The following is a 188406-nucleotide window of genomic DNA, read 5'->3' as shown; positions in this document are numbered from 1 at the left end:
AGCTCTGGCAGTGCCCCGCACTCGAGATGAACTGCCCGGCGCTCAGCATGCTGTACTTGCCCGGATGGATGCTCAGGTTCACGCCGCCGGCAATGGCCAGATCCGTGCCGCCGGTGCGCAGGTCCTGGCATGCCAGATGAATCGCCGTCAGCGACGATGAGCACATCGTGTCCAGCGTCATGCTCGGCCCGTGCAGATTCAGCACATAGGAGACGCGATTGGCGATGCTCGCGAGACTGCCCGAACGGTTGTATTCGCCGTACATCACCCCGACGTACACGCCCACCTGACCCGCCAGCCCATTCGCACGAGGGACTTGCAGGCTCTTGCGCGTGTAACCCGCATCCTCCATCGCCATCCATGCATGTTGCAGGAACAATCGTTCCTGCGGATCGATATACGGCGCCTCGCGCGGCGAGATATTGAAGAACTGCGGATCGAATTCATCCGCGCCGCTGATGAAGCCGCCCCATTTGCTGCTGTGTGGTCCCGGTGAGGCCGCGTCACCGCGGTAGTAGTCCTGCCAGCGCCAACGTTGCGGTGGCACCTCGCCGATACAGTCCTTGCCTTGCTTCAGATTCTGCCAATATTCGTCGAGATTCCATGCATCGGGATACCGCCCGCTGAGCCCGATGATGGCGATCGGCTCGGCATCCTTGACGTGAGCCACTGACGAGGATGGCTGCGCTTTCGAGGATTGCTGCAATTTCGAACTGCGCCGCGCGTCGAAGGCTGCGTTTCGATCTTCCTGCAAACGTTTTCCAGCGACACGCGGCGCCGCGACCGAACGCGAAGAATCCGCAGGCGCGAGCGCCTCCGCAAGGCGCGCGGCATGGGAACTGCAGAAATATTCGCTCAACTCCGCGATGGTTTGATACTCGAACGCCAGCGTCTTGGGCAATCTGCCGAACAGGGTTTCCAGGTGACTCACCAGCTTCATGGCCAGAATCGAGTCCATCCCGTATTGCTCCAGCGGGGCGTGCGGCCGCAACTTGGCGACGGGAATCTTCAGCACTCGGGAAAACTGCTGGCACAGGTATTCCAGGGCCTTCGCCTTGAAGGCCGCGTCCGTGTGGATGCTAGCCACAGGCGCACGAGCGCTCGGCGCGGGTGTTTCATCGGCACCAGCGACTTTCACGTCGGATTCATCGAGCAGCGTCTGCATGCTCGAGAGCTCACCTTCCATGACGAGCAGCTGATCGCAAGCGATTGCAAAACCCTCATACAACGCACGCATCGCGGACGTCGTTTGTAGCGGCCGCATACCGGTACGGCTCTGCAACCGCTGCCAGGTGGCCGCGTCGAGGCTCATTCCGCCGTCCTGCCACAGCGGCCAGTTCACGGACAAGGTACGGCCACGGCGTTCCCCGTCCTGCACCAGCCGGTTGCGATGCTGAGCGAATGCATCCATGAAGCCGTTCGCTGCGGCGTAATCGGCCTGACCGCCATTCCCCCAACACGCTGCCACGGATGAGCACAGCACCAGGAAATCCAGCGCGGTATGGCGAGTCGCCCGATCCAGATTGACGGTTCCGGTGACCTTCGGGGCCAACACCGTCGCGAATTCGTCAATAGGCTTGCGAATGATGAAGTTGTCGCGAGTGATGCCGGCGCAATGGATGATGCCATTGAGCGGCCGCCCCTCCGTTTCAAGTCGGCGGACCAGCGTCTCGACCGCCTCGGCGTTTGTGACATCCACAGAGACATACTCGATCCGATGCCCTCGTGCCGCGATCGTGCGGAGGTCCTCCGCCACCTTGGCCGACGGCTCGGAGCGTCCGGCCAGCACGATGGTTGCGCTCGCGGTTCGCAGGGCGATCTCACGTGCGAACTGCAGGCCGATGCCGCCGGCGCCGCCGGTGATCAAATAACAACCAGCCTCTTTGAAGATCACCGGCCCGCCGGACTGCGCGACCTTGGTTTGCCAGCGCATCACCTGCCGTTCGAGCACACCACGCTCGCGGCGGTAACGCACGGAAATTTGATCGAGCAAAGCCGCCTCGCGTTCGCAAAGGAGCTGAAGCTCCGTGGCATCAACGTCGGCAGGCACCTGCAGAAGTTGTACCCCCAACGCAGGATTCTCTTCGTTTGCGGTTCTCAACAGCGCTTCGAGCCCCACTGCTACCGACACGGCCGATGCTTCCGCCACGACTAGCTGCAACAAGCCCGCGTGCTCGGCCTTCTGCGCCGACAGCAGCGACTTGATTGCATCAAAGCACTCTACTGCTGCGTCGCTGAATGCAACGTCCACCGCCGCCGCACGCTGGGAGGCGATCTCCCTCAACTCGCAATCCAGCCGGCTGCGCAGCGAGCCCACGATGTCGCTCGACAGACCCCAAACCAGAACCTTGCGGGATCGATTCGTGGAGCGCGTCGGATTGGACACGCGCATGGGCACCCACTGGCGTGTCGCAAGCAACAGCTCTGGCACGAAATCGCGCCGCTGCTGTTTCAGCGCCTTGATCTTTTCCAAGGCGTCCGCTTGCGTCACGCGGCCCTCCGAGACCGCGCGATAGATCGGCAGCAAAGAGTCTTTCATGGGAATTACTCGAGCTCGACAGCTTCTTCCGCGAGCATCTTTCCGTGGGCGATGTTTGCGAGCAGCTCTCGATAAAAAGCTTCGTCAAACACGGTTGTTTCTTCTGCTGTCTGTTCTGGGGCTTTGCGCGCATCGAGGGCGCGGCGAGTGAAATTTCGGATTTCGACGCACAGCTGACCATCGGGTGCACAGACGGAGATATCGCAGGTCTCCGTGTCGACGCCCTTCACCGCGCGCGTCGGCGTGAGCACTACGATCACCTCGTGCGGACACGGCGCCAATATGCGTATCGACTGCAGAGTGAACGGAACCGAGGGTGCTTGCGGCAAGGAATCCAGCGATGGCAGAAATCCGATGCAGGCCTGCAATGCTCCGTCCATCACGCTCGGGTGCAAACGATAAGCGTCGCTGTCGCGGGCAACGCACGCAGGCAAGGCGATCCTCGCCGCGACCTTACCGCCTACCGAGCGCAGCCGTTCGATGCTGCGGTGAGCTGCACCGTAGTGCAAACCGAGTTGCGTGAATGCCGCGTAAATTTTGTCCGCCTGCCAAGCCTCAGCATTCAAATCCGCCGCTAAAGCAGTCGTATCGATACGCTCCGGGGCAGTCGCCTCGACGAATCGTGCCTCGCCCTGGCAGTGAACGATCCGCTCGCCGCAGCCGTCGCTGACAATCTCATAGACAATCGCGCCGTCTTCATCCATGGCCAGTTCGACGTGCACCGTCGTCGGCTCGTTCACGACTACGGGGCTCCACCACACGACGTCGCTCAACATCAGCTGCTGCGAGGCTGCGCGCTCAGGCAGCGCATCACCCACCGCTGCTGCAGCCATCTCCAGATACGCAACGCCCGGAAGAACCCGCTCGACGCGGCCGTCCGTCAACCGCAAACGATGGTCGCGCAGATAGGATTCATCACCGCGGAACGTCGTGCGATAACGCTGCCGATTCAATGTCGAGGCGTTGACATGAAGCAGCGGATGAATCGCGAGCGGGACGCCTGCCGCCGCTTGTTCAATTCGAGATGTTTCATCTGCGAGCCAATACCGCTCTTTCGCGAACGGATACAGCGGCAACTCGATGCGCTGCAGGCTTCGGCCATTGGATCCTGCATGCTCTTGGATCTTGTCCCACGCCAGCTCCAATCCATCGGCCCAAAGCTCCATGAGCGTTCCCAGTTTGCCGTCGCGCATGCATCGTTCGACCAGGGCTTCCTGCAGCTCTCGGTCTTTTTGTACCAACGCGAGCTTGCTTGCGCGCGAGGAGATGTCGCCGACATACACATCGCTGGGCGTTGCTCCGGCGGCGAAAGCGCGCAGACGCGCCATCAACTCATCCGTCGACGACACCACGGTCGCGCAGCGCTCATCCATCGACTCGCGCCCCACTTGCAAGGTGTAAGCGAGGTCCGCCAGCGACACTGAGCGCCGCTCGACGAACTCCGCCAGGTCCAACGCCTTTTGTCGCAACTGTTCTTTGCTCTTGGCCGAGAGAGGGATCATGACGGGTTGCGATGATGGAAGTGCCGGCAGTTCCAGCGGCGCCGCGGCTTCCAGAACCAGGTGAGCATTGGTACCGCTGAATCCGAACGAACTGACCGCCGCCATTCGGCCGCCCTTCGCATTCGGCGACCACGGTTTGAGCTCCGTGTTGATCACGAACGGGCTGTGCACGAGATCGATGTGCTCGTTCAAGCGTTCGAAGTTCGCCGTCGGCGGCAGCTGTCCTTGCTTCAGCGCGAGCACCAGTTTCAATACGCCGGCGACGCCGGCTGCATACAGGCAGTGCCCGATGTTGCTCTTTACCGAACCGAGCGCGCAGTAGCTCTGCTTCTGCGTGTAGTGCCGAAACGCCGCGGTAAGCCCTTCCACTTCGATGGGGTCCCCCAGCTTCGTGCCGGTGCCGTGAGCTTCGATCAGTTGTATGTCTTCTGGATCGATGCCGAATCTGTCGTAGATGGCACGCATCAAGCGTGCCTGCGAGATTGGATTGGGGGCAGTGATGCCGTTGGTCTTGCCGTCCTGATTGACACCCCAACCGCGGATCGTCGCGTGAATGATGTCGCCATCGCGGATCGCATCGGCAAGTCGCTTCAGCATCACGACGCCAACGCCTTCGCCCGCAACGAAACCATTGGCGCGCTGATCGAACGCGAAACACTTGCCGTCCGGCGACAACATGCCTGCCTGCGCCGTTTTGATGTGCATCGTCGGTCCGGCCATGACGGCGACGCCACCCGCCAGTGCCGTATCGCAGTTGTGCGCGGCCAGGCTGTCGCAGGCGTTGGCGATGGCCACCAGCGATGATGAGCATGCGGTGTCGATCGACAGACACGGTCCCTGCAAATTCAGGAAATAAGAAATGCGGGCAGCGAGAATCGACATCGACGCGCCGGTAAACCCTTGTGCGCTGTATTGATGCTCGCGCGATCGTTGGTGATAGTCCGTAGCGCCGCAGCCGATGAACACGCCGCACCGGCTGCCCGAGAGCGAGCGCGGATTGATCGCTGCGTTCTCGATTGCGTGCCAGCAGCTTTGCAACACCAACCGCTGCTGCGGATCCATGCTCTCCGCTTCGGTCGGCGAGATGTTGAAGAACAGCGGATCGAAGGCATCGCAATCCTCCAGCACACCCATCCAGCGGGAATTGGTCGTGCCCGCCACGGAAACGTCGGCATTGAAATAGTCATCGATGTTCCAGCGCTGCGGCGGCACCGGATCGATACAGTCCCTGGCGCCGGCGATGTTGCGCCAGAATGCTTCGAGATCGCTCGCCTGCGGGAACTGTCCCGAGATGCCGATCACCGCAATCGCCTCGGTGCCGTTCACAGCCGGTGAGCGACGATGTGCGGATCGATTGCGCCACGAGGTCATTCTCTTGCTGGGGTTTGCACTCGGCCGCGGCGATTGAATCTTCACCGGCTCGTCACGACGTTCGGCACCCTGCAATCGGGCCTGCACCGGCGACAACGTGCTCAGGAAGCGGCTGAACTCGATCAGCGTTGGATAGCTGTAAACCTTGGTCGCTTCGATTCGCGAGCCGTACAGGGCGTTGATCTTGCGCACCCAAGTGACGCCCGTGATCGAGTCCAGGCCCATGTCGACGAACTGCCGGTGGTCATCGACCTCCGCTTCCGCCATGTGCAATTCCTGCGCGAGCAGACGCTTCAACTCTCGGCACAGCGTACTGACGGCGTCGCGAGTTTCGTGACGCTGCGTCGGCGTGCGCAAAGACTCCGTCGTCGGTTCGGACACGAGCCCTTGCACGAATACGGCGAACTGCCGCAGGGTCGGATACGCGTAAACCTTGGTCGCTTCGATTCGAGTCCGATATTTGTTATTGATCTTCTTGACCCAGGTGACGCCAGTGATGGAATCGAGCCCCAGGTCCACGAACTGCGCGTCCTCTTCGACATGCTCGGCGCTCATTTGCAGTTCGGCCGCGAGCAGCGCCTTCAGCTCGTGTGCGAGCGAGGTTGCCTGCGTTTCGGGCGCTCGCGCCTCGCGGTGGTTCGCGACCTTCTCACCGACGGCGAAGTTTTCATTGATGCCACGCAGGGCATCCTGTCGGCCAACGAAGCTGCGCTCGTGCATCGCGAGCTCACGCTCGTACGTCTGCTCCACTGTCGCCAGCCAGCGCGTGCTGAAGTAGCGCTTCAGCGCGATCAGCCACTCACGGTTGTGAGATGCCAGCGCATCGGCCAATGCGAGCGCTCGTGGGAGCACTTCGCCACGCGGGAGGCACTGATGCGGCAATCCTTTCGCCTGCAGAGCACTGCCGGTGTACTCAGCCGCGGTGAACAGAGTCTCTTTCGCGAGATCGAGTCCCAGAGTCGCCGGAAATATCAGCGTCGATCCCGCTCCAGGCGTGAAGCCATATTGCATGTACGGGCTGATGTACCGGCTCTCGGCACTGAACAAACACACGTCGGCGAACATGCCCAACGCCCAGCCGCCGCCGATCGCATGCCCCTGCATGGCGGCGACGACTGGCACGCTGCAACTCATCGGTAGCTGGTAGATCTTCGTGTCGGTGAACTTGGCCTCGCCCTGCTGGATCGCCAGCAGACTGTCGCGGGTGCCGCCGCAAGCGAAATAAGTGTCGTAACCGCAGAGCACGACGGCGCGGTAATCGCCTGACCCTTCGATGTGAGCGAAGACCTCTTCCAGCCCGCGGACCAGTGCGGGCGAAAACATGTTCTTCGCCTCGCGATCGACCATGCGCACGACCAGCACGCCGTTGCCGCGAACTTCGGTCTCGATGGCGGGGAATTCGGGCATTGGCCGCCGCGCCTTGACCCGACCGGTGTCGCCTGCGGCCGAGTCCGGTACGACAAAAGGCTCTGCAAGCCGGGCCAACACGGCGGCGCGCCGGCGCGCGCGCAACGCCGGTGAGCGCAGCGGAAACCCATCCGCCAGCGCCCACGCATGCGCCAGCACGTCGGCCGCATCGCCACGCACGACCGCCGCACCGGACGCCAGTTCGGCCCCGGCGACCGCCGCCGGCTCGAACAGACAACGCTTCGCGCAATTGGCTCCTAAGCGATGGGCGAGCAACACAGCCGCGCGTCGCAGCAGCGACGGGTGACGCCACAGTGCATCTGTCGAATAGCGCGCGCGTTCGGCGTGGACGCAGGCGTCCGCGCTCAGTCCCAGCAGCCAGCCGGCGCCATCGGCATCGCCTTCGAACGCAACGACGACCGGCGACGGGTACTCGCACAGAACCAGCTGAAGCGCCGCCAGCTCGGAATCCACCCGCTGCGCTTCGGCGGCCTCGCCGATGGCGGGCAGGAACCCGTCGAGATCGCTGCTCAGCACGACCGAAGCACCGACAGCATGCTGTGCCAACTCGGCCAGCGTCGCGCGCAGATCGCGCAACAGAGTGGCCGCAGTGGTGTCGCCGGCACTATCGGCGAAGCGCACCGAAACAGCCGCATCGGACAAGTATTCGACCGTGATTCCCGGCCGCGTCCGCGGCAGAACAACGGGTACCGTCGCGAAAGGTGGCGCGTCGGATGCATCCGCGGTCGGCCGATCGTGCGAGCCCAGACGCGATACGCAGTCCTGCAGCGCGGCGGCCATGTGCGTCTTCAACAGGTGCAGCGAATCCCGCGGCTTCGTCGCAATGCACTCGGCAAGCGACAACGCCGCGGCCATCGTCTCGTCGCGAGCGACGACAGGAACGGTCCATCCCTTCTGCGCCAGCTCGCGCCCGCTCAGAGCGCCGCTGACGTAGATCAGATCCTCCGTCCAGGCGTCGCCGAAGCGGGCCGCCAGCAGTGCGGCCTCCGCAGGCGTGGGTTGCGCACCGCGCTCGGGATCAAAGCCGTAGCGCGATTCGCGCGCGCAGATCATGAAATCGCAAAGCGCGCCGAGCAGGAAGCCGGGGCCGTCGGCACCGCCGCCCAGCACCGCGACAGTCGGCAACGGGAATTCGACCACGGCGCGATACAGCCCGGCTGCGATGGCGTCGTCGAGCACATCTCGGCTGCCGTGCAGGAGATTGGTTTCGGCGCTGACGAACAGCACCAGACGGGTATCCTCGCGCTCACGCAGATGTTCGAGCGCCAGTAACAATTGCGCGATGACCGCGCGATCCAGCACGGGTTGCAGCAGGGCAACGGAGAACACACCGCTGCCATGCCCGCGCAGTTCGACGCAAGCCGGCGTCGCATCCGCACCGGAGTCCGCACCAAGATCCGCGTCCGGCGATGGCAACGCGATCCGGGATGTGCCGGTGGGCCGCAGTGCCGGCACTGCATCGATCTCGTCGACCTCGCGCAATCGCATGACATTGGGCTTGGCCGTGACCACGCCGGTGCGCGCGTGCGCCTCCGGGGACGGCGCGGGCGGCAGGAAGGCGATGCGCGTGCCGGTCGCGGACAAGGTCGGCGTCGGCGCGGCGGTTTCCGCGAGAGCGGCCGCGGCGGCTTGGATCACGCCGCTCTGGTTCGCACCGCGCTGGGCCGATGGCAGGGCGGGCACGTCGTCGAACGCACGCGTCCACTCCAGATGCAGGCCGTCCGCATGCAGGCATGGCTTGCCATCGGCGTCGTACAGCGCGATGTCGTAGCGCCCGGAATCATCGTCCCGATGGCTGAGGATGAGATAGGCCGGACGCTCGCCGCCGGACCACAGGCGTACCGTCTGCACTGCGCGCAACGAGACATCGGACGGCACGGCAGGCGTCTGCCCGAGTTCGTCCAGCAGCCAGGCGGCGGCGAGCGGCACGGATGCGAGCGCATCGGGAGGCAGCGTCCACGACTCGGCGCCGGCTGCTTCGGCGGCAAACTCGAGCACCACCTCGCGGCCCGTCCGCGCGAGGCGATGCGCGCGCAGGCCATACATGCCGAGCGTCGCCAGCCGGTCGTGGACGTCATTGGCCGAGACGCCGCGCGCGAGGCGTGCGGCCAGGGCCGCCACGTCCGCCCTATCCTGCGCGTCCTGCGCCGCGAACGACGCACGGCCCTGGCAATGCACGCGCTCGATGCCGCCCCGGATCAAGTAGATCTCGAAGCCCAGTACATCGTCGGTGTCGGGCAGCAGCGCGATGTGCAGCTCGCAGCCGTCGTTGACGAGGATCGGATCGTCGGCAACGACATCCTCGAAGCGCAATTCGCGTGCGGCGACATCGTCGGGATACGCCGCGGCGATCGCCGCACGCGCCATTTCCAGGCACAGCAGCGCCGGCAAGCGCCGGCGGCCGGCGGCGTCCTGCGCCAGGAAACGTTCATCGCCCTTCAAACCGACGCTATAGGCCGGGCCACGCAAGGTCGAGGTGTTTCGCTGCAGCAGCGGATGGGCCGCCGCAGCCGCCCGGGCAAGCGTGCGTTGCGGCTCGATCCAGTGACGATCGCGTGCGAAGGGATAAGCCGGCAGCGGGATGCGTCTGGGGCGCGCACCGGCATGTAGCCGCGCCCAGTCGATCTCGACACCCTTGACCCAGTGCTCCGCGATCCGCGCCAGATCCCGCTGGACCAGCCAGCCGTCCCGGCGTTCGGTGAATGCGGGATCGGCTTTGCAGGCAGCGAGAAATTCCTTGTGGTTGCGCACACTGCCCCGATGCGGCCCGGGGCCGGGATGCGCGGCCTCCGACAGCGCCTGCACCTGACAACGCAGGTCGTCCAACGACGTTGCGATGAAGGCGATGCGTTCGTCCATCGCCTCGCGCCCGACCTGCAATGTATAGGCGATGTCACGCAGGGCGACGTCGCGTTGCTGGGCGGCGTCGCGTTGCAGGAAACCGAGCAGGCGCTCGATCTTCCACTGCAACTGCTCGGGCGTACGCGCCGACAAGGGCACCACACAGGCGCCGTCGTTGTCGCCTTGCGAGAGGTCGTCGACGTGGACCGGCGCCGATGGCGGCTCCTGCAAGACCAGATGCGCGTTGGCCCCGCCGGCGCCGAACGACGAGATGCCGGCGATGCGTGGAACCTCACGAGCCGCGGCGTTTTCGCCCAGTACCGGCCGGTGCCACGGCGCCAAGGTGCGCTGCAGGCGGAACGGCGTCGTCGCGAAATCGATCTCGTCGTTGACTTCGTCCGCGTGCAGAGTCGGCACCAGTTGCCCATGCCGGAACTGCAACAACACCTTGGTCAGGGCCGCGATGCCGGCGGCCGACTCACAGTGGCCGATATTGGATTTCAACGAGCCGATGGCGCAGTGCTGGCGCTCCGCGCCAGCACTGGCCGGCGCGCGGCGGCTGGCGCGGAAGGCCTTGGTCAGGCCGGCGACTTCGATCGGATCGCCGAGCGCGGTGCCGGTGCCGTGGGCCTCGATGTAGCTCACTTCAGCGGAATCGATATTGGCACGGGCCAACGCGGACGACACCACCTCCGCCTGCGCGGCCGGGTTGGGCACCGTGTAGCCGTTGGTGCGCCCGCCCGCGTTCAGCGCGCTGCCCTTGATCACCGCGTAGACGGTATCGCCGTCGCGCAGGGCACGGTCTAGCGGCTTGAGCACCACCGCACCGACGCCTTCGGCATCGACAAAGCCGTCGGCGTTGCGGCCGAACGAGCGGCACTGCGCCCCCTCCGACAGCATCCCGAGAGCGGTGAGTTCCAGCATGTGCTGCGGATCGACGATCAGACTGACGCCGCCGGCGATCGCGGCCTCGCACATGCCGCTGTACAGGCTGTCCAACGCGAGATGAATCGAGGTGAGCGACGAAGAACAGGCGCTGTCCACCGCGAGCGAAGGGCCGGAGAAATTGAACAGGAACGAGACCCGGTTGGCGATCGAGTAGAACAGCGGCTGCACGGTGTAGCGCGAATTCATCACCCCGACGAACACGCCGACCTTGCCGCCCGGAGCAAGCGTCGCGGGCGTGTAGCCGCTGTCCTCGATCGCGTGATAGCTGGTTTCCAGGAACAGGCGTTCCTGCGGATCGATCTTTTTCGCTTCCTTGGGCGCGATCCGGAAGAACAGCGGATCGAACTTGTCGATGTCGTTGAGGAAACCGCCCCAGCGGGTGCAGCTCTTGCCGGCCTTGCCCTTCTCGGCATCGTAATAGTCCTGCCAGCGCCAACGGTCGGCGGGGACTTCGCTCGCGCAGCTGCGCCCGGACGCCAGGTTGTCCCAGAACGATTCGAGATCGGGCGCCTGCGGATAGCGGCCGCTGACGCCGATGATGGCGACATCGAAACGCGAAGCGCGCTCCGCAGGTGCGTCGACCGAAGGCGTTGCGTCAGCTGCGGGCCGTATCGGCAGCGCCGACGGTGCGTCGCTGCGCGGCGCCAACCGTCGGCGTCCGGTGCGGTCCAGCGCTTTGGCCGGCGCGCGCGCGCCCGGCGCCGACACGGCCGGCACGTGCGTCGATGCAAGCGCAGCCGCAGCGGAGGCCGGCACCGTAGTGCGCACGGCGGAAGCCGCGCGCGCGACGGCTTCCCGATCGTGTTCCAGGAAATATTCGACCAGGCCGTCGATGCTATGCACTTCGAAAAACAGCGTGCTGCGCGTGCCCGGAAAAATCTTGCGGAAATGCGTGGTCAGCTGCACGACCAGAATGCTGTCCAGCCCGTAGCGTTCCAGGGGCTTGTGGTTTTCGATCTCGCCCGCGTCCATCCGCAGTGCGCCCGCGATCATCTCCCGGAACAGCAGCGCGCATGCCGCGCGGAGTGCGGCATCGTCGGGCGCAACCAGAGCGGAGGTGCTGGCCGACAGAGAGGTCGTCGCGGAGTCCATCTCAAGCGCTGCGGACGAAGACGGTGCGACGACCGGTGCGCCCTTGCGAAGCGCTGACTTCGCGGGCGCAACCGGCGGCACCAGCCGCTGGCGAACCACGCCGTCGCTTCTCGCCGCCATGACCAACTGGCCCAGCCCATGATCCAGGTGAGCCGGGAAGCGAATATCGAGGAAGCGCTCGGCCTTCAGCAGCGATTCCCACTGCGCCGGGGACAGGCACGGGCTGCCGGGCAGGCGCAGCTTCTCGTCCTCGTACAGCCACCAGCCATCGAGCAGGCCGAAGGTGAAATGCGTCTGCCACGACCACGCGCTGAGTTCGTTGACCAACAGGATGCCGCCGCGCTTCAGCAGTGCCTTGGCGTTGCGCACCGTCTCGCGCATGTCGGAAGTGGCGTGCAGCACGTTGGTCGCGATCACCGCGTCGTAGCGGTTGCCCTCGATCGACTGCAGCGAAAGCGGTTTGCCCACATCGAAGATCGCGGTGCGCAGCGCCGGGAACTCCGGTTTGTAGGCCTCCTGCGCATGCAGCAGGAAGGCCTTGGACAGGTCCGTGTAGCAATACTCTTCGACCAGGTCGCCGAAACCGCGCAGCATCGGCAGCAGCGCTGCGGTGGTGCCGCCGGTGCCCGCACCGATTTCGAGCAGGCGCAGACCGCGCTCGCCGCGCGCGGCCCTGGCGGCGAGTTCCGCACGCAGGTTGTCACCAAGCACCCGATTGAAGTGATCGGCTATCAGGTTGTGCTTGTAGATGCCCTCGACCAGATGCATCGACGAATCGGGGAACACCACGTCGGTCGCGGGCAGCGCTCCCGTCAGGATTTCGGTCAGCCTGCGCAGGCAGGTTTCGATCAGGGTGAGATAGGCGCGATGGTTGGCGTTCTCGCACCAGCCCGGCGTCGCCGCATCCCAACGCGGCCACAGCGCTTCGATGGCTTCGTCGATGAGAAAACGGCAATGCCCCGTTAGCGGATTGACGGCGACAAGCCGGTGCGCCTCGAGATGACGCAGCGTGGCATCCAGCCAGCGGCGGTGCGAGGTTCGCAGCATGGCGAGGCGTTCGGTCGGCGCGTACTCGCCGTTTGCATCGGCGAACAGCGCACGCACTTGGGCCGCCACGATCGCGGTGGCCAGGCACTCAGCAGCGGCCGGCAGCCGGGCGGCTTCCAAGTCCGGGGCGGACATATGCGGCGGCTCGTGACCTCCCGTAGCAGTCTTGTCCGATGCGTTCATGCGCTTTAACTATTCCTGTAGAAGTCGACGACTGCGAGGACTTGGCTCGCCGTCGCGCGGCGGCTGGGTATGACTCAACAGCCCGACATCAGTACATCGCGAATACGAAAGAAGTTGCCGAGGGACTTCGACAATTTGTCGTCATCCACGTTGACGAAGCCGTAGTGCATACACGCGGCCGCAAACGTCTCATCGGTCGCCGCGCCAGCACGTCGGGCGACATCGCTGAACATTCGATATGCCAGTCCGGCCGTCCATCGCCCGACCCGACTGATTTTCGGCAGCCCTCGATCCACACCGAATACAGCACGTCGCCGTCGGGCGGCGACGTAGGCGTCTTCCTTTGTCGATGAGCCGCTAGGTCATGGCGACAACGCCGGCAATATGCTCGGTCGTTCTAGGTTCATGCGTCGGGCGCAAAATATTGAGGAGGTCGTACTCCCCATGCATGGCCGCGATGAATTGCTTGGCGAGCGACTGAATGCTTTCGCCATTCTCAGCCGCGCGCTTGATGATCTTTTCGTCGATATCGGTGATGTTGCGAACGAAGCTCACTCAATAGCCGCGATAGTGCAGGTACCGCCGCACGACATCGAAAACGACTTTCGAACGCGCATGGCCGACGTGACAAAGTCATAAACCGTATCGCCGCACACATACATGCGCACGACGCCAGGTTCATGCGTCGTGAATTGTTCCGGATTCGTGGACTCAGAGCAGATGAGTTCGTGTTGCTTGAGCGCGGGCCCGTGGTTTGACAGCGGAGCCAGACGATCTTCCCGCCCATCATAGTAAGCACGGTAGAGCGCATTCATCTCGTCGCACGATATCTCGAGCGAACAGCTGCCCGATGCGATGTGATGCAGGAACCGGAATGGAGGCTCGGGCCGGAATCGAACCAGCGTGGGCGGCTTTGCAAACCGCTGCATGGCCACTTTGCTACCGAGCCGACGAAAACCCGGACGAAGAATGATCGAGCGCGTGAGCTTGGCGTCGCTCAGGCGGGGAACCGAACTGCGATGAGTGATTGTCACCGAATGTGCTGTCGGACATTCGGGCAGGCTCCGCCCCGTCAAGTTATAACGCGACGAGCAGCGGAGTGCGTTTGGGGTGCTAATAAACTAGCGCGGATCGTTCTCATAAATCAACCTTGGAATGTGAAATTACTTTGCGATTTTTGATTCGATCAGACGCGCGAAGTAAATATCTGCTCTGCCAGGCCAACACTGCAACCCGATAGTCGAGGCTTTTCATGATCGCGCCATGTCACGCTCCGTAGCGGCCTCGGCGAGTCGCTCGATTCGGGCCAGCTCCTCATCCGAGAGCTCATGACACACTGGCAGCGTCATATACACTCCATCTGAGATTTGAATGATGCGATCAAGTTCGATCGCTCCGGCGACCAAAGCTCCGAGCGATCTTGCTGCGGAAGAGCCGGGACTGATGTAATCGGCTGCACCGAGTTGGGTTCAATTGAATCACGCCGTCCGCGAGATCGTATTTTCAACCTCAGGAGCTCCACGCGTGCCCCACGCCCCGACGGTCTTCATGTTTTCCGGTCAAGGGTCCCACTACTTCCAGATGGGACGTGAATTGTACGAACGAAACGAGATCTTCCGCCGCTGCATGGCGCGCCTGGACGCGATCGCGTGCGCGATGGCCGGGCAGTCTGTGATCGAGACGATTTATTCTCCTCGCCACAAATCGGAAACATTCGATCGGACGCTGCTGACGCACCCTGCGATCTTCATGGTTGAATACTCGCTGGCACAGAGCCTGATGGCCGCGGGTGTCAAACCCGATCTAACCTTGGGTGCAAGCCTCGGCACCTTCGCCGCAGCAACCATTGCAGGCTGGCTGAGCGTGGAGGACGCGATGGCCGCTGTACTGAAGCAGGCAATTGCGTTCGAGACGTGCTGCGAGCCGGGCGGCATAATCGCGGTGCTCGCGGATCCCACGCTGATGGATGAACGCGTTTTCAGAGAGCACTGCGAATTGGCCGGCATCAACTTCGCTTCACACTTCGCCGTATCGATGGCACAAGCGGCCGTCCCAGTCATAGAGGCCCACCTTTCACATCGCCAGATCGTCTTTCAGCGCCTGCCGGTCTCTTTCGCCTTTCATTCGCGCTGGATCGAGGAGGCGCAGGCACCTTTCGAATCGTTCATGCGCTCGTCGGTTCGATGCACGCGTGGGCCCTTGCCCCTCGTGTGCTGCGAGCTGGGACGACCGCTCGAGAGTGCTTCGGAGCTCAGTTTCTGGCGCGTCGTTCGCCATCCCATCCGGTTCCGGGAAGCGATCGCATGTCTGGAGCAGCGGGGCATGCATCGCTACATCGACGTAGGTCCCGCGGGAACGTTAGCCATGTTTCTGAAATACCAGCTAACCGCCGCAACACAATCCACTGTCCACGCGATCCTCACGCCGCTCGGACAAGATCAGAAGAATTTCGCACGCCTCTTGAGTGACGTTGGAGTCGAATCGCCGCACTAGGCGCCGCTCCTTGCGACCGGTCGGGCACATGACCTACACGCTGACTGGGATATGCGTCGCGCCGCGCAGGTTGATCCGGCCGTTCCAGCGCACCCGACCGGACAACGCCAGTTTGGGGAACCTGCTCACCAGCCGGCTGATCGCCACCCTCCCCTCCAGCCGCGCGAGCGCGGAGCCCAGGCAGTGGTGCGCGCCGACGCTGAACGACACGTGGTGGCGCGCCTGCTCGCGGTCGAGCCGCAGCACGTCGGCGTCCGGGCCGAACGCCCGCTCATCCCGGTTGGCCGAGCCGAGGCAAGCGATCATCATCGCGCCGGCCGGGATCTCCCGGCCACCGACCTGGTACGGAGTGAGGGTGATCCGACGGGTCTGGTGGGTGGGGCTGTCGTAGCGGAGGAACTCCTCGACGGCGTTGCCGATGAGGTCCGGGTTCGATCGCAGCAGCGCAAGTTGGTCGGGGTGGCGCAACAGCGCGATGACACCGTTGCCGATCAGGTTGACGGTCGTATGGTGACCCGCGACGAACAGCAACAGGATCTGGGCCACCAGCTCGTCGTTGGAGAGAAAGTCGCCGTTATGGTCTGCCTGAATGAGCGCGGTCAGCAGGTCGTCGGCTGGGTTGTTTCGCTTCCACGCGATGACCTCTTGCATCATTCCGGACAGCTCCACCTCGGCTTCGACGATCGACCTCATCACGTCGGGATCGGCGACCGGCTCCAGCGCGATGACCAGCGTCTCGGTCAGCTCGAGCAGCCGCTTGGGATTGGTGTCCGGCATGCCGAGCATCGTAGAGATCACCGCGAACGGCAACGGGAACGCGAGTGCGTCGATCAGGTTGACCGAGCCGGTATCGGCGATGCGGTCCAATGCCTCGTCGACCAGCTCGGTCACCATCGGCTCCAGCGCGGCGATCGAGCGCGGCGTGAACACCTTGCCCACCAACGACCGCAGCCGGGTGTGGTCCGGCGGGTCGCTGTCCAATAGGCTCACCAGTTTGACGGGCGCGTTGGCGATGAGTTTCTCGTACTGGTCGCGCATTGGGCCCGGCGCGAGGTTGCGGTCCGCCACGGACAGTCGGGCGTCGCGCAGCAGCGCGGAGACGTCGGCGTGCCGGGACACGAACCAGAACCCCATCGGGTGCTCCTGCACCGGGTTATTGTCGCGCAGCATCCGATAGTGCTCGTACGGGTTCTCGTCAAACCCCGGCAGGAACGGGTTGAATAGTTCCGGAGCTGTCCCTGTTTCCTGGGGCATCCAAGTTTCTTGGGCCGTCTCGATCTCTTGGGTCGTCTCGGTCATGGTCTGGTTCCTTCCGGTCATGGTCTGGTTCGGTTCACAAGACCGGCTGCAATTTGTTTCGGTAGATGCGCGGGCGGACAGCCCGTACGAGCCGATAGGGCGCGAGTGTTCAACAGGCGCGCCCTACCCCACTGTTCGAACTCAGGGGCCGGGGGCCGTCTGCAGAGTTGCCTGCGAGAATTCGCCCGGGCGGATGTCCTCGAGGTCAACTATGTCCACCTTGGCGTTGACGTACTTGTCTTCCAGCAGGCTCGACCGCAACGTGGTCGCGAAAAACTTGTGACTATCGTCGACGAGGGTCAGGTTCAGGAGGGGGTACGGCAGGAAGCCGACGTCCGAGAAACCAACGTCCTGGATCAACACCACTTCCGTCTTGCCGTTGGGCATCGGCGTGTAGGTCCATTGGTTGTGAATCCGCTCCAGCCGTACGACGCCGGGCGTATGCGGCAAGCTGTTGGGCATACCCACCACATCGAGCGTTACCTTCTTGGTCGCCTTGTCCTGATGGAATATTGTCGAGATCAGCAGCTCTCGATCGGCGAACGGTCCGGGTATTTCCACGCGCCACAGATCCCTGTCGTAGCCTCGGGCCGGGTTGAAGTGCATGATGCGCTTGAAATCCACGCATCCGGGAATCCATTCTTTGCAAACCTGCAGAGTGTCGCCGACGCCGATATGCTGCGAGACCAACTGGGTCAACGTGTAATCACCTTCCATCACCGTCCGCAGCTTCAGCATCGCGTCGCCCGGTGCTTTCATGACGTAGACCTTGATGCCATCCTCATCCTTGGCGAGTTTCCATTCGGCCGAACCGGAGGCCACCCACGTGAAATGCGCGATGAGCGCCGCCATCACAACCAGGCTGAAGACGAAGTAGATTCTCTTCCAGAGCGGATCCTTGATCTTCTTGGGGACGGCCGCCTTGTCTGTGGTCGTGGTATTCGCTACTTCACTCATGTTGTCACTCCTGTTGTCTTCCTGTTCTTGCGATGGGCTGGGTGATGGAACACGAGCGCCGCTCGTGGGTGGCGGCGGCAGGCCGACACGGCCTCCGCTTCGGCGGGCGCGTTCCGGGTTTGGGTCAAAGATGTCGGCGAGATAGTTCGCCAGGCAAAGCAGGTGAGTGGCGGCCGTCAGGCAGCGACGATCTCCGCTTCGGCGTGCGCGTTCCGGCTTTGGGTCAAGATGTTGGCGAGATACTTCGCCAGGCAAAGCAGGGTTAGTGTCGGCGCGACGCGTCCGTTCTCCGGGATGAGCGAGCCATCGCAGACGTAGAGATCGCGCACGCTGGTTTCGAGATTCGCGTCGACATCGCTGCCGATGCGCAGCGTACCGAGAGCGCCGCCGGAGAACATTGGCGCCTTGAATACGTCAACGGCACCGGCGCGTTCCAGGATCGCCCGCGCCGCCTGCTCGCCGCGAGCGAGCTTGTCGAAAACCGCGGCATCGAGCGTCTTGTGGTATCGACCATCGGCGGAGAGCCCGCCGCCGACTTCGTCGTGGGCCATCACTGTGACTCCGATGCTCTCGGAATACGCGAACATCCGCGTAACCTGCATGTACTGCAACATGAACATGCGGAACGGCAGCTTGTGGACGTTCGCGTCCTTCAGGACGATGCCCTTTTCGAGCGTGGCTTCCATGGTGCCGCAGAAACTGTCGATGCCGCGCAGGCCCGGGACGCGCCCGAACAGCGTAAAGCTGGGATCGATGTAATAGCCGCCGGCGGCAACATGCTGCAGCCCGCTGCCGCGCAGAAGTAGCGGCGACGCCAACGAGCCCGCGCAAACAACGACCCGCTCCGCCCGGAACTGGACGGTACGGCTGCGGAACGCTCCTTCCCTGATCCGGCATTCCACGCCGACCGCGCGCCCGCTCTCGATCAGTACCCGTTCCGCCAGGGCCCCGCACTTGAGCACTGCGCCCTGGCGCACGGCTTCGTCGACGAAGGCCAGCGCCTTCCACTTGGCATCGTACGAGTAGACGCCGTTGCACTTCGACTGGTCGATCAGCATCAGCTTCTTCTTCCAGTCGTAACCGAGCGCGATGGCTGCTTCCCGCACCCTGTGCGCCTGCGGGCTCATGAGCGCGTCGGGCATCTCGGCGAGCGGGACCTGTAGACGGATCGCATCGTAGGCGGGCTGCAGATCGATCCCGAGCGCGCGATAGGCATCGATCGGCGGTTCGTCCATGACCGCCATAAACATCGCGCTCGAGCCGCCTGCAGCGTACACCCTGGCGTCCTTGAGCTGATCGGCGACAGGGACCTCGTTGAACATCGACCCGAGCGTCCAGACCGTCTCCTTGAGCGGGAGATATTGTCCCCGCTCCAGGATCAGCACCCTCTGCCCGCGACCACTGAGTTCGCGCGCGATCACGGCTCCGGCGGTGCCGGAGCCGACCACGATGCAGTCGTAGCTTTCGCAGTCTCTGAACAGGCTCATGGCTTGGCCGCCGCCTGCTGCGTCCCGACCTTTTCCTGGGTCAGGTACTTGCGGTAGAGCTGCATATGACGCTCGCGATAGGCGAAGTCGGTCAGCGAGCGCTGGCTCAGAAATTCGTCGTCGATGTCGACGTTGAGCACGACATCGGAGTGCTCCCAATGGGTGATCCGGCGCTTGGTGAGATTGTTCATCACGGCCTTCGTGGCCATCCAGACCTCGCCGAACTGTTCCACCTCCAGCACCGAGTACTGCTTGTAGTGCCTGCCGGTACGATCGTAGAGGTCCTCCTTCAGCACGATGAAGCGCTCCTTGTCGACGTAGGAGACGATGCGGCCGTAATAGGAACGCTTGCTGCGGCTGGCCGTCGGGGTCAACTCGATCTTCCAGACCGGGCGACCACGATGGGTGTCCTCGCCAAGCATCTCGTATGTGTAATCCCTCACCTTCTTGACGTCCGCGTCTTCGGCCGACACTTCCGAACCGAACACGGCTCCGCTCTCGCCGCTGTCGGCGACGGACACGATGCGCCTGACCTTGCTCAACACGGGCAGATAGACCCAGAAATCCGTGGCCTTGTCGTCTTCAGCGTATCCCCAGGAGAGCATCGCCGTGTTCTTGTCGCTGATCGGCTGGATGATCACGTCCAGCCCCTTGTTATCGTTGTCGCGTCGTCCCGGGGGACGATGGCTCTTGCTAAACGACTCGAAGATCACGACGCGCGGCTTCTCGGCGCAGGACAGTTTTCCGCCGCTGATGCTGTAGCGGCAGGTCGAGAACTTGACGAGGCGGACCGAAGACGAATAGCTGTGATTCGTCGCATCGTCCACCTTGATCATGATCTCGCGGGCGTCCTGCGCGAGGGATGCCGTCGGGGCGGCCACGAACAGCGCCGCGAGGAAAATACGATAAGCGAATTTCATCCAACGACTCCTTCTTCAACTCCGGTTTGAACTCCAGCAGCAGGACCCGGTCGGTGAGCAGGCGCATGCTCCTTCTTGAACGTCGGTTTGAACTTCAGCAGCAGGGCCGGCAGCAGGAACAAGTCGTTGAGCAGTCCCATCAAAATCGCCAGCGCGCCGAATTTGCCCATATTGGATGTGCCCGCCGCGGAGGCGATCGCCATGATGCCGAAGCCCAGGCCCAGGATCAGCGCGGTGAACACCACGCCAGGGCCTGCTTTTGCCATGGTCCGCTGCAGGGCGGCATTGACGTCGCCGTCCTCGGCGAGTTGCATCTGGTAAGTCGAAATGAAGTGCACGGTGTCGTCGATCGAGATGCCGATGACGATCGGCGCGAGCATCATCGTGAAGAAATCAAGGGGAACTCCGGTGATCCCGAGCACGCCCAGGGTGAGCAGCGCAGGGATCAGATTTGGAATCAACGCGATCATTCCGACCTTGAACGAGCCGAACACCAGCAGCAGGATCACGCTCACCACCACGAGAGCGATGCCGAAAGTGATGACCTGGTTCTCGGTGATGTACTGGGCCGCCTGCATCGCCAGCGCGAAGATGCCGGTGATGGACACCTCGGCGTTGGGATACTTCGTCTTCAGCTTGGCCATCATTTCGTCGATGTCGGCGCGCATCTGCTTGAAGACTTCGCTGTACTCGTACGACCCGTAGCTGTGCAGCGAGATCTTGATGTTGGCCTTGCGGTAGCTGTCGTCGACCAGGCGCTGGCGCTCGCTCGGATTCGCGTTGTTGAACAGGAACAGCGTTTGCGACAGGGTTTCGCGCGTGTCGGGGATCCGCTCGTACCCCGGTGCGTTGCCATTGAGCTTCCGGTTGGCGTCCTTGGTCACATAGGCGATGGAGTTGGTCATCACCACATACTTCTGGTACTTGGTCTCGAACTTCTTCTGCAGCTCGTCCATCGCCTTCAGCACGTCCGGATCCTGCAGGGCGAAGTCCTGCTTGAAATCGAGGTACAGCACCATGGCGTAGGCGCCCATCATGTGCTCGTCGGCGACCTTCACGCTCTGCGTGAAGGTCGAGTCCTTTGGATACTGGTCCAGGATCTGCGAGTCGATCTTCACCTGGGTCGCGCCGTAGATGGAGACCGCGAGTACCAGCATGAAGGGAATGATGAACGCGACTGGACGCTTCTCCACCAGCGGGACAACCTGGTCCAAGGCCGACCTCAGACGCGGCAGCACATCCAGGAAGCGCTTTTTCTCCGGCGTGGCGGCGATCACCTTCTTCTTCGACACCGTCGGCCAGAAGTCGATCAGCAACGGCAGCAGGTAGAAGGTCAGCAGCAATGCGAACAGGATGCCGAGGGTCGACATGATCGCGAAGCTCTGGATCGGAACGACCGGCGTGATGTTCAGCGCCATCGTGCCGGTCATGTTGGTGAAGCCGGTCAGGAGCAGTGCCACGCCGGCGAACTTGTAGGTTCGGCGCAGCGCATCCTGATGGTCGATGCCGGAAATGCGCAGGCGGGTGTAGCCCGTCAGCACGTGCACCGAATCAGCGACACCGACGGTCAGGATCAGCAGGATGGTGAGGATCAGGAAACCGGTGACGGTGAGTCCGAGCCACCCGGTGACGCCAAGCGTGAAAACCGTGCTCAGGATGACGGTCAGCATCGACCACACCACGGCCGACGTGGAACGGAACAGGAACCACAGCAGCATCATGATGATCGCGAACGCGGCCATGTAGAGCATGCCCATTTCTTCGGACATCTTCACGTCGTGCTCGGCGGCCGCGGTGTTGCCGACGGCGTAAAAGTCGAACTGCTTGGCGTACTCAGGCTTCTCGAGGATCTTCTTGATTTCTTCGAACAGCTTCAGGTAGTCGGCCTGGTCGGTCGGCTTGAACTCGACCGGCTTTTCCTCGCCTGGCGAGGCGGTCTGATCCAGCGACAGAACCGTTTCATCGGTGACCTCCTCCGCGTCGACCGGGATGGCGCCGAAATCGGTTTCGATATAAATCCCGCCGTACTTGTGATCGCGCGAGAAGAACTGGAGCGGCAGCTGCCTCTCGGCTTCGGCGATCGCCTTGATCTCGGCGATCGCTTCGGGCGAGGTGGGCACCGAGTCGCCGACCAGGGGCCTGGAAGCCAACACGTCCCCGTCGACCGTCAGCACCGAAGCGTTCACCAGCGTGTCGACCTTGACGATGTGTCCGAGCGCGGATTCCTCGCCCTCCTTGAGCCTGGCGCGGAAGTTGATCAGCTCGTCCTGGATACCGCGCACGGCTTCCAGCGAAGCCGGCGAAAACACGTCCCCGTCCTTCGCCTTGTAGACGATGTAGACGCCGTCCTCGCTGCCGAACTGCGCGTGGTAGCGGTTGAACGCGACCAGTGTCGGGTCTTCCTTGTGGAACCAGCCCTCGATGGTCATGTCCATGCGCAGCTTGCCGATGCCGAAGATGCTCCCGGCAAGCAACGCAAGGAAAACAATGCCGACCAGCAGGCGCCTCTTGCGCAACGCATCCGGAATGTTTTCGAAGTGCTCGGACAATCGGCTTACGATTCTTTCTATAACGGACATGAATTCACTTCCTGTTGGTCAATGTGTTTGCCCAGCGGAGGTTCGACGCGCCTGAAAAGACAGGCGGGTTGGGGTCAAAGCGGCGATGCGTTCCGGGTCCAGCCCGTGCCATCGGTCGCGCCAGGCCGGCGGTTTATTGAAAGATCTTCGCGATCACCGCACTGCCATCCGCGCCGACGACGGACAGATGATCCGCGTCGACATCGATGCAGACGGGAGGCTTGGCCAGGACGTCATTCCATCCCAGTGACGGCGGCTGGTCGCCGTTGCTGCGCGTCCCGCGGACGACCACCGTCTCGCAAGCTTCCGGAAGCTTTTTCGGGCGGTAGCTGCGGCAGGCCTTCTCGTTGGCGAGCGAAAGCCGATAAGCGAGCATGAAGTTCTCTCGGGGCATCCAGAATCCGTTGCGCTGGACGAGATCGAAGAGATAGTCGGCCCACCGCTCCTCGGGGATTGCGCGGAATTCGTCGGCATCCATCTGCCACTTGCCGCCGAGCGAATTGATCAGGTTGGCGAAGGACTCGCAAATCTCATCCGAGAGACTGCGGACGGACGATCCCGGGCAGCGGCAATCCACCAGCACCAGACGCTCGACCGCGACGTTCTTCTTGAGCAGCTGATGCGCCATCTCGAATGCGACGACTGCGCCATTGGAATAGCCGAGCAGGCTCAGCTTGCTGCAGTCCCGCAATGCCGCAAGCGTGGCGATGTTGGCTTTGGCCATCGCGCGTATGGAACCGAGCGGTTCACGCTTGCCATCCAGACCAACCGCCTGAAGCCCGAACATCGGGCGCACGCCCTGCATCGCACGGCTCAAAGTCCGCAGCGACAGGATGCTGCCGTCGGCACCCGGAACGGCGAAGACCGGTGTTCCCGACGCACTGGTCTGCATCGGCACAAGGTCGTCGGCGACCGCGTCCCGGCTCACGAACCATGTTTCAAGATCGGTTTTCGCCGCCGTGGCCAGCCGTAGCAACTTCGAACGCGAAACGACGGCGGACGCTTCGGCTGTACCGACGACGTGGATACGATCGATCTTGGTCGGATAGCTTTCGGCCAGATGGCGGCCGAGACGCTCGATGTTAGGGTGATTGAACACGACGCTCGGGGAGATGTTCTCGCCAAGCAACCCGATGAGTTGTTGGATCAACGAGGCCATTGCGACCGAATCCAAGCCGAGCTGAAGGAAGTCCAGGCCGATATCGACGTCCGCGCGCGGTACACGCAGCAGCCCGGCGGTTTCCTGTGCGAGGAAGAGCACGATCTTGTCCACTGCATCGAGCGTTTCGGCCTGTTCGCCGTCGGCGAGTGCATTTACGAAACGCCATTTGCGCGCGGCCTTGCGCGCGTCACCGCCGTCGTGCTCGCTCTTTGCTTTCTGCGGCCTTGCCACGGTGGGGATCTCCACACGCGACGGCGTACCGGTGTCGTCGAAATCGAGCCAGTAGCGGTCCTTGGCGAACGGGTACGGCGGAATGTCGACCAACTGCGGCAGCGCTTGCGCGTTGCGCCGACGTGTCAGTACCACCTCGCGCCAATGACGCTCCCAGGGCATATCGATGCCACCGACCCACAGCAGCGCGATATCTTTCAGCATGCCTTGGCGCAGGTTGTCGAGCAGCTTGTCCTCGCCGATCTGCGACTTGATCACTTCGAAGACGCGTGCGTTGTCGCCCTCCTGCGGGCCGCCGATGAAGATCGAGCCGTTGCCTTCCACCGGCTTGTTGCCAGCCAGATGCTTGGCGGCACGCGCCAACGCTTCGGTCAGTTCCTTATGGCTGGCGGCGATGATGGCGAGCCGATGCTGCATAGGTACGGTCGCCAGCTGCATGGTGTAGGCCAGGTCCTCCAGCGGCAGACGGCTGGCGGAGAAGGCCAACGATTCCTGCAGGGATTCACGCGTAAGGGCCAACGATTCCTGCAGGGATTCGCGCGTACGTGCCGAGAAGACGAACAAGTGGCGGCCGCCCTGCTCTGCGCGCGTACCGTGGTCGGTGCGGTATTCCTCGAACAGCAGGTGCACGTTCACGCCGCTGTCGGAGAAGGAGTTGACGCCCGCGCGAATCGGTTCGTCGCCGCGGCGCAGTTCGTCGAACGGCAGCGGGCGGTCCGCGATATACAGCGGATGCGCCCTGGATTCGATGTCGATGAAGGTGTTGAGCGTCTTCTTGGTGATCGTTGCGGGGAACTGCTTGTGGTACAGAGACAGCGCGACCTTGATCGCGCTGGCCACACCGCTGGCCGGCTCGACATGGCCGATGTTGCCCTTGATGCTGCCGAGCGCACAATGCTTCTCGCCGGTGGCCGCACCGAATGCGTTCTTGATGCCTTCGAACTCGAAGGAATCGCCCCACTTCGTAGCGTAGCCGTCGACTTCGATGTAGCGGACCGAATCCGGCGCGATGCCGTGTTTCTCGTAACATTCGGCGATCACCTGGGTGATGGCTTCGTGCTTGATCTCCGAGATGAAGCTGGCACGGCCGCGGTTGTTCTGGTGGGTCGCGACGACCTTGGCGAAGATGCGGCGGTTGTCGCGCTCGGCATCGTCCAGCCGCGTGAGCACCAGCAGGCCGACGCCTTCGCCGCGGGTGAAGCCATTGGCGGCGTCGTCGAACACGCCGCAGCTGCCGTCGGGTGACAGCAGGCCGTAGCGCGCGATCGCCGCGTAGTCGCCTTCGAAGAGATTGAGCGAGACGCCGCCGCAGATGGCCACATCGCACTCGCCGTGTGCCAACGATTGACAGGCGCGGTGGATCGCAAGCCCGGACGAGGCGCAACTGGCGTTGACCACTTCGCTCGGGCCCTTGAAGTCGTACAGGAACGAGATGCGGTTGGCGAGGTAGTAGATCGGGCTGGACGAGCTGAGCGCCGGAGCGTTCGGGATGCGGTGCAGATTACGACGCAGGTGATGCTCGTATTCAGCGTACTCATAACCGAGGAAGAGTCCGGTGCGCGTACCGCGCAGCCTGTCCGCGCGCAGGCCGGCGTTCTGCAGTGCGTGGTAAAGCGCCTGCATCACCAGCCGTTCCTGCGGGTCGCACAAGCGGGCTTCGTCTTCGCTGAGGCCGAAGAAGGCGGCGTCGAACCGATCAACCTCCTCGATCAGCGCGCCCCAGCGCGGCGCGGTGTCGACGTCGGCAGCGCCCCAACGGTTTCGCTTCAGCGGCGCGATCAGCGAGCGCTGTTCGAGCAGGTTGTGCCACAGCGCTTCCGGTGTCTTGGCATCCGCAAACATGCAGGCCATGCCGACGACCGCGATCCCGGTGCTGCCGGTCGGCAGCGCGACCGCCTGCACTTCGGCGAGCTCGGCGCTGCGCTCGTCGACGGACAGACCGTAGTGATGCGAAAGTACGTCGGCGTGGTACTCCAGCAGATGATCGATCAACGCTTGCTTGGATGCGAAGCTCACGCCGTGCAGGTCCAGGCCGTATTCGTCGCGAACGAAGGCCAGCATGCGACCGAGCCCCCGTGCCCTGTCGGTGCGCGGTTGGCGCCGCACCTCCGCACCGTGGCGCGGGGCAGCGCCCGCGGCGGCCCGTGCTGCCGATGGCTTGGCCGCGGCGGGAGAGGCTGGCTGTGCGGCGGCGGTCGGCTGCGCCTTCGGCACCGGCGCGGCCGGGGCCTCGTTCATCGAATCGATGAAGCCGGCCAGCTCTCTGATCGAGTTGACCGCCGTCAGCTGCGCCGGCGTGATCGACACCTTGAGCTGTTTGCTCAGGTTCGTCATCAGCTCGATCGCGATGATCGAGTCCATGCCGAACGAATCGAAGTCAGCGTCGACGTCTAGCCGATTTACCGGGATTTTCAGCGTGGAAGCGACCGTTCTCGCGATCGTGTCCAACAATGGCAGTTCCGCGACAGCGTTCATCTCAAGCTCCCTGATCTTCTGCCAACGCGAGGTCGGCGGCGAGCAGCGCCCTGAGGCGCTCCATTTCGTTGCGGGGTGACGCGTTGCTGGACTGAGGAGGCGCGAGTGCTGCGGTTTGGGGCAGCTGTGCGGTGTCCTGCGTCGGTTCCTGATCGGGTTCGCGGAAGAACCCGCTGCGCTTCAGGTTCGACATGCTCGCCTTCACGCCGGCGATCACCGCCTCGATGTCCTCGTCGGTGTGGGCCGTGGTCAGGAAGCAGTTGCCTTGGATGTTGGTCTCCACGCCTTCCATGCGCAGCAGGATGAAGAACAGCGCTTCGGTCACGCCCCAGTAGCTGTCGACGAAGCGGAAGCGGAACAACGAACCGAAGGTGTCGATGACCACCGGCAGGCGCTCTTCGCGGAAGAACGCATTGAGTGCGTCGGCGAGATCGGTCGTTTTACGGTTGAGCCCCTGCTGGAAGCAGGCACATGTGCCGTCGGGCCCGGTTTCGGCGCTACGTTTCTTGATCTCGCCTAGCACCGCGAGCGCGGCGGCGATCTTCAGCGGGTTCTGCGAATGCGTGCCCGCCATGCCGGTGCGCTTGGAACTGGGCATGCTGTCGTCGTCGAACCGCCAGGTGCCGCCGTCGACCAGATCCATGTACTTCGCTGCGCCGGCGATGACCCCGGTCGGCAGCCCGCCGCCAGGGATCTTGCCGTAGGTCGCCATGTCCGCTTGGATGCCGAACAGCCCCTGCGCGCCGCGATGGCAGACACGGAAACCGGTGATCATCTCGTCGAAGATCAGCGGGATGTTCTTCTCGATCGTCAGCTGGCGCAGCGCCTTGAGAAATTCCACTGGCTTCTTGTAGGGATGGCGCGATTGCACCGGTTCGACCAGCACGGTCGCGATCTCGCCGGCGAGCCGCTCGATCGTGTCAAGCGACGCCATGTCGCCGTAGTCCAGCACGATGATCTGGTCGGCGAACTCCTGCAGGATGCCCGGCGCCAGGGGAAAGCTGTTGCCGGCGAGGTCCCTGGTGGCCGCCACCGCATCCGAGAGGCCGTGATAGCTGCCGTCGAAAAGAACGATCTTCTTGCGGCCGGTCGCCGCGCGCGCGATGCGTACCGCGAACATCACCGCCTCGGTGCCCGATTGCGTGAACAGCGCGCGTTCGTGGCCGGTGATCTCGCAGAACAACTTGCAGGCCTGAAAGATCATGTCGGAATAGCCGACCAGCGGGATGCCCTGGTCCAGGCTGCGCTTGACCGCGTCGATCAGAAAGGGTGCGCGGTGCCCGAACAGGTTCACGCCCATGTCGCCGGAGATGTCGATGTACCTGTTGCCGTCGGCGTCGTGGACGTGGGCGCCATCGGCCTTGGTATACGTGATCTGGAAGTGGAGCTTCTTCAGATCCTTGATCAGGTGGAAGGCGCGACGCTGGTCGACGAAGTGGACCTGGTGTTCGAGAACATTGGCTTTGGACTTCGGCACGAAGCTGTCGTACTTCTCGACGAGAGCGGCGATCCAGGCGCGGTGCTCGTCGGTGAGGTCGCGCTGGTCGAGCGCCCTCAGGGGCCGCGCCGCGCCCTTACCGTTGTGCGCCGGCGTGATGCCGTCCGCACGGCGGACGATCGCCAGCAGCTGCAACTGCGACTCCTTGTCCAGCGACTGGAACAGGCGCATGGCGTCCTGCTTGTCGATCTGCTTCGACAGGATTCTCTTGGATACGTCTTCAACGGTCATCTGCATGGCGTAGTCCATCGCGCGGTCGCTAGAATTGATATTGATATCGAATGACGAACTGCTTCTGGTCGCGATATGGCCAAGTCCCACTACGTTCGTCCCGTTCGTCGGGAAAGAACATTTCGAAATAGACCGTGGAGTTGTCGTCGATCAGGTAGGAACTGAGGAACCTGTGCCGGAAGCTGGTGTACGGCTCGGTATAAATGGTGAGCCAACTCAAGGTCAGGTCATCGTTGAAGAAGCGGTTGCTCACCAAGCCCACCAACGAGTATTCGTCCTGCTCGCGTCCCACGATGTGGTCGCGCCAGTCGAGCAGGCGGCTCCAGACGACTTCGGCGCTGTAGGTCAGCGCCCGGCCACCTGGCGAATAATCGAAGCCGAAGGACGAATCGAACTGGTCGCTTTCGACGACCCCCAGGTCGCTGCTGTCGGCCGAGCGCGCGAAGAACGCACGCGGCTGTTTCACCGCCACTTCCGCGCGCAGCAGCAGGTTGTCGATCGCGATATTCGCGGTCAGCCCGTACATGCGAAATCTTTGCTGGCGCACCAGGTAATCGTTGTCGATCAGCCGCGCCGCCATCAGGCTGATGTCGCTCTTGCCGAACGTGCGCTTCCACCGCGCTCCGAATTCGTAGGTGCCGGCGTCGTCCCAGTCGTCGTCCGGCTCACTGCTGTCGAAGGCGCCGGGGATGTCGTACTCGGACCCGCGGTCCGGATACTCGTTGTAACCGGGCTGCGGTACGAAGAACGCGGTCCACTGGCCGGAGTCGCCGAAGTTGTCCATGAGGAGCATCGACTGACCGACGCGGGACTCCTCCAGCGAGATGAAGAAGAACTCGGCGCTGTTGCGGGGACTCACTTCGTCGGTGATCGCGCCGCCCTCCGAAACACCCCATGGCAGGATCTGATAGCCGAGCCGGATACTGGTGTTGCCGAAGCTGCTCTGCAGATAGGCTTCGCGCGTGACCAGTTCGCTGAAAAGATCCTCGTCGTTTGCGTTGGCGCGGTGGTCGTTGCTCCAGTGCAGATTGAGCTTCGTATCCAGGCGGAGATACAGATTGCTGGTCAAGGGCTTCGAATATTCCAGCCGGACAGACGACCGGTTGTTCACCACCCGCTGCGGCGTGGCGAACTTGTACGACGTTTCGTGCTTCAGGCTGACGCGCAGTGGATCCAACCAGGCCGCGAGCGGATTGCCGTCGTCCGTCGTGCCTGCGGTCGGGTCCTCGCCATCCTCGGTCGCGAGCACCGGTCCATCGGCTTCCTGATCGATAAGATCCAGACCCTCTGGCGAGGGCTCGTCAGCGGCAGGCGGTGCCGGCGCGCCCTGGGCATTGTTCCTACCGTCGTCCATGTTCGGATCGATGTCGATTTCGAGGTCGTCGAGGTCGGCGATCGTGTCGGTACCCTGCTCCGGCGGCGATGCGGCAGGGATCTCGTCATCGCTCGCGATCGGTGCCGCGGCTGGGGTCTCCGCGGGCGGGTCGATGAGGACGCCTTCGAGGAAATCGCTGTCCGGATCGGGCGCAGGCTCGGTCTTCGGCGTCTGCGCACCGGCGCCGAAGGCCACCCCGAGGGCCAGCAGGGAAATCGCCACCGACTTCATCGATCGCGCCTGTAGCGAATGTGGGCGACAGCCCGGTTCGCGCGCCTCGTGCCTGGGAGAAATACGGTCTTCATTCAGGTCTCGTGCGCCTTGTAGATCTCGACCAGCCCATCTTCTGAATCGACACCCAGGTCGACACCCAGGGACGCCCGCGACGCTCAGCCCTGCGGCGACGAGGCGATCGACGCGCAAATCGATTCCAGCAGGGATTCGAATCCGTCCTTGGCCGCATACCAGCGATTCCATGTCTTCGGGGAGGCTGAAACGCGATCCCCTTGACCTCGGCGGGCAGCTAGGCGGCGTCGCGCGCGGAAGTGGAGTACTGCGAAGGCGATTCCGTGTTCAATGCGTTCAGGTGCGGTCGATTCACGATGCGATCACCGCCTCGCCGTACCCGTAATAGCGGACCTCCTCCGACACCCACAGGTCGTCGAGAGCGCGTTGGGAGATCACCTTGATCAGCACCAGCTGATCCATGTCCGAGGCGAGGAAGGCATCCAGCTCCCGCATGGCTTCGTCCGGCTCGATCGAGCCGATTCCCCGGCTTTCCATGCGCTTGCGATAGAACGCGTCGGTGACGACGCCGACGCTGCCCCAGTAGGCCCAGTTGACGATTTTGACCGGGTACGGATGACGAGCGCGCATGGCCTGCGCGAAGCTGTCCTTGAAGGTGCAGCCGGCGCAGTAGTTCGACTGGCCGGCCTCACGGTGAAACGACGCCACCGACGAGAAGAACAGCACGAAATCGACATCCTGGCCGGCGAAGGCGCGCTCTATGTTCACGCTGACGTCGACCTTGGCCGCGAGGCTCTGGCGAAAAACGGCCTCGTCCATCGCGCGTACTGTCTGATCCTGCAGAACCAGCGCGGAATGGACCACGCCGTCGATCCGCGGGAAGCGCTCGTGGATGGCCGCGACTGCCGCCGTCAGCGCCGCCGCGTCGGTGGCGTCCGCGGAGAAATAGTGCGGTCGTCGGCCCAGGCCTGCGATCGCATCGAGCTTCGCTTCAATGTCGGCATCCTGCGGCCGCCGGCCGACCCAGATCACATCGGCGTCATAGTGAGCGACCATGTGCCGCGTCCACACTTCGCCTAGCCCGCCGGCGCCGCCGATCACGACGTAGACGCCCTTCTGCCGGTACGCAGCGCGCGGGGACGACAGGCGGCCGACATCGGCTAATTCCTGGCGGAACCATTCGTCGCGGCGGAACGCCAGCCCTCTGCCCTGCTCGTCCCAGGGCAAGGCAAGGATTTCGCGCGGGTCGAGATCGCCGGCCGATTCGATGTCGAGCAGCCGGAAGCGCCACAGCGGCAGCTCCTTGGCGATGCTGCCGACCATTCCGTGCACGCTGGCATGATGCGGCGACACCAGTTCGTCGTCGAAGACTTGCAGCGCGCGGCGGGTGACGACCGTGAACTTGAGTTCGCGCTCGAAGCAGTCGAGCCGACTCAGGGACTTGAGGACGCGGAACAACGAGAGCACGCCCGCCTCCTGGCTGGCAATCGCGTCGTCGCCGACGTCCGCCTCCGGAGCGAACCACAGCAGATGGTCGAATTCGTGATCGGACAGCAGGCGCTCGATCCGTTCGACCGAATCGCCAGCAACGATCGGCTGATGTTTCAGTTCAATTAGAGTCGAACGCAGCCAGGCGAACAGCGCCTCGTCTCCGCCGAGCAGCAGGCAGCGTTCGTCCGGCGCCGACGTCACCGTGTCGCGTCCGAAGCGGACCGGATTCCAGATCGGGACCAGCGCGTGCAGTGCGGGGCCGGAAGCCGGAGTCGCGGCCGGAGTCGCGGCCGGCCTCGCGAGCGCCGGCGCAGCCCCGACGGCGCGCGTCGAGGCAGCGACGGGCGCGGATGCAACCGTGCGCGAGACCAGGCCGCGGATACTCACCCGCGGCACGCCCTGTTGGTCGACCAGATCGATGTCCAGCGATGGCATGCCATCGATGGGGGCACCCGGTGCGCGGCGGACCCAGACCCACATTTCGTCGGTGGTGCCACCGTGGACGATCATGTCGTCGAAGGCGAACGGCATCACCGCGGCGCCGCCTTCCCCGTCCAAGCCCGCGAGCAGGCAGATCGTGCACTGCATCGCCGAATCCATCATCGCGGGGTGCAGGCCGAAGCGCGGGTCCGACGCACCTGGCAACCGCAGGCGCGCGATCACCTCGTCGCCGTCGCTGCGCAGCTCGGTGATGCCCTGCATCGTCGGCCCATAACGTAGACCCAGCGCATCGAAACGCGCGTAGATCGAGTCGCGATCGCGCGCGCCCTCGATGGCCTTGTCGACAACAGCGACATCGATCGGCTCGACAGCGATGGCGTCCGCACTGCAGCGGACCATTCCGCGGGCGTGGGGCGTTTCGCTCCTGCCTTCGGAGAGGATCTCGTACTCGAGCCAGTGTCCGCCGCCCTCGTCTTCGCCCTTGTCGTGCAGCACGACCGTCAACGTGGACGCATCGTCGACCACCACCGGCTGGATCCAGGCGTGATCCTTGAATTCAAGCGTTCGCGTCCGGTCGCCCGGCAGCGCCAGCGCCGCGGCGGCGCGCACCATTTCGACATAGGCCACGCCGGGCAGCACACGGTTCTCGAGCACCACATGGTCGCGCAGGAAGAATTCCCCACCGTCGAACTTCGATGTGAAGAGCAGGCCCGATACATCGGACACGTTGGCGTGCAGCAGCGGATGCAAGTTCGACGGTGCCGCCGCTGCGATGGGTTCTGGTCGAGTTCCCTCGGGTCGCTGGGGTATCGCAAAGCGTCTTCTTTCGAAGGGATACGTGGGCATGGCGATGCGCCGCGCTCCCGCCCCCGCAAACAAAGCATCAAGCGACAGCTTCGCCCCGCGGCAGTACAGATCTGCGAGCGCGAGCAGCTTCCCGCGCATTTCTTCAGCCGGCAAACCGCCGAGAACCTGCTGCACCAGAAAGTGCGCGAACTCGTCGAGGCCCGGCGTCGCATTGCCGGAATGCTCGACGTCGATGCCGACAAAACAATCCGGCGCACGCCCATGCCGGTGCAAGCGCCCGAGCTTGGCAATCAGATCACTGACATCGCTCACCACCAGCACGCAGCGATTGGCGAACTGACTGCGGCCCGTGGCGAGCGTAAAGGCAATATCGTCGAGATGTTCGCCCTTGCCGGCGTCGAGCCAGGTGACGAGATCAGCGACCTTGCGCCAGAGCGCGGCCTCGGTCTTTGCCGACAACACCACGATGCGCGGCATTGCCGCCGCGCGCGGCGGCAGTGGCTGCTGCGGCGGTTCTTCCAGCACCATGAAGGCATTGGTGCCGCCGATGCCGAGACAGTTGATTGCGGCACGTCGCGGCGTGTCGGCTTGCGGCCATTCGATCGACTCGGTGTTGACGTGGAATGGGCTGCTCTCGAAATCGATCTTGGGATTCGGCGTGGTGAAATTGACGCACGGCGGAATGCGCTGGAATTTTAGAGACATCGCGACCTTTATCAGGCTCGCCATGCCCGCCGCGATATCCAGGTGGCCGATGTTGTTCTTCACCGATCCGATCGCGCAGAACTGGCGACGCTCGGTCTCGCTGCGAAACAACCGGCTCAGCGCAAGGATCTCGATCGGGTCGCCCATCGCCGTACCCGTGCCATGCGCCTCGATATAGCCGAGGCTGTCGGCGGATACGCCCGCGTTGTCCAGCGCGGCACGCATGCAGTCGAGCTGACCTTCGACCTTGGTGGCCATGAAACTCATCTTCTGGCCACCGTCGTTGTTGATGGCCGATCCCTTGATCACGGCATGAATGCAATCGCCGTCGGCCAGCGCCTGTTGCAGGGACTTGAGCAAGACCATGCCGACACCGCTGCCGAATACGACGCCTCGCGCGTCCGCATCGAAGGCGCGGACCTGCCCGTCGGCGGAAAGGATGTTGCCGCTCTCGTACAGATAACCCGCCACGTGCGGCGTGCGTACGCTAACCGCACCGGCCAGCGCCATTTCGCATTCGCCCGAGCGGATGCTCTGGCATGCCATATGCACCGCAACCAGCGAGGTCGAGCATGCGGTCTGCACCGCGATGCTCGGGCCGCGCAGATTCAGTTTGTAGGACAAGCGCGTCGGAACGAAATCCTTGTCGTTGCCGAGATGCCAACTGCCCCCGGTCTTGCCGACGACATCGGCGTAGTGCTCGGTGCACGACAGCAGATGGCTGGAAACGATGCCGCCGGATCCGGCAAATACGCCGACCCGGCCAGGTTGGGTGTCGGGTGGATAGCCGGCATCCTCCATGGCCGACCACGCGCATTCGAGCAACAACCGATGCTGTGGATCCATGATTTCCGCATCGCGCGGGGGAACAACGAAAAACTCCGAATCGAAGCAGTCGTGGTCCGCGAGCAGCGGCGCTACCTTCACGTAATTCGGATCGGCCAGCGCTTTGGCCGAGACCCCATGGGCCAACAGTTCTTCGGCGGAAAGTGCGGTGATACCGGAGCGACCGGCGCACAGATTGGCCCAGAATTCATGCGTCGAGGTCGAGCCGGGAAATCTCCCGGCCATTCCAATGATCGCAATGTCGCTGCGCTGCTTTTCCATTCCGCTTCCTGCTGCAATGGATACCATCGAGTCCGCCAACGTGGTCGGCACGCGAGTCGATCGTCTCCAAACAACTTGCTTGATCAGCGCTCGTAGGCCGCACAAAGATCACCGACCGTGCGCAGGCCGGTGATTGGCACATCGCCACTCGCGAATGGATCACGGGAAAACTCGATTTCCAGTATCGCGAGAATGCGGGCGATATGCAGCGATCGGAATCCGAGGTTATCGATGAGAGCGCTGGAATCGCTGATGGTGCCGAGTTGTACACCCTCCTCCTCAGCAACGCGACGGAGCGTGTCGTGGATGATCTGCTGGTGTTGGCTCATGGTCTTCATGAAATCGGGTTGAACAGAAGGGCCAGCGACGGGGCTGGGCGTTAACACGTGAAACCGCCATCGACCGCCAGGGTCTGACCCGTGATGGCGCGCGTCGACAGCAGGAAACGGGCACTGTCGACGATATCCTGGGTGGTGCACATGGCGCGCATCGGTGTCCGACGAATGATGCGAGCACGCTGAGCATCGGTCAGGTGGCCGACCATCTCGCTTTCGAAAAATCCGGGGGCGATCGCATTGACGGTGATCCCCTGTGGTCCGACTTCGCTCGCAAGGCTGCGCGTGAGTCCCAGCAGTGCCGCCTTGGTAGCGCTGTAGACTGCCAAGCCCTTGTGACCGCGGAGGGCGTTGACCGAGGAAATATTGATGATGCTTCCGCGCCGGCCCGCGAGCATGCCCTTGAGGCAAGTACGCGTCAGCGCGATCACCGACTCCAGATTCAGGGTCAGTGCCAGATGAATGTCGCGCTCCGACGTCATCGTCAGCAGGCCCTCGAGGCCGACGCCGGCATTGTTGATCAACGCATCGACGCGTTTGTACCGGCGCAAAACGTTCATGCCGAAGGCCCTGACGCCATCGAGGTCAGTACCGTCGATCGCTTCCCAATGGAAACGTGCACCCTCCGGATCGGCGCTACGCAGCTGATCGATGAAGCTGCTGCTGGAACGGCTGAACGTGGCAACGATGTCGCCCGCGTCGAGCCGGTCTTGCACCAACGCCTGCCCCAGTCCGCGGCTGCCGCCGCTGATGATGACCACTCGCTTGTCAGTCCGCACTTGCCAGCTCCCATTTGGCATTGATGACATCGTCCTACGCTGTGCGCGCCGGGCGACGAATTTTCTTGAAACGCGCGCCAAACATGGGGTCTTCGCTAACCCCTACACCGACTGGCACCTTGAATGCCGGCAGATGCTCCCGGCAATGTGCACGCACGCGCCGCTCAACCTGTACCGTCGGCTCGGGCACGATCAGTTGTACCGTCGCGAAAACCACTTGACCGGTAAGCGCGCTTGCCTTGCCACTGACGACGACGTCGCTGATGTTCTCCACTTGCAGGATCAGGTTCTCGATCTCGCTCGGGTAAACTTTCTCACCGCCGACGTTGATGATCTCCGACTCGCGCCCGAGGATGCGCAGGTAACCATCGCGCTCCTCCACCTTGTCCCCGGTGTTGAGCCAACCGTCCTGATCAAAGGGAGATGGCGCATTGAGATAGCCGATCATCGCTGCGTCGGTTCGGATCCAGAGGACGCCGTCGACGATTCGGGTCTCATGGCGCTGGCCACCGACCTTCATCCAAGTCGAGCTCGCGTCCTCCGAGCGAGTCGGCAGGATGCCGACTTCGGTGAGTCCATAAGTCTGTTTGCAACGCACGCCGGGCATGGCCTGGTTCAATGCCTTGAGCGTCGCCAGCGACATCGGCTCAGTGCCGTAGGTGATCAACTCCAGCGACGATAGATCGTAGCCCTGGCGCTGATCCGAAATAAGAAGCATGTTGAGGAAGGTCGGCGTCGTCGGCAGCAGCTGAACGCGTTGCGACTCGATCGCATGACACACCGTGGCGACTGAGCGATCCGCGACAAAAACCGCGGTGCCGCCGTTGCACAGCACATGCAACAGCGTGTTGACGCCGCCGATATGGTCGAACATCAGGAAAATGAGTGTGCGGTAGGCAGCCCCAGGCTTTTGCAAGACATGTTCGATCAATCGTGAGAAACGATGCACCGAGGCCTTGTTCTTGCCGGTGGACCCGGAGGTGAACAGGATCAGCCCGGCTTGCTTGGGTTCGCTGCGCAAGCGATCGAGCAGCGGATGACTTCGGCCATAGCCACAGTGCGTGTACCGACTGATGCCGTCATTCGAAAATTCGAAAACGCCATCGACGCAGGCGGTCTCGAGCGCCTCTTCCACTTCGAAGTTGCTGGCGGACAGGAAGGGCACCACGACGTTCGCGTTTTCAACCAGCGCGAACAGCAGCCCGATCATGTCGCCGGAGACCTGCCCGCGCAGTGCGATGCATGCGCCCGGGGCGATGCCCGCCACCTGCAGTTGCTTCCGCCAGTGACAGATTCTCGCGTGCAACTGAGCATAGGTGAGCGTCGCGCCGTCACAGACAATCGCCGTGCCCTCGGTGTGATCGGCCCAACCCTCGATGAGTGTCGCCAGATTTTGCATTCAACGCCCCGTGTTCGAAGCCCGCAACGCGGGTGGATCAGCCGATTGTCCGGACCAGTAGTTTCAAGCCGAAGGCAGATTGATCAATCGAGTCAACCTGGGTTTGGCAGGCTCTGCCTGCCCGCGTTGGCAGCGTCGTCGCGATGCCCATCAGGTCGCATCCCCCTCGTAGATCGCGTCGAGCGCATCCTCGAATTCGAGGCTCGCCACACGCCGTGCCGTGTGGCCAGACGTCGAGGCGCGGCCTGGTGCGTAGAGCGATTCGAGCATCGAGGCGAACTCCTCGTCGTGCACGCGTTCGGCGTCGGGCGTCATCGCGTAGCCGATCATCAGGCCCTTGATCTTGATGAGCACGCGACCTTCTGCATCGATCACGTCGATGTCGATCACGGCACGGCCGTCGTAGCGGCCACCGCCGCGTGCCGACCGGACCCAGATCACGCCTGCACGAGCACCGATCGAGGCGAACGCGATACGTTCCAGTGCGAGCAGGGTCGTTGCCGACGGTGGAACGCCGCCGACGGCCAGATGGTCGAGACAGGCCAGGTGCGAGAGCGAGAGCAACGCAAAGGTGTCCAGCGCACCGGCCGCATCGACTGCGCCATCCGCCTCGGGCAAGCGAAATTCGAGCAACTGCTGTCGCTCGCCGCGACGACAGGCGACAACCCCATCCGGCAGGCGGTCGCGGACCATGCCTGCCTCGACCAAGGCGCCATAGAAGTCGGCGGCGTCGTGGACTTCGCCACGGAACAACGTGCGCAGTTGGGGCAGATCGATGCGGTCCGGATGCTCGCTCGCCTCGTAGTGGCCGACGCCTTCGCACAGCATCGACTCGCCGTCCGCGCCCGCGGTCCTCACCTCGAAGTCGAAGCCGCTGTCGCCGTTTGCATATAGATCCGCGGAGATGGTGCCGCCCTGCGTCGCGGGCTCGAAGCCCGCCCACGCCAGGGAACGCAATTCGATGCGCGCCTTGTTTCCAAGGTCGCCGAGGGATTCACGCACCGCCAGCCTTACCATTTCGACCGGCAGCAGGTCCGGCAGTCCGGCTTCGGGCCGCAGAGCTGTCCCACGCAGCGATTTCTCGAGCACCACACTGTCCGATGCGAACGACTGCCGACCGAACACCGAGACGTTACGATGCAACAGCGGATGAACGGTCTGTTGTGTTGCCGACGACGCTCTTTGTTTGTCTGCATTGACGCCGAACCAATAGCGCTCGCGTGCGAACGGATATGTGGGCAGCGAGCACCGTCTGAGCTTGTATCCGGCATACATCGGCTGCCAATCGAAGTCATGCCCTTCCAACCACAGGCCCAGCAGCGCCTGCAAGTCGCGGTTCTCCAGCGAGTGGCGAAGCGCCCTGCCATCGGTCGATCCGTCGGATTTGCGGCGCACGCTGGCAAGCTGCACGTTCGCGCGAGCGGCGTCACCTTCGATGAACGCCTGCAGTCGCTCGATCAGCTCCTCTTTCGTGTCGACGATGAGCCCCAGGCGCTCGGGCATCGCATCCCGGCCGACCTGCAGCGTGTACGCAAGGTCTGCCATCACGAGGTCGTGCCGTTCGAGATGCGTGAGCAGTCGTTCGGCGTAGGGCCGCAAGCGATCTTCGTGCTTGGCGGACAACACAATGAGGTACGGCCCGTTCGGACGACCGTGTGCCGACACTTGCGATTCCGAGTACTCCTCGAGGACGACGTGCACGTTCGCACCACCGAATCCGAACGAGCTGATGCCCGCGCGGCGCGGATAAGGCTTGCCGCTATCATCGAGGATGGGCTCCCAGGCACAGGTCCTCGCAACCGGATAGAACGGCGTGTTGTCGAGGTTGATATAGGGATTCAACTTCTCGAAATGCAACAGCGCCGGAATCTGTCGATGCTTGATCGACAGCAGCACCTTCAAGATGCCCGCGATGCCCGCGGCGGTTTCGAGGTGGCCGATGTTAGTCTTCGCGGATGTGAGCCCGATGTGCGGCTTGCTCGCCGGCGGCAGCTGGTGCTTGCGATACAGATCCGCGAACGCCTTCTTCATGGCCTGGACTTCGATCGGATCGCCCAGGCTCGTGCCCGTTCCGTGGCACTCCAGGTAGCTCACGCTGCGAGGATCGATCTCGGCTCTGTCGTACGCCTCGACCAGCAGCTCGGCCTGCGCGTTCGGATTCGGCGCCGTCAGCATCGTTGCCTTGCCGCCGTGATTCTCGGCCGTCGCCTTGATCACTGCATAAATGTGATCGCCATCGGCCACGGCCCGGTCGAGCGGCTTGATGAAGATCGCACCCGAGCCCTCGCCGCGCACATATCCATTCGCCCGCGCATCGAACGTCTTGCACTTGCCGTCGTCCGCGAGCATGCCCGCGGCGCCAAACGATATGTGACCGGCAGGCGTCAGCATGACTTGCACACCTCCGACGATCGCCATGTCGCAGCTGCCGGTATGTATCGATTCGATCGCCCGATGCAGCGCCACCAACGAGCTGGAGCAGGCTGTATCGAGCGGCGCGCTCGGCCCATGCAGGTTCAGCAGAAACGAAATACGATTGACCAGCACCGCGTGCGAGGTTCCGGAGGCCGAATAGCCGTCCAGGTCGGCCTGTTTCATCGCCATCAGGTCGATGTAATCGCGCGTCGCGGCGCCGACGAACAAGCCCGTGCGCGTGCCGGCCAGCTCCGAAACCTTGTGACCCGAATCTTCGATCGCGCCCCAGACCGACTCCAGGAAAATGCGCTGCTGCGGGTCCATCATCTCCGCCTCGCGCGGTGAAATGCCCCAGAACAGCGGATCGAACTTGTCGACCTCCCGCATGAAGCCGCCCCATTTCGACAATGTTTTGTTCTTCTCCGCGAGCGGATTGCCGTAATAGTCCTCCCAGCTCCAGCGATCTGCCGGCACCAGAGTGACCATGTTGTTCTCGGCCTTGCTCAGCTTGTCCCAGTACTCGTCGAGATCGTCGGCCTGCGGCATCACGCCGCTCATGCCAACGATTGCGATCGGTCTTTCGATGAAGCGGCGTTCGGCAGAGAAACCGCCGCTGGTGACCGGCGCAGCGTGCTGCGCCTCCTCGGCGCTCCATTTCTTCTTGAATGCGACGGGCGCGTCGTCGGCGATGGGATTTGCCGATGCAACCGTTGCTGAGGGCGCGGCCTGGCCGTGCACCCGCGCGATCTGGTCGTGATGCTCGCTGGCCAGGTGCTTCGCAATCTCCCGAATGCTCGGATATTCGAAGAACAGCACGGGTGTCACATCGAGCCCGTACTGCTCGTTGACCAGATTGCTGAAGGAAGTCAGGCCGATGGAATCGAAGCCGAGGTCCAGCAGGATCTTGTCGAGATCGAGATCGTCCGCGTCCAGCTTCAAGAAATCCATCACGATGCGCGACAGCGTATTCTGCACGGTCAACGTCAAATCATCGCCGGAGCTTGCGGCAGGGCCACTCGCCATCCTCGCCGGCGCTGTTCGTTGCGGCACCGCTGGCGTCTCGATCTCGCTGATTCCCCATGCGCGTTCTATTTTCTCCCTCACGCCCTGCACGACGGCCAGGTGCGGAACGTCGCTGTTCAAGCCGTGCAGGAGCGCCTGGATGCCGACCTCCCGCTCGAGGGGCTTGATCCCCAGGTTGCGCCGGAAAAACGTTGCGGTCTGTTCGTCCAGCCGCATGCCGCCTTCGGCCCAGATGGACCAGTTCAGGCTCAATGTCCTGCCGTGACGCGCCCCTCGCCGTGCGAGCACATCGCGCCGGGCTGCGAATGCATCCATGAAGTGATTCGCGAACGAGTAGTCGCTTTGACCGGCGTTGCCGGCAAGTGCCGCCAGCGATGAGAACATGACGAAGAAGTCGAGCGGCACTCGGCGAGTGGCTTCGTCCAGCAGCAGCGTGCCCAGAATCTTCGGCGCGAACACCGCCTGCATTTCTTCGCGAGTCTTGTTGCGGATGTAAGCGTCGCGCAGCACGCCCGCGCTGTGAATCACACCATGCAGTGCGCCGAAATTCTCGATGCAGGCCCGAACCAGCGCGTCGACATCTTCGCGCTTGGCGACGTCCGCCTGGACGTAGAGCACCTCGGCCCCAGCTCCGCGCAGCCCATTCAACACCGTCTCTACATCGGCCTGCAACGGACTGCGTCCGGTCAACATCAGCCGCGCCTGGAACTGCTTCGCCAGGTACTCGGCGAAGATCAATCCCAGCCCGCCGGCGCCACCGGTTATCAGATACACACCGCGATGTTTGATCGCGGCCTCATCGGCCGTAGTCACGGATACCGTCGGCGCAGCGGAGATCCGCCGCAAGTGCCGCTTGCCGTCGCAATATCGAATCGCAAGCGCCTTGGTGTCGTCGGAGAGCTCGTTCGTCAGCGCCGCGACCACTGTCGAGTCGAACGCCGCCTCGGGCTGTTGGAACTCGATGACCTTGCACGACAACCGCGGACTCTCGGCGCGCAGTATCGTTGCAAAACCCTGGATTGCATCGTTGTGCGGTTGTGATATGCCGGGCGCGCTGAAGTGCACATACTGCAGGCGCACTTCGCTTTCGCACTTTTGCGCAATGATGGCCTGACACAGGTTCAAGAACGCGTGGACGCCGCGATCGAGCGCCTCGACCGTGCGTTCGACGGCGTCGTCCTCATCGTTCGCGATGGCAGGCAGCGCCGACCACGCGAAGCACAGTTGCATTGGCGTCGTGAAGTCCCGTTGCAGAGATGACAACAACGTCGCGAAATCGTCGCGATTGCCGGCATTGACGCAATAGCTGCGCTCGTCGATTCGGGCGAAGGCATCTCCAGCGTACACCGCGACCAATGCGGTCTGCCCATCGCCAGTCGCGATGAGTTGCTCGCGATATGAGTCGTGAGACGCTCGATCGGGTGTAAACAGCACGACCGTCCACGCCGTGGCCGCAGCCGCTTCTGTTCGTGGCAGCAGCGACGGCTGCCAATGCGTGCCGTAGTACAGCGTCGAGAACTCTCCCTCCGCGCCCGCCGACGGAAGTGTCGGCGCGGATTCGCTGTGAGCAGGCTTGGCGTGCACGTCGAGCAACGGCACGCCGACTGAGTCACGCACCTTGACCAGCACCTTGCCGAGCTCATCGACGATCATCACATTCATCTTCGACAGCTTCGATGCTTTCTTGCCGTCTTCGACTGCAGTGACGTAGCTGTAACAAGCCGGCGTCAGCGGATGCAGGATCTCGACCTCGCCGAGCGAATACGGCACGAACATCTCGCCGCCCGCATCCGCGAGACGCGCGCCCATCGCTGCCTGGAAAGATGCATCGACCAACGACGGATGCAGCACGAATTCTTCGAATCGCAACTCGCCGCCGCTCGGGATCTTCAGCGCACCGAGCACTTCGAAACCCGCTTGCGGATTGCGATAGACCTCCTGCAATGCCTGGAAGCCCGGACCGAGATCCAGGCCCAGAGATTTGAACAGCGGGTAGGCGTTGCTGCCATCCATCACTTTGGCGCAGCGGGCGCGTATCGCGGCGATGTCGACATATTCATCGGCTGCAGGCTGGTGGGCGCCCGCGTAGTGCAGTTTGCCTTGGCAATACAACAGCCGGCCGCCGTCCTGACGCTCGCTGAACACCTCGAAGGCCACGGCGTCGCCCGCCGGTTTCAATTCGATGAAGGCTTCGTTGGCAACCCCATCGCGAACCGTCAGCGGGCTGACCCAGACGATGTTCTTGATCTTGTGCACCTTGCGTCCGGCGGCGATCTCGCCTGCCTTGCGCGCGAGGTCCAGATAGGCGACCCCCGGCAATGTCGGGATCTCCGAGACCAAGTGGTCGTAAATGAAGAATTCCCGGGCGGTGAATGTTTTGCGGAACAACTGCCGCTCGAACGTCGATTCGTTGGTGTCGATCAGCGGGTGCAGCGTTCGGCTCGACGCGCCGGCAATTTCACTTACGATCCCAGCGTTGCCCAGCCAATGACGCTTGTCGGCGAACGGATAGGTCGGCAGCGAAATGCGGCGCCCGGCCGTCTGTATCTGCGCGCCCTGCCAGTCCGGCAACAGACCGTCGATCCACAGCTGCGCCAGCTTCAGCGGCTCGCGCGACTGCGCCAGCAGGTCGACGAATGTTTCTTTTTCTTTGCGGCTGAGCAGCTTGGTAATGCCTTCGGCATTCTTCACGTGCCCGATCACGATCTGATCGTCGCGCGTGTTGCTCAGGAAGGCCTGCAGCCTTTGCAGCAGCTGATCGATGCTGCTGGCGACAATCGCTACGCGGTAGTCGAAGGATTTGCGGCCGAGCTGCAGCGTGAACGCGATGTCGTCGAGCGTCGGCGCAGCTGCATCTTCACGACGTGAGTTGATGAACGCCTCGAGCCGACCGGCGACTTGACGCAATTGTTCTTCGTTGCGTGCCGAGAGCGGAATGATCCGCGAGCCGCCATCCTGCGGCGATTCGCTCGCTGCACCGTCCGAGAGTTCGTGCGCCTCTAGAATCACATGGGCATTGGAGCCACCCGCTCCGAACGAGCTGATACCCGCACGCAGCGGCTGCCGCACACCATCGATCTGCTTGGGTTCCCATGGTGCGAGCTGTTGCTGCACACGGAAGCGTGAATTCGCGAAGTCGATGAGCTCGTTGAGCTGATTGGAATGCAGCGAGGGCACCAGCGCCCGATGGCGCATCTGCAGGAGCACCTTGCACATCCCCGCGATACCGGCAGCCGCTTCCAAGTGACCGATGTTGGTCTTGATCGATCCGATCGCACAGCTTTGCAAAGCGACCTGGTTCTTTTCGAACGCTTGATTGAGGCCGGCGATTTCGATCGGATCGCCGAGCTCGGTACCGGTGCCATGCGCTTCGATGTACGCGATGCTGCGGGCATCGATGTTGGCCCGGTCCAGAGCCGCCGCGATCACGTTGCTTTGCGCCTTCGGATTCGGCACCGCGTAGCCGCTGTTTCGGCCACCATGATTGATCGCGGAGCTCTTGATTACCGCATAGATATTGTCTCGATCGCGTTGCGCATGCGCGAGCGGTTTCAGCACCAACGCTCCAACACCTTCGCCCGGAACGTAGCCGCTGGCGCCGCGGCCGAACGCACGGCAGGCGCCATCAGCAGAAAGCAATCCTCCCGCGACGGTGATCTCCTGTTTGCATTGATGCACGTCCAGATTGACGCCGCCGACGATGGCAGCCGCACACTCGCCGCGCTGGATGGCATCGCAGGCAAGATGAATCGCCGTCAGGCTGGCCGAGCATGCCGTGTCCACCGCGATGCTCGGGCCAGTGAAGTTCATGAAATACGAAGCGCGATTCGCGACGCTCCACAGAAACGAGTTGGCAATCGCATCGTTGCCGGCCAGGCGCTCTTCGGCGCCCACCATTTGATACATCGCCCAGACAGCCCCGACGAAAACTCCGACGCGGCGTGCACCGAGCGCTTCGCTCTCGAACGCCTCCGGGTAGTAACCCGCGTCCTCCAGCGCCTCCCACGCCACTTCGAGGAACAGGCGCTCCTGCGGATCCAGGGTTGCAGCTTCTCGGGGTGAAATATTGAAGAACAGCGAGTCGAAGCGATCGATGTCCTCGATGAATCCGCCGCGATATTTGCCGAGCACATCGCGCTGCCGCCGCCGCAGGTAGCGCGACTGCGGAAGCTCGCTGATGCAATCCACGCCTTGCGCCAGGTTCTGCCACAACTCAGCCATGTTTCTGGCCTTGGGAAATCGTCCGGCCATGCCGACGATCGCGATCTCCCCGACGCCACTCCCATTTCGATCTGCATTGCGTGGGAGCGCAGTTTCCTTCGCACTCGGCGCACCGACGACCGGCTCAGTCGTGCCCGAGGCGACTGTCGCAACCGGGTGCAGATAGCGGTCGAGCTTGAAGCTCGCGTGCAGATCGCCGACGTGCTCGCCGCGTCCGCCAGCGGGCCTCAGATCAGGAATGTTGACCTTGTTGGCAAAGGCTGCCGCGAGCCGCTCCTCGATCGCCTGCACTTCCTCGTGCTTGAGCCCGACCGGGATTGCCAGACGCACCAGATGCCTCAACGCCGGATGCTGCTGCATGCCGACGCTGTGCGCTCCTGCACGGATGCCGGTGGCGAGATACAACCACGCGACAAAGGAAGCGACCGGCGCCTGGAGATCGCGGAATTCCGGGATCTGTTTGACATCGATCAGCACGCAATGGCCCGCCGCCCGATTCGCCAGCGGCACGCCACAGTCGAGCAGCCGCTGCTGCAATGAGCGCACGGCTGCGACGCGCCGACGCACCTGGCTCTCGATGAACTTTTGATTCCGCAGCGACAGCGCGACACATCTTCTATCGATCACGTCCAGGCCCTTGCCGTCCCGTTGCAGCAATGCCTGCAGCCGTTCGTACAGCGCCGGATCATTGGTCGCAATGAGGCCGCCTTTGTTGACGCAAAAGTCCTTGGCCAGACTCGCGACAACAGCATCGGCCTGCGACAACAGGTCAGTCGCGACTTGCCACAGCGACTTGCCCGGGCACTCGGAATCGTCCTCGAGGAGGGCGAGCGCATTCTCCAGCACGCGCGTTGCATCCAGTACCAATGCAATGCCGTGCTGCTCCAGCAACGCCTTCACTTGCTTCAGGTGAGATAACGAAACCGCCCCGCCGCCCGCCGCGTTGTTTGCCAACTCGATGCAGACATAGGCGATGTTCGCACTGTATTGCTCGAGCTCCGCGCGCAGCGCCGCCACGTCCAAGTTGCCCTTGTACAACGCGTTGGCGTGCAGATCGAACAGCGCGGCGCATGGCATTTCCCGCGGCTCGAAGCCTTTGTCGATCTGATGGAAGATCGTGCTCGGGAACAGCACGTTCTGGGGCACTCGCCCCTGCTTCTGCCATGCTCGGCAGAAAACCTCTTCCGCCGCCCGCCCGGATTCCGTCAGCACGAAATGATTGAACGGCAACAGCTCTCGAAGCGCCGAATTGACGTTCACGGGCTGCTGCAATCTCCCCAACAGAGTGGACGTCTGCTTTTCGATGGCCGGCAGTCGCAGCTGCGCCCACGAATCCGTCTTCAGGTCGAAATCGACGTGCTCCGTGGGAAGGTTGTGCGGATTGAACCCGGCTTCGGCCAGCGCCTGCGAGCGCCCATTGCCTTCGATCGCGGCTGCCACTGGCGGCTGCGTCTGCGCAGCTACGCCATCGACATCATCGGCCTGCGTGAGCGCCGGATCGGCGATCATCATGATGATGTCGATGACGTTGTCCGCCTTGCCGGCGTCCGCCGCACGACACAGAAAGATATTCTTGTTCTCGGGACGAAACTTGTTCTTGAACTGCAGATTACCTTCGTCGTTGAAGATGTTCTGCTGCCGCAGATCGCTCAGCACGCTCTCGATCTCGGCATCGGCAGTCGGCGAGTCGCTGCACTTGCAGCCGTAAGTACCGCCCATGCTGAACACGTCGCAGCCTTCGGCCAGCAGCGTGTTGACGATATTGACGATCGCGAACTCCAGGCCGCCGAGCGGCATGTCGGCGCCGTAGAACTCCAGGTCCATCAGATAGCCCCGACGATCGCCCTGCTCGCCCGCCGCCATCGGCGAGATCAGAATTACGTTCTGCATGACGTCGTCGACATAGGTCAGGAACAGCCGATGCTCGCGGGCGAGTGTGCCGGCGAGGATCTCGTCCTTGACGATATATATGAGCGGATTGACCATCGTGCGCGAAGCGCACCACTTGTCGATGATGGCCGCGATCGTCTGCGCTTTTTGCGGGTCGCTGCCACAGAGGTATTCCTCGGTGCGACACGCGCCCGCTTTCTCGAACTTGGACACCTGATAGCGCAAACGGCGCATCTTCTGTCCTTCGAGCGTGAACGAGCGCAGGTCGACGATCCGCTGCATGACCCCGAACGGGGTCGCGGTAAAGCGCTTGCCGCACATATCGGGCAACGGCTGTTCGGCAAACAAATTGAACTGCAGTCCGCGGTCCGTGCAGTAGCGATACAGTTGCTCGGCGAGCGACAGGAAGTGATCGGCCGGCCCGGTGTACCCGTAGGCAAGCAAGATGTCCTTGCTGCGGCCGCAGTTGAAATAGCCGCGCTGCTCGCCGCCGAAGAACAGCAGCGGCGCGATCACTTGGGTGCCGCGCGAGACCGACGACTCATTCTTGTACTGATGAAAGATTTCCTGGCGCCGCCGCTGGAGCTGCGGATAATTCTCCAGGTGCTTGATCGCGATGAGCTTCGGCGGCGCCGCGGCGGCTGCGATGGTCGGCGCGCTCTGTGCCGGCGCCGCCTTTTCCGTGAGCTCGACCCGCGGCGCGGATGAGCGGACAGGAGCGGCCGTTTCGGTTGCAAACTTTTGAGCCAGCACGGCCGCATGCGCCTTTACGAAGTAGCTCGCGAGATCCCGAACGTTGAAATTCTCGAACAACAGCGTTTTCGGCAAGGCGCCGAAGTCCTGCTCCAGCCGCTTGATGATCTTGAGCACCTGGAACGAGTTGACGCCGAGCTCGCCGAATGGCGCCTGCGCATCGAACGCAGCGGATGTCTGTGCCGCCGCGCTGATCAGCGACGTCAGATAAGTCTCGGTCCGGTCCTGTAACGTGTCCTGGTCCATCGTCGTTGATCTAGTGCGAGTCGTTCTTGTTCGAAACGGATTCGTAGCGCAGGCGGGCGCGCAAGCAGCGAACTGCACGCAGCAACATCGGCACATCCTGCCTCGCGCTGGCGATGAAGTCCTGGTCGGCTGCCGTCGCGCCGACGAGCTCGATGGACTCGAAGGTCCCGACTTCGTTACACCTGCCCAGCTCGATGAAGCTGCCGTCGGCTTCCGGATCGCGGCCGGCCACATATGAGAACCAGGGTCCGGTGGTCGCGGCCGCCGCTCGAGCTTCGATCCGGTCCAGGTCTTCGTCCGCCAGCTCTTCGAAAGTTTGCATCGCCATAGCGCCTCCATGGGATTGCCGAAGCGCGCGCACGAACGAACACTCCTCGCCACGCGCGAAGAGCTGTGCAATCCAAGAATGAAAGTAACGAAGCCGGTGAGTGCGCTCGGGAGGCGAGCGCAGGTCCGCAGGATCAACACTTGGATGAGATGCCGAATGAGCTGTTCGTCATTCGGGTACGCTCCGCCCTGTCACGTTTGATCACGCGATGCGAGGGAACGTTTTTGGATAGCTGCAGAGTAACAAATCCAGCTCTCGTGTCAACCGGAAACTCGAACCAGATTTGCAAACATTCCGCGAGCGTCGCTCACAAGATCACGACTTTGTCCGCGTCGACTTCCACGCTCACGCTGCTGTTGAGCAGATGAGTGTTCAGCACCAGGCGCTGCTGACACTTCACGCGAATCAGCTCGCCCTGCACGCCCATGAAGGGACCGGCGATCACTTCGACGCGCTGGCCGGGAATGAGCTGCGGATTCACAGCGAGCGCGGCGCCGCTGCCAACCAGGATTCGCACTGCTTCCAGATCCTTTTCGGGCATGGGCGCAGGCTTCATTCCATGCAGCACGAGCCCGCAGGAACCGCGCACGTAGCGAATGTTCTCGAACTGCTCCAGGCGCGGCTGCACGAATATATAACCTGGAAACAGCGGCACCTGCATCGGAGTCCTGCGGCCATTGCGATTTCGCGTCACCGTGCGCAACGGCAAATAGGAATTGATGCGCCTGACCCGCAGATCGTTATGCGCAGTGTTCTCGTGATGGCTTCGGGTCCGAAGAACGAACCAAGGTTCAACGCTCGACTGCATCATCATCTCGTGCCTCCCTGTTCTATCGCCCCGAGCCGCTTGCGAACCGCCAAGCCATGACGTAGCGACGCCAGTTCCTCGCGCCCTTCATCAGCGCCGCGCCCGATAACTCGGGCCGTCGCGAATGCTCGGACGCTTGCAACAGCGGTCGAATCGAGATCTGGCGGGTCGGCGCAAGGCGCGGCCGGTACTCGGCCGTAGGAGCGAATTGCTGGAAAGACCATCGGCCGGCGCGGTCACGGTGCCGGCTGTCTGGCGGTGAATACGGCACGCGCGTGCCGATGGTGAAGCTGCATTGCCCGAGCTCGCTCGAGCGCCCCGCTTCCGGGCCTGTGTCAGATCTCAGCCACGCACAGCAGCTCTCTGGCGGTCATGCCGGATTCGCTGGGATAGCCGAAGGCATTGTTCACGTACGTGACGCCGTCGAGTCGAACGCGTCGATTGATGTGGCTGTGCCCATAGATGTGCAGCGTGGAGCGCAGCTGACGCAATCGACGTTCCAGCCGAGTGCTGCCGAGCACCGGATCGAGCACGCGATGTCGAGCGGGCACGAATGCCGGGACCAGGTCAACCCGCGGCAGAAAATGCGAAAACGTAATGACTCTTGTCGCGGCCGCCGGCGCGACCTCGCGATTCAAGCCGGCGAAATGCGCAGCCACGTCCTCGACTTCGAATTTTTCGGGCCAGCGGCACGCGCGATAATCCATCCACATCTGCCGTAGCTCCTCCGAAGGAGCCCCGAAACTGTAGTCGTACCATCCGAGCAGCGGCACGATCAGCGTCTGCCCGTACCAAGACGGCTGCATCACGGCGCCGCTTGCCTCGACCGTGGCCACGACACGGGCAAACTTGTGCAGTGACGTCTGCTCGCGTTCCTCGCCCCAAACCCACAGGTCGTGGTTGCCGGGCACGAACAAAACATTTCTGAAGCGCCCCACCAGCGTGTCCAGACAAGCGGCGAGCTGTGACTGATGGTGTGTAACGTCGCCCGCCAGAATCAACACGTCGTCGCGATAATCGATCCTGGAGAGATTGCGAACCCATTTGAAATTGGCTTCGTAATCGACGTGCACATCGGACAGCGCGAACAGCCGCATCAGAGGCGACGCCAGGTCGTGGTCTTGTCCGGCTTGTCTTCCAGGAGAATGCCCGCGTGCGAAAGCTGGTCGCGGATGCTGTCCGACTCTTTGAACTTGCCCGCGGCACGAGCCACGCTGCGCGCCGCAATCAGCAACTCGATTCTCGCGATGCTCATGTCAGGCGTTTGCTCGCCAAGCTCGTGCGCGACTTTCGACTTGCGCAAAAACTCTTCGGGCGCGAGTTGAAGCACGCCCAACACTCGCCCCAACGACTTCAGCTCGGAGGCCAGTGCCGCGGCTGTCGCGATCTCGCCTGACGACTTCGCACGATTGATTTGCGTCGCGAGTGTCTGTAACGCGGCGATGGCGTCCGGCGAGTTGAAGTCGTCGTCCATCGCCTCCTCGAATCGTTGCGTCGCTGCGCTCGGCCGCCATGCAGCGGCTTCCGGAAGGTCGCGCAGCGCCGTGTAGAGCCGGCACAGCGCGGCATCTGCCTGCTCGATCTGCACCAGCGAATAGTTGATGGGACCGCGATAGTGGCTGGAGGCGAGAAAGAATCGCAGCACTTCCGGATCGCGCAGGTAACCCGAGCCGAGCACGTCGCGAATCCGAAAGAAGTTGCCGAGAGACTTCGACATCTTCTGATCATCGATGTTGACGAAACCGTTGTGCATCCAAACGGTCGCAAACGTATCGCCGGTCGCCGCGCACGATTGCGCGATTTCATTCTCGTGATGCGGGAACTTCAGATCCATTCCGCCGCCATGAATGTCGAAGCGCGACCCGAGCAGATCCAGCGACATGGCGGAACATTCGATGTGCCAGCCGGGGCGCCCATCGCCCCACGGCGAGGGCCAGCAAGGCTCGCCGGGTTTGGCACGTTTCCACAACACGAAATCGGCGGGATCGCGCTTGGCTTCGTCGACCGCGACGCGCGCCCCCGCTCGCAGATCGTCGAGATCGCGGCCGGAGAGTCGCCCGTACTCCGCGAAGCTCGCGACCGAATACATCACGTCGCCGTTGGCAGCGACGTATGCATGGCCTTTATCGACGAGCCGCCGAGTCAGCGCGATGATGCCGCCAATGTGCTCGGTCGCCCTCGGCTCGTGCGTCGGCCGGAGGATGCCCAGACGATCGTAGTCCTCGTGCATCGCTGCGATAAAACGCTGCGTCAGCGATTGAATGCTCTCGCCGTTCTGGTTCGCGCGCTGGATGATCTTGTCGTCGATGTCTGTGATGTTCCGCACGTGGACGACGCGATAGCCGCGGTACTCCAGATATCGCCGCACGGTATCGAATGCAACTTTGGATCGCGCATGGCCGATGTGGCAGAAGTCATAAACCGTATCTCCGCAGACGTACATGCGGACCACGCCCGCCTCGTGACTGCGGAATTCTTCCTTGCGGCCGCTCAGCGAGTTGAATATCTGAATAGGCATGCGCGTGAACTCCGGAACCATTTCACCGCAGAACGAGTTGCGTTGCCGAGTGTCGTACGCGACGTCATGCATGCGTACATGCAGAGCCAAACGGACCGATTGCCCCTTTTACGGCACGCAGAAATCCCTGCCATCGCTGCAGTCGCTGCGATAGTCGGGAAAGCAATCATGCAGGTGTGCGCACGAGACGCCGCCGTTGAAAATCCGGCGGGATGTGCTTGTTAGCTACGGTGTTTTGGCCAGACGCGCGATACTCGCGAGATGCGAGGCGCTTATTGCTCTCTAACAAAAACAGTGAGATTCGAACTGCGTTTGAAGTTGCTTCTTTGACTTTCGGGTACGCTCCGCCCCGTCACGTCAACTGCGCCACGTTTCTAACAATCCTCTGTGCGGTCGGGAAGGTAGCAGATCCAACCTTCGTGTCAATCGCCAGATCAAGAAACAAATATGACGCTGACTCGTTTGGCATCGTCACTCGCGAGTGCACTCGCGTGTCAAAACATATCGCGCGTCGATCACAACACGATGATCTTATCGACGTCGACCTCCACGCTCACGCTCGTGTTGAGGAGATGCGCGTTGATCACCAGGCGCTGCTGGCACTTCACGCGCGTCAACACGCCTTGCACTCCCATGAAGGGCCCGGCGACGACTGCGACACGTTGACCCGGAATGAGCTGCGGATTCACTACGAGCGCGGCGCCGCTGCCAACGATGATGCGCACCGCTTCGAGCTCCTGCTCCGACATCGGCGCGGGCCTCGCTCCTGCCAGCACAAAGCCGCAAGAGCCGCGAATGCAGCGGATTTCATGAAATTCGTCCGCGCGTGGCTGAACGAAAACATAGCCCGGAAAAAGCGGCACTCTCAGCAGCGATCGACGCTCGCTGCGACGGCGCACGATCGTGCGCATCGGCAGAAACGAAACGATTTGCTTTCGTTCCAGCTCGTTTTGCACCGCATTCTCGTGGTGGCAACGCGTGCGAAGCACGAACCACGGTTCAACGCTTGACCCCATCGATGTCGCGCCTTCCCTCGATGCGCTTCCCTGCTGCAAAAATATCGCGCGCCATATTGCCGTCGCATGACGATCGCCTGACTCGTTTGCTACAACTCGGCCGACGCACAAGTAGAGTTCATTGCGGCCAGGTTGCAGTGAGAAGAAATCGCCTACGCGGGGACTGATGCAAACCGCTGGCCAGCGCGCGACGATTCATTCCGGGTAAAGCCTAACCCAAATCGCGCCACATTCAATGTGCGCAAAGAATGAAATCGTCGCTCGATGAGCGCACCGCTCGCGTGCACGACGTTGACGATACCTCGGTGTATATGTTCGTTGCCGGTTACTCTGTAGTCGAATCGAGGCGACGCCGCGAGGGTTGTGCGACACAGACTCAATCCACTGGCCGCATGCAAAGGCCGCTCTGTTTCACTCTCGTGACGCTGATTGCTGCCGTGATCGACAAATGACGTGAACGCGTCGGCGATGGACCCGCTGCTGCAGTATCGCGATTCTTGATCGCACGCAGAGCATCTTCGGCCGTGCGTTCATCTTCGAGCCGCAGAGCGGATCGGAATGTCGACCGGCGAACGATCCCGGATGACGGGTCAACTCGGATGGATGGCTGATGAAAGCGATTTCATCGGCTCGGGCGGGATGGGCTTGCGGTCAGACGGACAGGTTCAGGACTACTTGGCCGCTCTGATCGCGAACGCAATCCGCATACCGGCCGGGAGAGAATCCGAACGCTTTGGCGAACATTCGTGTGAAATGGCTCTGGTCATGAACGCCACAGGCGAGAGCGATCTTCGCTCGCTGAGATCAAACAAGCGGCCCATCAGCGACCACACGATCAACGCAGCATTGCGTCGTCGCGGATTCAGCCACGAACAGCACACCGGTCATGGATTCCGATCGACTGCGTCGACGTTGCTCAATGAACTAGGCAGGAGCTCCTTCCTGAAACACCGAATGACAGCGACCTCGGTGAAGCCGCACTCACCGTGGGCGGCTCGGCTGATCTCGTTGTCCGCCTGCGTATCCGAAGCAAATTCGGTGCAACCCTGCCCGATGCCCCAGCGCTCCGCGGCGGCAACCAACGCCTTCCCTATTCCGCGACGCCGGGATTCAGCCTCGACATACCAGCCTTCAAGAAAGGCGACGCGGTCTGAACTGCAGCCCTCCGCGTATGGGCGAATCGAGAGTTCTACGAAACCGACGATCCGGCCGTCGTCATCCTCGGCGAGCAGAACGGCTTGCGGCTCGCGAGCGCTACCCGCAAGAAAGCTCGCAATCTCCGCTCGGTGCTCATCAAGAGAGCCCTCGGGCCATAGTGCGCATCGCAGTTCGAGCCAGGCATTCGCGTCTTCTGCGGTTGCATTCCGAATCGTGATCATTGGTTCAGGGCCAACTTGATAGAAGCCAACTTGAGGAAGTGCATTCCGTGCGGCCGCGCGAGCATCGGCGAACGCATTCGATACCGCCACTATAACCCGGACGCAGCAGGCATACGTCTTCAAGGCTCCGGGCGGCTCTCGAACTCAACGACCTCGGACCGACTGACAGCAACAGCATCCGCGTTCCATCGGCATCACTGACGCGCAAGCGGCGTGCAGCGGCCCAAGCACACACTCCTCAGCGTGGTCTGAACGACAGTCTCTGCGGGCTCGCACTGGCGAGCTCTCGGACGCAGTCGCTCCACCAGTGCGAAGCTCTTCATCTGCAGGCACCCACGACGAGGTACCCCATGTCCGCCAAGGCAACTACCGCACCCGGTTCCAGGCTGCTGACTCCGAAGGATCACATCTTGATGATGATCGACTTTCAGTCGCAGATGGCGTTCGCGACTCATTCGATCGATGCGATATCGCTGCGAAACAATGCCGCGCTGGTCTCGAATGCAGCCGCGGGATTCGAGGTCTCGACGATTCTCACGACGGTCGCGGAGAAGAGCTTCTCCGGGCCGATGTTCAGCGAAGTGACCGATCCGTTCCCAAACCTGCCGCTCATCGATCGGACCTCTATGAACACCTGGGAGGACGCTGCAGTCATCAAGCGCGTCAACGAGATCGGAAAGCGACGCATCGTCCTCGCCGGCCTGTGGACCAGCGTATGCATCGTACTTCCGGCGCTCTCCGCGATCGAACAGGGCTATGAGGTCTTCGTGATCTGCGATGCGTGCGGCGACATCTCGACCGAAGCTCACCAGGTCGCGATCCAGCGCATGGTGCAGGCCGGTGCGCAACCGATTACCTCGTTGCAATACCTGCTCGAGCTGCAGCGGGACTGGGCACGCGCGACCACCTACGGTCTCACAGGCGACATCTCCAAGCGCTTCGGTGGCGCTTACGGCATCGGCTACATCTATGCGAAGACGATGTTCGGCGCGTCGGAAGGTCATTGACCTGTCCCGATCTGCCAGCTCCGCCCGGACTCGACGAAGGTGCTCCCGAGTCTGCAGGTGCGATCGTCGCTCCGGGTCGGATCCTCGTGGTCGAATCGAGAGATGCCATGACAAACGCGGCTGCTGTCGATAACTCGAGCTCCTTGGTGCACGTCGCCATTCTGCGCAAGGTGCGCAGAGGCTGCGAGGCAGAGTTCGAAGCGAAACTGACCGAATTCTTCGCAGCGGCCGCACAGCGGCCCGGCGTTGCCGGCGCGTATCTGATCCGGGCCGTCCCCGGCTCGAGCGAACAGGAATACGGCGTGCTGCGAACATTCCGGAGCGAAGCGGACATGCGAGAGTTCTACGCGTCCGATACGTACCTGCGCTGGCAGGACGAGGTGCGTCCGCTCGTGCAAGGCGAGCCGCAGAAGCGCAAGCTGTACGGGCTCGAAGCTTTCTTTCGCGATAGCGATCGCCCGCCACCTCACTGGAAGATGGCTGTGTTGACCTGGGTCGGCGTCAATCCGGCAGTCTACATCTTCTCGAGCGCAGTGCCTGCGGTGCTCGGCCCGCTGCCGATGCTTGCCACTCTGCTGATCGTGAACGCGCTCGTCGTGGCCTCGTTGGCGTGGGGATTCATGCCTGTGTTGACCCACATCTTCCAGCGCTGGCTGCAACCGCGCGTGCCGTGAAGATCAAGGCACGCGCGCACGCTCGGGCGACCGCCTTCGTATCGACGGCGCTCTGTGTGCAGCCACGGAAGCGGCTTGTGCAGGTTGAGTGACTCGATCTCGCGAACGCGTCCGAACGCACCACCGGCGACTCCGCATCGGCATGCGCTCCGTTGCAACGTCACGGTTTCGCCGTTCTATCGATGGCGAGTCTGCCGCCGACCATCGGCACGTGTGAGAACCTGGGAGTACCCCGCTGCTCCGCCCGCGCTCCAGCGAGAGAGTGGCTCGCATGCTCGCGGCGCCACTCTCTCGGAGTCACTCCCACCAGTCGGCGAAATCGGCGCGTCAGATGCGACTGGTCGCACAGCCCGCAGGCGAGCGCGATTTGGCAAAGGGGTTCATTGGTCGTCAGCATCAGCTCCTGCGCGCGCTCGACCCGCCGCCTCGCAATGTACGCGAACGGAGCTTCCCCGAATGTCGCCTTGAACGAGCGGAAGAAGTGACCGGCGCTGACCCGCGTGAGCGCGAGCAGATCGGCGGTGCTGATCGGCTGACTCAGATTCTCCTCGATGTACGCGGCGAGACGATTGGCCTGCCAGCGCGGAAAACCGCCGCGCAACGCAGGCGAGGCAACATGCGATGCGCTGTCGCGAACGGGGTTGGCCAGGAGCAAGGCAGTTGCGTCGGCCAGGCACTCCTGCGCAGCCTGATGATCGCGACCCACTGCGGCTTGCACGATGTTTAGCAGTTCCAGCAAGGTCGCTGCGAGCGGCGCCTCGCTCGCCTGGCTTTCACTCCCCTGGCTATCGGACACTGCGATACTGGCCATCGAAATCTCCCTGTGAAGCAAGCGTTGGCAGAACTCCGCGGTAATGATCGGAGCGAGCTCACCGATGATCTCTGCGGTGGGGCTCCGGCGATGGCGCAGCGTCGGCTGGCGTTGCAGCCCCGAGGTCGTACCAGGCCACCAGCAGAAAGGCGCCGACGAGGCCGAGATGCTCGAAGAAGCTGTTGGTCATCGCGAATTGCTCAACCGGAGCCGCTTCCCAAAAGCGATTCGCGATTAGCGTTGCAGCGAGCGTGAACGCGGCGAGCGCCAGAGCGGCAAGCCATCGATAAAATCCAATCACGATCGCGGCGGACGCGGCGAGCTCGAGGGCTATCGTCGCGACCGCGAACGGCAGCGCTGGTGTCAGGCCGAAATGATGCATCTCCGCCAGAGCGCCTTCGAAATCGATGAGCTTCGTGAAGCCGCCCTGCAGGTACGCTGCGCACAGCAGCAGCAGCGCGAGACGATGCATTAGCGGTGCGGCGCTGGCGCGCCAGGACGGTCCCACGATCCTCGTCGGCCATTCGTTGATCACGAGTTTTCTCCTGGTCTGTGTGCCTGGTGCGATCATCATGGACGCGATTCGCGCACATACCGAGTAAGGAGTTGAAAGCAGCTGTAAAGAGATCTTCAGTCGAGGGCGTCGCGGCTCTTAACGCGAGCCGCGCAACAGGTCGTCTAATCGAGCAGTACCCGACAGGTCTCGCAGCATGACCAGCTGCACTACCTTGTCTTCGGCGAACGTAAAATAGAGATGAACTTCCAGCGGGTCTGGGAGCCCGCGCTTATCGAAGTTGCCGTCGACCTCGGCGGTGACGATGCAGTGGCCGTAGTGCTCGATCCAATGCACGACGCGAAGCGACAGTTGCTGTCCGACTACATCGCATTCGGCCCACCGCCTTATCGCAGTCAGTCCGCGCCACTCTTGCAGCTGATCGTTGACGATCGAGTCCGGGGCAAATACTCGCAGCAGCCCAGCAACATCGCCGGCGTTGGCTGCCTCGAAGAATCGCGCGACTTTGACGGGTAAGACCGGATTGCACGAGCGACTGCCCACGCGAAAGCCTCCTGCGAGGGTCGCCCGCCCTCGATTGAACTGCTCCTATGGTCGGGCATCGCGCATCCACGCGCTCGTAAGGAGGTGTAAAACGGTGTAAGTCGGCCGGGTGCCCGCTGCTCCGTCCACGCCGGCCGGCGCGTGGTGCCTCCGGAAATCGCAGTGGAGCTGGCCCAACACGCCGGCGACGATGCCTTGTCACCGCGCGAGATACAGGTGCTGAAGAAGCTTGCGCGTGGCAACGCCAACCGCGAGATCGCGGAGACCCTGAATGTCACCGAAGGCACGGTGAAGACGCACATGAAAAGCATCATCGCGAAGCTGGGCGCCAAGGATCGAACTCATGCTCTAGTGCTCGCACTGAAGCAGGACGGCGAGCGACAGCGGCCCGCCTGGATATCCTGCAGAAAACGTTCGAGCAACGGCGTGAACAAAGCGGGTGCTTCCCAGAAGGGCGCGTGCCCCAGATGTCCGAGGCGGTGACAGCGCCCTTCCCACAGGTTCGCGTAGGAAACGGTATCGAAGTAGTCCAGATTGATGAGTGCGTCGGCTCCGCCGTTGACCACGGCGAGAGGAACCTGGCTGGACTCAACCGTGCGCTTCTGATCGACACCCGCGCCTTCGCGCGCCGCCTCGAAAAGTCGCTTCCGCATGCGCCCGTCGGCACGAATCGCGGCTGCGCGCAGGCGCCGCTCGGGCAACTGGCCATAAACGCGCGCCAGAAAGGCTTCGGCCTCATCGGGCGCCCACTCCGCTGACGCTGCGAGCATGGAATGTGGAGAGTGGATGAAGCCTTGCGCCCAGCCGTCCGGAGGGATGGGCGGCGCCCCGACGATCATTGCACCTCGAATGCTCTTGGAGCGAGCCAGCATTTCGATGGCGACGTGGCCGCCGAGCGACCAGCCAACGATCACCGCCGATTCGACATGCAGGTGCTCGAGCACCTCGCATGCGGCCTCCGCGAAACCCGGCCGCGTATAGCTGCGCTGAGGATCGAATGCGTTGCTCGAATCGCCGTGGCCCGGCAAATCGATTGCGATCAGCCGGTGCTCCTCGGCCAGAGGGCTGCGTAGTTGCGCATCGAACACAGCACTGCACGAAGAATTTCCATGAATGAACAGCACGGGCAAAGCGCCCTCGCCGCGCTCCACCACGGCGATCGATGCGTGAGATGTCGGTACGACCCTGCGCGTCTCGTTCATATTTCTCTCAATCTGCTTCAGCTGTGTGCTGAATGGTGAGACTTATCGTATGCAGCAGCTGTTATGAGCTGCAACGACCCGAGCCGGCACTCACGACGAGCGCACCTGAGCAACCAGTGTGACGACGTTCTGCGCAACTTCACTCCTTTTAACGCGCTCGCGCCCGCGCTCCAGCGCATTCTCTGTCGCGCCGAACGGGGGTTCGGCACCATCCAGGCGCCGTCGCCTTAACCCTCATCAGCGCTCTTTCGAAACGATTCGTCCTTCATGGCAAGACAACAGATGACACAGACCCTTTCTCAGCTCGACGCACGCTACACCTGGGCCATCGCGTCGCTCGACCGCGACCCGCACGAGATTTTCCGTAAGCACCGCCCAATGACGCCTCTGCTGAAAAGAGAGGATGGCGTCTATATCGCCATCCGCGCGGCGGATGTGGAAGCGCTGATAACCGATCCTCGCACCCGTCAGCTGGAAACGCAGCTGGCCCGGGCTCGTGGCGTCGTGGATGGACCGCTGCTGCAGTTCATGGCGAACACGCTCCTGCTGAGCAATGGGGTTCAACACAGGCAGCGGCGAGCGCCTCTGGCCAAGGCGTTTGCATTCGATCTGATGACCGAATTGCGTCCTCGAGTCCGCAGCATCGCCGAGCAACTCATCGATCAGCACTACCGGCGCGGCGCCATGGACTTCATCTCGGACTTTGCCAACTGGCTCCCGGCACGCGTCATCTGTGCCATTCTCGGCGTGCCCGAATCCGACATTCCGGATTTCACCCGCCGCGTCTACAGCCTGGCACGCGCGTTGAGCTCGTCATTCTCACAAGAAGACGTGCCGGAGCTGCAAAGGGTGTCGGGCGAGCTCATCTCTTACGTGCACGATCTGCTCGAGGACCGGCGGCTGCGCCCGCGCGAGGATTTTCTGACTTCGTATGCAACCGCCCTCGATGGATCCGAGACGCTGTCGAACGTCGAGGCGCTGGTTCAGATCGTAACCCTGCTGCTCGCGGGCAGCGACACCACGCGCGGAGCACTCGCGATACAAACATCCTTGCTGTTGGAACACCGGGAACAGTGGAATGCGGTGTGCAAGGACAGCACTCTCATTCCAGGCGCGGTGCTCGAATGCCTGCGCTACGAACCCTCCGTCGCATCCTTCGCGCGCGTCACCGTCGATGACATTGCGCTGGACGGAGTGATGTTGCCGCGCGGTCACATTGTTTCGTTGTCCACGCTGTCGGCCTTGCGAGACCCCTCGGTTTACGCCGACCCGGACAAGTTCGACATCCGGCGCACCGATCATCCTCGCCGTCATCTGGTGTTTGGCGGAGGCGTTCACCGGTGCCTCGGCGAGACACTGGCGAAGATCGAGTTGCAGGAGGCGTTGGCGGCGTTGAGCGAGCGCCTGCCGAATCTCGAGCTCGACGGCGGCCCCGCGATCGTGCACGGAAGCGGGGGCATTCGCAGCGTAAGAGACTTGCGGGTTCGATGGGCCGCGTAGTGATGCGTCGCTCCGCACATCACCACTCTTAACACTCGTAACGCAGTCGCACTCCTATGCTGCGCGCCTTCAATCGAGCAGGTACACGAATGAGCGGCGTGCATTCCAGGTTCGCGTTTCTTCTGGCAGCGGCGATGTTCGCATCCGCCGCTGTGCGGGCTGAAGAGGATCGCGATGTCGCCGGGCGATGGGCACTGACCATCCGCTCGGAAGCGGGCGTCCAGCGGCCGCAGCTCGATCTCAGGCAACAACGCAATCAGCTCCTGGGCACCTACGCCGATGAGTTCGGCAAGGCCGACGTGACAGGAACGATCGACGGCGAGGAGATCGTATTTCGCCTGCGCGTCGAGGTTCCCGACTATCCGCTGATAGTGACGTTCACCGGCACGCTCGGGAAGGACACGATACAGGGGGACGTGCAGTTCGGCGATATCGGCAAAGGCACATTCACGGCGACGCGGGATTGACCGGAACGAAACGGGGCGCCGATGACGGGCGCAGTCGCTGCTTGCCCTCGATGAGCAATTCCCTTGAACAGTCAAAAACAAATTCTGAGGCAGCGCCTCGAAGAGAAGCTGGAGCGCGAATGCGGCGCGGCCATGATGGCCGCACTGCGCGATCCCGCGGTCATCGAGGTGCTGCTCAATCCGGACGGCAAGCTGTGGGTCGATGTCGCAGGAAAAGGCATGCAGTTCAACGGTCAGACCATCGAATCGGGCGCCGCGGAAAGCATTCTGACGACTTGCGCCAGCATGCTGCACACGACGGTAACGCGGGACAATCCGATCCTCGAAGGTGAATTTCCACTCGATGGCTCACGCCTCGAGGGGCTGCTGCCGCCGATCGTGCGCCGCCCCTGCTTCAGTATCCGCAAACGCGCGGCCAGTGTGTACACGCTCGATGACTATCGTGCGAGCGGCATCATCGGCGACGCCCTCTCTGGATGTGCCTCCACGACGGACGGAGGATCTGGTGAGCCTGCTGCAAGGCGAGTCGTTTGCGGCCACGTCCGATGACGATGACGATGAGCTGCGAGCGAGCACCCCGGAGAGCGAGGACAAGCCCACGCTGCTGGATGACGTGCTGCGGGAAGCCGCAGATACACCGGCGCTGCACCTGGCCGCAACCCAAGGGCACTTCGAAATGTATGGTGCCTTCGCCACTGCGCTCGTGCAGCTCGACTTGCCCATGGAAGAGCGCATGAGAGTGCTCGATGCACGCGATGGCCGGGGGCGGCCTGCCCTGTGGCGAGCGATAGCAAACAAACGATTGGGCTGTTACGACGCATTGAGCAATGCGGCGCAGCGGGCCGGCATCGGCATCGAGGAGCAGGTGCAATTGCTGGTCGCGAAGGACCGCGAGACCGGCCTTGCCCCTCACCAGCTCGCGATCCAGTTGGGCATTGCGGGCGCCTGCGACAAGCTCTGCGAAACGCTCAAAGATATCGGCATTCCGGAGCAGGAGATCCGGCGCGCCGTGTTTGGCGGCGACGGCAAAGGAAACGACTCGAGAACGCTCCGTCGAAATTCCGGTTCGCAAGAGGAGCTCGAGCGCGCCCTCGAGCGCACGTCACACTCCCCGCCGCCTTCGCCTCAGCAACGCGCAGCCCACCCGAGGACCCGGAACTCGAGTCCGTCGTCCGACGAACAGCCGGAGCGCAAGAAATTGAAACGGGGTCCATGAACAACCCGTCGGGGGCGCAGCCTTAGTGATCGGCGCTCACGCGCGAGCGCATCGTGATCGCTCGCCACACCGCTGCGCTTGCGAGCCCGACGGGTGTGGCGGTCGTGACGATGTCGGCGAGCGTGTGATAGCCCTGATACATCATCAACAGCGCATAAGCGGCGCCGATGGCGATGCTCGCCACTGTCCACCGCCGACTGAGATGTCCCAGCGACACCAACAGAGCGACGCACACTGCCGAATGCCCACTATAGTCGAGCGAGAATGCCGGCCATGCACCGGTCAGCCTGTCGATTGCCTGGCCGAGGTAAGCCGCCCCCACACATAACACCGCACCGGCAACGCGGACCCAGGGCGGCGGCCGCAGCGACCGGTAGGCTCTCAACCAAGGAAGCGCGATCGCCAGCAATCCCAGGGTCGGATTCACGGAGTCCGCGATATGGTCCAACACTTCGTATGCAGTCATAGTCATTTCAATCCTCGGGCGTCAGCTGCTGGATCAAGTCGCGCGCAGCTTTCAGATCGGCGGTCTCGAACCCTTCGGTAAACCGGGCGTAAACGTCGCTCACGAGGGCGCGCGCCTGAGAAGTCTGTCCTTGTTCCTTCCAGAGTCGCGCCAGGCTCATTGCGGTTCGCAATTCCCAGGCCCGCGCGCCCTGACGACGCGCGGTTTCCAAAGCCCGGTGCAACAGGACTTCGGCGCAAGAATTGACGTCGTGGCCGTTGTCTCTGACGAGCCGCTCCGCTTTCACTCTCAGGATCTCGGCTGTGCACCAGCCGCTACGGCCGGCCTCGGCTCGCACCATCGCGTCCGCGCTCACCAACTCTTCTCGGAGCGAGCCCAGCAGATCCAGATATTGGGAGCTCGTCAGCGGATCCATGGACAACTGCAATGGCTCGATCTCCTGCAACCCCGGCGGGGTCGCCGTGATCGTGCGCAGGCACTCCGCCCACAGCTGGTGATATTCGAGTGAATGGGCGGTCGACTGCTCGTGCAAGCGCCGCAGCGACTGCTCGGCAGCGACGGAGTTGCCGCACCACATCGCCACTGTGATCGCAACCACCAGTGTCGTGCACAGCAAGCGGGGGCTATCGGAGCGCTGCGCTTCGGCAACGCTGAGAAGCGCAGTTTCGAGCGCCAGATTCGGGAAGCCTCGGAGCCACAGAGCACGCGCGAGGACACTCCGAGTGTGACATCGCAGCAGTGCGTCCACGGGGGCCGTGGTCAGCCTCGGCTCTTCGGCATCCAGCGCCCACTGCGCATGCCGGCAAGCCAGCACCTGGTCGCCTGCATAGTGATAAGCGACGGCGAGCATTCGATCCACCAGCGCGGCCCTGTGGGCGCTGGCGTTCGAGCCGCACTCGCGGGCGGCATTGGCAAGGTTGATGGCGATCCGATAGTCACGTTTGATCACGCGCTCGAACCAAAGACTCCACAACGCGGTCTTCGATTCGGAGCGGCCGCGCTCGATCTGTTGCAGCACCGTCAGCTCGAGCACGGGCGTCTCGTCCCGGCGGCGCGAGCTCTCGAGGATATCCTCCAGACCGGACAACAGCGCTCCCTCGGCGCCGCGCAGGATGTATTCATAAAGCTCGACCCACGCCGGCTCTCCTGACGACTCGGCAGCGAGCACGAATTCGAACCACAACGAGGTGAGCGTGAGTTTGGTCGCGAGCGAACTGCCGGATGAAGCGGAGAAGCTCCACCGCGTCGCCGAACGCAAATCGTCGATGCGCTCGCCGAACACGTCCATCCATTGCGCACTCTGGCGGACATGCGCCTGGATCTGCATCGCGCCGACCGAGCACCACATCCGTGCGTGCCGGTGCCGAACGATCTCCTGCTCGCCGGAGCCCAGCAACTTCTCGCGCGCGTAGGCCCGAGGCAGGTCCAACAGTCGATACGACACGATCCCGCCCCTCGTATCGGCGGACACCAGGGATTTTCTGGCCAGGCTCACCAGGCTTTCGAAAACGGCGATCGCCGTGAGGTCGCCGTCAGCGACCACTGCGGTGGCGCAATCCAGATCGAAGCGGCCGATGAACACGGACAAGCGGCGAAACGTCGCCTGCTCCGCCGGCGTGAGCAATCCATAGCTCCAGTCGAATGTCGAACGCAACGACTGGTGTCTGACTTCGGCGGTGCGGCGCCCGTCGATCGAAAGAAACAAATGATCGTCCAGGGTGGCCGAGAGCATTTGCAGCCCCAGCAAGCGCACGTGGGCCGCGGTTATCTCGATGGCCAGCGGATTGCCTTCCAGGCGCCGGCAAATATCCGCGACCTGACGCAGATCGTCAGCGGCGAACTGGTCTTCCATATAGGCTTCGGCTCGCTCGACGAACAACTGGATGGCCGGACACTCCAGGAGGTTTTCGCGGGTCTGCGGAGCGTGTTCCGAAGGCAGCTCCAGCGGAGCGAGCTCGAAAACCGATTCGCCCGCTGCTCGCAGCGGTTCCCGGCTGGTAGCGAGAATATGAACCGCCGATGCACTTTGCAGCAGGCGTTCGGCCAGTTGCGCCGTGGCGTCGATCACGTGTTCGCAGTTGTCCAGGATGAGCAGCAGCGACTGATTCGACAGAAAGGCGAGCACATCCGGCAGCGGATCGAGCGCCAAGGGGGAGAGACCGAGGGCGGAGGCCAGAGCATTCGCCACGAGCCGCGCTTCGGTGATCGAGGCAAGCTCCACGAAACACACGCCATTCGGAGATCTCTCCGCCAAGGCGTGGGCCACGCCGACAGCAACGGTGGTTTTGCCTCCTCCGCCCGGCCCCACGATCGTCACCAGCCGTTGTATCGATACTCTGTCGGCGAGCGCACGAACAACCTGATCACGGCCGATGATGGACTTCGGCCGCTGCGGAAGATTGTTTCTTCGCTGCGCCGTCCTCACGGGCAGCTTCGCTATGGAAGTCCGCGAACCCGAGCTCTTGCCGGCGAGCTCGGGGCGGTGCCTGACGGGCACGACGAAACGATAGCCGCGGCCGGTCACGTTCTGCACGTACTCATTGCCGGGATCGGCGTCGCGCAGCACCTTTCGCAACAGTGCGACGTGCACCCTGACCGTGCCTTCTTCGACAACGGTGTTTTGCCACACCTCACGAAGCAGCTCGCGGTTGCTGACGATTTCGCCGGCGCTGCGCGTCAGTGCGATCAGGATGGCTGTGGCGCGGCTGCCTAGAGTAACGGGTGCACCGTTCTTCAGCAGCTCATACCGGGTGCGGTTCAACTCGAAAGGTCCAAAGACGATGATGTCGTCGCCCGTCTGGTGCGACGCCGAGTTCCAGCCGTTTGTCATGGTCGATGGGCGTATCAGAACTTGCCACGAATCGGTCAGCTCACCGGATCGGACGGCGACGCGAACTCCGGAAGGGGCTGCCAGCGAGTCAGCGCGGAATTAGAGAGTTTCAGCCACGACTCGTACGATGAGAACCTGTCCGGCGGGTCGGGGGCACAGATCGAGGCATGAGTCAGATCCAGTCGAGGGTGACTTAGTCCCCCTGACACACGGGCATGATTGCCTGGACGGCGGAAAACAGGTGTTAAGAGCCGCATAGTCGACCTGCGCCTGCGGACGCCGACAGCGACAACCGGGCGTGCGCGTGCGCCCGATCAGCTTTCAGTTCGCTCCGCATGTTCGATGGGCGAGGATCGATGAACGAGACGTCCTGGCATTCATGCAGCTTCGCGCGAGCATGGGCGCGCACCAGTTCGTGCATTCCATACACGACATCTTGACGCGAGGTGTCGGAGACGAGCAGCGATTTCCGAGCAAGGTTGACGAGACATTTCAGCACCAGCCAGCGCGGCAATCTCTCATCCGCAATGACCGCGGCGGCGTGATCCGCACTGAAGCAGGTCTCCAGTACCGACACGCGCCGGAAGACCGCCTGCTCCTGCGCCGACAACAAGTCGTAGCTCCAATCGAAACTGGCGCGTAATGTCCGGTGCCGCAACTGTGCCGTCCGACGTCCTTCCAGCGAAAGATACATTTGGTCGTCCAGCCCGACTGCGAGCGCCTTCAAGCCCAGCCATCGGCACTGAGCCGCCGCGATCTCGATCGCAAGCGGATTGCCTGCAAGTCGCCGGCACGTCTGCGCGATCAATGACAGCTCCTGCTCGTCGAAGTCAGCGCCAGCCCGCTCCACGAACAATTGGATCGCGGGATAGCTCGACAGTGTTTCGCAGGACGTCCGATCGAGCGCCGGCGGGAGTTCCAGCGGCGCGACCTCGTGGATCGCTTCTCCGCTGGCGCGCAACGCTTCGCGACTGGTGGCAAGTATCTTCACCTGCGCACACATGCGCAGCACGCTTTCAGCGAGGCGCGTGGCACTCTCGATTACGTGTTCGCAATTGTCCAGCACGAGCAATAGTGACTGTCCCGACAGACACCTCAGGATCTCCGGCTTCGGATCAGGCGCTGTCGTCGATATGCCAGCCGTCTCGGCAAACAGTCGCCAGATCTCTTCCGGACGTTCGATTGCGGCGAGATCCAGAAAACACACTCCGTCCGCATGGGCTGCGGCGAGCGCCCCGGCAGCCCGGATCGCCGCCGTGGTCTTGCCTATGCCGCCGGGCCCGGTCACCGTGACGAAACGTTTGCTTGCCATGCGTCTGACGAGCGAACCGATGGCCCGCTCCCCGCCCACGAACGATGTCATGAGCATCGGTACGTTGTTCTTCCGTACGGGCTGCCGCAGCGACGGTTTGCGCGGACCGAACAGATGAATGACCGCCGCGTCGGGGGGACGACGTGGACGAATGACCGGCGCCGCAAATCGATAGCCGTGGCCGGTAACGTTGTGCAGATATTCGTTGCCGGGGTCCGCTTTACGCAGCACGCTGCGCAACTGCGACACATGGACTCGGACCGTTCCGTTCTCCACGACCATGTTCGGCCATACGCGCCGGAGCAATTCGCGATTGCTCACGACGCTGCCCGCTGTTTCGGTCAACGCCAGCAGAATGCCCATCGCCCGGCTGCGCACGGCGATCGGAACACCCTCCTTCGAAAGGATGCGCCGGGTCCGGTTCAGCTCAAACGCGCCGAATGCAATGACGTCCTCTCCAACCATCTTGTGCGCTTCGTGAAGGTGCATGGTTCGTCGGGTCTCACGAGTCCGGTTCTTTGCGCGATGACATGCGCCGCGAAGGCGGCGCACGCACTGGTTTCCTAGATTCTGTGCGCCGACTTGATCATTTCCGCGGCCCGCTCGCCGATGACCACGCAGGGCGCCATCGTGTTGCCGCTGGTGACGTTCGGCATGATCGAGGAATCGGCAATGCGCAACCGGTCGATGCCATAGACCTTCAATTGACAGTCCACCACCGACATCGAGTCGCGCCCCATCTTGGCAGTGCAGGACTGGTGCCAGTACGTGACTGCCGAGTCGCGCAGATAGACTTCCAGCTCCGCCGGCGCGAGCTTGCCGGGCATGGCTTCGCGCTTGAGCAGAGATTTGAACGACTGTGCGTTGGCCATCTCCCTTCCCAACTCGATCGTAGCCACGGCAGCTCGCAGATCGTCCGGATGCGACAACGTGTTGGCTTCGATGCGGATCGGATCGAGCACGTCGGGACCGGAAAGATGCAAGGAGCCGCGGCTCTTCGGATGTGACAGCCCCGCGAACACCATCCAGCCATTCTGAGGCACGCCGCGCGCCGCCGTCTCGGGCGTGGCAACCGGAAACTCGAGCTGGCAATGAAACAGATCGGGCAGCTTCAAGCTCGGATCGGTCTTCCAGTAGAGCGTCGCTTCGGAGCCGCCATGGCCGACGCCGAGCGGCTCGTGAGATTCGAACAGACAACCGAAGGAGACGTGATCCTGGTGATTGCGTCCCACGCCCGGCAGATGCTGAACCACGCCAATGCCGTGCGGGCGCAACTCCGTCTCCGGGCCGATGCCCGATTGCATGAGCACCTTCGGAGTATTGATGGCGCCCAGCGAAAGTATCACCTCGCGATCCGCCATGATCAGCTCGCGCTGGGAATCTCGTACCACTTCCACACCGATCACGGTGGTGCCGTTGAAGATCAATCGGCTCACCTGCGCGTGCGTCATCACAGTGAGATTGGGCTGGCCGAGTTTAGGCAGCACATAGGAGCGGAACATCGAGGAGCGCCGGCCTTCCCGAACGATCAGATCGTTCAAAGCCGCGCCGCCCCGGCCTTCCATCATGACTCCGTTCGGAGTATCGAAGGCAGGAATGTCGAGCGACTTCGCGGCTTCGACCATCGCAACCGCAACCGGCTGCGGGTCGCGGACGGTATCCACGTGAACCGGCCCGCCGCTGCCGCGTCGAACAGGGTCGGGAGCGCCGCGCCAATCTTCGATGCGCTTATAGATTTCGAGCACCGAACGGTACCCCCAGGCGTCGTCGCCAGCCTCTTCGGCGAAATGTTCCCAATCGTTCCGGTGGCCGCGCGCCCACACCATCACGTTGATGCTGGAGCCGCCTCCCAGCACCTTGCCCATGTTGAGCGGGATAGCACGATTGTTGAGATGCGGATTTGGCTCCGCGACGAATGCCCAGTCGCGATCCGAGCCCAGATTGAGCGGCCACTGCCCCGGCGTGAGCACCTCGGGGAGCTCATCGCTGCCGCCGGCTTCGATCAGCAGGACGCTGACGCTTGGACTTTCGGCAAGGCGCGCTGCCACTGCGCACCCCGCCGACCCTGCGCCACAGACAACGAAGTCGTATCGGCCCGACACCGGGGCGCCTCGGAAGCAAGGAGTTTCGGGGGACGAGTTCGACATGGGAGACATAACCTGTTGCGGACCGCTGCACTCTGCAGCGATGTGAACGTTATCACAGGTATCAAATTTATCAAATTTGCTGTTTATGTATATTTTTTGAGACAGGAGTAGACTCTGCCCCTGATAAACGGGAATCCGTCCCGACATAGGCCCCATGCAGCAACAAGTCCTCACGACCGCCGAGGCGGCGAAATTACTGGGCGTCTCGGTGCGCACGGCGCAGTTGTTGATCGAAAACGGCCCGCTCAAATCATGGAAGACGCCTGGCGGCCATCGCCGCGTGTACCTCCAGGATGTGCTTGCGTACATGACGCAGACCCCCCGCTCCCCGGAATTCGCGTCGGCGCTCGCGATTCTGGTGACCTCGCCGGAACGCAAGCCGCTGTTCGATGCGCGGCTCGGCTCGGTCAGCGAATGTCTGGTGGAAAGCTGGCCGGATGTTCACATCGCGGCATATGCGATCGGCGCCCGATTACCGGCAGCCGTGATCGTGGACATGCATGACGCTCGCGACGAACGTCGCGAATTCCTGCGCCAGCTGACGGCACATCCGGAACTGGGCACGACGCGATTCATCGCCGTGGCGGACAGCTCCGACCCGACGGATCGCCAGGGGGGCCGGCCGCTGGTAGCGACACTCGATGAAGTGGCCGACGCGGTCCGCGCAGTGTTCGTACCTGCCGCCGGGCCGCCGGACGTTCCGCTCGCACCCTCGAGCTCGTTGAGCTTTCCGATCGCATCCAACGAGCGTGAGCGGCTCTCCGCCCTGCAACGATCCGGCTTGCTGAGCACTCCTGCCGAGCCGGCCTTCGATCGTCTGACCTGGCTCGCCAGCGAGCATCTGCACATGCCCGTGTCGCTCATGACTTTGCTCTCCGCCACTCACCAGCACTTCAAATCGCGAGTCGGCCTGGATCTCACCGAGACGCCGCGCGACTGGGCAATGTGCAATCAGACGATCCTGCAGAAGCACGTGTATTCGGTGCCGGATCTGTCCACGTCGAATCTTTTCTCGACCAATCCCGCAGTCGCCGGTCCTCCGCACTTTCGCTTCTATGCCGGCGCGCCCGTGTTCGATCCCGATGGCTTCGCGCTGGGCTCCATCTGCGTGATGGACTACGAGCCTCACCGGCTCGAGGCCGCCCAGGAACAGACGCTGCTCGCGCTCGCCGCGATTGCATCGGACGAAGTGCGCATTCGCGCCAACAAACGACCGGCGCGACCGAACCGATAAAGGTGGATCAGGTGTCTCTCATCGTTTCCATAGCAGCAGGGTGACGCCTCCGGCGACCAGTCCCCAGAAGGCCGACCCGATGCCCAAGAGCGTGATCCCCGAGGCAGTGACGAGGAACGTGACCAGCGCCGCCTCGCGCTCGGTTTCCTCGCGCAATGCCTGAGCCAGACTGTTGCCGATCGTGCTCAACAACGCGAACCCGGCGATAGCTACGATCAGCTCCTTCGGGAACGCCGCAAACAGCGCGGCGACAGTGGCGCCCAGCAACCCGATCAAAAGATAAAACACTCCGGCCGACACGGACGCCGCGTATCGACGCTTGGGGTCTTCATGCGCTTCGCGGCCCATGCTTATCGCCGCGGTGATCGCGGCCAGATTCAGGGCGAACGCACCGAACGGCGCGAGCATGGTGTTGACGGCGCCGATCCAGCCAATGGTGGGCGAGATCGGCACGTCGTATCCGGAGGCGCGGATCGTGGCTACGCCTGGCACGTTCTGCGAAGCCATGGTCACAATGAACAACGGCAGTGCGACTCCGACGACCGCGGCGAGGGAGAACGTAGGAGCGACGAACACGGGCTTGGCCCACTGCAGCGCCAGCTCCTGCATCTTCAGCAGGTCCGTCGCCGCCGAGAACGTGACACCCGCGAGCAGTGTGAGAATCACTGCATAGCGTGACGCCAACCGGCGCGCGAGCACATAAACCGCAAACATCGCGAGCCCGAGCCCAAACTGAGTTTTCAGCACCTGAAACGCCTCTAACCCGAAGCGCAACAGCACTCCGGCGAGCATGCCGGAGGCCAGCGAACCGGGAATGCGGCTGATCATCCGCTCGAACACACCCGTGAAACCCGCCACCATCATCATCGCCGCCGACAGGACGAACGCGCCGACGGCAGCCGACAGCGGCACCCCCGCGGCGCTGCTGATCAGCATGGCCGCACCCGGCGTGGACCAGGCTGTTACAACGGGCACTCGATAGCGCAGCGACAGCCCGATACAAGTGAGCCCCATGCCCAAACCCAACGCCCACATCCACGAGCTGATCTGATCCGTCGTGGCGCCGAGCGACTGCGCAGCCTGGAAGACGATGGCCGCGGAGCTCGCGAAGCCCACCAGCACGGTTACGAAGCCGGCAGCGACCGCCGAAATCGACAGATCGCGCCACAGGTCGTATCGAATTGGCTCGGCTCTGGCTTGCAGTTCTGACACAGCATTTCCCTGGCACTCTCAGGTGCGCATGAATTGAATCGGGGAGGCGCATGGCCTCCCCGCGGTTCCCTACCGAACGAAGTTCAGTTCACCGCCGCGCGCGCGGCCGCCTCGATCACGTCAGCCACCGCTGTGGGATCCGAAGCCATGGGCACGTGGCTGGTCTGAAGCACTGTCGTCGAGGCGCCGATCCTCTTGGCGAGCGCCCGCTGCGCATCGGGATGGATCATGCGGTCCTGAGCCGCCACAATGTACCAGGAAGGTTTGCTGGTCCAGGCGGCGGCCGTGATCTTCTGCTCGAAGTTCGCCGCGCGCACCGGGCCTTGTGTGGCGGCGATCAAGTTCGCCTCCGCCGCGCTCACGTCTTGTGCGAACTCGGACGCGATCGCCTCCGGCGGCAATGTCAGGTAACCGTTTGGATCGGTGATGAAGTGCGCCACCCCCGAAGGTGTCGGATGCGGCTTGATCGCGTCCACGGAAGTCCCCCCCAGCGCCGGCGCGAACGATGCGACGTACACGAGCGACTTGACCTTCTCGTGGCCGCCGGCCTGGGTGATGACACTGCCTGCCCATGAGTGCCCGACCAGCACCACCGGTCCCGTTTGCGCATCGAGGATGCGCTCGGTGGCGGCGACATCGTCCTCCAACGAGGTCAGCGGGTTCTGGACCGCAACTGCTTTGAAACCTTTCGCCTGTAGCAAGGGGATGACCTTGTTCCAGGACGAGCCATCGGCAAAGGCGCCGTGGACCAGGACGACGGTCGGAGTGCCGGCGGCATCGCTCGGCTTGCCTGCGGCGGAAGCTGTCGAAACGACGCCCATTGCGAGAGCGTGCATCAAAATCAAACCGGCTAAGTTGTTCATGGTGATCCTTCGATGGCGTGAGATGTTTGGCACGCGGCGCCGAATAGCAGCGCCTCGGTGGACATACGCTACCGAATGAGGATGAACGCCATCTCACCCGCAGTCTGGAAGAATTGATCGGGCGTCTGAATCGACGGAACCTGGCGACGGTCTCCGCCATCACCGGTGCACGCGGAGTACGCGGTGAGCTAGTCCTTAGGGTTATCTAGTTCGAATTGCTGGACGCCGCGGCGTCCATCGTTGCCCCCGTCTCACGATTGAATGCGCACCTGCACGTCCGCTGACTCAAAACGCCCAGCAGGAACATCCGAGCGCGCCCCAGAATGCATTGCTGTCCGAAGCGGGGACCGATGAACTCCGGCAGTGAGCATGACGGTGGACCGCGCATGCGCCACCAGAAGAAACGAGCAGCGCGCGCGTCTGCGTCTGAGCCACGCCGCGCGCCTGATAGCCACCGTAGTACTTCACGGGAGACCAATCGGGCGCAGGCGGCGGTAAGGCAGGCGAAAGATCTCTGAACTCGCCGTCCGCATGCACCACCTTCCCGCCCAACAAGGTCAGCACCGAAGTGATGTCCTGAATCTCGTCTTCCGGAATGTTGAAGTAGTCCTCCGATAACACGGCGAGGTCAGCGAGCTGCCCGACCTTGATCTGTCCCTTCTTGCCAAGCTCCGTGGAGAACCAGGTGTTCGCGTGCGTCCACAAGCGTAAAGCCTGCTCGCGATCCAGCCGGTTCTGTGCCGGATAAAGCGTAAGGCCACCGAGCGTCTTGCCAGTGACGAGCCACGACAGCGACACCCATGGATTGTACGAGGCCACCCGAGTCGCGTCGGTGCCCGCGCCTACTGCCAGCCCTGCTTTGAGCATGCGTTGGATCGGCGGCGTGCGCTCGGCAGCGCGTGCGCCATAGCGCTGGACGAAGTTTTCACCTTGGAACGCCATGCGATGCTGAATAGCGATGCCTCCGCCGAGGGCGGCGACGCGATCGATGTTGCGATCCGAGATCGTTTCGCAGTGATCGAAGAACCAATGCAGCTTGGATAAGGGAACATCCTTGTTCACCTTCTCGAAGACATCGAGCGCGCGCGAGATTGTTGGATCGTAAGTAGCATGCAACCGCCATGGCCAGCGATTCTCCGCCAGCAGACGCACGACGGGCTCGAGATCAGCCTCCATGGAGGGCGGCATTTCCGGACGCGCATCGGAGAAATTTTCGAAGTCCGCGGCGCTGTACACCAGCATCTCGCCTGCGCCGTTGTGCCGATAGAGATCATCGCCCTGCCCTGGCTTGACCTGGCCGCCCCAGCTCTTGAAATCGGCCAGTTCCTCTTTCGGCTTTTGCGTGAACAAGTTGTAAGCGAGACGAACTGTCAGCTCGCCTGCGGCGTGCAGCTCTTCGATGATCCGATAGTCTTCGGGATAGTTCTGAAATCCACCGCCGGCATCGATGACGCCCGTGACGCCAAGTCGATTCACCTCGCGCATGAAGTGACGGGTAGAATTCCTCTGGTACTCCGGCGGCAGCTTCGGCCCTTTCGCGAGCGTCGAATAGAGAATGCTCGCATTCGGGCGAGCAAGCAGCAGGCCCGTCGGATTGCCGTTACGATCCCGCGTAATCTCACCTCCCGGAGGGTTCGGCGTATTTTTATCGTAGCCGACCACCCTCAGCGCCGCGGCGTTCAACAATGCGCGATCGTAGAGTTGAAGGATGAAGACCGGTGTATCCGGTGCAATTGCATTGATCTCATCGAGGGTCGGCAGGCGCTTCTCGGCGAACTGATGCTCGGTGAAGCCGCCAACGACGCGCACCCACTGTGGCGGCGGGGTGCGTGCAACCTGCTCCTTGAGCATCCGAAGTGCAGTGGCGAGTGAGCGCACGCCGTCCCAACGCATCTCCATGTTGTAGTTGAGTCCGCCGCGAATGATGTGCATGTGGCTGTCAATCAAGCCGGGAATCACGCGCCGTCGTTTGAGATCGATAATCCTGGTTGCTGGACCAGCATGCGCTCGTACATCCTGCTCGGCGCCTACAGCAAGAAACTTCCCGTCGGCAATCGCGACGGCTTGCGGATTCGGATTGCCTCGGTCGAGGGTTGTAAAGCGAGCGTTGGTCAGGATCAGATCGGCAACCATCGATGCCCCTCCAGGAGAAGCGCCTTGTGCGCGCCATGCCACGGGTGAAAGTGCAGATAAACCTGCCGCGGCGCCCGCCGCGGTGACTTGACGGCGTGTCCAGCTCATGCTGTTGCTCCGGTAGAAGACGCCGGTCCGAACATCGCCCCGGCGTCCATTTCTGATTGCTGACGCTGTGGAGTACAGCGCCGCGATACTGTTAGCAGCTCGAAGGTCAGTGGCCTTCCGAGGCGCCGAACATCGCCTTGGCATAGGTGATGCCCAGACCATATGCACCACCGACTTTCTTGGCGATGCCAGTAGTCAGATCGTAGGTCGACTCTCGCGCCCAGTCGCGCTGCAGTTCGAGCAGGTACTGCAGCGAGGTAATGGGCCGCGCGCCAGCCTGTACCATGCGGTCCATCGCGCGGTTGTGCGCCTCGACCGATATGTCCCCACAGGCATCGGCAATCACATAGACCTCGCATCCCTGCTCGATAGCGGAAAGCGCGGGACCGACGATGCAGACGCTGGTCCACAGGCCCGCGAGCACAACACGCTGCTTACCGATCTCGTTCAGCCGCTTGATGACCGCAGCGTCCTCCCAAGTATTCATTGAGGTCCGATCGAGCAGCGCATGGCCCGGGAATGCATCCGTAACCTCGCTGAACATCGGACCGGAGAAGCTCTTCTCGGCCACCGTCGTGAGCACCGTAGATACCTCGAAGCCCGCGGCGGCTTGCGAGATCAGCGCAGCGTTGGTTCGCAAGTTGACCGCATCGATGGAATGAGTTGCGAAAGCCATCTGCGACTGGAAGTCGATCAGAATCAGCACGTGATCCCTGGGAGTGAGCAGCAGTGAACCCGGTGTCGGAGTGAATCTGGCAGACATGGCGTGCATTCCTGGATCAGGTTGATGAAGGCAGTGCTGCAACACTGCGGAGATGTTACGTCGCCAAGTCTGCGTGCGGCTCGAGCTCGCCTCTAGAACCACACTACCGCGGATGGAATCACCCTGCTGTGACTCGCGGTGACAACTGCGATGAACCACATCAATAACGGCATTTCCGTCCCATAGAGAGCATTGTGGAGCAAGCCACGCGCTACACGACGCCGCATCTTTGAACCATGACTGCAGCTACGTGTGTGTCAACTGCGAACGAGCGCTGCCGCACTCGATCGATTGTTTGGGCTTCGGCGTTGTCGTGCGCGGCAGTCGACGCGGCCTGTGTCGACATCCCCGACGGATACGTCCAGCTCGGCGGTGAAGTTCGCCAGCGGTACGAGTACACGCACAACCCGGGGTTCGGCGCTGAACCACAGGACACACACGGGGCGTGGCTGCAACGCTATGCCCTGCACGCGGATGTGCAGTGGGGACGCCATCTGCGCGCCTTCGTAGAACTGCACAGTGCACTCGAGAGTGGTCGCGCGAGCGGCCCGAGCCGGGTCGACGAAAACGAACTGGAGTTTCAAAACGCGTTCCTCGAAGGACGCTACTCCTTATCCCGCGACTGGGATCTTCACGTGCGTGCAGGCCGGCAGGAAGTCCAATTGGGCTCGGCGCGACTGGTGAGTGTTCGCGACGGACCGAATGTCAGAAGAACGTTCGATGGCTTGCGAGTGCTGGCGAAGACCGGCGCATGGACGATCAATGCGCTGGCGCTGTCACCCAGGCGCGATCGTCCGGGTGTTTTCGACGATTCAACTCATGATTCGCAGCTGCTTTGGGGCGTGTACGCCACGCGCGAGCCGCTCGAAACTCGCAAACTCGGCCTCGATCTCTACTACTTGACTCGCGAAGACGATGAAGCGGCATATGACCAGGGCAACGGCGCCGAGCGACGACAGACGCTCGGTGTGCGGCTGTTCGGCTCGAAGGCAGGTTGGCAATGGAACATCGAGCCGATGCTCCAGTTCGGCAAGTTCGATGGACGGCGCCTGCGCGCCTGGACGATCGCAAGCGAAACCGGCTACACCTGGTCCGACCGGAGATGGCAGCCGAGCGTGCGCTTGAGCGCGAATATCGCAAGCGGCGACCGCGATCGAAGCGACCCGGATCTGGAAAGCTTCCATCCGCTGTTTCCGCGGGGCAACTATTTCTCGGAGGACGCCATCCTGGGACCGCAGAACTTCTACAACATGCATGTGTTCCTGACGCTGAATCCTTTGGACAGCCTCACAGTGACAGTCGACTACAACGGCTTTTGGCGGCTATCCACCGACGATGGCGTCTACGCGCCCAACGGCTCGCTGTTGCGATCAGCCCATGGCAGCGATGAGCGATGGGTCGCAACGGCTCTATCGCTCACATCCGAGTGGACGGTCAATCGCCATTTCAGCTTCACCGCGATCTACACGCATTTTTCCCCGCGCAGGTTTCTGGAACAGACCGGCCCCTCTGAAGCGGTTGATTTCGTGGAGCTGACGGCCCGCTTCAAATTCTGACGAAGCTCGAGTTCGCAACCGGTCACAGCGGCCGCAGCCGATGTCGCACCAGGGGAGGCTGGTCACCTGCAAGGAAGGTGTGAAGTGTTCGCTGATCGAGCTGGTCGGCATGGGTTACTCGCGCATGCTGGCGCTGATGCTCGAGCCAGCTCTCGACCACGAAGCTTTCGACAACGCGACCCGGCTCGGCAACATCTTCCCATACGTCCCAACGGATGGCACCGTCGCGATACCGTGTGGAGCGGAATCTGCGCAGGGCCGACACGAACTCGGCGAGTCGCGCAGGTTGAACGCGATATTCGATCTCGACGAGCACCGGACCACGCTCCTGCGCCGGCAGGATCGAGACGACGGGATCTGCCCAGTGGTTCGAAGACGAAAGATCGGCTGCCGAGTCCTGCGGCAGACGCCAGCGCAACGCCAGGATCAGGGCCACTGCTTGTCCAACGGCCGCGACCATCAGAGCGGTCGCTACACTAGTAGTGCTGGCAAGCGAGCCCCACAGGATGCTGCCGCCCGTCATCCCACCTTGCATGACGAGCAGATAGACGGCGAGCGCGCGTGCCTTCACCCAGCCCGGCGAGGCCATTTGCGCCGCTACGTTCAGCGAGGTCAGCATGCCGATCCAGGCGAGGCCGGCCACGAACATGATCGATCCGGCGATCCACGCATGGGTGGCCAAGGCGAGCGCCAACGTTGAGGATGCAAAGAGTAGCGTCGCGCCGATCGAGATCGTGTTGGCAGGGATCTTCCTTCGCAACCGCTTCAGCAGGATCGCTCCCACCACTGCTCCCGAGCCCATGCAGCCGAGCAGTGCACCGTAGCCCGCGGCATCGAGCCCAAGTCCGCGCCGGGCGACGAGCGGCAACATCGCCCAGAGCGCGCTTCCGAACAAAAAGAAGCCTATCGCTCGGATCAGTACGAGACGCATGGCCGGGGAATGGCGCGTATAGCGATAGCCAGCCTTCATCGCGCCGAAGAAATGTTCTGGCGGAAGATTGTGAACGGCCAGAGGACGCTGCCATGAGAACAGCACCGCCAGTACGCCCAGAACCGACACCGCGTTCAGTGCGAAGACGGCGGGCGTCCCAGCAAGAGCGACGATGATGCCACCGAGCGCCGGCCCGATCGCGCGCGAAATGTTGACTCCGAGACTGTTGAGCGCGATGGCGTCTGGCAGGGATTGCTTATCGACCAACTCAGGCACGATCGCCTGGAACACTGGCGCACTGAGCGCCGCGGCGATGCCAAGCACGAAAGTCGCAGCCAGCAGCACCTCGGGCGTCACTCGGTTTTGCAGCGTCAAAAGCGCGAGCAGAGCCGCCGCAAATACGCCGAGCAGTTGAGCCGCCAGTAGCATCTTGCGCCGGTCGATGATGTCGGCGAGCGCACCGGCGGGAAGCGCGAGCAGAAACATCGGCAGCGTGGTGGCCGCTTGGACGAGCGCGACCAGCAGCGGGCTCGGCGACAGCGAGGTCATCAACCACCCCGCGCCGACATCGTGCATCCAGGTGCCGACATTGGAAACGATCGTCGCGATCCACAGCGCACGGAACACCGGGAAGCTCAGCGGTCCGGCTCCACCAACGGTTTTTGTCGGGCTCAGTGCAGTCATGCTGTCCGGTGTCTGTTTCGAGTGCTGCATGACGCAGTGTGGACAACATCAGAAAACGATGCTTGGACCTGCCTGACGCATCTAGGCCCTGCGTGTCGCTCGCTCCAGCACAACGACCACAGCATCTGGATACAAACAGCAGCACTGAGCTGCAATCGCTCGGTTCCTCCTTGATCGACACTGGATGCCAGAACGACGCCGATGTTCGCAACTTTCCGCGGCAACCCCAGGAGTCTCACGATGACCAGCAAAACCGGCCTCGACGCACTACTGCGCCCCGAGGACAGCGTTCTCGTTCTCATCGACCACCAGCCTTTCCAGTTTGCGAATCTGCACAGTCACGAGCCGACCATGATCGTGAACAACGTCATTGGGCTTGCGAAGTCCGCGAAGGCTTTCGGTGTCCCGACCATTCTCACAACGGTGCTCGAGGAACGAGGCGGCTATCTCATCAAGGGCTTGCAGGACGTGTTCCCCGAGCAAAAGCCCATCGATCGCACTTTCATCAACACCTGGGAGGACCGGCGCGTGGTCGACGCGGTGAAAAGCACCGGCCGCAAACAACTGGTGCTCGCGGCGCTGTGGACCGAAATCTGTCTGGCGATGCCTGCCATCCACGCGCTGGCGGAAGGCTACGACGTATTCGTCGTCACCGACGCATCGGGTGGCGTTTCGGTGGAAGCACACGAGATGGCTGTGCGACGCATGGCCGCCGCCGGCGCCGTACCCATCAACTGGCTTGCGGTAGTAAGCGAATGGCAAAGAGACTGGGCACGCGAGAAGACCGCAGCCGCATTGGCGGACGTGCTCGCTCCACATGGCGGCGGCACCGGGGTGGCTTACGCGTGGGAAATGCAGTTGCTCAACGCCCGGGCGGGCGGACGGGGCTGACTCGCAGACCGGTGGCAGCGACTACATCTGCGATGATCGCGCGCCGACCGGGAATTCGGCGTCAGGCGCCGCCCGCATCCGCGGCGCCGACTCGAACAACCCGCGAGCATACTCCCGCCGCCACTCATTCGGCGTCGTACCCACGAGCCGGCGAAACAAGCGCGTGAGATGGGACTGATCGCACAGCCCGCAATCGAGCGCGATCTTGCAAAGAGGATCACTGCTCGTCAGCATCATCTGCTGAGCCCGCTCGACGCGCCGACTTGCGATATAGGCGAATGGCGTCTGGCCGAAAGTGGCCTTGAAAGTTCGAAAGAGGTGTCCGGCGCTGATCCCGGTGAGCGCGACGAGGTCCTCGCTCGTGATGGGCTGATCGAGATTCTCCTCGATGTAAGCAACCAGGCGCTGCACCTGCCAACGCGGCAGTCTGCCGCGGAATGCGCTGTCGGCCTTCGGTTCGGTGTCTCGTTCCAGATTGGCGGCCAGCAACGCCGTCGCGCGAGACAAATATGCTTGCGCAGTCTGACGATCGACTTCGACCTTGGATTGCGCCACGGTGAGCAACTCCAGCAAAGTCGCTGTCCACGCAACCTCACCCTGCCGGCTGTGTTCCCGAGGCTCGCTGGCCAACGCTGCGATACTGCTCATCGACGCGGTCTCCTGTGCCGAACGGCAGAGTGCCGCGTCGATGACGGAGAGGACACCCCAGTTCGGACGTGCATCCTCTCACTCTTTCGAGGGAAGCCAAGCGGGCCTCGTTTGCTGCAGGCAGGGTCGTTGCGGTCGGCGGTGCTACGAGCGATCCCACCCGGAAATGATGCCGCGATCGAGCGCGATCATCACGGCGTGCGTGCGATCTCGCGCCTTGAGTTTCGCGAGAATGTTGCGCATATGAGTCTTGACGGTCTCTTCGGATAAGTCCAACTGAGCCGCCACCTGCTTGTTGGCGCGTCCGGCCGAAACTTGCCTGAGCACTTCGATCTCGCGCGATGAGAGTGGCTCATCCAGTGCGTGCAACCCGATTTCGGCTGCGACCTCCGGCACGATCTGCCGGCGCCCGAGCGGCGCTTTACGCAGAGCATCGACGAGTTCTTTCCGGATCATGCTTTTGAGTAAGTAGCCGGATGCACCAGCATTGAGCGCGCGTAGCGCCTGCACATCGCCCTTGTAAGTCGTGAGCACAAGAATGCGTGCTCCAGGATGTGCCCGACAGATCGCTTCGATCGCGGTCACGCCGTCCATCTTGGCCATCTGCAAATCCATGAGAGTGACATCGGGCCGATGTCGCTCGAAGCATTCGATCGCCTCCAGCCCGTTGCTCGCTTGCGCGACCACCGTCATGTCCGGCTCGCTGTCGATCATCGAAACGATGCCATCGCGCATGAGCGGATGATCGTCCACCACCAGGACGCGAATCTGCTTCAATGGTGTCGAGCCCTGATTCATCGCGGACCTTGGAGCTTTTCAACGCGGCGGCTGATTGCCGGGCCTGGTTCTCGCCCGCAGATCCTGCACCCTATCCCGATCCTCTGACAACTGTTTGTCGGCCCGATCGAGGGCCTGCTCCACTTTCTGGCGCGTCGGGTCGCTGGCGGCCAGTTTCTTGACGATTCCATGCACGCTGAGGATGACGCTTTGCGCGTTTTGTACCAGCGCATCCTCGATTTCGCGCGCCAGGCGTTCTCGTTCGCGCAAGCGGCGCGAGCGCGCGTGACAGAAGCCACCGAGGACGGCGCCGATGAGGCAGCAAAACAGCAGTACGAACCCGTGATCGTGGACGAACTGAGACACAAGCCCGTGCAAAAGCGCTCCTCCGCCAACCAGATGCTCGCGCTCGTATCGCGCAGGATGGATGCCACGAGACTATGCGCGCGCCAGAAGTACCGGCTTGGATGGTCGTGCGAATCCCAAGAGCACCCGCATTGATCGAAACAGGCTTGTGCTCACGCGAGGCGATCGCTCGAACCTATCTACATACCGGGCTCGTATCGGGCGAGCACGCTCGCCGCGGCACTCAGCTCAACTTCACTGCCGCCTTCGGCGCGACGACGGATGTGAAGTCGAGCCCGAATCCGCCGCGCTCGCTCGTGCATGCCGGGTATGCCCCAGTGCCCGGTACGAGCACCGTGCATGAGGATGTCATCCGGCAGGCCGCAACCATCGTCACGGACGATCAGCCTGAACTTGCGACGCCCCTGCTCGAGCACCACTTCGACGCGCTGTGGCTTTGCATGCTGAAGCGCGTTGATCAGCGCTTCGCGTGCGATCAGGTAGATCTCCTCGCTGACGAACGGCCGCAACCGCGAAGCCACTCCTTCTTGCCTGAACCCAAACTGCACGCCGTGCTCGGTGAACAGGGACTGGCCCATCATCCGCAATGCTTCCGGCAGATCGATGATGCTCCCAGTACGCAGCTGAGTCACTCGGTCGCGCGTTTCGGCGAGGACTTCATCGGCCTGGTCGAGCGCTTGCTCGATCGACGCTCGGGCGGGCAAGCTCGCATCGAGCGCCATCGCCGCTGAGTGAAACCGAAGCTGCAAGGCGTAAAAGCCCTGTAACAAAGTATCGTGCAACTCACGCGCGATCCGTTCGCGCTCGGTGTGTCGCTGCTCCAGGGCGAATTCCAGACGAGCGGCCAGGATTCGCAGCCGGATCCGATAGAGCGCCCACAGCAGCAACGCAACCGCGGCCATGCACAGCGCCAGGAAGGTTTTCGTTTGAACGAACGCAGGTCGAACATGGAACGCAGCGGATGCCGGTACCTGGCTCCACGGACCGTCTGCGTTTGCAGCGACGACCTGAATCCGATATTCGCCGGGCGCCAGGCCAGTGTAGGTGGCATGGCGCAGCGTCCCGGTCTCCTGCCAGTTCTGGTCGTAGCCATCCAGGCGATAACGGAACCTGACGTGCTCTGGGGCATGCGCATCGAGCGCGGTGAATCCGAACGTGACACGCGCTGGTCGCGGCGGCAACGTAGCGGAGCCGTCGATGGGGTAGCTCACATCGTCCACCACCAGCGTTTCGAGATGGGCCGCAGGCGCCGCTGAGGTCGCATCGAGTTGCGCGGAGTCGAGCCATACCGCGCCACGATTGGTGGATAGCCATAGGCGGCCTTTTTGGTCGGCGACCGCGGTAGGCAGGGGACGGATCATCACCGGGTCTGCCGTAAGAAGGCTGATGCCGCGAATCAGACGCGCCGTGACAGCGGAATCGGGGGCGACGACTGCGCGCGCAATCTCAGCTGCGGGGAAGCGCAGCAACCCGGCGTTCGCGTGCGCCCACAGCTCGCCCTTCTCGGATTCGATCAAACCGTGCACGCCGCTGACATCTTCGCTGTTAGCGATTCGCACGCGAACCACACGATCATCTTCCACATACGCAAGACCGCGAAGGCCGCCGATCCAAGTTCTACCCGCCCCGTGAGCGATCGAGGTCACATGGCCAATGTCCACACCTTCTGCGGGTGTCCAGCGGCGCATGGCGCCGTCCGCATCGATTCGCATGAGCAGGTTGTCGCGATAGCCAAGCCAAACTCGCCCCTGCGCATCGATGCTGCCGATCACGGGGAAGGCGTGCAGCGGGTTCTCGGTCGGGGCAGCGAGTGCGATCCATTTCCCGCCGTGATATTGGAAGAGGCCATGCCGTTCGATGGCAACCCACAAACGGCCGGCGGAGTCATGCACCAACATGCGCACCCGAAGATCTGCACTCGCGGGGACGGGCAGCTCGGTGACCTTCTCCAGCTTGTCATTCGCGCTACGCCAGATCCCGGCTGGCCCACCCATCCACACCACGCCGTCGCGATCGGTGTGCGCTACGCCAACCGGCGGTGGCATACCTGCCCTGGTCAACGTTCGATCATGGAGCCGCATGACGGGCCGATTCGCGGAGCCAATCCAGATGCTGCCGTCGCCGCCGGCCGCAAGCGCGAGATTGTAGGTTCCGCTGGGCAGGGCCGCTCGCACCAGCGGCGAGGTGCGGAAGCGGTCGAGCCCTGCACTGGTGCCGATCCATACGATGCCGGTTCGGTCCTCGAACAGCGTGGTCGTGTAATCTGCAGTGAGCCCGTCCTGCTCGGTGTATTTTTCGGAGCTTCCCGATGCGAGCCGCTCATGTGGACGAGCGATGCGATGAACGCCATCTCCTGGCGTGCTGAACCAGAGCGCGCCACTGCGATCGAAGACGAGTCCGGTCGCGCCGCTCTGGCCGTTGCTCTGCGCAGCGATCAACTCGCCATCCGCTGCGACAATGGGACGCACTGAACCGTCGTCGCGCTCGGCAATCCACAGCGCACCATCGGGCGACTGCGCGAATCTCGCGATCCATCCTACGGCGACAGCGATCGGTTCGAAGCGCTTCGAGGTCGGCGAAAGGCAAAAGAGCTTTCCATTGGCGCTCGCCCAGACGGCGCCGTCGCGAGCGACGAATACCGCGTGGACATTGGAAGCGGTGAAGCCGAACTCCGCGCCCGACTGCCATCGGGCGCCATCCCAGCGCACCAGGCCTGCACCAGTCGCCGCCCAGATTCCGCCGGCGCGGTCGCGCGCCAGGCTATAAACAATCCCACCGGGCAATCCATCCGCCGGGCCAAAGGGGCGCAGTCCGTCGGGCCGAATCAGCGCGATGCCGCCCAACGCAAAGCCGACCCAGAGTTGGCCGTTGGCATCGCCCAGCAGCGATGAGACGACGCCAGCCGGATAGCCGCTCGGCTGCGCATACCGCACGAAGCGTACGCCGTCGAACCGGTACAAAGACGTTCCAGAGGCGAGCCATAGATAGCCGTCTGCGGTTTGCGCGATAGCCCCGATCTGGCCGGGCGCTCCATCGGCCAGCGTCCAGCGAGTGTGATCGAGCTCCGGCAGCGTACGCTCGGCATCGAATCCGAACGCGAGCGACAGCATCCCGAAGAACAATCCCAGCCCGGCAAGCCATGATCGAAAGCTCGATGGTTTCGGTTTGCGGGTATTCGGCATCGATGCTGATCTAGGTAGGTCGCCCGAATGCTCATATCATGAGTGGCGTCCCGCCGCAGCAATCCCGGCCGTGCCCTCACCTGCACGGGCCCGCAGGTTGTAACGCCGCCGAAGCAAGGATCGCTAGTCCGAGTGGCCTCGAGGTCCGGCGATGAAGACTCTACCATGTCGCACGCCTCCTTCAGCCGCCCTCGAGGGGCCGTGTCGCAGGCTTGCCTTGATCCTTCACCATGAACACGACGAACTTGGCCGGCTCGGTGGCGCTCGCGTTTGCCGATTGCCTGTGAATGTCGGTCGGACGCTCGCGAAATGTCTCGCCTTTGCGCACCGTCACCGGGTCCTTGCCATCGACCTGCATGATCACCGCGCCTTCGAGCACATAGACGAAGACGTCGGCATCGTGTCGATGGGCCAGCGATGCGCCGCCCGGCAAGTATTCGACGGTGAGGACCGTCACTTCCTTGCCCGGAATGTCGGTGAGCGGCTCCGTCATCAGCGCCTGAACGACCGCTGTGCTTTTCGGTTCCGCGGCCTGACTCACGGCACTGAGCAGGAACATGCCGAAGGCGGCGCCAATTCCGAGTCGATTCATGGGAGTGCTCACTTCGCCGCCGCGGGCGGCACGCGAAAGCTGATCGCCAGCCGGTTATAGACATTCATCAGCCCGATCGCGATCGTGAGATCGGCGAGCTGTTTCTGATCGAACACGGCGGCAGCTGCCTCATAGTCCGCATCGGGCACATGCGTCTCCGCCACGCACGTCACCGTTTCGGCCCAGGCGAGCGCGGCACGCTCGGTCCTGTCGAACAGGGCGCCACTCTCGCGCCAGCTCGGCACCAGCACCAGCTTCTCCGTCGCCATGCCTTCCTTCAGCAAATCACGCGAATGCAGGTCGATGCAGTATGCGCACCCGTTGATCTGCGAGACCCGAAGAAAAACCAGAGTCAGCATTTGCTTCGGCAAGCCGCTTTGCATGACGTAACCGTACACGCCGCCCAGCGACTTCACGCCGGCCGGAGCCACAGCATGGTAATCCATGCGTTGAGTCATCTCACACCTCCTGGACACTGTGGCAAGGATGCTTGCACCGCGCCTCGCACGACAGTACCAAGACTGTCGTTTCGAGCTGTACCATCCAGGCATGCCCCCACTGCACGTTGAAGTCGATCGCGGCGACAAGACGCCGCTGACTACACAAATCTATCGCGGGCTCCGCAGCGCCATCGAGAGCGGACAACTTCCCTCCGGTACAAGGCTGCCATCGTGGCGGGATCTGGCGGCACAGCTTGGCGTTTCACGCGGCACCGTGCGTGTCGCGTACGAGCGCTTGATGGACGAGCAGTTCGCGATCGGCATGGGACCGGCGGGAACGCGCGTCGCCGAGCGCCCCGCGGGCTCATCGAGATTGGACCAGGCGCCCGAGGCGATACCGCTGCCGCAGCTGTTCCATGACTTCGGAACGTCACCGCTGACATTCCAAATGGGCGTGCCCTCGCAGAGCGCGTTCCCTTTCAAGCTGTGGTCTCGCGTGTTGACGCAAGCGAGCCGGCAGGTGGCGGCGGCGCCGGTCAGCTATCCCGACCCACGCGGCGATCCGGAATTGCGCAAGGAGATTGCGGCATACCTGGCCATTGCACGAGGCATTCACTGCGAGCCTTCGCAACTGCTGATCACGGGCGGATTCTCCGGTGCGCTCGGTGTCGCAACGGGCGCGCTTCAACTTCAAGGAAAAGAAGCATGGATTGAAGACCCCGGCTTTCCGCTCACTCGCACCGCCCTGCGCCTGGCTGGAATGAACGTGACCGGCGTCCGTGTCGATGACGAAGGTCTGGACATCAGCGCTGGCGAGCGCAGCGCGCCCGCGGCGGCGTTGGTGGTTGTGACGCCCGGTCAACACGCGCCGCTCGGAATGACAATGTCACTGCCGAGGCGCCTTGCCTTGCTGGCGTGGGCCCGGCGCACCGGTGCATGGATCATCGAAGACGACTATCTCAGTGAGCTGCAGCTGCACGGTCGGGCTGCTCCCGCGCTGGCCTCGTTGGACCAGGAGCGACGCGTCTTGCACATCGGCAGCTTCAGCAAGACGATCAGTCCGTCGTTACGCTTGGGCTTTCTGGTGGTGCCGCCCGCATTGGTCCGTCGCTGCGGCGAGTTCGCCGCGTGCCTGGCGCCGGCGCCGAGCGCCACCGTGCAACGCGCCGTCGCCGAGTTTCTGCGCCAAGGCCACTATCTTCGTCATCTCCGCCGCATGAAAGCGCTCTATCGGGCACAGAGAGAATCTTTGCTGCGCTGTCTGCAGGACATGTCGTCGGATGTGATAAAGCCAGCGGCGACGGCCGGGCTGGCGGTCGTGACATCACTCGCTGCGTCTGCTTCTGACGTTGACATCGCGTTGCGCGCCCTGCCCTTCGGCTTGGCGCCCACCCCGTTGTCTCCCTGGTCGATGCACGCGCCGCCGCGCCGCGGATTGCTACTCGGTGTTACAAACATCGACGAACGTCGACTGGCGGCGGACTGCCATCGTCTCGCGGAATTGGCGACACGTGGATAGAAGCGCCGTGCACGTGAGCCTCACTGTCGCTTACCGGTGACGTATCGCTCTTGAGACAGCTCCGTTTGAGCGGCGGACGCGTCAATATGCTCGCTTCGAAGTCGAATTCAGATGCGCGTATTCAAGGCGAAATGAACACACCGGACCGTGTCTTGCGAAAAGGACTGGCATTGCTCGTCGCGTGCTTGCTCACCACAGCGTGCGGAGGAGGATCGGGAGGCGGCGACCCACCGGCCAGCACTCCAACTCCGATCGGGGAAACGCCGGCGCCGACTCCGAATCCCACGCCTGATCCGCCCTCGACGCCCGAGCCCACACCGGAGCCGCCGCCGGCGCCGAATCCTCCGCCGGAAACACCGGCCACGCCCAAGAGCGCCAAGCGTGGCGTGGCATACGATCTGGCTGATCCGAGCGATCTCGCCGCGCTCGCCCCTGGTGTGTCCTGGTGGTATCGGTGGGCATTGAAGCCCTCCGCCAGCGTGCCCGCCGACTATCAGAGTCGCTACGGCATGGATTTCATCCCGATGCTGTGGAATGGCAACTTCAACGCCGCTGAGGTCGAAACTTTTCTCGGGGCCAATCCGCAGATCAGGTTCCTGCTGCTGTTGAATGAGCCGAATCTAACCGATCAAGCGAACCTGACACCGCAGCAGGCCGCGCAGCTGTGGCCCCGCTATGAGACGGTTGCGGCCAATACCGGTGTACAACTCGTCGGCCCGGCCATGACCTGGGGCACGATGCCGGGCTTTGCCGATCCGGTCGTGTGGCTCGACGCTTTCTATGCCGCCTATCGAGCCGCCAATGGCGGTCGCGATCCCCGCATCGACTATCTTGCGTTTCATTGGTACGACTACGGCCTGAACGCGCAGCTCGATCGGCTCACGAAGTATGGCAAGCCGTTCTGGGTGACCGAGTTCGCCAACTGGCACAGCGGCAACGATGGTGCGCAGATCGATAGCGTCGCCAAACAAAAGGCGCAGATGACCGAAATGGTCGCCATCTGCGAAAGCCGCAACGATGTGTTTCGCTACGCCTGGTTCACGGGACGCTGGGATGATGAAGCCAACCGTCACACCAGCTTGCTGGGGCGCGCTGGAGAGTTGACCGAGTTGGGCCAACACTATCTGGCGCAACCTTATTGGGTTGGCACTTGGATCACACCGCAGGCTTCCAACAAAGTCACAAGCCTGAGTTTCGATCAGCGGACGCTGCGTCAGGTCGTGCGCACGTCGATCGCAGGTAGCGCCGCGCGCATTCGGTTGTCCAACACGCAGGGTTCCGAGCCCGTCTCCGTGAGCAATGTGCACATCGCAGTTCGCAGCAGCGATGCATCGATCGATGCGCGCACGGATCAAACGATCACCTTTGGTGGACAAGCGAGCGTCACACTGCCACCCGGCACTGAAGTATTTAGCGACACCGTCGCATTCTCCGTACCTGCGCACACCGACGTTGCGATCAGTTTCTACTTGCGTCGCGCGACGGTAGTCACTGGTGAAGGAGACAAGCAGCAGCTCACCTATGTCGCAGCAGGAAACGTTAGCGGCAGCCCCGATATCGCAGCCATCGAACGGCTCGGCGGCCATCCCTTGCTTGCCAGCCTCGACGTGCAGGGCGAGGCGTTGCGAGGAAGTGTCGCGACGATTGGTGGCTCGATCACGGCCGGTGTCGGTATCGATGATGTCGGCCAAAGCTGGCCCGATGTGCTCTCCGAGCGACTGGTGGCAGCGAACATTCACGTCGGCGTGCTCAAGCAACAGGACGAGGCCGAGGCATTAGATCAACCGAATCTTCGCTGGGCTATCTACTCAGACCTCCCCGCCGACGCTCTTCGCTTCGAACAGCCGACCTATGAACAAGCAGTTGCACCGCTGCGAGAAACAATTTCGCGCATGCGCCAGCAGAAGGTGAAAGTCTTCTGCTCCACCCTGACGCCGTACGAAGGACACCCCAGTTGGAATGCCGCGAGCGAACGCGTCCGGCAGATGTATAACGCTGCGATCCGCGGCGCTGACAGCGGCTGCGATGCCGTCATCGACCAGGACCGCGCGCTTCGCGATCCCGCCCAGCCGACCAAACTCCTGCCGATGTTCGATTCCGGCGATCACCTTCACCCCAATGCCGCCGGCCATCGCGCGATCGCGGAGGCGATCGAACTCAACGCCTTTCTCGCGCCGTGACCTCGGGTGCCCGGGGCACCAGCCCCGGGCAGCTGAGGCTGTCCGACAATTTGCATTATTCTGCAACTTGATTGGGCATTCAGTGGTCAACGAGCATCAAGCTGCCGGTTGTGAGCATAGGCCTGGGCGTGATGCGGCTCTTGGATAAAGAGCCGCTGAGGAATCCCATCGCTGGTGCGTCGTAAAGGAGCGATGCTTCCAGAAAGATCAATGCGGACTCGCAGAGGCACTCGCGCGAGCTTTGCGGTAGTCGCCGGGCGACTGGCCGGTGACTTCCTTGAAGGCGGCATAGAACGCCGACTGGGAGCGAAAGCCGGTGTCGATGCTGATGGACAGGATCGACTGCGAGGGGGACGAGACCAACAGCGCCTTGGCGGCTTCGATCCGGCACTCCCGCACGTAGCGCGAGAAGCCCATTCCCAAGCGGGTGTTCACCAGTTCCGAGAGCTGGTGTCCGGAGAGGCCCACCTGCTCGGCCAGGGAGGCCAGGCTGAGGCTCTCGTTCTGGTAGGCCTTGGCAACGACCATGACTTCGTTCAGCTTCTTCAGGCAGGCATCCACATCGATGCCGCGCAAGGTGGAAGCGCCATAGCGCACGCGCGCCGCTTCGGAGAGATCGCCGATGAGGTTCGGATTGGAGATCAGCGCCACGATCATGATGGCGAGCGCCAACCCGATGGCGCTCGTATAGAAGTGATAGAAGAACGCCGGGTTCATGTACGGCAAGGCAAAGCCGAGGGCCAGCACGATCACCGCGGTGACCGACATCAGCAGAAAGTAGCCAAACTCGAAACGGAATTGCCGTCGTTGCGCCCGCAGCCCATACACGAAATAACCCAGCCAGAGCGAATAGCCCGCGCCAAACAACAACAGCACGGGCAACGCGATCTCTATAGGCGCCACGAACAGCAGCACCAGCGGCAGCAGGTGAAACAGCGCCATGGGACACAGCGGCTGGGTCGGCTGCAGCGCCCAGCGACCGAAGAAATAGAACGACGTCGGCAACACGAACAAGGCGAGCCGGTACACGAACAGATCGAGCGGCGGCGGGCCGCCCATGAAGTAAAGCAGCTGGCAGATCTGGACCACCGCCAGGCCGGTCAGCAACATGCCACCCCAGAACACCGACTGCGCCGACTTGCCCGGCACGTCGATGAAGCACGCGTAGATCAGCAGCAGCAGCAGCGCACTCACTGCGGAGAAGCCGGCGATAGCGATGCTGATCGTGTCCATATTGGCTCGGTCCCGGAATTGCCCTATGTTGCATTTTAAAAGGGAAGGAACGACTGCATGAATGCTCCTGCTCACGTTACTCGCATCATGTCCTCGCTAATGGCGGCGGCCATGCTGATCCTGCCGGCGCTGCCGAGCGCTGCGGACACGACCATTGATCCCGACCGAGCGCTGGCGCTCGCGGAAAAAGCCGCCGACTGGCAGCTTGCGCACCTCGAGCCGGTGGCTAGCATTACGTTCACACGCAAGGAGACGAGCAATCCTCGCAGCTGGCAGCAAGGCGCGTTTTATGTCGGTCTGACAGCCTTGGCCGAGCGAAGCAAGAGCGACCGCTTTCAGGAAGCCATCCTAAGTCACGGTCGCAGCCAAAGCTGGAAGCTGGGCGATCGAAAGTATCACGCCGACGATCATGTGATCGGTCAGAGTTATCTTTGGGCAGCCACGCACGGCGCGGGACCGGCGGCCATTGAACCGACGCAGCGCCGGCTGAATGAAATCCTGGCCAGCCCGTCTCCGGTCGATCTCGATGCTCGCGACAACCAGTGTTGGGATCGATGGTGCTGGTGTGACGCGTTGTTCATGGCGCCGCCGCTGTGGATCGAGCTGGCGAACGTCACCAAGAATGTGAGATACGCGGCCTTTGCCCACCGGGAATGGAAGGCCACTCAGGACTACCTGTACGATCCCGAGGAATATTTGTTTTATCGGGACAGCCGCTTCTTCGCGAGTCGGGACGCGCAAGGTCGCAAACTGTTCTGGAGCCGCGGCAACGGCTGGGTGTTCGCGGGCCTGGCGCGTGTCCTCGCCCTGCTGCCGAACGACGATCCCGCCCGGCCCGAGTACCAGAAGCTGTTCAAAGACATGGCGGCAAGACTGAAGACCCTGCAAAAGCCGGACGGCTATTGGCCGAGCTCGCTGCTCGCGCCGGAAAATTCACCACCGGAATCGAGCGGCACGGGGTTCTTCGTGTACGGCCTCGCGTGGGGCATCAACTCGGGTCTGCTGGATCGTGACACCTATGAGCCCGCGGTCGCTCGTGGCTGGCGAGCGCTGGAGGCAGCTGTCGATGCCGACGGCCGGCTCGGCTGGGTACAACAGGTGAGCGATCGGCCCGAGGAAGTGGCCAAGAAGGATACTCAATTCTACGGTGTCGGCGCGCTGCTGCTGGCGGGGTCGGCGGTCTACGATCTCTACAAGTGAGCCGAGCTGCAGGATGAAATCGCGCGCCCGTCGAACAACCACGGGCGCGTGTGACCTGCCTTGATTGAGATCGGCCATTCAGTGTTGCAACTACAACGCACGTTCGATTACAGAAACGGCCTTGCGTCAAACATCACGAATGTGCACCATGTAAATGACGGATACAAAGCAGCCAGCACTGCTACGCAAGCCTTCAGGGAGTTTCAACATTGCCTCTGATGGGGTGAGGTGATCCGTGCAGCCCGTTTCCATTGCATCCGACCCTTCTCGAGACCCGCTGTCCCACGAACCTTTGCTGCTGAACCCAGAGCCGACACGACCGCGCCGGCCAGGCTCGCCATTGGCGTCGCGTCGCGCCCTGCCGCCGTTCGAAACGTTGCGGGCCTTCGACGCCATCGCCCGGCTCGGCGGCGTGCGTAAGGCGGCTCAGTACTTGAGCCGCGACCATGCGGTGATCAGCCGTCATCTGCGCGCCATCGAAACCTGGACAGGGACCAAGTTGATCCGGCGAACCGCGGCCGGCAGCGTGCTGACCGAAGATGGCGTGCGCTATCACCGTGACATCGCCAACGCGCTGGACATCATCGCGCGAGCCACCGTCGACCTGATCCAACGCGGCGATAGCGGGGGCACGGCAAAGCAGCCGGAGGCTGTGTCCTCCGGCAACTGAGGCCAATCGGTGGAGCGCCGTTAAGACAGCGGCGCCGGCTTCACGTCGTACACGACCACGCGTTCCCACAGATGTTCGCAGTCGGCGACGAATTGCTTGTGGATGGGATGAATCTGATAGGCGTTCTGCCCGGCGACGTCGTCGAAAAACAGGATTTCCGAAGCGCTGTAACTCGCATCGACCACGCCGCGCTGCTCGGTTTCGGCCGGCACGCCGATGTGAATGGCCTTGACGGTCTCGATGCCGGCCAAGGTGCGCAGGCCGGCGAGCAGCTTGTCCAGATCCTGTTTGGATTTCGGGTTCTTCAACCAGAAGAACACGTGATGGACCACGGGCGGGGTGGTGGCTTTGCCGCCCAACTCCTTGCCGCCCTTCCCCGAGGCCGGTGCAGCCGCGCTTTCGGCGGCGATGCTCGCGCCGGCCAAGGCGGCAGCGGCGGTGAGAACTTGTCGTCGATTGTGGGTGCTCATGTTCGGCTTCCTTTTGCCTGAGTCGTCGTCTGAGGATCGAGGAGCCGTCGAGTATAAGCCGATCGCTCGGGCTCGGGCGGCAGGACGGGCGGTCCTTTATGATCCGTCTATGGACAGCGCCCCAGCCACATCGACCCCAGCCGAGCGTTCACTGCCGGTGGACACCAGCCGTCAGCGCGGCCTGGTCGCGGCCTTGCGCACATTCCTGCCAGAACAGGCCGTCCTATATCGAGAGGAAGACACGCGTCCTTACGAGTGCGACGGGCTGACACTGTTCAGACAGTTGCCGATGGTAGTCGCGCTGCCTGAAACGGAGGACCAGGTCAGGCGCATTCTGCAGCTCTGTCACGAGCGCCAGGTCCCCGTCGTGCCGCGCGGCGCCGGCACCGGCCTGTCAGGCAGCGCCCTGCCCCATCACGCCGGACTGTTGTTGTCGCTGGCGAAATTTAATCGCATCCTGTCCATCGACCCTCGCGCTCGCACGGCCACGGTGCAACCGGGCGTGCGCAATCTGGCGATCAGCGAAGCCGCCGCGCGTCATCGTCTTTACTACGCGCCGGACCCGTCCAGTCAGATCGCCTGTACCATCGGCGGCAACGTCGCCGAGAACTCCGGCGGCGTGCATTGTTTGAAATACGGGCTGACCGTGCACAACGTTCTGCGCGTGCGAGGGCTCACGATGGAGGGCGAACCCATCGAGCTCGGCGGTCTTGCTCCGGATGCACCGGGTCTGGATCTGCTGGCGCTTGTGATCGGCTCGGAAGGAATGTTGGCGGTGGTGACTGAAGTAACGGTGCGGCTCGTGCCCGTGGCGCAGACGGCCCGATGCATCATGGCCAGCTTCGCCGACGTGGGCGAAGCCGGCGATGCCGTCGCCGCGTTGATCGCCAACGGCATCATGCCGGCGGGGCTCGAGATGTTGGATCAGGCCGCCAGCCGGCTGGTCGAGCCTTTCGCCAATGCGGGCTACGACCTCGATGCCGCGGCAGTGTTATTGTGCGAGTCGGATGGAACGCCCGAAGAAGTGGCCGAAGAAATCGAACGCATGTCGGCAGTATTGCGCGCGGCGCGCGCCACTCGCATTCAAGTCTCCAACAGCGAAAGCGAACGCTTGCGCTTTTGGGCCGGCCGCAAGAATGCTTTCCCGGCCGCCGGTCGCGCCTCGCCCGCATACTACTGCATGGACGGCACCATTCCCCGGCGCCGTCTTGGCGAAGTGCTGAGGGCCATCCAGGCCCTGGAGCCCAAGTACGGGCTGCGCTGTCCCAATGTATTTCATGCCGGCGATGGCAACCTGCATCCATTGATCCTGTTCGACGATGCCGATCCGGATTCCGTGGCGCGAGCCGAAGCGTTCGGCGCGGAGATCCTCGAACTCTGTGTGCAGATGGGCGGCACAGTGACGGGCGAGCATGGTGTCGGCGTCGAGAAGCTGGATCAGATGTGCTCGCAATTCGATCGCCCCACGCTCGATACCTTCCTCGCGGTGAAGAACGCGTTCGACCCGGCGGGATTGTTGAATCCGGGCAAGGTCGTGCCGACCTTGCATCGCTGCGCCGAGTACGGTCGTATGCGCGTCCAAGGCGGTAAGCTTTCATTTCCAGATTTGCCGCGCTTCTGATGGATCAAGCATTGAGCCAGCTCTGCGAGACAGTGCGTGCAGCTTCGGCGTCACGCACAGCACTACGCATTCGAGCGGGCGGCACCAAAGATTTCTACGGCAACACGCCGCAAGGAACGTTGCTCGACCCCCGCAGTGCCGCGGGCATCGTCGACTACGAGCCGACGGAGCTGGTGGTCACTGCACGCGCCGGCACTCCGCTAGCGGAGCTGGAGCAGTTGCTCGCAGAGAACGGGCAGATGCTCGCGTTCGAACCGCCGCACTTCGGCGCGGGTGCAACGATCGGCGGTTGTATCGCTGGCGGCCTCGCCGGTCCCCGCCGTGTTTCCTTCGGGCCCACGTATGGCGGCGTTCGTGACTTCGTGCTCGGAGCGAAGCTCATCAATGGCCACGGCGAGCTGCTGAGCTTTGGCGGCACGGTGATGAAGAACGTCGCTGGCTACGATGTTGCTCGACTGCTGGCCGGCTCGATGGGCATTCTGGGGGTCATCGTGGAAGTCTCCATCAAAGTTCTGCCGCGACCGTTATCGCATCACACGCTGCGTTTCGAGTTGTCGGAAGCAGCAGCGATCGATCGATTGAATGAATGGGCTGGTCGCCCCTTGCCGCTCTCGGCATCGACGTGGCACGAAGGCACGCTGTACTTGCGACTCGCAGGCGCTTCCGCCGCCGTTTCAGCGGCACGTCATCAGCTCGGCGGAGATCACATCGACAACGCGGAGGCGGACGCGTTCTGGAACAGCATCCGCGAGCAGACACATCCGTTCTTTGCCGGCGAGCTGCCTTTGTGGCGCGTCTCGGTGCCGCCAACAGCAGCGCCTTTGTCCATCGACGCTCCCCTGCTGATCGAATGGAACGGCAGCTTGCGATGGTTGCGAACTGACCTAAGCGCGCAACAAGTGCGCGAATGTGCGAAACGAGCTGGCGGCCACGCGACGCTGTTTCGCGGCGGAGATCGCTCGGCCGGCGTGTTTACGCCCCTGTCACCTGCCCTTGCCACGATACATCAGCGCCTGAAGGCGCAATTCGATCCCGCTGGCATCTTCAATCGCGGCCGGCTGTATGCCGATCTTTGAGGCGCCTGCATGAGAACCCAGCTCGCCGATTTCCTCAAGGAAACGCCCGAAGGCAAGGAAGCCGAAGAGATCGTGCGTCGCTGTGTGCATTGTGGCTTCTGTACCGCCACCTGCCCCACCTATCAGCTGCTCGGCGACGAACTGGACGGACCGCGCGGGCGCATCTACCTGATCAAACAAGTGCTCGAAGGCGTGGAGCCTACCGAGAGCACTCAGTTGCACCTGGATCGCTGCCTGACGTGTCGAGCCTGCGAGACCACCTGTCCGTCGGGCGTGCAGTACGGTCGCTTGCTGGACATCGGTCGTGGTCTGGTTGAAGAAAAGATCGCGCGGCCGGTTGCAGAGCGCATGACGCGCTCGGCGCTGAAACATGGCTTGACCAGCAAGATGTTTGGACCCGCCATGCGCACCGGGCAGGCGATGAGATCGCTGCTACCGGAGGCGATTCGCGCCAAGGTGCCCGAACGCCGCGACGCGGGCGCGTGGCCGCGCAGATCGCATACACGCAAGGTGCTGCTGCCCTTGGGCTGCGTTCAGCCCTCGATGTCGCCTGGCATTGATGCCGCCACTGCACGTGTGCTGGATGCACTGGAGGTTGAAGCGATTACGATCTCGGCCGGGTGCTGTGGTGCCATCAAACATCATCTGAATGATCATGAAGCGGCGTTGATGGAAGTCCGACGCAACATCGATGCGTGGTGGCCGCATGTTGAAGCGGGAACCGAGGCCATCGTGATGAACGCGTCAGGTTGTGGCTTGATGGTCAAGGAATATGCGCACCTGTTACGTCACGATCCAGCGTACGCGGACAAAGCACGCCGCATTGTCGAGCTAACTCGTGACCTGGCCGAAATGCTGCCGGCGCATGCCGAGATGCTTGCCAGGAAGATGGGGGCGAGCGCCCCCGAGCGCGTAGTGTTTCATCCGCCCTGCACGTTACAGCACGGTCAGAAGATTCGCGGCGTTGTCGAGCAGCTGCTCAGCTCGCTCGGCGCAGAAGTTTTGCCTCTGACGGAAAGCCATTTGTGTTGCGGCTCCGCCGGCACTTACTCCGTGTTACAGCCCAAGCTCAGTAAACAACTGCGAGATCGCAAGCTCGATGCTCTGCAAGCGCACCAGCCCGACGTGATCCTTTCAGCAAACATCGGCTGCATCACCCACCTCGACAGCGCCGCCAAGACCCCCGTGCGCCATTGGATCGAGTGGCTGGATGCCAAGCTCACGTTGCCCAACTGCCGTTGAGCCGAGGGGCTGGAGGTTGAAGGCTCTCCCCACCCCAGCCCTCCACCAGCCGCCCAACGCAAACGACGACTCAACTCTTCGCTTTCAGCTCGCGACGCCGCCGATGCAGGATGTACTCCGTATATCCATTCGGCTGCTCCCGCCCAAGGAAAACCAGATCGCTCGCGGCTTGAAACGCGACGCTGCCTTTCAAATTGGCCGACATCGGCCGGTACAGCGGATCGGCGGCGTTCTGCTCATCAACCACCGCCGCCATCCGCTCCAATGTTTCCTTCACCTTGGCCTCGGAGCAGACACCGTGGAGCAGCCAGTTCGCAACGTGCTGACTTGAGATGCGCAGCGTGGCGCGATCTTCCATCAAACCGACATCGTGAATGTCGGGCACCTTGGAACAGCCGACGCCTTGATCGATCCAGCGCACCACATAACCCAGGATGCCCTGGATGTTGTTGTCCAGCTCGCTTTGAATCTCCTCGGCGGTGAAGCCAGAGTCGGCGAGCGGCGCGCGCAGTAGATCGTCGATGCCGGTGCTCTGCCCCGCCTGCAGCTGCCGCTGCAGGTCGTTCTGAACCGCACGCACATCGACTTGATGGTAGTGCAGAGCATGCAACGTTGCCGCCGTCGGCGAAGGCACCCACGCGGTGTTGGCACCGGCGCGCGGATGACCTGCCTTCGAAGCGAGCATGGCAGCCATCTTGTCCGGCATCGCCCACATGCCTTTACCAATCTGCGCTCTGCCGCGCAAACCGGCTTGCAAGCCGACCTCGACATTGCGCTTCTCGTAAGCGAGCAACCAAGGCTGAGTTTTGATCGCTTCCTTGCGCATCACCGGACCGGCCTGCATGGCGGTGTGAATCTCATCTCCGGTGCGATCGAGGAAGCCGGTATTGATGAACACGACGCGATGTTTCACCTGCTCGATGCAGGCGCGCAGGTTGAGGCTCGTGCGACGCTCCTCATCCATCACGCCGATCTTCACAGTGTACTTCGGCAGTCCCAGCGCTTCTTCCACCCAGCCGAACAAGTCGTTCGCCAATGCGGCCTCTTCCGGCCCATGCATCTTCGGCTTGACGACATACACCGATCCAGTGCGGCTGTTCCTAGCTCCGCTCGCCAGGTCATGCATGGCGATGGCGACTGTAACCAGCGCATCCAGCACAGTTTCGAATATCTCTTTACCTTCGTGCAGCACCGCGTCGGTGCGCATGTGATGACCGACATTGCGCACAAGCATGAGGCTTCGGCCCGGCAGCGTGATTTGCTTGTGGCCCGGCGTCGAGTACACACGATCGCCATTGAGCGCTCGAGTGATCGTTCCTTTGCCCTTGGCGAAAGTGGCTTGCAGATCGCCTTTCATCAGGCCCAGCCAGTTGCCGTACACCGCTACTTTTTCTTCCGCGTCCACGGCGGCGACCGAATCCTCGCAATCCTGAATCGTCGTGATCGCGGACTCCAGCACCACGTCGGCGACGCCGGCCGCATCGGCCGCGCCGATGGGATGTTTGCGATCGATGACGATCTCGACGTGCAGGCCGTGATGGCGCAGCAGGATTCCGTCCGGCTGTTGGCCGGCGCCACGCCAGCCTTCGAGCGTCGCAGGTACGGCGAGTGTGGCTCGAGATCCGTCCTTCAACGTCACGACCAATTTGTCGCTTTCGATGGCGTACTTGGTTGCATCCGCGTGCCTGCCGGAGGTAAGCGGAGCAACTTGATCCAGGAATGCTCGGGCATACGCGATGACCTTCGCGCCGCGCTCCGGATTGTAGGGCGAGCCGGCCGGCAGCGGCGCTTCCAACGCATCGGTGCCGTAGAGCGCATCGTAGAGACTGCCCCAGCGGGCGTTCGCAGCGTTCAACGCATATCGAGCGTTGCTGAGCGGGACGACCAGCTGCGGCCCGGCGATGTGAGCGATCTCGCGATCGACCTTGTCGGTGTCGACTTCGAAGGGCGCCGGCTCGGGGGTGAGATAGCCGATGGATTCCAGAAACTCGCGCTGCTTGGTCACGTCCAGCGGCTTGCCTCGCTGCTCCCGCCACCAGCCATCGATGCGAGCCTGCAATTCGTCTCGCTTGGCGAGCAAACGCTCGTTACGAGGTGAGAATGCGCTGACGATGCGCTGCAGGCTGGTCCAGAACGCCTGTTCCTGCACACCCGTGCCCGCCAACGCACGCCGGATGAAATCGTGCAGCACCGGCGCGATTTCCAGCGCGCCCACTTTGATTCTTGTGTTCATTTCCGTCACTCGCCAGGCCGAACTTGCAGTGACTATAGAGTTCCGGTTCGCCGACCGTCAAAGCGATCCGCACGGCGGGCAACCTGCGGCATGTAGCAACTTGACCGCACATACAAATGCGCTTCGGCTACAGGGAAGTACGCCGCCGCTCGGCGGCGAGCGACTGGCACCAGTTGCGCCTTTTGCCGGTCGCACGAGGGTCGTGGCAGGATGCCCGATGCCGAGCTTTATCATCCAATGACAGCGATAGCCTCGATTTCTACTTTTGCTTTCGCTTCCATCAAGGCGACGACCTGAACCACGGCCATGGTCGGGAAATGACGGCCCAGCACCTCGCGATATGCCTCGCCGATCTGTGGCAATTCCGCGTGGTACTCGTCACGACTGGTGATGTACCAAGTGAGGCGAACGATATGTTCCGGCCGTGCGCCAGCCTCCTTGAGCACAGTCACGATGTTTTGCAATGACTGACGGACCTGCTCCGCGAGCGAATCGGGAAATTCCTGCCGCTCGTTCCAACCGACCTGGCCGGCGACGAACACCTGGCGGCCTTCCGCGAGCATGCCATTCGAGTAGCCCTTGGGCCGCGGCCAGCCAGGGGGTTGCAGCACTTGAATGGTCATTTCAAAACCTCGCGCGCGATGATCAGTTTCTGCACCTCGGTCGCGCCCTCATAGATGCGCAATGCTCGGATGTCTCGATACAGCCGCTCAACCACTTCGCCGTGGACGACACCGCGACCGCCGAACATTTGTACGGCTCGATCGATCACCGTTTGGGCGCTCTCCGTCGCGGTCATCTTCGCCATGGCGGCGGTCTTGGTAACAGGCTGACCTGTGTCTCTCTGCCACGCCGCCCGGTACGTCAGCAGCGCGGCAGCGTCGATTGCAGTCGCCATTTCGGCAATCGCTGCCTGCGTCAACTGAAAATCCGCCAAGGTCTTTCCGAACATCGCCCGCTGACGCGAATACGCGACGGCTTCATCGAATGCCCGCCGCGCGAATCCAAGCGCCGCCGCCGCGACGGAGGCGCGAAAAATATCCAACGTCCGCATGGCCAGCTTGAACCCGTCGCCTTCCGCACCAATGCGGCGAGCCACGGGAATTCGGCAATTCTCGAGACGCAACCTCCCCAGCGGATGAGGCGCGATGACATCGATGCGCTGCTCAACCTCGAATCCCGGATCTGTCGGCTCCACCAGAAACGCCGTGATCCCCTGCGCGCTCACCGTACCGTCAGCACGTTTCTCTCCGGGCGAAGTGCGCGCGAACACGCAATATACATCGGCGATGCCACCGTTTGAGATCCAGGTCTTGGTGCCGTTCAAAACATAATGCCCACCGTCCAGTCGAGCTGATGTTTGCATGGCCGCGACGTCGGAGCCCGCGTCCGGCTCGGACAACGCGAACGCGGAGATGGCCGTGCCCGCGGCGACGTGGGGCAGATACTGCTGCTGAAGCGCCCTCTCACCTGCCAAAGACAATGCGCCGCTGCCCAACCCCTGCATGGCAAAGGCGAAGTCGGCCAGGCCATCGTGATAAGCCAAGGTCTCGCGGATCAAACAAATCGCGCGCGAATCGAAATCGTCCAGCGCGCCGCCATGCTCAGCTCGCACGCAGTAGCGAGTGATGCCAGCCGCGCCGAGCGCGGCGACGAGCTTGCGAGCCTGCTCATCCACTTGCGCGCGTGTTTCGCCATGCGCATGATCGCTCAGGTGCCCAGCGGCCCACGTCGTTACCAGATTCGCGAGCGCCCGATGCTCCGGCCCGAAGAACGGCCAGCCGAGTCGTTCGCTCAGATCCAGCTGCACGTTCATTTGCCAACGAACTCCGGCTTGCGCTTGGCTGCGAAAGCTTCGAAGGCGCGGCGGAAGTCTTCGGTCTGCATGCAGATGGCCTGCGCTTGAGCTTCCGCCTCCAGCGCCTGCTCGAGACTCATGTTCCATTCCTGGTTGAGCATGGTCTTGGTCATGCTATGCGCGAACATGGGACCGCTTGCAAGGCTGCGCGCCAGGCGCGTCGCCTCTGGTAACAATTGTTCCGCAGCCACGAGCTGATTGAAAAAGCCCCAGCGCTCGCCTTCTTCCGCCGTCATCGCGCGACCGGTGAACATCAGCTCGGCCGCGCGCCCCTGCCCGATCAACCGCGGCAGGATGGCGCACGCGCCCATGTCACAACCGGCCAATCCGACGCGCGTAAAGAGGAACGCAGTTTTCGCCTGAGGCGTGCCGATGCGCAGATCCGACACCATCGCGATGATCGCGCCCGCGCCGGCACAGATGCCGTCCACCGCCGAAATGACAACTTGAGGACAGCCACGAATCGCCTTCACCAGATCGCCCGTCATGCGCGTAAACGTCAGGAGCTCGGGCATGCTCATGCGAGTGAGCGGACCGATGATGTCGTGCACGTCGCCCCCGGAAGAGAAATTGCCGCCGGCGCCATCGATGACGATGGCTCGAATGCCCTGGTCGTAAACCAGGTTGCGGAACAGATCGCGCAGCTCGGCATAGGACTCGAACGTCAACGGATTCTTGCGCTCCGGAATGTTGAGCGTCACATACCCGACACTCTCCTCCACACGCCAAAGGAAGTGCCTGGCCTCGTAGCTGGACAGGTCGAGTTGAGTGAATGACATGCGTCCTCGCCTCGGTGTTACATGATCTCGCCGCCGGCGATCGCGATGCTCTGGCCGGTGATGCTCTCGCTACCCGGCAGACATAGCCACGCGACCGCGTTGGCCACTTCCTCGCACCGAATCAGACGGCGTTGCGGATTGTGATCGACCAGCACCGCAATGGCTTCGCTTTCGGAACGCCCGGTCTTTGCCTGGATATTACCGATGGTCTCGCGAACGATATCGGTATCCGTGTAGCCCGGGCACACCGCATTGACAGTGATGTTCCGCCCGGCCACTTCCAACGCGACAGATCGAGTAAGACCAATGACGCCGTGCTTCGCCGCGCTGTACGCAGCCACGTACGGATAGCCCTTGAGGCCGGCGGTGCTGGCGACATTTACGATGCGACCGAAGTCGCGGGCGAGCATCGACGGCAAGACGTGACGAATGCCGTTATAGGTCCCGGTGAGATTCACCGACAACATGGCGTTCCACAGCGCATCGTCCATCTTGTGCATGGGAGCACTGACGGCTTGCCCTGCGTTGTTGATCAGAATATCGACGGGGCCGAAACGGTCGCCGGCCACATCGATGGCTGCGCGCAACTGCTCCCTGCTACCCACGTCGGCGGCTACTGCGAAGGCGTCAGTGTTGCTCAACTTCGCAGCCGCCTCGGAGACCGACGAGAGCTGTCGCCCGAGTAGAGTGACTCGCGCACCCTCGTCCAGCAATCGCTGCGCAATGGCAAGCCCGATGCCGCGGCTTGCGCCAGTGACCAACGCGTGTTTGCCCGCCAGCGGTGAAGTGTTCGTACTCAAACTGCACCGATCATCTGCGCGGCGCGCGCGAGGTTTCGTTCCAGCTGACTCTTCCCAGACAAATAGGCCTTCGGCCAGTGCTGCTCGCTGAAGTTCTGAGCGGCGGCGGCGTGCAGCGTCCACGACGGATCGGCCAGATGCGGCCGGGCGAGCGCACACAGATCCGCGCGACCGGCGGCGATGATGGAGTTCACATGATCCGCTTCATAGATATTGCCCACCGCGATGGTGGCGATATCGACGCAGTTGCGCAGCAGGTCTGAGAACGGCGTCTGATACATGCGCCCGTAAACAGGCTTTTGCCACGGCACGGTTTGGCCGGAAGACACATCGATAAGATCGGCGCCAGCGGCGCGAAGAGCGCGTGCGAAAGTCACCAGGTCCTGTTCGCTCAAACCACCCTCGGCCCAATCGCTTGCGGATACGCGCACCGACATTGGCTTGTCCGCCGGCCACACGGCGCGCGTTGCCTCGAATACCTGCAACGGGAAGCGCATGCGATTCTGGATGTCGCCACCGAACTCGTCGGTGCGCCGATTGGTCAGCGGCGACAGGAAGCTCGCCAACAGATAGCCGTGCGCCATGTGCAGCTCGAGCATGTCAAAGCCCGCCTGTGCACCGAGCTGCGCGGCGCGCACAAACTGTTGTGTGACTTCTTCTATGTCCTGCAGCGTCATTGCTCGCGGCGTCTGACTGATGCCCTCGAGATACGGCAGCGCCGAGGCGGAAATCACATCCCAATTCCCTTCTGGCAAGGGATGGTCGGCGCGCTCCCAACCGAGTTGCGTCGAGCCTTTGCGACCGGAGTGCCCGAGTTGCAAACAGAACTTCGCGGCCGAATGTGTGTGGACGAAATCGACGATGCGTTTCCATGCGTCACGTTGCGCTTCATTCCACAGGCCTGTGCAACCGGGACTGATGCGCCCCTTGTCCGACACGCAAGTCATCTCGGTCACCACCAATCCAGCGCCGCCCGCGGCACGCGAGCCGTAGTGCATCAGGTGCCAATCGCCGGGCACGCCCTGGACGGCGAGATATTGCGCCATCGGTGAGACGACCACCCGGTTGATCAGCTCCATCCCCCGCAGCTTGAACGGCAGAAACATCGGCGGCCGCGGCTCACTGAGGCCGAAGCGGCGCGCCAGGTCTCGCTCCACAACGTCGACGAACTGACGGTCTCTCAAGCGCAGATTGTCATGACCGATGCGCTGGCTTCCGGTCAGCAAACTATAGGCAAATTGCAGCGGCTCCAGATGCACATAGCGCGCGACGTTCTCGAACCATTCCATGCGATTGCGAGCGGCGCTCTGCAGCTTCAGCGCTTCGAGGCTGCGCTCGGCCTGGTAGGATTCGAGCCCCGCCTGCACGTCGGTGGCATGCGCCACATGCTTGACCAGGGAAGCCGCGTCTTCCATCGCGAGCTTGGTGCCGGAGCCAATGCTGAAATGCGCGGTGTGCGCGGCATCGCCGATCAGCACGATATTGTCGGTGTGCCAGCGTTTGCACAGCACGCGATTGAAGTTGAGCCAGGCCGAGCCCCGCAGATGGTTCGCGTTGCTCATCAAAGCATGGCCGTCGAGATAGCGGCCGAACAACTGCTCGCAGAACTCGATGCTCTGCTGGGTGCTGGCCCGATCGAGGCCGTGCGCCCGCCACGTTTCCTCGCGCGTCTCGACGATGACGGTCGACAGGTCATCGCTGAATTGATACGCGTGGATCTGAAACCAGCCGTGCTCGGTGTGTTCGAACGCGAAGGTGAATGCGGGAAAGCGCTGCTTGGTGCCGAGCCAGATGTAACGGCACTTACGCACATCGATGTCCGGCTCGAACACCGCGGCGAAGCGCTTGCGGGTACGACTGTTGACGCCGTCCGCGGCGACGATCAGGTCCGCATCGGCGAACGGCGCGAGATCTTCGATTTCATGTTGAAAGGTATGCTTTACGCCCAGAGCGGCGGCGCGTTCCTGCAACTTGTTCAGCAGCAGCTTGCGTGAAATACCGCAGAAACCGTGGCCGCCGGAGCGAACTCGCTCGCCTCGGAAGTGCACGTCGATGTCGTCCCAGTGATAAAAACTGCCGACGATCGCGTCGTGAGACTCGGGATCCGTGGCGCGAAATCCCTGCATGGTCCGATCGGAGAACACCACGCCCCAGCCGAAAGTGTCGTCCGGCCGATTGCGCTCGAACACTTCCACGCTGGCGCCGGGCAGCGCCTTCTTGAACGCAATGGCGGCATACAACCCGGCCGGCCCGCCGCCCAGACATACGATGCGCTTCATGACCTTGCGCCGGAAGCCAACAATGGCGCCCATGGTAGCACTGTCGCCCGCAGACCCTCGGGCACCGCGCCTGCCATTTGTTTTATCCTTGCCCGATGAAGTTCTGCTCCAACTGCGCCGGGCCGGTCAGCCTCACCGTCCCGCCCGGCGATCATCTGCCCCGCTACGTCTGCGCGAGTTGCGGAACCATCCACTACGAGAACCCACGCATCATCGCCGGCTGCGTGATCGAGCACCAAGGCAAGATCCTGTTGTGCAAACGGGCCATCGAGCCGCGCTACGGTTTCTGGACCACGCCCGCCGGCTTCATGGAAAACGGCGAATCGGTGCAACAGGCCGCCGCGCGCGAAGCCATGGAGGAGGCCCTGGCCCACGTGCGGCTTGGCTCGATGCTGTCCATCGTGAATGTGCTGCGCGCGCATCAGGTGCACATCACGTTCCGAGCCACGCTCGCCGACCCGTCGTTCGGTATCGGCCCCGAAAGCCTGGAATCGCGACTGTACGCCGAGGAGGAAATTCCCTGGCCCGACATCGCCTTCCTGAGCGTCGAATTCGCCCTGCGCCGCTATCTCGAAGACCGGCGGCTGGGCCGGGAGCTGCTGCATTTTCGCGATATCGACTGGCGCGACGGCAAGCCCGTCATGACCGACGGCCCGTCCCAATGAGCCCCGCCCGATCCTGATTCCAGGCAGCGGGGGGCTCATAACCGGCCAGCCTCGCATCCCCGCAGCCTGTTTGGCACAATGCGCGCCCTCGCACGGCGCATTCTTTGGTCACCGCGACGGCGAGCGATTTTCCGGAGTAGCCGATGACCTTCGTCGTCACTGAAAACTGCATCAAGTGCAAGTACACCGACTGCGTCGAGGTGTGCCCGGTCGACTGTTTCCACGAAGGTCCGAACTTCCTGGTGATCGATCCGGACGAGTGCATCGATTGCACCCTGTGCGAGCCGGAGTGCCCGGCCGAAGCCATTTTCTCGGAAGAGGAGTTGCCCGAGGGGCAGCAGCAGTTCAAGCAGCTGAATGCCGAACTGGCCAAGTCCTGGCCGGTGATCACCGAGAAAAAGGCCATGCCCGCCGACGCCAAGGAATGGGACGGCAAGCCGGATAAGCTGAAGCTGCTGGAGCGCTGAGCGCCGGGCCAGCTCACCCGCTGCGCGGGTGAGCCCTGCCAGATTCGATACGCCGCTTAGTTCTTGGCCGCGGCGGACAGGCGGTCCAGTTCCTTGGACATCTGATCCGGCGCCAGATAGCCGCCGATGTAGTCGCCATTGTTGGTGAAGATCGCCGGGGTGCCGCGCACCCCCAGCTGCTCGCCCAACTTGAACTGTTTGGCGACCGGCGTGGCGCAGGACTGAGCCTTGACGTCGCGACCCGCCTTAGCGTCGGTGATCGCTTTCTTGCGGTCCATCGAGCACCACACCGCTTCCATCTTCGCCCAGTCCTCGCTGCCCGGGCCGGCACGCGGATAGGCGAGATAACGGACCTGCACGCCGCGCTCGTTCAACTGCGCGATCTCGCTGTGGAGCTTGCGGCAGTAACCGCAGTCGACGTCGGTGAACACAGTGATGGTGTGTTTCACTTTCTCCGGCTTGAACACGATCATGTCGCGCTCGTCCAGCTTGGAAAGCGCCGCCACGCGAGCTTTCTGCCGACCGGCTTCAGTGAGGTTGGTGCGCGAGTCCATGTCGTACATGTCGCCCGCGAGCAGGAAGCGACCGTCGGCGCTCACATACGCGACCTCCGCGCCCATCGCGACTTCGTAGATGCCGGCCATGGGGCTGGGGCGCACGTCGTTGACGGTCACGTCGGGGAATTTCTTGGCGATCGCGGCGCGAATGGTCGCCGCCGCGGCCTTGTGATCGCCGGATGCGGGCGTTTGAGCAGCCACCGCCGAGGCAGCCACACAGGCCAACAGACACAACAACAGCTTTTTCATGGGGACTCTCGTGACCCTCGCCGGAGTGTCCGGCGCCAACGTGCTCGGCCCAGCTTCGACGCCGCGACGGCTCCGTAAGTTCAACGGAATTCGGCCGGAGGAGACGGTTGGAGTCTAGCAGCCCGGGCGCGGGCTGTCTTTTGGCGGCGGCCAGCCTCGCCGCGCGGGGACTTCAGCTCGGGCTGTCAGCTCGGGGCGTCAGCTGCGGGGATGATGAAGCGCATGCAGCTCCTTCATGCGCTCACGTGCCACGTGGGTATAGATCTGCGTGGTGGACAAGTCGCTGTGCCCCAGCAGCATCTGCACGACGCGCAGGTCGGCGCCGTGATTCAGCAGATGCGTTGCGAATGCATGACGCAAAGTATGCGGCGACAACGCCTTCTGCACGCCGGCCTTCTGCGCATAACGCTTGATGATGTGCCAGAACGCCTGCCGGGTCATGCGATCGCCACGACGCGTGGGGAACAGATAGTCGGTCTGGCGCTCCAGCAGGATTTCCAGGCGCGGACCGTTGATGAATTTTTGCAGCCAGGACACCGCTTCCTCGCCGAGCGGAATCAGTCGCTCGCGATCGCCTTTGCCGACGATGCGCAGCACGCCCTGATTCATGTTCACCTGGCTGGACTTGAGATTCACCAGCTCCGAGACGCGCAGGCCCGTGGCGTACAGCACTTCGAGCATGCAACGGTCGCGATGACCGAGCGGATCTTCGATCACCGGCGCCTTGAGCAAAGCCTCGACCTCTTCCTCGGTCAGCGACTTCGGCAGCGAGCGGCCGATCTTGGGCATGGCGATCTGCGCGGTCGGATCTTCCTTGATCGCACCGTCGCGAATCAGATAACGGTAGAATCGGCGAAAGCTGGACAGCTGACGCGCGGTGGAGCGCGGTCGCGCCCCGGCGTCGACTCGATGCTTGATGAACGCCTTCAGATCGTCACGCGTGGCGGCGACACTGGTGGTGCCGCGCGCCTGCAACCAACGATCGAGGGCAGTCAGATCGGCGCGATAGGCCGACAGAGTGTTGGGGGACAGGCCACGCTCCATCCACACCGCGTCGAGAAAGCGGTCGATGGCCGCCAACGACGGCGTCTCCGGCATATCCTCGCCTGACCTCGAGTAGACTGATGCTTTGGTTACGCTGCTCATCGCCTTTGGGTTTTCACCGCAATCGCTCACGGCAGACCGGTTAATCGATGGCGGGCAGTATGGAGACCGGGGTCGGCGCAAGGCGTGATTACAATCACAGAACCCCCGCAGGGTTTACATAAAGAGACTCAGTTCACAGAAATCGACGCGCACACGCATTCCATGATCACGCTACATAAAACCCTGGTGACTTCCGTGTCGAGTTATGACTGACGACGTGCGGCGCTCCGCCCTGGGGCCGCTATGGTCGCCGCTCAGGGTCGTGTTGGAAATCATTTATGGCGTGTATGCCCTGGCAGTGTTCCTGGTCTTTGGCCTGAGCGCGTTTGTGGCAGTTTTGCTGCCTTTCGGGATCAAGACACGTCGGCATATCGCCCACTTCGCGGCTCGCGCTTTTTTCGCCGTGGCCGGGCTGCGCATTCGTCTGATCGATGAACATCTGCTGCCGAGCGGGCCCTGCGTGGTGGTGGCCAATCACGCCAGCTATCTCGACGGCATCGTGCTCAAGGCCGCCCTGCCCGCGCGCTTTTCGTTCGTCATCAAAAAGGAGTTCAGCCGCGTGCCGCTGGCCGGCCTGCTGTTGCGGCGGATCGGTTCGGAGTTCGTGGATCGTTTCAATCGTCACGCCGGCGGCATGGATACGCGCCGACTGTTGAAGGCGGCGGACGCAGGTCAGGCGTTGGCATTTTTCCCCGAAGGCACCTTCCTCGCGGAGCCAGGCCTGGGCAAATTTCACAACGGCGCATTCACGATCGCGGCTCGTGTGGATCTGCCGGTGGTGCCGCTCGCACTGCGCGGCACCCGGCACATTTTGCCATCCGGTCGATTCCTGCCGCGGCCCGGTCGCATCGATATCCACGTTCTGCCGTCGATCGGTCCGATGCGCGACATGAAGGCGCCCGATGCGGTCGTTCACATGCGCGATGTGGCGCATGCGCGAATTCTTGCCGAGCTCGGCGAACCGGACCTGTCCTCCAACGACGGCATTGCCGCGATTCAAGCGCGACGCTCGTCGTCTTCCACTTGAGACGCGTGCGACCCCTATAATCGCCGTGCCTGGGTCACTCGGGGGCGGCGATGAATCTGTTCGAAGCGGTGGGCCGGCTCGGTCACGAGCAAGTGGTGTTCTTTCATCATCGCGAAAGCGGCTTGCGCTGTGTGATCGCGATTCACAACACCGCGCTGGGACCGGCGCTCGGCGGCTTGCGCATGTGGCCGTATGCGAACGAAGCGGATGCGGTGCGCGATGTGCTCAAGCACTCCGCGGACATGACGTACAAAGCCGCCATCGCCGGACTGAATCTCGGCGGCGCCAAGGGCGTGCTGATCGGCAATCCCGAGACTGACAAGAGCGAAGCGCTGTTTCGAGCGCTGGGCCGATTCATACAATCGCTCGGCGGTCGCTACATCACCACCGAAGACGTCGGCACCAATCCCGACGACATGGAATGGATCCGCCAGGAGACACGCCACGTGGTCGGGGTGCCGCAACTGGTCGGCGGCAGCGGCGATCCTTCGCGCTTCACTGCGCTCGGCACCTTGCATGGCATTCGCGCGTGCTTGGAATTCAAGCTCGGACACGCGGACCTGCGACGGACGAGCTTCGCCGTGCAGGGCGCGGGTCAAGTGGGCTATCACCTGGTGAAATCGTTGCGCGCGGCGGGCGCAAAGGTGTTCGTCACCGATATCAACGAAGACCGCATCGAACATGCCGTCGCCGAGTTCGGCGCGGAGGCGGTGCCGATGTCACAAATCTACGATGTCGATGCCGACGTGTTTTCTCCCTGCGCAATGAGCGCAGTCATCAACGAGGACACGATTCCTCGCCTGCGTTGTCGCATTGTCGCCGGCGGCGCCAACAATCAACTCGAATCGGAAGAGCTCGGAACCGAGCTGGACCGTCGCGGCATCCTGTACGCACCCGACTACGCCATCAACGCAGGTGGCTTGATGAACAGCGCCATGGAGCTCCAGGGCTACAACGAAGATCGCGCCCTGCGCAGTGTGGCCCGGATCCACGACATCATCGGCCGCATCCTTGCCCTCGCCGCCCGCAGCAATATTCCGACCTGGCAGGCAGCGCGCCGCCTGGCCGAAGAGCGGCTCACTGCAATTGGTCGAATAAAGCTGCCGTACACCGGAGGATAGGGCGTTTATTGCACTGCATACAAAGTCGGCGTAGGCTAACGGTCCTTGGGTACTTGCAAGTAACTTTAGGCGCCGCCATAACTGGCGGTGCGCTGGCCCCTCACCGAGCAGTCGAGCACTCCCATGAGCGAACCCATCTATATCGTTGCTGCCCGCCGCACTCCCATCGGCGCCTTTCAGGGCGCACTCAGCCCGTTGACCGCTCCGCAGCTCGGCGCCGCCGCCGCGCAGGCGGCGATCCAGGACGCCGGGCTGTCGCCGGAGCAGATCGACGAAACCATCCTTGGCTGCGTGCTCATGGCCGGCATCGGTCAGGCTCCCGGCCGCCAGGCTGCGCTTGCCGCAGGCGTCCCGCAGAGGGTGCCGGCGACCACCATCAACAAGATGTGCGGCTCGGGACTCAAAGCCGTGATGATGGCGGCGGATCAGATTCGCGCCGGCTCCGCCAACGTGGTGCTCGCGGGCGGTATCGAGTCGATGACCAACGCGCCCTATCTCATTCCCAAGGCGCGCGGCGGCATTCGCATGGGCCACTCGGAAATCATCGATCACATGTTCTTCGACGGTCTGCAGAGCCCGTTCGACGGCAAGATGATGGGCTCGTTCGCCGAAGCCACTTCGGCCAAGTACGGCTTCACTCGTCAGCAGCAGGATGCGTTTGCGACCGAGTCGGTGCGTCGCGCGCTGGCCGCTGCCGAAGGCACGCATTTCAACAACGAAATCGCGCCGGTCACGGTGAAGGATCGCAAGGGCGAGCGCGTCGTTGCCAAGGACGAAACGCCGTTCACGTGCGACATCAACAAGATTCCGACCTTGAAGCCGGCGTTCGCGAAAGACGGCACGGTCACCGCCGCCAGCTCTTCATCCATCTCCGACGGCGCCGCCGCGCTGCTGGTGGTGAGCGCCAGCGCCGCTCGTCAGCACAATCTCAAGCCGTTGGCTCGTATCGTCGGTTACGCCAGTCACGCTCAGGCGCCGGAGTGGTTCACCACCGCGCCAGTGGGTGCGATCCAGTCCGTGCTGGCCAAGACCGGCTGGTCCGCCGGTGAAGTCGATTTGTATGAAATCAACGAAGCCTTCGCTTGCGTCACCATGGCTGCCATTCACGACATCGGTCTGGATCACGCCAAGGTCAACGTCAACGGCGGCGCCTGCGCGCTCGGACATCCGATCGGCGCCACCGGCGCTCGCATTCTCACCACTCTGATCCACGCCCTGCGCAATCGCAGCCTGAAGCGCGGCGTCGCTTCTCTCTGCATCGGTGGCGGCGAGGCCACTGCGCTGGCGGTCGAGATCGTCTAACTGTCGAGTCGATCAAGGCCACGAGCTCAGCAGGGCTCGTGGCTTTTTTTTGCGCCATTTCAGGCCAGCCGGGCACTCGCTTGAGCGTCGAGTTTCCGATCATGTAATCGAGTCGCGGCCGGCGGCATCCAATCGCGCGCATTCAATGCACACCTGCCCTGGCATACCGCCGGTCTGCTCTTGCTTGTGTGACCGCCGTTCCGGCGGAGCTTTGTGAACGCGTGTATTGTGACTTCCGGCCAAGGAAGTCTAACGAGAGCGCAATGAAGTACCTGATCGTCCTGATCGCGCTGGGCGCCGCGGGTTACGCGGTTTATAACAGTCGCCTGGACGGCCAGAACCCGGAAATCATCGAGTCGCCGATCTATGCCGAGTTGCGCACCGACATGCAGATCGAGGGGCGCGAGATCAACATGGTGTTATTCGGCGAAATGGCCGACGAACAGGACTGCCAGCAACGCTCCGCGCGCGTCTGGAGCAAACTCATCCCAGAGTGCAAGGAATGTACGATGACCCTGTCATCGTGCAACGCCGATCTGGAACCGCGTTATGCACGGCTGTTCGACGACATCGCCATCCACTCCACCTACCTGAGCTTCGACCGCGGCAACCGCTTCGAGCGCAACGGCCGGATGGTGGTGTACGGCCTCACCGCAGACGAAGGCGACTTCGTCTGCGGCACGATCAAATCCCAGTTCGCGAAGCACTACGAAGGCACGGTGAGCTGCGTGCCCGCGCGCCGGGACTGAGCCCGGGCAATACTACCGTCGCGATCGATCCCGGCCTCGGCGCCTCGCCGAACCTATTCCACTACACCGAAATCGGCGTGTCCGGCGAGATCCCCGCGACTTCGTAGCCGCGTTTGAAATCGCGAACGTGCTTCGACATCCACTTCCGAGCTTCGTCTGCGTTCTTGTCGCGCACCGCGACGATGATGCGGCGTTGGGCATCGGTGATACGGGTGCGAGCTTGAGGCACGGTGTCGATCATTCGCGCCAACGAAGGTGCGAGTGCCTGCGTCAGCGATTGTTTGGCAAGCACGAGCACTTGGTTGCGAGACGCGGCGCCGAGCTGTTCGAAAAAAGTCGCGACGATATTCACCGAGTCCGGATCGCCTTCCGGAGATTCGCGGAACGCTTCGCTGGTCTGAGTCAGCGCCGCGAGATCGGCCTGAGTGCGGCGGAGCGCGGCCAAAGCGGCGACTTCGGGTTCGATCACCATCATCGCCTCCCATACATCCACGAATGACACCTCGTGGAGCACCAGCGCATGGCGCATGCCGGAGGCCACCTTCGCAGCTTCGGGCCGGCTGACGATCATCCGCTTCGCGCCGGGCGGGCGCGCCACCAGGCCGGCACTTTCCAACTGACGTAGCGCCTCCCGCACAGTTGAGCGGTGCACGCGAAATTGCTGGGCAAGCTCCAGCTCGGCCGGCAACACATCGCCGTCACGCAGCGCGCGAGACAGGATTTTATGCTCGATGGCCGAGGACACCTTGGTGTAGGCCGGGGAGCGCTCCACCGGGTCGAACATGGACGCTGCGTCGGAGGATTCAGCAGGCGCCTGGGTTTCGGCCCCGGTGCGGCGCGGACGAGTGGCGGCGATCGTCTTTTTTTTCATGACCATGGTGGCGATGGCTGAACGGGGTTATTGACTAAAAACCGGACTGTCGGACAATAGGGCAATTATCGATTCGGACACAACCAGGGGGCGGCGTGCAAGATTTCGATTTCGGTTTGGGCGAGGATCTGGACGCATTGCGCGCCACGGTAGCGAAGTTTGCGAGCGAACGCATCGCCCCATTGGCTGCGGCGATCGATCGCGACAACAAATTCCCGCGCGAGCTGTGGCCCGAGCTGGGCGAACTGGGCCTGCTGGGCATCACCGTCGAAGACGAATACGGCGGGGCGGGCCTGGGCTATCTGGCGCACGTAATCGCGATGGAAGAGATCAGCCGCGCCTCGGCGTCGGTGGGCCTGTCGTATGGCGCGCATTCCAATCTCTGCGTGAACCAGCTGCGCCGCTGGGGCACTCCGGCCCAGAAAGAGAAGTACCTCCCCCGTCTGATCTCCGGCGAGCACCTGGGCGCGCTGGCCATGAGCGAGCCGGGCGCCGGCTCCGACGTGGTCGGCATGAGCACGCGCGCCGTGAAAAAAGGCGACAAGTACGTGCTCAACGGCAACAAGATGTGGATCACCAACGGTCCCCTCGCCGACACACTGGTCGTGTACGCCACGCTCGACCCCGAACTCGGCGCTCGCGGCGTCACGGCGTTCATCATCGAACGCGGCATGAAAGGTTTCTCCAGCGCGCAAAAGCTCGACAAGCTCGGCATGCGCGGCTCGGACACCTGCGAGCTGGTGTTCCAGGACTGCGAAGTGCCCGCCGAAAACGTTCTGCATCAGGAAGGCAAAGGCGCACAGGTGCTGATGAGCGGTCTGGATTATGAACGCGTCGTGCTGGCCGGCGGCCCTCTCGGCATCATGCGAGCCTGCATGGACGTTGTGATCCCGTATGTGCACGAGCGCCGTCAGTTCGGCCGCGCCATTGGCACGTTCCAACTCATGCAGGGCAAGATCGCGGACATGTACACGACCATGAATGCGTGTCGCGCCTATGTTTATTCGGTGGCGGCGGCCTGCGATCGCGGCAAGGTCACTCGTTTCGATGCGGCCGGCTGCATCCTGCAAGCCTCCGAAAAAGCGACCTGGATGGCGCTGGAAGCCATTCAAGCGCTGGGCGGCAACGGTTATATCAACGAGTACTCGACCGGCCGTCTGCTGCGTGACGCGAAGCTGTACGAGATTGGCGCCGGCACCAGTGAAATCCGCCGCATGCTGATCGGTCGCGAACTTTTCGAGGCCACCGCGTGACGTCCTGTCGCGTACCATCAACATGAAGTCATGCATTGCACGTAATCTACGCGCTACCGTATTAAGTTCGCGCCCATAGCAGTGCGAGAGCTCACATCATGTCGACCGTCACCACCAGCATCGATTCCCGCGGCGTTGTCACGCTGACCCTCAATCGGCCGGAGAAGCACAACGCGCTCGATGGCGCGACCATGGGCGAATTACACGACGCGTTGACAAAAATTAGCAGCGATCAGAATGCGCGTGTCGTCGTACTCACCGGTGCGGGCGCGAGTTTCTGCGCCGGTGCGGACATCGGCCACATGCGATCGATGTTGAACTTTACCGAGGAGCAGAACGTCACCGACGCGCTGGTCCTCGCGAGGCTGCTACGCAAGCTGGACGAATTCGAGCTGCCACTCATCGCGCGCGTGAATGGCAATACGTTTGGCGGTGGCGTGGGCCTGGTGGCCTGCGCTGACATTGCGATTGGGGCAACCTCGGCAAAGTTTGCGCTCACCGAGGTGCGGCTCGGCATCGTGCCCGCAGCCATCTCGCCGTATGTGGTCGAAGCCATCGGCAGTCGCCAGGCGCGGCGTTTGTTTCTTACCGCCGCGCCCTTCTCCGCTGAAGAAGCGCAAAGCCTCGGCTTGCTGCATCTCACAGCGACTCCGGAGCAGCTCGATCAACTCGTCAACGAGCAGGTCGATCTGCTGCTGCGAGGCGGGCCCGCAGCGCTGCGTGCAGCAAAGCAACTCGTCCGCCGCGTGGCGCACTTCCACGACCGTGATGCACTGGGCGAAGAAACCGCGCGCCTTCTGGCGCGTTTGCGTGTGAGCCCCGAGGGCAAGGAAGGATTGTCGGCCTTCCTGGAACGGCGCAAGTCCAGCTGGACGCCACAAGGCTGAAAACTGGCTGGCGGAACAGGGTGCGGTCATCGCGAAAGCCTCTGGCCAACCCCTTTGTGCGACGCAAAATAAGAGGTTAACATCCGACGCCTTGGCTCGAAGCCCTTACCTTCTGACAGGGCAAATGGGGGTTGAATGCAGCTGGACGGTAAGCTCGTCGCCATCACCGGCAGCGGCCGCGGCATCGGTCGCGCCATGGCGCAAGCCTTCGCGAACAAGCGCGCCAACGTCGCGCTGATCGATCTGAACTCCGACGACCTCGCCAAGAGCAAGGAACTGTGCGAAGCCGCTGGCGTGCGCGCCGCGACCTACGTTTGCAACGTCACGAACGAGCAAGAGATCGAAGCCACGCTCGATCGAATCGTCCAAGACTTCGGCCGCCTGGATGTCATGATCAACAACGCCGGCGTCACCAAGGATGCGCTGCTCGTGAAAGCGCAGGACGGCAAGGTCGTGAGCAAAATGTCCCTCGATCAATGGCGCGCCGTCCTCGATGTGAATCTCACCGGCGTATTTCTTGGCGCGCGCGAAGCGGCGGCGCGCATGATCGCGTTGGGCAATGGCGGCGTGATCATCAGCACCTCGAGCATTTCGCGGGCCGGCAACATGGGCCAGTCCAACTACTCCGCCACCAAGGCCGGCGTGGTGGCGATGAATGTCGTGTGGGCGAAGGAGCTCGCGCGCTACGGCATCCGCACCGGCGCGATTGCTCCGGGCTTTACGCGCACCGAGATTCTGGACACGATGAAACCCGAGATGATCGAGCGCGCCGTCAGTGCCGTGCCACTGCGTCGCATGGCGGAACCGGCCGAGATGGCGCATGCCGCCATCTTCATCGCCGAGAACGATTATTTTTCCGGTCGCGTCATCGAAGTCGATGGCGGCCAGAGACTTTGAGCCAGCCAACTAGGGGTAGAAATGAAACTGAATGAAGTGCGAGCCGTCATCACGGGCGGCGCCTCGGGCCTCGGGCATGCAGTGGCGCAGCGCCTCGTTGCCGCCGGCGGCAAAGTCACATTGCTGGATGTGAACGAAGCGGCCGGTCAGGCTGCGGCCCAATCGCTCGGTGACGCCGCGTTCTCTGCAACGGTCGATGTCACCAACGAAGCCGGCGTCGACGCCGCGATCGCCAAGGCCAAGAGCGACATGGGCGGCCTGAATCTCGCGGTGAACTGCGCCGGCGTGGCCTGGCCGCGTCGCATCGTCAACAAGGAAGGTCCCATGCCGGGCGATTTCTTCCGCAAGGTCGTCGAGATCAATCTGATCGGCACGTTGCTGGTGGCGAAGTCCGCCGCTGCCGCCATGGGCGCCAACGCGCAGAACGAAGAAGGCGAGCGTGGCGTCATCGTCATGACCGCGTCGGTCGCGGCCTTCGACGGCCAGATCGGCCAGGTCGCCTACTCCGCCTCCAAGGCCGGCGTGGTGGGCATGACATTACCGATGGCGCGCGATCTGTCGACCGCCGGTATTCGCGTGATGACCATCGCGCCGGGCATCTTCAAGACGCCAATGATGGCCTCGCTGCCGCAGGAAGCGCAGGACTCGCTGGGCAAGCAAGTGCCCTTCCCGCCGCGTCTCGGTCGTCCCGAGGAATATGCTGCGCTGGTCGCGCACATCTGCGAAAACTCGATGCTCAACGGCGAGGTGATTCGTTTGGACGGCGCGATCCGTATGGCGCCGAAATAACATCGGCCGCGCATCCACACACGAGCGGACCAGCCCGTAGAGAATCAGGCGAAGCAAGCAGCCCCGAAGTGCAACCATGACCGAACGTGAAGTAATGGAATATGACGTCGTGATCGTCGGCGGCGGCCCCGCGGGGCTGGCGTGCGCGATCCGACTCAAACAACTCAAGCCCGAAATGAACATTTGCGTGCTCGAGAAGGCCTCGGCGATCGGCGCGCATTCGCTCTCGGGCGCGGTGCTGGAATCCGCTCCGCTGGAGAAGTTGTTACCGAACTGGCGCGCCGAGTATTCGGGAATGAAAGTGCCAGCGGCCGAAGACGATGTACGGCTCATGACGCGGACTGGCTCGTTCAAGTTGCCGAACTGGGCGGTCGATCTCTCGCCGATGAAAAACCATGGCAACTTCATCGTTTCGCTCGGGCAGCTCACGGCCTGGATGGCGTCGCAGGCCGAGGCGCTCGGCATCGACATCTTCCCGGGCTTCGCCGCCGCCGAGGCGGTATTCGACGCGAACGGCGCCGTCAGAGGCGTGCGCATCGGCGACATGGGCCTGGAGAAGAATGGCGAGCCGGGCCCGAACTACACCCCGGGCGTCGAGATCCACGCGGGCACCACCATTCTGGCCGAGGGTTCGCGCGGCTCGATCTCCAAGCAACTCATCGCCAAATTCAACTTGCGCGACGGCATCGATCCGCCGACCTTCAGCCTGGGCTTCAAGGAGATGTGGCAACTGCCGCCGGGGCGCGTGAAGCCGGGCCGCATCGAGCACGCATTCGGCTGGCCGCTGGATCCAGCCACTTACGGCGGCAGCTTCCTGTATCACCTCGACAACGATCGCATCTACATCGGCTACGTGGTCGGTTTGAACTACAAAGATCCGCGCTTGAAGCCGTTCGAAGCGTTCCAGCAGTTCAAACATCATCCGCGCATCAAACCGATGCTCGAAGGCGGTGAGATTCTCGCCGCGGGCGCGCGCACCATCGTGACTGGCGGTTATCAGTCGCTGCCCCGCCTCGACATGCCTGGCGCCATGCTCATCGGTGACGCCGGTGGCACGCTCAACGTGTTCAAGATCAAGGGCATTCATCAGGCGATCCGCTCGGGCGCATTGGCGGCGGAACACCTGGTGGAACAAGGCAAGGCGGCGGGTTTCGACGCTCGCTGGCGGAACTCCGACGGGCATCGCGAATTGCATTCGGTGCGCAACTTCAAGCCGGCGTTCAAACGCGGGCTGTACTTTGCGATGGCGAACGCCGGCCTCGAGTCGCTGCTCAAAGGCAAGACGCCCTGGACCCTGCGCAACACGGCCGACTGGTCGGCGCTGGAAAAGCTGGACCAGTACGCCTCGCCGGATCGCGGCTGGGTCGATCGTTCGCTGCCGCCGCGCGACCGGCTGGCGTCGGTGTTCTTCGCCGGCAACGTGCATGACGAAGCGCAACCGGTGCACTTGAAGGTGCTGGACACATCGATCTGCGTGAATCGTTGTACCAAGGAATATGGCAACCCCTGTCAGAACTTCTGCCCGGCCGGCGTGTATGAGATGGTCGAGGACGGCCAGGGCGGCCGACGCTTGCAGATCAACGCGGCCAACTGCGTCCACTGCAAGGCCTGCGACATCAAAGATCCGTACGAAATCATCAACTGGACCACGCCGGAAGGCGGCTCGGGCCCGAACTACCAGAACCTGTGATCCGCGCGGCTGTGCGGTGGGGGCCTGACATGGAACCCCCCGCGCAGCCGATCTGGACCCCTTCCGAAGAGCGCGCCGCCAGGTCCGCGCTCGCTCGCTTCTCGCACTTTGTGCAGGAGCGCTACAAAGCCCCGGTGCTCGACTACCCTTCGTTGCATCGCTGGTCGGTCGAATTTCCCGAGAACTTCTGGACTGCGGTGTGGGACTTCTGCGAGGTCCGTTGCTCACAGGGCCCTGAGCAGGTCCTCGAGGACGGCACGCGCTTCCCCGATGCGAAATGGTTCGTCGGCTCGCTGCTCAACTACGCCGAGAATCTCATTCTGCGTGGCGAAGACGATGCCATTGCGATCATCTTTCGTAACGAACGCGGTGAGCGCCGGGAACTCACGCGGCGCCAGCTGCGCAGTGAGGTCGCTCGGGTCGCCGATGGATTGAAACAGGCTGGCGTGAAGGCCGATGACCGCATTGCTGGTTATCTGCCCAATATCCCTGAAACGGTGATTGCCATGCTCGCCGCCGCCAGCATCGGGGCGATATGGTCATCGTGCTCGCCCGATTTCGGCACGAGCGCCGTGGTGGATCGCTTCGGTCAGATCAAGCCGCGGGTGTTGTTCGCTGTCGATGGGTATCACTATGCGGGCAAGACGACGGATTGTTTGCCTGTCATTGAGGCGGTGTGCGAGCAGATCTCCAGCATCGAGCATGTGGTACTGGTTCCGTATCTGAATCCTGATATGGATGCTGATCAGGTGGCGTTCGAGCACGTGCGGTTCAATGAGTTCGGCACGGCGGATGCGCCCCTGTCATTCGCGCAGCTGCCCTTCGAGCAGCCGGCTTTCATACTGTACTCTTCCGGCACCACGGGCGCGCCGAAGTGCATCGTGCACAGCGCGGGCGGTTCGTTGATCCAGCAGTTGAAGGAAAACGTGCTGCATGCGGACATGGGGCCGGGCGACAGATTCTTCTATTTCACCACTTGCGGTTGGGTGATGTGGAATGTTCTGGTGAGCGGGCTGGCGACGGGCGCCACGATCGTGCTTTTCGACGGCGCGCCGCTGCAGCCGGATCCGCATGTTCTTTGGCGTTTGGCTGCGGAAGAGCGCGTCACGATCTTTGGCACGGGGCCGCGGTTTCTTGCCACATGCGAGAAACTGGCGATTCGGCCTCGGCAGATGTTCGATTTGACCGCGCTGCGTACCGTGCTATCGACCGGCGCGCCGCTCAGTCCTGCGAGCTTCAGATATGTCTACCGTGACGTGCATCCGGATGTGCAGCTGTCGTCGATCTCCGGCGGTACGGACATCATGGGTTGCTTCGGCTCCGGCTGCCCGACTCTGCCGGTGTATGAAGGCGAGATTCAGGCGCTCTCGTTGGGCATGAAAGTCGAAGTGTTCGACGACGCGGGGACCTCGATGGTCGGGCAGCAAGGCGAGCTGGTGTGCACGCAGCCGTTTCCTTCCGTGCCGGTGGGCTTCTGGGGCGATGTTCAGGAGGACCTTCTGGTGTCGACCTACTTCTCCCGCTATCCCAATGTTTGGTGGCACGGTGACCTCGCCACCCTCACCTCGCGTGGCAGCCTCATCGTTCACGGTCGCTCGGATGCTGCGTTGAACCCCAGCGGCGTTCGTATCGGCACGGCGGAGTTGTATCGTCACCTGGAGACGGTCGAGGAAGTGGTTGAGTCGGTCGCTATCGGCCAGGAATATGATGGCGATGTTCGCACCGTGCTTTTCGTTCGCTTGCGCGACGGTGTGACGCTGGATGAACCGTTGCGTGAGAAGATTCGCCGAGTGATCCGGGAGAACACCTCTCCCCGTCACGTCCCCGCCAAGATCATCCAGGCGCCAGACCTGCCTCGGACCCTGAATGGCAAGCTGGTCGAACTCGCCGTTCGCGATGTGGTTCACGGTCGCACGCCGAAGAACGTGGTCGCTTTGGCCAACCCGGAAGCGCTGGCGTTCTTTCGGGATTTGCCTGAGCTGAAGAGCTGAAGAGCTCGATGGACATATCTCGACGTTTCCGCGGAAACGTCGGGCTCGCAGGCCAATCTTTCGAGCCTCCGAGGGCGTGGAAAGGTCGCAGCGTCGGTTACTATAGGCGCCGACCTGACGAAGCAAGCCTCAAGCAACGTGCCCGACCACCCTACGCCCGCCACCACCGTCGCCGCCCTGTATGAACGCGAATGCGCCCGCCTCGGGTATCAGCGAGATCCCGTGCAGGAGCGGGTCGTAGCGCACTTGGATGATCTGAGGGAGCGGCTGCTGGCGCCCCAGCCGAAGGGCGGGCTGCTCAAGGGTCTGCTGTCGCGCAAGGACCATCAGCTGCAGAAGGGCCTCTACATCTGGGGCGGCGTGGGTCGTGGCAAGACCTGGCTGATGGATCTGTTCTTTCACACCCTGCCGTTCAAGGAACGCCAGCGCAGCCACTTCCATCGTTTCATGCAGACGGTGCACGACGAGCTGAAGAAACATCAGGACCGCGCCGACCCACTCGAGCTGATTGCCGAAAAGATCACGCGCAAAACCCGCATCATCTGTTTCGACGAATTCTTCGTCTCCGACATCGCCGACGCCATGCTCCTCGGCAATCTGTTCCGGGGCCTGTTCGAGCGCGGCGTCACGCTGGTCGCCACTTCGAACGTACCACCCGACGATCTGTACAAGGACGGTCTGCAACGGGCGCGCTTCCTGCCCGCGATCAAACTGATCAAAGAGAACACCGAGATCGTCCACGTCGACAGCAAAACCGATTACCGCCTGCGGCTGCTCGAACGCGCGACGACCTGGTTCGACTGCCGCGATCCCAAAACCGGCACCGCGCTGGTCAACTTGTTCGAATCCATGGCCGGCGAACCCGGCGCCATCGATGCGACGCTCACATTGAATCACCGCCGTCTGCATGCGAAGCGCCACGCCGGCGATGTCATTTGGTTCACGTTCAAGGAACTGTGCGATGGGCCGCGAGGCCAGGCCGACTACATCGAGATCGCCCGCTGCTATCACACCGTGTTTGTCACCGACATTCCGTCGCTCGGCATCGAATCGGAGAATCAGACCCGCCGCTTCATCACCCTGATCGACGAGTTCTACGATCGGGCGGTGAAGGTGATCGTGTCGGCCGAGCGCCCGGTGACCGAGCTGTATCACGGCGCCAAGCTCAAATTCGAGTTCGAACGCACCCAGAGCCGCTTGATCGAGATGCAGTCACAGGAATACCTGGCCCGCCCGCATCAGGCCTGAAGGGCGCCGCGCTCGAGCCGACGCAGGGGGGAACTGCCCCGACTCGAGCACGGGCCGGATCAATCGACTACATCGATCGGCGATCCATCGACTGGACCGCCCATCGAGCGAAACAGGCCCTCAACCCGACAGCGCCATCGACCGCTGCGGCATGAACTGCGCCTTCCGGCGCGTCTCCGCGCTTTCCATTGCCCTGGCCGCCGCGCCGGCATCGCCGCCGAGCTCCATCACACGGGCGGTCAGCTGCCAATTGGACGGGCTGGAGGGTTTGAGCTGAGTGCGTTCTGCGATCAGCGCCCGGGCCAGCCGGATCTGACGGGAGCGCAGCGCCGCCTCGACCAGCGTGAGATGAATCAAATCTCGCTGCGCATTGCTGCCGCCGAAACGCGCGGCGATGGTGCGAATGGGCTGCAATCGTTGCGTCACGTCCACGTAGTCGCCCTTTGCGAACGACACCAGCGCTCGAGCCAACGGCAGTCCCACCTCGCGCGTCATCATCGCGTTGGTCTCCAGGCCGTCGACCTTCCGCTCCATGGCCGCGATCGCGCGCTCCGCCAGATCGAGTCGCCGGGCGCCGACGAAAGCCATCACCGCGTGCACGTCGTTGAATGCGTAGTACGCATGCTCCACGAACGGCTCCCAGCAATTGGCCAGCGCCTGCCAGCGATCGCCCACATCGATGCCCCGTAACTCCAGACGCCACAACATTCCGGAGCCGTCGATCATTTCCAACGGGACTTGCGAGGGCGCCGGTCGAATGCGCCGGTCGAACAGATCGAGCACCTGAGACACGTTGCCCGCGTCCAGATGAAACAATGCCAGGTGCCACCAGTTGTGGAACGCCAGGCCGTTGTTTTCTGCCCAATCGCGCTCACGCGAAGTCAGGAAATCGATGCCCTCGCGGATTCGTCCCTGCATTTCCATCACATGAGTCACGGCGTGCACACCCCAGGCGTCGACCGGATTGATCTCTAACGCCCGGCGGCCGATATCCTCGGCGCGTGAGTAAAGCCCGGTCTCCTCCAGCCCGAACGCATACATGCCCAGCACATAGTTATAGCCCGGCGCGCTGGTGTCCCATTCGGGCAACACCTGCGCGACGCGATCGCGCAACATGGTGCTGGAGCCGAGAAAGAAATCGCCGACATGCGCCACCTGCAAGGCCAGCAGGTCGCGTGGATGCTCCAGCAGAATCTCGCCATAGCGCCGGATGGAACCGGCGAAATCGCCATGCAGCCAGCAACGCGCCGCCGCGGCATGAGCCCGCTCACGATCGTTAGCGCGCCGTCCCAACGATTCGACGGCTTCGATACTCTCTGTCAGCAGTGGCACCACCATCCGATCCGTTGCCATGATCATCAATCCGGCGCGCAGACAGTGCCCCATGGCGAAATCCGGTTCGGCCTCGAGCGCGCGGCCGATCGCGGCCAAAGGATCGAGCCGATAGCTCACGGACAGCTCCAGCGCCTGTTCGAACTGAGCCAGCGATGCAGCGCTCCGGGTCGAAACCGGGCAACCGCGCGAATCTCGAAGTGACATTGCTTCCTCCTCTTCCGGGCTGAACGGGTGAACCCGCCGATAGGAGGTATTTGTACGCAGCCCTCGTGAGTCGAAGGTCTCGACAGCCGTGAAAAATGCGTGAAAATGGCGGACCTCCGCTCCGGCCGAACCGACCGGGGCCGCTTTCGACAAGAAAAACCAGGACCGTCGGCGTGCATGCATTGACTTTGCAGGTTCTAGGCGCGTTTCACGTCCGTGACGCCAGCGGCAGCGAGGTTCGTATTGCCTCGCGAAAGGGCCGCGCCCTGCTGGCCTACCTGGCGCTGCGTCCGGGCGAATCTCACAGCCGCGACCGTCTCGCCACGCTGCTATGGGAGGATGCCGATGAAGAGCTGGCGCGCACCAGCTTGCGACAGGCGCTCGCGGCGCTGAGGAAATCGTTGCCTGCCGGAGCGCAAGGCGCGCTGCTGGCTGACACCGAATCGGTGGGCGTCGACGGCCAGCTGTTACGAAGCGATATCGAAGCGTTCCGACGCTCGCTGCTGGCCGGCACTCGCACCTCGCTGCAAGACGCAATCAATCATTATCGCGGCGATTTGTTGGACGGCTTCGACGCGCGCTCCACGGCATTCGATGAATGGCTGAGCAGCGAGCGCAGCACCTTGCGCAAGCAAGTGAGCGAAGCGCTTCAGCGCCTCACCGACCTGTGCATGGCAGCCGAAGACAATGACGGCGCATTGACGGCATGCACGCGCCTGGTCTCGTTGGAACCGCTGAACGAAGCGGCACATCGGCGCATCATGGAGCTGCAAGCCAAGCGTAACTCGTATGCGGAAGCATTGCGGCAGTATCGAGTGTGCCGGGATGTATTGCGTCGTGAGCTGGATGTTTCCCCCGAGACAGCCACCGAGCAGCTTTATCGCGAGCTGATGCGCAAACGTCGCGCCGCCGTGGCCGAGCCCGGCGACAGCGAATCATCGGTCGAAGAACCCGAGGAAGCGGCGACGCCGGCCGCACGCCAGGAGCTCAGGCCGAGTCTGCGCGATGCCACCATCCTCGTGGCGCGGCTGGAAGGCTTGTTGGAAACCGAAGCGCGACTCGACCCCGAAGAAGCGCACTTGCTGTCTCATGAGTTTCAACGTCGCGTGCAGAGCGCCGTCCAGGAATTCGGCGGGCTCACCGACCGCCGCGTCGGCTCCAATGTTTTAGCGGTATTCGGCATCCCCCATTCGTATGGCAACGAGGCCGAACGCTGCGCGCGTGCTGCGCTGATGTTACGTGACATGGTGACAGCCAAGCCGTGGCCGGTGGTCGCCCCGCTTGCCTTGCGCATCGGAATCGCCCAAGGGCAGGTGCTGTGCGGCAGCGAAGTGTTTCCATTGAGCGGACGACCCACCCACGAAGCTCACATCCTCGCAGCTCAAGCACAGGATGGCGAAGTTTTGATCTCTGAAGAGATTCGCCAATCGCTTGGCGAGCGCGTCACGACGCAACGCGTGGGCGCCGCCCTGCAGGCACTTTCCGAACCGGTGAATGCCTGGTCGCTGAATGCGATGGGCGTCGAAAGTGGCGTCACATCTCAGCCGTTCGTGGGCCGACGGCCCGAGCTTGCAATGATTCTTGCATCGCTGGACCGATGCACTTCGAGTCGGCACGGGCGAGCCATCGTGGTGCGTGGTGAAGCGGGCATCGGCAAGACGCGACTCGTGGATGCGGTACGAAGCGCCGCTGTCGAACGTGGGGTGGGCGTGCATTCGGCGCAAATATTCGACTTCGGCCAGTCGCCTGGCCGGCGACCGATCACGATGCTTGCGCTGAGTCTGCTCGGCATACGCGCCGACGCGTCAGCAGCCGAGCGCAAGGCGGCCGTGCACCGAATGGCCGCGACGCGCGGCGGCAGCATCGACCAGATCATTTTCCTGAGCGACTTGATCAATGCCCCGCTCGATTCCGAGCTCGCGGCGCTCGAGAAAGCCATGGAAGTCGCCACGCGCCAGCGCGGTCGCACTTTGGCCTTGGCACAGATCATCGAAGCAGCAGCGCAGCGCTCGCCGCAGATGCTGGTGGTCGAGGACGTGCATTGGGCCGACACCGACGAGCTCGCTCGTCTCGGAGAGATCGCGGCCGTGGTGGCGAACTGTCAGATCCTGTTCATCATGACGACGCGCCCCGAGGGCGATCCGATCAGCGCCAGTTGGCGCGCGCGGGCTCGCGGCTGCCCGGTCACGACCGTCGATCTGGCGCCGCTTGCTGAAGATGAAGCTCAGGAGCTGGCGGCTCATTATCCGGAGCTGTCGAGCACGACGATTCAGGAATGTATCGTGCGCGCCGAGGGCTATCCGTTGTTTCTCGATCAGCTGCTGCGCTCGGCCAGCGGCGGGCAACATACATTGCCTGGATCGGTGCGCTCGTTGGTGCTGTCGCGGGCGGACAGCTTGTCCGCGCAGGACCATCTCGCGCTCGAAGCCGCCGCCGTGCTTGGCCAGCGAACCGAACTGGACATCGTGCGTAAGATGATCGAAGACGAAGGTTACGAGCCGGAGAAACTGGTCGCGACCACCCTCGTCCGCAGCGACGGCATCGAGCTGGAGTTCGCGCACGCATTGTTCAGGGATGCGATCTATGAGTCGACGCTGAAGTCGCAGCGACGCGCTCTGCATCGTGTCGCTGCCGAGTGGTTTGCAACCAGGGACCTCTCGCTGCATGCCGAGCATCTCGCCGCGGCCGATGATGAAGGCGCGGCCGCTGCGTATATCCAGGCTGCCGAGGCTGAGCGCAGTTCGCTTCGTTATGAAAATGCTCTGAATCTAGCGAACAAGGCCAGCGCTGTCGCACGCGAGCCTTTGATGCTGCACAAGACGAGCTTGTTGCTAGGTGAGCTGTTGCTGCATCTCGGGCGAACGCACGACGCACTGGCTGCCTATCGCGAAGCCTTGGATTTCGCGATCGACCAGAACGGCCATGGAGCCGCCTGGTTTGGCATCGCTTCCGCTTTGCGTGTGATGGACCGGTACGAAGAAGCGCTGGATGCATTGGAGCGAGCGCAAAGTGCGCTTGGCGAAGCAGCAGACGCGCAAACGCGCGCTCGCATGAGCACGTTACACGGCAATCTCTGTTTCCCACTCGGTCGCTTCGATGCATGTCTGCAAGCGCATCAGACTGCATTCGAATACGCACAACAGGCGAACACGCCTTTGGAACTGGCGCGAGCTCTTGGCGGACTCGGCGACGCGCATTATCAGCGCGGCAACATGCTCACCGCCCGGAAACATTTCCTGCAGTGTGTGAACCAAGGTCGGCAGCATGGTTTGATCGGCGTGCTGCTGGCGAATCTCCCTATGCTTGGCATCACGCAGGTCTACTGCGGCGACGCGGCCGCGGGCCGCGCAAGCCTGCAGGAAGCGCTGGAGATTGCTCGGCGGGTTGGCGATTTGCGCAGCGAGTTGATCTCGGTGCTGTGTCTCACGTCGGGGTTGATACTGCAGGCCAAGTACGAAGAGCGTTGCACGCTGGCGAAACAAGCGCTGCAACTTGCCAAGCAACTGGGCGCGCGCCGTTTCGTTGCGGAGTGTCTTGGGATCGTGGCGAGCTGTCTGTTGAGCCCGGAGAGCCGCAGCGAAGGTCTGCGGCTGGTCGAGGAAGGCTTGCAGCTCAGCCGTGAGATGGGAATGTCGTACTGTGGCGCTTCCCTACTCGGAATATTGGCTCGCCTGACGCCGGATCCGGCGCTGCGCGCCGCCGCCTTGTCGGAAGGTGAAGCGCTGCTGGCAGCAGGATGCGTGAGCCATAGCTATTTCGAGTTCTATCATCACGCAATCGAAGTGAGCATCGAACAGAGCGCCTGGCCGGCCGCTCGCCGCTACGCAAACGACCTCGCTGCTTACACGGCCGGCGAGCCGCTGCCGCCCACGGATTTGCAAGTCGACCGGGCTCGCGTGCTCGCCGACGTAGGTGAGAATGTCATCACCGCGGAGACTCGCCCGCAGTTGGAGTCGCTGAAGCAACGCTGCTATCGAATGGATGCCGTTGCCCTGATTCCGGCGATCGACGCCGCCTTGTCGTTGTTGGAACGTGCCCCCACCGCGTGATGTCACAGCGTGTTTTTTTCCCCAGAGGTGAGCTCCGCTAAAAGCGGCGCGTTGTTACGAGATCGGCCCCTCTGGAGAACGTAAACTTCAATTCCCCCTCCCGTGCACGGGCGTGCACGGGCGTGGGTCAGGGGTGGGTTCTTCCGGCCTCGTAGCAAGCCTAACGCTGATACTCCGCTGAAGTCTTGGCCTTCACTTCCTCCGCCGTCACTCCCGGCGCAAGCTCAATCAACTTGAAGGGCGACTTGCGGTCCGGGCGGGCAAACACCGCCAGGTCGGTGACCAGCATGTCCACCACATTCGCCCCCGTCAGCGGCAGATCGCACTTCGGCTTGAACTTGGGCGAGCCGTCCTTCGAGGTGTGCTCCATCACCACCACCACGCGCTTGACGCCTGCGACCAGGTCCATGGCGCCGCCCATACCCTTGACCATCTTGCCCGGCACCATCCAATTGGCCAGATCGCCGTCGGAGGAAACTTCCATGCCGCCCAGGATGGACAGGTCGATGTGCCCGCCGCGGATCATTCCGAAGCTGTCGGCGGAGGAGAAATACGAAGAGATGGGCAGCTCGGTGATGGTCTGCTTGCCGGCGTTGATCAGATCGGGATCCTCTTCGCCTTCATAGGGAAACGGTCCCATGCCAAGCATGCCGTTCTCCGACTGCAGCACCACTTTCATTCCTTCGGGAATGTAGTTGGCCACCAACGTCGGAATGCCGATGCCGAGATTCACATAGAAACCGTCGTTGAGTTCACGCGCCGCGCGGGCGGCCATTTGATCGCGAGTCCAGGGCATGGTGATACCTGATAGAGAGTGACTGGTGATTGACGACTACTGATGCATCAAGCCGCGGAGCGCTTGCGAACCGTGCGCTGTTCGATGCGCTTGACGTAGTCGGTGCCCTTGACGATGCGCTGGACGAAAATGCCCGGCGTATGAATCTGGTCCGGGTCGAGCGTGCCCGCCTCGACCAGTTCCTCCACCTCGGCGATGGTCACGCGTCCGGCGGTCGCCATCATCGGATTGAAATTGCGAGCGGTCTTGCGATAGATGAGATTGCCTTCGGTGTCGCCCTTCCATGCCTTGACGATGGACACGTCGGCGGTCAGGCCAGTCTCCAGGATGTAGGTGTCGCCGTGGACGACGCGCGACTCCTTGCCTTCGGCGACCAGCGTGCCCGCGCCGGTGCGGGTGTAGAAGCCGAAGATGCCGGCGCCGCCGGCGCGAATCCGTTCGGCGAGCGTGCCCTGCGGGTTGAATTCCAGCTCGAGCTCGCCGGCGAGGAATTGCCGCTCGAATTCTTTGTTCTCACCCACGTAGGAGGAAATCATCTTCTTGATCTGCCGGGTCTTGAGCAGCATGCCCAGCCCGAAATCGTCGACACCGGCGTTGTTGGAGACCACCGTCAAGCCTTTCACTCCGGAGTCGCGCAGGGCCAGGATCAGATTCTCCGGGATGCCGCACAGGCCGAAGCCACCGGACATGATGGTGATCCCATCGCGTACCACCCCCTCGAGAGCCGCTTGGGCGCTCGGATACACCTTCGATGCATTTGTCATAGAATTGCTCGGATATCGCCTGTGAATCGGCCCATTTCTCGCGACGGGCCGGCGTCATGTGACCCGTCGGTATTGTACCTGCGTCGATGACGCACAGCACCGGGCCCTCTCTGCGGGGACCACATAAGTGCATCACCGCCCGGCCCGGGCCGTGTCGGGCTTCGCACCTCGGCGGCGGCGCCTGCGCGCCAGCGGCGGCCATCAGACTGCTCGATGTGTCAATACGCGTTTGAAAAAGCTATAGGTTGGTTACCGCAGACACATTGCGCGAATCTCGACTTCGCCATACAACGCACACCACGACACAGAACCGAACCGGCAAGGGTAGATTCCGCGCCGTTTGTCGTTGCGGGTGGCTCATTTGTTCTTTCAGAGCTTAGCGAACAAGTTCGAACTGGCTCGCGGCGGCAGCAAAAATAACGTTCGCCCGATGGAGGGTCTGCGCGGCTTCGCCGTGCTCCTGGTGTTCTTCGTGCATTACGCCGATCTGGTGCGCCCCTGGATCGCCGAAGACGGCCCACTGATCGCTCTGTGCCACGCACTCGCGGTAATCGGCCAAAGTGGCGTCGATCTATTCTTCGTGCTCAGCGGCTACTTGATCTACGGCTCGCTGTTGTCGAGACATCAGGCGTTCCTGCCATTCATGCTGCGCCGGGTGGAGCGTCTGTATCCAGCGTTTTCCGCAGTGTTCGTGGTGTACATCGCACTCTCCTTCGCCTTCCCGGCGGAAAGCAAGATTCCGGAACAGCCGGCCGCGGGCGCGCTGTATCTATTACAAAACTTTCTGTTGTTGCCAGGATTGGTACCGATTCAGCCCATGATCACGGTGGCGTGGTCGTTGAGCTACGAGTTGTTTTATTACCTGCTGATCCCGGTGCTGATCGCGGTTTTCAAGCTGCGCACTCGCAGCTCCGCCTGGCGCACCTCGTTTTTTCTCATCCTGGCGGCGCTCTGCGCCATCGGCATTCAGAACGGCCGAATCCATCTGCTGATGTTCGTCGCCGGCATCGTGCTGTTCGAGGCGCTCGAGCATAGCCGGCTGCGCCTCTCCAGCACCGCTGGCCTCGTGGCACTGATCTTGGGACTGATGAGCATGTTATTGCCGATACCCGAGCCCATGGGCACTACGGTCAAGGTCGGCATACTTTGCGTGGCGTTTTTTGTGCTGTGCCTGGCGTGTTTTCGTGCGCCTCGAGACTGGCTGCCAGCGGCATTCGGATGGACGCCGCTGCGCTGGCTGGGAAACATGAGCTACTCGTACTATTTACTGCACGGGCTCGCGCTCAAAGGCGGCTTCCTGCTGCTGTCGAAACTCGCGCCGCCGAAGGGCGATCAACCGGCGCTATTCTGGGCGCTGCTGCCGGTCATGTTCGCGCTCACCCTGGTCGCGTCGTCGCTGCTGTTCCTGCTGATCGAGCGACCGTTCTCGCTGGCGCCGCGCCGTGAGCGCGGCGCCCCGAGATTGCTTCAGGCCGCGTCCGCGTCCGAATCCGGGTCGTAGCCCAGATTCGGCGACAGCCAGCGCTGCGCCTCCTCCAGCGACATCTTCTTGCGCGCGGCGTAGTTCTGCACCTGATCGAAGTCGATCTTGCCGACCGCGAAGTAGCGCGAGCCGGGGTGCGAGAAGTACCAGCCGCTGACCGCCGCCGTCGGATACATCGCGAACGACTCCGTGATCTTGATGCCGGCATTCGCCTCCGGATCGAGCAGACGCCACAGCGTCGCCTTCTCGGTGTGATCCGGGCATGCGGGATAACCGGGCGCCGGACGAATGCCGCGATACTCTTCCTTGATCAGCTGTTCGTTGGTGAAGCGCTCCTCGGGCGCATAGCCCCAGAACTCACGACGCACGCGCTCGTGCATGCGTTCGGCGAACGCTTCGGCGAAGCGATCGGCCAGCGCCTTGAGCATGATGCTCGAGTAGTCGTCGTGAGCCTTCTCGAAGCGCTCCAGGTGCGGCTCGATGCCCAAGCCTCCAGTGACGGCGAAGGCGCCGATGTAGTCGCGACGGCCGGACGACTTCGGCGCGATGAAATCCGCCAGCGCATCGTGAGACTGACCGGCCGGCTTACCCTTCTGCTGACGCAGGAAGTGCAGCCGCGCCAGCACACGAGTGCGCGATTCGTCCGCGTAAACCTCGACATCGTCATCGTCGACGCTGTTGGCTGGGAACAAGCCGACCACGCCCCGTGCGGTCAGCCAGCGCTCGCGCACGATCTGTTTCAGCATGCGACGGGCGTCAGCATACAAATTGCTGACCTGCTCGCCGACCACCGGATCGGTGAGAACCTCCGGGAAAGTGCCGCGGAATTCCCAGGCATTGAAGAACGGCATCCAATCGATGTAGCGCGTCAGGTCCTCCAGCGAGTAATCGTCGAAGGTGCGAATGCCCAGGAACTTGGGCACCGGCGGCTCATACGAGTCCCAACCGCCGTTGAACTTGTTGGCGCGCGCCTGGGCAATGGTCAGCTGCGGCCCCTTGGTCTTCTTTCCGGCATGCTGCTGGCGTCGGGTGGCGTGGTCGGCCTTGGTCTTCTCCACGAACTCACGACGCAGGGCCGCCGTGACCAACTGCTGGCAGACACCGACCGAGCGCGAAGCGTCCTTCACATACACGACCGGACCTTCGTACTGCGGATCGATCTTCACCGACGTGTGCGCCGGCGACGTGGTCGCGCCACCGATCAACAGCGGCTGCTTGAAGCCCTGACGCTGCATCTCGCGTGCGACATGCACCATCTCGTCCAGCGACGGCGTGATCAAACCTGAAAGACCGATCATGTCGGCGTTCTCGCGCCGCGCGGTCTCGAGGATGCGCTCCGCGGGCACCATCACGCCGAGGTCGATGACCTCGAAGTTATTGCACTGGAGCACCACGCCAACGATGTTCTTGCCGATGTCGTGCACGTCGCCCTTGACTGTGGCAAGGATGATCTTGCCGTTGGACCTGGAGACGGTGCCCGACCTGGCCTTTTCTTCCTCGATGAACGGAATCAGGTGCGCCACCGCTTTTTTCATGACGCGAGCCGACTTGACGACCTGCGGCAGGAACATCTTGCCGCTGCCGAACAGATCGCCGACCACGTTCATGCCATCCATGAGCGGGCCTTCGATCACATGCAGCGGCCGCTCGGCCTTCTGCCGCGCCTCCTCGGTGTCGACGGTGATGAACTCGTCGATGCCCTTCACCAAGGCGTGTTCCAGCCGCTTCTCGACCGGCAGGCTGCGCCACGCGAGGTCCTCGGCTTTCTTGGCGCCGGCCTCGCCCTTGAAGCGTCCGGCGATCTCCAGCAGGCGTTCGGTCGCATCCGGCCGGCGATTCAGGATCACGTCCTCGACGCGCTCGCGCAGCTCGGGATTGATGTCCTCGTAGATGGCCAGCTGGCCGGCATTGACGATGCCCATGGTCATGCCGTTCTTGATGGCGTGATACAGGAACACCGAGTGCATGGCCTCGCGCACCGGGTCGTTGCCGCGGAACGAGAAAGAAACATTGCTCACGCCGCCGCTGACGTGCGCATGCGGGCAGGTCCTGCGGATCTCGGCGGTAGCCTCGATGAAATCCACCGAGTAGTTGTTGTGCTCTTCGATGCCGGTCGCCACGGCGAAAATGTTCGGATCGAAGATGATGTCCTCGGGCGGAAACCCGACCTGCTCGGTGAGAATGCGATAGGAGCGCTGGCAGATTTCGACCTTGCGCTTGACCGTGTCGGCCTGGCCGGTCTCGTCGAAGGCCATCACCACCACGGCCGCGCCGTACGCACGCACCTTCCTGGCATGCTCGATGAACGACGCCTCGCCTTCCTTCAAGCTGATGGAGTTGACGATACCCTTGCCTTGGATGCGCTTCAGGCCCGCCTCGATCACCGACCACTTGGATGAGTCGATCATGATGGGCACGCGCGAGATGTCGGGTTCGGATGCGATCAGGTTCAGCAAGCGCACCATGGCCGCTTCCGAATCGAGCATGCCCTCGTCCATGTTGATATCGATCACCTGCGCGCCGCTGGCCACCTGCTGGCGAGCGATGTCGAGCGCGGCGTTGTAGTCGTCCGCTTCGATGAGCTTGCGGAACTTGGCCGAACCGGTGACGTTGGTGCGCTCGCCGACGTTCACGAACAAGCTGTCCGCACCGATGTTCAAAGGCTCGAGACCCGACAGGCGGCAGCGCTTCTCCAGCACCGGCGGCTGGCGCGGCTTGATGCCTTCGATGGCTTCGCGGATGTGACGAATGTGATCCGGCGTGGTGCCACAGCACCCGCCGACGATGTTCACGAAACCGCTGGTAGCGAAGTCCTTGACGAGCTCGGCCGTCTGGCACGCAGCTTCGTCATATTCGCCGAACGCGTTGGGCAAGCCGGCGTTCGGATAGGCGCTGACATATACATCGGCGATGCGCGACATCTCTTCGATGTACGGGCGCAGCTGCTTCGCGCCGAGCGCGCAATTCAAGCCGACCGCAAGCGGCCGCGCGTGGCGCACGGAATTCCAGAAAGCTTCCGTCGTCTGGCCCGAGAGCGTGCGGCCCGAGGCGTCGGTGATGGTGCCGGAAACGATGATCGGTAAATCGACGCCTGCTTCGTCCAGCGCCTGCCGCACGGCGAAGATGGCCGCCTTCGCATTCAGCGTGTCGAAGATGGTTTCGATCAACAGCAGATCGACACCCCCTTCGATCAGCGCTCGCGCACCGATCAGATAGGTCTCCGATAGCTGATCGAAATCGATGTTACGAAACGCCGGATCGTTGACGTTGGGCGACAGCGACGCCGTGCGATTGGTCGGCCCCAACGCGCCGGCGACGAACTTCACCTCGCCGGTCTTCGCATGGAACTCATCGGCGGCGGCGCGCGCCACCCTGGCGCCGGCAAGATTGATCTCGCGCACCAGATGTTCCATCTGGTAGTCGGCCTGCGACGAATAGTTCGCCGTGAACGTGTTGGTCTCGACGATGTCGGCGCCGGCCTCCAGGTACTTGGTGTGGATGGCCTGGATCACCTCGGGCCGCGTCAGCACCAGGATATCGCTGTTGCCCTTCAGATCGCACGGCCAGTCCTTGAACCGTTCGCCGCGATAATCCGCTTCCGTGAGCTTGTAGCCCTGGATCATGGTGCCCATGCCGCCGTCGAGCAGCACGATGCGCTCGGTCAACAGGCGATGGAGAGCGGCAACTCGTTCAGTGCGATTCATGTCGTTCACTCGTTTTTGAGACGGCACGTAAAGATCGTGATCAGCCCGCGGCGACCCGGGTCAGCCTGCGGCGGCGGCCTGGGCCAGCACCGGCCGCACGCCCAGGGCGTGACAGATGGCATAGCTCAGCTCGGCGCGATTCAGCGTGTAGAAGTGGAACTCCTCGACGCCGTGCTTCTGCAGTTCCTGCACCTGTTCGATGGCGACGGCCGCCGCGATCAGGCGGCGCGTGTCGGCATCGTCGTCCAGGCCGTCGAAGCGATGTTCGAGCCAGTCGGGCACGCTTGCGCCACAGCGCTGCGCCATGCGCAGCATCTGAGGGAAACGCGTGATCGGCAAAATGCCGGGCACGATGCTGGCTTTGATGCCGGCGGCGGCGCAGCGATCCCGAAATTTCAGGAACAAGCTGGTGTCGAAAAAGAACTGAGTGATGGCGCGGTCCGCGCCGGCGTCGATCTTCGCTTTGAGATTCGTCAGCTCGAAATCGGGACTCGGCGATTCCGGATGCGGCTCGGGATACGTGGCCACCGAGATATCGAAATCGGCCACCGACCTCAACCCCTTCACCAGATCGACCGCATAGGCGAATCCTGCGGGGTGCGGCACGTATTTGGTCGTGCCCTGCGGCGGATCGCCGCGCAGAGCGACGATGTGACGAATGCCGTTGGCCCAGTAGTCACGCGCGATATCCAATATCTCTTCGCGGGGCGCGCCAACACAGGTCAGATGAGGCGCCGCGGTCAGCCCGGTGTTCTTCTGCACCTTCGTCACGATGTTGTGAGTACGCGTGCGTGTCGAGCCATCGGCGCCGTAAGTCACAGAAACGAAGCGCGGCTGCAACGGCGCAAGGCGCTCCACCGATTCCCACAGTGTCTGCTCCATCGCCTCGTCTTTGGGCGGGAAAAACTCGAACGACACCGTGGGTCGGTTGCGCAGCTTGGCCAGGCCGTTGCCAATCTGGTCCTTGAGTTTTTCTACTGACATAAATGTCTCGAAGTGACTGGTGACTGGTGACTAATGACTATGAGGGCGACGTTATGCCGCCGCCGTGCTGCGCGCCACGCGCCGACCGAGGGCCACCAGCAGATGCCCTGCTTCGGTATCCACCGGTCGCACACGGGAGACGTCCAACCCTGCTTTGGCGAACCATTCGCGCAGGGTGGAGATGGGATTCGTGGTGGACGCCGCGCCCAACAAATCGAAGTCCTCGATGACGAGGGCGCGGCCACCGTGCTTGAGTGTTCGTGCGATTTCCGCCAGCGCCGCCAGTGGACGCTCGGCTCCGGAGAGCACGCGGTCAGCGACGACTGTGTCGAACAGGGGCGCCGAAAAAGGCAAGTCATACATGTCGCCGCGCTGTAACTCGCAGTGACTCAGGCCAGCGCCATGCACCTTCGTTCGCGCGAGGCGGAGTGCGTCGCTGGAGATATCCACGCCGACAGCTCGCGTGGCCTTCGCACCCAGAAGTTGCAACATGTGCCCGGCGCCCGTGCCTACGTCGAGCAATGCGCCGATGGGTTCGCTCGCAAGCTCCTCGACGATGGTCGAGTCGATGACATCGGATGTTTTCGGCGGATTGATCTCGGCGAGATGATCGGCAGCTTGGCGACCGCGCTCGGCGATGACTTCCTCCATGCGACGGCGGTCACGACGCAGGACATCGTCATGGTCATCGACCAACGCCAGCAACTGCGCGACTGCCTCACGCCCTTCTCCCGAAGCAGGCGCGCGGTAGTAGACCCAGAGTTGCTCGCGAAATCGATCTAGTAAGCCGGCGTCGACCAGCAGCTTCAGATGGCGCGACACGCGCGGCTGACTCTGGCCGATGACCTCGCAAATCTCGCCGACCGTCAGCTCCGCCCGCGCCAACAGCGCGAGCAGCCGCAGCCGGGTGGGCTCGGCAGCGGCTCGCAGGGCAGAGACGGCGGACAGGAAACTCGGCATGGTGCGAGGCAGATTTAAGGATATAAGGATATCTTTATATGCGCGGCCGAAACTATAGCCGAGCCAGCCCCTGCCTGTCACCCCTGTGCGCCGGCCACCTCCCATGCTCACCGTCCGGCCGGCGAAGTTTCGAGGCAAACCAATGGCTTGGGCTCAGAATCCGAGCACAACAGGGCCACAGCAACCGGCCTGGCCGGCACTGTCAGTGCGGAAGATCTTTCCTTTTTGGCCGGTTAACGAGGAGCGCCCGACTCGATCGGCGGGCGGCCGGCCAATGGCCGGCGATGGTTCAGTGGGCGAAATCGTCGATCACGGTGATCCCCACCCCGCGAAAGCTGTCCATGGCCGCAAGCTGCGCAGGGGCGGCGCTGAGGGCAATGGTTTTCTCGACGAGCCGCTGAGGCTGGAGTCGACCTGTGAGGATCAGGTCGAGCATCGCGCCGTAGCGGTGGGCCTGCATCCCGTGGCTGCCCATCACCTGCAGTTCCTTGGCAATCACCAGGCCCATGGGTATCGGCGGGTCGGCATGCGCGCCGAGCATCAGGCCGACCTGAACATGGCGGCCCTGCGGTCGCAGACAGGCGATGGAGTTGTAACAGGTGACGCGGCTGCCGAGCGCATCCATGGAAACATGAGCACCGCCAGCCGTGTGCTCGAGGATTGCGGCTTGGACATCCGCGTTCGCCAATACCCCGATCTCGGCGCCGCAGCTGCGCGCGAAATCGAGCTTGGCTTGATCGATGTCGACCGCGATCGCTCTGGCGCCCATGGCCGTCGCGATCATGATGGCGGACAGCCCCACTCCACCGCAGCCATGAATGGCGACCCATTCGCCAGGTTGCACGCGAGCTTGATCGACGATGGCCCGGAATGAAGTGGCGAATCGGCAGCCGAGGCTGGCCGCAGTGATGAAGTCCAGCGAGTCAGGGAGTTTGACGAGATTGATGTCCGCGTAGTCGATGGCGACGAATTCAGCGAACGAACCCCACGCGGTAAAGCCCGGCTGAAACTGAGCACTGCAGATCTGTTGCTGTCCTCGCGCGCATTGTTCGCACCGGCCACAGCCACTGACGAAGGGAACAGTGACGCGATCGCCAACGCGAAAGCGAGTGACATCGGCCCCGACCGCAGCAACCACGCCGGCCAACTCGTGCCCCGGAACATGCGGCAATCGAATGTCGGCATCGTGCCCCATCCAGCCGTGCCAATCGCTGCGGCAGATTCCCGAAGCTGCCACCCGCACCACGACGCCGCCGGGTGCAGGCGAAGGATCGCGAACGTCGATCCAGTCGAGCGGGCCACCGAACTGATCGAACAGGACCGCCTTCATAGACGAACTGGATCAGTGACGACGTTCCGACGCGTCCACGGTCGGGGTCACGGCCTGTGAGAACAGCTGTTCGACATCGACCGAGTCGAACCGATAGGCGCGATTGCAGAAGTCACATCGCACTTCGACATGCCCCTGTTCTGCCAGCACCGAACGCACTTCTTCGGGTCCCAACGCGCGCAGCATCCCGACCACTCGCTCCCGCGAGCAGCGGCAGCGGAAGAACACGGGCGCGGGTTCGAACAGGCGAACATCGTCTTCGGCGAACAAGCGGCGCAGGATGTTACGATCGCTCAGCGTCTGCAGTTCTTCGGGCTTCAATGTGTCGCCGAGCAGTTGCACTCGATGCCAGGCGTCGTCGATGTCCGCTCGATTCACTTCGTGCAGCGAACCGGCCGCGCGGGACTGCACCGAATCGTCGGACAATCGTTGCAGCAGCAGACCGGAAGCACCGTTCTCGTCCGCATGCAGCCACAAGCGGGTCGGCAGCTGTTCGGAGGTTTCGAAATAGTTGCGCAGGCAATCCGACAGCCGCTCGCCGTTCAACGGCACGATGCCTTGATAGCGTTGCGACAAATCCTCGTTCTCGACCGTGACGGTCAAGCTGCCTTCGCCGGACAGAGAAGCCAGATCGCGGCCATATTCCGCTTCCTTGTAGCGTGCGACGGCGCGCACGCCCAAGGCATCAGAGCACTGCGCCAGCATGAGATGCATGGGGCCCTGGCCCTTGAGCTGCAGACTCAACGTGCCCTCGAACTTCAACGTCGCAGCGAGCAGCACCGAGGCCGCCACGGCTTCGCCCAGCGTGTCCCGGATGACTGACGGGTACTCACGATGCTCGAGCAATGCGCGCCACGATGCATCCAGATGGACGATGTGCCCGCGGATCGGATAGTGCTCGAACAGAAATCGGTGCAGGCAATCGCGATCGTGCATTGATGGTTGGGGAGTCGGCGTGACAGGAAGGCGGATGATATTACTCATCCGCCCCTACATTAGCCCGCCAGCTTCTTTTTCAACAGCCCGGCCGGTCTCCAGATGCCGTTATCCAGCCAGCTTCTTCTTCAATAAATCATTCACCTGCGCCGGGTTGGCCTTGCCGCCGGTGACCTTCATCACCTGGCCGACAAAAAAGCCGAACAGCTTGTCCTTGCCGGAGCGATAGTCCGCCAGCTGCTTGGGATTGGCCGCCATCACCTCGTCGATGGTCTTGTCGATGGCACCGGTGTCGGTGATTTGCTTCAGGCCCTTGGCTTCGATGATGGCGTCGGCGTCCTGGTTCTCGGCCCACATGGACTCGAACACTTCCTTGGCGATCTTGCCGGAGATGGTCGCATCCGCGATGCGCGCCAGCAGCCCGGCCAGGCGCTTCGCATCTATGCGCGACTGCGTCACCTCGATGTTGTCCTTGTTGAGCGCGGCCGACAGCTCGCCCATGACCCAGTTGGCGGCGAGCTTCTCGTTGCCTTCCAGATTCCTGGCCTGCAATGCCGCCAACACCGCTTCGTAGTAATCGCCCATCTCGCGGCTGGCTGTCAGCACGCCGGCGTCGTATGCGGACAAACCGAACTTCTCGGTGTAACGAGCGGCCTTTTGATCCGGCAGCTCGGGCAGCGTGGCGCGCACACTGTCGATGAAGTCCTTCTCGATCACCACCGGCAACAGATCGGGATCCGGGAAGTATCGATAATCGTTGGCCTCCTCCTTGGAGCGCAGCGAACGGGTCTCGCCCTTGTCGGGATCGAACAGGCGCGTCTCCTGCTTGATCTTACGACCGGCTTCCAGCTCTTCGATCTGGCGCGCCACTTCGTAGTTGATGGCCTTTTCGATGTAGCGGAACGAGTTCAGATTCTTGATCTCGCAGCGGGTGCCGAATTTCTCCTGACCCACCGGCCGCACCGACACGTTGGCGTCGCAACGGAACGAGCCTTCCTGCATGTTGCCGTCGCAGATCTCGAGATAGCGCACCAGCGTGTGGATCTTCTTCATGTACGCGACCGCTTCCTTGGCCGAACGCATGTCCGGCTCGGAGACGATTTCCAGCAGCGGCGTGCCGGCGCGATTCAGATCGATGCCGGTCAGCCCATGAAAGTCTTCATGCAGCGACTTGCCCGCATCTTCTTCCAGATGCGCGCGAGTGATGCCGATGGTCTTGAGCGTGCCGTCTTCCAGCAGGATCTGCAGCTGCCCCTTGCCGACCACGGGCGTCTCGTACTGGCTGATCTGATATCCCTTGGGCAGATCGGGATAGAAATAATTCTTGCGCGCGAAAATCGAGCGCGGCGAGATCTGCGCGCCCACCGCGAGACCGAATTTCACAGCCATGCGCACCGCTTCGCGGTTCAGCACCGGCAGCACGCCGGGATAGCCCAGATCCACCAGGTTCGCCTGCGCGTTCGGCGCGGCGCCGTACGCGGTGGCCGCACTGGAAAAGATCTTGCTGCGCGTGGCCAGCTGCGCGTGAATTTCCAGACCGATGACCGTTTCCCAGCTCATCATTCGTAACCTTTCGGACATATCTATTCATATCCCTTCGGGATATCCCGGTGCCACAGCGTCTCGTTCTGATAGCCGTGCGCCACATTGAGCAATTTGGCTTCCGCGAAGTGCGGGCCGATGATCTGCAGGCCGACCGGCAGACTCGTGTCTCCCATGGTCACCTTGCCACAGGGCACCGACATGGCCGGCAAGCCCGCAAGGTTCGCGCCGATGGTGTAGATGTCGTTCAAGTACATGGTGATGGGATCGTCGACCTTGGCGCCGATGTCGAACGCCGGCGTCGGCGACGTCGGCCCCATCAACACGTCCACTTGCTGGAAGGCGCGCGCGAAATCGTCGGTGATCAAGCGGCGCACCTTCTGCGCTCGCAAGTAATAAGCGTCGTAGTAACCGGCGGACAGCACATACGTGCCGGTCATGATGCGACGTTTGACCTCGGCGCCGAACCCTTCGCCGCGCGAGCGCTTGTACATGTCTTCGAGGTTCTTCGGATTCTCGCAGCGATAACCGAAGCGCACGCCGTCGAAGCGCGACAGGTTGGAGGAGCACTCGGCCGGCGCGACCACATAATAGGTGGGCACGGACAGCGGCAGGTTCGGCAAGCTCACTTCGATCAGCTTGGCGCCCATGCGCTCGTACACGCGCAGCGCTTCGCGAATCAGGTTGGCAGTCGATTCTTCCAGCCCGCCTTCGAAGAACTCTTTCACCAGGCCGATCTTCAAGCCGGTGAGCGGCTGGTCGAGCTCCGCGAGGTAGTCGGGCACCGGCGTGTCGACGCTCGTCGAATCGCGTGGATCGAAGCCCGCCATGTCGCGCAGAACCATGGCCGCATCTTTGGCGGTGTACGTCAGCGTGCCGGCCTGATCGAGGCTGGAGGCGAATGCGATCATTCCGTACCGGGATACGCGTCCGTACGTGGGCTTGAAGCCAGTGAGACCGGTAAGCGCCGCGGGCTGACGAATCGAGCCACCTGTGTCAGTTGCCGTGGCTACAGGCGCAAGACGCGCAGCCACTGCTGCGGCCGAACCGCCCGATGAACCGCCCGGTACTTTTTTCAGGTCCCACGGATTTTTCACCGGGCCATACCAGCTGGTCTCGTTGGAGGAGCCCATGGCGAACTCGTCCATGTTCGCTTTGCCGAGCATGACGACGCCAGCTTGCGACAGTCGCTCGACGATGGTGGCGTCGTAAGGCGCAACGAAGTTGGACAGCATGCGCGAGCCGCAGGTGGTCAATACACCGTCGGTGCAGAAGATGTCTTTATGAATGAGCGGCAGTCCGGCGAGCACACTGGTGGCCTCACCCGCGGCCAGCAACTCGTCGGCGCGCTGCGCCTGCGCGAGCGCCTGCTCGCCGGTCACAGTGATCAACGCGTTCAGCGCCGGGTTCAGGCGCTCGATGCGCCCCAGAAAATGCCGGGCGAGCTCGACGCTGGAAAAGCGGCGCGCGCGCAATCCCTCGTTGAGCTGGGCCAGCGTCAGATGATGCAGTTCGGTCATGTTGAAACCAGATGTGACGAATGACGAATGACTGGTATCCGGATCCGCAAGGTCACTCGATGACCTGCGGCACCAGGTACAGGTCCGCTTCTACGCGCGGCGCATTGCGCTGGTATTTGGCGTGCTGGTCGCTATCCAGCACTTCATCCGGACGCATGCGCTGCACCTGATCGGCGAGCGGATGCGCCATCGGCTCGACCGTCGAGGTGTCCGCTGCGTTCAACTGCGCGACGAAGTCGAAGATCTTCGACAGGCTGTCCACGTACACCGGCAGCTGCTCCTCGGTGAGCGCGAGGCGCGCCAGCTGCGCGATGTTTTCCACATCGTGACGAGTAAGACTCATGGGGCGAAATTCCGCTGGAAAGACTGTGAAACAACGCGCGGCAAGTTAGACCTCACGCCTGTCGCCGCTTAAGGCGGAGGACTAGCGAGGAACAAAAAATACCGCAAAAATCCCTGAAAAAATGCGGCTTAATCATACACCTGAAAGCTTGTGCTATGTGAAACCCATTGCTAGAGTACCGCAACTTTTTTGCCCCCCTTTCCCGTCCGAAGTCGGCCCGTACGCTCGACAAAAACCATGTTCAAAAACCTCCGCGGGTATTTTTCCAACGACCTGTCGATCGATCTGGGCACCGCGAACACGCTCATCTATGTGCGTGGCAAGGGTATCGTGCTGAACGAGCCTTCGGTGGTCGCGATTCGAGAGGAGCCGGGCCGCGCCGGCAAGAAGATCGAGGCGGTCGGTCAGGAAGCGAAGAACATGCTGGGTCGCACGCCCGGTCACATCACCGCGATCCGGCCCATGAAAGACGGCGTGATCGCCGACTTCACCGTCACCGAGAAGATGCTGCAGTACTTCATCGAGAAGGTGCACGGCAATCGTCTGATGCGTCCCAGCCCACGCGTGCTGATCTGCGTGCCGTACGGCTCCACCCAGGTGGAGCGTCGCGCGATTCAGGAATCGGCCGAAGGCGCCGGCGCTCGCTGGGTGCGCCTGATCGAAGAGCCCATGGCTGCCGCCGTCGGCGCCGGCCTGCCGGTTCACGAAGCCCGCGGCTCGATGGTGCTCGACATCGGCGGCGGCACCTCGGAAGTCGCGGTCATTTCCTTGAACGGTATCGTGTACGCCTCCTCGGTGCGCATCGGCGGCGATCGCTTCGACGACGCCATCATCAACTACGTGCGCCGTAACTACGGCATCCTGATCGGCGAGGCCACCGCCGAGAAGATCAAGATCGAAATCGGCTCGGCCTATCCCGGCCAGCAGGTGAATGAAATCTCGGTGAAGGGCCGCAACCTCTCCGAAGGCGTGCCGCGCAGCTTCACGCTCAATTCGAACGAAATCCTCGAAGCGTTGCAGGAACCGCTGGCCGGCATCGTCGGCGCGGTCAAGGTGGCGCTGGAACAGACCCCGCCCGAGCTGGGCGCGGACGTGGCCGAGCGCGGCATCGTGCTCACCGGCGGCGGCGCGCTGCTGCGTGATATCGACAAGCTGCTGATGGAAGAGACCGGCCTGCCGGTGGTGGTGTCGGAAGATCCGCTGACGTGCGTGGCGCGTGGCGGCGGCCGCATGCTGGAACTGATCGACGAACACGGCCCGGCGTTGTTTAATCTGGAATAGCCGGCCCGGCGAACTCATAGACAGTTCGCCCTATCACCCATGGTGACGCTCAGCTCCGACAGCCGGAACATCATTGGCCGAGGCCCCCCGCTCGGCGCCGGCTTGTTTTTCCTCGGGTTGCTGTCGGTCGGCATCATGATGCTCGACCATCGCGGCGGTTATCTCGAAACCGTGCGGCTGTGGCTGGGCGCCGCGGCCCACCCCATCTATAGCGTGGTGGAGGCCCCGGGCCAGTTGTTCAGCTGGCTGGGCAGCAGCTTCGCCGATCGCACCCGCCTGCGAGTGGAGAACGCCGAGCTGGCTGAACAGCTGCGCGTAGCCCGCGTCAAACTGCTGCAATTCGACTCGCTGCGTGAAGAGAACCAGCGGCTGCGCGCCGTGCGTGAGGCTTCGGCCGGGGTCGGCGGACGCACCATGATCGCGGAGATCATGCGTGTCGACGTCGATCCGTTCCGGCATCGGGTGCGCATCAACAAGGGCGCCGACGATGGCGTGTTCAAAAACCAGCCGGTGCTGGACGCCTTCGGCATCGTCGGCCAGGTGGTTCAGGTCGATAAATTCACCGCCACCATCATTCTGATCAGCGACGCCGAGCACGCCATTCCGGTGCAGGTGAATCGCAATGGCATTCGCTCCATCGCGGTCGGCGGCGGCGATCTGAACAAGCTCAGCCTGCCGTATCTGACGGTGGAGTCGGACGTGAAGGTCGGCGACCTGCTGGTGTCCTCCGGGCTGGATGCCATCTTCCCCGCCGGTTATCCGGTGGCTCGCGTGAGCCGGGTGGAGCGCAATCCGGCCGATACATTCGCGCTGGTGGAAGCCAAGCCGCTGGCGCAGCTGGATCGCGATCGCGAGGTATTGCTGTTGTGGACGGATCCACCGGCGCAGCCGGAACAGCAGGAACAGGCGAAGAAGCCCGAGAGCACGCCGCCGGCTGCGAGCAAGCCGGCCGCCGCTACAGAATCCGCGCCTGCCGCCGACACTCCGGCTGACGGGCCCACCCCAGCGGCGGCGCCTGCGACGCGCCGGCAGCCTGAATCGCCAACCGAATGACGTCCTTGAAGCAGCCGGGCCGGATCAACCATCGTGAGTGAAGGTCGCATCAGCCGCTTGCGAATTACCATGACGGTGATCGTGGCGATCATCTTCGCCGTGGTGCCGTTGCCCGAGCCGATCAATGCGGCGCGGCCGGATCTGCTGTTGTTGCTGGTGATTTACTGGTCGCTGATCGCGCCACGCACCGCCGGCCTGTTGTTCGCCTGGTTTTGCGGCCTGGCCATCGACGTGGTCAAGGGCATCATTCTCGGCCAGCACGCGTTCGCGTTCGTCGTGGTCGCTTACATGACGCACAAACAACAATTGCGCATGCGCTTGTGGCCGGTGCCCAAGCAGGCGCTGGCCGTGTGCTTCTTCCTCGGGATCTATCAGCTTGCGGTGTTCTGGCTGGATGGCATCATTGGTCAGCCGGTGACGACCTGGCAGCGCTGGCTGCCCGTGCTCAGCGGCGCGCTGTTGTGGCCCGTGCTGGTCGCCATCCTGGACACCTGGAACCGGAGGAACCGGTAGCTGCATATGAAACAGCGACTCGGGCATCCTGCCACTCGCGCTGTGGGGCCGGAAAAAAGGCGTGACTTCTCCCCGGCGCTCGCCGCCTGTGGCGGCGGACACATCCCTGTGCCTGGGGCACGCATCAAGATCCATTGTTAGCGAATGCCGCGCTCCGTCCGCATCAAAGATCACCACGCCGAAACGCAGCTGTTCGAGCAGCGCGCGGCGATCGCCGCCGTGATCATGGTGATCGCGATGGGGCTGGTGATTTCGCGCCTGGTGTGGTTGCAGGTGGTGAAGTACGAATACTTCGCGGACCTGTCGCAAGGCAACCGGATCCGCATCGAACCCATCCCGCCGAATCGCGGCCTGATTTTGGATCGCAACGGGCTGCCGCTGGCGACCAACGCGCCTTCGTATCAATTGGAACTGACCAAGGAACAGGTCGAAGACATCGACGCCACCTTGCAGGGCATCGCCGCGATCGGGCTGATCGATCCGGAGAGTATCCCCAACATCAAGCGCGACCTGCGCGGACGGCGCAGCTTCGACGCAGTTCCCATCAAGCTGCAGCTCACCGAGCTGGAGCTGGCTCGCTTCGCCGCGCGTCGGCATCAATTTCCGGGTGTCGAGATTCGCCCGCGCCTGACACGTTATTACCCGCTGGCGGAAAGCGCGGTGCATGCGATCGGCTACGTGGGCGCGATCAGCGAAGAGGACAAGAAGCGTCTCGATCTCGACGACTATGCGGGCACGACGCTCACCGGCAAGAACGGCGTCGAGTACGCCTATGAAAACCAATTGCACGGCAAGGCCGGCTTCCAGCAACTGCTGGTGAACGCTCAGGGCCGCAGCGTCGAGCGCATCGGCGACGAAGCCGCCAAGCTCGAGCGGCGCGAGCCGATCGCCGGCAACGATCTGTTCCTCACCATCGATCAGCGCGTTCAGCAGGCGGCTGAAGAAGCCCTGCGCGGTCAGCGCGCCTCGGCGGTGGCGATCGATCCGGCCAATGGCGACATCATCGCATTCGTCAGCACGCCGGCGTTCGATCCCAATCTGTTCGCTCGCGGCTTGTCGCGCCCTGAATATCTCGCGCTAACCGAAGACCCCCGGCGCCCCATGTACGACCGCGTGATACGCGGCGTGTATCCGCCCGGCTCGACGGTGAAGCCGATGATGGCGCTGGCAGCGCTCGAGTACGGCATCGTGACCCCGGAAAACTCGATCTTCTGTCGTGGCGCCTATCGCATGCCTGGCGTCAGCCGGCCGTGGCGCGATTGGAAGCCGGGCGGCCACGGCCACGTCGACATGCGCAAGTCCATCGCGACCTCCTGCGACGTGTATTTCTACGACATCGCCAATCAGATGGGCGTGGATCGCATCCACGACTATCTGGAGCAGTTCGGCATGGGCCAGACCACCGGCATCGACATTCCAGGTGAAAAGAACGGCCTGCTGCCGTCCACCGACTGGAAAAAAAAGGCGTTCCGCCGCAAGGAACATCAGATCTGGTTTCCCGGCGATACCATCAGCATCGGCATCGGCCAGGGCTACATGACGGCCACGCCGCTGCAGCTGGCGCACGCCACCGCCACGATTGCCAATCGCGGGCAACGCTTCAAGCCGCGCCTGGTCCGCGCCATTCGCAATGTGACCACCGGCGAAATCAGCGAGTTGAAGCCCTCGCCCCTGCCGCCCGCACACGTCAACGACCCTTCCGCATGGGACGTGGCCATCGGCGGCATGTACGACGTGGCCAACGCGCCTTACGGCACTGCCCGTGGCGCCACCGCCAATGCGCCCTACAAGATCGCGGGCAAGAGCGGCACGGCGCAGGTATTCACCGTAGCCGCCAACGAGAAGATGAAGAAGGCTGGTGACCTCGCCGAGCATTTGCGTGACCATGCGCTGTTCATCGCTTTCGCTCCGTTGGACGCGCCGCGCATTGCCGTTGCGGTGGTCGTCGAGAACGCGCCGGGTGGCGGCTCTGCGTTCGCCGCACCGATTGCGCGTCGCATCCTCGATGTTTATTTGCTGACGCCCGAACAACTGGCGGAGCAGGAAGCGAAGAAAAAGCCTGCCCTACCCGTCCCGGTGCCGCGACCAGGAGACACCGAATGAGCGTGGACGCGCTCGACTCATCGCGCACTCAGCGCACGCTGACCGGCACCGCCCGGCTGCTGCTGGCCCTGCATATCGACGGGCCACTGTTCATCGCGCTGTGCATGGTCGGCGCGGTCGGCGCCATCGTGCTGTTCAGCGCCTCCGGCAGCAGCCTCAACATGCTCGAAGCGCAGCTGATGCGTTTCGGCCTCGGTTTGACCGCGATGATCATGCTGGCCCAGGTGCCGCCGCGGATCATTCGCAACGTGGCGCCGATGGCCTACGTGATCGGCTTGATCATGCTGCTGCTGGTCATGTTCACCGGCGACATCGCCATGGGCGCGCAGCGCTGGCTCGATCTGGGCTTCGTGCGGTTCCAGCCCTCCGAGCTGATGAAGCTCGCGGTGCCGCTGGCCTGCGCCTGGTTTCTGCACGAGCGGCCGTTGCCGCCGAGTCTGTCGTCACTGCTGGTGCTGCTGCTCGGCATCGGCATTCCCACGCTGCTGATCGCCGAACAACCCGACCTGGGCACGTCGCTGCTCGTGGCCGCCAGCGGCGGCATGGTGGTGCTGCTCGCCGGGCTGCAGATCCGATACATCCTTTCGGTGGTGGGATTGCTCGTGCCGGTGGCCATCGTGGCCTGGCACTTCCTGTTGCACGATTATCAGAAGCAGCGCGTGCTCACCTTCCTCGATCCGCAGAGCGACCCGCTCGGCTCGGGATATCACATCATCCAGTCGCAGATCGCGATCGGCTCGGGCGGCGTGTTCGGCAAGGGCTATCTGAACGGCAGCCAGGTGCAGCTGGAGTTCCTGCCGGAGCGCTCCACCGACTTCATTTTCGCGGTGGTCGGCGAGGAATGGGGCCTGATGGGCCTGGTCACCGTGATCCTGCTGCTGATGTTCGTCATCGGCCGTTCTCTGTATCTCGCGGCCACCGCGCACGATACGTTCTCGCGCCTCGCCTCGGGCAGCCTGGCGCTGACCTTCTGCGTGTATGTGTTCGTCAACACCGGCATGGTGACCGGGCTGCTGCCGGTGGTGGGCGTACCGCTGCCCTTCATCAGCTACGGCGGCACGGCGATGGTGACCCTCATGGCCGGTTTCGGTATTCTCATGTCGTTGTGCGCGAAGCGGAAACTCGTGAGCCGATGAAACATTTCGCCCGCCTTTTTGTCTCACCTGCCGACTCGCCGGTTACAAGCTGCTCGTGCTGAACAATCTACAGACCCTCGCCGCCGTTCTTTCGCCCATCGCTGTGTTCGCAGCGGCCACGCCCGCGCTGGCGCTCGATATCAAGCGGCCCGAAGTCAGCTCCTTCATCGAGACCATGACGCGCGAGCACGGCTTCGAAAAAGCCCAGCTCGAGAAGTTGCTTCAGAGCGCGGAGACCAGGCAGCCGATCCTGGACGCGATCAGCCGCCCCGCCGAGCGCGTGGTGCCCTGGCACGAGTATCGCGATCGTTTCCTGACCGAGAAGCGCATCAACCAGGGCGCGGATTTCTGGCTCGCGCACGGCGAGAAGCTCAAGCAGATCCCGGATCCGCAGCTGGCCAACGTGGTCGTGGGCATCCTCGGCGTGGAGACCTCGTTCGGCCGGATCACCGGTCGCTACAAAGTGCTGGATGCATTGGTCACATTGGGATTCGATTACCCGCCGCGCGGGCAATTCTTTCTGAGTGAGCTGCAGGAATTCATGCTGCTGTCTCGCGAGGAAAAGGTCGATCCGGCGACTGTGCTCGGCTCGTACGCGGGCGCGATGGGCGCGGCGCAGTTCATCTCCTCGAGCTACCGCAAATGGGCGGTGGACGGCGATGGCGACGGCCACCGCGATCTGTGGAACAGCTGGGACGACGTGGTCGGCTCGGTATCCAATTATCTGTACGAGAACGGCTGGGCGAACGGCCAGCAGATCCTGGCCGCAGCCACCCTGAACAACCCGGACATGTCGCGCTTCGACGTCAAGTTGGCTTTGAACGAGACCGTGCAATCATTGCGCGACAAGGGCGTGAAGTTCGAAACCGAGCTGCCGCCGGACGCGCCCGCCATGCTGATCGTCGGCCAGGGCAAGGACGGCCCGGTGTATCGCGTGGGCTTCAACAACTTCTACGTCATCACCCGCTACAACCGCAGCCCCATGTACGCCATGGCGGTGCATGACCTGGGCGAGGCCATACAGAACTTCATGAGGGATACGGAACGATGAGGGTGCCGGTCGGGCGAGCCTCGATACTGCCCCTGATACCTCCGCCGAAGCCACAGTGGCTGCCGCTCGCACTGGCTCTGATCGTCGCCGGTTGCGGCGCGCCTGCGATTCGCACGCCTACCCATCCCTCGCCGTCGCTGCCGCCACCGTCGCCGATCCCGGCGGAGATCGACAAGATTCCCGATCCCGTGCCTCGCAGCGAGCCTAAATCGGCTCGCGGCAACCCGCCGTTCTACACGGTCCTGGGCAAGCGTTATTACGTGCTCGACAGCGCCGAGGGTTACTCGGAGCGTGGCGTCGCCTCGTGGTATGGCCCGGGTTTTCACGCCGCCAGCACTTCCAACGGCGAGCGCTATGACATGTACGCAATGACCGCAGCTCACAAGACGCTGCCGCTGCCCTCGTACGTGCAAGTCACCAATCTGAAGAACGGCAAGCACGTGATCGTGCGCGTCAACGATCGTGGACCGTTCAAGGAAGGTCGCATCATCGATCTTTCCTACTCGGCCGCGGTCAAGCTCGACATGGTCCAGGCCGGCACGACGTTCGTCGAAGTGCGCGCGCTCACGCCGATGCAAAAGGCTTCGCCGCCGGACGCCCCGCCAGCCACGTCGGACTTGTATGTACAGGCCGGCGCGTTCGGCAACGAAGCGAATGCCACCCGCCTGCTCGGTCAGCTGCGGGCCAAGGGCGTGAAAGATGCGTTCGTGAGGGCCGATCAGATCGATGGCAAGACGCTGTATCGCGTCCGTGTCGGGCCCATTCCCAGCGTCCCTGAATTCGATCGCGTGGTGCAGCGACTGCGAGCGCTCGGCGTGTCCGATGCGCGCCTGGCCGCGAACTGATCGATCACGCGCGCCCGCTTCAGGGTGCGCGATTGCCACAATTCGCCTACTTTCGCGGGGCTTCGATCGGTAGAATCCGCTCCGCTCATCTCGTTCCTTCCGGAGTCCATGGCTTCACCATGCATGCAAGCAAGCCCGCCACCCTGCTGAAGCTCACCACCTCTGCGATCCTCGCGCTGTCGCTGGTCGCTTGTTCGGACTCCGATCCGCCGGTGGCCGAACGCGCCATCGCCGCGCCGCTGCCGGAAGTCACAGCGCTGTCCAATGCCTCGGGCATCAAGCCGCCGCCGATCCCGGCGCCGCCGCAGGTGCAGGCGCGCGGGTTCATCCTGCTCGACTACGCCAGCAATCAAATGCTCGCCGCCAGCAACGAGAACGAGCGTCTCGAGCCGGCCAGCCTCACCAAGCTGATGTCGGCTTATGCGGTGTTTCATGCGCTCAAGGACGGTCGCATCAAGTTGACCGATATGGTGACCATCAGCCCCTACGCGCGCTCGCAGGAAGGCTCGCGCATGTTCGTCGACGTAGGCACGCAGGTCAGCGTGGAGGATCTGATCCAGGGCATGATCGTGCAGTCGGGCAACGACGCGACGGTGGCGCTGGCCGAGCATGTCGCCGGCAGCGAGCCGGTGTTCGTCGATCTGATGAATCAATACGCGCAGCAGCTCGGCATGGTGAGCACGCGCTTCCAGAACAGCCCCGGCATGCCGCACCCCGAGCACTACACCACCGCACGTGACATCGCGCTGCTGTCGAGCGCGCTCATCAAGGAATATCCGGACTACTACAAGTATTACTCGCAGCGCGAGTTCACCTGGAACAAGATCACTCAGCCGAATCGCAACGGGCTGTTGTATCGCGACCCGTCGGTCGACGGCTTGAAGACCGGTCACACCGAATCGGCGGGTTACTGCCTCGTCTCTTCCGCGCAGCGCGATGGCATGAGACTGGTGTCGGTGGTGATGGGATCGCCCACCATCCGCGCGCGTGAAGACGCGAGCTCGGCGCTGCTCAACTACGGTTTCAACTTCTATCAGACGCGCAAACTGTACGCGAGCAAGGCGCCGGTGATGACCGTGAACGTCTGGAAAGGCGAAGCGGACCAGGTGCCGCTGGGCGTGACTCAGGAAATCTACGCGACCATTCCGCGCGGCCAGGAGAATCTGCTGAGCGCGGCGGCCGATGTGGCGGATCCCTTGTTCGCGCCGCTCTCGCCCGACAAACCCGCGGGCAAGCTCCGCATCACGCTGGGCGACAAGGAGATCGGCACGTACCCGTTGTATCCGGCCACTGCGGTCCCGGAAGCGGGCTTCTTCGGACGCCTGGTGGACGACGTGAAGCTCTGGATGCAGTGATCCTCACCGGTTCAATCTCATGGCCGAGCCGCTGCCACAGTGTTATCTCAATGGCGATTATGTCGCGCTAAGCGATGCGCGCATTTCGCCGCTCGACCGGGGGTTCCTCTTCGGCGATAGCGTCTATGAAGTGCTGCCGGTGTTCGCGGGCCGGATGTTTCTATTCCGCGAACACTTCGATCGACTGGCGCGCAGCTTGCGTGAGATCCGGGTGGAAAACCCGCATACGCACCAAGAGTGGCGGGCGATCCTGGAACAGCTGATTGTTCGCAACGGCGGCGGTGACATGTATGTTTATCTGCAGGTCACGCGAGGCGCGGAGTTCGGACGCAATCACGCGTTTCCTGTCCCGGCGGTGAAGCCCACCGTGTTTGTTATGGCTTCACCACTGCCCGTGTTGACGGAGGAGCAACGTGCGGCGGGGTTCGCGGCGATCACGGTGCAGGACTTCCGTTGGGGACGATGCGACATCAAGAGCACGGCGTTGTTGGCGAACGTGCTGATGAAACAGCAGGCTGCGGATGCTGGCGCTTACGAGGCGCTGATCGTGCGCGATGGCGAGGTGCTCGAAGGCTCCTCCACCAGTGTGTTCATCGTTGCTAACGGCGTGCTGGTAACGCCGCCCAACAGTCATCGCATTCTTCCGGGAACCACGCGCGATGCGACGCTGTCGTTAGCGACGAATGTGATGCCGGTGGAGATTCGGAGCATCTCTCTCGACGAGTTGCGTGCAGCCGATGAGGTCTGGATTTCAGCTGCGACCCGAGATGTGCTGCCCGTGACTAGCGTGGACGCCGCACCGATCGGCTCGGGTAAGCCTGGGCCGGCCTGGTTGCGGTTGAGAGAAGCGTTCGCAAGGCTGCGTCAGCAGCTGGCGGACACGCCGGTTTACGAGCCTTAGCCTCCTTCCAGCGCGGCTTGACTTACAATTCCTGCAGCCGCATATCCCATCCCATGACCGACACTCACTCCGATACCCTGTTCGAATTCCCCTGCGACTTTCCCCTGAAGGTCATGGGCCGTCGCACCGATGACTTCCGGAGCATCGTGCTCGGCATCGTGCAGAAACACGCGGGGCCAATCGAGGCTTCCGCCATCGAGGAGCGGCCTAGCAGCAGTGGCGCCTATTTGAGCTTGACCTGTACTTTCACTGCGCAGAGCAAGCAGCAGCTCGACGATCTGTACCGTGAGTTGACGGCGCATGAGCGGGTCATGGTCGTGCTGTAACGGCTGTGTTTCGGTGTCGGTGGCTCCATTGCGGATCCGGTATGCGCTTGCGCCGTCGTTGGCTTGCATCGGGAGGGCCAGGGATATCCTCCCGGCACCGCTGACGCACGCCGTCGCTACGCTTCGCTCGCGCTATCGCGCGCGACGTAGCTGTACTTCCCTGTAGCGCTAACGGACCGACTTCCCTGTCGGATCCATTTGCCGGGAGGACATCCCTGGCCCTCCCGATGCCGACACGTCCGTGGTAGCAGAACCGGACCGAACAGAGTTGATCTCTCAGGTGGTGGTAACAGCACCCCGATTCGATGGACGGCCGGGGTGGATCTTCCGGCCTGCAGGAAAGCTCGCCCTTTGTTCGGGGAGGACCGGCAAATCTCAATCGGAGGCGACGCGGATGACGACTTTGCCGGTGGAGCGGCGGGTGTTTAGCACCTCGAGGGCTTCGGTGAATCGGTCCAGGCCGTCGAGCTCCGTGACGTGCGGTCTGATCTTGCCGGTTTCGAAGAGATCGAAGAGCGCCTTGAGATTGGCGCTGTGGACGGCGGGTTCCCTGCGGGTGTGGGCGCCCCAGAAAACGCCGACCAGGGAGCAGCCTTTGAGCAGGGGCAGATTCAGAGGGATGGCGGGGATCTTGCCGCCGGCGAAGCCGATGACCAGGTAGCGGCCGTTCCAGGCCATGCTACGAACGACTTGTTCGGCGAAGTCGGCGCCGACGGGGTCGTAGGCGACGTCGATGCCGCGGTCGCCCGTGAACTCCATCACTTTGGCCTTGATGGTGTCCTGGGTGTAATTGAACACAGCATCGGCGCCGTGACGCCTGGCCAACTCCAGCTTCTCAGGAGTGCTCGCAGCGGCCAATACGCGAGCGCCGAGCGCTTTGCCGATCTCGATGGCAGTCAAACCAACGCCGCCCGCGGCGCCGAGCACGAGCAATGTTTCTCCGGGCTGAATGTTTGCTCGCTGAACCAGCGCGTGATACGTCGTGCCGTAGTTGACGAGAAAGCCAGCGGCTGCGGCCATGCTCATCGACGACGGCAGTGGGATCAGAGCATTCGCCGGCGCCACGCACTCTTCAGCAAGCCCACCTTGCCCCGCCATCGCCAGCACACGCGCGCCGGGTTTGAAGTCCGTGACATCCGGCGCGACCTCAACAATCACGCCCGCAACTTCGTTGCCGGGCGTGAACGGAACATCGGGCTTCACTTGATATTTGCCGGCCACCATCAGCGCATCGGGAAACCCGAAACCAACGGCGTGCACGCGCAAACGAACCTGCCCCGCCTTCAACGCGGGCGCCGCGATGTTCTGCACCGACAGATCGGGAGGCGGACCGTAACTGCTGAGTACGACTGCGCGCATCGAATATCCCCGGCGATGTACGTCGCGCCGTAAATGCGGCGAGACGCGTATTAGCGTTGGAACATCAGCCGACCGCGGGCGTCAGCCGCAACGAGGCAAGCAGGCGCGGCGACAATGCGTCCGCGACTTCCTGCACACTTGCGTTCACGCCCAGCGAGCGGAGATCGATCACTTCCAGGCCACGATAGCCGCAGGGGTTGATGCGCTGGAACGGCTGGAGATCCATCGCAACATTGAACGCCAGCCCATGATAACTGCTGCCGCGGCGGATCCGCAGCCCGATGCTGGCAACTTTGCGATCATTTACATACACGCCGGGCGCTTCGCGCTTGGCCACGGCAGCGATGTTCCACGATGCGAGCAGATCGATGATGGCGTTCTCCAATGCCATCACCATCTGGCGCACGCCGAGCCCCGCCCTTCTCACATCGAGCAAAGGATAAACCACGAGTTGTCCCGGCCCGTGATACGTCACCTGGCCGCCGCGATCGATCTGCACCACGGGAATGTCGCCGGGCGCGAGCAGATGTTCCGGCGCGGCGTTCATGCCGAGCGTGAACACGGGAGGATGTTCGAGGAACCAGATTTCGTCGGGCGTGCTGGCGTCGCGCTCGTTGGTGAACGTCTGCATGGCGCGCCAGGTGGGCTCGTACTCCACGCGGCCAAGCCAACGTATCACCGGCTCCGCCGCACTGGACGTCGAAGCCGTGGTGACCGCTGCAGTGGAATTCGCCATGAACGCGAGAGCGCCGCGCTCTACCTCGTTACGGGCTGCCAACGGCGGACTTCAAGCCCGCATTGTTTCTTTCCAGCGCGCGCTCGGCGCGATAGCTGGAACGAACCAGCGGACCCGACACGCACTCGAGGAAGCCCTTGGCCAGCGCCCACTCGCGATAGCGTTCGAATTCGGCGGGCGTCACCCAGCGCTCGATGGCCAGGTGATTCGGCGTAGGACGCAGATACTGACCGAGGGTGAGGATGTCCACGCCGACCGCGCGCATATCGTCCATCGCCTGGACGATTTCTTGGTCGGTCTCGCCCAGGCCCAGCATCAAGCTGGTCTTGGTCAGCACGTCGGGACGGAAACGTTTGGCATGGCCGAGCACCGCCAACGTTTGTTCGTAGCTGGCCCGCGGATCGCGCACTGGATGCGTGAGACGACGCACCGTCTCGACGTTTTGAGCGAACACTTCCAGGCCGCTGCCGACCACGGTTTCGACATCGCTCAGTACGCCTTGGAAATCCGGCGTCAGCGCCTCGACCGCGGTGTTCGGATTGAGACGTTTGATCTCCTGCACGCAGGCGGCGAAATGAGCCGCGCCGCCATCCGGCAGATCGTCGCGATTCACCGATGTCAGCACCACGTACTTGAGCTTCATCAGCTGCACCGTGCGCGCGCTGTTGGCCGGCTCGTCTGCATCCAGCCAACCATGCGGGTTGCCGGTGTCCACGGCGCAGAAGCGGCAGGCGCGCGTGCAAACGGCGCCCATGAGCATGATGGTGGCGGTGCCGGCGTTCCAGCATTCGCCGATGTTCGGGCACTTGGCCTCTTCGCACACGGTCGCGAGCCGATGCTCTTTCACCGTGCTCTTCACCGAATCGAAGCCACGGCCGGCGGGCATGGGCGCCCGCAGCCAGGTCGGCTTGCGGCCCCAAGTGTTGGTGGCTGTGGCGATGGGGGCAGATTGGGCACTCGCTTTGATGCCGTCCTTGATCGCGCTGAAACCCTGCGACGTACGGTACTTGTCGCCGCTACGGACGATGGGAATGCCTTTGAATTCGCTCACGCTGGGGGGCTCGCAGTTAGGGCTCGCTACCGGCCCTGAATGGGGGCGACCGAAGCGGCAACCAAGGCGGCCATTCTAGCGGAATTGGTCCGCCCGCACGGAAGCGGGGGCCAAAATGAAACAGCCCGGCGCTGGGCCGGGCTGTTTCGCATTACCTCGACAGTGCCGATCAGGCGGATTGGGTGCGGATCACCCACAGGTCGGCCAGATCGTTCCACTTCGAGCCATCCTTCACGGCGTTGAACGCCTGGCGGGCCTGCTCTTTCTGACCCTTCTTCAGGTAGGCGATGCCGAGGCTGATCTGCGCCTCGTCGATGTCGGTGACGCCGGGCATGCCGATGCCCTTCTGCAGAGCCGCGATGGCCTTGTCGATTTCGCCGTAGCTCAAGTAAGCCTGGCCGAGAGCGACCAGCGGCTGACCGGAGGTGGACTTCTCCGCCGAGGCGGCCAGCGAGGCGAGCTCGGCCTTGTCCACGTCGGACTGCTTCTTGGCACCGGCCAGCAGGCGATCGTAACGACCCTGCTCGGTCTTGTCGGCGCTCTTGAGCGTGCCCGAGTCCATGCCCTTCTGCACCACGGTCTGAGCTTCGCCCGGCACGCCGGCGTCCATCGCCAGCTGCGCCATCTCGACCACGTCGCCCTTCTCCTTGAGCACGCCCACATCGTTCATCAGGCGGTAGTAGCCCAGGGTCATGCGGTCGCCCTGCGCCTTACGACGATAGATGTCGAGCAGATTGTCCCAGTACTCCTCCTTCGGGTAGTAGCGGACCATCTTCTTGAGCGCCTCGCCGATGCCGTCCTTGTTGTCGAGCTTGAAGTGCGAGCTCATGACGATCTGGATCCAGTTCTCGTCGGGCTTGCGGCCGGCCTTCTCGGCGTTGTTAATGACCGTGCTCATGGTCGCCGCGGCGCCCTTGAAGTCGTTCAACAGGTACTGCGACTGGCCGAGCAGGATGCCCATGTCTTCGGTGTTCGGATGCTTCTCCAGCCACTTCTTGGCCCATTGGGCGGCCTTGTTGTAGTCCTTCACCTGGAAGTACAGCTGCGCCACCGTCTTGGTGCGCTCGTCGACCTGATCGGCAGGCATCAGCCCGGAATTCAGCATGCGCTCGAACACCGGCGCGGCTTCACCGAACTTCTTCTGCTGGATCAGCACGAAGCCCAGGAATTCGTCGATCTGGTAGGCCTCGAACGGGGTCTTCTTGTCGACCGCGGCGGCCTTCTTGATCTCGGAGAGGGCCGTGTCCCACTGCTTCTTCTGCATGGCCTCCTGAGCGGCCTTGAGCGGAACGGCGACGGCCTTGGTGGTGATCTTGTTCTGCTGCTTTTCCTCGGCGGCCTGCGCCGCGGGGGCTAGCAGAGTCACCGCGGGAACCATAGCCCCCAAGGCGAGAGAAATCGCGACGGCAATACTACGTACTCGAGTCATATGGTTTCCCGATCTATTACAAAGGGCGCGAATCAACCACATTCACTTTACGTATGACCGCCGAGGCGATCATAAATTCGCTGGCGCCACCCCTTCGGTAGGCTACCTGAACCGTTAGAGCTGGTGTGAGTCGCTGACTTACAAACGGTCGGCGGCGGGAATTGTTTCAATCCCGCCGCCCCCGTGGGTCCACTTACGTTCGACGGCATCCGCGCGTCCGGATCCACCCCCAGGATGAATCCCGACTGAACACGGATTATTCGCCCATGAATTGTTCGTTGCCGACGAAGCCGATGCGCTGCATGCCGTTGCGCTGGGCCAGAGCCAGCACCTTGGCGACCGTATCGTAGTTCGCACGTCGCTCCGGACGCACGTGCAGCTCGGGCTGCGGGTTACGGGCCGCTTCGGTGCGGAAGTAGCTTTCCAGCTGATCCAGCTGCACCAGGTTGCCGTTCCAGATCACGCTGCCGTCCCAGTCGATGTCGATGCGGATCGGCTCGATCTGCACCTCGTTGTTCTGGGGCTGCGTGTTGGTTCGCGGCATGTCCAGCTTCACCGCGTGGGTCATCACGGGCAGGGTGATGATGAACATGATGAGCAGCACCAGCATGACGTCGATCAACGGCGTCGTGTTGATGTCCATCATGGGTTCGTCTGCACCGCCGCCGCCTACACTCATTGCCATGGCAAATACCTCTTCTATCCAGGGGCGGTCAGAAACGCTGGGGAGCCGCGGCGCCAGGTTCGGTGATGAACCCGACCTTCTGAATGCCGGCGCGCTGCGCGGTGAGAATCACGCGACCGACGTACTCGTAGCGAGTGGCCTGGTCGGCGCGAACGTGCACCTCGGGCTGCGGCTTCAGCACGGCGGAGGACTTCAGACGCTCCAGCAGCGCGGTGGTATCCGGAATCAGGGACTGGTTCCAGTAGATCTGCCCGTCCTTGTTGATGGAGATGTTGATGTTCTCCGGGGCGGTCTTGGTTGCCTCGTTACGCACCTTGGGCAACTCGACCGGGACGGTGTGCGTGATCACCGGGATGGTGATCATGAACACGATCAGCAGCACCAACATGACGTCCACCAGGGGCGTCGTGTTGATCTCGGACATGGCCTTGTCTTCGTCTTCCGAAGCAGGCGGAGCATACATGCCTTCATATGAACTCATTGCGCGGGCTCCGATGAGAGAAAGGCCCCGGCCGCGGAATCGGGCGACCGGGGCCGTTCACATTACTTGCGGGTGACCGCGGCGGCAGGAGCGGCGGCCGGAGTACGGCTGGCCGCGGTCGGCAGCGGGCCGCTTTCGACGCGGGCGCCGCTCACCAGGTAGGCGTGCAGGTCCGAGGCGAAGTAACGCAGCTTCTCGATGATGTCCTTGTTGCGACCGAGCAGCCAGTTGTAGCCCCACACGGCCGGCACGGCGACGAACAGACCGATGGCGGTCATGATCAACGCTTCACCGATCGGGCCGGCGGTCTTGTCGAGCGAGGCCTGGCCGGCGAGGGAGATCTGGATCAGCGCGTTGTAGATGCCCCACACCGTACCGAACAGACCGACGAAGGGAGCGGTCGAGCCGGTGGTGGCGAGGATCGACAGGCCGCTGTTCAGACGCTTGCTGATGGAGTCGACGGTGCGGAACAGCGACGCGGTGATCCACTCGTGCAGCGGGATCTGGTCGGTCAGACGGCCCTCGTGATGCTGGGCGGCGCGCAGGCCGTCTTCCACCATCATGCGGAACGCATTGTCCTTGCCGGTGAGCTTGGAAGCGCCGTCACGCAGGTTGCCGGCGGTCCAGAAGCCCTTCTCGACTTCCTTGTACTGCTTGAACAGGCGGCGCTGGTCCCACGCCTTGGTGAGAATGATGTACCAGGATGCCAGCGACATGATGACCATGATGATCAACGTGCCGTGCGCGACCACGCCGCCCTGCTCCCACAGTGCTTGCAGGCCGAAGGGGTTTTCGACGTTTTCGGTGTTTGGAGCTGGAGCTGCCATGGAACGATGTCCTCTACAAGTAAAACTATGACCTTAGGTCAGTGGGTGGAGTTCTATCTGCCGTCACGGGCCCGCCTGTCGGGCCCGTCGTCACGCGAAATGTGCGCGCCTCAGTCCGTGAGTTTGAATGTGACGGCGAACTGCCCCCACATCGGAACCGGTTTGCCGTTCTCGGTGCCTGGGACCAGGCGCCATGAACGCTTCACCTCGCGTACCGCCGCTTCGTCCAGGCGGGGGAAGCCACTCGACTGCTTCACGCGGGCTTCGCCGACGCGGCCGTTCTCGAGCACATACACTTCGAGGATGACCGTGCCTGCTTCGCCAGCACGACGCGATGAAGGCGGATATTCAGGCTGGGTCAGCGGACGGCGCGAGTCCGAACGCGGCGCCGTGCGCTGTACCGGCGCGGGCGCGGCCACCGGCGGCGGCGGCGCGGTCGGCTTGACGGTGGTCGTCTGCTGAATCGCCTTGGTCGGTGGCGCGTCGGCCGGGATCTCGATGGCGATTTCCGGCGGCGGCACGAACGGCGGCGGGGTTTCGATCTTGGGCGGCGGCGGCGGCGGCGGCTCTTCCTGCTTGGGAGCCTCCTCGATCATGCGGGTCTCGATGGGCCCGAGCACGACGTCGATGATCTGGTGGGACAGCCCGGAATTCAGCAGCCAGAACATCCCGACATGCAATCCAATAATGATCGCGAGAACGAGACCGCGGCGGGTGAAAAACGAACTGTCCGTGGCTGGTGCGTAGGGCATGCTTTGCAGCTCAACAAAAAATGGACACGGGACCTTTGCTCGGGCCCCGCATAGTTAGTGCGCAACCGTTAGTGGTCGTTCGATGCGTATGCTCGTCGGCATACGAACCCCCGTTTCTCCCGGCCTTCACGCGCGCGGCAATACCTAATAAGTCCGTAAATTCCGTATTGACGCGCTGTCCTACAGACCGCAGAAACGCCGCGCAAGGTATAAAGTTTCTGCGAGGAAGGCAAGCACTCCGAAACAGAATCTACCTACCTGTAAAGTAACTTTGCTGATAAGAAACGCGCTTCAAATCCCCTTGCGCACCATGGATGTGCCGTGAACCGCTGGCGTGCAGCACTGTCGTGCATGAGCTCGCGGCCCGCGCTCATCCCTACTCCTATCTATAGTCCGAACGCTTGTAGTGGGCAACGATTACCGTAGTCGATTGTTCCACTCGACCCTGAACCCCGCTTTCGATACCTATCGATCGATACCCGATCGATGAACCCCATCGACGAACCCATCGATAACAAGGTGCCTCGGGGAATACGCCAACTGCGTGTGACAGCGGCCGCTGCAAATAGTTACGCCGAACCGCGATTTAATGCGAATTCGATCGGGATCAGCACCAGCGCGCGCCGGGGTGCGCCGTCTTCGAGATAGGGGCGGAAGGCTGCGCGCAACACTGCATCTCGCGCGGCGGCGTCCAGTCGCGCATGGCCGCTGGACGTTTCTATTTCGATGCTGCTGGCCGCGCCCCGTTCATCGATGATCACTTTCAACACCACCACGCCCTGCTCTCGCAGGCGTCGCGATTGAGGAGGATAACGAGGCGCGGGCTCACGGACATATTCCACCGTCGACACCAACTTCGGTGTGCTTCGGTCTTCGGCTTGCGCAACCGGAGGCGGTGGCGGCTGTAACGGAACTGTAATGGCCCGCGTGGACGGGGCATCGTTGGGAATATCGATCACCGGCATGTCGAGTTGCGGCGTGATCCGTTGCGGCAGTACCACGGCAACCTGTGGCAGCGGTCGTTGCGAGGTGGGTTCCGGCTCAGAAACAAACGTCACTGCAAGCGGCACCTGCGCAACAGCGGGCTGCGACTGGGGCGCGAAGCTGAGTGCGGCATAGACCCCCGCCACGTGCACGGCCGCGATGGCGGCAGCAACACACAGTCGTCGCGAACGATCTTCAGCGAACACGGCAATCCTTCGAACACCCATCCGAGCGCGATGATGCCTCGGTAGATGATCGGTTGCAAATGAGAACTCTTCTCACCTAAAGTCCGCTCCACCAAAAAATCGATGCCAGCCAGTACCGACCCTCGAGGCCGTGTCCGCCAGCCGAACAGTCAACCCCCTCAATTGCCCAGGGAGACTTCAAGCCATGCGTGACTCGATACTCGGGCGCCGCTCTACGCTCGCGGCCACCATATTCACTGTGCTACAGGCCGCAGCTCCGCAGCTGCAGGCCGCCGAGAGCAAACCGCAGCAGCTACCGAAAATCTCGGTAAAGGCCGAGGAAGAGACGCTGAAGACAGAAGTCGCCTCCTCGCCCAAATATTCCCAACCGCTGCTCGATACCCCGCAGACCATTCAGGTGATTCCCCAGGCCGTGATTCGCGAGCGCGCGGCCACCACGCTGCGCGACGTGTTACGCAATTCGCCGGGCATCACCTTCCAGGCCGGCGAAGGCGGCGGCGGTCTGCCCGGCGATCAAAACTTTTCCATGCGCGGCACCAGCGCGCGCAACAGCCTGTTCGTCGACGGCGTACGCGATGTCGGCAGCTACACCCGCGATTCTTTCAATCTGCAACAGGTCGAAGTGATCAAGGGACCGACCGGCACGATGGCCGGGCGCAGCGCCACCACCGGCGCGATCAATCAAGTCTCCAAGGCTCCGCACCAGGGCGATGCACAGGACTATTCGCTCGGCCTCGGCAGCGACGATTACAAACGGGTCACAGGCGATATCAACCTGGGCTTCGGCGACAGCATGGCGTTGCGTCTGAACGCGATGTATCACGACGCCGAAGTGGCCAATCGCGATGTCGTAGAGAACCAGCGCTGGGGCTTCGCGCCTTCGTTCGCGCTCGGCCTCGGCACGGCGACGCGCTTCACCGCCAGCGCGCTTTATGTCGAGGAAGACAACGTGCCCGACTACGGTCTGCCCTGGGGCTCCACGACTCAGACCGGCGCAGCCGATCCGACCCATAACGGCACGTTTCCCACCGGCGCCTATGAAGCCACGCCCGCGGTCGATCAAAGCAACTTCTACGGCTTGAAGAACTACGATTTCGAGGACATCCAGACCAAGAGCGGCACGCTGCAACTGGAGCACGATTTCAGCGACGCGATTACCGCTCGCAACGTGCTGCGTTATCTGGACAGCGAGCGTTCCTCGGCCATCACTGCTCCGCGTCCGCCAAATCGACAGCTGCAGCGGCGTGACATGCAAACCGAGAACATCACCAATCTCACCGATGTGACTCTGGAGTTCGCCACCGGCGGTATCAAACATACTGTTGTGACCGGATTGGAACTCACGCGCGAAACGACCAACGGCCGCAACAGCGCGCAGTCCACCAATCAGCCGCAGATTACCGACTTCTTCAATCCCGATCCGAACGCCGCTCCGCTCGGCCCGATGCCCGCCAACACCGGCAACCCCTCGGAGACCGAGATCAAGAACATCGGCCTGTACCTGGTGGACACCATTCAGCTCAACGAGCAATGGGCCGTCACTGCGGGTCTGCGGCGCGACGACGTGGATGTCGATTATCAGCTACGCAATTTCGCCAGCGGCGCAGTGACCGACGATCTGTCGCGCTCCGACGAGGAGTTCACCTATCAGGCCGCGGTGACCTTCAAGCCGGTCGCGGAAGGCACGCTGTATGTCGCCTATGGCACCGGCTTCGATCCCACTGTCGATGCAGGCACTACCGGCTCGGGCCTGAGCGGCTCGCCGACGCAGGCCAACAATGTCAATCTGCCGCCCGAAGAGAGCAGCAACATCGAAGCGGGCGTGAAGTGGGAGCTGTTCGACCGTCGCCTGGCGTTGAACGGCGCCGTGTTCCGCACCGAGAAGACCAACCTGCGCACGCGCAATCTCAACAGCGATCCATTCATCCTCGATGGCGAACAGCGCATCCAGGGCCTGGAGCTGTCCGCCTCGGGCATGCTCAACGACGCCTGGTCGGTGTTCGCAGGCGCGAGCTTCCTCGACGCCGAGTACCGGTTCTCGGCGAACGCGCTCGAGAATGGACAGGAGTTGCCGCTGGTGCCCGAAGTCTCCGCCAATGCGTGGACGACTTATGTCTTGCCGTTTGGATTGACGGTGGGCCTGGGCGTGCAATACATCGACGATATGGTCCGCTCGCGCAACGCCACCTTGGGCGAACTGGTGGTCGATGGCACGACGCTGGTCGATGTGATGGCGAGCTACGTCGTGAACGACACGGTGTCGCTGCGCCTGAACGTACTGAACGTGAGCGATGAGGATTATGTCGATCGGTTCGGCGGCGGCCACTACGTCCCGGGTGCGGGGCGTACGGCGCAGCTGACGGCGTTTCTGAGTTTCTAAGCCAGCGATGCACGCTGCCGGGCCTTGTGCCGGCAGCGTGCAGCAACGAGTCTGTGGTTTATGTTGTTGCACGTTCCGAACGTTCTGTCCGCCGAGCAGGTGACCGAGTGCCGCCGCCAGCTCGATGCGGCCGATTGGATCGATGGCCGCGTCACCGCCGGTCATCAATCGGCCAAAGCCAAACACAATGCGCAGCTGCCGGAAGATTCGCCGGTAGCGCGTCAGCTCGGGCAGATGATCCTCGCGGCGCTGGAGCGCAATCCGCTGTTCCTGGCTGCAGCTTTGCCGCTGAAGATCTTCCCGCCGCTGTTCAATCGTTATGCCGGCGGGCAATCCTTTGGCAATCACGTCGATAACGCGATCCGGCAGGTGCGCGGCACGGGGCATCGCGTTCGCACCGACATTTCCGCCACCTTGTTTCTGGCCGCACCGTCCGAGTACGACGGCGGCGAGCTCATGATCGACGACACTTACGGCTCGCACAGCGTGAAGCTGCCAGCGGGCGATCTGGTCCTCTACCCTTCCACGAGTCTGCATCGGGTGCAGCCCGTGACGCGCGGCGCACGCGTGGCCTCGTTCTTCTGGATTCAAAGCATGGTGCGCGACGATGGTCAGCGCACTTTATTGTTCGATCTCGATCTCGCGATTCAGCGCCTGAGCGCCGACACGCCGGATCATCCGTCGGTGGTGCAGCTCACCGGCGTGTATCACAACCTGCTGCGACGCTGGGCCGACGCTTCCTGATCGATCTGCTCGAGTTGCCGGGGCGTGCCCACGTTGTGCCACACGCCTTGATACAGCTCGCCACTGACCCGGCCCTTGCGGATCCAGTCGAACATCAGCGGCGCGATCGGGAAGCGACCCGGTTTGCAGCCGACGAAAAACTCCGGCCGAAACACACCGATGTTTGCATAGGTGTAACGCTCGCCGCTGTCGAGCAGCCGGCCGTCGGCAAGGCCGAAATCGCCGCGCGTGTGGAAGTCGGGATTGGGCACGACCACCAGATGCGCCACGTCGTCGTCCGCCAGCTTCTCCATTGCGGCGGCGAATGCATATTCGGTCCAGATGTCGCCACTGACGACGATGAAGGCGTCGGTGCCGGAGGGACCTGCCAGCACTGGCAGGGCCTGGAATACGCCGCCTCCGGTCTCCAGCGCGGCGTCGCCCTCGTCGCTGTAATGAATGCGCACGCCGAACTGCGAGCCGTTGCCGAGCGCGGCGCAGATTTGTTGGCCGAGCCACGCGAGATTGATGACGACCTCGCGCACACCCGCCGCGGCGAGCGCCTCGATGTGATACTGGATCATCGGCTTGCCGGCCACGGGCAGCAGCGGCTTGGGCGTGTGGTCCGTCAGAGGACGCATGCGCTCACCCCGCCCCGCTGCCAGGATCATCGCGCGCATCTTGGTCAGCCCTGCACCTTCGCCATGGCGGGAACGATGCGCTCTTCGATGAACGACGTGAGGAAGTCGAGGTCGCGATAGTTCCTGGTCACCTGACGCACGTAGCTCAAGGTTCGCGGCAGATCCTTCAGGTAGCCGGACTTGCCATCGCGGTGATACAGACGCGCGAAGATGCCGAGCACCTTCAGCTGCCGCTGCACGCCCATCAGGTCGAACCAGCGCTGGAACTGCGCCGGATTGGCGCCTGCGTCGACGCCGCTGCGCTGAGCGGTGTCCCGGAAATGTTTGATCCACGCGTGCACGCGCTCGATGGGCCATTGCACATACGAATCTCGCAACAGGGACACCAGATCGTAGGTCACCGGGCCAAGCACCGCGTCCTGGAAATCCAGAATGCCTGGATTGGGGCCGTGCCCGCCTTGGTCATGACTCACGCCATCGGTGAGCATGAGATTGCGCGAGTGATAGTCACGATGAACGAACACTCGCGGCTGCGCCAAAGCTTCGGCGACCAGCGCGTCGAATGTCTGCTTCAATCCCGCGACTTCGTTCTCGCTCAGCCGCAAGCCGAGGTGCTTATCGCAAAACCACTCGGGAAACAGGCCCATCTCACGACGTAACAGCGCATCGTCATAAGGCGGCAATGTCCTGGCATGCTCGCCGGCGCGGGCTTGAATAGCGACCAATGCTTCGATGGCGTCTCGATACAGGCGCTCGGCATCGGCGCCAGCGTCCAGCTCGGCCAGATAGGTGCGCGAGCCCAGGTCCGTGTTCAGCAAGAAGCCTTGCGCTTCGTCCCGATGCAGGACCTTGGGCGCATTGACCCCGACCTCCACCAGCATGGCCGAGACGCGAATGTAAGGGCCCATGTCTTCTTTGCCCGGCGGCGCATCCATCGCAATCCAGGTTTGGCCCTGGCGCGAAACACGGAAATAACGACGGAAGCTGGCGTCGGCGGAGGCTGGCGTGACGGCGAAGTCGCGTGCGCCGAACAGACTGGCGAGCCATTGCTCGAGCTGTTCGAGTCGGGGATCGTGTGAAAGTGAGGACACGCGGATCGCTGCTCCAGAATCAGCAGAGGTAAATAGACGGCCCGGGCGGAACAACGCTCATTATAATCGCCCCCCGATGCACCGAACTGCGACACCACTAACAACCCTTCGAATTGCAATCGCCGCAGTGCTGGGCGCGGCCTGCGTCTCGACCTACGCGGCCGAGCGCGACGTCGACCCTGCAAATCGTTCAGCGGCGAATCAATCCGATTCCGCTCCCGCCGAGTCCACCGAATCGGCCATGCCCAGATGCCCGGCGCCCAACACCAAAGCCAGCATGCGGGCCAGCGGCCGCCGCGAATCCGCTCCTCCCGAGGAACTGCCCGAGGAAGTCGAGTTCGAAGCCGACGGCGTGGAAGGCACGCGCGAAGGCGAATTGAAGCTCAACGGCAAGGTCGAGATCCGCCAGGGCGAGCGACTCATCCAGACCCGCGACGCGACCTACAATCCCCAGGACGAAAGCTTCCGCGTCGATCAAGGCGTCGAATACACCGACGGCTCGGTGACCGTGCGTGGCTCGGGCGCCCACATCGATCGTGAAGGCGGCGCGGTGTTCGAAGGCGCCGAATTCGAGCTGGCGGATGTTAATGGGCGTGGCGCGGCCGATCGTATCCGGGCGACTACCGAGGGCAATCTGTCGCTGGACCGGGTGCGCTTTACCACCTGTCCGCGCGGCAACGAAGACTGGATGCTGACGGCCTCGGACATCGACATCAATCAGCGCGCCGGCATCGGCATCGGCCGCGGTACGCGGCTCGACTTCAAGGGCGTGCCGCTGCTGTACATGCCGATCTTTTCGTTTCCGGTCGGCGACGAACGCAAGTCGGGCTTTTTGATTCCGACGCCGGGCACCTCCTCGCGCAGCGGCTATTCGCTGACCGTGCCCTGGTACTGGAACATCGCGCCCAACTACGACGCGACTTTCACGCCAACTTATTACAGCAAGCGCGGCACCAAGCTCGATACGCAGTTTCGTTATCTGAACCCGTCCGGCGAAGGTGAGCTGAATGTGGAATACCTGCCGGACGATCGCGAGTTCGGCGCCGAGCGCAGCCTGGTGCATTTCGTCGACCAGTCGGATTTCACACAGCGGCTGCGACTCAACATCGACGCGGCCAACGCCAGCGACGATCAATGGTTCGAGGATTTCGGCCTCGGTCCCGAAGGCACTTCGGTCACGTACCTGAACCGCTCGGCGAGCCTCACTTATCTGGACGATCGCTGGCTGGCCATCCTGCACGCGCAGAACTTCCAGACCATCGACTTCGCCACCGAGAACCGCATGCCGATCGCGCCGGTGAATCGGCCGTACACCATGCTGCCGCAGCTGGCGGTGCGCGCGAATTTTCCGGATCAGCCGTTCGGGCTGACCTACGCCGCGGACATGGAAGTGGCCAACTTCCATCACAACGTCGACGGGCTGAATACCGGCTGGCGCGCCGACTTCGCTCCCGAGATCCGCATGCCGTTGCGCGGCGCCGGTGTTTACATCGAGCCGGCCGCGGGCTGGCGGTACACGCGTTATAAGTTGAGCGAAGACGGCCTCGATGCCGACAACGAGGAGGACGACTTCTCGCGCTCGGCGCCCATTCTCAGCGTCGATGGCGGCATGGTGTTCGAACGCCTGTTCGGCTCGCGTCAGCAGCGGGTCAGCACCATCGAGCCGCGCTTCATGTATTTGTATGTTCCTTATCGCAATCAGGACGCGCTGCCGGTGTTCGACACCAACGTGGCCGATCTGAACCTAGTGCAGTTGTTCCGGACCAATCGCTATGTCGGCGCCGATCGCCTGGGCGACGCCAATCAGCTCGCCATCGGCTTCACGTCTCGCTGGCTGGATGCGGACACGGGTGAGCAGTACATCGCCGCCACCGTCGGCCAGGCCTACTACTTCGATCGGCCGCGAGTAACCTTGCCTGGCGAGATCGTGGAAGATCCGGAGACCTCCGACATCGTCGCCGAGCTCGACCTGCGCGCCTACGGCGATTGGAACATTCGTGGCGGCATTCAATGGGATCCAGGCGAGACCCGCTCGGAGCGCGGCCAACTGATGCTGCAATACCAGCCCGCCTACGATCGCGTCATGAACCTGGGCTATCGCTTCCGGCGCGACCGCCTCGAACAGGTGGACGGCTCGGTCGCCTGGCCGATCAGCGAGCGCTGGAGCGTGTACGGCCGCATGGTGTACTCGCTCGAGGACAACGCCATCGACGACACGGCTCCGATCGATCCCGATCAGCCCCGAGACATGCTGCCGCGGCGGGACGAAACCGGCGTGATCGATCAATTCGCCGGCCTGGAATACCGCTCCTGCTGCTGGCGATTCCGCGTGGTCGCGCGGCGCTATGTCAGCGACCGCACCGGCGATCTGGACACCAGCGTGCTGCTGCAGCTTGAACTTAACGGCCTGTCCAATGTCGGAGAGGGCGCGAATACTTTTCTGGAGCGGTCGATTCGGGGATACTCGCTCGATCCTCCCGAGGATGAATGACGCCCCACCTTCACCGCCGTGGCGGCCCGGGCGGTCCTCGACCCGGCCTATAACGACTGGTTACGCATGAAACTGCTCCGCCCTATTCAAAATGCAATCCGTGGCAGCCTGGTCGGTCTGGGCCTGCTGGCCGTGGCTGGTGGCGCCTCCGCCCAGACCCGCGAGCTGTCCGGGAGCGGCCAGCTGCTCGATCGCATCGCTGCCGTGGTCAACGACGGCGTGGTACTGAACTCGCAGCTGGAAGAGCAGACCGAAGAGATCACGCAGCGGCTGCGTCAGCAAAATACCGAGCTGCCGCCGCGCAATGTCCTCCGCCAGCAGATTCTCGAGCGCCTGGTGGTCGAGGAAATCCAGATGCAGCGGGCCGACAAGCTCGGCATCCAGGTGTCCGACGAAATGCTGAACGGCGCGCTCGACGACGTGGCCAAGCGCAACAACATCGGCTTCGCCGATCTGCCGCAGGCGCTGGCTCAACAGGGCATCGATTACCGCACCTTCCGCGACGAGATCCGGCGCCAGATGACTCTGCAGCTGCTCCGTCAGCGCGACGTGATCGCCCGCATCAACGTGTCGCCGCGCGAGCTGGAGCAGTTCATGACCCGGCAGGCCAATGCGCCGGACCGCAACGCTGAATATAACGTCTCGCACATTCTGATCTCGGTGCCGGTGAGCGCGTCGCCGGAACAGATCGAGGCTCGCGAAAAACGCGCCCGCGAGGTCTATGACAAAGCCTCCTCGGGCGAAGACTTCGCACAGCTCGCGGTCGCCTATTCGGACAGCAGCACCAACATCGAAGGCGGCTCGCTCGGCTGGCGTCGCGGCTCGCAGCTGCCCTCCATCCTGGCCGAGAACATTCCCAAGATGAAGGTCGGGCAGACCTCCGAGCCGATCCGCACGCCGAGCGGTTTCCATCTGTTCCGCTTGAACGAAATGCGCGGCGGAGTGCAGCAGGCGGTGGTTCAGCAGGTCCATGCGCGTCACATCCTGCTGAAGACCAACGAGCTGGAAGACGACCAGACCATCGAGCAGAAGCTGCGGGACATTCGCAAACGCGTGCTCGAAGAAGGCGAAGATTTCGCCGCGATCGCCGCAGTCACCTCCCAGGATCCGGGCTCCGCAGCCGACGGCGGCGACCTGGGTTGGGCGGGGCCCGGCAGCTTCGTGCCCGAGTTCGAGAAACAACTCGACGCGCTGAAGGAGAACGAGATCTCTCCGCCGTTCAAGTCGCAGTACGGCTGGCACATCGTGCAGGTGCTCGGCCGCCGTCAGCACGACTCCACCGAAGATCTGCGCCGTCAGCGCGCCTTCGCCGAGCTGCGTGAAGCCAAGGCCGAAGAAGAAACCGAGCTGTGGCTGCGCCGGCTGCGCGACGAAGCGTTCGTCGACTACAGAATGTGAGAATCCCCAGGCTCATCGTCACTTCGGGTGAACCTGCGGGCATCGGGCCGGATCTGTGTCTTGCGATCGCCGGGCGCGAGTGGCCCTGCGATGTGGTGGTGGCGGCCGATATCGAGCTGCTGAAGCAACGCGCGCAGCAGCTTCGGCTGAACATCCGACTGTTACCGTACGTCAGCAGCACCATTTGCCCCGCTCATCAGCCGGGCACGCTCCGCGTGTTGCACGTTCCTACCGCCGAGCCCGTCGAGCCCGGCAAGCTCAACGTAGCCAACGCTCACTATGTGCTGAATCTGCTCGACGCCGCCGCGCAGGGCTGTCTCACCGGCGAGTTCGACGCGATGGTCACGGCGCCGGTACAAAAGAGCGTCATCAACGACGCCGGCGTGCCGTTCTCCGGTCACACCGAATATCTGGCCGAGCACACCGGCGGTTCCTACCCCGTCATGATGCTGGCGACCGAGACGCTGCGCGTCGCGTTGGCCACGACTCATCTGCCGCTGCAGGACGTGAGCGCTGCGATCACCGACGAGTTACTGAGTCGCGTCATTCGCATCATTGATCACGATCTGCGCACTCGCTTCGACATCCCGGCGCCGCGCATCCTGGTGTGCGGCCTGAATCCTCACGCCGGCGAGTCGGGCCATCTGGGCCGCGAAGAAATCGAAGTGATCGCTCCGACCCTGGAGCGACTGCGCCAGCAAGGCTTGCAGCTGATCGGCCCCGCGCCGGCGGACACTGCTTTCACCCCCCACATGCTGCAACAGGCCGACGCCGTGCTCGCGATGTTTCATGACCAGGGCTTGCCTGTGATCAAGTTCGCCGGCTTCGGCGACTGCGTGAACATCACGCTCGGCCTGCCCATCGTGCGCACTTCCGTCGACCACGGCACCGCTTTATCACTGGCTGGTTCCGGCCAGGCCGATGCCAGCAGCCTCGCCACCGCAATGCAGATGGCGTTACGAATGACCCATGCACCAACCTCGCAAGCGATTCGGCCAGCACTTCCTGCATGACCCGGGGGTGATCGGCCGCATCGTCGCCGCCATCGCGCCACAGCCGCAGGATCGCATGGTCGAGATCGGGCCCGGCCTGGGCGCGCTCACCATACCGCTGCTGGCCCGGCTGAATGAATTGCACGCCGTGGAAATCGATCGGGACGCGATCCGTCACCTGCGGGACATCACGAGCGACGACCCCCGCCTGCAGATCCATTCGGCCGACGTGCTGGAGTTCTCGTTCGCACATATATATGAAGCCGGGCCGAAGTCTGAACGGCTGCGCCTGGTCGGCAACCTGCCCTACAACATCTCCACGCCGCTGCTGTTTCATCTGATCGAACAGCGTGCGCTCATCCTCGACATGCACTTCATGCTGCAAAAAGAGGTGGTGGATCGCATGGCGGCGGCGCCCGGCTCGGAGCATTACGGCCGGCTGACGGTGATGCTGGCGCCCTGGGTGCGCGTGGAACCGTTGTTCGACATCGGGCCGGGCGCCTTCCGGCCGCCCCCCAAAGTCGTCTCCACTGTCGTCAGACTGACACCGCACGAGACCCCGTTGCAGATCGGCGAGCCCCGTCAGTTCGCCACCGTAGTGGCGGCCGCCTTTCAGCAGCGCCGCAAAACACTGCGAAACGCGCTGAAGCCGCTGCTCGACACCGAGGACATCGTCGCGGCCGGGATCGATCCGGGACTACGCGCCGAAGTGCTGTCGCCTGCTGAATTCATCGCGCTCAGCCAGCGGCTCGCGGCCAAATCGCACGCCGCGCCGGATGGCCCCGCGGAGTGATCGCTCTGTTCTGAGTCCGCGGCTTTGGTGCAGAATCGGCCTGCATCCTTCGCAGCGGATCAGAGGGGACGGCAATGCGCGACTACAAGAACATTCTGCTGGTGGTCGATCTGTCCGAGGACAGCCAGCTCGTCGGCGAGCGAGCCAAGGCCATCGCGGCCTGCTACCAGTCCCAGATCACGCTGCTGCACGTCGTGGAATACGTCCCGGTCGAACCGATGGGCGAGGCGCTGCTGCCAACGGTGCAGATCGAAGGCGAACTGGTGGAGCGGGCCAAGACGCGTCTGGCGGAGCTGGCGCAAAAGCTGTCGCTGTCGAATAGCCGGCAGCTGGTGGAAACCGGCGGCATCAAGACCGAAATCATCCGAGCCGCGCAGCGTCTGCATGCCGACCTGATCGTGCTCGGCAGTCGCGAGCGGCACGGCCTTGCCATTCTGCTCAACTTCACCGAAGACACGATCCTGCATGCCGCACCTTGCGACGTGCTGGCGGTGCGGCTGCATTAGCACGAATGACCGCACGTGCAGTCGACATAAGATTTCCTGCGTGGGCCAATGACTGCATATCCGGTTGGTCCACGCACCCGGCGGCGCCATTTTTCCGGCAACATCCGCGTGGCAGTTCCTGCACCTCTCCTTGTGCTCGCTGCATTGGGCCGTCCATGCCCGGCATGACACTGCTAGAATTGTGCGGGCCCCAGCCAGTCATCCGGATATGACAGACACCACGCCCCCCAAAGGTCGCGCTTCCTCCCCCTCCTCCAGCCATCCAATTGGCGAGGCGGCGGAGCCTGCGTCCGGTCCGGTTCACAAGATCCGTGTCGACGTGAGCGCCAACTATGTCGGCGAACAGTCCAAGCCGGACGAAGGGCACTATGCCTTTTCCTACACCATCACCATTCGTAACGAAGGCCAGGTGCCGGCGAGGCTGCTGACGCGTCACTGGGTGATCACCGACGCCAACGGCAAAGTGAAAGAAGTTCGCGGCGAAGGCGTGGTGGGCGAGCAGCCCTATCTGCTGCCCGGCCAGGGCTTCCGTTATTCCAGCGGTGCGGTGCTGGAAACGCCGGTGGGCGCCATGCAGGGCAGTTATCAGATGTTGGCCGATGACGGCGCGCACTTCGATGCGCCGATCGCACCGTTCACCTTGGCAATGCCAGGGCTGCTGCACTGATCGATCGCGGCCTTCCACCATGGCCGTCTACGCAATAGGTGACATTCAGGGCTGCGACCAGGAATTCGGGCAGCTGCTGACCCGGCTCAATTTCTCGCCGTCACGCGACACGCTGTGGCTGGTCGGCGATCTGGTCAATCGCGGGCCGCGCTCACTCGACGTCCTGCGGCGTGTGAAGGCGATGGGCTCTGCCGCCATCACCGTGCTGGGCAATCACGATTTGCATTTGCTGGCGCTGACGCTGTCGCCCAACGAGCGCATCAAATCCAAGGACACGCTGCAGGAAGTGCTGGCCGCACCGGATCGCGAGGAGCTGATGCACTGGTTGCGGCACCGACCCATGCTTCATCACGACGCCGCACTTGGCTACACGATGGTCCATGCCGGATTGCCGCCGCAGTGGGATCTCGCCACGGCCCAGGCCTGCGCGCGCGAGCTCGAAGAAACATTGCGCGACGATACGGCCTGCCGACAACTGTTCGCGCACATGTATGGCGACAAGCCCGATCGCTGGTCGGAAGATTTGCGAGGCGTCGATCGGCTGCGCTTCATCACCAACTGTCTCACACGGCTGCGTTACTGTCGCGCCGACGGCCAGCTGGATCTGAAATTCAAAGGTGAGATCGGCGAGGCCCCAGCGGGCCTGATGCCCTGGTTCCGAGTGCCGGAGCGGCGCTCACGCTCGGCTCGCATCGTCTGCGGCCACTGGTCGGCGCTCGGATACCACGACAGCGACGGCGTGCTCGCCATCGATACCGGCTGCGTATGGGGCGAGAAACTTTGCGCCGTGCGGCTCGATCAACCCGCCGAACCGGTGTTCATGCCCTGCTCTTCTTCCGGACTCAGCGTCGGCAGCGAGTAAGCCCGCCAATCCTTCACGCGCCCGGTGGGCTCGCACCAGGCTTGTCATCCGGTTTGGGCATTTCCATCAGCGCCTCTACTTCGAGCCGCGGCTGACCCAGCGTCGCCTGATGTGGGTTGCACAGCACGTCGTCCTTGACTACGCGCACCGCCAGCTTGGGCAGCACTTTTTTCCTGATCTGCTCGACCAGCTCGCAATCGCCTTCCTGCAGGTTCAAGCGGCCGCGCGACAACGAGAGTTGGCGCCATTCCGCCGGAAATTGTTCCAGACTGTCGAACCGATGATCGCTCTTACCTCGCACCCGCTCGACCAGCTCGCGCACGCTCTTGTTCTTGTCGCGCTCGGCCAGCGCTTCGGGGGTAGCTTCGACGGGCGACACCACACGCATCACCACGCGAGGCATGCGCGCGATGGATGAGGGGCAGTCGGCCGAGCGCACCCTCACCTCTGCATGCACTCCCAGCGCACGCATGATGTTCTCGACCTTGCTCTCCAGCCCGGTGCACGTGTAGAAGATCCTGAAGCTTTGGAAATGGAAGGTGATTTCCTGGTGCTTCCAGATCGCCTGCACCGGCTCCGCCGTGCTGGCTGCCGGCTGGGGCGCACCCGGCTCGGCCACTCCGGCCGCGGGCACGCTGAACAGCAGCGTCAGCCACAATAGCGACGCTGAACCTGCGCTTTGACGCGTCATGAGCGGTGTCCTCCGCAACAGCGGTAAGGATGGTCCGTAGCGGCCGTGGACGCAAGCCATACGTCTGTGCCGTCCGGCGACAGGCTGTATACTGGCGCGGCCCGCGGAGAACCTGCATGAGCCCGCTCAAAGCCTTCAATTTTCGCGACTGGATCGACCGGCATCGCGAATACCTCAAGCCACCGGTCAACAATCGCCTGGTGTTTCGCGATTCCGAGTTCATCATCATGGTGGTCGGCGGCCCGAACTCGCGCAGCGACTATCACGAGGATCCGGGCGAGGAATTCTTCTATCAGCTGGAAGGCGACATGACCCTGCGCACCATGCAGGACGGCGCCCGCGTGGACATCCCGATTCGGGAAGGCGAGATCCTGCTATTGCCGCCGCGCGTGCCGCACTCGCCGCAGCGCTACGCCAACACGGTGGGCCTGGTGATCGAGCGCAAGCGGCGGCCCGACGAGCAGGACGGCTTCCTGTGGTTCTGCGAGCATTGCTCGTATCCGCTGCACGCCGAATATTTGCATGTCAGCGACATCGAAAAGCAGCTGCCGCCAGTGTTCGAACGCTTCTACAACTCGTTGGAGATGCGCACCTGTCAGGCTTGCGGCGCCGTCGCTCATAAACGCTGACCCGCGTGGTTCGATGCGCGACTCTCTCCCCGCCGCCGCCAGTGCGCTCGCCGTCGAAATCGCCGGTCGGCGTTGGCACGTCGCGGCTCAGGGCTACGATATCTCCATTCCGCTGCGCTTCGATGGAGCGCAGCCCACATTCTTCGGCGCACCTCCCGCCACGGCCACTGCCATAACTGCAGGCACGTTCGTTGGCGACGTTCGTCACGGCGGCAGCTGCAACTGTTCGATTCACACGTTGGCGCCTCATTGCAATGGCACCCATACCGAGTGCGTTGGCCACATCACTCGGGAACGTTTGAGTGTGCGCGATCTGGCGTTATGGCACTTGAGCGCCGCATTGTTGATTTCCGTCACGCCGGAGCGCTCGGCGGAGATTCCAGGCGATCATGTCATCTCGCTGGCGGCTTTGCGTGCCGCAATCGGCACGGCGACACTGGCCGAGTATCAGGCGCTGGTCGTAAGAACGCTGCCGAACGATTCGTCCAAGCTCACGCGAAATTACGATGAGGGCGCGCCACCGGCATATTTCAGCACCGACGCGATGAGCTACGTCGTCGAGCAAGGCATCGATACATTGGTGGTCGATATGCCGTCCGTCGATCGCGCTCAGGACGGCGGTAAGCTCGCTGCGCATCGGATTTTCTGGGGCATGCCGCCTGCAAGCACGTCAGCCGAGACGGTCGCTCGCAAGCACGCAACCATTACCGAGATGGCCTACATCGACAACTCCGTTCCGGACGGCGCGTATCTGCTCAACCTGCAAGTCGCGCCCTTCATGATCGACGCCGCTCCCAGCCGACCTATTCTGTTGCCACTGTCACCCGCATGAACGTTTCCGTCGAGCGCTCCTTCGCGGTAGCGCAGGATGCTGCCGATTCACTGGCGCCGCTGCGAGCCGAGTTTTTCATTCCGAAGCGCTCGGGCGGCGGCGACAGTATCTATCTGTGCGGCCACTCGCTTGGCTTGCAGCCTCGAGGCGTCGCTCGCGTACTCAACGAGGAACTCGAGCATTGGGAGGATCTCGCTGTGGAAGGCCACTTCGCGTCGTCGCGCCCGTGGCTGCCTTACCACGAACAATTGACGAGCTCGCTTGCGAAGCTCGCAGGCGCGCAGCCACTGGAAGTGGTCGCGATGAACTCGCTGACCGTGAACTTGCATCTCATGTTCGCCAGTTTCTATCGCCCTCGTGCCGGCCGTGAAGCGATCTTGATCGAGCAGCGGGCGTTCTCGTCGGATCAGTACGCGGTGGCTTCTCAGATCCGTTATCACGGCTTCGATCCTGACACTGCGCTGATTGAGATCGCTCCTCGCTCGGGTGAGGACGTGCTTCGCACCGAGGACATTTGCGCGCTCATCGAACGCGAAGGCCAGCGCATCGCAACCGTGATGTTGCCCGGAGTGCAATACCTCACGGGCCAACGCTTCGACCTCGAAGCGATCACACGCTGCGCGCGCCGGCAGGGATGCGTTGTCGGATTCGATCTGGCGCATGCCATGGGCAACGTTCCGCTGCGGCTACATGACTGGGACGTGGATTTCGCCGTGTGGTGCAGTTACAAATATCTGAACGCTGGACCGGGTGCGATCGGCGGATGTTTCGTGCACGAGCGTCATGCGCATGCGGTGGACCTGCCCCGCTTCGCGGGCTGGTGGGGGCACGACAAGAGCAGTCGATTTCAGATGCCGTCGCAGTTTCAACCTATTGCCGGAGCCGAAGGCTGGCAGCTGTCGAATCCGCCGATTCTCGCTGCCGCGCCGCTGCTGGCGTCGCTGCCGTTATTCGATACCGCGGGCATGGATCGGTTGCGAGAGAAATCGCTGCGGCTCACGGCTTATCTTGAAAGCCAGTTGCAAGCTCGATTGTCGCATGCGCTGAATGTCATTACGCCGACCGATCCAGAGGCGCGTGGGTGCCAGCTTTCTATTCGGTTACATCGCTCGGCGGCCGAAGCACGCGCGGTGTTCGATTCACTTGCTGCGGCCGGTGTTTTCTGCGACTGGCGCGAGCCGGACATCATTCGAGTCGCGCCTGTGCCGCTCTACAATTCATTCGTCGACGTTTGGGAATTTGTCGCCGCGCTGGAGCGAGCGCTGCAATGAGTAGTGACACACACGACCAGCCCATCACCATCGTCGGCGCAGGGCTTTCGGGCACGTTGCTCGCCATTCTCATGGCCCGTCGCGGCCATCGCGTGCGCTTGTACGAGCGGCAGGACGACATGCGACGAGTCCAGATCGACGCAGGCCGCTCCATCAATCTGGCGCTCGCGGCGCGGGGTATTCGTGCGCTGGAACTGGCGGGCGTCATGGAGCGCGTGCAGACGGAGCTGGTGCCTCTGCCCGGCCGCATGTTGCACGATCTGAATGGCGCGCTGACGTTTGTTCCTTACGGCCAGCGGCCGGACGAAGTCATCTATTCCGTGTCGCGGCCTGGGCTGAATTGCATTCTGCTCGATGCGGCGGAACAGGCTGGCGTGGAGTTGTTGTTTCGTCATCCTGCGGTTGGAGCGGACTTCTCGCGTGAGCGCGTGACCTTCAAGGATGAGAATCGGTCGGGCGAGACGCACGAGGTCGCCATGCGGCGGGTTTTCGCGACCGATGGCGCCGGGTCGGTATTGCGTCGATCCATGGTCGAGCAGCTCGGGGTTGTTTGTACCGAAGACCTGCTGAAGCATGGTTACAAAGAACTGACGTTGCCGCCGTTTCCCGACGGCCGTCCGCGCATCGACAAGCACGCGTTGCATATCTGGCCTCGCGGCGGATTCATGCTCATCGCGCTACCCAACATCGATGGCAGCTTCACCGTGACATTGTTCCTGGCGCTCAACGGGCCGGAGAGCTTCGAGACGCTCACCACACCGGGCAGCATCGATGTCTTCTTCGCCAAGCATTTCCCGGATGTTCAGAAGCTGATGCCGGACCTCGCCACGGAGTTCCTGTCACATCCCACCGGGATCATGGGCACGGTTCGCTCCGAGCGCTGGTCGCTCGATGAGCAACTGCTGCTGGTCGGCGACGCGGCGCATGCCATCACGCCGTTCCACGGTCAGGGCATGAACTGTTGCTTCGAAGATTGTCGCGAGCTCGATGCTTTATTGGCCGACAGCGCCGATTGGTCACTCAGCTTCCGCCAGTTCGAAACGTCCCGACGCCCGAACACCAATGCGATCGCGGACATGGCCATCGAGAACTACCTAGAAATGCGGGATACCGTTCGGGATCCCAAATTCCATCTGCACAAAGCGCTATCCCTCGAACTCGAACGCCGCCACCCCGATCGCTTCGTGCCCCGCTATTCAATGGTGATGTTCCGGGACGATATTCCCTATGCGCTCGCTTATGAACGCGGTCGCATTCAGCACGAGATTCTGGTTGCGTTGACCGCGAGCGCGGACACGCTCGCCGCGGTGGACTACGAATTAGCCGCCCGCCTCATCGAGGCCCGCCTAACTCCCCTGCCGGCCTGAATCAGCGCGGGGTGCAATCTGTGCCGGCGATCAGATGCCGGACTGTGCATTTACCTCCGCGGCCGGCGCCTTTACAACGGCAGCACCACGTCAGAGATCGAATCATGTCCGCGCTAAGCTTTCGTATCGTCAACGTCTTCACCTTCAACGGCGGCACACTCACTGGAAACCCGCTGTGCGTGTTCGAGGAGGCAAGCGAGCTCGACACGCAGACCATGCAGGCGCTGGCGCGGCAGTTCAATTTGTCGGAGACGACTTTCATCCTGCCGGCAAGCGGCGCGAATGCGCATGTGCGGATCTTTACGCCGAGTTACGAGATGCCCTTTGCGGGGCATCCGACGCTGGGAACAGCGTTCGTGTGTCGAGCAATGGGACTGGGTGGTGACGAGTTGAAGCTGCAAATGAAAGCTGGCGTCATTCCGGTGAGGGCGAAGGGCGATCGCTGGACGCTGCAAGCGAACGAACCGACCTGGCGCGAATGTGAAGCGTCGCGTGAGACTCTGGCGCACATGCTGGGCCTCCAAGCCGATGACATCGGCGAGCGCCCGCTCTGGGTCAAGGCCGGGAAAGAACAGCTCGTCATTCCACTCAAAAGCGAAGACGCCGTTCGTCGCGCCAGACCGCAACCCGAGGCGTTCGCGAACGTGCGGAGTGAAGAAGGTCATAGCATGGCGTATATCTTCGCGCCGCCGGCCAACGGCCGCACGCTGGCCCGCTTCTTCTTCCCGGATGGCGCGGCGATTCTCGAAGACCCGGCCACCGGTTCGGCCACGGCCAATTTCGGCGGCTGGTGGATCGCCACCGGTCAGCCCCTGCCTTGTCAGTTGCAGATCTCACAAGGCGAATACGTCTCGCGGCCCTCGAGTCTGTTTCTCGACGTGGATGCTCAACGCCGGATTTTTGTCAGCGGCGACGTGGTCGAGATCGCTCGGGGCACACTGAAGTTGTAAGGACAACGCGAACTCGCGCCCCCGCCTCTACGATTTCCCACGGATTGGCAAGCGCTTGCGCAGCACCTAAGGTCGTCCCGAGAGATCGGGAGGGCCTGGGAGCGTTGATGCCAAGCACTTCGATGATGATGACCGATAGCGCGCTGGGCGCTGGCGTGAAATGCGAAACGTGGCCTGCCTGGCAGCGGTTCAAACTGCTGTACTTGAGCGACGACGGCCGCGTCATCGATGCCAGCACGGATGCGCAGATCACCACATCGGAAGGCCAGTCGTACGCCCTGTTCTTCGCGCTGGTCGCCAACGATCGCAAGGCCTTCGACCTGATCCTGCGCTGGACCCACGACAATCTGGCCGAGAACAAACTCGACAAGCTGTTGCCGGCCCGGAAATGGGGCCGCGCGGACGACGGCGCGTGGCGTGTGTTGGACAGCAACCCAGCTTCCGACGCCGACCTGTGGCTCGCCTTCTCGCTCGGCGAAGCCGCCCGACTCTGGAATGAAATACGCTACGCCAACCTTGGCGCTGAAATCGCAAGGAACATTCTCGGCAAGGAAACCGCAGGCATTCCAAACCTCGGCACCGTCCTGCTGCCTGGTCCGCAGGGTTTCGTCAGCGAGGATGGCTGGCGCCTGAATCCAGGTTATCTGAGTCTGTCGCTGTTGCGAGGCCTGGCGCGCCAAACCAAGGAACCGTTGTGGAACGACATCGCAACCAGCTCCGAGCAGATCATTCTCGCCTCGGCGCCCAAGGGATTCGCCGCCGACTGGATCGAATTCACTCGCAACGGCTTCACCGCCGATCGACTTAGCCAGGGCGCTGGCAGCCACGACGCCATTCGCGTTTACTTGTGGGCAGGCATGCTGCCGGCGTCAGACCCTGCGCGTGACAAGCTGACGAGCGCGCTGCAGCCGATGGTGGAGCACGCATCCGAGCGCAGCGTCCCGGTCGAAATCATCGACACTGAGACCTTGAGCATGCGTGGCGATGGTCCTCCTGGATTCTCGGCTGCGCTGCTGCCGATGCTGGCAAACGCGCGCAAATCCGCCGCCCTGCAAATGCATCGTCAGCGCGCGGCAGAAGGCTCCCTGCAGAACAATCAGAGCGGCTACAGCGACGCACTGACCTTGTTCGGCCTCGGCTGGCTGGAGCAACGCTATCGTTTCAATCGCATGGGTCTGTTGAGCGTACGCTGGACGCCGGCGAGCGTCCGGCCGCACTAGCGATCGACTGGCCACTTTCGGTGAGTCTTCCGACCACGAACGGAACCATCGCCCGGCTGGAGACATCTATTCTGAGGCGAGCGCCACACAGGCGACGCCCTGAAAACATGACCGGGTAACCGACGATGACGCCGCGCTCTTCTGGTGCAGCTTTCACCTCGCACTACCTCGACATGCCGTTGTCGTTGGTGCTGTTCCGCTACCTGTGGCCGTTCTGGCTGTTCAAGGATGCCAGCCGCGGCGATCGACTGACGCGGGCGGCCGCTTACCGGCACAACCGCAGTATGCGAATCTACCTGCCCGGCTATCTGATGAAATGGACGTTCAGTTGCGTCACCGCATTCGCGATTACTTCGGTCTTCGGATCGATGTCGGCCCAGGCGGCTGGCTCGACCGGCTCGCTCAACGTGTTCGCCATCATTGCGGCCGGCTGGGGCATCATCTTCGCCTGCAGCGTCTGTGTGCTGTTCGTCACCAGCTACATCTATTTGTATCTGAGTCGCAACGACGGCTGACACAGGCGTTGCTCGTTGCACTGCTGCTTTGTTCTGGCAGCAGCGTCTTTGCCCAAGCTGCGCCTTACGAAACCCGCGTTGAACACGATCCGGACGGCATCGGGAAATTTTATTTGGGCCGTGAAATCGCGCATGTCATGGGGCCCGCTGGCGCAACGTGGCTGGAACGGCCCGAGCGCGAGGCGGAGGAACGTCCGCAGCTGGTCATCGATGCGCTGGAGATCAAAGCGGGTCAGACCATTGCCGATCTGGGCGCGGGCTCCGGTTATTACAGCTTTCGGATCGCGCCCTTGGTGGGTCAGAAAGGACGTGTGCTCGCCATCGATGTGGAGCCGCGCATGCTTCGGATCATTTCCGAACGGGCACGGCGTGGCGGCGTCGACAATGTGACGACCGTGCTCGGTACGCCCAGCGATCCGAATCTCGAGCCCAACAGTGTCGACCTGCTGTTCATGGTCGATGTGTATCACGAGCTGGAATTCCCCCTCGAAACGATGACCAAGGTGCGCGCGGCGCTCAAACCGGGCGGGCGGGTCGCGCTGATCGAGTACCGGGCGGAGGATCCGAAGGTCATGATCAAGCCGGTTCACAAGATGACGGAGCGGCAGATCATCCGTGAGCTGACGGCTGCCGGTTTCCGGCACCAGAAAACGGTGCGCAGCCTGCCTTTGCAGCACCTCGTGATCTTCGGGAAGTGAGGCTGGAATCCCTGACGGGATGCCGCCTGAAGCTCCCGGCGCAGGCGGATGAACTCGTCAGCCCTGGCATGGCTGCAGCGGTCGAAATCGCGCTATCCTTGCCCGAAATCGGGCAGGATGATTGGTAAATGACCCACCAGTCGGCAGACTCCCACTCCGCATCGGTATCGAAGGGAGCGCAGGAAGAAATGGGAGAGCTGGTCGAGTATCTGGCCCGCTCCAGCCGTCTTTCACCTCAGGAGGCGGCCCGGCTGGTGAACGAGGTCCTGGCGTTCATGAGCGAAGCGCCGGAAGAGTTCGTGCGCCGCCGCCATCTCGCCCTGCAAGCGCAGGGCCTTTCGAACCGGGCCATCTATCTGCAGATCAGCGAAGAACTGGCGGGCCGACGCTTTCGGGCGCCCGAGTACAGCGAGCGCCAGATCCGCAGAATCATTTACGGCTGAAGGCTGGTTGGGAAAATTCATCATGTGCGGCATCGTCGGTTACATCGGCAAGCGTGAAGCGGCGCCGATTCTCGTGGAAGGTCTGCGGCGACTCGAATATCGCGGCTACGATTCAGCCGGGATCGCCTGCGCACGCAACGACAAGCTCAGCATCTACAAAAGCAAGGGCAAGGTCCGCGACCTGGAACGTTCCCTGCCCGAACGCTTGAAAGGAAGCACCGGCATCGCGCACACCCGCTGGGCGACACACGGCGAACCCAGCGACCGTAACGCGCATCCTCATACGGACGGCAGCGAACGTTTTGCTGTCGTTCACAACGGCATCGTCGAGAACGCGGCTCAGCTGCGCGCCAAGCTGGAAGCCAGTGGCGTGACATTCCGCTCCGAAACCGATTCCGAAGTGCTGGCTCATTTGATCGCGACCGTGTCCGCCGACACCCTGGAAGACCGGGTTCGCGGAGCCCTGCGGCACGTCACAGGAACGTATGGTCTCGCCGTGCTCGACGCCGAGCGGCCTGAAATCATCGTAGTCGCACGCAACGGCAGCCCGGTCGTGCTCGGCATCGGCGAACGTGAAATGTTTGTTGCGTCCGATCCATCGGCGCTCGTGCGTCACACCCAGAGCGTCGTGCATCTGGATGACGGTGAGATCGCGGTCATTCGCGCCGACGGTTTCGAAACCTCCACGCTCGACGGCGGCGCCACCGCCAAGACGCCCTCGACGATTCCATGGACCGACCAATCCTTCGACAAGGAAGGCTATTCGCATTTCATGCGCAAGGAGATCGCCGAACAGCCCGAGTCCATCCGCCGCACCTTGAGCGGCCGACTCGAGACGCGCTTCCAGACAACGCATATCGGCGGCCTGGAAATGGCAGCGCGCGAGCTACTGGAAATCCGCCGCGTGAAGATCCTTGGCTGCGGCTCGGCCTACATTGCCGGATGTGTCGGCGCGCACCTGATCGAACAAATGGCTCGCGTGCCGGCAAATGCGGAGCCCGCATCGGAATTCCGTTATCGCAATCCGGTGATCGAGCAGGACACGCTGTACATCGCGGTCAGCCAATCGGGCGAAACATTCGACACGCTCGCCGCCGTGCGAGAAGTGAAGCGTAAAGGCGGTCGCGTGCTCGGCATCGTCAACGCCGTGGGCAGCATGATCGCGCGCGAGTGCGGTCGCGGAATTTATTTGCACGCCGGCCCTGAGATCGCCGTCGTTTCCACCAAGACGTTCACGTCCACTGCAGTGGCGTTTGCCCTGCTGGCCATCCATCTCGGCCGCATTCGAGACATGTCGACGGCGCATGGCGCACGACTGCTCAAAGCGCTCGAAGCCCTGCCGGCGCAGGTGGAAGAAATCCTCGCGATGGAGCCGCACATCGCCAGAATCGCCTGCGAACTGGCCCCGCACGACAACGCTTATTTCGTCGGTCGCGCCTCGGGCTATCCGATCGCCATGGAAGGGGCATTGAAGCTCAAAGAGATCAGCTATCTGCACGCCGAGGCCTATCCGGCCTCCGAGCTCAAACACGGCCCGCTGGCGCTCATCAGCCCGACGACACCGACTGTGGTCATCATGCCTCGCGACGATCTGTTCCCGAAGAATGTCTCGACCCTGGAAGAAATCCGCGCCCGCAGCGGCCCGATCTACGCCATCACCCATCGCGGCGAACCGCTGCCGGTTCCCGTCAATGGCATGATCGAGGTCCCCAAATCCGAGCCCGAGCTGGACCCGCTGCTGATGAATATTCCCTTGCAACTGCTCGCGTATCACGTGGCGTTGGCCAAGGACAGAAACATCGACCAGCCGCGCAATCTGGCAAAGTCGGTGACCGTGGAATGACGGCCGCGCGGACCGGAGCTCAAGCGCAGACTTTGTTTCTTCCGGTCCGCTTCGCCTTGTAGAGCATCTCGTCCGCGGTTCGATACAGATCGGCCAGGGTCATGCCGTCGTGCAACGCGCCGGCGCCCACCGAAATGGTGACCTGAATGTGTTTGTCCTCGGCGACGAACGCATGCGCCTCGACCAGAGACCGCAGGTCCTCGCCTATCTTCGCGGCATTGTGCAGAGAGGTTTCAGGCAGGATGACGCAGAATTCTTCGCCGCCATAGCGGCCGATCCGATCGCCGGGCCGCAGCCGACGCTGCAGGATGCTGGCCAGGCCGCGCAGCACCGAGTCGCCGGTGAGATGGCCGTGCGTGTCGTTGATGCTCTTGAAATGATCGATGTCGAGCATCAGCAGCGACAGATCCCGGCCGTGGCGGCGCGCTCGCGGGATCTCCTCTTCCAGCACCGAATCGAGCAGCTTGCGATTGGCCAGATCGGTCAGACCGTCGGTGACGGTCATGCGATGAATGATCTCGTGATATTGCAGCTCGATGTCCGAGCCCGACAGATATTTGAAAATGGTATCGCCGATTTTCAGGCGGTCGCCCCGCTGCAGCTGGCGCTCGCGCACCGAATGCTCGTCGTCGTTGACGAAGGTGCCGTTGGTGGACGCAAGATCCACCACGAACAGCTGGCCGGCGCGCTGTTCGAGGCGGGCGTGACGGCGGGACACACAGTCGCTCGGTAATACAATGTCATTGTCCCGACCGCGCCCCACCGTGGTGGTGGATCTGTCGAGGACATAACGTCGCCCCAAGTCGGCTTGCACCGGCGCATGGATGACGACCAGGCACGCCTGGCCAGGGCGCCTGACTCGCAGCTCGTCCAGCCCCGTCACCCGGGTTTGTACTTCGTAGTCGGAGTCCACGGCGAAAGCCTACTGTGGCGCTGCCGCCAGCGTCCAGCGACCCCGGCAAGCTGCCCGACGAGCGGCCCGCTAGAAGTTGAATCCAGGCTTGTGGGGCAGCAAAGCGCGCACTTCGCGGTCCTGCAGTTCGCGCCACTGCCCCACTTTCAGACCGTCCAATGTCAAATTGATGATGCGCACGCGTTGCAGGCGCAACACTTTGTAGCCGAAGAACGAGCACATGCGGCGGATCTGGCGGTTCAATCCCTGGGTCAGGATGATGCGAAACGTGGCCGGCCCGATCCGTTTTACTTTGCAGGGCCGGGTCACGGTGCCGAGGATGCGCACCCCGCTCGCCATGCCGTTTAAGAAGATCTCCGTGACCGGCCGATCGACCGTCACGACATATTCCTTCTCGTGCGCGTTTTCGACCCGCAGGATCTCGTTGACGATATCGCCGTTGTTGGTCAGCAGGATCAGGCCTTCGGACTCCTTGTCCAGCCGGCCGATCGGAAAGATGCGCTCGGGGTAGCCGACAAAATCGGTGATGTTGCCGGGGATCTCGCGGTCGGTGGTGCAGATCACCCCGACCGGCTTGTTGAGCGCGATGTAGACGTGTTTCTGCTCACCGCCGACCGGCTGACCGTCGACGCAAACCACGTCGCCTTCCTTGACCTGCGTGCCGAGGGTTGCGACCACTCCGTTGATCGTGACCCGCCCCGCTTCGATTCGTGCATCGGCCTCACGCCGCGAGCACAGTCCGGTCTCGCTGATGTACTTGTTCAGCCGCATCTCATGCCGAGGGGATGAACTCGTCGTCGCCCTGGTGCTCGCGTTCGAACTTCAGGAACTCGGCATATCCGCAGCGATTGCCATACGGATACTTGCGACAAACATTCGGCCGCGCTTCGTACACCGTGCAACGCCGCTCGTCGCGGTCGAAGAAGCGGCAGATGGTCTTGTAGATATGATCCTTCTGGTGACGCAGGATCTGCTCGTCGACGTCCTTGGTCTTGTAGTTGTAGGTGAACTTCCGCTTCGCCTCCTCGTGCGACAGGCCGAAATGTTTGGCCAGCCGCGCGATATCGAACTCGCTGATGGCGATGCGTGAGTGGCTGCAGCAATATCCCGGGCAAGTCGCACAGTTGTAACGCGTCTTCATGGGCGAATCCTCTCCAGCGTGCTGAAGGTGAAGGCGTGGGCATGACGCTCGTCGGCGGGATGATACTCCTTTGCGACTTCGCGCCACTCTTCGGACGGCAACTCGGGGAACGACACGTCGCCTTGGACGGTCGCGTGCACGCGGGTGAGGTGGATGGTCTGCACTCGCGGCAGGATCTGTCGATAGATGTCGGCGCCACCCACGATAACGATCTCGGGCGCGGGCTGCGCCGCGACCAGTGCGTCGTCGATCGAGGTCACGACCTGACAACCGGGAATCCGCAGGCCCGGCTGGCGCGAAATCACGATGTTCAAACGTCCGGGCAGTGGCCGGCCGATGGAGTCGAAGGTCTTGCGTCCCATCACGATGGGCTTGCCCAGGCTCAGCGCTTTGAAACGTTTCAGATCGTCGGGCAGCCGCCACGGCAGCTGATTGCCGCTGCCGATGACGCCGTTGTCGGCCACCGCGACGATGATGGATAACATGGAAGTGACGACTGACTGGTGACTGGTCAGGGGGTTACTTGCGGGCCTTCTTCTTGGCTTTTGCCTTTTTCTTCTCGACCTCGCGCTTGTCGGTCGGCTCCTTGTCGAGCATGGTGCCGCGACATTTCCGGGCGCCGCAGCGGCACGCATACAAGGCCAGCTCGGCCGGATCGTCGGTGCTCTCCCAGGTGAGCTGATAGTCGTAGCCCAGCTCCTCGCCCGGCTTGATGTTGCGGATGGCGTCGATGAACACGCGACTGTTCTCGATCACCGTCTCGCAATTGGGATTGCAGCTGTGATTGATGAAGCGCGCGTCGTTGCCGTTCACGCCGGCGTCGATCACGGTGCGGTTGCTGGCGATGAACAGGAACGTGTGACCGTCGTCGTCGCCCTTCTGCTCATAGCGCTCGTCCGCTTCGGCATGCGAAATGCGCTCGCCGAGATATTCGATGATCCGCGTGCCTTTCTTGATCGGCGCGATCGCGTACACGCCGCGACCGTGAATCGCCGAATCGCGCGCTTCGACCAGCGGCGAAGTCGCCAGGGACACGGCGCGCTTCCTGCGAACTGGCCGGCCGGCTTTGCGCACCGACTTCTTTTGCGAGCCCCGCTGCTGGGAGGTACGAGTGGACTTAGTGGGCGCGCGCGTCTTGTTGCGCGACTGAGTGCGACGGTTCTGCTTGGGCATGTTGGATGAAAGGTGAGCTTGAGACGGCCGTCAAACCGCGATAGGAGCCTTGATGGAAGGATGCGCCTGGTAGTCGAGGATCTGAAAATCTTCGTACTCGTACTCGAAGATCGAGGGCGGCTTGCGCTTGATCGCGAGTTTGGGCAGCGGGAACGGCTGGCGCTTCAGCTGCTCGTCGGCCTGCTCGAGATGATTCAGATACAGGTGGCAGTCGCCGCCGGTCCAGATGAACTCGCCCGGCTCCAGATCGCATTGCTGAGCGAACATGTGCGTCAGCAGCGCATACGAGGCGATGTTGAACGGCACGCCCAGGAACACGTCGGCGCTGCGTTGATACAGCTGGCAGGACAGCTTGCCCTCGCCCACCCAGAACTGAAACAGCGCATGACACGGCGTGAGCGACATCTGCTCCAGCTCGCCCACGTTCCAGGCGTTGACGATGATGCGGCGTGAATCGGGATTGCGGCGAATCAGATCCAGGGTGCGGCTGATCTGATCGATGGTCTTGCCGTCCGGCCCCGGCCAGGAGCGCCACTGCTTGCCGTAGATGGGGCCCAGCTCGCCGTGCTCATCGGCCCACTCGTCCCAGATCGAGACGCCGTGGTCGTTGAGATATTTGATATTGGTGTCGCCCTTCAGGAACCAGAGCAACTCGTAAATGATGGACTTCAGGTGCAGCTTCTTGGTGGTCACCAGCGGAAAGCCTTGTGACAGATCGAAGCGCGCCTGATGACCGAACACGGACAGCGTGCCCGTGCCGGTGCGATCGGTCTTGCGCAGCCCGTGCTCACGGATCTGCCGCAACAGCTGCAGATACTGAATCATGACGCGGTCGCGAGCTGCTTGGCGCCGTAGTTGCCGCTGGCCTGCTGCTGACGATAAGCCCAGGCCAGCAGAATGGCCCCCACCACGATCATTGGCAGCGACAGCAACTGGCCCATGGTCACCCAGTCGAACAGCAGATAGCCGCGATTCTCGTCCGGCACCCGCACGAACTCCACGATGAATCGGCACACGCCGTATAGGATCAGGAACAAACCCGATGGCGCCAGGCGCGGCCGTGGCTTGCGAGTGAACAGCCACAGCACGATGAACAGCAGTAAGCCTTCCAGCAATCCCTCGTAGAGCTGCGAGGCATGCACATGTAACACGCACGGATCGACGCCGAAGCGCTCGCACAGGCGCTCGGCCTCGAGCCGCTGCACCGGATAAAGCGGCGCAGGGTCGACGATGAAAGCCCAGGGCGCCTCGGTCGGCTTGCCCCACAACTCGCCATTGATGAAGTTGCCGATGCGGCCGGCGAGAATGCCCAGGCCCGGCAAGGGAGCGAGAAAGTCCAGCACGTCAGGGAAACGACGTGCGCGCTGGCGCGCAAAAATCAGCACCGCGAGCAGGACCCCGATCAGACCGCCGTGGAACGACATGCCGCCTTCCCAGATGCGGATGCTGGCCACCGGATCGGCGAGCACCTGTTCGCCGCCGTAGAACAGGATCCAGCCCAGGCGGCCGCCCAGGATCACGCCGATGGCGGAAAAGAAAATCAGGTCGTCGACTTCGGTGGCCTGCCAGCTCGAATCCGGGCGCGCCGCCCGACGCCGCGCCAGCCACCATGCCGCGGCGAAGCCGATGACATACATGAGCCCATACCAGCGCACGGCCAGCGGGCCCACCGAGAAAATGATCGGATCGATCGCGGGGTAGGGAATCATTGTCGGCGCGAGTATACCAATGCCATCGTTTCACCCGCCCGTCGATCGGGCCGTTATTCGGTCACGACCCGGCAGAAATAGGCCTTCAGGTAGCGCGTTTCCGGGATCGCAGGATGAATCGGATGATCCGGCGCCTGGCCCCCGACTTCCACCACTTGGGCAAACCGGCCCAGATGCCGCGCGCCGCGCTGAATCGCGGTGAGCAGGTGCTCCGGTTCCAGATGATACGAGCAGGAACACGACACCAGGATGCCGTCTCTGTCCAGCAACTGCATGGCGAGCTGATTGAGCCGCTTGTAGGCCGCCTCGCCCTTGGGCACATCCTTTTTGCGCTTGATGAACGCCGGCGGATCGATCACCACGACGTCGAAGCGCCGCCCTTCGCCGTGCAGCTGCTCCATGACATCGAACGCGTCGCCTTTGATCACCGCGGGCTTCAAACCGTTGCTGGCCGCGCTTGCCTGTAACAGCTCCAGGGCCGTCGCGGAGGAATCGACGCACGTGACTTCGGTGGCGCCCGCCTTCAGCGCACCCAAGCCCCAGGCGCCGACATAGCTGAAAACGTCGAGCACGCGCGCACCGCCGACATATTTGCGTAACGCCAGTCGATTGGCGGCCTGATCGAAGAACCAGCCGGTTTTCTGGCCGCCACCGAGCGGCACTTGGAAGCCGACAGCGCCCTCTTCGACCACTACCGACTCCGGCGCGGTGCCGATGGCCGTCTCGACGTAATGCGGCAG

Annotated in this window: 146 protein-coding genes, 1 tRNA gene and 4 pseudogenes (1 of these 151 running past the window's edge); 64 read left to right on the top strand and 87 right to left on the bottom strand. The window is 62.8% G+C overall.

Features of this window, described 5'->3' with window-relative positions; genetic code table 11:
* The 6 genes and pseudogenes from JM946_RS28010 to JM946_RS27985 form a co-directional block, all read right to left on the bottom strand.
* Positions 1–2539 (bottom strand): type I polyketide synthase (locus tag JM946_RS28010; RefSeq protein WP_203170739.1); only part of this gene is annotated, 2539 nt, incomplete at its 3' end.
* Positions 2540–2544: 5 nt separating this feature from the next.
* Entirely contained in the window at positions 2545–12903 is a 10359-nt protein-coding gene (locus tag JM946_RS28005) for a beta-ketoacyl synthase N-terminal-like domain-containing protein (protein ID WP_203170738.1), read from the bottom strand.
* A gap of 137 nt (positions 12904–13040) precedes the next feature.
* A pseudogene (locus JM946_RS28000) lies at positions 13041–13121 on the bottom strand (hypothetical protein); the annotation flags it as partial.
* A 187-nt stretch (positions 13122–13308) separates the two neighbouring features.
* A complete protein-coding gene (locus tag JM946_RS27995) occupies positions 13309–13506 on the bottom strand; it encodes a cysteine--tRNA ligase (protein WP_203170736.1) in 198 nt (65 codons plus the stop codon).
* Positions 13503–13766 carry a hypothetical protein gene (locus JM946_RS30780; protein ID WP_230980053.1) on the bottom strand — a complete coding sequence of 88 codons (264 nt, stop codon included), beginning with the start codon at positions 13764–13766 and terminating at the stop codon, positions 13503–13505. The genes JM946_RS27995 and JM946_RS30780 overlap by 4 nt, the downstream gene beginning before the upstream one ends.
* Positions 13767–13826: 60 nt before the next feature.
* A tRNA-Cys gene (locus JM946_RS27985) sits at positions 13827–13900 on the bottom strand.
* A 575-nt stretch (positions 13901–14475) separates the two neighbouring features.
* Between JM946_RS27985 and JM946_RS27980 the strand changes: the two genes are divergently transcribed.
* On the top strand, positions 14476–15444 hold the full coding sequence (locus JM946_RS27980; RefSeq protein WP_203170735.1) for an acyltransferase domain-containing protein: 969 nt from the start codon (positions 14476–14478) through the stop codon (positions 15442–15444).
* 33 nt (positions 15445–15477) lie between these two features.
* Here the strand turns inward: JM946_RS27980 and JM946_RS27975 are convergent, their stop codons facing one another.
* The 19 genes from JM946_RS27975 to JM946_RS31840 all read right to left on the bottom strand — a co-directional run bounded on the left by JM946_RS27975 (position 15478) and on the right by JM946_RS31840 (position 52975).
* Complete coding sequence (locus JM946_RS27975; protein ID WP_203170734.1) at positions 15478–16743, bottom strand: cytochrome P450; 1266 nt, start codon at positions 16741–16743, stop codon at positions 15478–15480.
* 141 nt (positions 16744–16884) lie between these two features.
* Positions 16885–17700 (bottom strand): SRPBCC family protein, encoded by an 816-nt coding sequence (locus JM946_RS27970; protein ID WP_203170733.1) that lies wholly within the window; start codon positions 17698–17700, stop codon positions 16885–16887.
* Positions 17701–17876: 176 nt separating this feature from the next.
* Positions 17877–19187, bottom strand: a complete 1311-nt coding sequence (locus JM946_RS27965; protein WP_203170732.1) for an FAD-dependent oxidoreductase — start codon at positions 19185–19187, stop codon at positions 17877–17879.
* Positions 19184–20068, bottom strand: coding sequence for an outer membrane lipoprotein-sorting protein (locus JM946_RS27960; RefSeq protein ID WP_203170731.1), 885 nt, complete (start codon positions 20066–20068; stop codon positions 19184–19186). The genes JM946_RS27965 and JM946_RS27960 overlap by 4 nt, the downstream gene beginning before the upstream one ends.
* 35 nt (positions 20069–20103) lie before the next feature.
* On the bottom strand, positions 20104–22686 hold the full coding sequence (locus tag JM946_RS27955; protein ID WP_203170730.1) for an efflux RND transporter permease subunit: 2583 nt from the start codon (positions 22684–22686) through the stop codon (positions 20104–20106).
* A gap of 133 nt (positions 22687–22819) precedes the next feature.
* Entirely contained in the window at positions 22820–26554 is a 3735-nt protein-coding gene (locus JM946_RS27950) for a beta-ketoacyl synthase N-terminal-like domain-containing protein (RefSeq protein WP_203170729.1), read from the bottom strand.
* 1 nt (position 26555) lies between these two features.
* Positions 26556–28301 (bottom strand): aminotransferase class III-fold pyridoxal phosphate-dependent enzyme, encoded by a 1746-nt coding sequence (locus tag JM946_RS27945; RefSeq protein ID WP_203170728.1) that lies wholly within the window; start codon positions 28299–28301, stop codon positions 26556–26558.
* Positions 28302–28311: 10 nt separating this feature from the next.
* Entirely contained in the window at positions 28312–29889 is a 1578-nt protein-coding gene (locus tag JM946_RS27940) for a hypothetical protein (protein WP_203170727.1), read from the bottom strand.
* 366 nt (positions 29890–30255) lie between these two features.
* The gene (locus tag JM946_RS27935; RefSeq protein WP_203170726.1) at positions 30256–34455 is read right to left on the bottom strand and encodes a type I polyketide synthase; all 4200 of its coding nucleotides are present in this window, start codon (positions 34453–34455) and stop codon (positions 30256–30258) included.
* Positions 34456–34538: 83 nt separating this feature from the next.
* Positions 34539–34793: a hypothetical protein gene (locus tag JM946_RS27930; RefSeq protein ID WP_203170725.1), complete on the bottom strand. Its 255-nt coding sequence runs from the start codon at positions 34791–34793 to the stop codon at positions 34539–34541.
* Positions 34794–34834: 41 nt separating this feature from the next.
* The gene (locus JM946_RS27925) at positions 34835–35569 is read right to left on the bottom strand and encodes an SDR family NAD(P)-dependent oxidoreductase (protein ID WP_203170724.1); all 735 of its coding nucleotides are present in this window, start codon (positions 35567–35569) and stop codon (positions 34835–34837) included.
* Between the two features lie 34 nt (positions 35570–35603).
* Entirely contained in the window at positions 35604–36968 is a 1365-nt protein-coding gene (locus JM946_RS27920) for a class I adenylate-forming enzyme family protein (RefSeq protein ID WP_203170723.1), read from the bottom strand.
* Between the two features lie 150 nt (positions 36969–37118).
* Positions 37119–47516 carry an SDR family NAD(P)-dependent oxidoreductase gene (locus JM946_RS27915; protein ID WP_203170722.1) on the bottom strand — a complete coding sequence of 3466 codons (10398 nt, stop codon included), beginning with the start codon at positions 47514–47516 and terminating at the stop codon, positions 37119–37121.
* A gap of 10 nt (positions 47517–47526) precedes the next feature.
* Positions 47527–47844, bottom strand: a complete 318-nt coding sequence (locus JM946_RS27910; protein WP_203170721.1) for a hypothetical protein — start codon at positions 47842–47844, stop codon at positions 47527–47529.
* Positions 47845–48151: 307 nt separating this feature from the next.
* Entirely contained in the window at positions 48152–48658 is a 507-nt protein-coding gene (nusG, locus tag JM946_RS27905; RefSeq protein ID WP_203170720.1) for a transcription termination/antitermination protein NusG, read from the bottom strand.
* Positions 48659–48987: 329 nt separating this feature from the next.
* Positions 48988–49749: a metallophosphoesterase gene (locus JM946_RS27900; protein WP_203170719.1), complete on the bottom strand. Its 762-nt coding sequence runs from the start codon at positions 49747–49749 to the stop codon at positions 48988–48990.
* Positions 49749–51170 carry a cysteine--tRNA ligase gene (cysS, locus tag JM946_RS27895; RefSeq protein ID WP_203170718.1) on the bottom strand — a complete coding sequence of 474 codons (1422 nt, stop codon included), beginning with the start codon at positions 51168–51170 and terminating at the stop codon, positions 49749–49751. The genes JM946_RS27900 and cysS overlap by 1 nt, the downstream gene beginning before the upstream one ends.
* 515 nt (positions 51171–51685) lie before the next feature.
* Entirely contained in the window at positions 51686–52186 is a 501-nt protein-coding gene (gene nusG, locus JM946_RS27890; protein WP_230980018.1) for a transcription termination/antitermination protein NusG, read from the bottom strand.
* Between the two features lie 651 nt (positions 52187–52837).
* The gene (locus JM946_RS31840; protein WP_203170765.1) at positions 52838–52975 is read right to left on the bottom strand and encodes a helix-turn-helix transcriptional regulator; all 138 of its coding nucleotides are present in this window, start codon (positions 52973–52975) and stop codon (positions 52838–52840) included.
* 6 nt (positions 52976–52981) lie between these two features.
* On the opposite strand from JM946_RS31840, the pseudogene JM946_RS31835 reads away from it, so the two are divergent.
* A pseudogene (locus tag JM946_RS31835) lies at positions 52982–53119 on the top strand (integrase); the annotation flags it as partial.
* Here JM946_RS31835 and aac(6') read toward each other — a convergent pair.
* Positions 53071–53565, bottom strand: coding sequence for an aminoglycoside 6'-N-acetyltransferase (aac(6'), locus tag JM946_RS27880; RefSeq protein ID WP_203170764.1), 495 nt, complete (start codon positions 53563–53565; stop codon positions 53071–53073). The pseudogene JM946_RS31835 and the gene aac(6') overlap by 49 nt on opposite strands.
* 350 nt (positions 53566–53915) lie before the next feature.
* Here aac(6') and JM946_RS27875 point away from each other — a divergent pair, with 350 nt between their 5' ends.
* Positions 53916–54572 carry a hydrolase gene (locus JM946_RS27875; protein WP_203170716.1) on the top strand — a complete coding sequence of 219 codons (657 nt, stop codon included), beginning with the start codon at positions 53916–53918 and terminating at the stop codon, positions 54570–54572.
* 107 nt (positions 54573–54679) lie between these two features.
* Positions 54680–55246, top strand: a complete 567-nt coding sequence (locus JM946_RS27870) for an antibiotic biosynthesis monooxygenase (protein WP_203170715.1) — start codon at positions 54680–54682, stop codon at positions 55244–55246.
* Positions 55247–55406: 160 nt separating this feature from the next.
* Here JM946_RS27870 and JM946_RS27865 read toward each other — a convergent pair whose 3' ends face one another.
* The 3 genes from JM946_RS27865 to JM946_RS27855 all read right to left on the bottom strand — a co-directional run bounded on the left by JM946_RS27865 (position 55407) and on the right by JM946_RS27855 (position 57114).
* Positions 55407–56057, bottom strand: a complete 651-nt coding sequence (locus JM946_RS27865) for a helix-turn-helix domain-containing protein (RefSeq protein ID WP_203170714.1) — start codon at positions 56055–56057, stop codon at positions 55407–55409.
* 58 nt (positions 56058–56115) lie between these two features.
* Positions 56116–56529 (bottom strand): DoxX family protein, encoded by a 414-nt coding sequence (locus tag JM946_RS27860; RefSeq protein WP_203170763.1) that lies wholly within the window; start codon positions 56527–56529, stop codon positions 56116–56118.
* A 180-nt stretch (positions 56530–56709) separates the two neighbouring features.
* Complete coding sequence (locus JM946_RS27855) at positions 56710–57114, bottom strand: nuclear transport factor 2 family protein (RefSeq protein WP_203170713.1); 405 nt, start codon at positions 57112–57114, stop codon at positions 56710–56712.
* Positions 57115–57255: 141 nt separating this feature from the next.
* Here JM946_RS27855 and JM946_RS31830 point away from each other — a divergent pair.
* Positions 57256–57414, top strand: a pseudogene (locus tag JM946_RS31830) (helix-turn-helix domain-containing protein); the annotation flags it as partial.
* 41 nt (positions 57415–57455) lie between these two features.
* Here the strand turns inward: JM946_RS31830 and JM946_RS27850 are convergent.
* Positions 57456–58316: an alpha/beta fold hydrolase gene (locus JM946_RS27850; RefSeq protein ID WP_203170712.1), complete on the bottom strand. Its 861-nt coding sequence runs from the start codon at positions 58314–58316 to the stop codon at positions 57456–57458.
* Positions 58317–58598: 282 nt separating this feature from the next.
* Between JM946_RS27850 and JM946_RS27845 the strand changes: the two genes are divergently transcribed.
* The 4 genes from JM946_RS27845 to JM946_RS27830 all read left to right on the top strand — a co-directional run bounded on the left by JM946_RS27845 (position 58599) and on the right by JM946_RS27830 (position 61499).
* Positions 58599–59816 (top strand): cytochrome P450, encoded by a 1218-nt coding sequence (locus JM946_RS27845; protein WP_218043143.1) that lies wholly within the window; start codon positions 58599–58601, stop codon positions 59814–59816.
* An 89-nt stretch (positions 59817–59905) separates the two neighbouring features.
* Positions 59906–60283: a hypothetical protein gene (locus JM946_RS27840; protein WP_203170710.1), complete on the top strand. Its 378-nt coding sequence runs from the start codon at positions 59906–59908 to the stop codon at positions 60281–60283.
* Between the two features lie 63 nt (positions 60284–60346).
* Positions 60347–60832 carry a P-loop NTPase family protein gene (locus tag JM946_RS27835; RefSeq protein ID WP_203170709.1) on the top strand — a complete coding sequence of 162 codons (486 nt, stop codon included), beginning with the start codon at positions 60347–60349 and terminating at the stop codon, positions 60830–60832.
* Positions 60789–61499 (top strand): hypothetical protein, encoded by a 711-nt coding sequence (locus tag JM946_RS27830; protein ID WP_203170708.1) that lies wholly within the window; start codon positions 60789–60791, stop codon positions 61497–61499. Before JM946_RS27835 ends, JM946_RS27830 begins: the two co-directional genes overlap by 44 nt.
* A 22-nt stretch (positions 61500–61521) precedes the next feature.
* On the opposite strand, the gene JM946_RS27825 is transcribed toward JM946_RS27830, so the two are convergent.
* From JM946_RS27825 to JM946_RS27810, 4 genes are all read right to left on the bottom strand, one after another.
* Entirely contained in the window at positions 61522–61971 is a 450-nt protein-coding gene (locus tag JM946_RS27825) for a hypothetical protein (protein WP_203170707.1), read from the bottom strand.
* Between the two features lies 1 nt (position 61972).
* The gene (locus JM946_RS27820; RefSeq protein WP_203170706.1) at positions 61973–64795 is read right to left on the bottom strand and encodes an ATP-binding protein; all 2823 of its coding nucleotides are present in this window, start codon (positions 64793–64795) and stop codon (positions 61973–61975) included.
* Between the two features lie 244 nt (positions 64796–65039).
* On the bottom strand, positions 65040–66596 hold the full coding sequence (locus JM946_RS27815; RefSeq protein WP_203170705.1) for an ATP-binding protein: 1557 nt from the start codon (positions 66594–66596) through the stop codon (positions 65040–65042).
* Between the two features lie 74 nt (positions 66597–66670).
* Positions 66671–68254: a GMC family oxidoreductase gene (locus JM946_RS27810; protein WP_218043141.1), complete on the bottom strand. Its 1584-nt coding sequence runs from the start codon at positions 68252–68254 to the stop codon at positions 66671–66673.
* Between the two features lie 154 nt (positions 68255–68408).
* On the opposite strand from JM946_RS27810, the gene JM946_RS27805 reads away from it, so the two are divergent.
* Positions 68409–69488, top strand: coding sequence for an excisionase family DNA-binding protein (locus JM946_RS27805; RefSeq protein ID WP_203170703.1), 1080 nt, complete (start codon positions 68409–68411; stop codon positions 69486–69488).
* Positions 69489–69506: 18 nt separating this feature from the next.
* On the opposite strand, the gene JM946_RS27800 is transcribed toward JM946_RS27805, so the two are convergent.
* The 4 genes from JM946_RS27800 to JM946_RS27785 form a co-directional block, all read right to left on the bottom strand.
* Positions 69507–70691 carry a benzoate/H(+) symporter BenE family transporter gene (locus tag JM946_RS27800; protein WP_230980049.1) on the bottom strand — a complete coding sequence of 395 codons (1185 nt, stop codon included), beginning with the start codon at positions 70689–70691 and terminating at the stop codon, positions 69507–69509.
* Positions 70692–70783: 92 nt separating this feature from the next.
* Positions 70784–71563, bottom strand: coding sequence for an alpha/beta fold hydrolase (locus JM946_RS27795; RefSeq protein WP_203170702.1), 780 nt, complete (start codon positions 71561–71563; stop codon positions 70784–70786).
* A gap of 285 nt (positions 71564–71848) precedes the next feature.
* The gene (locus tag JM946_RS27790; protein WP_407700605.1) at positions 71849–73804 is read right to left on the bottom strand and encodes an amidohydrolase; all 1956 of its coding nucleotides are present in this window, start codon (positions 73802–73804) and stop codon (positions 71849–71851) included.
* 106 nt (positions 73805–73910) lie between these two features.
* On the bottom strand, positions 73911–74567 hold the full coding sequence (locus JM946_RS27785; RefSeq protein WP_203170700.1) for a hydrolase: 657 nt from the start codon (positions 74565–74567) through the stop codon (positions 73911–73913).
* Between the two features lie 254 nt (positions 74568–74821).
* Here JM946_RS27785 and JM946_RS27780 point away from each other — a divergent pair, with 254 nt between their 5' ends.
* A complete protein-coding gene (locus JM946_RS27780; RefSeq protein WP_203170699.1) occupies positions 74822–76123 on the top strand; it encodes an alginate export family protein in 1302 nt (433 codons plus the stop codon).
* Positions 76124–76145: 22 nt separating this feature from the next.
* Here JM946_RS27780 and JM946_RS27775 read toward each other — a convergent pair whose 3' ends face one another.
* On the bottom strand, positions 76146–77738 hold the full coding sequence (locus JM946_RS27775; protein ID WP_230980016.1) for an MFS transporter: 1593 nt from the start codon (positions 77736–77738) through the stop codon (positions 76146–76148).
* A 240-nt stretch (positions 77739–77978) separates the two neighbouring features.
* On the opposite strand from JM946_RS27775, the gene JM946_RS27770 reads away from it, so the two are divergent.
* Positions 77979–78629 carry a hydrolase gene (locus tag JM946_RS27770; protein ID WP_230980015.1) on the top strand — a complete coding sequence of 217 codons (651 nt, stop codon included), beginning with the start codon at positions 77979–77981 and terminating at the stop codon, positions 78627–78629.
* 21 nt (positions 78630–78650) lie between these two features.
* Here JM946_RS27770 and JM946_RS27765 read toward each other — a convergent pair whose 3' ends face one another.
* From JM946_RS27765 to JM946_RS27740, 6 genes are all read right to left on the bottom strand, one after another.
* Positions 78651–79277, bottom strand: coding sequence for a helix-turn-helix domain-containing protein (locus JM946_RS27765; RefSeq protein WP_203170696.1), 627 nt, complete (start codon positions 79275–79277; stop codon positions 78651–78653).
* Positions 79278–79421: 144 nt separating this feature from the next.
* Positions 79422–80075 (bottom strand): response regulator, encoded by a 654-nt coding sequence (locus tag JM946_RS27760; RefSeq protein ID WP_203170695.1) that lies wholly within the window; start codon positions 80073–80075, stop codon positions 79422–79424.
* A gap of 18 nt (positions 80076–80093) precedes the next feature.
* Complete coding sequence (locus JM946_RS27755) at positions 80094–80432, bottom strand: histidine kinase (RefSeq protein WP_218043139.1); 339 nt, start codon at positions 80430–80432, stop codon at positions 80094–80096.
* 167 nt (positions 80433–80599) lie between these two features.
* Positions 80600–83530: a sensor histidine kinase gene (locus JM946_RS27750; protein ID WP_203170693.1), complete on the bottom strand. Its 2931-nt coding sequence runs from the start codon at positions 83528–83530 to the stop codon at positions 80600–80602.
* Between the two features lie 253 nt (positions 83531–83783).
* Positions 83784–84194 (bottom strand): cupin domain-containing protein, encoded by a 411-nt coding sequence (locus JM946_RS27745; protein ID WP_203170692.1) that lies wholly within the window; start codon positions 84192–84194, stop codon positions 83784–83786.
* 8 nt (positions 84195–84202) lie between these two features.
* On the bottom strand, positions 84203–84652 hold the full coding sequence (locus JM946_RS27740; RefSeq protein ID WP_203170691.1) for a carboxymuconolactone decarboxylase family protein: 450 nt from the start codon (positions 84650–84652) through the stop codon (positions 84203–84205).
* Between the two features lie 91 nt (positions 84653–84743).
* Here JM946_RS27740 and pdxR point away from each other — a divergent pair, with 91 nt between their 5' ends.
* From pdxR to JM946_RS31820, 3 genes and pseudogenes are all read left to right on the top strand, one after another.
* On the top strand, positions 84744–86153 hold the full coding sequence (pdxR, locus tag JM946_RS27735) for a MocR-like pyridoxine biosynthesis transcription factor PdxR (protein ID WP_203170690.1): 1410 nt from the start codon (positions 84744–84746) through the stop codon (positions 86151–86153).
* Positions 86154–86284: 131 nt separating this feature from the next.
* A pseudogene (locus JM946_RS31825) lies at positions 86285–87292 on the top strand (glycosyl hydrolase); the annotation flags it as partial.
* An 81-nt stretch (positions 87293–87373) separates the two neighbouring features.
* Entirely contained in the window at positions 87374–88333 is a 960-nt protein-coding gene (locus tag JM946_RS31820) for a GDSL-type esterase/lipase family protein (RefSeq protein WP_407700611.1), read from the top strand.
* A gap of 207 nt (positions 88334–88540) precedes the next feature.
* Here the strand turns inward: JM946_RS31820 and JM946_RS27725 are convergent, their stop codons facing one another.
* Entirely contained in the window at positions 88541–89566 is a 1026-nt protein-coding gene (locus tag JM946_RS27725; RefSeq protein WP_203170688.1) for an AraC family transcriptional regulator, read from the bottom strand.
* 57 nt (positions 89567–89623) lie between these two features.
* Here JM946_RS27725 and JM946_RS27720 point away from each other — a divergent pair, with 57 nt between their 5' ends.
* On the top strand, positions 89624–90766 hold the full coding sequence (locus tag JM946_RS27720) for a glycoside hydrolase family 88/105 protein (RefSeq protein WP_203170687.1): 1143 nt from the start codon (positions 89624–89626) through the stop codon (positions 90764–90766).
* A 235-nt stretch (positions 90767–91001) separates the two neighbouring features.
* Positions 91002–91436, top strand: a complete 435-nt coding sequence (locus JM946_RS27715; protein WP_218043138.1) for a LysR family transcriptional regulator — start codon at positions 91002–91004, stop codon at positions 91434–91436.
* Positions 91437–91456: 20 nt separating this feature from the next.
* Here JM946_RS27715 and JM946_RS27710 read toward each other — a convergent pair whose 3' ends face one another.
* Positions 91457–91906 carry a Dabb family protein gene (locus JM946_RS27710; RefSeq protein ID WP_203170685.1) on the bottom strand — a complete coding sequence of 150 codons (450 nt, stop codon included), beginning with the start codon at positions 91904–91906 and terminating at the stop codon, positions 91457–91459.
* 109 nt (positions 91907–92015) lie between these two features.
* Here JM946_RS27710 and JM946_RS27705 point away from each other — a divergent pair, with 109 nt between their 5' ends.
* Genes JM946_RS27705 through glcF form a run of 3 tightly spaced genes read left to right on the top strand, consistent with a single transcriptional unit; the run spans position 92016 to position 95845 of the window.
* On the top strand, positions 92016–93527 hold the full coding sequence (locus JM946_RS27705) for an FAD-linked oxidase C-terminal domain-containing protein (protein WP_203170684.1): 1512 nt from the start codon (positions 92016–92018) through the stop codon (positions 93525–93527).
* Positions 93527–94603 (top strand): glycolate oxidase subunit GlcE, encoded by a 1077-nt coding sequence (gene glcE / locus JM946_RS27700; protein WP_203170683.1) that lies wholly within the window; start codon positions 93527–93529, stop codon positions 94601–94603. Before JM946_RS27705 ends, glcE begins: the two co-directional genes overlap by 1 nt.
* 9 nt (positions 94604–94612) lie before the next feature.
* Positions 94613–95845: a glycolate oxidase subunit GlcF gene (gene glcF, locus JM946_RS27695; protein WP_203170682.1), complete on the top strand. Its 1233-nt coding sequence runs from the start codon at positions 94613–94615 to the stop codon at positions 95843–95845.
* 70 nt (positions 95846–95915) lie between these two features.
* Here glcF and JM946_RS27690 read toward each other — a convergent pair whose 3' ends face one another.
* The 6 genes from JM946_RS27690 to JM946_RS27665 form a co-directional block, all read right to left on the bottom strand.
* On the bottom strand, positions 95916–98078 hold the full coding sequence (locus tag JM946_RS27690; protein WP_203170681.1) for a malate synthase G: 2163 nt from the start codon (positions 98076–98078) through the stop codon (positions 95916–95918).
* Positions 98079–98308: 230 nt separating this feature from the next.
* The gene (locus tag JM946_RS27685) at positions 98309–98701 is read right to left on the bottom strand and encodes a RidA family protein (RefSeq protein WP_203170680.1); all 393 of its coding nucleotides are present in this window, start codon (positions 98699–98701) and stop codon (positions 98309–98311) included.
* Positions 98698–99882: an acyl-CoA dehydrogenase family protein gene (locus tag JM946_RS27680; RefSeq protein WP_407700610.1), complete on the bottom strand. Its 1185-nt coding sequence runs from the start codon at positions 99880–99882 to the stop codon at positions 98698–98700. The genes JM946_RS27685 and JM946_RS27680 overlap by 4 nt, the downstream gene beginning before the upstream one ends.
* Before the next feature lie 8 nt (positions 99883–99890).
* Positions 99891–100715 (bottom strand): enoyl-CoA hydratase family protein, encoded by an 825-nt coding sequence (locus tag JM946_RS27675; protein WP_203170678.1) that lies wholly within the window; start codon positions 100713–100715, stop codon positions 99891–99893.
* Between the two features lie 17 nt (positions 100716–100732).
* Positions 100733–101515, bottom strand: coding sequence for an SDR family NAD(P)-dependent oxidoreductase (locus JM946_RS27670; RefSeq protein WP_203170677.1), 783 nt, complete (start codon positions 101513–101515; stop codon positions 100733–100735).
* On the bottom strand, positions 101512–103827 hold the full coding sequence (locus tag JM946_RS27665; protein WP_203170676.1) for a bifunctional salicylyl-CoA 5-hydroxylase/oxidoreductase: 2316 nt from the start codon (positions 103825–103827) through the stop codon (positions 101512–101514). The genes JM946_RS27670 and JM946_RS27665 overlap by 4 nt, the downstream gene beginning before the upstream one ends.
* A 62-nt stretch (positions 103828–103889) precedes the next feature.
* Here JM946_RS27665 and JM946_RS27660 point away from each other — a divergent pair, with 62 nt between their 5' ends.
* Both JM946_RS27660 and fdxA read left to right on the top strand, forming a co-directional pair.
* A complete protein-coding gene (locus tag JM946_RS27660) occupies positions 103890–104459 on the top strand; it encodes an NUDIX hydrolase (RefSeq protein ID WP_203170675.1) in 570 nt (189 codons plus the stop codon).
* 143 nt (positions 104460–104602) lie between these two features.
* The gene (gene fdxA / locus JM946_RS27655; protein WP_203170674.1) at positions 104603–104926 is read left to right on the top strand and encodes a ferredoxin FdxA; all 324 of its coding nucleotides are present in this window, start codon (positions 104603–104605) and stop codon (positions 104924–104926) included.
* 56 nt (positions 104927–104982) lie between these two features.
* On the opposite strand, the gene JM946_RS27650 is transcribed toward fdxA, so the two are convergent.
* Both JM946_RS27650 and xerD read right to left on the bottom strand, forming a co-directional pair.
* Positions 104983–105732, bottom strand: coding sequence for a DsbC family protein (locus JM946_RS27650; protein ID WP_203170673.1), 750 nt, complete (start codon positions 105730–105732; stop codon positions 104983–104985).
* Positions 105733–105930: 198 nt separating this feature from the next.
* Positions 105931–106830: a site-specific tyrosine recombinase XerD gene (gene xerD, locus JM946_RS27645; protein ID WP_203170672.1), complete on the bottom strand. Its 900-nt coding sequence runs from the start codon at positions 106828–106830 to the stop codon at positions 105931–105933.
* Positions 106831–107083: 253 nt separating this feature from the next.
* Between xerD and JM946_RS27640 the strand changes: the two genes are divergently transcribed.
* The 4 genes from JM946_RS27640 to JM946_RS27625 all read left to right on the top strand — a co-directional run bounded on the left by JM946_RS27640 (position 107084) and on the right by JM946_RS27625 (position 111077).
* Positions 107084–107905 (top strand): lysophospholipid acyltransferase family protein, encoded by an 822-nt coding sequence (locus JM946_RS27640; protein ID WP_203170671.1) that lies wholly within the window; start codon positions 107084–107086, stop codon positions 107903–107905.
* Between the two features lie 50 nt (positions 107906–107955).
* On the top strand, positions 107956–109026 hold the full coding sequence (locus JM946_RS27635; protein ID WP_203170670.1) for a Glu/Leu/Phe/Val dehydrogenase dimerization domain-containing protein: 1071 nt from the start codon (positions 107956–107958) through the stop codon (positions 109024–109026).
* Between the two features lie 123 nt (positions 109027–109149).
* Complete coding sequence (locus JM946_RS27630; protein ID WP_203170669.1) at positions 109150–110328, top strand: acetyl-CoA C-acyltransferase; 1179 nt, start codon at positions 109150–109152, stop codon at positions 110326–110328.
* A gap of 263 nt (positions 110329–110591) precedes the next feature.
* Complete coding sequence (locus JM946_RS27625; RefSeq protein WP_203170668.1) at positions 110592–111077, top strand: hypothetical protein; 486 nt, start codon at positions 110592–110594, stop codon at positions 111075–111077.
* A 61-nt stretch (positions 111078–111138) separates the two neighbouring features.
* Here JM946_RS27625 and JM946_RS27620 read toward each other — a convergent pair whose 3' ends face one another.
* On the bottom strand, positions 111139–111948 hold the full coding sequence (locus JM946_RS27620) for a FadR/GntR family transcriptional regulator (protein ID WP_203170667.1): 810 nt from the start codon (positions 111946–111948) through the stop codon (positions 111139–111141).
* Between the two features lie 95 nt (positions 111949–112043).
* Here JM946_RS27620 and JM946_RS27615 point away from each other — a divergent pair, with 95 nt between their 5' ends.
* From JM946_RS27615 to zapE, 7 genes are all read left to right on the top strand, one after another.
* Positions 112044–113201, top strand: coding sequence for an isovaleryl-CoA dehydrogenase (locus JM946_RS27615; protein ID WP_203170666.1), 1158 nt, complete (start codon positions 112044–112046; stop codon positions 113199–113201).
* A gap of 98 nt (positions 113202–113299) precedes the next feature.
* Positions 113300–114088: an enoyl-CoA hydratase-related protein gene (locus JM946_RS27610; RefSeq protein ID WP_203170665.1), complete on the top strand. Its 789-nt coding sequence runs from the start codon at positions 113300–113302 to the stop codon at positions 114086–114088.
* A gap of 135 nt (positions 114089–114223) precedes the next feature.
* Complete coding sequence (locus JM946_RS27605; protein ID WP_203170664.1) at positions 114224–114985, top strand: SDR family oxidoreductase; 762 nt, start codon at positions 114224–114226, stop codon at positions 114983–114985.
* Between the two features lie 21 nt (positions 114986–115006).
* Positions 115007–115774 (top strand): SDR family NAD(P)-dependent oxidoreductase, encoded by a 768-nt coding sequence (locus JM946_RS27600; protein ID WP_203170663.1) that lies wholly within the window; start codon positions 115007–115009, stop codon positions 115772–115774.
* Positions 115775–115850: 76 nt separating this feature from the next.
* Positions 115851–117464, top strand: a complete 1614-nt coding sequence (locus tag JM946_RS27595; protein WP_203170662.1) for an electron transfer flavoprotein-ubiquinone oxidoreductase — start codon at positions 115851–115853, stop codon at positions 117462–117464.
* A 29-nt stretch (positions 117465–117493) separates the two neighbouring features.
* Positions 117494–119455: an acetoacetate--CoA ligase gene (locus tag JM946_RS27590; protein ID WP_203170661.1), complete on the top strand. Its 1962-nt coding sequence runs from the start codon at positions 117494–117496 to the stop codon at positions 119453–119455.
* A 138-nt stretch (positions 119456–119593) separates the two neighbouring features.
* Positions 119594–120703, top strand: a complete 1110-nt coding sequence (gene zapE, locus JM946_RS27585; protein WP_322110991.1) for a cell division protein ZapE — start codon at positions 119594–119596, stop codon at positions 120701–120703.
* Positions 120704–120823: 120 nt separating this feature from the next.
* Here the strand turns inward: zapE and JM946_RS27580 are convergent, their stop codons facing one another.
* Positions 120824–122242: a tetratricopeptide repeat protein gene (locus JM946_RS27580; protein ID WP_203170660.1), complete on the bottom strand. Its 1419-nt coding sequence runs from the start codon at positions 122240–122242 to the stop codon at positions 120824–120826.
* Between the two features lie 173 nt (positions 122243–122415).
* On the opposite strand from JM946_RS27580, the gene JM946_RS27575 reads away from it, so the two are divergent.
* Positions 122416–126291 (top strand): BTAD domain-containing putative transcriptional regulator, encoded by a 3876-nt coding sequence (locus JM946_RS27575; protein WP_203170659.1) that lies wholly within the window; start codon positions 122416–122418, stop codon positions 126289–126291.
* Between the two features lie 160 nt (positions 126292–126451).
* Here the strand turns inward: JM946_RS27575 and JM946_RS27570 are convergent, their stop codons facing one another.
* Together JM946_RS27570 and JM946_RS27565 are read right to left on the bottom strand one after the other, a co-directional pair.
* Positions 126452–127087, bottom strand: coding sequence for a 3-oxoacid CoA-transferase subunit B (locus tag JM946_RS27570; RefSeq protein ID WP_203170658.1), 636 nt, complete (start codon positions 127085–127087; stop codon positions 126452–126454).
* A gap of 47 nt (positions 127088–127134) precedes the next feature.
* Positions 127135–127851: a CoA transferase subunit A gene (locus JM946_RS27565; RefSeq protein WP_203170657.1), complete on the bottom strand. Its 717-nt coding sequence runs from the start codon at positions 127849–127851 to the stop codon at positions 127135–127137.
* A 430-nt stretch (positions 127852–128281) separates the two neighbouring features.
* Between JM946_RS27565 and JM946_RS27560 the strand changes: the two genes are divergently transcribed.
* Positions 128282–129352 carry an acyltransferase family protein gene (locus JM946_RS27560; RefSeq protein ID WP_218043136.1) on the top strand — a complete coding sequence of 357 codons (1071 nt, stop codon included), beginning with the start codon at positions 128282–128284 and terminating at the stop codon, positions 129350–129352.
* On the opposite strand, the gene metH is transcribed toward JM946_RS27560, so the two are convergent.
* The 8 genes from metH to gatC form a co-directional block, all read right to left on the bottom strand.
* Complete coding sequence (gene metH, locus JM946_RS27555; protein WP_203170655.1) at positions 129319–133038, bottom strand: methionine synthase; 3720 nt, start codon at positions 133036–133038, stop codon at positions 129319–129321. The two genes, JM946_RS27560 and metH, sit on opposite strands and share 34 nt — an antisense overlap.
* 60 nt (positions 133039–133098) lie before the next feature.
* The gene (metF, locus tag JM946_RS27550) at positions 133099–134022 is read right to left on the bottom strand and encodes a methylenetetrahydrofolate reductase (protein ID WP_203170654.1); all 924 of its coding nucleotides are present in this window, start codon (positions 134020–134022) and stop codon (positions 133099–133101) included.
* Between the two features lie 51 nt (positions 134023–134073).
* Positions 134074–134982 (bottom strand): ArsR/SmtB family transcription factor, encoded by a 909-nt coding sequence (locus JM946_RS27545; RefSeq protein ID WP_203170653.1) that lies wholly within the window; start codon positions 134980–134982, stop codon positions 134074–134076.
* A 289-nt stretch (positions 134983–135271) separates the two neighbouring features.
* Positions 135272–136312 (bottom strand): zinc-dependent alcohol dehydrogenase family protein, encoded by a 1041-nt coding sequence (locus JM946_RS27540; RefSeq protein ID WP_203170652.1) that lies wholly within the window; start codon positions 136310–136312, stop codon positions 135272–135274.
* Between the two features lie 12 nt (positions 136313–136324).
* A complete protein-coding gene (gene hslO, locus JM946_RS27535) occupies positions 136325–137248 on the bottom strand; it encodes an Hsp33 family molecular chaperone HslO (protein WP_203170651.1) in 924 nt (307 codons plus the stop codon).
* Between the two features lie 108 nt (positions 137249–137356).
* A complete protein-coding gene (gatB, locus tag JM946_RS27530) occupies positions 137357–138808 on the bottom strand; it encodes an Asp-tRNA(Asn)/Glu-tRNA(Gln) amidotransferase subunit GatB (protein WP_203170760.1) in 1452 nt (483 codons plus the stop codon).
* Positions 138809–138831: 23 nt separating this feature from the next.
* Positions 138832–140301, bottom strand: coding sequence for an Asp-tRNA(Asn)/Glu-tRNA(Gln) amidotransferase subunit GatA (gene gatA, locus JM946_RS27525; RefSeq protein WP_203170759.1), 1470 nt, complete (start codon positions 140299–140301; stop codon positions 138832–138834).
* Between the two features lie 61 nt (positions 140302–140362).
* Positions 140363–140653 (bottom strand): Asp-tRNA(Asn)/Glu-tRNA(Gln) amidotransferase subunit GatC, encoded by a 291-nt coding sequence (gatC, locus tag JM946_RS27520; RefSeq protein ID WP_203170650.1) that lies wholly within the window; start codon positions 140651–140653, stop codon positions 140363–140365.
* Positions 140654–140890: 237 nt separating this feature from the next.
* On the opposite strand from gatC, the gene JM946_RS27515 reads away from it, so the two are divergent.
* From JM946_RS27515 to JM946_RS27470, 10 genes are all read left to right on the top strand, one after another.
* Positions 140891–141934 carry a rod shape-determining protein gene (locus JM946_RS27515; protein WP_116812772.1) on the top strand — a complete coding sequence of 348 codons (1044 nt, stop codon included), beginning with the start codon at positions 140891–140893 and terminating at the stop codon, positions 141932–141934.
* Positions 141935–141973: 39 nt separating this feature from the next.
* On the top strand, positions 141974–142987 hold the full coding sequence (gene mreC, locus JM946_RS27510; protein WP_203170649.1) for a rod shape-determining protein MreC: 1014 nt from the start codon (positions 141974–141976) through the stop codon (positions 142985–142987).
* 33 nt (positions 142988–143020) lie between these two features.
* Positions 143021–143500, top strand: coding sequence for a rod shape-determining protein MreD (mreD, locus tag JM946_RS27505; protein WP_203170648.1), 480 nt, complete (start codon positions 143021–143023; stop codon positions 143498–143500).
* Positions 143501–143644: 144 nt separating this feature from the next.
* Positions 143645–145603 (top strand): penicillin-binding protein 2, encoded by a 1959-nt coding sequence (gene mrdA / locus JM946_RS27500; protein WP_203170647.1) that lies wholly within the window; start codon positions 143645–143647, stop codon positions 145601–145603.
* A complete protein-coding gene (rodA, locus tag JM946_RS27495) occupies positions 145600–146739 on the top strand; it encodes a rod shape-determining protein RodA (protein ID WP_203170646.1) in 1140 nt (379 codons plus the stop codon). Before mrdA ends, rodA begins: the two co-directional genes overlap by 4 nt.
* A gap of 55 nt (positions 146740–146794) precedes the next feature.
* Entirely contained in the window at positions 146795–147790 is a 996-nt protein-coding gene (gene mltB / locus JM946_RS27490) for a lytic murein transglycosylase B (protein WP_203170645.1), read from the top strand.
* Positions 147787–148635 (top strand): septal ring lytic transglycosylase RlpA family protein, encoded by an 849-nt coding sequence (locus tag JM946_RS27485; RefSeq protein ID WP_203170644.1) that lies wholly within the window; start codon positions 147787–147789, stop codon positions 148633–148635. Before mltB ends, JM946_RS27485 begins: the two co-directional genes overlap by 4 nt.
* 119 nt (positions 148636–148754) lie before the next feature.
* Positions 148755–149990, top strand: coding sequence for a D-alanyl-D-alanine carboxypeptidase family protein (locus tag JM946_RS27480; protein WP_203170643.1), 1236 nt, complete (start codon positions 148755–148757; stop codon positions 149988–149990).
* A 31-nt stretch (positions 149991–150021) separates the two neighbouring features.
* The gene (locus tag JM946_RS27475) at positions 150022–150891 is read left to right on the top strand and encodes a D-amino acid aminotransferase (RefSeq protein WP_407700609.1); all 870 of its coding nucleotides are present in this window, start codon (positions 150022–150024) and stop codon (positions 150889–150891) included.
* A gap of 53 nt (positions 150892–150944) precedes the next feature.
* A complete protein-coding gene (locus JM946_RS27470; protein ID WP_203170641.1) occupies positions 150945–151217 on the top strand; it encodes a YbeD family protein in 273 nt (90 codons plus the stop codon).
* A 375-nt stretch (positions 151218–151592) separates the two neighbouring features.
* On the opposite strand, the gene JM946_RS27465 is transcribed toward JM946_RS27470, so the two are convergent.
* The 9 genes from JM946_RS27465 to JM946_RS31435 all read right to left on the bottom strand — a co-directional run bounded on the left by JM946_RS27465 (position 151593) and on the right by JM946_RS31435 (position 159727).
* Positions 151593–152576, bottom strand: coding sequence for an NADPH:quinone oxidoreductase family protein (locus JM946_RS27465; protein WP_203170640.1), 984 nt, complete (start codon positions 152574–152576; stop codon positions 151593–151595).
* Between the two features lie 64 nt (positions 152577–152640).
* Positions 152641–153312: a lipoyl(octanoyl) transferase LipB gene (gene lipB / locus JM946_RS27460; RefSeq protein ID WP_203170639.1), complete on the bottom strand. Its 672-nt coding sequence runs from the start codon at positions 153310–153312 to the stop codon at positions 152641–152643.
* A gap of 28 nt (positions 153313–153340) precedes the next feature.
* The gene (gene lipA, locus JM946_RS27455; RefSeq protein WP_322110990.1) at positions 153341–154363 is read right to left on the bottom strand and encodes a lipoyl synthase; all 1023 of its coding nucleotides are present in this window, start codon (positions 154361–154363) and stop codon (positions 153341–153343) included.
* Positions 154364–154532: 169 nt separating this feature from the next.
* Positions 154533–155729 carry a tetratricopeptide repeat protein gene (locus tag JM946_RS27450; protein WP_203170638.1) on the bottom strand — a complete coding sequence of 399 codons (1197 nt, stop codon included), beginning with the start codon at positions 155727–155729 and terminating at the stop codon, positions 154533–154535.
* A gap of 319 nt (positions 155730–156048) precedes the next feature.
* Complete coding sequence (locus tag JM946_RS27445) at positions 156049–156477, bottom strand: ExbD/TolR family protein (RefSeq protein WP_203170637.1); 429 nt, start codon at positions 156475–156477, stop codon at positions 156049–156051.
* A 28-nt stretch (positions 156478–156505) separates the two neighbouring features.
* Positions 156506–156958, bottom strand: coding sequence for an ExbD/TolR family protein (locus tag JM946_RS27440; RefSeq protein WP_230980012.1), 453 nt, complete (start codon positions 156956–156958; stop codon positions 156506–156508).
* Positions 156959–157020: 62 nt separating this feature from the next.
* Positions 157021–157785: a MotA/TolQ/ExbB proton channel family protein gene (locus tag JM946_RS27435; protein ID WP_230980011.1), complete on the bottom strand. Its 765-nt coding sequence runs from the start codon at positions 157783–157785 to the stop codon at positions 157021–157023.
* A 110-nt stretch (positions 157786–157895) separates the two neighbouring features.
* On the bottom strand, positions 157896–158537 hold the full coding sequence (locus JM946_RS27430) for an energy transducer TonB (protein ID WP_203170636.1): 642 nt from the start codon (positions 158535–158537) through the stop codon (positions 157896–157898).
* Between the two features lie 569 nt (positions 158538–159106).
* The gene (locus JM946_RS31435; protein ID WP_203170635.1) at positions 159107–159727 is read right to left on the bottom strand and encodes an energy transducer TonB; all 621 of its coding nucleotides are present in this window, start codon (positions 159725–159727) and stop codon (positions 159107–159109) included.
* Between the two features lie 184 nt (positions 159728–159911).
* Here JM946_RS31435 and JM946_RS27420 point away from each other — a divergent pair, with 184 nt between their 5' ends.
* Both JM946_RS27420 and JM946_RS27415 read left to right on the top strand, forming a co-directional pair.
* A complete protein-coding gene (locus tag JM946_RS27420) occupies positions 159912–162107 on the top strand; it encodes a TonB-dependent receptor (protein WP_203170634.1) in 2196 nt (731 codons plus the stop codon).
* A gap of 60 nt (positions 162108–162167) precedes the next feature.
* The gene (locus JM946_RS27415) at positions 162168–162851 is read left to right on the top strand and encodes a Fe2+-dependent dioxygenase (RefSeq protein ID WP_203170633.1); all 684 of its coding nucleotides are present in this window, start codon (positions 162168–162170) and stop codon (positions 162849–162851) included.
* Here the strand turns inward: JM946_RS27415 and murU are convergent.
* The gene (murU, locus tag JM946_RS27410) at positions 162815–163501 is read right to left on the bottom strand and encodes an N-acetylmuramate alpha-1-phosphate uridylyltransferase MurU (RefSeq protein ID WP_269141137.1); all 687 of its coding nucleotides are present in this window, start codon (positions 163499–163501) and stop codon (positions 162815–162817) included. The two genes, JM946_RS27415 and murU, sit on opposite strands and share 37 nt — an antisense overlap.
* Before the next feature lie 14 nt (positions 163502–163515).
* Positions 163516–164562, bottom strand: a complete 1047-nt coding sequence (locus tag JM946_RS27405; protein ID WP_203170631.1) for an aminoglycoside phosphotransferase family protein — start codon at positions 164560–164562, stop codon at positions 163516–163518.
* A gap of 241 nt (positions 164563–164803) precedes the next feature.
* Here JM946_RS27405 and JM946_RS27400 point away from each other — a divergent pair, with 241 nt between their 5' ends.
* The 7 genes from JM946_RS27400 (at position 164804) to JM946_RS27370 (ending at position 172271) form a co-directional block, all read left to right on the top strand.
* Positions 164804–167053: an LPS-assembly protein LptD gene (locus JM946_RS27400; RefSeq protein WP_203170630.1), complete on the top strand. Its 2250-nt coding sequence runs from the start codon at positions 164804–164806 to the stop codon at positions 167051–167053.
* Between the two features lie 66 nt (positions 167054–167119).
* On the top strand, positions 167120–168451 hold the full coding sequence (locus JM946_RS27395) for a peptidylprolyl isomerase (protein ID WP_203170629.1): 1332 nt from the start codon (positions 167120–167122) through the stop codon (positions 168449–168451).
* On the top strand, positions 168448–169464 hold the full coding sequence (gene pdxA, locus JM946_RS27390) for a 4-hydroxythreonine-4-phosphate dehydrogenase PdxA (protein ID WP_203170628.1): 1017 nt from the start codon (positions 168448–168450) through the stop codon (positions 169462–169464). Before JM946_RS27395 ends, pdxA begins: the two co-directional genes overlap by 4 nt.
* Positions 169421–170236 (top strand): 16S rRNA (adenine(1518)-N(6)/adenine(1519)-N(6))-dimethyltransferase RsmA, encoded by an 816-nt coding sequence (rsmA, locus tag JM946_RS27385; RefSeq protein ID WP_203170627.1) that lies wholly within the window; start codon positions 169421–169423, stop codon positions 170234–170236. The genes pdxA and rsmA overlap by 44 nt, the downstream gene beginning before the upstream one ends.
* A gap of 74 nt (positions 170237–170310) precedes the next feature.
* Positions 170311–170742 (top strand): universal stress protein, encoded by a 432-nt coding sequence (locus JM946_RS27380; protein ID WP_203170626.1) that lies wholly within the window; start codon positions 170311–170313, stop codon positions 170740–170742.
* A gap of 208 nt (positions 170743–170950) precedes the next feature.
* Positions 170951–171409, top strand: coding sequence for a Co2+/Mg2+ efflux protein ApaG (gene apaG, locus JM946_RS27375; RefSeq protein WP_203170625.1), 459 nt, complete (start codon positions 170951–170953; stop codon positions 171407–171409).
* Positions 171410–171428: 19 nt separating this feature from the next.
* Positions 171429–172271 carry a symmetrical bis(5'-nucleosyl)-tetraphosphatase gene (locus JM946_RS27370; RefSeq protein WP_203170624.1) on the top strand — a complete coding sequence of 281 codons (843 nt, stop codon included), beginning with the start codon at positions 171429–171431 and terminating at the stop codon, positions 172269–172271.
* 13 nt (positions 172272–172284) lie between these two features.
* On the opposite strand, the gene JM946_RS27365 is transcribed toward JM946_RS27370, so the two are convergent.
* A complete protein-coding gene (locus JM946_RS27365) occupies positions 172285–172962 on the bottom strand; it encodes a hypothetical protein (RefSeq protein ID WP_203170623.1) in 678 nt (225 codons plus the stop codon).
* Positions 172963–173078: 116 nt separating this feature from the next.
* Between JM946_RS27365 and JM946_RS27360 the strand changes: the two genes are divergently transcribed.
* The 10 genes from JM946_RS27360 (at position 173079) to glmS (ending at position 182730) form a co-directional block, all read left to right on the top strand.
* Positions 173079–173591, top strand: coding sequence for a 3-hydroxyanthranilate 3,4-dioxygenase (locus tag JM946_RS27360; protein WP_203170622.1), 513 nt, complete (start codon positions 173079–173081; stop codon positions 173589–173591).
* A 13-nt stretch (positions 173592–173604) separates the two neighbouring features.
* A complete protein-coding gene (locus JM946_RS27355) occupies positions 173605–174423 on the top strand; it encodes a cyclase family protein (protein WP_203170621.1) in 819 nt (272 codons plus the stop codon).
* Entirely contained in the window at positions 174420–175694 is a 1275-nt protein-coding gene (gene kynU / locus JM946_RS27350) for a kynureninase (protein ID WP_203170620.1), read from the top strand. The genes JM946_RS27355 and kynU overlap by 4 nt, the downstream gene beginning before the upstream one ends.
* Positions 175691–177061, top strand: coding sequence for an FAD-dependent oxidoreductase (locus tag JM946_RS27345; RefSeq protein WP_203170619.1), 1371 nt, complete (start codon positions 175691–175693; stop codon positions 177059–177061). The genes kynU and JM946_RS27345 overlap by 4 nt, the downstream gene beginning before the upstream one ends.
* Before the next feature lie 104 nt (positions 177062–177165).
* Positions 177166–178011: a PhzF family phenazine biosynthesis protein gene (locus JM946_RS27340; protein WP_203170618.1), complete on the top strand. Its 846-nt coding sequence runs from the start codon at positions 177166–177168 to the stop codon at positions 178009–178011.
* A gap of 107 nt (positions 178012–178118) precedes the next feature.
* On the top strand, positions 178119–179231 hold the full coding sequence (gene bcsZ / locus JM946_RS27335) for a cellulose synthase complex periplasmic endoglucanase BcsZ (protein ID WP_203170617.1): 1113 nt from the start codon (positions 178119–178121) through the stop codon (positions 179229–179231).
* Positions 179232–179356: 125 nt separating this feature from the next.
* Positions 179357–179746: a hypothetical protein gene (locus JM946_RS27330; RefSeq protein ID WP_203170616.1), complete on the top strand. Its 390-nt coding sequence runs from the start codon at positions 179357–179359 to the stop codon at positions 179744–179746.
* Positions 179747–179859: 113 nt separating this feature from the next.
* The gene (locus JM946_RS27325) at positions 179860–180444 is read left to right on the top strand and encodes a class I SAM-dependent methyltransferase (protein WP_203170615.1); all 585 of its coding nucleotides are present in this window, start codon (positions 179860–179862) and stop codon (positions 180442–180444) included.
* Between the two features lie 128 nt (positions 180445–180572).
* Entirely contained in the window at positions 180573–180887 is a 315-nt protein-coding gene (locus tag JM946_RS27320) for a hypothetical protein (protein ID WP_203170614.1), read from the top strand.
* A 22-nt stretch (positions 180888–180909) separates the two neighbouring features.
* A complete protein-coding gene (gene glmS, locus JM946_RS27315; RefSeq protein ID WP_203170613.1) occupies positions 180910–182730 on the top strand; it encodes a glutamine--fructose-6-phosphate transaminase (isomerizing) in 1821 nt (606 codons plus the stop codon).
* Between the two features lie 19 nt (positions 182731–182749).
* On the opposite strand, the gene JM946_RS27310 is transcribed toward glmS, so the two are convergent.
* The 8 genes from JM946_RS27310 to JM946_RS27275 all read right to left on the bottom strand — a co-directional run.
* A complete protein-coding gene (locus JM946_RS27310) occupies positions 182750–183643 on the bottom strand; it encodes a diguanylate cyclase (protein WP_203170612.1) in 894 nt (297 codons plus the stop codon).
* Between the two features lie 69 nt (positions 183644–183712).
* Entirely contained in the window at positions 183713–184414 is a 702-nt protein-coding gene (gene rluF / locus JM946_RS27305) for a 23S rRNA pseudouridine(2604) synthase RluF (protein WP_203170611.1), read from the bottom strand.
* A 1-nt stretch (position 184415) separates the two neighbouring features.
* Positions 184416–184784 (bottom strand): YkgJ family cysteine cluster protein, encoded by a 369-nt coding sequence (locus JM946_RS27300; RefSeq protein ID WP_203170610.1) that lies wholly within the window; start codon positions 184782–184784, stop codon positions 184416–184418.
* Positions 184781–185269, bottom strand: a complete 489-nt coding sequence (gene folA / locus JM946_RS27295; RefSeq protein ID WP_203170609.1) for a type 3 dihydrofolate reductase — start codon at positions 185267–185269, stop codon at positions 184781–184783. Before folA ends, JM946_RS27300 begins: the two co-directional genes overlap by 4 nt.
* A gap of 34 nt (positions 185270–185303) precedes the next feature.
* The gene (locus tag JM946_RS27290; RefSeq protein ID WP_203170608.1) at positions 185304–185957 is read right to left on the bottom strand and encodes an SET domain-containing protein; all 654 of its coding nucleotides are present in this window, start codon (positions 185955–185957) and stop codon (positions 185304–185306) included.
* 30 nt (positions 185958–185987) lie between these two features.
* Positions 185988–186782, bottom strand: a complete 795-nt coding sequence (gene thyA, locus JM946_RS27285; RefSeq protein WP_203170607.1) for a thymidylate synthase — start codon at positions 186780–186782, stop codon at positions 185988–185990.
* Complete coding sequence (gene lgt / locus JM946_RS27280; protein WP_203170606.1) at positions 186779–187666, bottom strand: prolipoprotein diacylglyceryl transferase; 888 nt, start codon at positions 187664–187666, stop codon at positions 186779–186781. The genes thyA and lgt overlap by 4 nt, the downstream gene beginning before the upstream one ends.
* 53 nt (positions 187667–187719) lie before the next feature.
* Positions 187720–188406, bottom strand: partial view of a class I SAM-dependent rRNA methyltransferase gene (locus tag JM946_RS27275; protein ID WP_203170605.1) — the 3' portion only. It continues 543 nt past the right edge of the window; 687 of the gene's 1230 nt are visible here — the last part of the coding sequence; its start codon lies off the right edge, out of view; the stop codon is at positions 187720–187722.

It is taken from the genome of Steroidobacter gossypii (assembly GCF_016801985.1).
Classification (GTDB): Bacteria; Pseudomonadota; Gammaproteobacteria; order Steroidobacterales; family Steroidobacteraceae; genus Steroidobacter; species Steroidobacter gossypii.
Note: the sequence above shows the minus strand (reverse complement) of the source record. Positions and strands in the feature narration are given on the sequence as shown.

Bases quoted from the DNA above. Each gene is read 5' to 3' on its own strand.
- JM946_RS28005 (WP_203170738.1), bottom strand. From the start codon at position 12,903: ATGTCCGCCCCGGACTTGGAAGCCGCCCGGCTGCCGGCCGCTGCTGAG.
- JM946_RS30780 (WP_230980053.1), bottom strand. From the start codon at position 13,766: ATGAATGCGCTCTACCGTGCTTACTATGATGGGCGGGAAGATCGTCTG.
- JM946_RS27975 (WP_203170734.1), bottom strand. From the start codon at position 16,743: ATGACCGAGACGACCCAAGAGATCGAGACGGCCCAAGAAACTTGGATG.
- JM946_RS27970 (WP_203170733.1), bottom strand. From the start codon at position 17,700: ATGAGTGAAGTAGCGAATACCACGACCACAGACAAGGCGGCCGTCCCC.
- JM946_RS27965 (WP_203170732.1), bottom strand. From the start codon at position 19,187: ATGAGCCTGTTCAGAGACTGCGAAAGCTACGACTGCATCGTGGTCGGC.
- JM946_RS27955 (WP_203170730.1), bottom strand. From the start codon at position 22,686: ATGTCCGTTATAGAAAGAATCGTAAGCCGATTGTCCGAGCACTTCGAA.
- JM946_RS27950 (WP_203170729.1), bottom strand. From the start codon at position 26,554: ATGAACGCTGTCGCGGAACTGCCATTGTTGGACACGATCGCGAGAACG.
- JM946_RS27945 (WP_203170728.1), bottom strand. From the start codon at position 28,301: ATGGACTACGCCATGCAGATGACCGTTGAAGACGTATCCAAGAGAATC.
- JM946_RS27940 (WP_203170727.1), bottom strand. From the start codon at position 29,889: ATGAAGTCGGTGGCGATTTCCCTGCTGGCCCTCGGGGTGGCCTTCGGC.
- JM946_RS27935 (WP_203170726.1), bottom strand. From the start codon at position 34,455: ATGGAAAAGCAGCGCAGCGACATTGCGATCATTGGAATGGCCGGGAGA.
- JM946_RS27930 (WP_203170725.1), bottom strand. From the start codon at position 34,793: ATGAAGACCATGAGCCAACACCAGCAGATCATCCACGACACGCTCCGT.
- JM946_RS27920 (WP_203170723.1), bottom strand. From the start codon at position 36,968: ATGCAAAATCTGGCGACACTCATCGAGGGTTGGGCCGATCACACCGAG.
- JM946_RS27915 (WP_203170722.1), bottom strand. From the start codon at position 47,516: ATGGACCAGGACACGTTACAGGACCGGACCGAGACTTATCTGACGTCG.
- JM946_RS27910 (WP_203170721.1), bottom strand. From the start codon at position 47,844: ATGGCGATGCAAACTTTCGAAGAGCTGGCGGACGAAGACCTGGACCGG.
- nusG (WP_203170720.1), bottom strand. From the start codon at position 48,658: ATGATGATGCAGTCGAGCGTTGAACCTTGGTTCGTTCTTCGGACCCGA.
- JM946_RS27900 (WP_203170719.1), bottom strand. From the start codon at position 49,749: ATGCGGCTGTTCGCGCTGTCCGATGTGCACGTCGATTACGAAGCCAAT.
- cysS (WP_203170718.1), bottom strand. From the start codon at position 51,170: ATGCCTATTCAGATATTCAACTCGCTGAGCGGCCGCAAGGAAGAATTC.
- nusG (WP_230980018.1), bottom strand. From the start codon at position 52,186: ATGGGGTCAAGCGTTGAACCGTGGTTCGTGCTTCGCACGCGTTGCCAC.
- JM946_RS27875 (WP_203170716.1), top strand. From the start codon at position 53,916: ATGTCCGCCAAGGCAACTACCGCACCCGGTTCCAGGCTGCTGACTCCG.
- JM946_RS27870 (WP_203170715.1), top strand. From the start codon at position 54,680: ATGACAAACGCGGCTGCTGTCGATAACTCGAGCTCCTTGGTGCACGTC.
- JM946_RS27865 (WP_203170714.1), bottom strand. From the start codon at position 56,057: ATGGCCAGTATCGCAGTGTCCGATAGCCAGGGGAGTGAAAGCCAGGCG.
- JM946_RS27860 (WP_203170763.1), bottom strand. From the start codon at position 56,529: ATGCATCGTCTCGCGCTGCTGCTGCTGTGCGCAGCGTACCTGCAGGGC.
- JM946_RS27850 (WP_203170712.1), bottom strand. From the start codon at position 58,316: ATGAACGAGACGCGCAGGGTCGTACCGACATCTCACGCATCGATCGCC.
- JM946_RS27845 (WP_218043143.1), top strand. From the start codon at position 58,599: ATGACACAGACCCTTTCTCAGCTCGACGCACGCTACACCTGGGCCATC.
- JM946_RS27840 (WP_203170710.1), top strand. From the start codon at position 59,906: ATGAGCGGCGTGCATTCCAGGTTCGCGTTTCTTCTGGCAGCGGCGATG.
- JM946_RS27825 (WP_203170707.1), bottom strand. From the start codon at position 61,971: ATGACTATGACTGCATACGAAGTGTTGGACCATATCGCGGACTCCGTG.
- JM946_RS27820 (WP_203170706.1), bottom strand. From the start codon at position 64,795: ATGACAAACGGCTGGAACTCGGCGTCGCACCAGACGGGCGACGACATC.
- JM946_RS27815 (WP_203170705.1), bottom strand. From the start codon at position 66,596: ATGCACCTTCACGAAGCGCACAAGATGGTTGGAGAGGACGTCATTGCA.
- JM946_RS27810 (WP_218043141.1), bottom strand. From the start codon at position 68,254: ATGTCGAACTCGTCCCCCGAAACTCCTTGCTTCCGAGGCGCCCCGGTG.
- JM946_RS27805 (WP_203170703.1), top strand. From the start codon at position 68,409: ATGCAGCAACAAGTCCTCACGACCGCCGAGGCGGCGAAATTACTGGGC.
- JM946_RS27795 (WP_203170702.1), bottom strand. From the start codon at position 71,563: ATGAACAACTTAGCCGGTTTGATTTTGATGCACGCTCTCGCAATGGGC.
- JM946_RS27790 (WP_407700605.1), bottom strand. From the start codon at position 73,804: ATGAGCTGGACACGCCGTCAAGTCACCGCGGCGGGCGCCGCGGCAGGT.
- JM946_RS27785 (WP_203170700.1), bottom strand. From the start codon at position 74,567: ATGTCTGCCAGATTCACTCCGACACCGGGTTCACTGCTGCTCACTCCC.
- JM946_RS27775 (WP_230980016.1), bottom strand. From the start codon at position 77,738: ATGACTGCACTGAGCCCGACAAAAACCGTTGGTGGAGCCGGACCGCTG.
- JM946_RS27770 (WP_230980015.1), top strand. From the start codon at position 77,979: ATGACCAGCAAAACCGGCCTCGACGCACTACTGCGCCCCGAGGACAGC.
- JM946_RS27765 (WP_203170696.1), bottom strand. From the start codon at position 79,277: ATGAGCAGTATCGCAGCGTTGGCCAGCGAGCCTCGGGAACACAGCCGG.
- JM946_RS27760 (WP_203170695.1), bottom strand. From the start codon at position 80,075: ATGAATCAGGGCTCGACACCATTGAAGCAGATTCGCGTCCTGGTGGTG.
- JM946_RS27750 (WP_203170693.1), bottom strand. From the start codon at position 83,530: ATGCTGTCGCTCGCGTTCGGATTCGATGCCGAGCGTACGCTGCCGGAG.
- JM946_RS27745 (WP_203170692.1), bottom strand. From the start codon at position 84,194: ATGAATCGACTCGGAATTGGCGCCGCCTTCGGCATGTTCCTGCTCAGT.
- JM946_RS27740 (WP_203170691.1), bottom strand. From the start codon at position 84,652: ATGACTCAACGCATGGATTACCATGCTGTGGCTCCGGCCGGCGTGAAG.
- pdxR (WP_203170690.1), top strand. From the start codon at position 84,744: ATGCCCCCACTGCACGTTGAAGTCGATCGCGGCGACAAGACGCCGCTG.
- JM946_RS27725 (WP_203170688.1), bottom strand. From the start codon at position 89,566: ATGGACACGATCAGCATCGCTATCGCCGGCTTCTCCGCAGTGAGTGCG.
- JM946_RS27720 (WP_203170687.1), top strand. From the start codon at position 89,624: ATGAATGCTCCTGCTCACGTTACTCGCATCATGTCCTCGCTAATGGCG.
- JM946_RS27710 (WP_203170685.1), bottom strand. From the start codon at position 91,906: ATGAGCACCCACAATCGACGACAAGTTCTCACCGCCGCTGCCGCCTTG.
- JM946_RS27705 (WP_203170684.1), top strand. From the start codon at position 92,016: ATGGACAGCGCCCCAGCCACATCGACCCCAGCCGAGCGTTCACTGCCG.
- glcE (WP_203170683.1), top strand. From the start codon at position 93,527: ATGGATCAAGCATTGAGCCAGCTCTGCGAGACAGTGCGTGCAGCTTCG.
- glcF (WP_203170682.1), top strand. From the start codon at position 94,613: ATGAGAACCCAGCTCGCCGATTTCCTCAAGGAAACGCCCGAAGGCAAG.
- JM946_RS27690 (WP_203170681.1), bottom strand. From the start codon at position 98,078: ATGAACACAAGAATCAAAGTGGGCGCGCTGGAAATCGCGCCGGTGCTG.
- JM946_RS27685 (WP_203170680.1), bottom strand. From the start codon at position 98,701: ATGACCATTCAAGTGCTGCAACCCCCTGGCTGGCCGCGGCCCAAGGGC.
- JM946_RS27675 (WP_203170678.1), bottom strand. From the start codon at position 100,715: ATGTCATTCACTCAACTCGACCTGTCCAGCTACGAGGCCAGGCACTTC.
- JM946_RS27665 (WP_203170676.1), bottom strand. From the start codon at position 103,827: ATGGGCGCCATTGTTGGCTTCCGGCGCAAGGTCATGAAGCGCATCGTA.
- JM946_RS27660 (WP_203170675.1), top strand. From the start codon at position 103,890: ATGAAGTTCTGCTCCAACTGCGCCGGGCCGGTCAGCCTCACCGTCCCG.
- fdxA (WP_203170674.1), top strand. From the start codon at position 104,603: ATGACCTTCGTCGTCACTGAAAACTGCATCAAGTGCAAGTACACCGAC.
- JM946_RS27650 (WP_203170673.1), bottom strand. From the start codon at position 105,732: ATGAAAAAGCTGTTGTTGTGTCTGTTGGCCTGTGTGGCTGCCTCGGCG.
- xerD (WP_203170672.1), bottom strand. From the start codon at position 106,830: ATGCCGGAGACGCCGTCGTTGGCGGCCATCGACCGCTTTCTCGACGCG.
- JM946_RS27640 (WP_203170671.1), top strand. From the start codon at position 107,084: ATGACTGACGACGTGCGGCGCTCCGCCCTGGGGCCGCTATGGTCGCCG.
- JM946_RS27635 (WP_203170670.1), top strand. From the start codon at position 107,956: ATGAATCTGTTCGAAGCGGTGGGCCGGCTCGGTCACGAGCAAGTGGTG.
- JM946_RS27630 (WP_203170669.1), top strand. From the start codon at position 109,150: ATGAGCGAACCCATCTATATCGTTGCTGCCCGCCGCACTCCCATCGGC.
- JM946_RS27625 (WP_203170668.1), top strand. From the start codon at position 110,592: ATGAAGTACCTGATCGTCCTGATCGCGCTGGGCGCCGCGGGTTACGCG.
- JM946_RS27620 (WP_203170667.1), bottom strand. From the start codon at position 111,948: ATGAAAAAAAAGACGATCGCCGCCACTCGTCCGCGCCGCACCGGGGCC.
- JM946_RS27610 (WP_203170665.1), top strand. From the start codon at position 113,300: ATGTCGACCGTCACCACCAGCATCGATTCCCGCGGCGTTGTCACGCTG.
- JM946_RS27605 (WP_203170664.1), top strand. From the start codon at position 114,224: ATGCAGCTGGACGGTAAGCTCGTCGCCATCACCGGCAGCGGCCGCGGC.
- JM946_RS27600 (WP_203170663.1), top strand. From the start codon at position 115,007: ATGAAACTGAATGAAGTGCGAGCCGTCATCACGGGCGGCGCCTCGGGC.
- JM946_RS27595 (WP_203170662.1), top strand. From the start codon at position 115,851: ATGACCGAACGTGAAGTAATGGAATATGACGTCGTGATCGTCGGCGGC.
- JM946_RS27590 (WP_203170661.1), top strand. From the start codon at position 117,494: ATGGAACCCCCCGCGCAGCCGATCTGGACCCCTTCCGAAGAGCGCGCC.
- JM946_RS27580 (WP_203170660.1), bottom strand. From the start codon at position 122,242: ATGTCACTTCGAGATTCGCGCGGTTGCCCGGTTTCGACCCGGAGCGCT.
- JM946_RS27570 (WP_203170658.1), bottom strand. From the start codon at position 127,087: ATGCCCTGGACTCGCGATCAAATGGCCGCCCGCGCGGCGCGTGAACTC.
- JM946_RS27565 (WP_203170657.1), bottom strand. From the start codon at position 127,851: ATGACAAATGCATCGAAGGTGTATCCGAGCGCCCAAGCGGCTCTCGAG.
- JM946_RS27560 (WP_218043136.1), top strand. From the start codon at position 128,282: ATGGAGGGTCTGCGCGGCTTCGCCGTGCTCCTGGTGTTCTTCGTGCAT.
- metH (WP_203170655.1), bottom strand. From the start codon at position 133,038: ATGAATCGCACTGAACGAGTTGCCGCTCTCCATCGCCTGTTGACCGAG.
- metF (WP_203170654.1), bottom strand. From the start codon at position 134,022: ATGTCAGTAGAAAAACTCAAGGACCAGATTGGCAACGGCCTGGCCAAG.
- JM946_RS27545 (WP_203170653.1), bottom strand. From the start codon at position 134,982: ATGCCGAGTTTCCTGTCCGCCGTCTCTGCCCTGCGAGCCGCTGCCGAG.
- JM946_RS27540 (WP_203170652.1), bottom strand. From the start codon at position 136,312: ATGAAGGCGGTCCTGTTCGATCAGTTCGGTGGCCCGCTCGACTGGATC.
- hslO (WP_203170651.1), bottom strand. From the start codon at position 137,248: ATGCACGATCGCGATTGCCTGCACCGATTTCTGTTCGAGCACTATCCG.
- gatB (WP_203170760.1), bottom strand. From the start codon at position 138,808: ATGAGCTGGGAAACGGTCATCGGTCTGGAAATTCACGCGCAGCTGGCC.
- gatC (WP_203170650.1), bottom strand. From the start codon at position 140,653: ATGAGTCTTACTCGTCACGATGTGGAAAACATCGCGCAGCTGGCGCGC.
- JM946_RS27515 (WP_116812772.1), top strand. From the start codon at position 140,891: ATGTTCAAAAACCTCCGCGGGTATTTTTCCAACGACCTGTCGATCGAT.
- mreC (WP_203170649.1), top strand. From the start codon at position 141,974: ATGGTGACGCTCAGCTCCGACAGCCGGAACATCATTGGCCGAGGCCCC.
- mrdA (WP_203170647.1), top strand. From the start codon at position 143,645: ATGCCGCGCTCCGTCCGCATCAAAGATCACCACGCCGAAACGCAGCTG.
- rodA (WP_203170646.1), top strand. From the start codon at position 145,600: ATGAGCGTGGACGCGCTCGACTCATCGCGCACTCAGCGCACGCTGACC.
- JM946_RS27485 (WP_203170644.1), top strand. From the start codon at position 147,787: ATGAGGGTGCCGGTCGGGCGAGCCTCGATACTGCCCCTGATACCTCCG.
- JM946_RS27480 (WP_203170643.1), top strand. From the start codon at position 148,755: ATGCATGCAAGCAAGCCCGCCACCCTGCTGAAGCTCACCACCTCTGCG.
- JM946_RS27470 (WP_203170641.1), top strand. From the start codon at position 150,945: ATGACCGACACTCACTCCGATACCCTGTTCGAATTCCCCTGCGACTTT.
- JM946_RS27465 (WP_203170640.1), bottom strand. From the start codon at position 152,576: ATGCGCGCAGTCGTACTCAGCAGTTACGGTCCGCCTCCCGATCTGTCG.
- lipB (WP_203170639.1), bottom strand. From the start codon at position 153,312: ATGGCGAATTCCACTGCAGCGGTCACCACGGCTTCGACGTCCAGTGCG.
- JM946_RS27445 (WP_203170637.1), bottom strand. From the start codon at position 156,477: ATGGCAATGAGTGTAGGCGGCGGCGGTGCAGACGAACCCATGATGGAC.
- JM946_RS27440 (WP_230980012.1), bottom strand. From the start codon at position 156,958: ATGAGTTCATATGAAGGCATGTATGCTCCGCCTGCTTCGGAAGACGAA.
- JM946_RS27435 (WP_230980011.1), bottom strand. From the start codon at position 157,785: ATGGCAGCTCCAGCTCCAAACACCGAAAACGTCGAAAACCCCTTCGGC.
- JM946_RS27430 (WP_203170636.1), bottom strand. From the start codon at position 158,537: ATGCCCTACGCACCAGCCACGGACAGTTCGTTTTTCACCCGCCGCGGT.
- JM946_RS27420 (WP_203170634.1), top strand. From the start codon at position 159,912: ATGCGTGACTCGATACTCGGGCGCCGCTCTACGCTCGCGGCCACCATA.
- JM946_RS27415 (WP_203170633.1), top strand. From the start codon at position 162,168: ATGTTGTTGCACGTTCCGAACGTTCTGTCCGCCGAGCAGGTGACCGAG.
- murU (WP_269141137.1), bottom strand. From the start codon at position 163,501: ATGATCCTGGCAGCGGGGCGGGGTGAGCGCATGCGTCCTCTGACGGAC.
- JM946_RS27400 (WP_203170630.1), top strand. From the start codon at position 164,804: ATGCCCAGATGCCCGGCGCCCAACACCAAAGCCAGCATGCGGGCCAGC.
- JM946_RS27395 (WP_203170629.1), top strand. From the start codon at position 167,120: ATGAAACTGCTCCGCCCTATTCAAAATGCAATCCGTGGCAGCCTGGTC.
- rsmA (WP_203170627.1), top strand. From the start codon at position 169,421: ATGCACCAACCTCGCAAGCGATTCGGCCAGCACTTCCTGCATGACCCG.
- JM946_RS27380 (WP_203170626.1), top strand. From the start codon at position 170,311: ATGCGCGACTACAAGAACATTCTGCTGGTGGTCGATCTGTCCGAGGAC.
- apaG (WP_203170625.1), top strand. From the start codon at position 170,951: ATGACAGACACCACGCCCCCCAAAGGTCGCGCTTCCTCCCCCTCCTCC.
- JM946_RS27370 (WP_203170624.1), top strand. From the start codon at position 171,429: ATGGCCGTCTACGCAATAGGTGACATTCAGGGCTGCGACCAGGAATTC.
- JM946_RS27365 (WP_203170623.1), bottom strand. From the start codon at position 172,962: ATGACGCGTCAAAGCGCAGGTTCAGCGTCGCTATTGTGGCTGACGCTG.
- JM946_RS27360 (WP_203170622.1), top strand. From the start codon at position 173,079: ATGAGCCCGCTCAAAGCCTTCAATTTTCGCGACTGGATCGACCGGCAT.
- JM946_RS27355 (WP_203170621.1), top strand. From the start codon at position 173,605: ATGCGCGACTCTCTCCCCGCCGCCGCCAGTGCGCTCGCCGTCGAAATC.
- kynU (WP_203170620.1), top strand. From the start codon at position 174,420: ATGAACGTTTCCGTCGAGCGCTCCTTCGCGGTAGCGCAGGATGCTGCC.
- JM946_RS27345 (WP_203170619.1), top strand. From the start codon at position 175,691: ATGAGTAGTGACACACACGACCAGCCCATCACCATCGTCGGCGCAGGG.
- JM946_RS27340 (WP_203170618.1), top strand. From the start codon at position 177,166: ATGTCCGCGCTAAGCTTTCGTATCGTCAACGTCTTCACCTTCAACGGC.
- bcsZ (WP_203170617.1), top strand. From the start codon at position 178,119: ATGCCAAGCACTTCGATGATGATGACCGATAGCGCGCTGGGCGCTGGC.
- JM946_RS27330 (WP_203170616.1), top strand. From the start codon at position 179,357: ATGACGCCGCGCTCTTCTGGTGCAGCTTTCACCTCGCACTACCTCGAC.
- JM946_RS27320 (WP_203170614.1), top strand. From the start codon at position 180,573: ATGACCCACCAGTCGGCAGACTCCCACTCCGCATCGGTATCGAAGGGA.
- glmS (WP_203170613.1), top strand. From the start codon at position 180,910: ATGTGCGGCATCGTCGGTTACATCGGCAAGCGTGAAGCGGCGCCGATT.
- rluF (WP_203170611.1), bottom strand. From the start codon at position 184,414: ATGCGGCTGAACAAGTACATCAGCGAGACCGGACTGTGCTCGCGGCGT.
- JM946_RS27300 (WP_203170610.1), bottom strand. From the start codon at position 184,784: ATGAAGACGCGTTACAACTGTGCGACTTGCCCGGGATATTGCTGCAGC.
- folA (WP_203170609.1), bottom strand. From the start codon at position 185,269: ATGTTATCCATCATCGTCGCGGTGGCCGACAACGGCGTCATCGGCAGC.
- JM946_RS27290 (WP_203170608.1), bottom strand. From the start codon at position 185,957: ATGCCCAAGCAGAACCGTCGCACTCAGTCGCGCAACAAGACGCGCGCG.
- thyA (WP_203170607.1), bottom strand. From the start codon at position 186,782: ATGATTCAGTATCTGCAGCTGTTGCGGCAGATCCGTGAGCACGGGCTG.
- lgt (WP_203170606.1), bottom strand. From the start codon at position 187,666: ATGATTCCCTACCCCGCGATCGATCCGATCATTTTCTCGGTGGGCCCG.